The following is a 222857-nucleotide window of genomic DNA, read 5'->3' on the forward strand; positions in this document are numbered from 1 at the left end:
AGGCAAGCGCGGTCAGCGCCAGGCCCGTCAGCACCACCTGCGCCGCGCCGAGGCCGAAGATGTCGCGCCGCATCTGCCAGAGGCGGGTGGGTTTCAGCTCCAGCCCGATGATGAAGAGCAGGAAGACAACGCCGAGTTCGGCGACGGCGAGGATCTGTTCTCCATCGGTGATGCCGTGGAAGACCGGGCCGATGACGATGCCGGCGGCGAGATAGCCGAGCACCGTGCCGAGCCCGAGTTTCTTGAAGATCGGCGCGGCGACCACCGCCCCGCCAAGCAGCAGGATCGTTTCGGAAAAAAAGGCATTGGGCGCTGACATGCTGGCAATTTCTCTCGACGGCGGGGAGCAAGCAGGCAGCCCCGATAAAGAATCGGTGACGGCGGCCTTGATGCTTGGGAGAGTGCACAATAAATGGAAGCCGAAGGAAAGGCCAAATCATGTCCTCTGAAATTGATTCCTCGACACTTCTTTCCCGCGCAAGTCAATTGATCGATCTGGCAAGGAAGGCAGGGGCCGATGACGCCGACGCCGTCGTCGTCCGGTCGCGCTCGCAATCGGTGAGCGTCCGCCTCGGCAAGGTCGAGGGCACGGAATCCTCCGAAAGCGACGATTTCTCGCTGCGTGTCTTCATCGGCAAGCGTGTCGCCAGCGTTTCGGCCAATCCGGGCTTCGATCTTCAGGCGCTGGCCGAACGCGCCGTCGCCATGGCCAAGGTTTCCCCGGAAGACCCCTTCGCCTGTCTGGCGGATGAGGCGAGCCTTTCGAGAGCCTATCCCGACCTGCAATTGCTCGATACCACCGAGGTCTCCTCCGAGATGCTGCGCGAGGCGGGTCTTGCCGCTGAAGCAGCAGCCCTTGCGGTCAAGGGGGTTACCAATTCCTCCGGCGCCGGCGCGTCGGCCGGGATGGGCGGCCTCGTTCTTGCCACCTCGCACGGTTTCGAAGGCAGTTACATGGCCTCGCGTTTCGGCCATTCCGTCAGCGTCATCGCAGGCGAAGGCACCGGCATGGAGCGCGACTATGATTATGACAGCCGTCTCTATTACGCCGAGCTCGACGATCCCGCTGAAATCGGCCGTCGCGCCGGCGAACGGGTGATCAAGCGCGTCAATCCGCGCCAGGTGCCGACCGGCAAGGACGTCACCGTCATCTTCGATCCGCGTGTCGCCCGCGGCTTCGTCGGCCATATCGCCGGTGCGATCAATGGTGCTGCCGTCGCCCGTAAGTCCAGCTTCCTGCGCGACAAGATGGGTCAGCAGATCCTGAAGTCAGGCCTGTCGATCACCGACGATCCGCTGATCGTGCGCGGCCCTTCCTCGCGGCCCTTCGACGGCGAGGGCGTGTCCGGCGAGCGGCTGGTGATGATCGAGGACGGTGTTTTGAAGCACTGGTTCCTCTCGACCTCGACCGCGCGCGAGCTCGGCCTCGAAACCAACGGCCGCGGCGTGCGCGGCGGCACCGCCGTCTCGCCTTCTTCCACCAACTTTGCGCTGGAACCCGGCGACATCTCGCCGGAGGATCTGATCCGCAGCGTCGGCAACGGTTTTTATGTCACCGAATTGATCGGCCACGGCGTCAACATGATCACCGGCGAATACAGCCGCGGCGCCACCGGCTTCTGGATCGAAAACGGCGAGCTCACCTTCCCGGTCTCCGAGGTGACGATCGCCTCGAACCTCAAGGAGATGTTCATGCGCCTGACGCTGGCAAACGACATCGATCGCAAATTCGGCGTCGCGGCTCCCACGTTTGCCATCGAAGGCATGACGCTCGCGGGGCGCTAGAGCATGTCTCGCAAAAGTGTGCAGCGGTTTTGCGATAAAGACATGCGGAAAAGCAAAGACCTAAAGCGTGGCAAGCGAATCTGAAAGATCGCGACGCGCTTTAGAGCATGACGCCGAAAAGTGTGAGCGGTTTTCGGACGACATCATGCTCCAACTGTAGTCGAGAAATGGATTGATCTGATGAGCGACATGGAGAAAGCCCGGTGGCAGAGCGATCTCACGCTGATCGTCGATGCTGCGAAAGAGGCGGGCGCCGTCGCTTTCGGTTTCTTCAACCAGTCTCCCGAGGTCTGGTGGAAGAACGAGGATCGTTCTCCCGTCAGCGCTGCCGATTTCGCCGCCAACAAGACGCTCGAGACCATCCTGCGCAAGGCTCGGCCGGATTATGGTTGGCTGTCGGAAGAAACAGACGACGATGCCGACCGCCTTTCACGGGAGACGCTGTTCATCATCGATCCGATCGACGGCACGCGCGCTTTCCTCGGCGGGCAGAAGGTCTGGTGCGTCAGCGTCGCGGTCGTTCATCGCGGCCGGCCGGTCGCCGGGGTGCTCTATGCGCCGGCGCTCGAGGAACTCTATGAGGCGGTCGAGGGTGGCGTGGCGCTGAAGAACGGCGTGCCCTTCACCGTCTCGGCCACCGGACCGGAAGAGATGAGCCGCCTTGCGATCGGTGACGACCTGCTGAAGACCTTTCCGCCGGAATTCCGCGACCGGGTGACGCGCGAAAAATACATTCCCTCGCTTGCCTATCGCATCGCCATGGTGGCGGACGGTCGTCTCGAAGGCACCTTCGTCAAGGGCAATTCACATGATTGGGACCTTGCCGCCGCCGATCTGATCCTTGTCTGTGCCGGCGGCGGCCTCGTCGACATCGAAGGCCGGCCGGTCGTCTACAATCGCGCTGAGGTCACCCACAAGGTCCTTTGCGCAGCGCCAACGCCCCGCCTCGGTGAATTCCTCGCGGCCTTTGCGGGGCGACGAGACAGTTGACGTTTCCGTCAAAATCCCGCAGATGGGTGGCGGAGGAGAATAGGCAGAAAGAGAAGAAAAAATGACTGACTCCGGTGACAAGAAGCAGCTTCTGCATCTCGTTTTTGGCGGCGAACTGGAAAGCCTCGATGACGTCCAGTTCCGTGACCTGCAGGGTCTCGATATCGTCGGCATTTTCCCGGATTATGCCACGGCGCTGACGGCCTGGAAGTCGAAGGCGCAGCAGACGGTCGACAATGCGCATATGCGCTACTTCATCGTCCACATGCATCGTTTGCTCGATCCGCAGGAAAAGCCCAAGGGCTGAGCTTAGCAAGTGCCGCCGGCCGGCCGCTCGTCGAGCGGGGCTTTGGTGCATCGGGCGCCCGTCGATCCGGATTGTTGGACGCATTCTGAACAAATTGATCGGTCATTGCGGCCGCAACGATAATGAGGGAATGGGTTTTGATGTCGATCGGTTTGGATCGGAGGCTGGCGCGATGAGCTCCCGGATGGCGCGGTTCGGTCTGAACGCATACCGTCTGGCGGGAACCGTGGCCTCTCCAGTCGTCGGCCTCTATATCACCTACCGCACGGCCAAGGGCAAGGAAGACCGGGCCCGCCGCCTGGAGCGCTTCGGCTATCCGAGCGCCAACCGGCCGCAGGGCCCGCTCATCTGGTTTCATGCCGCAAGCGTCGGTGAAACCAACGCCGTCATCCCGCTGATCCGCGAAATCCGCCGCCGCGACATCCATGTCATCCTGACGACCGGCACCATCACGTCGGCCAAGCTCGCCGCCGAGCGCCTCGGCCAGGAAGCGATCCATCAATATGTGCCGCTCGACCTGAAGCCCTCCGTCAGCCGCTTCCTCGATTATTGGCAGCCCGATTGCGCCATCATCGCCGAATCCGAGATCTGGCCGGCAACGGTGCTGGAACTCGGCCGCCGCCGCATTCCGCAGATCCTGATCAATGCCCGCATGTCGGACCGCTCCTTTGCCCGCTGGCGCCGCCGCCCGGCGATCGCCGAAGCCTTGTTCGAGAATCTTGCCCTCGTCATCGCCCAGTCGGATGTCGATGCCGAACGTTTCCGCGATCTCGGCGCCGTGCCCGTCATCACCTCGGGCAACCTGAAGGTCGATACCGACGCACCGCCTTATGACAGCGCTGTCTTCGCCCGCTACAAGAAGCAGATCGGCGAGCGCAAGACCTGGGCGGCGATCTCGACCTTCGACGGCGAGGAGAACGCCGCCGCCATCGTTCACCGGGCGCTCAGGGAGCGCGACCGTCAATTAACGATCATCGTGCCGCGCCATCCCGAGCGCAGCGACGAGATCGAGGCGGCCCTCGTCAAGCAGGGGCTGAAGGTCGCCCGCCGCACTCGCGACGATGTCTTGTCCGCCGATGTCGATATCTTCCTCGGCGATACGATCGGCGAAATGGGTCTTTATCTCCGCCTGACGGAAATCGCCTTCGTCGGCCGCTCGCTTTTTGCCGAAGGCGGCCAGAATCCGCTGGAGCCCGCCATGCTCGGCTGCGCCATTCTCTCCGGCGGCCATGTGCAGAATTTCCGCGATGCCTATCAGAAACTTGCCCGCAGCGGCAGCGCCCGCATGGTGCGCGATACCGAAATGCTGGCCAAGGGTGTGCATTACCTGCTGATCAATGATGACGCCCGCCGCAACATGATCGAGGCCGGCATCACCGCCGTGCACGAGATGCGCGGTGCGCTGACGGCGACGGTGAAGGGGCTGGAACCCTATATCAATCCGCTGACGGTGAAGGCGCGACTGCTGCCCAAAGCCGTGGCCCAGGTCTGAGGAGCTAAGATGTCGGCTGCCACGCCTATCAAAGGCATCCTCTTCGACAAGGACGGCACGCTGCTCGACTATGACGAGAGCTGGCTGCCGGTCAATCGCGAGCTTGCCCGCATCGCTGCGAAAGGGGATGAGCTTCTCGCCAACCGGCTGCTGTCGGCCTGCGGCATGGATCCGGTGACCGGCCATATCGTTCCCGACAGCCTGCTTGCCGCCGGCAATACCCGCCAGATCGCCGAGGGTCTCGTTGCCGCGGGCTCGATGGTCGATGTCGGCGAACTGACGGTCCGCCTCGACGAGCTCTTTTCCAGCGCTGCCGAATTTTCCGTGCCGGTGACCGACCTCGCCGGCTTCTTTGCACGGCTGCATCGGCGCGGCTTCAAGCTCGGTGTCGCCTCCAGCGACAACGAACGATCGATCCGCCAGACGGCGGAACGCTTCGGTTTTGCCGGCTACATCGAATACATCGCCGGCTACGACAGCGGTTTCGGCGTCAAGCCGGAGCCCGGCATGGTGCTCGGCTTCTGCGCCGCGACCGGTCTTTCGCCCGCCGAGGTCGCCATGGTCGGCGACAACAATCACGATCTGCACATGGGTCTGAATGCCGGCACGGGCCTGCGGATAGCGGTGCTGACCGGCACCGGTTCGCGGGAGACGCTTGCCGCCGCCGCCGATCATGTGCTTGACGATATCACCGCCATTGAGACCCTGCTGCCGGACCTGCAGCCGGCCTGATCGCCAGCACTTAACCCCGAAAATCGATTCCGATTTTCGGGGTTAAGTGCTGGTTCAAAGTCTTAGAGCGTCCTTTACGCGTCCTATCGGACGCGCGGCCCTCTAAGGGCTTGCATTTTTTCAGGTTTTGGCTTCTCAATCCAGCCGGTCGAAAGCAGGGGACTGGCTGTGGCTAAAGCAATTCCAGCAAAAGTGCATAGCGGTTTTGCCGGGAAAAGCGCGCAGCGACTTTCCCAAGGGATTGCGTGAGAATAAGCCGGACAGGGGAGCGGGACGGCAAGATGATATCCGAAGCGCCACCGTTCTGGTGGAGGAAAGCCGATTGGCGGGCCTGGCTGCTGCTGCCGCTTTCTTTTCTCTATGGCCGTATCGCCGGCCACCGTATGGCCTATGCCCGCCGCGCCTCCGTTCCCATTCCGGTCATATGCGTCGGCAATTTCACCGTCGGCGGCGCCGGCAAGACGCCGACGGCGCTGACGATCGCCCGTGCCGCCAAGGCGAAGGGGCTGAAACCCGGCTTTCTCAGCAGGGGTTACGGCGGCTCGCTCGATGTGACGACGGTGGTCGACCCCGATCATCACCGGGCGGTCGCCGTCGGCGACGAGCCCTTGCTGCTTGCCCAGGAAGCGCTGACGGTGATTTCCCGCCGGCGCGTCGAAGGGGCTCAGCGCCTGGCGGCGGAGGGCGCCGATCTCATCATCATGGATGACGGTTTCCAAAGTGCCCGGCTGGCGATCGACTATGCCCTGCTCGTCATCGACGCGACCCGCGGCCTCGGCAACGGTCATATTGTGCCGGGTGGCCCGGTCCGTGCGCCGATCCGCCAGCAGCTGCGTTCTGCGACCGCCCTGCTGAAGGTTGGCGGCGGCAACGCCGCCGACGGGATCGTCCGCATGGCGGCGCGCGCGGCAAAGCCCTATTTCACCGCATCGCTGAAAGTGCGCGGCGACAATACGCTGGCCGGCACCAAGGTGCTCGCCTTCGCCGGCATTGCCGATCCCGCCAAATTCTTCCGCACCGTCGAATCCCGCGGCGCCGAGATCGTCGTCGCCAAATCCTTCGGCGATCACGAGCATCTGACCGAGGAGGAGATCGACGACATCCTGACGACCGCCGAACGTCAAGGTCTCTTGATCGTCACCACCTCCAAGGATTTCGTCCGCCTCTCCGGCCATCAGGGCAAGGCGGCACGGCTCGTCGAAAAGAGCCGGGTGATCGAGGTCGACATGGTCTTCGAGGATCACCTCGCCCCCAGCCTCATCATTGACCGGGCGATTGTCGCCTGCCGCGAGCGGCGCCTGCGGGAAATGAAGGCCGGGGTTAAAGCAATTCCAGCAAAGGCTGAACCGCTCTAGAGCCTTTCCGGGTTAGATTGCAGCATTCTGCCGGAGCAGGTTTTCGTCAGGGCAAAGGCGATTGGCGAAGGGCATACCCCTTGGTACGTGCGAGCCGATCGCCTTTGCCCTGGCGGAAAGATGCCCGGCCCTTCGGGTTGGCTGAAACGGGCCGGCTGATCGACCGGCCGGCTTGGCCGTAGAGCTGGGCTACGACGCGCGCCAGCCGGTCGACCATCCGACTCCGTTTGAGCCAACAGAATGCTTCAATCTAACCCGGAAAGGCTCTAGCAGGCTGCTGCAAAACGTCTCGTCCTGCGTACATCTCCACATGCAACGCTATCACGCGATCGAGCGAAGCAAAGTCTCGCGGGCGGAAGTCAGATGCAACCGGCATGCGCGATCGATCAAGGCGATATTGCGGCTTTCGAGGGCTTCGATCAGGGCGAGATGTTCCTTGATGGCGACCTCATTCCGGGCGCGTTCATCACGCTTGTTCCACTGATAATGATAGTGGAAGACCATGGTTATAACGTCTTGGAAGCTTTCGATAAAGCGGTTCGGCGCGACTGCGGTAATTAGCCGGTGGAACCGGCTGTCCAGTTCCGAGAAATCCTGAAACCGAGCGTCGATATCAGCGAGCAGTTCCAGATGTGCCGCCCGCATAGATTGGATCTGTTTCCAGACCGGTGACCCGTCGGGCAGGGCAGAGAAAAGCCGTGCGGAGCGCATTTCGAACATCTCTCTGATCTCAAACAGTTCGAGTGCGAAACTGGCTGTGAACCCTTTAAAAACCCAGCCTGCATTCTGACGCTTCTCGATCAGCCCATATTTCTGAAATCGATTGAGAAACTCACGGACAATCGTTGTCGCGACGCCGAATTTCCGAGCTAGTTCCGCCTCGTTGATTTCTGTGCCCGGACAGGCATCGCCGCGCAGCATCCATTCCATGAAGCTCGTCTCGACCTGTTCCGAAATTGCCAAGGTCTCTTTCTTCGGATAGCGCTCTTTCTGCCGTGGCTGCTCACGTATGATCCGCCTGTGCGCTTCAGATATGATGATCCCACGTGCGGACATCCCCGCCAGCACCTTCCGCACCGTTGTTCTGCTCACGCCAAGCTGGGCGCGCAGTGCATTTTCGGACGGCAATTCCGCCCCAAGATCGAGCGTGCGAATGATATCGATCATATCATTGAATGCCCGCTTGAAAGTCGTATCCGTTCTCATGGTGCAACTCTCAGTATGATTAGATATCCATAAAAAACAATTTGACGCACGTGTATCATATGTTTCTTATGTATAGAAAACGGGGGAGGCTAGGGGAATTTGGAAGACTCCGGGATTCTGCCTCAGAATTCGTCCCGGCCTGGTGGTTCGCACGATGCAACCTTCCAGCCCAGACAATCTGGCATCACATTCGGACTGAAGCTATTGAGCCTTGGCCCTCTATTGATCCTGATTATGCTCATCGCCGTCGTCAGTTTGATCACGCCGGCTTTTCTAAAGCCGGTTAACCTGGGGAACATCCTGGCGCAGACTGCAGTGATTGCTGTTGTAGCAATGGGGCAGCAACTCGTTATCCTGACGCGCGGCATCGACCTGTCTGTCGGCTCGAATCTTGCGCTGGCAACAGTCATCGGCGGACTTGTCTATCAGCAGGTTGATTCTTCAGTCGTCGTCATTATGGCCATGCTGCTTGCCGGCGCTGCCATTGGTGCCGTCAACGGCCTGGTCTTTGTCTACGGTCGGCTGCCACACCCCTTTATCATTACACTTGCGACCTTGAGTATCTGCCGCGGTCTGGCACTTGCATTGGCGCCCGGCCACACCACCATGCGCGGGATGCCCGATGCAGTGACCGCGATCGGTGGTGGTACGACGCTTGGTGTGCCCAATTCCTTCTTTGCCGTTGCGATGTTCGCGCTTCTTTTTCTGATCCTGACGAAGTCGATGGTCTTTGGCCGTTGGATCTATGCGGTCGGCGGCGCGCCGAATGCCGCCAGAAGCATGGGTATCCCGGTAAAGGGCGTTCTGCTCGCAACCTACATTATTTGCGGCTTTTGTGCAGGTGTCGGCGCGGTGCTGCTCGCAGGACGGACCGCCGCCGCCTCGCCAATCTACGGCAATCTTTTGGAACTCGACACGATTGCTGCGGTGATTATCGGCGGCGCCAGCTTCCTTGGCGGACGAGGCCATCTCGGCCACGCCCTGATCGGCGCCGTGCTGATCGGCGTCATCCGCAACGCCCTTAACCTTCTGGGGGTCGACGTGTTCTTTCAAATGATCGCGATTGGGCTCGTCATCGTCATCGCCGTAGAGGCCGACGTGCTTCGTAACCATCTCGAGGCGCGCGCGCGTGTGCTTCAATCGGCGAGAGTGCAATGAACACTGCATCCACCACACCGGCACTTTCGGTTCGAAACGCCCAGAAGCGCTTTGGCGCCATCCATGCCCTGAAAAATGTAAGCTTTGATGCCTATGCAGGTGAGGTAACCGCTCTCTTGGGTGACAACGGCGCCGGCAAGTCGACCCTCGTCAAATGCATCAGTGGGCTTCATAGTCTCGACGAAGGAGAGATCCTCGTGGATGGTGCGCCCGTATCGCTCCATTCAACGGCCGCCGCCCGCCGCGCCGGTATTGAAACCGTCTATCAGGATCTGGCGCTTTTCGACAACCTGACCCCGGTACAGAATTTCTATTGTGGACGAGAAATCTCTTTCCCCTCCTGGCTGCCGCGTCCGCTCCGCTTCCTCAACACGGGCCTGATGAAGCGGGAAGCGGCGAGTGTCATCGATCGCCTGAAGGTTAAGCTGCCGAGATTCGATGCGCCGGTCGCGCTGATGTCTGGGGGACAGCGACAGGCGATCGCGGTCGCGCGCGCCATTGTTTTTGCGCGCAAGCTGGTAATCCTTGACGAACCAACCGCCGCCCTCGGTCTTCGCGAGTCTCGCCAGGTTCTTGACCTTATCCATCAGCTCAAAGCCGACGGCAATGCCGTGATCATCATCACGCACAATATGGAGCATGTCGTCGAAATCGCCGATCGGGCGGTTGTGCTGCGGCAGGGTCGCAAGGTGGGTGAACTAAAGCCAACGCAAGCGAACAAGCAAGACCTTGTCGCGATGATTGTCGGCGGCGAGGCTTAAGGAAGATCGCTGCTTCTTTGGGGCAGCGGACAACGAGATCGCTCTAGAGGAGGGTGGTCGAAACATGGGAGGTCTATCATGAAACAGCAATCCCTGCTGGGAGCTCTTGCGCTCCTGGCCGTCGCTGCAGTCCCGTCCTGGGCGCAGGAGCCGGTCAAGCTCGGCTTTATAACCAAATTCCCTGTACCGTTCTTCGCAACAATGGAGAACGCCGCCAAAGATTATGCAAAGAGAAATCCCGGCGTCGAGATCATCTACGGGCAAGGTACATCAGCAACCGACATCGAGGGCCAGATTGCACAGATCGAGTCCATGGTGACACGAGGCGTGCAGGGCATTGCCCTCACGCCCGTCGATCCCACTGTGTCCACTGCCCTGGACAAGGCGGTGGCGGCCGGTGTCAAGATCGTGCTGATGGATAACAACATTCCGGATTGGAAAGGCAGGACGGCGCTTGCCACGACCAATAATTTCGCTGCGGGCAAAATCGCTGGCGAATATCTCAAAACCGTTCTTAAAGCCGGCGACACGCTCGGGATTCTCGAGGGCGTGCCCGGGGTGCCGGCGCTTGATGACCGCGTGAACGGTATGCTTGAAGGGTTGAACGGCCTTGATGTCAAGATCGTCGGGAAAGGCGCAACAAACTGCACCGAGGAGCTCGGGATCAGTGTCGCCGAGGATCTGCTCACGAAGAACCCGGATCTCAAGGCCATTTATGCCGCTTGCGGCCCGCCCGCTGCTGGCGCGGCGCGCGCAATCAAGAACGCCGGCACTGCCAATGACAAGATTGTGCTGGTCGGTTTCGATTTCTGCTGCGGCGAAGAGGAAGCGCTGAAGAGTGGAGTCGAGGATGCGTCGGTTGCGCAGTTCCCCACCAAGATGGCTGAACTCGGTGTGGATGCGTTGGTAAAATCGATTCGCGGAGAGAAGGTTGAGTCTTTGATCGATTCCGGCGCTGCGCTCGTGACGCCAGAGAATATGGCGAAATTCAAGTGAACCGTTGCCCCTGTGGGGATCGGATCACGCAAACGGCCCGTCCTTCGTGGGGCGGGTCGGACGTGTGACCGCTCGTTGTGCCAAGATTTCAATCTTCTATCAGGACAGCCGACCCGGCCTAAAATCATCCTGTTCTAGCGCCGCTGGTTCGGCAGCACGCCGGCGCGTTTGTCGGCATCGATGGCCGAGATCACGTCGGCATAGGGTTCCTGCCGGGCGACGCTCCAGTAGCGCAGCTCGTCGAGCGGGATCTGTTTCCCCGTCATCGCGCAGATGACATAGGAGCCGGGCGAGAGAATCTGGAAATCGCCATCGAGATACCGGATCTTCGCCTCGCGGTTTCCGTGCCCTTCGAACAAATTCATGCGCTCCGTTCCCTGCCGTCTGTCATTAGAGCATGTCGCGCAAAAGTGTGCCGCGGTTTTGCGATCACGACATGCGGAACATCAAAGACCTAAAGCGTGGCAAGCGATCTGAAAGATCGCGACACGCTTTAGTTTGCCATACTCCCGCAACGGCCGCTTTTCCAGCTTTTTTAGCTTCTGCCGAAAAGCCGCTCGATATCGCTGAGCTTCAATTCGATATAGGTCGGCCGGCCGTGATTGCACTGGCCGGAGCCGGGCGTTACTTCCATCTCCCGGAGCAGCGCGTTCATTTCCTCCGGCCGCAGCCGCCGTCCGGAGCGCACCGATCCGTGGCAGGCCATGGTCGCCGCCACATATTCGAGCTTGGCCGATAGGCCCGACGCCGTGTCCCATTCGGCGATCTCGTCGGCAAGCTGGCGGATCAGCCCATGCGCATCGACCTCGCCGAGCATCGCCGGCGTCTCGCGCACGGCGATCGCGCCAGGGCCGAAACGCTCGATCGCAAGGCCGAGTTCGGAAAGCTCGGCCGCATGCTGCATCAGCCGGTCGCAATCCTCTTCCGGAATATCGACGATCTCGGGGATGAGCAGCACCTGCGAGGCCAACCGCTTAGAATGCAGCGCCTTGCGCATCGCCTCGAAGACCAGCCGCTCGTGTGCTGCATGCTGGTCGACGATGACGAGCCCGTCCTCGGTCTGGGCAACGATGTAGTTTGCGTGGATCTGCGCCCGCGCCGCGCCGAGCGGATAGCGCGCGGTCGATTCAGGGGCTGTCGGCTGCGGCGAAAACTGCGGCTCGGCCCGCGCCGTCGGCATCGAAAGTCCGTCGAAGGACGCCTGTGGCCGCTCGCCGAAACCCGATGTCGGCTGATAGGGCCGCGAGGGCGACGTTTCGGCCGACCATTCCGTCTGCGGCCGCTGGCTATTCGGCTGGAAACCGGGGCGGAAAGAGCGCAGCATATCGCTCGCCCCGGTCGTTGCCGCCCGGCTGCCGTCGCGCGTCAAGGCCTCGCGGATGGCGCCGACGATCAGGCCGCGCACCAGGCCAGGATCGCGGAACCGCACGTCGGATTTTGCCGGATGCACGTTGACGTCGACGAGAGCGGGATCGAGCGTGATCGACAGCACCGCCACCGGATAGCGTCCGGATGGGATCGTCTCGGCATAGGCGCCGCGGATCGCCGAGAGGATCAGCTTGTCCTGCACCGGCCGGCCGTTGACGAAAGCGTATTGGTGGGCGGAGTTGCCGCGATTGAAGGTCGGCACGCCGGCAAAGCCGGTAAGCGAGATCTCCTCGCGCTCGGCGTCGAGCGCAATGGCGTTGTCGCGGAATTCCTTGCCGAGCACCTGCGCCATGCGCGCCAGATGGTCGTCGCCGGTCGCCGGAAATTCCAGTGTCGTGCGGTCCGAACCCGACAGCACGAAGCGTACCGCCGGAAAGGCGATTGCCATGCGCTTGACGATCTCGGTAATGGCGCCGGCCTCGGCTTTCTCCGTCTTCAGGAATTTGAGCCGGGCGGGTGTCGCGAAGAACAGGTCGCGCACTTCGACGATCGTCCCGGGATTGGCGGCAGCCGGGCGCATATGCGCGATCTTGCCGCCGGCAACGGCAATCTCGTGGCCGCCTGTGCTGTCGCGCCTGCGGCTTGCAATACTGAGCCTTGCGACCGAGCCGATCGAGGGCAGCGCCTCGCCGCGGAAGCCGAGCGTGCGGATATCCTCGAGCGTCTCCGATATCTTCGAGGTGCAGTGGCGCCTGACCGCCAGTTCCAGATCGGTCGCGTCCATGCCCGAGCCGTTGTCGCTGACGCGCAGCAACGCCTTGCCGCCGCCAGCCGTGGCGATTTCGATGCGCGTCGCGCCCGCGTCGAGCGCGTTTTCGATCAGTTCCTTGGCAGCGCTCGCCGGCCGTTCGATGACTTCGCCGGCGGCGATCTGGTTGATGAGCGTTTCGGAAAGCTGTCTGATGGCCATGGGCTATTTTCGGGGATTCGCAGGCCGGAGGGAAGGGGTTTCGATGCGCTTTCCCAAAGCGTGATCGGGGCGCCCCCGAATTCGGGGGTGGGTAATGTTAAGCCGGTTTTAACATAAAAATGGCATTTCTAATCACATACTTCCGGAAGCTGTGAAATCGAACAGATGTGGGACGCAATAGCATGAGTGCCGGCTTCGAAAAGGCGGACACATCATCAGAAATCGATGGGGCTCCCGCCGAGGCCGATCTGCAGACGGCGCTTTTCGATGTGGTGTGCGACAGCCTTTCCGCAGCTTTCATCATCTACGACAAGAATGATCATCTGGTCTTCGCGAGCCGCCAGATACTCGAATTCTTTCCGCTGCCGTCCGAAATGCTGAAACCGGGCACGCGGCTTCGGGATTTCCTCGGCGCGATGTACGACACCGGCATTCGCCAGCAGTATGATGTCAGGCAGGGCGGCTCGCTGAGCCGCGAGGACTGGCTGTCGCAGAAAATCGCCTCGCATTGGCGCGAGCGCTTCGATGCCGTCGAGCGCCACGGCGCCGACCGCTGGGTCCGCTTCGTCAAGCGCAGGCTGCCGGGCGGTTACGGCGTCAGCATCATCTCCGACATTTCCGAGAACAAGAAGCGCGAAGAGCAATGGCGCTCCGATCTGGAGCGGGTACAGCTCACCGAGGACATTCTCGACAATCTGCCGTTTCCGCTGTTCGTCAAGGATCGCAACCTCACCTATGTCGCGGTCAATCTCGCTTTCTGCGAGAAATATCAGACGAGCGCCGACGAGGTGCTTGGGCGCAAGAGCGGCGATCTTTTTTCAGAGGAGATCGCCAAGCGCTTCGAGGAAAGCGACCGCCATGTGCTGGAGACCGGCGAGATGTCCGTCTCCCGCCAGCGGCAGATCTCCCGCGACGGCATCGAGCGCGATATCGTCAGCCGCAAGCACCGCATCGGCAAGCCCGGCCGCTATTTCCTGGTGTCGACCATGCAGGACCTGCCGCGCGACGGCGCCGATCTCGACGAGTTCGGCCAAGCATCCGCGATCACCGCCTCCAGCAATCAAAGCTATCGCCGGGCCTATGTGCCGGTGCCAAGCGGCATCGAACGGCGCGAACCGGCGGCGATGGAAGCGATCGTTCCGGAGAATTTCTCCGGCCGCAAGGTCCTCGTCGTTACTGCCGACCTCGCCGCCGAGACCGCCGCGCTGCGGACGCTGACGAAATACGGCTTCGAATCCTGCTCTGTCCGCGGTGAAGACGAAGAGGAGCGGTTCCTGGAAATCGCCACCTCCTCCGGCATCTCGCTCGATCTGCTGATCATCGACAACCAGATGGGCATGCGCTGCCTCGAGCTTGCCGAGCAATACGGCATCCCGGCGCTCGTCATGGACGGGTTCCAGATCGCCAACGAGCTCACCTTCCAGATCGCCCGCCATTTCAATCGCAGCAGCCGCAGCGCCGCCGGTTCGGATGCGGATTGGGAAATCAGCATTTCCGACGATACGGTCGGCCTGCAGGTTCTCGTTGCCGAAGACAATGATATCAACCAGATCGTCTTTTCGCAGATCCTCGAAGGCCTCGGCTACCGCCATATGTTGGCGGCGACCGGCGACGAGGCCGTGCGCCTCTGGGCCGAGCACCGACCGCAGATCGTGCTGATGGATATTTCCCTGCCGGGCTTCAACGGCTTCGAGGCCGCGCGCCTCATCCGGCAGATGGAGGAAACCGGCGGCGGCATTCGCACCCCGATCATCGGCGTGCTCACCCAGGCCTTCGAGCGTGACCGCGCCGAATGCGTCAAATCAGGCATGGACGACGTCATCATGAAACCCGTCAGCCCCGACATGCTGGAGACGGTATTTCAGAAATATCTAATGAATGAGGCCATACGAGCACGAAACTGAAGCATGTCGCGAAAAAGTGTGCAGGCGCCAAAATACCCGTCAACTCCCTAGATTTTGGGGAGGTTCAAGCGGTTATGCCGCTGATTTACTATCGAATTGTTAAGACCTGCCGGTCATTCTTCTGCATGGCTCCGGAGGAAAGCTCGGGTTTGGATGATGAAATCGGCGGAAATAGCTTTCTTGACCGTCGGTCAGAATGAGCTTCAGGCGATGGCCTATACCGATCCGCTGACCGGATTGGGCAACCGCAATCGCATGCGGGACAAGGTCTTGCAGATCTCCGCCGAGCGCGCCAGCGATCCGGCGCCCTTCACCATCGGCATCGTCAACCTCGACAGTTTCAAGCCGATCAACGATCTGTTCGGCTCGACAGCCGGCGATGAAATCCTCTGTCAGGTCGCCCATCGTCTCAGGGCCTGTATTCCGGATGGCGCGCTGGTCACCCGCCACGATGGCGACGAATTCGCCTTCGTATTGCCGTTGATCTTTGAGCGGGCGAGTGCCGAGAAATTCGGCCAGATGATCCGCGAGGTGCTGTCGGCGCCTTATGATCTTGGTGACCGCAACGTCCGTCTCTCTGCCTCCCTCGGCTTTTCCATCTATCCCTTCGCCGGAGAGGATTGCGAGGAACTGCTGAAGAGCGCCGAAACCGCCCTCTACCGCTCCAAGCGCCGCGGCCGCGGCCAGATCACCGTCTATTCGCGCGAGATCGCCCAGGAGATGAAGCGCGCGACGCAGCTGGAGCAGGCGCTCAGAAACGCCATCATCTCAGACGCGATCGATGTGCATTTCCAGCCGATCGTCTCGCTGTCCAACAATCAGGTCGTCGGTTTCGAGGCGCTTGCCCGCTGGAACGATCCCGATCTCGGCTTCGTGTCGCCCGGCGTCTTCGTGCCGCTGGCCGAAGAGCGCGGCTTCATCGATGCGCTGTCGGAGGCGCTGCTGCGCAAAGCCGCCGAAGCCGCACTTTCCTGGCCGCGCGAACTCTTCCTGTCGTTCAATCTGTCTTCGGCCCAGCTGATGGATCCGGGTACGAGCAGCAGCGTCCTGTCGATCCTCGGCCGCGTCGGCTTCGATCCGCATCGCCTGGAGCTTGAGATCACCGAGACGGCAGTGATGAGTTCGGCCGATACCGCCCACCGCATCATTGCCGATCTGCGCGCCGCCGGCGTGCGCATCTCGCTCGACGATTTCGGCACCGGCCAGTCGAGCCTCGGGCGCCTGCGCGACTTCATCTTCGACAAGATCAAGATCGACCGCGCCTTCGTCTCGCGCATCAATTCCGATCGCGCCTCCGAACACATCGTCAAGGCGATCCTTACCATGTGCGAGGGCCTGGAGCTGGAAGTCGTCGCGGAAGGCATCGAGGATTATGCCGAGGCGGTGAAGTTACGCATGCTCGGCTGCGGCATGGGCCAGGGCTATCACTTCGGCCGTCCGGCCGACGGTATCGCCACGCTACGCTTCCTGCACGAAAACTATTATGATCCGACCGCGATGGAGCGTGTCAGCGCATAAAGCGATGGCGCCCCTGGGAGCGCCATCGCCTACGCTATACTACCGCGCACGGATTACTTAGGCGTAGTCGAGCCGGTCGCCGTGGTATCGGTACCGGTCGCAGCCGGAGCCTTTTCGGCCGACTGCATCGCCAGCGTCTTGAACTCAGGTGCGGCCTTCAGCGATTCAGCCGTTTCACTGGTCGTCAGCTTGACGCTGCCGTCCTGGGTGTTCTGGGCGACGGTAATCTTTTCCATCGGCACGGCGACATTCTTTTCGCCGATGCCGAGGAAGCCGCCGACACCAACGATTGCAGCAACAAAACCGCCGTCCTTCTTGAGGATCAAGTCGTTGACGCTGCCGATGCTTTCATTGTTGCCGTTATAGACCGACTGGCCGATATAGGTGTTGGCGCTGACCTGATCCGGAGACTGTTCCGTCAGATAGCCGGCCTGAGCCGTATCTGCCGTCGGTGCTGCGGCCGGAGCCTGTGCGGCATCGCCTGCGGGCTTGGTGACGTCAGGCGTCATCGGCTTCGGCGCTGCCGGATCGGCGGGAGCCGCCTGGGTCGGAGCAGCGGGGTCCGCAGGCTGCGGAGCCGTCTGCGAGAATGCTGCCGGTGCGAAAGCCGTGGCAAACAGGGCGCCAGCGGCAACGGTCGTCAAGAGTTTGCGTGTCATTTCGAACCTACCTTCGTTTTTTTCTAGTGATCCCTGACCCGGCAACACCTGTTTCTCAGGTCTCGTTACCGCGCCAGTTCGAAGGGAAAATGACTGGCGGAGTGATTGGTTCCGGTTGAAAACACGGAAAATTTCTCGATTCTTACGGAACATTTATTGATGAGCGGCAACCAAAACGAGAAAAAGCGCCCCGGTCAGGGGCGCCTCTGATCACCGATGGCAAGCAAAAATCAGATCACATAGACGGGATCGAACACGCCTTTGACGTCGATGCCGAGTTCCAGCAGCGCGCCGGCACTGGGCTGCGCCGACCGCGCATCCTCGTCGAGCCCTTCCCAGGCAGTCGTCACTGCGAGCCGGTCGGCATTGACGCCGATGAAGGCAGGGCAGGAGGGTTGGACGGCGGGAACCTTATAACGCGAGATGCGCAGTCCATCCGGATTATAGCGGTCGACGACGCCGGCGCCCCAGCGCGAATTCCAGATATAACCATCGGCATCGACCACCGAGCCGTCGATGTCGCCGGGCTCGTCCATGCTGTCGACGAGCACGATCGGTTCGCCCGAGGGCAGGCCGGTCAACGGATCGACCATGACGCGCATCAGCCGGTTGATCCGGGAATCCGTATAATAGCCGACCGTGCCGTCAGGCGAGAAGCAGATCGAATTCGGGATGCTGATGCCGTTGAAGATCTTCGTCACCTTGCCGCTGGCGACATGATAGATGGCGCCGGCCTGGTTTTCCGCCCGCTTGCTCATCGTGCCGATCCAGAGCGCACCGGAAGGATGCGTGCGGCCGTCGTTCGAACGGTTTTCCGGCCTGTCGTTTTCGAGTGCTGCGTAGAAGGTGAGGTTGCCGCTTGCGATGTCGCGCACGAAAAGCCCTTCTTCCGTCGCGATCAGCTGCCGCCCGGCGTCGATGCGGGCAAGCACGCTCGCCATCACAGGCAACGGATGCACCTTTTTCGCGCCCGTCGAAAGATTGAGTTCGTGCAGTTCCTTGCCGAGGATGTTGAACCACCAGACGGTATTACTATCCGGATCATAGGTCGGGCCTTCACCGAGCACGGAATTGGTATTGCAAAGTGTTTTGCCTTCGAACTCATAAATATCAGTCATACGTTCACGCTCCCAATGGCTGCATCATAGGCGTAAATGGTCGCCTTGGCGCGCTCGGCAACCGCTGACACGGTCATTCCGGGTTTGTAAATGCTGGTGCCGAGGCCGAAAGCGAAGATGCCGGCCTTGGTATAATCGCCGAAATTCTTGTCCGAGACACCGCCGACGGCGGCAATCGTGAGCTCCGGCGGCAGGATTGCCCGGATCGCCGTGATGCCGGAAGGGCCGAGCACGCTGGCCGGAAAGAATTTGAGACCGGTGGCGCCGGCCCGTGCTGCCGCCAGCGCCTCGGTCGGCGTAAAGACGCCCGGCATCGTCACCATGCCGTAGTCGCGCGCCCGGATGATCACCTCGGGCTCGACATTCGGGGTGACGAGCAGCTTGCCGCCGGCCGCATACAGGCTGTCGACCGCCTCGACGGTCAGCACCGTGCCGGCGCCGATCAGCACTTCGGCCGGCGCCATCTTCGCGGCGATCTCGATGGATTTGAACGGCTCCGGCGAGTTGAGCGGGATCTCGATAGCCGTCAGGCCATTTTCGATCAGAGCACCGACGACGCTTTCGGTTTCGTCAGGCCGGATGCCGCGAAGGATGGCGATCAGCGGGCGCTTCATGTCGGGGAAGGGGATACGGTTCATCGTGTCAGCTTTCTCAATTCGGCCAGATGGCTTCGGCGGCAGCCGAAAGCCCGCGGCGCACGGCGGCGTCGGCGTCGATGGCGGTGAAGGCAAGGGAGAGGGTTTTGAAGGCCTGTTCGTAGAGCGCCTGCAGGCGCCCGGAGGCGACGAGGGTGATGTCGGTGCCGTTTGCCGTATCTTGCAGCGCGCCGGCGATTTCGAGGCCGATCAGCGTGCCGGAAAGCCGGGCTTGCGCCGCTGCGGCAGAAATCCCGTGCAGAAGCTGGCCCGAGCGGGCGGTGAACAGCAGGTTGGAGGCAAGGGCCGGGCGCGTAAAAGCGGCCGAGACGGCGGCCTCGAAGGCTGCCGCATCCGCCGGCTGCTCTTCTGCACCGGTAACGGCATGCGAAAGGATCGTGTGCTTGCTGATGACGTCGAAAAGCTCGCCGGTCATGAAGGTCGAAAAGCCGGTGACCTTGCCGTCCGTCACATGCACCCATTTCGAATGGGTGCCGGGCATGCAGACCGCCTGCGCCCCGGAGCTTGCGCGGCCGAGCGCGCCGAGAAGCTGGGTTTCTTCGCCGCGCATGACGTCGGGTGTCGCCAAGTCCCGCTGGGCAAGGCCCGGCAGGATGCGGATGTCGCGGCTTTCGCCTGGCACGGAGACCGCCCCGGTCAGGATCGAAGCGAGCGGCGCCGGGACATCGATATAGCCGGCCTCGACCCAGCCCTGCCTGGCGCCGGCCATGCCGCAGACGATCACCGGCAGGCTTTCCGGCGCCTCGATGGCTGTGAGATGGCCGGCAAGCACGGCGGAAAAGCCGGTTTTTGCCGCGCTCGTCATGCCTTCGCCGCTGCGGCGTTCGGCAAGGACGGTGCCGTCCCTGCCCATCAGCCAGAGCCGGAAGCTGCTGGTGCCCCAGTCCACCGCGACATAAGCGGGATTTGCCATTACAGAACGCCTCCATCGACAATCAGGGACTGGGCGGTCATCGCCGCCGCACAGTCGGATGCAAGAAACAGGCAGGGGCCGACGATCGCATCGGGTTTGAGAGCGACCTTCAGGCACTGGTCCTCGACCGAGCGCGCAATGCTCTCCTCGGTGAGCCAGTGTTGCATCTGCCGTTCGGTGACGACCATGCCGGGCAGGATGCAGTTGACCCGGATGTTCTCCGGCCCGAGCCTGCCCGCCAGGCTCTTCGTCAGCCCGACGACCGCCGCCTTGGCCGCCGCATAGGCGGGAAAGGCGCCCATGTTCAGCTTGAAGGCGATCGACGACATATTGATGATCGCCCCGCCGCCGGCCGTCCGCATCGACGGCACGACTGCCTGCGAGGTGAAGAACACATGCTTGAGGTTGACCGCCTGGTTGTTGTCCCAATAGGCCTCGGTCACAGCGTCGAATTCATGGCGGTCGTCCCAGGCGGCATTGTTGACCAGCACGCGGATCGGCCCCGAGCTGGCAATGACGCTATCGACCGTGCGCCGGATCGCCTCGATGTCACGCAGATCGGCATGGTGAAAGGAGACCGGATGCAAGGTCTCCCGCGACAGCCTTTCGGCGAGTTCGCGGCCGGCGGCCTCGGCGATATCGATGAACGAGACCTTGGCGCCTTGGCGCGCGAAACCTTCGACGATCGCAGCACCGATGCCCGATCCGCCGCCGGTCACGAGCACGGCTCGGTCTTTGAACTCGGGAAATTGTGCTGCTGGCATCATGGTCACAGTCGCCTCCCGACCTTATCGCCGTTCCATTATTTGGAACTTAATTTGACTATATGGAATTATCGAATTACAGTGCCCTTTCTGTCAAGGGTGGATGATGCAATGGATTCAAACGGCGGCGGCGCAGCACAGGCACGAGAGACCGGCACGCTCGGCAAACTGATGGTTCTGCTCGATCTTGTCACCCATGCGGATGCGCCGCTGCGTTTCACCGATATCCTGGCCCTTGCCGGCCAGCCGCGCGGCACGCTGCATCGCCAGCTCACCCATCTTGTGGAGGAGGGGTTGCTGGAGCTCGATGGCGACGGCCGCTATGCGCCCGGCCTGCGCCTGCTCGATTTTGCCGCGCGCAGCTGGGCGCGCAACGAATTCCGCCTGATCGCCGAGCCGCACCTCGCCGATCTGCAGCGGGCAACTGGCGAGACGGTGCATCTCGGCGTTCTCAGGGGCCAGTCGATCATCTATCTCGATAAGGTCGAAGGCCGTCAGCCGGTGCGCATGTATTCGCAGATCGGCAATGCCTCGCCCTGTTATTGCACCGGCGTCGGCAAGGCCGCCCTTTCGCTGCTGCCGGCCGAAAGCCTCGTCGATCTCATCGCTGGCCTGAGCTTCACCAGCTTTACCGCCTCGACCCATGTCTCTGCCGAAACGCTGCTTGCCGAAATCCGCGAGATTGCCGATCAGGGTTATGCCTTCGACCGCGAAGAGCATGAGGCCGGCATCCGCTGCATTGCCGCACCCGTCTGGTCGGAGGATCGGACCTTTATGGGGGGCATTTCGATTACCGGCCCGGCCTATCGCTTGTCGATGGAACTTCTGCATCAATGGGCCGTTCCCGTTCAGCTGGCGGCGGTCAGGATCATGGAAGGCATGCGCGTCCGGCTCGGTCCGCGCCGCTGACGGAAAAAATCACAATCGGCCCGCTGCTGGACGCGATCGCAGAGCATGCTTATGATGAGCGCGATATTGAGATTTTCCGGCGAATCACCACAACTAGAACGGTCCGCGAAATCTACAACCAGTCACCGGCCGAACGCTCAGCGATGAAGCCGATTCCACCAGCGATCGTCGTTCCCCGATGCAATCGAAACACCCATAGCGGGCAGGTTTCGCAAACGGTTTGCCGGCCGCTGTGCCGAAGATGAAGAAATGTGATGGCACCCTTGTCGCAAACATCCACGGAAGAAGACGATTATGTTCAGGAAATAGCGGGCCTGAAGACCCAGTTCGATATTTTCCGTTTCATGAAACGGGTGACGGAAGCCTATCGCAGCCGTGCCTTCATGGTTCTCAACCTGCCGCCGATCACCTCCTTCGATCTTCAGGGCAGCACCGTCATCACCAGCTGGCCGGCCGAGCTTCTGGCGCTCTACGACCAGGAGGGCCTGATGGTGAACAGCCCGGTCCTCAGGCGGCTCAGAACATCGGCGCGGCCCTTCTTCTATGACATGTCGCGGCAGAACTTGTCGCGGGATGACGGCAAGTCCATTCTCGTCGCCTCCCTGTTCGAACGTTTCAAGATGATGCGCTGCGCCTATTTCCCGACGCATGAGCCCTCCGGCCTGCGCGGCGCCATCTCTTTCGCCGGCGACCGCGAACCCTTCAGCCCGGCCGAGATGCGCGAGCTCTGCTACATCGCCATCCATGTCTTCGACAGGCTTGCCGAGATCCGCAACCTCGATACGCGCATGACGGAGACGCTGACCGACCGCGAGATCGATTGCCTCAACTGGACGGCGGCCGGCAAGACCAGCGCCGAAATCGCCGAAATCCTCACCCTGTCCGAGCACACGGTCAATCACTACCTCAATCGCGCCACCAAGAAGCTCGACACGGTCAACCGCACCCAGGCCGTCGCCAAGGCGCTGCGCATCGGCCTGATCAAATAAGTTGCAAAAAACAACCGAGTGCTTTCGAAGCCGCCCAGCGCATAGGCATATCGTTCTCTGCTGAGGGGCTGTCACAGGCGCTTTTGCGGTCTTTTCCCCGATTTTCCATCTGGCACGCTTTCTGCATCTCTTCTGCGAGAGGTCCAGAGGGGACTTTGAGACCAGCGCCAGGAAATGGCGCGGCCGACACACCGCTGCCCGACGCCGATGCCGCCTTTCTACCGGCACTTCGGTGTCGGCGGCGGTTGTTGCGTTTTGGCACCGCTTCTTTCCCGGCTGTCTGCGATTTCGCCTTCCACGTTCATTTTTTGCTGGCCTTTTGCTGGGCTTGCTCTAGTTCGCCCCGGATTGCGCCGGTTCTCGGGGAGACCGTTGCGGCCATCAGGGCGAAAGCCCGGCGGACTTGATGGCCGCAACGGATCGCCAATTCTCCCCGGTGCTCTTTCCAGCAAGCCGGCAATCGATTTTCTTCGCGATGATTTTGTTTGGCGAAGGCTTCCGTCTCCACTATCTCTACTGCATGATTTCAGCCTTGATCGGAATCGATCAAGGCTGAAATCATGCAGCAATTCAAAGTGCTACAGCGTCCTTTGCGCGTCTTGAAAGACGCGCGGCGCCGTAGTCTGCAAGAAGAAGCAGTGAGGGTGGAATGACCGACGTCACCAAGGAACAGGTTCTCGAAACGCTGAAGACCGTGCGTGGACCGGATCTCGAGCACGATATCGTCGAGCTCGGCATGGTATCCGACGTCTTCATCTCCGACGGCAAGGTCTATTTCTCCATCACCGTTCCGGCCGATCGCGCCAAGGAGCTGGAGCCGATGCGCCTCGCCGCCGAGCGCGTCATCAAGGAAATGCCGGGTGTCAAGGGCGCCCTCGTCACACTGACGGCGGACAAGAAGGCGGCAGCCGCCGCTCCGGCTGCCCGCCCTGCGGCGAACCCGCCTCACGGTCATGCCGGGCACGATCATGCGGGCCACGCCCACGCTCCTCAACAGCCGCCACGCGCCGGCAAGATCGGTGTGCCCGGCATCGGTGCGATCATCGCCGTCGCATCGGGCAAGGGTGGGGTCGGCAAGTCGACCACCGCCGTCAATCTCGCACTCGGCCTGCTCGCCAACGGTCTTCGCGTCGGCATTCTCGATGCCGACATCTATGGTCCCTCGATGCCGCGGCTGTTGAAGATATCCGGCCGCCCGACGCAGATCGACGGCCGGATCATCAATCCGATGGAGAATTATGGCCTCAAGGTCATGTCGATGGGCTTCCTTGTCGACGAGGAGACGGCGATGATCTGGCGCGGTCCGATGGTCCAGTCGGCGCTGCTGCAGATGCTGCGCGAAGTCGCCTGGGGCGAACTCGACGTCCTCGTCGTCGACATGCCGCCCGGCACCGGCGACGTGCAATTGACCATGGCCCAGCAGGTGCCGCTGGCCGGCGCCGTCATCGTCTCGACGCCGCAGGATCTCGCGCTGATCGATGCCCGCAAGGGCCTCAACATGTTCCGCAAGGTCGAGGTGCCGGTGCTCGGCATCGTCGAGAACATGAGCTATTTCATCGCCCCGGATACCGGCACTCGCTACGACATCTTCGGCCATGGCGGCGCCCGCAAGGAGGCCGAGCGCATCGGCGTGCCCTTCCTCGGCGAAGTGCCGCTGACGATGAATATTCGCGAAACCTCCGACGCCGGCACGCCGCTCGTCGCCTCCGAGCCGAACGGCGTCGTCGCCGGCATCTATCGCGGCATCGCCGCCAAGGTCTGGGAGCAGGTGGCCGGCCAGCCCCAGCGTCCGGCACCGACAATCGTCTTCGAATAATGCATGTCGCCCGGAAGTGGACAGCGGTTCCGGGTTAACGGCATGCATAAAGTAAAATGCATGTCACCGGGACGTGTGCAGCGGCCAAAGCGCGGCGCTTTAGCGGACCGAATCGCCGCGGCGGATACCCCAAATTGTGGGGGAAACGTGGTGAAAAGCCGCGCTTCACGGAAGATGTCTTGATTATTTCACGGCTTTGCTTCATATGCCGCGGCGCCATGATGGCGTTTTGCTGCAGATGCTCAATGACGGTCGTCTTCGTTTCGAAGAGGCCGCCCGCCTGCAAGTTCGGAGTTGTCTTGTCGATCGAAGGATTGGGAACTGCGATGCGGTTGAGCACAATGCGCATGCCGGCCTTTGAGGTTGGATGCAGCCGGAGAGCCTACCGGTGATTACCGCCTACTGTTCCAATTGCAAGTCGGTCGAGATCCGCGATCTGTCGCATGCCGCATCCTTTCCCGAGGATGTCGTCTGGATCGACATGATCGAGCCGACCCGTGATGAGGAGCTTTATGTCGAGAAGATTCTCGGCATCGAGGTCCCGACCCGCGACGATCTCAAGGATATCGAGCCTTCCGCCCGCCTCTATGTCGAAAACGATGCCGTCTTCATGACCGCCTCGCTGCTCTGGAAGGCTGATACGGACGTACCGACGCTGACCGATGTCGCCTTCATCCTGGCCGGAAATCGCCTGGTCACCATTCGCTACGCCCATCCCAAATCCTTTGCGCTGTTCATCGCCGCCCTCCACCGGCTGCCGGAAAACTGGCGCAGTGGTGCCGCCCTTCTCGCCAAGCTCTTGGAGACGATCGTCGATCGCACCGCCGAGATCCTCGAAATCTCCGTCTCGCGCCTCGACATCCTGTCGACGCATGTCTTCGGCGATCGGGCAAGGAAGGTGCGCAAGCCCTCGAACTACCTCGAGGAGAAGCTGCGCGATATTGCCGGCCATCACCGGATGATCAGCAAGGTGCGCGACAGTCTCGGTTCGCTTGCCCGCCTGCTGACCTTCTTTCACACGATCCCGGCGATCCAGCAGGACCGCGAGGCGAAGGAGCTCTGCCGCACCGTCTCGCGCGATATCCAGTCGCTGTCGGAGCATGCTTCCTTCGTTGCCGCCAACATCACCTTCCTGCTCGATGCTTCGCTGGGCCTGATCAACATCGAGCAGAACTCGATCATCAAGATTTTCTCGATTGCCTCGGTGGTGTTCTTGCCGCCGACATTGGTCGCCTCCATCTATGGTATGAACTTTCAGATCATGCCGGAGCTGACCTGGGTCGCGGGTTATCCCTATTCGCTGGCCCTGATGGTGATATCCGCCGTCATCCCCTTTTTCTTTTTCCGCTGGAAAGGCTGGCTCTAAGGAGCCTGTTGCAACTTCATGTCCGAAGAGAGCCATCCGAACGAACGCCATATGACGCCGCGAAAGCTGTTCTATCTCGCGCTCGGTTCCGTCGGTGTCGTCTACGGCGATATCGGTACCAGCCCGCTCTATGCCTTTCGCGAGGCGCTGAAGCCGGTGGCCCATGACGGTGTCACCCGTTTTGAAGTCATCAGCCTGATCTCGCTGATGATCTGGGCGCTGACGATCATCGTCACCATCAAATATGTGCTCTTCCTGCTGCGCGCCGACAATGACGGCGAGGGCGGTACGCTGTCGCTGCTGGCCCTTTTGATGAAGACCGCCAACGGCCATACCGCCATCCTGATGCTGCTCGGCCTGATGGGTGCGGCCCTCTTCCTCGGCGACGCGATGATCACGCCGGCACTGTCCGTGCTGTCGGCCGTCGAGGGTCTGAAGCTCGTCACACCCAGCCTCGCGGACTATATCGTGCCGATCTCGGTGGTGATCCTGGCGCTGCTCTTCGTCGTGCAATCGCGCGGCACCGGCGCCGTTGCGAAGTTCTTCGGCCCGATCACCGCCGTCTGGTTCCTCGTCATGGCCGCCGCCGGCATTTCCCATATCTCCGACGATTACGGCATCCTCGCCGCCTTCAATCCCTATTATGCCGTCGCCTTCCTGCTGCATGAGGGCTTTTACGGCGTCGTCGTGCTCGGCGCCGTCTTCCTGACTGTGACAGGTGCGGAGGCGCTCTACGCCGATCTCGGCCATTTCGGCCGCCGCCCGATCCAGTGGGCCTGGTTCCTGCTGGTTTTCCCGGCGCTGACGCTGAACTATCTCGGGCAGGGCGCCCTCGTTCTCGGCAATCCGGCGACGATGTCCGATCCTTTCTATCTGATGTATCCGAAATGGGCGCTGCTGCCGGTCGTCATCCTGGCGACCGCCGCAACGATCATCGCCAGCCAGGCGGTCATAACAGGCGCCTTCTCGATGGTGCGCCAGGGCATCAACCTCGGCTTCCTGCCGCGCATGGAAGTCCTCTTCACCTCGGAAACCAATACCGGGCAGATCTTCGTGCCTTCGGTCAATGCCGTGCTGTTCATCGGCGTCATATTCCTGGTCCTCAGTTTCAAGACATCGGACGCGCTGGCGACCGCCTATGGCATCTCAGTCACCGGCGCCATGGTCGTCACCTCGATCATGGCTTTCGAATTCGTCCGCGCCCGCTGGAACTGGTCGCTTCCCGTCGCGGTGATCGCGCTTGCGCCGTTGGTCGTGCTCGAATTGATCTTCCTCGGCGCCAACCTTTTGAAGATCCACGACGGCGGCTATATCCCGATCATGATCGCCACGGCCTTTACCGTCGTCATGTGGACCTGGCGTCGCGGCAGTGCGATCCTGATGGAAAAGACCCGCCACACCGATATTCCGCTTGCCTCCTTCGTCAGCTCGATCGAGCGCAAGAGCGAACATTCGCCGGCCCAGGTTCCGGGCACCGCGATCTTCCTGACCAGCGATCCGGAATCCGCCCCCGCCGCCTTGCTGCACAATCTCAAGCACAACCACGTACTTCACGACCGCAACGTCATCCTGACGATCCGTACGGTCAACAAACCGCGCGTGCCGAGCCACGACCGTTACAAGGTCGAGCAGATTTCCGAGCGTTTCTCCCGCGTCGAACTTCTGTTCGGCTTCATGGAATCGCAGAACGTCTCGCAGGCCTTGGCGACACTGCGCAAGACAGGACTGAAGTTCGACATCATGTCGACCTCCTTCTATCTTGGCCGCCGCAAGCTGGTGCCGGACGCCAAGTCGGGCATGCCCTACTGGCAGGACCGGCTTTACATCGCGCTCGCCAACGCCGCCGCCAATCCCTCGGATTACTTCCGCCTGCCTGCCAACCGCGTGGTGGAACTGGGCTCGCACGTTATTATTTGATGAGTGGGGCAAAGACCCCGCCCCAAACCCCTCCCCACAAGGGGGAGGGGCTTAACCTGTTGCGCCGTCTGCCAACTTTTCGACATTTCAGATAAGCGAGGCGGTACCGCAATAAGTCCCTCCCCCTTGTGGGGAGGGGTTGGGGAGGGGGCCTTTGCGAGGCTACGACACATCTCATCCCCCAAAAATTCCGTCACATTAGAACATCCAAAAGTTCTCATGGGCACATTTCGGCACAGCCTGTTAACCGGACATCAAGGTTAATGCGGGATTTTCAATGGAATGTTCCCGCATTCCATGCCCGGAGTCCGTGTTGCGTCGAAAGAGCCCTTCCCGTAGCAAGCTGCGTCTCATTCCCGAGAATTGGGTGTCGCCCGTAATCTTCGGTCTCGCCGGCTGGCTGATTTTTCCGAGTGTCGCATCCCATGCCGATCTCGCCGCCATGCTTGCCGGCCTCGATCAGGAGGGGGAGAACTGGCGCATGGTGCTGACCAATTCGCCGGCCGGCTCCATCCACCAGGCCGAGCTCGCCTTCGCCGAACCGATGGTGACGGGTTCGATCGCAGCCGGTGCCGGCATGGTGCTACCCGACGGCCGCAAGGTCGCCTTCAATGCCAAGGACAAGGGCACTGCCAAGGATAGGGGCCACGAGGACACGCCGGACGAGGATCGCGTCAACCGTGGCAGCAAGAAAGGCCGCGTCGTCGCCGTCGAGCAGATGCAGCCGCCGAAGGATTTTTCCGCCGGTTCGATCCTTGAGCGCACCAAGATGCTCTTCACCCCGAGCTTCGATCTCAAGGACCGGTCGGCCTTCGTCAAGCCGAAGATCCAGGGCAAGGAAATCGAGATTGCCACATCTTTCTATAAGACGCAGCCTGTCGTGACCGATAATGGCGTGCCGGCAATGCTCGCAAGCCTCGTCACCAGCAACAAGGCCGATGTTCTGGCCACCGCCTATGCACCGGCCGCACCCGATTATGCCCGCCAATCGCCCTTCGATTCCATTCTGGCCGAACAGGACAGCGGACGCTTCGTTCCGGAGATCGGCCCGCGCGATCATGCCTGGGCCGCAAGCGTGCTGGCGCCGAGCGTCTTTTCCGCTCGCGAACAGCAGTGCCTTGCCTCCGGCATCTATTTCGAGGCACGGGGAGAATCGGTAAAAGGGCAGGCGGCCGTCGCTCAGGTCATCCTCAACCGCGTCCGCAACCCTTCCTATCCGAAGACCATCTGCGGCGTCGTCTATCAGAACGAGGATTGGCGCAACCGCTGCCAGTTTTCTTTCGCCTGCGACAGCATCAAGGACCGGGTGAACTCGGAATATCACTGGCGAGTCGCCCGCGATGTGGCGATGGCGGTGACATCAGGCAAGATCTGGCTGCCGCAGGTGGGCTCGGCGACGCATTATCACGCCGTCTATGTCAGACCGAAATGGGCAAAGACCATGGAAAAGGTCGGCCGCATCGGTCTTCACGTCTTCTATCGCACCTATGGCGGCGGCTGGAGCTGAGATAAATCGCCGGGGCAAGCCGATTTCCGGCTCGGAAAAGCGGATTCTTTCCGTCGAATTTGCGCGATCGACCCGGAGTCGATTTATCTCTTTGATTTGATGGAATTATTTTCTCGCTGGACAGAAGCTGTCTACGCCTTGACTATGCTAATCCCTAAAACTATGTTGCGCGCGACTTCAGAACGGGCCGGAAGGGTCTCAACCTTCGTGTCCGGGGTCCGAATGACCGGGGTAGCGGGAGTGCGGGCGACGGGCAGACGAGGAGAGATCCATGGCGGACGACCGCGAGGAAAGTCTTGAAAAGCGCCGTGCGCAATTGGGAGCGAAACTCGCGACCAAGGGCGTCGAGACGGGAGAAGACGAGGCTAGGGAAGCCCGCGCCGAGGTAAGCCGCAAAGGTTATGCCCAGGCGATGAAGCTTTCCAGCGAGTTCATTTCCGCGATCGTCGTCGGTGCTCTCCTTGGCTATGTCCTCGACCGTTTTGTTGGCACGGCGCCTTGGGGTTTGATTGTTCTTCTGCTTCTCGGATTTTGTGCCGGCGTTCTGAACGTGCTGCGTTCTGCGGGGGTGGTGGCCCATCCCCTGGACGACAAGGACGGCAAGAAATAAGGACCGGTTCCGGTCCAGTGCAATGACCCCGCGTCCTGCGGGCCAAAGAGAGAGAACAAGCGGTGTCTAACGATCCGACTCATCAGTTCCTGATCCAGAAGATTGTGCCGATCGAAATCGGCGGAATTGATTTTTCGTTCACCAATGCATCGCTCTTCATGGCCGCTTCGGCTGCCGTTGCCGTAGGCTTCCTCTATTTCGCGACCTCGAACCGCGCCATCGTGCCGGGCCGTTCGCAGTCGGTTGCGGAAATGTCCTATGAATTCATCGCCAACATGCTGAAGGAAGGCGCGGGCAAGCAGGGAATGAAGTTTTTCCCGCTGGTCTTTTCGCTCTTCACCTTCGTTCTGACGGCGAACCTGCTCGGTATGTTCCCGTATTTCTTCACGGTCACCAGCCAGATCATCGTCACCTTCGCCCTTGCACTGCTCGTCATCGGCACGGTTCTCGTCTACGGTTTCTACAAGCACGGTTTCCACTTCCTGAAGGTCTTCGTGCCCTCGGGGGTGCCTGGCGCTCTGCTGCCGCTGGTCGTCTTGATCGAAATGATCTCCTTCCTCTCCCGTCCGATTTCACTCTCTGTTCGTCTTTTTGCGAACATGCTGGCCGGTCACATCACGCTGAAAGTGTTCGCAGGCTTCGTCGCCTCGCTCGGAGCCCTTGGTGCTGTCGGTGTCGGCGGCGCCGTTCTTCCCCTCATCATGACCGTCGCCCTGACCGGTCTCGAGTTCCTCGTCGCCTTCCTTCAGGCTTACGTCTTTGCGGTGCTGACTTGCATGTACCTCAACGACGCAATCCATCCGGGCGGGCACTAAGGATAACGACATCGACGTCAAAGGGCGTCAGTCATTCGCCGCAACAACCATTTCAAAGGAGTTCAACATGGAAGCGGAAGCAGCAAAGTACATCGGTGCAGGCCTGGCTTGCTTTGGTATGGCCGGTACGGCTCTCGGCCTCGGCAATATTTTCGGCAGCTACCTCTCCGGCGCACTGCGCAATCCGTCTGCCGCTGACAGCCAGTTCGGCCGTCTGGTATTCGGCTTCGCCGTTACGGAAGCTCTGGGCATCTTTTCGCTGCTCGTCGCTCTCCTCCTCCTCTTCGCCGTCTGATATCGGCGAATAGATGGATCACGGCCTGCGACCGCAAGCCGTGATCCTTTGCATTTGCAGTCCACCTGGAGGTGAGCATGTTTTTTGTGACCCCGGCTTACGCTGAGGAAGCACCGGCGGCAGCGACGGGTACGGATGCGCACGCCGCTCCGGCCGCAGGCGAGGTCCATACCGAGACTGGTGTTGCCGAAGGCGAACACGCCCGCGGCCCTTTCCCGCCTTTCGATTCGACGACCTTCGCGTCCCAGCTGCTCTGGCTGGTGATCACGTTCGGCGTCTTCTATTTGCTCATGCAAAAGGTCATCGCGCCGCGCATCGGGGCCATCCTCGATCAGCGTCACACGCGCATCTCCCAGGATCTGGAAGAAGCAGGCCGCCTGAAGGCGGAAGCCGACGCCGCCGTCCAGACCTATGAAGGTGAACTGGCCGCTGCCCGCGCCAAATCCAACGCGATCGGCTCCGCCGCACGCGACGCCGCCAAGGCCAAGGCCGAAGAGGATCGTCGCGCTGTCGAGGCAAGCCTGTCGGAAAAGATCAAGGCTGCCGAGCTTCGCATCGGCGAGATCAAGGCCAAGGCCTTCGCCGACGTCGGCACAATTGCCGAGGAAACGGCGGCTGCCGTGGTCGATCAGCTGATCGGCGGCACCGTCGCCAAGGCCGATGTCGCCGCCGCTGTCGCTGCTGCCAAGAAGGAGGCTTGATCGATGGAATTTGCCTTTGACGCGACTTTCTTCGCCTTTGTCGGCCTCGTCCTCTTCCTGGCGCTGGTCGTTTATCTGAAGGTTCCGGGCATGATGGCACGGTCGCTCGACGACCGCGCCGACCAGATCCGTAACGAATTGGCCGAAGCCAAGCGCCTGCGCGAAGAGGCCCAGCACCTGCTCGCCGAATACCAGCGCAAGCGCAAGGAAGCCGAAGCCGAAGCGGCCCACATCGTTGCCGCCGCCGAGCGCGAAGCCGAAATGCTGACCGCCGAAGCGAAGAAGAAGACGGAAGAATTCGTCGCCAATCGCACGGCGCTCTCCGAGCAGAAGATCAAGCAGGCCGAGGTCGAAGCGATGAAGGCAGTGCGTTCCGCTGCCGTCGATCTCGCAATCGCGGCCGCCGAAACCGTGCTTGCCAAGCGGGCCGACGCCAAGGTTCAGTCCGAGCTCTTCGGCAATGCCGTCGGCCAGGTCAAGACGCGGCTGAACTGAGCGGCTTCGAAAAAGATTGAGAGCAAAGGCCGGGCATGTCCCGGCCTTTTCTTTTCTACGCTCTTTTCTTATTCGGAAAGCAGCTCGTCCGTTTCCGGACCGTTCTCGGTCTTGCGCAACGGCCTGAAGCTCATCCGGTGTAGGGAACAGGGGCCGTGTCTCTCGATGCCGGCGCGGTGCTGCGCCGTGCCATAGCCCACATGCGCGGCAAAACCGTAATCGGGAAACACGCTATGTGCTCGCGCCATCATCCGGTCGCGCGTCACCTTGGCGACGATCGAGGCGGCGGCGATCGAGACCGAGCGGGCATCACCCTTGACCACGGCCTGTCCAGGGCAATCGAGGCCGGGCGGCACGTCGAGCCCGTCGGTCAGCACGTAGCTTGCCGGAATGGCGAGGCTGCAGATGGCCCGGCGCATGGCGTCGAGGCTTGCCTTGCGGATATCCGTCTCGTCGATGCGCGTCGAACTGGAGGAGGCGATGGAGACCGTTGCGGTCGCCAGAATCTGCACGAACAGTTCCTCGCGCCGTTGCGCCGAAAGCTGCTTGGAATCGTTGAGACCCTCAGGGATGCGTTTCGGATCGAGAATGACGGCAGCAGCGACCACCGGTCCCGCCAGCGGCCCGCGGCCTGCCTCGTCGGCGCCGGCGACCGGCCAATGGCCGGCCTTGCGGGCTTTGAGTTCCAGCCGGAAATCCGGCACGAGCGGAGCCGTGTCGAAAAGCAGGGGAGAATCGGGTGACGTGCGAGGTTTCATGCGGCTGAACCTCGCACGCCAACCCGATTGCCCGCAAGTCCCCGGATCAGGGCGGCGGCCGGGGACGCTCCGGCGGATGGTGGCGGTCAGGGCCATCCGCGGGAGTTGCGCTCGGGACTCGAAAACAGGCGGTTTTCTCGAGAGCCGATGCGCAAGCTCGAAGCAATTCCAGGAAAAGTGTGCAGCGGTTTTTCCGTTTGGAATTGCGAAAAAGGCGAGAGACAATTCCAGAAAAAGTGCGGCGCTGATTTCCGTCTGGAATTGCGTAAAATATTAGAGCAGCGACAGCTGCACGCCGCTGCCATCGGGCGGCACGAACAGATCATCGCGCAGCGGCACGCTGCGTCGCGTCAGGCCGAAACGTCGGGCTGCCATTTCAAAGCGCCGGGCGATCTGCCAGGCATAGGGACCGGCGCCCTTCATGCGCTTGCCGAATTCGGCATCGTAATCCTTGCCGCCGCGCATCGAGCGCACCAGCGACATCACATGCCGGTAACGATCGGGGTAATGCTGCAGCAGCCAGTCGCGAAACAGCGGGCTGACCTCGAGTGGTAGCCTGAGGATGACATAGCTCGCCTCGGCGGCGCCGGCAGCCTTAGCCGATTCTAGGATGCGCTCCAGTTCGTGGTCGTTCAACGCCGGGATGAGCGGGGCGGCCAGCACAGCCGTCTGGATGCCTGCTTCGGCAAGCGTGTGGATCGCCTCCAGCCGCCGCGGCGGCGTGGCGGCTCGCGGCTCCATCGTCCGGGCAAGCTTGCGATCCAGCGTGGTCACCGAGATGCCGACGCGTACCAGGTTCTTAGCTGCCATCTCCTGCAGAATGTCGAGATCACGCAGGATCATCGCCGACTTTGTGACGATCGATACCGGATGGTTCGCCTTGTTCAACACCTCGAGAATGCCGCGCATGATGCGCCATTCCTTTTCGATCGGCTGATAGGGATCTGTATTGGTGCCGATCGCGATCACCCGCACCTTATAGCCGGGCTTGGCGAGTTCCCGCTCCAGCAATTTTGCCGCATCGGGCTTGGCAAACAGCTTCGTCTCGAAATCGAGCCCTGCAGAAAGCCCCATATAGGCGTGTGTCGGCCGGGCGAAACAATAGATGCAGCCGTGCTCGCAACCGCGATAGGGATTGATCGAGCGATCGAAGGGAATGTCCGGCGATTCGTTGCGGGTGATTGCCGTGCGCGGCTTCTCGACCTGCACTTCGGTCTTGAATGGCGGCAGCTCTTCCCACGTCTGCCAGCCATCGTCGACGGTCTCCCGCTGCTGCGCTTCGAACCGCCCTGTCGGGTTCAGTCCCGCCCCACGTCCACGCCGCCGATCGACCTCGACTCTCAGACCGGAGGAAACGATCATCGCATCGGCAATATCTGCCGTATTGGCAGGCGCGAATGCGGCCTGCCCTGCCAGGGACTGCTCTCTCATCGGATTCTCCCGCGGCGAAAAGCCATCGCCTTCGCCCGTTTTGCTGATTAAATTCCTATCCGCAAAACGAGAACAATGCAAGAACAAAATGAGGAAAACGGTGCTGGCAAAATTTTGTGCGGCGCATTATAAATGGTCAATGTTGACGGTTGTTCTCGAATGTCAGGATCAGGAATCTGAGCTGGCACAGACCTTATCGGTACTGGTGTCAGGCGCGGTGGAGGGGCTGGTGAGCGATGTGGTCGTGCTCGATCACGGCTCGCGCGACGGCACTTCGCGGGTCGCCGACGCCGCCGGCTGCCGCTTCCATTCACAATGGGATATCAAGGACATCGTCCGCTCCGCCCGCGGCGAATGGCTGCTCTTCGTCGAGCCCGGCGCAAGACCCCAGGCCGGCTGGATCGATGAGATCGCCGAATATGTGGCGCTGAACAAATTGCCGGCGCGCTTCACTGCTTCGCGCGGCTACCGGCGCCCTTTCTTCCAGCGTGTCGGCCGGGCCGTGCCGCCGCTGGAACTCGGCTTTCTCCTGCCGAAGAAGTTGGCGCTCGCCACCGCCAAAAGCGGGATGCGGCTCACCGAATTCGTCAAGGGTCAGAAGCCGCGCAAGCTTGCGAGCGAACCGATTCCCTCCTGGGTTGCCCGCGCTGCGCGGTAGGTGTCACGACCCTCTCCATGAGCAAAAGATGGCGCCGTCGAAGCGCCGCGCGTCGCAACGGAATGGCCATGGAATGCCGGCAAACGGCAGAACAGGTCAGTGACAATCTCCTCTTCTGCCGGGTTCCCGGCGAAAGGAGGTGCGTCATGGCACGCGGTAGGATCTACGGCGTACGCAGTATGATCTACGGCCTCATAGCCGTCATATTGCCGACATTGGTGATCGCGCATCCGCATTCGGCAGCATCGCAGATGATGCGCAGTTGCGCAGGCCGACCCGAAATCGTCAATTTCCTGGACAAAAACTTCGCCGAAGAGCTCACGGCAGTCGGACTGATCAACGAGAACGCCATTCTTGAGGTCTATGCCGCCGAAAGCGGCACCTGAACCTCATCGTCACGGATGTTCACGGCATAAGCTGTGTTCTGATGTCGGGTGATAGCTGGGACACCATGCCCGTCCTGCCAGGCTTGGCCACATAGGAATGCCGCTGTTGCAGGCAGTCTACTTCGTCGCGCCGCGTTTCAGGTGCTCGTCCAGACGCGGCATGATCTCGACGAAATTGCACGGCGCGCTGCGGTAGTCGAGCTGTCCTTTCAGAATGCCGTCCCAGGCATCCCGGCAGGCGCCGGGCGAACCCGGCAGCACGAAAATGAAGGTGGCGTTGGCAACGCCCGCCGTGGCGCGAGACTGGATCGTCGCCGTGCCGATCTTCTCGTAGGAGATCCGATGGAAGATGGCGGAAAAGCCGTCCATCCGCTTTTCGAACAAAGGCTCCAGCGCCTCTGGCGTCACGTCGCGGCCGGTAAAGCCAGTGCCGCCTGTGGTGATGACGACGTCTATGTCTTGGTTCTCAGTCCAGGCCTTCACCCGCGCGGCAATCTTTTCGCGATCATCGGGCACGATTCCCCGGTCGACCATCCGATGCCCCGCCTCCCTGATCCGCGCCGCCAGCGTGTCGCCTGATTTGTCCGTCTCCGGCGTGCGCGTATCCGAGATCGTCAAAACCGCAATGCCGACCGCGATGAAGGGTCGCTTTTCGTCCAGACCTGCCATCATACGCCTCCCGAAACCGTTTCCGTCGCCTGGAAATACCAGTCAGGGCGCTTGTCGTGAAGAGCTGCCGCCGCATCTTCGGCAGCAGTCATGCTCGCAAAGATGCCGAAACAGGTGGCACCGGAGCCGGACATGCGGGTCAAAAGCGCACCGCGAGCTTGCAGCATCGCCGCGATCCCCGCAATCTCGGGCACGAGGTCGCGCGCCGGCGGCTCCAGGTCGTTGCGGGCAGCAGCAATCGCCGCGAGCCAGTCGGTAGCCTGGGGCCGGCTCGGTGTAAGGCTCAGGGCCGGATTGTTCTTTGTCGCCAGCCGGCGGAAAACCTCAGGCGTCGAGACGCCCTTCAGCGGATTGGCGAGCACCATGGCAAAGCCCGGCAGATCAGGCACAGGTTCGATCTCTTCGCCGATGCCGCGGGCAATCAGCGGCCGGCTCTCCAGGCACATCGGCACGTCGGCGCCGAGCTTCAGTGCGAGAGCTGCAAGCGTCTCCGCGGATAACGTCGTGCCCCAGAGCCGCATCAGTCCGCGCAGCGTCGCGGCTGCATCGGCCGAGCCACCGCCGATGCCGGAGGCAACAGGCAGGTTCTTTTCGAGATGGATGCGGACGGGAAAGGCGAGGGGACCGATCGCCTCGCGCAGCAGGTCGCGCGCCTTCAGCACCAGGTTTGTGCCGCCGTCGCCGGCAAGCGTTTCGCCGAAACGGCCGGACAGGGTGAATGCGTCGGTCGGCGACCGCATGAAGTCCAGCTGATCGCCGTGATCTGCGAAGGTCACCAGCATATCGAGCAGATGATAACCATCCGGCCGCTGGCCCGTCACATGCAGGGCCAGGTTGATTTTCGCGCGTGCCTTCTCGGAAACGCTGGAGCATGATGCCGAAAATTGTGAGCGGTTTTCGGACGACATCATGCTCTATTTCTTTGATCTCACGCCAGCCAAGCCTTCGTCAGGCATGGTCCGTCAAGATTTCTTGTCGACCGGCGGCGGGGTGACGGGCGCCGGATCCGGCTGCTTCTTGTCGGCCGCCTTGGCGTCGTCACTGACGGGAGGCAGGCCGTTGGCGACCTTGTCCTTGATCTTCGGGATCTCGGCAGCTTCGGGCTCGGAGGCGAGCGCCCGGTTCCACTGGTAGACGGCCTCGAGCTTGCGGCCGACGCGCCAGTAGGCATCGCCGAGATGGTCGTTGATCGTCGCGTCGCCGGCCTTGATCTGTGCGGCGCGCTCCAGCTCGTCGACGGCATCGTCGAAGCGGTTGAGGCGGAAATAGGCCCAGCCGAGCGAATCGATGATGTAGCCGTCGTCAGGGCGAAGGTCGACGGCCTTCTTGATCATGCCGAGACCTTCGTCGAGGTTCCGGTTCATGTCGATCCAGGAATAGCCGAGATAATTCAGCACCTGCGGCTGGTCGGGATTGAGCTCGAGCGCCTTGCGGAAGTTCGGTTCCGCCTGGTCCCACTTCTTCAGCCGCTCATAGGCGATGCCACGCTGGAAGAAGACACTCCAGTTGGCGCGGCCGGGAATGGGGCCGATCGCATCGACGGCCTTGTCGTAATTGGCGGCCATCGCCTCGTAGTCCTTGGCGTCGGAGAGCACGCTGCCATAGGCGAGGTAACTGCGGATGTCCTTCGGGTCGGAGGCGATCAGCGCCTGCAGGTGCTTGCGCGCCTCATCCACCTTGCCGCCCTGGGCAAGGGCAAGGCCGAGCTGCAACTCGGAGATGCGCCGCATCGGCGAATTCTCCGGCACCTTCTTGTAAAGCGCGATGGCGCGGTCCATCTGGTTCTGCTTCTCGGCGATGCCGCCGAGCAGCACCAGCGTATCGGCGCTGTTCGGATCGAGCGCATTGGCCGTCTGCAGGTACAGCGAGACGATGTCTTCGGCGCCGTCGCGGTTCAGCGCGCCGCCGACCGAGAAGAGCACGCCGGCAGCCCCTTCTTCGGCCGTCTTGACCTGCTGTTCCTGCTTCTCGTTCCTTTCGACGCTGTCGCGCAGCGCGTTCAGCGGCGCGTAGTTGGGCAGCAGGTTGTCGCCGACGGAAACGGCGTCGAGCGCCTTCTGCTTGTTGCCCTGTGTTGCTTCGAGGCGGGCAAGCGCCATCACGGCGCGCATGAAGGTATCGGGCGCCGTCGCGCCGCCCTCCTTGTCGAGCACGGCATCGTTCAGATGCTGGCGGGCGGATTTCACGTCGCCGATGGCGATGGCGATCGCGCCGGCATTGTAATTCTGGAAGATGCGGAACCAGTCCGGCCCCTTCATCTTCTCGACCATTGTGAGCGCTTCCTTGCCGCGGCCGGCGCCGACGCGGGCCCAGGCGAGCAGCAAGTCGTTCATCATCCGGTCGAGATCGTTCGGCCCCTTATATTTCAGGATGGCCTCGGCTGACTTGTAGTCGTCGCGGCGCACGGCATCCATGCCGCGCACGATCGTGGTGATGCGCTCGACGGAAGGATCGCCCTTCAGGTCATTGGCATATTTGACGCCGTCCTTGATGTCGCCATTGAGCAGCAGCGAGATCATCAGCCGCTGGCGAATCTCGGGATTGCCGGGCTCGATCTGCAGCGCCTTCTTGTAGAGTTCGATCGCCGTTTCGTAGTCATGATCGACATCGGCCGTGCGCGCGGCGAGGAAGGCGCCGGAGAAAGTGGTGACGCTATCAGCATCGAAGTGAACGGCCGTGCCGGCATCGTCTGTCTTGGCCGCATCCTCGGCGTTCGCGCCGCCGACACCGCTGAGCGAAAGTAAAGCGGCCAGCGCTGCGCTCGTAAGAAGACGGATGGCAAGTCTCTGCCGCATTAGGAAACCTTTCTTCGACAGCGTCCCGGACAATGTGCCGGTCGCAAAACAAGTTGCGATCACTGATTCATAACAGGATGGCTTTTTTGAAGCGGCGCCGCAAGAAATTCAGCCTGCGATCAAGGACGTTTGATCAATTGACGCGCTCGATGCAGAAGTCGATCACTTCCATCAAGGCGGATTTCCAGACCGTATCGGGAAGCGGTGCAAGCGCGTCCCGTGCGATCGTGCCGTAATGGATCGCTCGGCCGATCGTGTCGCTCAGCGTACCGTATTTGGTGATCAGCCCCAGCGCTTTTTCGAGGTTGGCGTCGGTGCTGTTGCCGGCTTCGATCGCATCGCGCCAGAAGGCGCGCTCGTCCTCGGTGCCGCGGCGATAGGCGAGAATGACCGGCAGGGTGATCTTGCCCTCGCGGAAATCGTCGCCGACATTCTTGCCGAGATCGGCCGCCTTGCCGCCATAGTCGAGCGCATCGTCGACCAGCTGGAAGGCCAGCCCGAGATTCATGCCGTAGGATTTCAGCGCATTGCGGCCGGACCGGCCGGCCTCGGCGACGATCGGCCCGACTTCGGCGGCGGCGGCAAAGAGAGCCGCCGTTTTAGCGCGGATGACGGAGAGATAATCGTCCTCAGTCGTCTCCATGTTCTTGGCGACCGAAAGCTGCAGCACCTCGCCTTCGGCGATCACGCAGGCCGCGGAAGACAGGACGTCGAGCGCATCGAGCGAGCCGACATCGACCATCATCCGGAAGGCCTGGCCGAGCAGGAAGTCGCCGACCAGCACGCTTGCCTGGTTGCCCCAGATCATCCGCGCCGTCGATTTGCCGCGGCGCAGATCGCTTTCGTCGACGACGTCGTCGTGCAGCAGCGTTGCTGTGTGCATGAACTCGACCGATGTGGCGAGCTTGACGTGGTTTTCGCCCCTGTAGTCGAACAGCGAGGCGGAAGCCAGCGTCAGCATCGGCCGCAGCCGCTTGCCGCCGGACGAGATCAGATGGTTCGCCACTTCGGGGATCATCTGCACGTCGGAGCCGGCCTTAGATAGAATGAGCTGGTTTACTCGCTCCATATCCGCCCTGGTGAGATCGACCAACGGCTTTATGGATGCCAGTTTGTTTTTGCTTTCTTCAAGCGGTATGACCACGCCCAACGACCCGGACTCCTATTCATTCATTGCACCTGACAATAGAAAGGGGCGATGGACGCGGCAAGGGGTGAATTGTCGCGCTGAGCGAAATTGGAAGGAAAACGACGGCAAATGCATGAGCTTATCCGCGCCAACGACCCCGTTCTGCTCTCCTTTGCCGAGAGTTTGATGAAGGATGCCGGAATTCACTGCTTCATCGCCGATCAGGGCATGAGCGTACTGGAAGGCTCGCTCGGCATGCTGTCGCGCCGCCTGCTGGTGGATGAGGAGATGGCCGATCAGGCGCGCCGCATCCTCACCGATGCCGGTCTCGGCGGCGAGTTGCGCGAGCGGAAGTGAGCTCCGATGACCGGGGAACCCAATGACACCGTCGATGCCTTTCATCGCGGCGGCTTCCATGTGGTGCAGCCGAAGGGCAGGGGCCATCGCTCCGGCATGGATGCGATGCTGCTTGCGGCGCTCGTCGCCGACGATCGCCCGGTTAGGGTTGCCGATCTCGGTGCCGGCGCAGGCGCTGCCGGCCTTGCCGTCGCCTCGCGGCTTGCCAATACGCAAGTGGTGCTTTTCGAGCGCTCGGCGGAGATGGCCGATTATGCCCGCCGCAGCATCCTGCTGCCCGAGAATGCCCATGTCGCCAACCGGGTTAGCGTCGTCGAGGCCGATGTGACGCTGACCGCCAAGGCGCGCAACGATGCCGGCCTCACCGATGAGAGCTTCCACCACGTCATCATGAACCCGCCCTTTAACGACGCCGGCGACCGGCGCACGCCGGACGCGCTGAAGGCCGAAGCCCATGCGATGACCGACGGCCTGTTCGAAAGCTGGATCCGCACGGCCGGCGCCATCATGATCCCAGGCGGGCAATTGTCGCTGATCGCCAGGCCGCAGTCGATCGCCGAGATCATCACGGCCTGCGGCCGGCGCTTCGGCGGCATCGAGATCACCGCTATCCACCCGCGTCCGGGTGAAAACGCCGTGCGGATTCTGGTGACTGGTATCAAGGGATCGCGGGCGCGGCTGTCGCTGCGGGCGGCCCTCATCATGCACGAAGAGGGGAGCCACAAGTTCTCCCCTCTCGTCGATGATTTCAACAATGGCCGGGCGGCCTACGCCAGGCTTTAGACCGGCGCCACACTTTTCCTGGAATTGGTTCAGCCGGTGACGAAGTCGAAGAGCAGCTTGACGTTCAGCCCGGCGATGACGATCGCGATCAGATAGGCAAGCCCACTCAGCCAGCGCGGCGCCACGAGTTCGCCCATCTTGGCCTTGTTGGCGGTAAACATCACCAGCGGGAAGACGGCGAAGGAAAGCTGCAGGCTGAGCACCACCTGGGTGAGGATCAAAAGCTCCGCCGTGCCCTGATCGCCATACCAGATGGTGACGATCGCTGCCGGCACGATGGCGATGGCCCGGGTAATCAAGCGGCGCACCCACGGCTTCAGCCGAATCTTGAGGAAGCCTTCCATGACGATCTGGCCGGCAAGCGTCGCCGTCACCGTCGAGTTGAGACCGCAGCAGAGAAGCGCGATGCCGAACAGCGTCGGCGCGATGGCGAGGCCGAGCAGCGGCGACAGCAGCGAATAGGCGTCACCAAGTTCGACGACGTCGGTCTTGCCGTGCGCATTGAAGGCGGCGGCGGCAAGGATCAGGATCGAGGCGTTGATCAGCAGCGCGAAACAGAGCGCGACGGTCGAGTCGATCGTCGCAAAGGTCAGCGCCTCTCTCTTTTCGGGAACCGTATGGCCATAGGCCCGCGTCTGCACGATGCCGGAGTGGAGGTAGAGATTGTGCGGCATGACGGTCGCGCCGAGAATGCCGAGCGCCAGGTAGAGCATCTCCGGATTGGTGACGATCTCGGTCGTCGGGAAGAAGCCGGTGAGGACGGCGCCCCATTGCGGGTCGGCCAGCAGGATCTGCACGCCGAAGCAGACCGCGATGACGCCGAGCAGCGCGATGATGAAGGCTTCCACCCAGCGGAAGCCGAGCTTCTGCAGGAAGAGGATCACGAAGACGTCGAGCGCCGTGATCAGCACGCCGAGTTCGAGCGGGATGCCCATCAAGAGGTTGAGGCCGATCGCCGTGCCGATCACCTCGGCGATATCGGTGGCGATGATGGCGATTTCGGCAAAGGCCCAGAGCGGCAGCGAGACATATTTCGGAAAGGCGTCGCGGCAGGCCTGCGCAAGGTCGCGGCCGGAGGCGATCGCCAGGCGCGCGCAGAGTGATTGCAGCACGATCGCCATCAGGTTGGAAAGCAGCGCGACGGTGAGCAGCGCATAGCCGAATTTCGAGCCGCCGGCGAGCGATGTCGCCCAGTTGCCGGGGTCCATATAGCCGACGGCGACCATGTAGCCCGGTCCGGCGAAGGCTGCCGCCCTTCGCCATGTCGAGCTGTGACGCCCGGTTCCGACGGTGCGGTAGACATCCGACAGCGACGCTTCTCCGCGTTCGTGCCGCCAGCCGTTCTTTGCATTCGGATTAAGGGCGTCCATGCGATTTCCACCTGTTTTATCGTCAGCGCACTATGACGAATTAGAATGATAATGCAAGTCATTCGCAATAACAAATTCAAACCCGCTATTTTCAGGAACGCGGGGATTGCGTTTGCCGTTCCAGCGCATACATGGAGGCGATCGTGCGACCCGAAGCGAAGGATGGAAAATGGCCGGATTCTTGAGAAAACTGCTGCCGAAACGGTTCCGCAAGGACGGCATCACCATTCCGGTCGTCCGGCTGCAGGGGCCGATCATCAGCGGCGGCGGCCAGTTCCGGCCGACCCTCAACCTTGCCAATGTCTCTCCGGTTCTGGAAAAAGCCTTCGCCATGAAGGACGCGCCGGCGGTCGCCATCTCCATCAATTCGCCGGGCGGCTCGCCCGTCCAGTCGCGCCTGATCTTCACCCGCATTCGCGAGCTTGCCCGCGAGAAGCAGAAGAAGGTTCTGGTCTTCGTCGAGGATGTCGCCGCCTCCGGCGGTTACATGATCGCGCTTGCCGGCGACGAGATCATCGCCGACGCCACCTCCATCGTCGGCTCGATCGGCGTCGTCTCCGGCGGTTTCGGTTTTCCCGAGCTCTTGAAGAAAATCGGCGTCGAGCGCCGCGTCTATACCGCCGGCGAAAACAAGGTGATCCTCGATCCTTTCCAGCCGGAAAAGGAAAAGGATATTGAGTACCTGAAGAGCCTGCAGCTCGAAATCCACCAGGTCTTCATCTCCATGGTGCGCGAACGTCGCGCCGGCAAGCTGAGGGACGATGCGACGGTGTTTTCCGGCCTGTTCTGGAGCGGCACGCGCGGCCTCGAGCTCGGCCTCATCGATGGCCTCGGCGATATGCGCCAGGAATTGAAGAGGCGCTACGGCCAGAAGACCAAACTGGAGCTCGTCACCGCCGGCCGCGGCCTGTTCGGCCGCCGAATTCCAGGTGTGTCGCCGGTCTCGCTCGAAGGTGCTGCATCCGGTCTCGCGACAGGGCTTGTCGAAGCGGCGGAAGAGAGAGCATTGTGGAGCCGTTTCGGGCTTTGAAGGGAGCAGGAGAGGGGCATGCCGCAACTAATTACCATTCTGATCCTGGTCTTCTCAGCCTGGTGGCTTTACCGACGCTTCGTCTCCGATGCCCGCAAGCTCGCCGAAAAGTCGCGCCGCGCTGAAAAAGAGCGCCAGACCGGCGCGATCGGCACGCTGGTAAAGGACCCGGCGACGGGAGAATACCGGCTGAAGCGCGAGGGCGAATAAGAGGCCTCGCCACTCATCTGCTGCTCATCCGGCTGCCGCTCCGCAGTGCGCAGCGTATGGCGGGCTTGGAACCCCCTCTGTCCGGCAGGACAGAGGGGCGTCCCCCCCGCAGCACAGAAAGAAGTCCTATTCCATCTCGGCCTTCACCGGCTGTCCGCCGCAAAAGTCTTGACCCCCGCCGCCCTCCATGGCACCTGTCGCGCCGATAAATCCCAAGCAATCGGTGCCGTTCGATGTCAGCTATCCCAGACCATATGAACCCGAAGCGCTCCTTCCAGGCGCTGATCCTGACCCTGCATAACTACTGGGCGGACAAGGGTTGCGCGGTGCTGCAGCCTTACGACATGGAAGTCGGCGCCGGCACCTTCCACCCGGCCACCACGTTGCGCGCCCTCGGCCCCAAGCCGTGGAAGGCCGCTTACGTCCAGCCGTCGCGGCGCCCGTCCGACGGCCGCTATGGCGAAAACCCGAACCGGCTGCAGCATTATTACCAGTACCAGGTGATCCTGAAGCCAAACCCGCCGAACCTGCAGGAGCTTTATCTCGGCTCGCTGGCGGCGATCGGCCTCGATCCGCTGCTGCATGATATCCGTTTCGTCGAGGACGACTGGGAAAGCCCGACACTCGGCGCCTGGGGCCTCGGCTGGGAATGCTGGTGTGATGGCATGGAAGTCTCGCAGTTCACCTATTTCCAGCAGGTCTGCGGCATCGAATGCTCGCCCGTCGCCGGCGAACTGACCTATGGTCTCGAGCGCCTCGCCATGTATGTCCAGGGCGTCGACAATGTCTATGATCTGAACTTCAACGGCCGCGACGGCGACGAGAAGATCAGCTATGGCGACGTCTTCCTGCAGGCCGAGCAGGAATATTCGCGTCATAATTTCGAGTTCGCCAATACCGAGATGCTGCATCGCCACTTCGTCGATGCCGAGAAGGAATGCCGGGCGCTGCTCGATGCCGGCGCCCCCGGCGACAACGCCAACCAGCGCCTGCACAAATGCGTCTTCCCGGCCTATGACCAGTGCATCAAGGCAAGCCATGTCTTCAACCTGCTCGATGCCCGTGGCGTCATCTCGGTCACCGAGCGCCAGAGCTACATCCTGCGCGTACGCACGCTTGCCAAGGCCTGCGGCGAAGCCTTCCTGCTGACCGACGCTGGCGGCGTCAACCTCTCCAAAGAGGCGGCTTAACGCAAAGTCGGCCGGCCGTATCGTCGATATCAACGGCTGGTCGGGCCGCCCGAATCGTCGCGGATATCGGCGTTTGACGGCAGCCGGCAAACCCGCGTAGTCTCCGCCCCGTCATTACTTCGCTGCGGGGGATTCGCGATGTATATTGCGCTTGGCGTCATCGTTCTGGTCGCTCTCTATCTCATCTTCGTCTACAACGGCCTGGTTCGCGCGCGTCAGATGGCGGAAGAGGCCTGGTCGGGCATCGATGTCCAGCTCAAGCGCCGCGCCGACCTGATCCCGAACCTGATCGAGACGGTCAAGGGCTATGCCGCCCATGAAAAGTCGACGCTCGAAGAGGTGGTTGAGCTCCGCAACAGGGCGCAGGCCGTGCCATCAGGCGATGTTGCCGGCAGGGCGCAGGCGGAAGGTCTGCTCGGCCAGGCGCTCGGCCGGGTCATCGCGCTCGCCGAGGCCTATCCCGATCTCAAGGCCAACCAGAACTTTGCCGAACTGCAGGCCTCGCTGGAAACCATGGAAGGCGAGCTGCAGATGGCCCGGCGTTATTACAATGGTGCGGCCCGCGACCTGAACGTCAAGGTCGAAAGCTTCCCGTCCAATCTCGTCGCCGGCCAGTTCGGTTTTGGCAAGCGGGAATATTTCGAAATCACCAACGAGGCCGACCGCGCCGTCCCCACCGTGAAATTCTGACGATCCGGCATTTTGCCTTTGCCAGAAAGCGATTAAGAGCAAGGGCAGATCGCGGCCGGCGAGAACAGGATGATCTTGGGCCCGGTCGGCCTAAAATCTGAATCCTGTTCTCAATTAAAGAGTTAGAGCATGATGTCGTCCGAAAACCGCTGCACACTTTTCGGCATCATGCTCTGAGCATGTCGCGCAAAAGTGTGCAGCGGTTTTGCGATAACGACATGCGCAAAACCAAAGACCTAAAGCGCGGCACGCGCTTTAGGGTCGCCTTATGGACGGAAGAATAGCATGACACGCACAGCCAAACTCACGATCATCCCGCCGGGAAAACCGCTTTCGGGCCGCGCCATGCCGCCGGGCTCCAAGTCGATCACCAATCGCGCGCTGCTGCTCGCCGGCCTTGCCAAGGGCACCAGCCGGTTGACCGGGGCGCTGAAGAGCGATGATACGCGGTATATGGCCGAAGCGCTGCGTGCCATGGGTGTTACGATCGACGAGCCCGACGATACCACCTTCGTCGTCACCGGCAGCGGCAGGCTGCTGCCGCCGAAGGCGCCGCTCTTTCTCGGCAATGCCGGCACGGCGACACGCTTCCTGACGGCGGCTGCGGCTTTGGTCGACGGCACCGTCATCGTCGATGGCGACGAACATATGCGCAAGCGCCCGATCGGCCCGCTGGTCGAAGCGATGCGCACGCTCGGCATCGACGTGAGTGCCGAGACTGGCTGCCCGCCGGTCACCGTCAAGGGGACCGGGCGATTCCAGGCCGACCGCATCCGCATCGATGGCGGCCTGTCCAGCCAATATGTTTCGGCGCTGCTGATGATGGCGGCCGGCGGCGACCGGCCGGTTGACATCGAACTCGTCGGTGAGGATATCGGCGCGCTCGGCTATATCGATCTGACCACGGCGGCAATGAAGGCTTTCGGCGCCAAGGTCGAGAAGACCAGCCCGGTCATCTGGCGCGTCGAGCCGACCGGCTATAGCGCTGCCGACTTCATCGTCGAGCCCGATGCTTCGGCTGCGACCTATCTCTGGGCCGCCGAAGTCCTCACCGGCGGCGCGATCGATCTCGGTGTTCCCTCCGATACCTTCTCGCAGCCGGATGCGCGCGCCTATGACGTCATCGCCAAATTCCCGCATCTGCCGGCAGAGATCGACGGCTCGCAGATGCAGGATGCCGTTCCGACCCTTGCCGTGCTTGCCGCCTTCAACCAGACGCCGGTTCGCTTCGTCGGCATCGCCAATCTGCGCGTCAAGGAATGCGATCGCATCCGGGCGCTCTCGACCGGCCTCAACCGCATTGTTTCAGGCCTTGCCCGCGAAGAAGGCGACGATCTGATCGTCGAGTCCGATCCCGCACTTGTGGGCCAGCATCTGCCGGCGGAGATCGACAGCTTCGCCGATCATCGCATCGCCATGAGTTTCGCGCTGGCCGGGCTGAAGATCGACGGCATCACCATTCTCGATCCCGATTGCGTCGGCAAGACCTTCCCCGCCTATTGGCGGACGCTAGCGGCACTCGGCGTGACCTATCAAGACAACGATTGACGAAACGCGCAGCCGAGGCTGCCGGCGGGGAGACAGGGATGGGGCGTCGGTTTTTCGGATTTTGCTTTGCACTGCTGTTGATGCTCGCCGCCCCAGTGGCCTTTGCCGCCGAGGTGATCGACAGTTTCGCCTCCGACATCGCGCTCGAAAAAAGCGGTGCGATGACGGTGACGGAAACGATCACCGTCAATGCCGAAGGCAATCAGATCAACCACGGCATCTTCCGTGATTTCCCGCTCTATTTCACCGATGCCGCGGGCCGCCGCCGCAGCGTCGATTTCGATATGGTGTCGGTCCAGCGCGATGGCGATAACGAGCCTTGGCACACCGAATCGATATCAGGCGGCATCCGCATCTATGCCGGTTCTGCCGATGTGACGGTGACGCCGGGCCGTCATCGATATGTCTTCACCTACAGGACCAATCGCCAGATCCGCTACTTCGACAATCACGACGAACTCTATTGGAACGTCACCGGCAATGGCTGGATCTTCCCGATCCGCTCGGCCACCGCGACGGTGAAGCTGCCGCCCGGCGTCGGCGCGACGGAGACGGCCTTCTTCACCGGCCCCCAGGGCGCGACGGAAAAGAATGCCCGCGTCAGCGAAACCGGCGCCGGGCTGGTCTTTTCCACCACCATGCCCCTTGGCACCAACGAAGGGCTGACCTTTGCAATCCGCATGCCAAACGGGTCGATCGATCCGCCGAGCGCGGATATGGAAAGCACCTGGTGGCTGAAGGACAACCGCAATTATTTCATCGGCTTCGGCGGCCTGATCCTCGTTTTCGCCTATTATACGCGCTCCTGGCTGAAGGTCGGCCGCGATCCTGCCCGCGGCGTCGTCGTGCCACGCTGGGACGCGCCTGATGGTATCTCGCCGGCGCTGGTCAACTATATCGACAATAAGGGCTTCTCCGGAGAGGGTTGGACGGCGCTGTCTGCCACTGCGCTCAATCTTGCCGTCCGCGGTTACGTCAAGCTCGAAGACCTGAAGAATTCGATTGTTATCCAAGGCACCGGCAAGCCACTCGGCAAGGAGAAATTCCAGGCCGGCGAAATCGAACTGTTGAAGGTCGCCGGCGGCGCCGGTTCGACGCTGACGATCGACAAGGCCAACGGCGAGCGGGTGAAGTCCGTCGGCCAGGCCTTTCGCTCGGCGATCGAGAAGGAGCATCGCGGCAAATATTACAATTCCAACCTGGCTTATACCGCAGGCGGCATCGCGCTCAGTGCCGCGGCCCTGGTGATCCTGTTCGTTTTCGGTTCGCTGGAGCCCGACACCATCGCGGTGATGCTGATCCCGATTGTCATCTCGGTCTTCGTTTCGGTGTTCGTCGCCGGCCTCGTCAGGTCGCTGCATCGCGGCAAGTCGCTGTTCGGCAAGATCATCGCCATCATCTCCGCCGCGATCGGCGTCTTCGTCGGCATCAGTATCCTGGCGACCATGGGGCTGGCGCTTGCCTCCTCGCTGGTGGAACTGCACGAAACGCCGATGCTCTTTGCCGTCGGTGGCATCGTGCTTTTGAACATCCTCTATGTCTTCATCATGGGCGCGCCGACCCCGCTCGGCGCCAAGATGATGGATGGCATAGACGGCCTGCGCCAGTATCTGACGCTTGCCGAAAAAGACCGGATGAACACGGCAGGCGCGCCGGAAATGTCGCCGCGGCATTTCGAGACGCTGCTGCCCTATGCGGTGGCACTCGGCGTCGAAAAGCCCTGGTCGCGCACTTTCGAAACCTGGCTTGCGGCGGCGGCTGCCGGCGCGGCTGCTGCCTATGCGCCGGCCTGGTATGCCGGCAATTTCAACAGCGGCAGCTTCTCCGATCGCATCGGCGGCTTTTCCTCGTCGATGGCCTCGACCATCGCTTCGACGATACCCTCGCCGCCGCCGTCGAGCTCATCCTCCGGTTTTTCCGGCGGCGGCTCGTCCGGCGGCGGTGGCGGAGGCGGGGGTGGCGGGGGCTGGTAAGCTTTCCCGCTTGACCTTTCGGCCCTTGGCCCTTAACCGCCAGACAGAAAAGGAAAGGGTCGCGCATGAAGGTTCTGTTGATCGGATCGGGCGGACGCGAGCATGCGCTCGCCTGGAAGCTGGCGCAATCACCGCTGATGAGCGAATTCTACGCCGCACCCGGCAATCCCGGTATTGGCGAACACGCCGTCCTCGTGCCCGTTGACATCGAGGATCACGAAGCGGTCGCGGCCTTCTGCAAGGACAAGGCGATCGATTTCGTCGTCGTCGGCCCGGAGGCGCCGCTGGTTGCCGGCCTTGCCGACCGGCTGCGCGCCGATGGCCTGGCGGTCTTCGGTCCCTCCGCTGCGGCAGCCCAGCTCGAGGGCTCCAAAGGCTTCACCAAGGATATCTGCGCCCGCTACGACATTCCGACAGGCGCCTACCAGCGCTTCAACAATGGACCGAAGGCCAAAGCCTATATCCGCGCCGAGGGTGTGCCGATCGTCGTCAAGGCCGATGGCCTTGCCGCCGGCAAGGGCGTGACGGTTGCGATGACGCTGGACGAGGCGCTGGCGGCGGTCGACGACTGTTTCGAGGGCGCCTTTGGCGCTGCCGGTGCTGAAGTCGTCGTCGAAGCCTATCTCGATGGCGAGGAGGCGAGCTTCTTCTGCCTCTGCGATGGCAAACATGCGCTGCCGCTCGCAACCGCCCAGGATCACAAGCGGGTGGGCGAGGGCGATACCGGCGTCAATACCGGCGGCATGGGCGCCTATTCGCCGGCGCCTGTGATGACCGCCGAGATGGTCGAGCGCACCATGAAAGAGATCATCGAACCGACGATGCGCGGCATGGCCGAGAGCGGTCATCCCTTCTCCGGCGTCTTTTTCGCCGGCCTGATGATCACCCGGAAGGGGCCGGAGCTGATCGAATACAATGTCCGCTTCGGCGATCCCGAATGCCAGGTGATGATGATGCGGTTGAAGAGCGATCTGCTGCCGCTGCTGTTCGCCACCGCCAACGGCACGCTCGATCAGGTCACGACCGAATGGAACGACGATCCGGCGCTGACGGTGGTCATGGCCTCCAAGGGTTATCCCGGCGCTTACGAGAAGAACACGCCGATCCTTTCGCTGCCTGATGCAGGCGAGGGCGAGAAGGTGTTTCATGCCGGCACGGGTCTGAAAGACGGTGCACTGGTTGCGACTGGCGGCCGCGTGCTGAACGTCACCGCGTCGGGCGGCACGGTCGCCGAGGCCAAGAACCGCGCCTACGCGCTGCTCGACAGGGTGAGATGGGAAAACGGCTTCTGCCGGCGCGACATCGGCTGGCGGGCGATCGAGCGCGAAACCGGCTCGGAATGAGTATAAACCGGCCCGTTCTTTAAATTTTTACCCTTTCCCCTGACGGGATGGAAACAAAGCTGCGCTAATTTGCTCCCAAGGTGAGACGGAGTGGCATTGATGCGTCAGATTTTCCTCGGTGCGGTAATCCTGCTGATGGCAGGCTCTGCGATGGCGTCCTCGATAGAGGTGGTCGGCAAGACTGCGCCGCGCGCTGAAGGCAGCATCGTCACCGAAACCTGCGCCGATTGCCCGCCCCTCCAGGCCGAACTGACCAAGAGGGACTATACGGTGCCGGAGCTGAAGCCCGGCGTCCTCCAGGCGAGTGAAATCCGCGATGTCGGCGGCGAAAAGAAGATTTACCGCACGGAAGGCTGGATGGGCGGCTCGCCGGTCGTCTTCGTCAGCAAGGCGACGCCTGAATCGATGATTGCGGCCGCGCCGCCGGCGGCGCCGGTAGACGGCATCGACATGAATGCAACCACCGCGGCCGTCATCGGCGGCGACGCCAGGCCTGTCGCGGCCGGCATGGCGGAACAATCGGCAACCCTTAACGTTTCCGAATTCAAGCTGCGTTTCTAAAAACAAAAGTTCCCTGCCCCTGTCTGATCAAGGTTTCGATCGCTTGGGGTTCCACCACTGGTGGATGGAATGCACCCTCGATGAGCAGCGGGGGTGCATTCTTGTTTCAATGTGCAATTAAAAACTGAATTATTGACGCTAAATAGAGTAAGTACAACTTATGAAAGCAATAGAGGCGTTATATTTCGATCTTCACAAGTCATGCAAATAGAAGCCATGACCCGTTAAAACATAATTCAGCCATCCACTCTAATTTTACCAATCGAAGGGCCGGAGGACGCATGATTGCGCTAGCTGCGCGGGCGATTTGACACGTCCGCGGGTCGGGAGTTGACCGATCCGGAATTGTTGAATTCACCTGCTTTGCGAGGCAAATCATGAAAAAGCTCAAGATTGCGCATCAACTTTTTGCGCTGATCGGCGTCCTAATGGCTGCATTCGCAGTCGCCACCTATTTCGAAATCCGCACCTCCGAGCAGGCGATCTACGACGAGCGTTTCGACATGCTGCGCACGCAGGTCGAGTCGGGCATCTCCGTCCTCAACACCTTCTACGAGCGCGAGAAGGCCGGTCAGATGACCCATGAAGCCGCCCAGGCCGAAGCCTTCGAGATCCTGAAGCGCGTCAGCTTCCAGCCATCCGGTTATCTCTTCGGCTTCGACTATAACGTCGTCCAACTCTTCCATCCGAGCCCGGTCAATCTCGGCAAGAACATGAGCGGCCAGGTCGACAAGACAGGCGCGAAATTCAGCCAGGCGCTGGTCGACAACGGCAAGGCCGGCGGCGGCCGTACCTTCTACTACTGGACCAAGCCCGGTCAGCCGGAAGACCAGGTCTTCCTCAAGGGCGGTTATTCCAAGGCCTTCGAACCCTGGAAGATCGTCGTCGGTACCGGCGTCTACCTCGATGACCTGCAGCAGAAGGTCAATGCGACGATCTGGAAGGCGCTGACGGCCTCGCTGATCGTCTTCGTCTGCGGCATCGCCGCTGCCGTCTTCTTCATCCGCGGCATCTCCCATCCGCTGAAGGACATCCACAATGCCCTGCAGTCGGTTGCCGAAGAGGACGTGTCCATCACTATTCCGCACACCGGCATGAACAACGAAGTCGGTATGATGGCCAAGGCGACGCAGTCGCTGCAGGAAAAGATCAGGGAACGTCATGCGATGTCCGATCGCGAGGCGGCCCAGCAGCTGGCGCTGGAAAACGAGCGTGAAACCAATCTGCGCCAGCAGCAGGATGAAGCAACGCTGCAGGCGCGGGTGGTGACGACCATCGGCCAGGCGCTGGAGATGATCGCCCGCGGCGACCTCACCGTCCGCTGCGCCGATCTCGGCCAGAAATACGCCGCCCTTCGCGACAACTTCAACGATGCGCTGTCGCATCTCGAAGCCGCCATGGCCAAGGTCAGCGCCAAGGGCACCGACATCGGCACCAGCAAGGAAGAGATCCGCCGCGCTTCCAACGAGCTGTCGCAGCGCACCGAGCGCCAGGCCGCCAGCCTCGAGGAAACCTCGGCCGCCCTCGACGAACTCACCGTTGCCGTCCGTCAGACCGCCGATGGCGCCCATGAAGCGAGCAAGCGCGTCCACTCGGTCAGCACCGAGGCCACCCATAGTGATGCGATCGTCACCCAGGCGATCGAGGCAATGAGCGGCATCGAGAAGTCGTCCTCGGAGATCACCAAGATCATCGGCGTCATCGACGAGATCGCCTTCCAGACCAACCTCTTGGCGCTGAATGCCGGCGTCGAGGCAGCTCGCGCCGGTGAGAGCGGCAAGGGGTTTGCGGTCGTCGCCCAGGAAGTCCGCGAGCTTGCCCAGCGCTCCGCCGCGGCCGCCAAGGAGATCAAGGACCAGATCGCCCGCTCCTCAAGCCAGGTCGACCACGGCGTCCGTCTGGTCGGCGAGGCAGGCGAGGCGTTGAAGCGCATCTCCGACCAGATCAAGGCCGCCAACGAGATCGTCGCCAAGATCGCCCACAGTGCCTCCGAACAGGACACAACGCTGCGCTCGATCTCGTCGTCGATGAACCAGCTCGATGCCGCCACCCAGCAGAATGCCGCCATGGCCGAAGAGACCACGGCATCGGCCGAGACGCTGGCCACCGACACCGACGAGCTGATCGACCTTATCCGCGGCTTCCGAGTCGGTGCGCCACAGCACCGCCAGGCGGAACCGATGCGCCGGGCCAGCTGAGAATTTCAAAAACAAATGATATGGACCGCCGGATGAAAATCCGGCGGTTTTGCTTTGTAAACTACCCCTCGATTTTTAGGGAAACTCGTATCGCGTTCAATAAAGTTAAAGCTTTTTTATAGGGTGAGCATCAATTGTTACTTACCCGGTCGCAGCATGTTTATTTTAGCAGCGGTAGACGCGTCCTCTTTTTCGGCGCGCTCGCACAGGCGGTAGAAAACCGCACCGGAATGCAGCTATCCATTCCCGTTGCGAGGCGTCATGAAAAATTTGAAGATATCGAAGCAGCTCATATTGCTGGTCGTCGGCCTGATGATCGCCTTTGCGATCGCCACTTCCCTGCAGATCCGCTCCTCCGTCGATGCGATCTACAAGGAGCGTTATGACATGCTCCGCGCCGAGGTTCAGTCGGCGGTCTCGGTTCTCAAAATCTACCAGGCAAAGGTAACTGCCGGCGAAATGACGCTGGAAGACGCCCAGAAGCAGGCCTACGCCACGGTCAATGCGATGAAATACGACCCCGATGGCTATTTCTTCGGCTATAGCTACGACATCCAGATGATGTTCCATTATGATGCCGCGAAAATCGGTCAGGTCAACAAGGGCCAGCCGGACAGCAAAGGCAAGCTCTATCGCGAAGAGCTGGTCAAGCTCGGGCAGCAGGGCGGCGGTCTCGTCGAATATTATTCCACAGCCAAACCGGGCCAGCCCGCTGGCGATTTTCGCAAGACGGCCTATGCACAGGCCTTCGATCCCTGGAAGGTCGTCGTCGTCACCGGCGTCTACATGGACGATCTCAATGCTCAGATAAACAGCACGATCCTGACCGCGCTCTCCGGCAGCATCGTCCTGTTCTTCCTTGCCATGACAGCCGCCTACATCGTCATCCGCGGCATATCGGGACCTCTCAACAACGTCCATGCCGCCCTGAAGGCTGTCGCCGAAGAGGATGTCTCGATCACCATTCCGCACACCGGCATGAACAATGAAGTCGGCATGATGGCGAAGGCGACGCAGTCGCTGCAGGAAAAAATCAGGGAACGTCATGCGATGTCCGATCGCGAGGCGGCCCAGCAGCTGGCGCTGGAAAACGAGCGTGAAACCAATCTGCGCCAGCAGCAGGATGAAGCAACGCTGCAGGCGCGGGTGGTGACGACCATCGGCCAGGCGCTGGAGATGATCGCCCGCGGCGACCTCACCGTCCGCTGCGCCGATCTCGGCCAGAAATACGCCGCCCTTCGCGACAACTTCAACGATGCGCTGTCGCATCTCGAAGCCGCCATGGCCAAGGTCAGCGCCAAGGGCACCGACATCGGCACCAGCAAGGAAGAGATCCGCCGTGCCTCCAACGAGCTGTCGCAGCGCACCGAGCGCCAGGCCGCCAGCCTCGAGGAAACCTCGGCCGCCCTCGACGAACTCACCGTTGCCGTCCGTCAGACCGCCGATGGCGCCCATGAAGCGAGCAAGCGCGTCCACTCGGTCAGCACCGAGGCCACCCATAGTGATGCGATCGTCACCCAGGCGATCGAGGCAATGAGCGGCATCGAGAAGTCGTCCTCGGAGATCACCAAGATCATCGGCGTCATCGACGAGATCGCCTTCCAGACCAACCTCTTGGCGCTGAATGCCGGCGTCGAGGCAGCTCGCGCCGGTGAGAGCGGCAAGGGGTTTGCGGTCGTCGCCCAGGAAGTCCGCGAGCTTGCCCAGCGCTCCGCCGCGGCCGCCAAGGAGATCAAGGACCAGATCGCCCGCTCCTCCAGCCAGGTCGACCACGGCGTCCGTCTGGTCGGCGAGGCAGGCGAGGCGCTGAAGCGCATCTCCGACCAGATCAAGGCCGCCAATGAGATCGTCGCCAAGATCGCCCACAGTGCCTCCGAACAGGACACGACGCTGCGTTCGATCTCCTCGTCGATGAACCAGCTCGACGCCGCCACCCAGCAGAACGCTGCCATGGCCGAAGAGACCACGGCATCGGCCGAGACGCTCGCCACCGATACCGACGAACTGATCGATCTCATCCGCGGCTTCCGTGTCAGTGGCGAAAGCGCTGCCCCGGCAATGCATCAAGGTCGCCGTGCCGCCTAAACGGCGCGGGGACAAAGGCGTTTTTATCACCAAATTTTTAGCGGCCGTCGGTTCTCCGGCGGCCGTGCCTTTTGAGGCTCACTGCCCGATGCGTTCGATCAGCCGCTCGATCTCGCGATCGGAAAACACTTCAACGCCGGCTGCTTTCAGCGCCGCCGCCGTCACGCCGGCGCCGGCCTGCTTGCGGCCGGAAAAGGTGCCGTCATAGATGAAACCGGATCCGCAGGACGGGCTGCCGTCGATGAGCAGCGCATAGCGGCAGTCGGCCTGCCTTGCGAGCGCCACGGCATTTTCTGCCGCCAGCAGGAACTCTTCCGTCACGTCGGCGCCCGTCAGCTCGACAACCCGCGCCGTGCCGGCCAGCACATCCTCGCCGGTCGCGGCATTTCCAATCTCAGCCGGAGGGCGCGGCACCTTCATGCCCGCCGACATCTCCGGACAGATCGTCACCAAACGGCCCTCGGCTAGCCATGTCTCGATTGCCGGATGAAGCAACGGCTTCGCTCGCCCGTCATAGCGGACGGCGTGGCCCATGAGACAGGCGCTGACGAGAATCTTGCTCTGCATGTCTCTTGAATAACGCGACGACGGCGGCAAGGCCAGACCGCCGATGGCGGCCGAACATCACCCCGAAATCTTCGAGAAATCCGCAACCGTTCCCGTCGCCTCGCGGATCAGCCGCAGCAAAGCGAGACGGTTGGCGCGGATGGCGGCGTCCTCGTCGTTGACGAGCACGTCTTCGAAGAAGCGGTCGACCGGGCCGCGCAGCTTGGAGAGCGCTTCCATTGCCGAGCGGAAGTCTTCCCCGGCAACGGCGTTCGACGCATCCTTCGAGGCGCTGGAGATTGCGGCGAACAATTCCCTCTCGGCATCGAGCTTCAAAAGCGCTTGCGAAACGCCGTCGGCGATCACGGTGCCCTTCTTTTCCTCGGCGGCGAGCAGCTGTGTCGCCCGCTTGGTGCCGGAAAGCAGGTTCTTGCCGTCCTCCGAGGTGATGAAGGCCGTCAGCGCTTCGACGCGGCGCGCCACCATCAACAGGTCGTCGGCATCGGGCATCAGCACGGCTTCGATCAGGTCGTGGCGGGCGCCCTGGTCGCGCAGATAGACCTTGAGACGGTCATGGAAGAAGGAGAGGAGATCTATATCCTGGGTCGTCGCCAGCAGCGGCAGGCGGATCCTTCGCTCGAGCAGGATCCTGACGACACCGAGTGCTGCCCGCCGCAGCGCAAACGGATCCTTCGACCCGGTCGGCTTTTCGTCGATCGCCCAGAAGCCGATCAGCGTATCGAGCTTGTCGGCAAGGGCGATGGTGATCGCCACTTTGTCCTCCGGCACGCGGTCCGACGGACCCTGCGGCTTGTAGTGATCCTCGATCGCTGCGGCAACGGAGGTATCCTCACCCTGCAGCACCGCATATTTGCGGCCCATCAAGCCCTGCAGCTCCGGGAATTCGCCGACGGCCTCAGTGCGCAGGTCGGCCTTGGCGAGGACGGCGGCGCGATCGACGAGGGCCGCGTCGGCGCCGGTGATATCAGCCAATTCCTTGGCTAGGGCGCGGATGCGCGCAACACGCGCGCCCTGTGTGCCGAGCTTGGCATGGAAGGTCACGTCAAGCGCATCGAGCTTGGCCATGCGCTGGTCGAGCGGCTTATTCAGGTCGAGGCCGAATTTTGCCGCCGACGTGGTGAGCGTCTCGAGATCCGGCAGATTGCCCTGGTCGCGCTTCCAGAAATGCAGCGCATCCGACAGCCGGGCCCGCACCACCTTGCCGTTGCCGTGGACGATTTCCTTGCCGCCGTCGCTCGCCTGGATATTGGAAACCAGGATGAATTTGTTCGACAGAGTTTCGCCACCTTGCGGTCGCGTCACGAAACACTTCTGGTTGGTCTTGATCGTCAGCCGGATGATTTCGGAGGGGATCGTGAGATAATCCTCCTCGAAACTGCCCATCAGCACCTGCGGCCATTCGACGAGGCCGGAGACTTCCTCCAGCAGGCCTTCGTCTTCCACCAGCTCCAGCCCGTTGGCAAAGGCGATGTCGCGGGCGTCGTGCAGGATGATGTCCTTGCGCCGCTCGGCATCGAGGATGACCTTCGCCTTTTCCAAGTTCGCCGCATAATCGTCGAAGCGCCGCACCGTGATCGCCTCCGGCGCATGGAAGCGGTGCCCATAGGTGATGTTGGACGCGGTGATGCCGTCGATCTCGAAGGGGATGACGGTTGTCTCTTCATGCTCCGGGCCGAAAGTGCAGACGATCGACTGCAACGGCCGCACCCAGCGTAGCGCACCGGGCTTCGACGAGGCCTTGCCCCAGCGCATCGATTTCGGCCAGGGAAAATCGCGGATGATGCCGGGCATGATATCGGTGACGATCTCTTCCGTCGCGCGGCCGGGCTTGGAGATGACCGCGACGTAGAAATCGCCCTTCTTCGGATCGCTCACCACCTGCGCTTCGGAGACCGAGGAAAGCCCTGCGCCGCGCAAAAAGCCTTCGATCGCCTTCTCGTTGGCGTCGGTGCGCGGTCCCTTGCGTTCCTCGCGCACATCGGCGGAGCGGGCCGTCAGGCCGTGGATGTCGAGCGCCAGCCGGCGCGGCGTCCAGTATTCGCGCGCGCCCTCGTAGGACAGGCCCGCTTCGACAAGCGCATCGGTGACGAGCTTCTTCAGGTCGCCGGCAGCCTTGCGCTGCATGCGGGCCGGAATCTCTTCGGAGCGGAGTTCGAGAAGAAGGTTTGGCATGTCGAATTTCCTTGCCTCCCGCGACAGGGGAGGGATGGTATGGGCGCCGGGTCAAAACGTTGCTTCTGCTAGCAAAGAATGGCGCATCTGCACAACCGCAAAATCGCCGCCTTTCCGGCATGCTTATCCTGTGGATCGGCGCTCGGCCGGAAACTCCAACATTGCCTTGCCGCTTTTCGCCGCTATGGTCCCGCCACCTCTGACGAAACAGGAAATCCCATGGCCGCAGACCTCCGTTTTCTCGCAGCCCGCATCTCCGCCGAAATCAACGCCCGGCCCGAACAGGCCAAAGCCGCCATCGAGCTGCTCGACGAAGGCTCCACCGTGCCCTTCATCGCCCGCTACCGCAAGGAAGTGACGGGCGGGCTTGACGATACGCAGCTGCGCAATCTCGCCGAGCGGCTGGTCTATCTGCGCGAACTCGAAGCCCGGCGCGACGCGATTGTCGAATCGATTACCGGCCAGGGCAAGATGACCGACGAGCTGATGACCAAGGTCGCAGGCGCCGAAACCAAGGCCGAGCTTGAGGATCTCTATCTGCCCTACAAGCCGAAGCGCCGCACGCGGGCCGAAATCGCCCGTGAACGTGGCCTCGGCCCGCTCGCCGAGGCAATTCTCGCCGAACGCGCCAGGGAACCGGCGGTGTTGGCCGAAGGCTTCGTCACAGCGGATGTGCCCGATGTGAAGACGGTGCTCGAAGGCGCGCGCGACATCATCGCTGAAGGCATCGCCGAAAATGCCGACCTGCTCGGCAGGTTGCGCGCCCATATGCGCCAGGCCTCGCTGCTGAAGGCGAAAGTCGTCGACGGCAAGCAGGCGACCGGCGAGAAGTTTTCCGATTATTTCGACCATTCGGAACGCTGGGCGACCGCCCCCGGCCACCGCGCGCTCGCCATGCTACGCGGCTGGAACGAGGAGGTGCTGACGCTGACGATCGAGGCCGACGCTGAGACGACCTCTCCGAACAAGCCGGTCGAACGCATGATCGTAGCGGCTTACGAGATCGGCACGAGCCGTCCCGGCGACCGCTGGCTGATGGAGGTCGCAAGCTGGACCTGGCGTGTGAAGCTTTCCATGTCGCTCTCGCTCGACCTGATGCGGGAACTGCGCGAAAGGGCCGAAGAAGAGGCGATCCACGTCTTCGCCCGCAATCTGAAGGATCTGCTTTTGGCAGCGCCCGCCGGCTCGCGCGCAACGATGGGTCTCGATCCCGGCATCCGCACCGGCGTCAAGGTCGCCGTCGTCGATGGCACCGGCAAGGTGGTGGCGACATCGACCGTCTATCCCTTCCAGCCGAGGAACGACGTGCGTGGCGCCCAGGTCGAGCTCGCATCGCTGATCCGCAAGCACAATGTCGAGCTGATCTCGATCGGCAATGGCACCGGCAGCCGCGAAACCGAAAAGCTAGTGGCCGACATGCTGGCCGAGTTGCCGGCGCCGAAGCCGACCAAGGTCATCGTGTCGGAAGCCGGCGCCTCGGTCTATTCCGCCTCGGCAACCGCAGCGGCAGAATTCCCCGATCTCGACGTGTCGCTGCGCGGCGCCGTCTCCATCGCGCGGCGCTTGCAGGATCCACTGGCCGAACTCGTCAAGATCGAGCCGAAGTCGATCGGCGTCGGCCAGTATCAGCACGACGTCGACCAGCAGAAGCTGTCGCGTTCGCTCGATGCGGTGGTGGAAGACGCGGTGAATGCCGTCGGCGTCGATCTCAACACCGCGTCTGCGCCGCTGCTCTCGCGCGTCTCCGGCCTCGGCCCGTCGATCGCCGACGCCATCGTCCGCCACCGCGACAGCGAAGGCCGTTTCGAGACGCGAAAGGATCTGCTGAAGGTCGCCCGCCTCGGCGGCCGCACTTTCGAGCAATGCGCCGGCTTCCTGCGCATCCCCAACGGCAAGGAGCCGCTCGACTCCTCCTCGGTCCACCCTGAGGCCTATGGCGTCGCCAAGAAGATCGTCGCTGCCTGCGGCCGCGATCTGCGCGCGCTGATGGGCGACAGCGCGGTGTTGAAATCGGTTGATCCGCGTCAGTTCATCGACGAGAAATTCGGCCTGCCGACGGTCAGGGACATCATCGCGGAGCTGGAAAAGCCCGGCCGCGACCCGCGTCCGAGCTTCAAGACTGCGACCTTTGCGGAGGGCGTCAATGAAATTTCCGACCTGACGCCTGGCATGGTGCTGGAAGGCACGGTGACCAACGTCGCCGCCTTCGGCGCTTTCGTCGATATCGGCGTGCACCAGGATGGCCTGGTGCATGTGTCCCAGCTTGCCGATCGCTTCGTCAAGGATCCCCACGAGGTCGTCAAGGCGGGCGATGTCGTCAAGGTGCGGGTTGTCGAAGTCGACGCCAAGCGCAAGCGCATCGCTCTCTCCATGAAACGCGATGACGGTTCTTCAGCGCCGCCGCCGCGGGGTGATTCTCGCGCGAACCAGGGTTCCCGGCCGCAGAACGAGCGCCGGCCTGCAGCTCAGAAACCGGAGAGCCAGGGCGCTTTCGGCGCAGCACTTGCCGAAGCGATGAAGCGAAAATAAGGGTTTAGCCGGCATTTCGGCAAAAATGCAACAGTTTGGCAGCGTTCTGAACGGAGTGCTAAATCCCGCGCTTGTAAGGCGAAAGAGAGCTATTAAGTTGATGTGACCATCCTGTCACATTTGCGAGGCGTCCATGGCGTCGGCATTCTTATCGATCGTCCAGCAAATCGTCCGCAAGGGTTCGTTGAAACTTACCCTTGCCAATGGCGAAACCCACACTATCGGCGACGGCACGGGTGAAACCGTTGTCGCCCGCCTTGCCGATCAGGAGGCCGAGGACGCTATCCGGCGCGACCCGACCATGAAGCTCGGCGAAATGTATATGGAAGGCCGGTTCATTCTCGAACAGGGCAACATCTATGATTTCCTGTCGCTGGTGAAACAGAACACCACCAACGAAATCTTCGATTTCAAGATGGCGGCACTGCTCCTCGGCCGCATTGCCTGGCAGCAGCTGAAGAGCCGCGTGCCGGTCAATCGCAACAAGCACAATGTCGCCCATCATTACGACCTGTCGGCCAAGCTCTTCGATCTTTTCCTCGACGAGGACTGGCAATATTCCTGCGCCTATTTCGAGCCGCCGGGCATTGGTCTCGACGAGGCGCAACTGGCCAAGAAACGTCATATCGCCGCCAAGCTTCTACTCGAGCCGAACCAGCGTATCCTGGAGATCGGCTCCGGCTGGGGCGGCATGGGCATGTACCTGACGGAGGCGACCGACGGTGCCGAGTTCACCGGCATCACGCTGAGCGAGGAACAGCTCAAGGTCTCGCGTACGCGCGCCGAAAAACGCGGCCTTGCCGACCGGTTGCGGTTCGAACTGCAGGACTACCGCACCATGACGGGCAGGAAGTTCGACCGCATCGTCTCGGTCGGCATGTTCGAACATGTCGGTATCGGCAATTACGGCAATTTCTTCCGCAAGGTATCGGACCTGCTCGATGACAACGGCGTCATGGTGCTGCATTCGATCGGCCGCCCTAAGCCGAGCTTCGGTACCAATGCCTTCATCGAGAAATACATCTTCCCGGGCGGCTACATCCCTTCCGTTGGCGAGGTCGTGCCGCCGCTCGAAAAGGCAGGGCTGTTGGTCAAGGATGTCGAAATCCTGCCGCTGCATTACGCCTATACGCTGCGCCATTGGCGCGAGCGTTTCGTGGCGCGCAAGGCCGAAGCGGTGGCGCTTTACGACGAGCAATTCTTCCGCATGTGGGAATTCTATCTGGCCGGTTCCGAAATCGGCTTCCGCTGGGACGAACTCTTCATCCTGCAGATCCAGATCGCCAAGAACCAGTTCGCTGTTCCCGACAATCGCACTTACATCGCGCGCAACGAAGCGAAGCTGAAGGAATTCGAGGCGAGGCGCACCCCGCTCGAAAAGGTGACGTTCTGATCCCGCGGAAGTGCCGCTTCCGCTGGCGGTTTTGCCGAGCGACCGATTCTCATGAAAGGACGTGCCGATGAGCAATGCGTTTCCCGAGATCTACCTGGTCCGCCATGGTGAAACCGAATGGAGCCTGTCCGGGCGCCATACCGGACGTAGCGATATTCCATTGACGGCGAACGGCGAGGCCGCCGCCCGCAAACTCGCCGACCGGCTGGCGGGCCTTGCCTTCTCCGCCGTCTGGTCGAGCCCGTCCGAGCGGGCCCGCAAGACCTGCGCGCTCGCCGGATTCGGCTCGGGCGCGGTGATCAAGGACGATCTCGCCGAATGGGACTATGGCGCTTATGAAGGCATCACCACCAAGGCGATCCTTGCCGACCGCCCCGGCTGGCAGCTCTTTCGCGATGGCTGCCCGAAGGGCGAGTTCGCCGCCGATGTCGGCGCCCGCGCAGACGCCGTCATCCATGCGCTTCGCCAAACGGCCGGCACCATCCTGATCTACTCAAGCTCGCATTTCCTGCGTGTGCTGGCCGCCCGCTGGCTTGGTCTGCCGCCCGAAGACGGCTCCCGTTTCGTGCTCGATACGGCCAGCATCAGCGTGCTCGGCTATGAACACGATCTGACCGAACCGGTCATCCGCCGCTGGAACCAGAGATAGGGAAGCGGTTGGAGCGGGTTTGCGGAGTTCGATAGCAGATGCCGCAGCCGTGTGGCCATTGTTTTGCCGTGGTTAACATTGGGGTAAGGAGATCAGGATAAATGTAGCGAACGCCGCCCTCCGCGGCTTTGTTTTTGCGTTTTCTGGAGTGCGGACGTGTCTCATCGATCAGTCGTATCGATCTCATTGGCTATTGCCCTTTTCTCTGCTGGCTCAGTGGCCGCCCAGGAAAGCGGCCAGCACTTCTGGTCCGGCGACTGGTACCTGAGCGTCGGCGTTGCCGGCTTCTCCGCCCCGAAATTCGAGGGCTCGTCGCATAATGAATTCAAGTTCAGCCCGCTGATTTCCGTCGGCCGCCAGGGTGCGGGCCCGCGTTTTTCCTCGCGCAACGACAATCCGTCCTTCGCCCTCATCGATAAGGGCGCCTTCCGCGCCGGCATCGTCGGCAAATTCGTGCCGTCGCGCGATGACGGCGACAGCAGCGATCTGAAGGGCTTGAAGAAGGTCAAATGGGGGGCGGAAGCCGGCGGTTTCGTCGAAGTCTACCCGACCGATTTCCTTCGCGCCCGCGCCGAAGTCCGCCAGGGCATCCGCTCGCATGACGGCATCGTCGCCGATCTCGCGGTCGATGCCTTCACCGACATCGCGCCCGACCTGCAACTATCAGGCGGCCCGCGCGCGACTTTCGCCACCAGCGGCTATTACGATGCCTATTACGGCGTCAACGCCAAGCAGGCCGCGGCAAGCGGCCTTGATCCCTATAAGCCGTCGTCGGGCATCCAGTCCTATGGCGCCGGCACGGCGCTGACCTGGAAGGCGACGGAAAACCTCTCGGCAAGTTCTTTCCTCGAATATAAGCGGCTGGCGGGTCCCGCCGCCGACAGCAGCCTCGTGCGCGACCGCGGCTCGAAGAACCAGATCCTGATCGGCGTCTCGGCCACTTATAAGTTCAATTTCTCACTGCAGTGATTGACGCGGCTGCGCCTCTCATCTCAGATGCGCAGCGCTGTAACACCTTGAATTGCCCTATAATTTCATCCTTGGATCGATTCCGATCCAAGGAGTGATAAAAGTGGCAGCGCAATGATCCCTTCTTGACCGCATCGACGCCCCGCCGCTAGATGAGCGGCATGCACGATACCGGCGACTTCAACGATCGCGTCTCCGACGCACCTTCCGATAACTGGGTCTACCGGATCCTGCCGCCATGGCTTTGGCCCTATGCGCAACTCGCGCGCTGGGATCGCCCGATCGGCTGGCAGCTCTTGATGTGGCCGTGCTTCTGGTCGGCGACACTTGCGGCCAATGCGGCGATCGGCGAGGGGATCTATTCCGGCAGCCTGCTGGTATCTCACCTGTTCCTCTATTTCATCGGCGCGGTCGCCATGCGCGGCGCCGGCTGCACCTATAACGATCTCGTCGACCACGAGATCGACATGGAAGTGGCGCGCACGCGGTCGCGTCCGCTGCCCTCCGGCCGCGTCACCCGCCGCCGGGCGAAGATCTTCATCGGCCTGCAGGCCCTAGTCGGCCTGTTCGTGCTGCTGCAGTTCAACTGGCTCAACGTTTTCCTCGGCGTGCTTTCGCTCGGGATCGTGGCGTTTTATCCCTTTGCCAAACGCTTTACCGACTGGCCGCAATTCTACCTCGGACTTGCCTTTTCCTGGGGCGCGCTGATGGGCTGGGCCGGGATTTTGGGCGGCCTCTCCTTTGCCGCCATCCTGCTCTACGCCGCCTCCGTCGCCTGGACGATCGGTTATGACACGATCTATGCGCATCAGGACAAGGAGGATGACGAACTGATCGGCGTCCGCTCCACCGCGCGCCTGTTCGGCGACAAGACGCGGCAGTGGCTGATCGGTCTTTATGGACTGACGCTGGCGCTGATGTTTATTGCTTTCGTTCTCGCTGGCGCCAATCTCATCGCGTTTCTGGGTCTGCTCGGTGCGGCCGGCATGTTCGCCTGGCAGATCGTCCGGCTCGATATCGATGATGCCGACCAGTGCCTGGCGCTCTTCAAGTCAAACAACCGCGTCGGCCTGATCATCTTCTTCGGCCTTTTCGTCTCGCTGCTGTTTGCCATTCCCTGATTGGGACGACGAATGAAACGATAAACCCGGCGCGGGCGCCGGGTTTCAAAATGGTTCCGAAGCGACGTTGCGGAATGGAACTGTCGCGTTTTTGTTCAGTTGCGGGCGATGATTTCCTTACCTTCGATCTTCATCGCAACGCCCAGCCGCCCGGTGGTGCGGCGCACGAGGAAGCGCGGACGGCGATTGGCGAAGTAGGAATGACGGCGGCGCGGCTTGAGATCGCTGGTGCGTAGGGCGCCGATGTGGTCTTCGAGCGGACGGGCGACGCCGTCGGCCTCGACCATCAGCATCGGAATGCGGAAGGCTTCCGACCAGCTGCGCCAGTCGGCGGCGATATCGCTGAGATCATGGGCGACGAGCAGCGGAATGCAGAGCTCCGGATCGGTGTGGTGAAGCTCCAGCGTAACGGTGACTTCGCCGTCGCCGTGGTCGATGGCGCGGGCGGCGACACCTTTGAAGACGCGCTTCGGCAGCGCAATCGAGAGCGGCAGGCCGCTGGAGGGGAGGACCTTGCGCAGGACCGCACCACGTTCGTCTATGGTGATATTGACGTCATCCGAACAATCATGGATGGCGTAGCTGACCTGTTGGGGAAAGCGGGACGGATCGAGGCGTAACGTCGTGCCAGCCCAAGCGGGCTTCATAACGGGATTGTTCATTTCATTCTACCCTTGTCTTACCTGAGAGCCGATTTCCGGTCTTCTCCTTGGGACTTTTCGTCCTCTATGGCCGACAATAGGCAGCCGCCGTTCCGTACAGCTTAAAAATTGCGGTTAAGAAAACTTTGCCTCCTCTGATGGTTATCAAAACCGAATCCGGCAGGGTTTCCGGAAGGTGAACGGCGTGGTGTGCTGAAGTGATGCATCCGGAGGTAAGCCTCAGGTAAGCTTTCCATGGCAAAATGTGCTCACCAGCATTTCGTCGTTCTTTTAGAGATTTTGCCGAAAAGGGCGCTTTTTATGATCACGGCTTCCCTCGCTTACACGATCCTGTCGCGGGATATGACGTCGAGCCTCAATAAGGTTGCGTCGCAAGCGACGGTCAAGAAGGATGCCCAGTACTACGCCGACCATATCAACAAGGTCACATCGGTCGACGACTTCCTCGGCGACTACAAGCTCTACAGCTATGCGATGAAGGCCTATGGCCTCGAAGACATGACCTACGCCAAGGCCTTCATGAAGAAGGTGCTCGAGAGCGATCTCACCGATCCCAACAGCTACGCCAACAAGCTGTCCGATACGCGCTACCGCGAGTTTGCCTCCGCCTTCAATTTCAACGAGCCGGCCAAGGACGTGCAGACGGACGCGCAGGAGGACGACCTCATCGGCCTCTACAAGCAGTCCTTCATCGATGCCGACAAGGCCGCGACTGCCGAGAGCACCTATTACAGCAACAATATTGATAGCGTGCAGACCGTCGACGACTTGGTCAACAACACCCGGCTGCGCACCTATGTGCTGAAGACCTTCAAGATCGATCCCACCTATGCGTCGAAGGATTTTCTGCGGCAGGTGCTGACCAGCGATCTCAGCGACCCCACGAGCGTCGTCAACACGCAAGGCGGCGACAAGTACAAGGCGCTTGCCGCCCAGTTCAGCTTCAACGCGGATGGCACGGTCACCGGCACGGCGCAGACCGCAACGCAGAAGGCTTCGGTCATCGAGTCCTACACCCTGAATTCCCAGTCCGTCATCATCGACAATTCGGTCGGTTCGGATGTCTACTACGTCGGCCAGACGGCGGCCGACTACAACAAGGCCTATTACACGGCGAAGATCGGCACGATCACCAATGTCGACGACCTGGTCGCCGACAAGCGCCTGGTCTCCTACATCACGACGGCTTACAGCATGGGCGCCGATTTCACCGCGGCAGCACTGCGCACGGTGCTGACTGACCCCGGCTACGCCCAGCTGATGGGTTTTACCAATGTCTACAATGCTTTCAACTTCAAGGCTGACGGGTCGACCTCCAGCACGGCGCGCGTCCAGTCGGTCGACCAGGCAAACAGCCTGCAGGCGGCGGCATCGAGCACGAGCAATTATTATTCCGTCACCTCGCAGTCGAGCGCGATCACCAATGTCGACGACCTGCTCGCCGACAACGTGCTGGCCCGCTACATCAAGGATGCCTATGGGCTCGGCACGAGTTTCAGCAATGCCGACCTGAAGAACATCCTGACGGATTCGACCTATGCCGCGGCCCAGGGCCATGCCGATCTCAATGCCGACTTTAATTTTCAGGCGGACGGCTCGATCAACGGTTCCGTGATCCAGACTGCGGCGCAACGGAAATCGACCACCGACAAGTCGGCGGCGAACGCAGCGCATTTCAACAGCATGATCGGCAGCGTTACCAATGTCGATGACATCATGTCCGATGCTGTTGCGGTCAGCTATATCAGAAACAGCATGCAGATCGCCGACAGCGTCTCCGATGCGACGTTGAGGACTTTCCTCGTCGACCGCACGGCTGCCAGTGCCCAGGGCTACAGCGACGTTCACGATCTCTTCAATTTCAAATCGGATGGTTCGGTCGCGACCCTTTACGCCTCGCAGACGGCAACGCAAAGTGCCAGCACCACCAGCAAGGCCAACGATGCGGCTGTCTATTACCAAGCCACCATCGCCGGCATCGCAGATGTCGATCAGTTGCTGGCGGACCAGAAGCTGAACAATTTCGTCCGCAACGCCTTCGGCATCCCGTCAACCGTCACCGACGTCGCTCTTCGCAATATCCTGACCGATCAGAGCGGCACCGGTACCTATGCCGATGTTGCCGGCGCCTTCAATTTCAAGGCGGATGGCACGCTCGAAGACGGCTTGCAGGCGCAGACGGCCACCCAGATTAGCAGCACCAAATTTGCCGCCGCAACGCGCACGGACGATTATTCCGCCCGGATGGCGACGATCGCCAATGTCGATGATCTCATCGCCGATCCCGCCATCACCAATTTCCTGAAGAGCACCTACAATCTGCCTTTCGATATCTCGGACGCCGATCTGAAGAGCATCCTGACCGATGCGACGGCCGCTGCCGCAGCCGGCCATGCCGATCTCAATGCCGACTTCAACTTCGCCGCCGACGGATCGCTTCCTGTGGTGAGCTCGGTCCAGACGGCCGACCAGGCACAGACCACCAACGACAATTACGCCGCACGCTATGACGACGAGCGCGACGAGGCGATCGATGAGGTCGCATCCAACTACCAGAAGCTTATGGCCGACAGCAGCAGCCTGTTGAATTTCTCCGACGTCAAGAGCGTCAATGATTTCCTGCGCAGCAATTCGGCCGCCGATTTCAGCAAGAGCAATGACAATCTGCCGGATCTCTACCATGTGGCGCTGCAGGCCTTTGGCCTGACCGACCAGGACGTCCCGCGCTCGATGATGCGCAAGGTCCTGACAAGCGATGCCTATGATCCGGATGGTTATATCGCCTCGCTCAAGGATGAACGCATCACCAACCTTGCCCGCGCCTTCAACTTCGGCCCCGACGGCAAGGCGGCGTCACCCTTCCAGGCGCTTCCCGACGCGACCCTGGCCAAATACGCCACCGACTACAAGTCGCATATCACCATGCTGATGAAAGACGGTCCGGTGAAGGACAAGGCAGCGAAGGATGCAACGACCGAGGTCGACTATTTCGCCAAGGGCATGGCGAAGGTGAAGTCGCTAGACGATTTCCTGGATGACAGCCGCCTGACCGACCTGGTGCTGAAGGCGAACAACCTTGACCCCAAGGATTACGACAAGGCCACGTTGAAGAAGATCTTCACGTCCGATCCCGACGACAAGAAGAGCTACCTCAACGCCAAGGCCGATGCGCGTTTCCAGGATATCGTCGCCGCCTTCAACTTCGACAAGGACGGCAATCTGACCCGCGCCAAGATCGGCACGATCCAGAACAAGGCGGCCGAGGACCACACCCAGGAACTCTACGTCCAGCAGACGATGGAAGCCCAGCAAGGCGAAAGCAACGACGGCGTCCGCCTAGCGCTCTATTTCGCCCGCAAAGCCCCGAGCATCACCTCGATCTATTCGATCCTCGGCGACAAGGCGCTCTATCAGGTCATCACCACAGCCTACAACCTGCCGTCGCAGATATCGGGCATGGACGTCACCAAGCAGCGCGATCTCCTCAGCCGCTTCGTCAAGCTCGAGGATCTCCAGGATCCGAAGAAGGTCGACAAGCTGCTGCGCCGGTTCACCGCGATGTACGACGTCCAGAACGCCACCCAGCAGTCGCCGGCGCTGATGATACTCACGGGCGGCGGCACGCAGCAAAGCTGATCGCCCCAACCTGCTGCACGCAGCAGGCGTGATCGCTCTGACCGTCGGCCTCACGGATCGAGGCTGACAACCTTTCCCGGGTTCATGATATCGGCGGGGTCGAAGGCGCGCTTGATGCGGCGCATCAGCTCGATTTCGATCGTTGGGCGGATCGCCGCCAACTCGTCGCGCTTCAGCTGGCCGATGCCGTGCTCGGCCGAGATCGAACCGCCATGCACCAGCACCAGCCCATGGACGATATGGTTCATCTCGCGCCAGCGGGCGATGAAGGCGGCCTTGTCGGCGCCGAGCGGCTGAGAAATATTGTAATGAATATTGCCGTCGCCCATATGGCCGAAGGCGCAGATGCGGGCGCCCGGCATCGCCGCCATCACCGCTGCTTCGGCCTCGGCCATGAAATGCGGGATCTTCGATACCGGCACGGAAACATCGTGCTTGATCGACCCGCCTTCCGGCTTCTGGGCATCCGACATGCTCTCGCGCATGTGCCAGATCGCTTTCTGCTGCGCTACCGATGAGGCGATAGCAGCATCAAGCACCAGCCCGGCCTCGAAGCCCTGTTCCAGCACGCCGTTCATCATCCGCTCAGCCGTCTCGGCCGAATCCGAGGTCGAAATGTCGATCAGCACATACCAGGGATAGGCCGCGTCCAGCGGATCGCGCACGCCGTCGATGTGGCGCGTGGTGATCTCGACGCCGAAACGCGGCATCAGCTCGAAACCGGTGAGCGAGGCGCCGCAGAGGCTGGAGGCCAGGTTGAAGAGGGCAAGCGCATCCGCCACCGAATTCAGGCCGGCGAAGGCCACCTGGTGGCCGAGCGGCTGGGGAAAGAGCTTCAGCACCGCGCCGGTGATGATGCCGAGCGTGCCCTCGGCGCCGATGAAGAGATCGCGCAGGTCGTAGCCGGTATTGTCCTTCTTCAGGCGGCGTAAGCCGTCCCAGATCTCGCCGGTCGGCAGCACCACTTCGAGGCCGAGGCAGAGCTGGCGCATATTGCCATAGGCAAGCACCGCCGTGCCGCCGGCATTGGTGGAAAGGTTGCCGCCGATGCGGCAGGAGCCCTCCGAGCCGAGCGACAGCGGAAACAGCCGCCCATGCGCCTCGGCCGCCTTCTGCACCTCGGCGAGGATGGCGCCGCCATCGGCCACCAGCACGTTCGCCACCGGATCGACATCACGGATCTTGTTCATCCGCTCGAGCGACAGGATGATATCGGACTTGCCCTGACGCGGCGTCTGGCCGCCGACGAGACCGGTATTGCCGGTCTGCGGCACGATCGCCGTTCCGGTCTCCGTCGCAAGCTTCATGATATCAGAAACTTCCCCAACCGCGCCGGGTTTCAGGAGGAGCGGGGAGGAGCCGTGATAGAGCCCGCGGTTTTCGATCAGATGCGGCGCAAGATCGTCCTCGCTGCGAAGCACGTATTTTTCGCCGACGATCGCGGCGAAGCGGTTGAGGAGTTCGGTGGAAATGCTGGAATTGCTCATTCGGGCTCGGTCCTCCATCGTCATGCGCGGTCTTTTCAGTCGCGGGGTGCGGCCGCCCGCTGCAGCCGGTCGTTGATCGCCTCGCCCAGCCCCTCCTCCGGAATCGGCGAAAAGGCGATGCTCCGGGCGCCGCTGGCATCGGCCCGCTTCATGTAGTCGAAAAGATTGGCCGCCGCCTCGGCGAGGTCGCCGCGCGGGCTGAGATCAAGGACGATCCGCGCACTGTCCGCGCCGGAGACCGCAGCGCTGCCGAAGGCGATCAACGCTTCGCCGGGCTCCACCGCCGTTGCATTGAGGCGCACGGAAGCACCCGGCGCGTAATGCGAGGCAAGCATGCCCGGCGCCTCGATGGCCGCCGATGCCGTCTTCGCCCGCAGCAGCGGTTGGCCGGCGATGCGCTCGATCTCGCGCGCCGCCAGTCCACCCGGCCGAAGCAGCCTGAGTTGGCCGCCCTCCGCCTTGACGATCGTCGATTCGACGCCGACAGCGCTTGGCCCCGCGTCGAGGATCAGCGGGATTTTTGCCCCGAGATCGGCTTCGACATGGGCGGCACTCGTGGCGCTTACCCCGCCTGAGGTATTGGCGCTGGGGGCTGCGAGCGGCCGTCCGAAGGCGCCGATCAACGCGCCTGCAAAGCCCTGCGGCACGCGGATGCCGACGCTGTCGAGCCCGGCGGTCGCCAGTGAATGGATCGGGCTTTCCGGCTTCAGCGGCAGCACGAGGGTCAGAGGGCCCGGCCAGAAGGCCCTGGCGAGTGCCCGTGAGACCGGGTCGAACTCGGCATGCTCTTCGGCCATGGCGAGGTCGGCCATATGGCAGATCAGCGGGTTGAAGCGCGGCCGTCCCTTTGTCTCGTAGATGCGGGTGATGGCCAAAGGATTGGTGGCGTCGGCTGCCAGGCCGTAGACGGTCTCGGTCGGGATGGCGATGGCAAAGCCGTCGGCAAGAGCAGCCGAGGCCGCCTCCAGCGCTGCCTGCCTGTCTGCTGTGATATCGATCGTGCGTGCCATGTCCTGCCCGTGTTAGTCCTGGCAGTCATTAGGCTTTCCACCGCCCGCGATCAATCGCGTTGTTCATCTATGCATGTCGCCCAAAAGTGTGCAGCGGTTTTGGGGCCACGGCATGCATCAGGCAAGGAATATGCATGTCGCCCAAAAGTGTGCAGCGGTTTTGGGACAACGACATGCATCAAGCAAGGACCTAAAGCGCGTCGCGCTTTAGAGTTGGCGGATGATTTCGCGCAGTTGTTCGTTGCGGGCGCCGAGCAGCAGGATGTTGCGGATCGCCGCCTGCGGATCATGAGTGCGGAAGAGCAGGCCGTTGCCGCGCACCGACCGGTCGATGGTCATCTTTTCCGCGGAGTTCTGGCCGGGTTTGATCGCGACGGCGAAATACATGCGGGAATAACCGACATCGATGCGCTCGAAGAAATTATCGTTCTCGCCGATGTCGGAATAGAAATTGGAGATATAGAAGGCCCAGCTGACCTCTTCGTAATGGGCGAATTTCGTCCGCGCGGCGGTGACGTGGCAATAGCCGAGATGCGGGCTGTCCTCCAGCGTCCGGTGGAAGATCATCTTCGGAAACTGGATCGAATGGTGAAAGCCGTTGATGTGCTGATGCGTCTTCTCGCCGGCCACCTGCAGCTTGCGGCCGGTCTTTGCCGCGACCTCGTCATGGGTGAAATAGCGTTTTTCCTCGGCTAGCCAATGCCGCCGCTCGCGGGGGATGCGGCCGGTGCGCAAAAATTCGGAATGCGCGGCAATCAGCTGCGGCTCTTGCAGTTTACCTGCTTCTTTCGCGTCGAAATAACGGAGTTTGGCCATGGTTCGCGTTCTTCGGTCGGTCTGAATCAGTAGCAGGATAGGACCGTATGCTTAAGGCGATGTTAAAAAATGGCCGCGGCAGCCGGCTGGCTGAAGGCAAATGCCGGCAGGTGTCGCAAACGCGACTGATTTCGATATCAGGCAGCCGACCTCTTTGCGGAGCGGGTCTTTACGCCATGTCGCAATTGACGATAATTGCCCGGAGAGTCGGGCGATGTCATCGACGGGGATGGGCAGCCTTAAGCCTTGCCGCATCCTGTCGTCAATGTCGAAGCCGATGTCGCATTACAACCAAGCGGCAGGCAAGCTCGGTGCTTAAATGACGCCATGAACAATTCTCCCGAAGGAGAAGGAAGCGGGCGCGCTTCCGCCGGCCTTCCCACCCGAGGGTGGCAACCGGGCGCACGAGGACATGAAGATGGATATTCACAGCAACGTTTTGCGTCAGCTCAAGAGCCGCCGTGAGGGCTTCAGCCTCGAACAGCCGTTCTATATCGACGAGGATTATTTCCAGCTCGACATGGAGATGATCTATTATCGCGACTGGCTGTTCATCGGCCATGATTGCGAGCTGCCGAAGCCGGGCGCCTATTTCACCGTCCAGATCGGCAGCTATCCCGTCGTCATCGTCCGCGGCCGCGACAATGTCATCCGCGCCTTCCACAACAGCTGTCGCCATCGCGGCTCACGCGTCTGCACCAAGGAGCACGGCTCCTCCGTGCGTCTCGTCTGCCCCTATCATCAATGGACCTATGATCTCGAAGGCAAGCTCGCCTTTGCTCGCCACATGGGCGATGATTTCGACAAATCAGGTTTCAACCTAAAGCCTGTCCATTGCGAAACCGTCGCAGGCTTTGTCTTCATCTGCCTTGCCAACACCGCCCCGGATTTCCAGCCGGTGCGCGACAAGATCGAACCCTACGTCGCGCCGCACCGGATCAGCGAGAGCAAGGTCGCCTTTCAGAGCACGATCATCGAGAAGGGCAACTGGAAGCTTGTCTGGGAAAACAACCGCGAGTGCTATCACTGCGCCGCCAATCACCCCGAACTCTGCCGCACCTATCCCGAAGCGCCGAGCGTGACCGGCACGGATGGCGGCGCCGACGATCCCGAGATCGCCGGCCATTGGGCGCGCTGCGAGGCGGCCGGCCTGCCGAGCAAGTTCCAGATTTCGCCGGACGGTCAGTTCCGCACCGCCCGCATGCCGCTGATCGAGGATGCCGAAAGCTACACCATGTCGGGCAAGCGCGCCGTCAAGCGTCCGCTCTCCGACGATATCTCGATCGGCCATATCGGCACCATGCTGCTCTTCCACTACCCGACGACGTGGAACCATCTGCTCGGTGACCACGCCATCTCCTTCCGGGTGCTGCCGCTCAGCGCCAATGAGACGGCGGTGACGACCAAGTGGCTCGTCCACAAGGATGCCGTCGAAGGCGTGGATTACAATCTCGAGGAACTGACCCACGTCTGGACCGAGACCAACGATCAGGATCGCCGCATCGTCGAGGAAAACGCCTTCGGCATTCACTCGCCCGCCTATGAGCCCGGCCCCTATTCCGCCTTGCACGAGGGCGGCGTCATGCAGTTCCTCGAATGGTATTCGAACTTCATGGTCAACCGTCTGCAGGGTGACCAGGCGAAAATCTCCGCCGTTGCCTGATCTCGCTAAAGCATGTCGCGCAAAAGTGTGCAGCGGTTTTGCGGTAACGACATGCCGAAAACTTGGACCTAAGGCGTGGCGGCGAATTTGAAAGATCGCGACGCGCTTTAGCTGCGCCGGTTAATCTCCGGTTCAGTTCAGGTTGTTTAAAAGGGAGAGCAGCTGGCCCGGGCCGCTTTCGGAACCATTCAGGCGCGAAAGCGTTGCTAGGCAGGCGGTGATCGCTGTTGAATGGGAGAGAAGCAATGATCGGGCTGAGAAACAAGATCGCGACCGCAGTTCTGGCTGCCGCCGTGGTGCTGACGGGCTTTGTGCCGTCGCAGGCAATCCAGATGCCCACCGCCCCGCAGGTGGAAAAGTCCTCCGCAGTCGAGAACGTCCAGTACCGCCGCTACTATCGCCCCGGTTACCGTCCGGGCTACCGGCCTGGCTATCGTCCCGGCGCCTATTACCGGCCCGGTTATTACGGCGGCTATCGCGGCTATTCCTATTACCGTCCGGGATACCGGCGTTATAACGGCTACTGGTATCCGCTTGCCGCCTTTGGCGCCGGTGCTGTCATCGGCGGCGCTATCGTCGCGCAGCCGCGTTACGTCGAGCCTGCGCCCCGCATGGGTTCGAGCCACGTCGCCTGGTGCGCCAACCGCTACCGGTCTTATCGCGCCTACGATAACACGTTCCAGCCCTATAGCGGCCCGCGCCAGCAGTGCTATTCGCCGTATTGAGGCTAGGCTGGAAGCGCGCTGCTCTCGATAAACGTCTGCCCCTCACCCTAACCCTCTCCCCGTAAACGGGGCGAGGGGACGTGCCTTGCGAGACGTCGGCGAGGAACGGAGAGGTTGCGGCTATCCCCCTTCGCCCCGCCTGCGGGGAGAAGGTGCCGGCAGGCGGGCGAGGGGCGGGGGAGTTCGCTACCCGTCGGATCGAGCCTAGGCCGCACCCTCGGCAGTCACGCCCGCACCATCACCCTCAAAGAATATCCACCCGCCTCAACAGCCACCAAGCAAACGCAATGGAGGCGACGATGAGGGCAACGGCGTATTCGGTACCGTAGTCGCCGACGGCGAAGGGCAGGTTTGCGGTGTTCATGCCGAAGAAACCCGTCACCAGGGTCGGCGGCAGCAGGAAGGCCGTCATGATCGACAGCAGATAGAGGTGACGGTTGGTTTCGGAGGATTGTTTCGAATCGATTTCTTCGTGCAGCAGGCGTGCCCGGTCCTGCAGCGCATAGATATCGTGGTCGACCGTTTCCAGCCGGCTCGTCAGCCGCCGCGCCACATCGTCGAAGCCGAAGGGCATCTCGTCGTCGTCAGCCGCTGCCGCCCGGCGCATCAGCGCCAGCACGGTGCGCAGGTGCCGATGCAGCCTGACCACGGTGCGCCGGACCGGCGCCAGACGCCGGCGCTCGTCGCGCTGCGCACTGTCGTAGACGATATCCTCGATCTGGTTCAGCTCTTCGGTGAGTTCGATGACGACCGCGATCAGCGTGCGCTGGAACTCGATCACCAGCAGTTCGAAGAGATCGACCGGCCGTGAAAATTTGCCGGGGTTCTTCTCGATCAGCGCCCGCGCCCGTTCGACGCTGCGCAGCGGCTGCAGCCTTGTGGTGATGATGAAGCGGTCGGACATGGCGAAATGCAGCCAGCCGAGATTGTTGGTATCCTGGGCGAAATCGCGCTGGCAATCGACGAGCGTGCCGTAGAGCATCTGCTCGTCGACGGTGATGGCCGCATGTGTGTCACGCGTCGTCAGCGCAGATTTCGCGTCCTCCGTCAGCCCGTCCAGCGTATCGAGCAAGGCCGGCACGCGGGCGTCGACAAGGTTGAGATGCAGCCAGTAGAAACAGTTGTCGGCGGTCAGTTCCGCCACCGTCGCACTGTTGTTCAGCCGCACCGCGGTCTTTTCTTCGGGCGAGAAGCGATAGGCCCAGACGAAACCGGGTATGTTGACGGGCAATGTGTCCATTGTTCGCCGGTCCTTTGCGAAGGCGATGTCTTCCCTTAGAGTTTGTTCATGACGTCCATTTGTCCAACGGTGCAAGAACAAAGCGTCATGCCGGGCGATTTATCGCATACCGGTCGAAGAAATCGAAATTGACGTTTACGTAAAAATCAATTAGCCCTTGCCTCGGAGGGGCTTGCCCAAGTGCAGGCCGGTCTGCGGAGGAAAAACCATGTACAAGGCGCCCGTCGAGGAAATCGCTTTCACGTTGAAACACGTAGCGGGCATGGGCGAGGCGATTTCAAAAGGGCTGCTCGGCGATCTCGGCGAAGATCTGGTCGACGCCATCCTCGCCGAAGCGGGACGTTTTGCCACAGAGGAAGTGGCGCCGCTCGCCGACATCGGCGATCGTCAGGGCGCCCGACTGATCGATGGCGAGGTCAGGCTGCCGGAGGGCTGGCGCGATCTCTATCGCCATTGGATCGCCGGCGGCTGGAACGGTCTGACGGCGCCCGAAGCTTTCGGCGGCCAGGCCTTGCCGCATATGCTGAATGTCGCAGCACTCGAAATGTGGAATTCCGGTTCCATGGCCTTCGCGCTCGCTCCGACGCTGACGATGGGCGCTATCGAGGCGGTCAGCACCCATGGCAGTGTTGCGCTGAAAGACAAATATCTGGAAAAGATGGTCTCCGGCGAATGGACCGGCACCATGAACCTGACCGAGCCGCATGCCGGCTCCGATCTCGGCGTGCTCAAGGCTCGCGCCGAGCGCCGCGATGACGGCAGCTACCGGCTCTTCGGCCAGAAGATCTTCATCACCTGGGGCGAGCATGATGCGGCCGACAATATCATCCATCTGGTGCTGGCCCGCCTGCCGGATGCGCCGGCCGGCACCCGCGGCATCTCGCTCTTCCTGGTGCCGAAATTCCTGGTGAACGATGACGGATCGCTCGGCGCCCGCAACGATCTCTTCTGCCACTCGCTGGAGCACAAGCTCGGCATCCATGGCTCGCCGACCTGCACGATGATCTACGGCGACGGAATATTCGGCGGTGAAAAGGGTGCTGTGGGATGGCTGGTCGGCGAGGAGAACAAAGGGCTGGCCTGCATGTTCACGATGATGAACAATGCCCGTCTTGCCGTCGGCATGCAGGGCGTGGCGATCGCGGAGGCCGCCACTCAGAAGGCGCTCGCCTACGCCAGAGAACGCACCCAGGGCAGGGCGCCAGGCGCAAGCGGCGCCGGCATGAGCCCGATCGTCGACCATCCCGACGTCGCCCGCATGCTCCTCACCATGAAGGCGCTGACGCAAGGGGCGCGCGCCATCTCCTATGCCTGCGCCCACGCGATCGACATGTCGCACCGGGCAGGTGACACCAGTCGCCACTGGCAGGAGCGCGCCGCCCTGCTGACGCCGATCGCCAAATCCTTTTCGACCGATGCCGGCGTCGACGTCGCCTCGCTCGGTATTCAGGTGCATGGCGGCATGGGCTTCATCGAAGAAACGGGTGCGGCGCGTTATCTCCGCGATGCCCGCATCGCCCCGATCTATGAGGGCACCAACGGCATCCAGGCGATCGACCTCGTTACCCGCAAACTGCCGCTCTCCGGCGGTGATCAGGTGAACGGCTTCATCGCCGAGCTCAGAGAGATCGCCGATGGCGTCCGCCGCTCCAATCTCGATGGTTTCGGCGAAACCGCTGCGAGGCTCGACGCTGCGATCGCCGATCTCGAGCAGGCGACCACCTGGCTCATCAAGGTGCTTGCCGAGAACAGGACCGCCGAGGCGCTCTCGGGTGCGACGCCCTATCAGCGCCTGTTCGGCCTGGTGCTCACTGGCTGTTACCTTGCCAAGGGCGGGCTTGCCGAAAGTGCCGATGGCGCGGCCGAAAACCGTATCGCGCTCTGCCGCTTCGCCGCCGAAAACCTGCTCGCCGAAACCGCCGCCCTTCGCGACCGGGTCGTCAATGGCGCGGCAAGCCTTGCCGCCGCCCGCATTCTGCTTGTCTGAGGAGACCTTATGACCGATCACATCATCGTCGAGCAGCCTTCCGCCCATCCCGGCGTCCAGTCGATCCGCTTCAACAGACCGGAAAAGAAGAACGCCATCACTCGGGCCATGTACCGGACGATGGCCGATGCGCTGAATGCGGCCAACACAAGCCCCGATATCCGCGCCACCGCTTTCCTCGGCACCGAGGGCTGCTTCTCGGCCGGCAACGACCTGAACGATTTTCTGGCTGCCGCAATGGGCGGCCGCGGCCTGGAGCAGGAAATCCTCGATTTCCTCTATGCGCTGGTGAATGCCGAAAAACCCGTCGTCTCCGGCGTCGACGGCCTTGCGATCGGCATCGGCACGACGATCCATCTCCATTGCGACCTGACCATCGCCTCCAGCCGCAGCCAGTTCCGAACACCCTTCGTCGATCTGGCGCTGGTGCCGGAGGCAGGTTCCAGCCTCGTCGCGCCGCGGCTGATGGGACATCAGCGTGCCTTCGCCATGCTGGCCGCCGGCGAAGCATTTTCGGCCGAGGAGGCGAGGGACGCCGGCCTGGTCTGGAAGGTCGTCGAGCCAGGCGAGGTCGATTCACTGACGCTTGGCCTCGCTGCAAAGCTTGCGGCCAAACCGCCGGAGGCGCTGCGCATCGCCCGCGATCTCATTCGTGGTGATCGTGGCGAGATCATCGCCCGTATCGACGAGGAGGCCCGCTATTTCTCCGCGCGGCTGAAAAGCGCCGAGGCCCGGGCCGCCTTCGAAGCCTTCATGCGCCGCTAGCGCCGATCTCGGTGGTGTCCTAAGTATCTATGGCAAGCAGGCCGACACCAAAACCAGTCCGGGAGCAAACGGAGACCGATCAGACCGCCGGCACATTGAATACCTCGCCGGCCCTGAGCGGCCGGAACCGTTCCGGGGGAATATCATGCTCGCGCATTGCGTCCTGCAACGCTCTTGCCGGCGCGTCGACCGCTTCATTTGTCAGTTGGAAGGTGGCGAAGTGATGCCCGGCGACATAGGCCGCATTTGCCAACGTCATCCCGATCACCGCCTCCTGCGGATTCTGGTGCTGCCCTTTCATGAACCAGCGCGGCTCATAGGCGCCGAAGGGTAAAATGGCCAGGCGAAAGCCGCCATGCTTCTGCTGTGCCGCTTTATAATTGATCCCGTGGTGAAAGCCCGTATCTCCGACGTGATAAATTTTTCCGGCTGGAGTCGATAAAACGAACGACGCCCAGAGTGCCATCCGGCGATCGGCGGTTCCGCGAGCGGACCAGTGGTGTGCAGGCTCGGCATCAATGCTTATTCCGGCGTGCGAAATGCGCTCGCCCCAGTCCATCGATGTCGTCTGTATATCGGGCACGGCACGGCGAATAATCGTGTCATTGCCGAGTGGCGTCACGACACGCGGCCGATGCTTCGCCCCTAACCGCCTGAGCGTTGCGATATCGAGATGATCATAATGATTGTGCGACACCAGCACGAGATCAATTGGCGGCAAATCATCGAATGCGATGCCCGGTGGGACGACGCGCCTGGGTCCGGCAAAAGCGAAGGGACTCGCGCGCTCTGACCACACCGGGTCGGTGAGGATATTGAGCCCAGCGACCTGCACGAGCATTGTTGCATGACCAACCATGGTCACCCTTAGATCCTCGCCGTCTACGCATGGATCCGGCTTGGCCGCCGGGTACGGACTTGGGACCGACTGCGGCCAGCGCTCACGGCCACCGCCGAATTGCCACCGCAGCAGATCGCGGAAACCAAGGGGTTCAATCCCTTCGGGATTGAAGAAATGCGTGCCGTCGAAATGATCGGACACTGGACCTTCATAGTAGGGGTTGCGTCTTTTGGTCTTTCCGACAGGCACGCCTATTTCTCCAGCGTCGCCACCACCTCGACATGCGAGGTCCAGAGGAACTGGTCGATCGGCGTCACTTGCGTGATCCGGTAGCCGCCCTCGACGAGGATCGCGAGATCCCGCGCCAGCGTCAGCGGATTGCAGCTGACGGCCACGATTTTCTTCACCGCCGAACGGGCAAGCTCCTGGCACTGGAACTCGGCACCCGCCCGCGGCGGATCGAAGACGACAACGTCATAGGGCTTGAACTCCTGCGTCATCAGGGGACGGCGGAAGAGATCGCGCTTTTCGACGGTGACCGGCTTCAGCCCTTGCGTGTTGCGCGCGGCATGGTCGAGTGCGGCGAGCGCCTTTGCTTCGGCTTCGACGGCGTGCACGCGGCCGATCCGCGCCAGCCGCAGCGAAAACGTGCCGGAGCCGGCAAAGAGATCGGCGATCCGCTTCGCCTTGCCGGCATGGGCAATGACCAATTCCGCCATCGCCTCTTCCGCTGGCTTCGTCGCCTGGGTGAAACCGCCGGGCGGCGGTGAAACCTGGATGCCGCCGAATTCGACCATCGGCTTCGACGGCTCGACGAGGATTTCGCCGTTCAGCGAAACACGGGCGATGCCGCGCAGGCCAAGCGCGGTCTCGATTGCCTTGCGCCGCTGCGGGTCGGAGAGTTTCTTCACGTCGTCGACGGAGACGTCGAGGCCGGAAAGCGTTTCGAGCACCGCGACGCGGAAAGGTTCGGCGCTGGTTGCGAGCGAAGCCGCAATCGCCCTGATCGCCGGCAGCCGGGCGATGATCCCTGCCGACGAGATCGGACATTCCTCGATGGCGACGATATGGTGGCTTTCGGCCTGGTTGAATCCAACAAGCATGTCCTTCTCGGTCTTGCGCGCCGCAAACACCACGCGCCGCCGTTCGCCCGGCCGGGCCGGAACGATCTCGCCGACCTCGGGTGTCAGTCCCTTGGATTTCAGCGCGTCGATGACCAGCTGGCGCTTGAAGGCGCCGTAGGGTGCATCTGCCATATGCTGCAGCGTGCAGCCGCCGCAGGTGCCGTTGAGGCCATCCGGGCCGAAATGCCGGCAGGGCGGCTCCTGCCGGTCGGGCGAGGGCGTCGTGATCGACATGATCGTGCCCTGGCTCTTGACCCGGGCAATCGCCACCGTTTCGCCGGGCAGGGAAAAGGGCACATAAACAGGTCCGCCGGCACTGCTGGCGATGCCGTCGCCCTGGGCGCCAAGCTTCTCGATCGTGACGGTTTCGGTGCTCACGGTTTCAATCCTGCCAGAAGGAATTCCTGATTGCCGTCGCCGCCGGAAATCGGGGAGGGGATGAGGCCGAGGCTTTTCCAGCCCATATCCTCGACGAACCAGCGCTCCAGTTCTGCAGCGACGGCGGGAGCAGACGAAGGGTCCTTCAGCATCCCGCCCTTGCCGATCGCCTCGCGCCCGGCCTCGAACTGCGGCTTGACCAGCAGCACGGCGACAGCGCCGGGTTCGGCGATCTCAAGGGCCGGCGCGAGCGCCAGTCTCAGCGTGATGAAGGAGACGTCGGAAACGATGAAGGTGGCGGGATGGTCGATATCGTCGGCCGTCAGGTTACGGGCGTTGAGGCCTTCTTTGTTCGTCACCCGCGGATCGCCTGATATGCGCGGGTGCATCTGCCCATGGCCGACATCGATCGCGGTGACATGCGCAGCACCGCGCTGCAGCAACACCTCGGTAAAGCCGCCGGTGGAGGCACCGACATCGAGACAGTGATGGCCGGCAGGATCGAGCCGGAAATGATCGAGGGCAGCGGCAAGCTTCAGTGCGGCGCGCGAGACATAGTCCTGCGCCGGGTCGTCGATCTCGATTGCCGCGTCTGCGCCAAACAGCGCGCCGGCCTTCGTGACCACCTGGCCGCCGATCCTGACAGTGCCGCGCTGCACGGCGTCGCGGGCGCGTGAACGGCTGGCAAAGAGGCCGAGAGAGACGAGAAGCTGGTCGAGGCGTTGGGTGTTTTGATCTGACATCGGCTGTGCATGACCGGCAAAGCCGCCGGTTGCAAGCATTTTGTTCCCAAGACCGTCATTGACCCTCAAAAGCTTTCGGCGATAATCCCACCGCGGCGATCGCGGGGCGTGCCGCAGACACGGGGGTGTTCCATGCTGAAGCTCTTCACTCTTCTTGTCGCGGCAGGGATTGCATCGCCCGCGCTCGCGAACGACACCATGGCCGAGGTCAAGACCGGCGGGCTGATCTTTGCCCAATCCGACGATGTCAGCATGGCGGAAGAGGATCTTTTCATCTCCGCTTCGGAAGTGCGTGTCGACTACGTCTTCGAGAACAGCTCCGACAAGGATGTCGAAAGCCTGGTCGCCTTTCCGATGCCTGACATAACAGGTCAGGTCGACAACAATTCCGCCATCTCCGATTATGACAGCGATAATTTCCTGCATTTCTCCACCGTGCAGGATGGCAGGCCGATCACCGCCAAGCTGCAGCAACGCGTCGTCTCGCTCGGCATCGACGTGACCGACGAGTTCGCCAAGCTAGGCATCCCCGTCCTGCCCTATAGCCAGAAGACGACCGAGGCACTTGCCAAGCTTCCCGAAACCGTCCGCAAGGACTGGATCGCCCGCGGCCTCGTCTATCCCATGGCTGCCGGCGATGCCGGGGTCGATCTCGTGCCGCTTTGGACGCTGCGCTCGACCTATTGGTGGCGCAGCACCTTCCCGGCGAAGAAGAAGGTCAGCGTCGAGCACCGTTACAAGCCTGCCGTCGGCGGCACGGTGGCCATCAGTTTTCTCGAAGGTGGCGAGCCGAAGGGGGAGCGTTTCGACGAATATTCCCGCAAATACTGCCTCGACGGAGATTTCGTCAAGGTTGCCCAGCAGCGTGTGCGGGAAGCCGAGGCCGGGGGCGCCAACTATACCGAAAGCTGGATCTCCTATGTGCTGTCGACCGGCGCCAACTGGGCGGGGCCGATCAAGCGTTTCCAGCTGACGATCGACAAGGGCAAGCCCGGCAGCCTCATCAGCTTCTGCGGCAGCAACGTTCAGAAGATCGGTCCGACCACCTTCCGGATGACAGCCGAGGATTTCGATCCCGCAAAGGATTTCGACATCCTGATCCTCAATCCTCCGGAAACGGCACAATAATCCGCAGGCTCGGCCGCTGTTGCGGTGCACAAATTTAAACAAATTTAAAGCCTGCCCGGATAGGTTCAGCGTGATTGCAGCGGTTCATCCGAACTGCTCGGCGCCATGAAGGCGCAAGCGCTTCCACGCCGATCATGTTCTCAGGGTCAAACATACCGGCGGTTGCGTCTCGCGCGACCTGCCTCTCGCCGCGTCGACTGTCGTCAGGAGAAATCACCGATGTCCGCCAAAAACATATCCTTGAACGGTAAACTTGCGGCCACGTTCGCAGCCCTCATTCTCATTTTCGTCGCCATTTCCGCTTTTGTTTATTCCAAGGCGACGGCGTCTGCGGCTGCTTCTGCCGAGCAGGAAAAGTCCGAGCTGCTCGTTAACCAGATCGACGATGCGCTGCAGGCAATGCTCGAGCAGGCCGTCAATCTGCGCGGCTTCATCCTCTTCCGCAGCGACAGCACCTATGGCGATGTCTTTGCCAACCGCGAGCGCATGCTGAAGGCGATTGCCGCTGCCAAGCAGACGGCGGCCGGCGAACCGCAGCTGGTCGAGATGATCGACGGCATGCAGAAGGCAGCCGACCTCTATTTCCATGAACTTGCCGAGCCGCAGACCAAGGCGCGCAAGGAAACCGACATGCCGATCGAAGAGGTCGTCAAGATCGGCGTCAACGCCACCAAGGGCCAGCTCGACGGTTTCCGCCAGGCCTCGGCCAAGATCAAGGCCACCGCGCGTGAAAAGTCGAACGCGCTTGCCGAGATCCGCGCCGATGCCAACAGCGATCTGAAGACGACGCTGCTTGCCGGCGGCATCCTCGCCTCGCTTGCAGCTGCCGTTCTCGCCTGGCTGATGTCGCGCACCATCGTCCGTCCGGTCGTCGGCATGACTGCGGCCATGGATCGCCTCGCCGGCGGTCAGAACGACATCGAGGTTCCGGCTACCGACCGCGGCGACGAAATCGGCCGCATGGCTCAGTCGGTTCTGGTCTTCAAGCAGGCGGCGATCGAGAAGCTGCGCCTTGCCGGCGAAACCGACCGCATGCGCGACGACGCCGAACGCCAGCGCCGTGCCGGCGACGAGCAGAAGGCGCGCGAGGAAGGCGAGATCCGCTATGCCATCGACGCCTTGGCGGGTGGCCTTGCCGAGCTTGCCAATGGCGATATGGCCGGTCGTATCCAGACGCCGTTCGCGGCCCAATATGACAGCCTGCGCAATGACTTCAACCATGCCGTCGAAAAGCTGCAGGCGGCACTGCAATCGGTCGGCCGCAACGCTTCGGCGATCAATGCCGGCGCCGGCGAAATCCGCTCGGCAGCCGACGATCTTGCCCACCGCACCGAGCAGCAAGCTGCCGCCGTCGAACAGACCGCCGCAGCGCTCGAAGAAGTGACGACGACCGTCCGCGACAGCGCCAAGCGCGCCGAGGATGTCGGCAATCTTGTCGAGCGCACCCGCCTGGGCGCCGAGAAATCAGGCGAAGTCGTCCGCAAGGCGGTCTCCGCCATGCAGCAGATCGAGAAGTCCTCGGGCGAAATCTCCAACATCATCGGCGTCATTGACGACATCGCCTTCCAGACCAACCTTTTGGCTCTGAACGCCGGCGTCGAAGCAGCGCGTGCCGGCGAAGCCGGCAAGGGTTTTGCGGTCGTCGCCCAGGAAGTGCGCGAGCTCGCCCAGCGCTCGGCGAAGGCCGCCAAGGAGATCAAGGCGCTGATCACCACCTCGGGCGAACAGGTCGTTGCCGGCGTCGGCCTCGTCGGCGAAACGGGCAAGGCGCTGGAGGTCATCGTCTCCGAGGTGCAGGAGATCAATCACCACGTCAACGCCATCGTCACCGCCACCCGCGAACAGTCGATCGGCCTGCAGGAGATCAACACCGCCGTCAACAACATGGACCAGGGCACGCAGCAGAACGCGGCCATGGTCGAGGAGCAGACCGCGGCCAGCCATGCGCTCGCCCAGGAGGCAAACGCCCTCGACGAACTGCTGCGCCAGTTCAAGCTCGGCCAGGCTGCCCCGGCGCCGCGCGCTGCCGTCGCCGGCACCAACGCCCGGCCGGTCGCCTCTCCGGCCCACGCCCTGACCCGCACCGTCGCCAAGGCCTTCGGCGGAAGACAGGCAACTGCTGCGGCGACCGTTCAGGAAGAGTGGACGGAGTTCTGAGAACGGAACCTTCGCAGGGACGTTAAATGAAGAGGGCGGTGCAGTGATGCGCCGCCCTTTTTTATTGGATGGACCTGCCGGGCAGCCCCCTCATCCGCCCTACGGGCACCTTCTCCCCGAGGGGAGAAGAGGCAATCGAGACGTTGCCGCAAATCTCTTCTCCCCAGCGGGGAGAAGGTGCCGGCAGGCGGATGAGGGGGCCACACAGCACGCCCTCACATATCTCACCTATCCCGCAACACCAACCGCAACACCACGTCCCAGCGCCTTGAACACCGTCGATACGATGCCGGCGCGGTCGAGGCCGGCGTGGGCGTTCATGGCTTCGGGCTTGGCCTGTTCCATCCAGATGTCAGGCATGACGAGCGAGCGCAGCTTCAGGCCGTTGTCGAGCAGGCCTTCGGTGGCGAGGAAGTGCATCACATGGCTGCCGAAGCCGCCGATCGAGCCTTCCTCGACGGTGATCACGATCTCGTGGTGGCGGGCAAGCTGGCGGATCAGGTCGCGGTCGAGCGGCTTGGCGAAACGCGCATCGGCGACCGTCGTCGAAAGCCCCGCGGCGTCGAGATCCTCGGCGGCCAGCAGACAATCGGCAAGCCGTGTGCCGAAGGAAAGCAGCGCCACCTTGGTGCCTTCCTTGACGATGCGGCCCTTGCCGATCTGCAGGATTTCGCCGCGCGCCGGCATGTCGACACCGACGCCTTCGCCGCGTGGATAGCGGAACGAGATCGGCCCGCCATCATAGGCGACAGCCGTGCGCACCATATGCTTGAGTTCGGCCTCGTCGGCCGCCGCCATGACCACGAAGCCGGGCAGGGTGGTGAGGAAGGCGGTGTCGAAGGAACCGGCATGGGTCGGCCCGTCGGCGCCGACGAAACCGGCACGGTCGATCGGGAAACGCACCGGCAATCCCTGGATCGCCACGTCATGCACGACCTGGTCGTAGGCGCGTTGCAGGAAGGTGGAATAGAGGGCCGCGAATGGCTTGTAGCCTTCCGCTGCCAGGCCGGCGGCGAAGGTCACGGCATGCTGTTCGGCGATGCCGACGTCGAAACAGCGCAACGGAAAGGCCTCGGCGAGCTTGTCGAGGCCGGTACCATTCGGCATGGCGGCGGTGATGCCGACGATCTTGTCGTCGAGGGTGGCTTCCTGCACCAGCGCTTCGGCAAAGACGCTGGTATAGCTCGGCGCATTCGGCTTGACCCTTGCCTGGGCGCCGGTGATGACGTCGAATTTGTTGACACCGTGATACTTGTCGGCCGCGGCTTCCGCCGGCGGATAGCCCTTGCCCTTCTGGGTGACGACATGGATCAGCACCGGTCCGCGCCCATTGTCGCGCACATTGCGCAACACCGGCAGCAGGTGGTCGAAGGAATGCCCGTCGATCGGGCCGATATGGTAAAAGCCCATCTCCTCGAACATCGTGCCGCCGGTGACGTAGCCGCGAGCATGCTCGACGGCGCGGGTGATTGCCCGGTCGATATTCTTGCCGAGGTAGGCCGTCAGCTTCTTGCCGAAGTCACGGAAGCCCATATAGGTGCGACCCGAGGCGAGGCGGGCAAGATAGGCGCTCATTGCCCCTGTCGGCGGGGCGATCGACATGTCGTTGTCATTGAGAATGACGATGAGGCGGGCATCGAGGGCACCGGCATTGTTCAGCGCCTCATAGGCCATGCCGGCCGACATCGCCCCGTCGCCGATGACGGCGATGACGCGGCGGTCCGATTTGTCGAGGTCGGCGGCAATCGCCATGCCGAGGCCGGCCGAGATCGAGGTCGAGGAATGTGCCGCGCCGAAGGGATCATATTCGCTCTCCGCCCGGCGGGTGAAGCCGGACAGCCCGTCTTCCTGGCGCAGCGTCCGGATACGGTCACGCCGGCCGGTGAGAATCTTGTGCGGATAACATTGATGGCCGACATCGAAGATCAGACGATCATCAGGTGTGTCGAAGACGCTGTGGATGGCGATCGTCAATTCGACGACGCCGAGACCGGCGCCGAGATGGCCGCCGGTGCGCGACACCGCATCGATCATTTCGTCCCGGACTTCGCGGGCAAGCTGCGGCAGGTCGCGATCCTCGAGCTTGCGCAGGTCGGCGGGATAGATGACCTGGTCGAGCAGGGGGGTCTTCGGCAGTTGTGTCACGGGCGGGCGCTCTTTCTTGCTTTTCCTTGTTCCGCTTTATTCGATTAGATTGCGGCAAAACAAGTGCATTTCAGGAACCGAAGGTTTTTACCTTAGAGCATGGTGCCGAAAAGTGTGAGCGGTTTTCGGATAACATCATGCTCCCACTATTAAAGCATGGTGCCGAAAAGTGTGAGCGGTTTTCGGCGGAGATCCAGCTCTATTTCTTCAGTTTAGCCTTCCGGCAAAGGCACGAATTCCTCTTCGTCACCGGGAACGATATCGAAGCGGCCGGTGCGCCATTCCTCCTTGGCCTGTTCGATCCGCTCCTTCGAGGAAGAGACGAAATTCCACCAGATATAACGTTTCGAATTGAGCGCCGCACCGCCGAAGAGCATCAGGTGGCAGCCGTCGCGGCCGGCTTCCAGCGTGATCTGATCACCCGGCCGGAAGACCAGCAACTGGTCGGCGGCAAAACGGTCGCCTGATATGACGACCTCGCCCGAGAGCACATAGACGGCGCGCTCTTCGTGGCCGGCGCCGAAGGGAAATTTGGCGCCCGGCTGCAGGTCGAGATCGACATAGAGCGTGTCGGAGAAAACACCGACCGGCGATGTCATGCCTTCGAACGAGCCGATGACCACGCGCCCGCGCACGCCTGCCGTCTCGATCAGCGGCATGGCGGATTTTTCCGTATGGGCGAAGGCGGGATCGATCTCCTCCTTGTCGTCGGGCAGCGCCAGCCAGGTCTGCAGCCCTGACATCAGCAGCGGATGGCCGCGCAGATTGTCGGGCGTGCGCTCGGAGTGCACGATGCCGCGGCCGGCCGTCATCAGGTTGATGTCGCCGGGACGGATGACCTTTTCGGTGCCGAGGCTGTCGCGATGGCGGATCTCGCCGTCGAACAGATAGGTGACCGTCGACAGCCCGATATGCGGATGCGGCTTGACGTCGAGTGCCTCGTCCGGCTTGAGGATCGCCGGTCCCATACGGTCGAAGAAGATGAACGGCCCGACCAGCCGCCGCTGTCGGCTGGGCAGCGCGCGGCGCACCTGGAAACCGCCGATATCGCTGGTGCGCGGGATGATCAGGCTCTCGATCGCATCGCAGGCGAAGGCATCGCCGGGCAGGGGATCTTTACCGGGAAAGAAGGACATTGGGATCTCCGATCGCTACAGGGCCGCGCGTCATCGCCCACAGATAGCGCCTGGAGCGCCGCGCGTCCAATCGGACGCGCGTCGGGGCTCAGATTGCGGTGAAGCCGTTGTCGACGAAGAGATGGGCGCCGTTGACGAAGCTCGACTCGTCGCTGGCCAGATAAAGCGCGGCACGCGCCACATCTTCGGGCTCGCCGATCCGCCCCTGCTGGGCGGCAATGGCGGCGTCCGAAACGTCGACGCCGAGCGCCTGCAGGTCGGCCACCTCGCGCAGGCCATGCGGCGTGCGGATGAAGCCGGGGCAGACGGCGTTGCAGCGGATGTTGCGATCGCGGAATTCGACCGCGATGGCGCGGGCAAACATATGCACCGCCCCTTTGGTCGTGTCGTAAAGCACTTCCATCGGCGTGGCCGCGACCGCCGAGATCGACGAGGTGCAGACGATCGACCCGCCGCCGCTTGCAATCATCTTCGGCAGCACGGCCTTGGTCATCAGAAACATCGAGCGCACGTTGACGGCGTGCAGCCAGTCCCATTCCTCGACGGTTGTTTCGAGAAACGGTTTGATGACGATCGTGCCGGCATGATTGAAGAGCACGGTCACCGCGCCGTAGCGTTCTTCGACGCCGGCGACGGCGGCATTGACGGCGGATTCGTCCGAGACATCGGCCGTCCAGCAATAGGCCTCGCCGCCGGCATCACGGATGGCCTGGACGGTCTCGGCGGCTGCATCGCCATTGCGGTCGATGATCGCAACACGCGCGCCTTCCGCCGCAAAAAGCTTCGAGGCGGCACCGCCCATGCCGGTCGCGCCGCCCGAGATAATGGCGATCTTGCCCTTCAACCTGTCCGTCATTCCGCTGTCCCCTCACTGTTTTGCAAAGGGATCATAGATCGGTCCGAAGCCGATAGCCAAGCATCTTCAAAAGGGAGTTTGCTGCCTCAGGCGCCGTCGAGCGGCTCGACGCCCTGCGGCTTGCCGGCGCGGTCGAGCCGGATCTTCTCGATGCGGTTTTCGGCGGCCGAAAGCAGCGTTTCGCAATGTTTCTTCAGCGCTTCGCCGCGCTCATAGATCTCGATCGATTCATCCAGCGCCACATCGCCGCGTTCCAGCCGGGCGACGATGCTTTCGAGTTCGGCGACCGCCTTTTCGAAGGAAAGGCCGGACACCTCAGGCTTGGCGCTGTCAGTCATTCTCAACCCTTCATCATTCTCAGAATATGCATGCCCGCCGATTCGGCGAGTCCCTCGAGATCATAACCGCCTTCGAGCAGGCTGACGACCCGGTTCTTCGCGTACCGGTCCGCCAGTTCCAGCACGCGCCCGGTCGCCCAGTCGAAATCCTCACCGGTCAGATTGATCTGCGCTAAGGGATCGCGGTGATGTGCGTCGAAGCCGGCGGAGATGATGATGAGATCCGGCCGGAAATCGTCCAGGGCGGGCAGCACGCGCGATTTGAACGCCTCGCGGAAGTGGTCGCTGCCAACATTTGGCGACAGCGGCGCGTTGACGATGGTGTTGTGCGTGCCCTTCTCATCCTTGGCGCCGGTGCCGGGATAGAGCGGCATCTGATGCGTCGAGCAGAACAGCACCGAAGCATCGTCCCAGAAGATATCCTGCGTGCCGTTGCCGTGGTGCACGTCCCAGTCGACGATGGCGATGCGCTCGGCGCCATGCGTCTTCTGCGCATGACGGGCGGCGATCGCCGCATTGTTGAAGAAGCAAAAACCCATCGCCGTCATCTTCTCGGCATGGTGCCCCGGCGGGCGGGCAGCGACGAAGACATTGTCGGCCCGGCCGGTAAAGACGTCGTCGACCGCCGCCATCGCCCCGCCAATGCCGGTCAGCGCCGCCTGCAGGCTCTTGCTGCTGGCATAGGTATCGGCTTCGATCTGGTTGATCTCGCCCTCTTCCTCGGGAATCTCCCGCATGACGGCGATGAGATGTTCTTCGGGATGGGCAAGCAGCACCGCATCCTCATTCGCCTGCGGCGCCTGCCGGCGCTCCAGCCGCTCGAAGTTCGGATGTTCCAGCGCGACATTGATGGCGCGGATCCTGTCGGATCGCTCCGGATGGCCAGCGGGCGTCACATGTTCCAGGAAGATCGGGTGTTCATAAAGACGGGTGCTCATGAAGACACTCTATCGGTCGCTTATGTCATGTGCCACAGCAGATGGGGCATCGCCTGACGATTTCAACAAGCGCTCTTGCCGTGCCGTCCGGACGTTCGCAGTATCGCAATTGCCTCATTGTGCCGTTTCCGTCGAACAACCCGTCCCGACAGCGCCGCATCTTTTCAGAGGGCAAAGGATACTGTAACACTTTGAACTATTGCGTAATTCTATCTTTAAATCGGTTCCGGTATAAGCAATTATGCAGTAGTGTTGCCATGGGAACTCTGTAAGGCAGATCTGTTGATGAGTCAGTCGAAACGTCCTGATGTGGCGGAAATACGTGTGCCGTTTCGCGATGTCGATATGACCGGCCAGATGTTTCTGGCCTCCTATATTTCCTATGCCGAGTCCGTGCTTGCGAGCTTCTGGTCGTCACGGCCCGATGTCGACGACGAACCGCTCTACAGCCCCAGCAAGGTTTCCTGCTTTCTCCACCGCCCGCTCCACTATGACGAGCCGGCAACCTTCACCGCCGCCGTCGACAAGATCGGCATGCATTCCATCGGCTTCCTCGTTTCGATCGACACCGGGGAGGAGCGTGCCGCCGAGGTCGAGATCATCTGGCAGGCCCGCACCCGCGAAGACCAGTCGCCGGCCTCGCTACCGGAGGAAACGCGCGACTGGCTTTATCGGTTTTTGGATTAGGGCGTTATGCGGGCGGCGGGATGCGCTTTCGTTTTCACTCCGCTCCGTTGATCTGCAGATGTTGGCAATCAGAATCTCCAAATGACAAAATCCGATATTTTACCACCTGATCTGCAGGAACTGCTCGTTATCATTGGGGAGCGTCTGAATAGCGGCCAAAACGTCGAAGCGCAGCTTCCGTCCGCTGTAGCGGGCATATTGTCTCTCCCTGCTGCGACGATAAGCCAATCGGCTCCGGCGATTGCAACATCCGCAAAGCTATATCATCGGCGTCCGGAGCCCGCATGGCTTGGCAGACTGTTGCGGCCTCATCTCACTGATAAGCAGCAATTGTTGAAATTACCCGACCTTCGTTACCTATTCCTGTTTCACTGCGATGGACGTATGAGGGAGGCTGCCCTCAAGAGGACAACCGGCGGGCTGCAAAGTTCCTTTCTGTTCGCTGCAATCGCCATACGTCTGAATGACTGGGCGGAGCCAGTCCGCGCTGCTGCGTTTGCCTGTGCGAAGCGGTGCTTCCCCCTTACCTCGGCGGAGGTAATCGCCAATGCCGTGACCTCCCTGCTTTTGCACCAAGACAGTTGGGGAAGATGGGGTGTTGAACGAGAGGCCATGGAGACGACACTGGCGAGGCCTGACGTTGGCGAACAGCTCGCCAATATCCTTTGCGAAGCGCAAACCGGGCCGACGTCCCGGATTTTTCGTCTCGTGTTGAAGAACGGTTCGATAGATCCCCATTTGCCCAGACTGGCGGCAAGCGCGCAACAGCCCTGGGTTCGTGCCATGGCAGTCAAAGTCATTGCGGAGGGGCGTGCGGGCTGGCAAGTTGGCTGGGAGTGGAAGTGGATAGACAAGTCTATGGGAAAACGGGTGCAGGAGCCTAAATTTAACTTCCGAGACCTCCTGTTCCCATTCGATAAAGCGGCCGTCGTCAGGGCCGCCGCGTCAGATGGATCAGCAATCGTACGACGCGCCGCACTGGCGGCCGTTATTCAGCACTGGCGTGGAAGCCGGGAGGCTGAGGAACTCGCATCGACGCTAATAGCTGATCCGAGTCCTTCAGTGAGGGAACGCGCCGCTTTCATCCTATCGAGAAAAGGTGGACCTGCTAATCCGCGTGATGCGGTTGGGATACAACCTTTGCAATAGACGGGCAAAGTTCTTTCGGCTGGTACCGTCGAAAAACTCCGCGTCCGCCTTTCAAATGACTATGAACTCCGGCTTGCATCAACGTAAAATGATGAACGTCATGCGCGCGATCGGCCGGAGCCCAAGCCCGGCTATGCGATGACCGGCTCTGAAACGCTCTTTCGCGAACTCCACTCCTCCTTGGTCTGGGTCTTGATGTCGAACTGGTCGCGCGTCCTGGTGTAGGTATGGCCACCCATTCGTCCGACGGCGTCCATCAGTTTCTGGTCGATATGCAGGTTCGCCGGATTGACCGCATCGCTTCTGACATAGACGCCGAGCACTTCGCCGAGGATGATTTCGCGCGCCGGGCCGACCTGCAGGGTGGTGTGGCGGCGGCATTCGAGCGCTGCGGGCGCTGCCAGGATGCGGGGACTTCTGACCATCTGTCCCGGCGCCGTTGCCAGTCCGGCTTCGGAGAGTTCGTCGACCTCAGGTCCGAACTTGATGGCGCAGACTTCCATCTGGTCGACGAGGGCGTCATCGCAGATATGCACCGTGAACTCGCCGGTTTCGCGGATGTTGCGGGCGGTATCCTTGAAGCGCATGTCGGCATAATTCTCGACGCCGATGGCGACGATCGCCGGGTCGTGGGTGAGGACGTTGAAGAAGCTGAACGGGCCGGCATTCGGCAGGCCTTCCTTGCTCACCGTCGTCACCAGCGCGATGGGGCGGGGAATGACCGTGCCGATGAGGATCTTGTAACGCTCGCGCTCGGTCAGCTTGGCGAAATCGAAATGCGTGTGTTGTTTATGATGGGTCATGTCAGGCCTCGGCAGCGACGCGGTGGGTTTCAAGCGGGGTATGGCGGCTGAGATTCTCGAAACCGTCCTTGGTCACGACATACATGTCGCCGATGTTGCAGCCGGCCGACAGCGGTTCCAGCCACTGCGTGTGCAGCACGAAGACCATGCCCTCCTCCATCCTGTCGTAGTTATGCGAGGAGATGTTGAAGCTGTTCTGGCCGCCGGCCATGCCAACCGAATGGCCGAGGTTCGGATTGTGCGGTCCGTGCTTTGCCGGATAGACGTGCATGAGCTTGCGGCCCTGCGCCTCCCAGTCGATGTCCTTTACATACTGATTGGGGATCAGGCGTGCTCCGCCGTCTTCCATCGGCGACCAGTTATAGGGCATGGTTCGCGCCTCGGCTGAGGTGAGCATGCCGCGCTCGATCATCGGCTCGAAGGCGGCATTGTTGACGTCGCGCATCAATGCGCCGGGCCTAATCAGCTTTTCGGCCCGCTTGACGCCTTCGGTGCAGGCTGCAAGCACATCCTCCTGATGGCTGCTGATGTCGCCGATCGCGATCATGCGGGCGGTCTGGGCCGTGTAGCCGCGATAGGTGACGTTGGAGATATAAAGGTTGATGAGGTCGCCGGGTCGGACGATGTGGCCATAGGGTTTGCCACAATGAGTGCCGAATTCGTTGATGCCGATCTGGTAGCCGTCGCCCGTTTCGCCGCCGAGCGACATCTGCGCATAGGTGAAGGCGGCAAGGATTTCATGGTCGGTGACGCCTGACTTCGCCACATGATAGGCGGCCTGCGTGCCGATGCTGATCAGCTGGGCGGCGGCGCGGAACATCTCGATCTCGGGCAGTGAGCGGAGTTTCTGCATGCGGTCGAGAATGGCGTTGTCGGCGACGAACTTGCTCTTCGGCAGCAGTTCGTCGAGCGCAGACCAGAAGGTCAGCGACGTACGGTCGCCGATCCTACCGATCTGGGCCTTGGCAAGACCGAGACTGGCGAGAACCTCGGCGCATTTCTCGGCGGTCTTGATGACGGAATCGCCCGGACGGTCGGCATATTCGCGGCCGATCGGGCCGATCTGCCAGATTTCGTCGACGAGCACAGGCTCGCCGCCCGGCGGCAGCAGGACGGATTGGGTGAAGAAGGACAGAAGCACCATCGCTTTGTCGGCATCGGTCGGAATGATCAGCACGCCTTCTCGCATCCAGTCGCAGATGTAACGCAGATAGGCATTCGAAGCGTGGAACCAGCCGACGCTGCCGGCATGGACGATCAGCGCGTCATGACCGGCCTCGACCGCCTGACGACGAATTCTGCGAAGGCGATCCTCGAACTCTTCGACAGGAAGCGGCAAGGGCGCGGAGAAGTCGAAATCCGGTTGGAAATCGGCCAGCAGCGATCCCATCCCGCCGCCTGCGTTTGTCGCGCGCATGTTCATGAGTTTGTTCCTTCCAATTCAAGCATAGGTCAAATAACGGATCGTTCAGGCCTGCCGCGGCGGCGCGAGAACGCGCCGGGCAACCAGCAGTCCGACCAGCGTCACGGCGATCAGAATTCCGGAGATTGCCGCGACGCGCACATCGAGCGATTCCTCGATCAGCGCGAACATGCGCAGCGGCAGGACCGTCGTACGGGCGTCGGCGAGGAAAAGCGATACCGACACATTGTCGAGCGACTGGATGAAGACGAGGAATGCACCGGCCAGAATGCCGGGCATCAATAGCGGCAGGGTGACGCGCCGGAGTGTCATGAACCAGCTCGCGCCCATCGTCGTCGATGCCTCGGCAAGCGAGGGGTTGAGACCCTGGGCGACAACGGAGGCGGCGCGGTACATCAGCGGCCCGAAGACCACGACATGGCCAGCCACGGTCAGCCAGAGCGACGGCTTGAAGCCGATGAAGTTGGCGACGATCAAGGCGGCAAGACCGTAGACCAGGCTCGGCAGGACGAGCGGGGCGAGCAGCAGCGGCTCGATGGTGCCGGCGGTGCTGCGCTTCATGCGCGTCATGCCGATGGTTGCCGGAACCGCAAAGATCAGCGATCCGAGGACGGCAAGGCCGGCAATCTTCAGCGAGTTCCAGGCGGCGATATGTTCGGTTGCCGAGCGAACGGGATCGAGCAGCGCCGCGTACCACCTGAGCGAAAAGCCCTGCGGCGGATATTTCAATGTCTGCCCCGAGGTAAACGACATCGTCAGCGCAATCACGATCGGTGCGACCAGATAGATGACGCAGAGCCCGCCGAAACCGTAGACGAATGCCTTGTAGAGCATGACGGGAATGGGATTTTCGCGACGATCACGCATGACCGACCAACCTCCTGTGACGGGACATCATGGTAAGGGCGACCAGCAGGCAGCCGGTGGACAGCAGCAGGACGACGGCGATGGCCGAGGCCAGTGGCCAGTCGAACAGCGTGCCGACTTCGCGATAGATCAACTGCGGAACATAGACGTTGCGCGCGCCGCCGATGACGGCCTGGGTAACGAAGGAACTGCTGGTGCTGGCAAAGACCAGGATCCAGCCCGCCAGCAGGCCCGGCAGCATCAGCGGCAAAAGCACGGTGACAAAGATGCGCCAGGGACCGGCGCCGGAAACCTGAGCCGCTTCTGTCAGTTGCACCGGCGTACGCGACAGGATGGCAATCAGCGGCAGGATGATCAGCGGCAGATCGATCTGGCACATGGCCATGATCAGGCCGAGTTCGGTAAACAGCAGGCTGGTCGGCATGCCCGTCAGGCCGAGCCCGACCAGCGCTTCGCTGATCGGCCCCTGGCGCCCGAGGATGACGATCCAGGCGAAGGTGCGCACGACATTGCTGGTCAGCATCGGAATGAGCGTCAGGAAGATCAGAACCTGCCGCAGGTTTCTGCCGCCGTGCCAGTAGAGGAGTGCGATCGGCACGCCGAGCAAGGTCGTGCCGATGACGGTTTCGAGCCCGAGCCTTGCAGTATTGACGAGGACGCGGAAATTGAACGCGTCGCCGAAGAAGCGGGCATAATGTTCGAGGGTCGCTCCGCCGGGGCCGGCGAAGCTGAAACCGACGAGGACGGCGAGCGGCGTTGCGAAGAACGCCACGGAAAGCAACAGCATCGGTAGGACGTATGGGAAGCCGCTCGCCTTCATCACATCACCTCAACCGGCAACGAGCGCGTCGAACTGGCGGATCCAGTCGTCGCGGTTCTTGTTGATCGCGACCCAGTCCGGATAGACCATGGTCTTGATCTGGTCGCGGGTGACATAGGCTTCGATGCCGGGTGTCAGCGCCACGTCCTTGTTGGTCGGGAACATCTCGGTCGGCGGCTCCTTGAGCTGGTCCTGGGCGGCCTTGGAGATGGCGGCATCCATATAGGCATAGGCCGCATCGAGATTGGCCGAGCCCTTGGTCAGGTGGATGTTGACGGGGGCTGCCGGCGAGCCGGTTTCCGGATGGACGAACTCGGCGTTGAGGCCGAGGCTCTTCAGATGGGCGACATTGCCGGTCGAGCACATGAAGACGGCGATTTCGCCCTGCTGGAACAGCGTCATCTGATGGTTGGTGCTGTCGACCACGCCCTTCAGATGCTCCGGATGGTCCTTGAACAGCTTGAAGACGGCGTCCATGTCGTTCGGGCCGGAGCCGAAGATCTTGGCGATCTCGGTATAGGCCATCACGGCGGTGTTCGAGGCAAAGCCGGTCCAGGAAACCTTGCCGCTAAAGGCCGGGTTTTCGAAGAGATCGCGATAACCCTTCGGCTTCGGAACGAGATCGGGATTGTAGGCAATGCCGTTGACTTCGATGGTCACGGTCGGGCCGTATTCGCCCTGGAAGGACGGATCGAGCATGCCCCAGTTCTTGAGCTTGCTCGGATCGATCTTCTGGATGAGATCCTTCTCGATGGCGACCGCCATCTGGCCGGGCGACATCAGCAGCGTGTCATAGGGCGGGTTGCCGGGGCTTGCCATGATCTTGGCAAGCTGGTCCTGCGCCATCGCCGGGGCAATGGTCAGGTCATAGCCTGCATCCTTGACCATCGGCGTCAGCACTGTGCGGTAGGCGTCTTCCCAGCTGCCCGGGAAAGTGGCGGCAACGGCTCCGCCGCCGGCAGCGCGGGCGGAAAGCGGAAGCATGGCCGATGCGGCGGCACCGGCCGCCAGGAAACCGAACCCACGACGGGTAATCTGAAAGTCCTTCATCTCGTTCACCTCTGTTGATCTGTTTCTTCACTCATGATTTCCGGTTCGGCCGGAAAGGCGTGACACCGTGCGGTGTCGATCTCGGCAAATAGCGGCGTTCCCGGTTCGGGAATGAATGTGGTGGGGCCTCTGACCTCGGAGGCGCGCAGGCCCGTACCGTCTTCGAGGGCAAGGTCATGGACGAGGGAAGGGCCGAGGGGCACGGAGACCGTCATGCGAACCGGCAGGGTGCTTTCGCTCGGCTGCGTCGACAGGCGAACCTCTTCCGGCCGGAAGGTGATCGTGACCTTCGAGCCGAGGGTAAAATTCAGCCGGCGCGGCAGGAGCAGGGTCCGGTCATTCGCAAGGCCGATCAGCGTGCTCTCGGCATCGAGCCGCAGCACCGTTCCATTGAGCAGGTTTGCCTGGCCGATGAAGGTATTGACGAAGAGCGTCTTCGGGCGGTCATAGACGGTCATCGGCGTGTCGATCTGCTCGACATTGCCCTTGTTCATCAGCACCAGGCGGTTTGCGAGGCTCTGGGCTTCCTCCTGGTCGTGCGTGACGATCAGTGTCGTGATGCCGAGCGTCTTCTGCAGGTGCAGCAGCTCCACCTGCAGATCGAAACGCAGGGCGCGGTCGAGCGCGCCGAAGGGTTCGTCGAGAAGCAGAAGGGAGGGGCGCCCGGCGATGGCGCGGGCGACGGCGACGCGCTGCTGCTGTCCGCCGGAGAGTTCGCGCGGCAGGCGGTTGCCATAATCCTTGAGCCTGACGAGAGACAGCATCTCCTCGACGCGCGCCTTGCGCTCGGCGCGGGGAAGCTTCTGGCAGGCCAGCGGATAGGCGATGTTTTCTGCGACCGTCAAATGCGGAAACAAAGCATAGTTCTGAAAGACCATGCCGACGCCGCGTGAGCGGGCCGAGACATCGGCCAGATCTCTCTCTCCGAGCACAATCTTGCCCGCCTTCGGCTGAATCAGCCCGGCGATGGCGCGCAGTACGGTCGACTTGCCGCAGCCGCTCGGCCCGAGCAGGGCAACGATCTCGCCGGCCTCGATGTCGAAAGCCACGTCGCCGATGGCATTCTGGCCACCGTAACTATGGGTGAGGCCCTGAACGCTGAGCCGCTTGCGTTCAGCCATATTCGGTATGCCTTGCATAGGGCCTCCCTGGTTCTGGGTCGAGGTCACGGATTGCTGCGCTGTCTCCGGCACAAGACGGAGATGCGGTCCGGTGAGAAATTTTGCGTCGAGCTTGTTCATGAGAAACGGATTGCAAGCGGCATGCCAGTTTTGCCGTTCGGCATTGTCGTCAATGCCAAGTCAATGAAAATTAAGCGATAATTTAGACTTATAAAGTTTCGAAAGTTTATAATAATGAGTATACGATTTAAAATTCGCATTTAGTTTTTGTTTAAATTTTCGCCAGCGTCGTATATTAAATGGGCAACAGATAGAAACGGCCGCGGCCCTGAACGGGCGATCAAGCGCCGAAAAGCACCGGGATTTGGCATCTGAAGAGGTGTTTTGGGTCTTGCGGGCGAATGAGGCGGTCAAAAGTGATGCGGCAGGGCAGGGGAGCGTAAAAATTGTGCAGCTACGTTCGAAACTTCATGCGAATTATATTGCGAAACTCCATCCGAAATGTCGACATCGACAGAAACCCTATTGATATCAGGTAATTATTGACGCGCCATTGCAGGTGGCACGGCGATTGCATGGATGATCCCGAGAATTCACCGGTACAAAAATGAAAGGGGATCACATGATGCGCATCCAGAAAATCTTGAGGGCCGGAGTTGCCGGAGCGATGGTCTCTTTGATCGCGGCCTCTGCTTATGCCGCCGGAGGTGCCGCCGAGAAGATGACGCCCGATGCCGATGTCGCCAAGCTCCCCGGTGTCGTCCTCACGCAGAAACTGGCCGACGGGCTGCCGCCCTCCATCAAGTCGTCGGGCGTATTGAAGGTCGCGACCGACCTGACGCCGCCGATCAGCTTTCACGGCGAGGATGGCAAGCTGATCGGCATCGATGCCGATATCGCCGCCGCACTCGGCGTCATCCTGGGTGTCGATGTTGAGATGACCGATGTCGGTGCGGGTGCCGCAATCGTGCCCTCCATATTGGCAAAGCGCTTCGACCTCTCGATCTCGGGAATCAACGACGATCCGGAGTTGGAAAAGCAGGTCGACGTCATCGACTACATGTATGACGCGACGACGATCATGACGATTAAGGACAATCCTCTCGCCATCAAGGGCATGGAGGATCTGTGCGGCAAGAAGGTCGCCGTTCCCGTCGGCACCTTCCAGGCGAAGATGGTCGAGGCGGCATCGGCCAAATGCGCGACCCCGGTCAATATCATGTCGATCCCGAAAATGCCGGATGTGCTTCAGGCCGTTCGCACAGGGCGGGCTGACGCCACGGTCAACGGTTACGCCACCAGCGTCTACACGACCGAACACCAAACCGGAAACGGCAAGGGCCTGCAGGCGCTGCCGGATATCCGCCTTGCCGTCGGTTATCTCGGCATGCTGACGGCAAAGGACAATCCGCAACTGCGCGACAGCGTCGTCGCCGCCCTGCAGCAGATGGTGGATTCGGGCGCCTACGAGACCATCATGAAGAAGTGGAGCCTTGGACCGCTGGCCGTGAAGACCGTCAAGGTCAACGATGCCGCCAGCATGCCTGCGGATTGACGCCGATGGCCCTGTTTCAAGCGTCGCCCATATCGCTCTCCCTTGCGCCATCGGTCGGAAGACCGATGCGTTGGGGGCAGATCGCAACCGGTGCCATCGCGATTTCAGCGCTGGCCTTCTTCGCGCTCGTTGTCGGGCAGAGCCAAAGCATCCAATGGTCCGAGATCCCCCGCTATCTGGTGGATCCTTCAATCCTGCGCGGCGTCCTGCTGACGCTTGAACTGACGGCCGGTGCCATGGTGTTCGGTATCGTGCTCGGATGCCTGCTGGCGCTGATGGCGACGAGCCAGAACCTGGTTCTCAAGGTGATCGCCGCCGGCTTCGTCTGGTGGTTTCGCGGCGTGCCGCTGATTGTCCAGATCTTCTTCTGGTTCAACATCGCCCTCTTCATCCCGCAGGTCGGGATGGGAAGCTTCACCATTTCGATCAACGATCTGGTGACGCCGGCCCTGGCCGGCTTCCTCGCACTCGGACTGCACGAAGCCGCGAACATGTCGGAGATCATCCGCGGCGGCCTGGTCGCGGTCGATCGCGGCCAGCGCGAAGCGGCCACGGCACTCGGGCTGAAAAAGACACAGACTTTTTTCACCGTCATCATGCCCCAGGCCACGCGTATTATCGTGCCGCCGACGGGGAACCAGGCCATCGGCATGCTGAAGGCCAGTGCCATCGTCTCGGTCATCGGCATGCAGGATCTGCTGACGCAGGCGCAGGCGATCTACGCCCGGAACTTCCTCGTCATCGAACTGCTGTTCGTCGCCTCGATCTGGTACCTCGCCATCACGAGTGTCGCATCCATAGGCCAGCACTATCTCGAAAAGAGTCTCGTTCCGAAAGGCCGGACAGCAGAGAAGCCTCGCGCCCCCGGACGGGCGTGATCGCAGATCGATCGACGTGAATTGAGATCAACAACGAAGGGGTCGCCAGTGCAGCGCGCCCCATCAGGAAACAGCAGAGGAGCATGACATGAAATTGGGAATCGACAGCATAAAGCTGCCCGAGGCAAAGAAGCGGGGGCCTCTGGCAAGCCTTGATCACGTCAAGGAACTTGGGCTCGCAGGCATTTTCTTCAGTACGGCGCTGGACATGAGCCCCGATCTCGACCGCGGCCTGCTGCGAGAGATCAGGGCGAAGGCCGACGACCTTGGCCTCTATCTCGAAAGCGGCATCGGCAAGATCAATCCCTATTGCAGCGCCGAGGAACCGGCGCTCAGGGCCGCCGGCGGCGGCGATATCATTGCCGGTTTCACGCACATGATCGAAGCAAGTGCCGCAATCGGCTGCCATGAGCTCTGGGTTGCTCCGGGCAATTTCAAGAGCGAATATCGCGGCCGGCTGGCCAATGACCGCTTCCGCACCGATGTGACCTGGGAAGAGCAGTTGCTCGGGATCGAAAAAGTCCTCCGCAAGCTCGCTCCCGTCGCCCGTGCCAATGGCGCGCACATGAACATCGAAACCCACGACGAAATCACCTCCTTCGAGATCCTGCGATTGATCGAGAAGGTTGGCGCCGATTGCGTCGGCGTCGTCTTCGACACGGCAAACGGACTGCAGCGGGGCGAGCACCCGGTCTTCGCCGCCAAGCGGCTGGCTCCCCATATCCGCCAAACCCATATCAAGGATGCCTATGTCGGGCGCGCCCCGGGTGGTCTCGATTTCCAGACCAGACCCGTTGGCGGCGGCATCGTCGATTTCGCCGCGATCCTTCCCATTCTTGCGGAGGCCAACCCCGCGCTGAACCTGTCGCTGGAGGTTGCCCAGTCTGTCGCCGACAAGCCGCGCAAGGCCAATCCGCGCCAGTGCATCGAGATCGACGATCCTATCTGGCGCGCCGGCCACCCCGACCTGACGGCGGATGAGCTTGCGGCCTATATGGCGATGGTGGATGCCTATGAGAAACGGGTCGCCTCCGGGGCTGTTCTCGACTGGGAGGCCTATGAGAGCAGCCGCTACGGCTATCCGACCTATGAGGTGCAATCCTACGGTTTCGACGAGGCAATCGCTTTCATCAAGCAGTCGGCGCGTCATGTCGAGACGGTTTGCGCCGAAAAAGGCGTTGCCCTGTCGGTGCCGGAAAAGAAGCAGAAAGCGGCTTGAGCAACGAGGCGGTGCCGGCGTTTTTCCATCGGCACCGCCTATCGAAATGTGGGTGCCGGAATTATTTCCGCAAAAATATTCTTATGGAAATAATTATCGCGCTTGGATATCTGGTGATCAATCGAATCCACGCCGGGCCGTCAGAGGCAATTTGGAGACTGCAATGAGGAAGATGCGCCGTCAGAGTGCGAAAGTGATGACAGCGGCCAATGGGCCGGTGGAAAGCACCGATACCAACGACGATGTTTCGGAACGCATCCGCTCCACGCTTGCCGCCGCCATCGGCGAAGGAGCGCTGAAGCCCGGCACCAAGATCCTGGAGGAAGCGATCGCCGAGCATTTCGGTGTCAGCCGAACGGTGGTGCGCGGCGCGCTCGGCGTGCTTGAGAGCGACCACCTGCTGGAGCGGAAGAGAAACCGCGGCACTTTCGTTGCCGAGCCGAGCGTCGAGCAGGCCAAGAGCCTTTTCGAGGCGCGCCGGAAGATCGAGGGCCTGCTGCTCGAACTGGTGATCGCCCGCGTCACGCCGGAGCAGCTGGATGCGCTGCAGAAGCTGACCGATGAAGAAGAGCACATCCACCACCACGGCGACGAAAAGTCGAAGACGGTTCTGTCCGGCAAGTTCCACATCGTGCTTGCCGAAATCGCCGGCAACCCGGTGCTGACGGAAGTGCTCGCCAAGATCGTCGCCCGGCTTTCCCTCGTCATGTCGCTCTACGAGGAAGACCGCAAGGATGACTGCGGCGCGGACCACCATCGGATGATCGTAGCCGCCTTGAAGGCGAAAGACCTCGCCAAGGCGCAACAACTGATGGACCACCACCTCGCCGACATCGAAGGCCGTGTGCGCCTGACCGAAGGGCAGGGCGACCGGCACACATTCCTGGCCGTGCTGGAGAATTTTTCCTGATAGAGGCCCGCGCGTATCGCTGATGCTTGGCCAGAGCTGAAGCACCATTTCTGATCACAGGAGCGCTTGTTCAAAACACTCCGCAATGCTAGGAAATTTGCATGGACAACACCGTGATCAGCACTTTCGTGATGATGATGCCGCGCTCATAGCGTGGCGGGTTTCGTGCGTCCAGAATGCACCAACGACCGCCCTCGAGGCGGTCTTTTCATGGGTCGATCCGTCTCGCGGGCAATAACAGCCTTCGAAAGGAAACGCCGATGAACAAGATCTACATCACCACCTCGATCCCCTATGTGAATGCCGCGCCGCATGTCGGCTTCGCCCTCGAGCTGGTCCAGGCCGATGCCTATGCCCGCCATTTCCGCCTTCTCGGCCATGACATCAGGTTCCAATGCGGAACCGACGACAACAGCCTGAAGAATGTCCGTTCGGCGGAAGCCGCGGGAGTGCCGGTGAAGGACTTCGTCAATGCCAACGCAGACAGGTTCGAGCGCCTCGGCCGCCTGCTCGACATCTCCAACGAGGAATTCGTCCGCACCTCCCTCGATCCAAGGCATATCGCCTGCGTCCACGCCTTGTGGAGGGCATGCGCCGGAAATGGCGACCTCTATCGCAAGGCATATGAGGGCCTCTATTGCGTCGGTTGTGAGCAATTCTACGAGCCGTCGGAACTCGATGACGGGTGCTGCCCGGAACATAGAATCGCCCTTGAGACCATCCGTGAGGAGAACTGGTTCTTCCGTCTCTCGCGATACGGCGACCGGCTCATCGAGCTGGTCGAGACCGGCGAACTTCGGATCGTCCCGGCTCATCGGCGCAACGAAATCCTCGCCCTGCTGCGGCGTGGCCTGACCGACATCAGCGTGTCGCGCAGTGCGGAGCGTGCGCGAGGCTGGGGCGTTCCCGTCCCCGATGGCGATGAGGTCGTCTACGTCTGGTTCGATGCCCTGGCAAACTATCTCACAGGTCTCAGCCACGGGTGCGATGAAACCCTGTTGCAGCGCTATTGGAACGGCGGCCAACGCGTCCATGTCGTCGGCAAGGGCATTTCCAAATTCCACGCCATATACTGGCCAGCCATCCTGCTATCCGCAGGCCTGCCGCCACCTTCGTCGATCCTGGTGCACGGCTACGTCACGGTCGACGGCAGGAAGATCGGCAAGTCGGCCGGCAACGGCATCGATCCGGAACGCATCATCCAATCCTACGAAACACCGGACGCACTGCGATACTACCTACTGCGGCACATACGCTCGGGTGACGATGGCGATTTCTCAGACGAGCGTCTGGAAGCCGCTTGGTCGGGAGAACTCGCAGGGCAGCTCGGAAATCTCGCCAACCGGGTGCTTGCCCTTCTCTCTACCTCGTTCAACGGGATCGTTCCGCCCGTGCCGGACAGCGCGTTCGTCGAGGCCGCCGCCCGCCTTCCGGCGAAGGTAGCCCAGGCCTTCGATGCCTACGAACTTCATGTCGGGCTGGCTAATATTTTCGAGTTTGTCGGCGAGGCGAACAGGCGGTTTACAAAAGGCGCGCCGTGGGCGGATGCGAAAGCCCTGCTTGCCGATCTCACACCGGAAGATCGGTGGGTGACCGCCGCTCGTCTCGGCGATTGCCTGGCCGAGCAGGTCTATGGCCTTGCGATCATTGCCCGCTGCCTCCTCCCGTTCCTGCCAAGCTCGGCCGCAACGCTGCATTCCAGGCTGGGAATACCGGCTCCTCGCCTCTATCAGGACCCCTTGATCTTGGCTGGAGTCAAGGCCGCTCCGCACGCCGTCCTCTTTCCGCAAAGAGCGGCGGCTTGAAGGGGAACCAGCCCAATATCCTCTGCGCTGCACCTTGGGCAGCGCAGAGTTTTGACGTGCCCCAGTATGTCATGAAAGTTTCATATTCAGGCTATTTTCGAGAGCGGGGAAATACTCTACTATTTTAATCAGGAAACAAGATTTCCTGAAACAAACGAAGGAGACTGATTGAGTATATTTCTTATGACTACCATGCTTATCGCAGGCTTTGTCCTGTATGCCCTGATCACCGGGGCGGCACGAGGGCGCACTGCCCAGTCCGCTGCAAACACCAAGCGCAGGTCGGGCAGTTCAGGAAGCTCCGGCGATGCAGGGGGAGGCTGGTTCGATGCCTCAGGCGACGGCGGTTGTGATGGCGGTGGCGGAGATGGTGGAGGAGGAGACTAGATCAAACTGAAATCGATAGAATGCCCGACCGCCTCAAGGCGGTTTTTTGTTGCCCGGATTTTGGACCGGGCCGAGACGCCATACCGCGGGAACATCCGACGGAGCTGTCGAAGGCTATTTGACGGGCAAGTGAACGAACTGACCCACAATCATAATTCCTACGCCAACTGCGAGTATCTTGCGCCAATATCCAAGTCCAGGTAGTAGTTGACTAGGTTTTGGGGGAAATCGCTATGGTAAAATCTGAAGCCGGCAGCCCGTATATTTACGGTATCGACGCGCTACGATTTGTGTGTGCGTTGATGGTAACGATGTTTCATCTCGGATTTGCTTCCTGGGCTTCGCCCTTATATCTAAGACCCTACAAAATGCCCCTGATTGAGAATATCGCCCAACCTGGATGGGTTGGCGTCGAATTGTTCTTCGTCATATCAGGGCTCGTCATCGTCAACTCTGCCGCTGCAGCCACCGCCATGTCATTTCTTAAAGGTCGAATTCTACGGCTCTATCCAGCGGTATGGATATGCGCGTCACTAACGCTGATCGTCATTGCAACTCAAGATGTTAACCGCCGCATCATCAAGAATTATCTGCGGTCGATCACTCTCTACCCCGGCGGGCCATGGATCGATGGCCAATATTGGACGCTGGCGTGTGAGATCTGTTTCTACGCCCTTGTCTTCATCATGTGCGCGACCGGTCAGAAGGCGAGGATGCCTGCGCTGGCGCTCGGTCTGTCGCTGGCCAGCACGGCCTTTATCGCTCTGTTAAACGCCTTTCCCGATTCAGCCATCCTGGCCATATTCACCGAGACCGCCTGGCGGGCCATCCCGTTTTATTATGGCTGCCAATTTGCCATTGGCATCTACATCTGGCTTTTGTCTCAAGGCCGGATGAACCGAATTTCCTCGATGGGTCTCATCTGCGCCTTGGTGGCGGGGGCTGCCCAGATATATATGGCAGGCGACAATACCAGCGACCGCACTCTCGCCGCAGCCGGTCATGCCTTTTCGCCGCTTCCCGCAGTCGCAATCTGGGTGGCGGGGCTAATCTTCATCGTTGCCAGCGTGACCTATAGCAAGCAGATCAGTCGTCTGCCGACCGCCTTCCTTCAATCGGTCAAAACCCTCGGCTCGATGACCTACCCGCTCTATCTCTTGCATTTCGCGATCGGCGTTCAACTTCTCGACTGGCTGACCGATCTGGGGATGACACCGCTGTTGGCGCTAGGTTTGGCCGTTGCGATCGTCTGTGCACTGTCGCTGGCTGTGTGCAAATGGGGAGAGCCTCCCATCCGCAGCGTTTTACGATTGGTCTTCGACAGGCTCGGGCAACGCGTTGCTGGTTTTCAGACGAAAGAGTCTCGGATTTAGGTGCCCGAACCCTTCATAGCGCCTGCGCTGTGAATGTGTCTTTCCGCCCCTGCTGGCGCGGCTGCCCCCCGGATCAATCCAACGGCATCACAAAGGTGAAGCACGTCTCCTGGTCATCGGAACTGACCATGATCGTCCCGCCATGGGCGCGGGCGATTTCCGAAGCGATGTACAGACCCAGCCCCAACCCTCGTTGACTTGTGCCGGCTTCGCCTTTGAAGAAAGGCTGAAAAAGCCGTGTCATCGCATCGCTGGAAATCGGAGCGCCGCCGTTGGCGATCCAAAGCTCCAGTCTTCCGTCGACGGTTGCCGCCGATAGCCGCACCGGTTCGTCCGGCGTCCCATGGGTCAGGGCATTTCCCAAGAGATTGGACACCAGCTGGCCAATCCGGCTGCTGTCGCAATTTATAGGGCCGTCTAATTCGATGCTCACCTCTATTGCGCGGTCGAGGTGACTATAGCGGAGTTCTTCGATGACCTGCCGCAGGATCGGCTCAAGCACCTCCGCTCGCCTGTCGAGCACGATGCCGCCACCCAATCGTGCACGCGCGAAGTCGAGGACGTTGTCGATCAGGCCAGACATGCGAACGACGCTGCCTTGCATCAAATCGAGAACTTTAGTCGAGCGATCGGTCTGCTCTTCCTTTCGCAACATACGCCCCGCAGCGGCAATCGAGGCAAGTGGATTGCGCAGGTCATGACCAAGGATGGCGATGAACTGCTCCCGCAACTCGGCGGTTTGCTGTTCGAAGTCGAGCTGGGATTTGATGGTGGCGCCGGCAGCGTCGGCGGCTGCGCGCGCTTCGACCAGCTCCCGTTCATAACGGCGACGCTCGGCAGCCTGGAACATCGTCACACGGGTGAAAAGCAAGGCACCGTCTTCTGAGCGTCTTTCCATGGCATTGGCGAGCACAGGCAGCTTTCTGCCGTCCGCCGTGACAAGATCGAGGGCAACCTCGTTGAAAAACCCCTGCATGCGCAGCAGAGGCGCAAAATGGGTCTCGTAGAATATACGGCCCGAGGTGTTGAGCAGGTCGTGAAGTCGTTTGCCGAGGAGTTGCTCGGCAGGGATGCCGATCCAGGTCTGCAGCGTTCTGTTGACCTTGACGATGCGCCCGTCTGGCTGCAACGAAAGATAGCCGCATGGCGCGTTTTCGTACAGGTCCTCAAGGTCCTCGGCCGGCATGGAGCCCTGCGTGTCGGGACCGCTCATCAGACGAACCGCCGGATTGCAGATATGACCTCGTCGGGAGCGCTGAGGTTAGGGCAGTGGCCACTCGCATTCAGCACGACCAATTGACTGTTTGGGACCTGCCGATGAACGAATTCGCCGACCTCTTCGGAGGCAATGATATCATCGCGGCATTGAAGGATCAGCGTTCTCGCGGTGACTTCAGGAAGGTCGCCGCGATTGTCCGACGTGAATGTCACCCGTGCGAACGCCTTGGCGATCTCCGGATCGGTGCGGCAGAAACTGTTTGTCAGCTCTTCGCTGAGTTCCGGTCGATCCGGATTGCCCATGATGGCGGGCGCCATGGCGGCAGACCACCCCAAGTGATTGTCATCCAACGACGTCAGCAGTTCGTCTATCTCAGCCGCGCTGAAGCCGCCGATATAATCGCCGTCGTTGATATAGCGCGGCGACGGCCCGACAAGGATCAGGCTTTCAAACAGTTCCGGTGCCTTCAGCGAGGCGATGACGCCAATCATCGCGCTGACGGAGTGGCCGACGAAGACCGCTTGCGTCAAGCCAAGTTCGCGGCAAATTTCCACCAAGTCATCCGCATAACCTGACAAGGAAGAATATTTTTCGGCATCATAAGCCGTAAGATCGGATCGTCCCGCGCCAACGTGATCGAACAGCACGGTCTTGAAGTCGCCTTCAAAAGCCGGCGCCACGAAACGCCACATATTCTGGTCGCACCCGAATCCATGCGAAAAGATCATCGCACGCTGGCCATCGCCCCGGACTTGAACATGATTTCGATCGATGACGGTCATCTCGTCCTCTTCCCTGCTTTCATAGCATGTTCAGCCTGTTTTGGATTGAGGAAAGATCAGCCAGCCGCCAGCACTTTCCGGAGTTCGAAGAAGAATCGCCGAGGATCGGCGCGCACGCACATCATCCCGGCAATCCCGTCATCGTCAATCCTCCGGAAGTAGTCCACGATCGGCTGTTTGTCGTAGATCATCGCAGCCGTTTCGATGCCGTCGAGCGCCTGAAGCCGCAACGAAGCGGTCGTGCCTCTCGCCCGAAGCAGCTTCTGCAGGTACGAGAAGCAGTGGCGGGCGACGAACGTCCGGCCAAGGGGCGCCATCTTGATCGCCAGCCCAACAGGGAAGAAATTGGGCTCGATCGCCACGAGCCGGCCCGGTCTCCAGTTGAAGAGCAGGGCGTCCGCCCTCATGTCGGAATGGAAGCGCTTGCCAAACCAGTTGAGATTCTCGAGCACGCCGTCCAGTGGATGGCCCGACGGAATACCGACGCCGCTCCAAAGGCCGACCATGTCCTTCGGCTGGACGGGCTCCAGCGAGCGGAACCAGGCAACCATCTCCTCCTGCTGGTCGCCTCGCATGGTTTCTCCTTCAAGGCCGTTCATTGCGGGAAAATGAAAAGAAGGTTTGGAAGTTCCCGTTCATGCGGACCGGGCGGAAGCGCAACGGCCCCCGAAGGGGCCGTTGCGTATTCACCAGACGAGATCGACCTATGCGTCAGGCGCGCGAGGGCAGCAGGGGATAGCCGACCATGACGGCGCGGCCAAGCAGCGCTGCGACGAAAGCCTTGATCACATCGCCGGGAATGAAGGCCATCGAGCCGACGAAGGCTTTCGTGAAGCCGAGGCCGGCGACGGTGGCGAGATAGGTGATGCCGAAGGCGTAGAGCACGACGATGCCGCCGGCCATGGCGGTGAGGAAGAAGCTCACCGTCTGCACCAGGCCGGATTGCTGATGGTTGACCAGCCGTTCGCTAAGATAGCCGGTGACGAAGGCGGCAAAGATCCAGCCGATCAGGAAGCCTGCCGTTGGCGACGCGAAGATGGCAAGCCCGCCGCGGCCGCCGGAAAGCACCGGCAGACCGATCGCCACCAGCACCAGGACGATCAGCACGGCAATCGCGCCGCGCCGCGCGCCGAGCACGACGCCGGCCATCATGACGCCGAGCGATTGGGCGGTGATCGGCACCGGAATGAAGCCGAGCGAGATCGGCGGCAGCAGGCCGAGCGCCACGATGATCGCGGCAAAGAGGGCGGTAAGAACGAGGTCGCGGGTGCTCATCATCATGAATTCCGTATTTATCAATCGTTAACTCACATGCCGTCGAATGCCGCGCGCGTCAATCGCCGCGGCGATATTATCCGCATCCTTGAGCGTCAGGATGATCAGCGGCGCAAGCAGCGTCGTCGGCCGGACCTTCAGGCCGCGTGCCTTATGCGCCTCGCGGATCGCCTGATAACGGCCGACGATCTCCGGCACAAAACGCAGCACCAGCCCCAGCGCCAGGCCGATATCGTCGGCCTGCACCCAGCCGGTGCGTTCGAGCGGGCGGGCAAGCGCCGTCACCTCGTCGATGAACTCGGTGATCGACGTCGTCGCCGTCACGGTCGCGGCAAGCAGCATCAATGCCGACAGCCGCAGCAGGGGCACGAGCGCCTCCTGCCAGGGATTGAAGATGAGGTTGAAGAGTGCCACGACCGCGATCGTCAGGAAGACCGGCCGCAGCCGCCTGAGTCCATCGGCAAAGGGCAGGCCGACCATCCGGTAGAGAACCGCCGTCAGCAACACGGTGATCGACAGCAGGATCAGGTTCCCGCTGACGAACAGCACCACGCCGAAGATCGTCAGCGACAACAGTTTTAGCCGCGGCGAAAGCCGGTGCATCACGCTGTTGCCTTCGACATAGAGCGACTGCATCAGGCGGCGATCTCCTTGTAGCGGGCGATCGCTTCGGCAGCCGGCGCATCGGCGGCAAGCCGCCCTTCATGAAACAGCAGCACCCGCTCGAAACCGGCGATCAGCTCCAGATCATGCGTGATGATGATGGCGCTTTCCGGCAGCCCGGCGATAATCCGTTCGACCAGCGCCCGGTTCTTGAGGTCGAGCTGGTTGGTCGGCTCGTCGAGGATGAGAATGCCGGGCCCCGTCGCCAGCACGGAGCAGAGGGCCGCCACCTGCAACTCGCCGCCGGAAAGCTCATGTGCGCGCCGATCGGCCAGCGCCTCAGCGCCGAAGCGGGCCAGCACACCCTCGACCTTCGCCTCGATCTCCGCCTTGGTGAAGCCGCGCCGCTTGAGCCCGAAAGCGATGTCGTCTTTGACGATCGGCAGGATGATCTGGTTCTGCGGCGACTGGAAGATGAAACCGACATCGGCCACAGCGGTTTTCTCGTCGCTGGTGTCGCGGCCGTTGACGGTGACGCGGCCGACCGATGGCTTGGTCAATCCGTTGATCAGCCGCGCGAACGTGGTCTTGCCCGAACCGTTCAGCCCGATGACGCCGATGCGTTTTCCACTGATGCCAAGCGTCAGCGGCTGCAGCGCCACCCGCGCCCCGAAACTGACCCCGGCGCCTTCGAAACGAATATCCAAACCAATCCCTCGCATCCATGCGATCCCGCTTCTATACGGGTAATCGAGGGTGATGAAAGAGCAAATTGCGCTGTCGATATCGGGTGGCTAGGAAGATTTTCCGGATTATGATGGGGCCATGACGAATCTGCTTTCCAATTCCGACGCCCGCCGTGTCTTTCTTGCCAAGCAGGGCCTCAGCGCTCCGCCGAACCGCGCCCTGACCAAGGCCGGCCTGCTGCAGCTCATCCATGAACTGGGTTTCGTCCAGGTGGACAGCATCCAGACGGTGGAGCGGGCCCATCATCAGATCCTGTTTTCCCGCAACCAGACCTACAGGCGCGAACACCTGACGGCGCTGCTCGAAAAGGACGGCGCGCTGTTCGAGCACTGGACGCATGATGCCTCGATCCTGCCGAGCGCCTTTTTCGTCTATTGGAAGCACAAGTTCCGCCATCAGGAGCAGGTGATCGTCGAACGTTGGCGCAAATGGCGCGGCGAGGGCTTCGAGGCGGCGTTCGCGGAGACCTATGAGCGCGTTGAGCGCGACGGCGCGATCCTGGCGCGCGACATCAAGGCCGATGGCCACGTTTCCGGCGGCTGGTGGAACTGGCATCCGAACAAGACGGCGCTCGAATATTTCTGGCACACCGGCAAGTTCGCCATCGCCGGCCGCTCGAATTTCCAGAAGATCTATGATCTGGCGGAGCGCGTCATCCCGGCCGAATTCCGCGAGCCGGAGGTGAGCCGCGAGGAATTCGTCGACTGGGCATGCCGCAGCGCGCTTACCCGGCTCGGCTTCGCCACCCATGGCGAGATATCAGCCTTCTGGAACCTGGTCTCGCCCGATGAGGCCAAAGCCTGGGTATCAGCCCATCGCGACGAACTGATCGAAGTGCTGATCGAATCGGCGCTCGGCGGCAAGGCGCGCCCATCCTGGGCTTTTGCCGATTTCCTGTCGACACTCGACACTTACCCCGGCGCGCCGCCGCGCATCCGCGTGCTCAGCCCCTTCGATCCGATGATCCGCGACCGCAACCGCACCGAACGCCTGTTCGGCTTCTTCTACCGCATCGAGATTTTCGTGCCCGAGCCGAAGCGCGAATATGGCTATTACGTCTTCCCGCTGCTCGAAGGCGACAGGCTGATCGGCCGCATCGACATGAAGGCGGATCGGAAGAAATCGACGCTCGACGTCAAGCGGCTCTGGCTGGAACCGGGCGTAAAACCGTCGGCCGGCCGGCTGGAGCGGCTGGAGGCGGAGCTTGACAGGGTTGCGCGGTTTGCGGGTGTGGAGAAGGTCGTGTTTTTGGACGGGTGGAGGGGGTAGTCGAACTTCGTCCGATATATCGTGCTCCTACCGAGAAGAAAGGGACCGAGACGTTGCCACGACTCCGCTTCTCCCCAGCGGGGAGAAGATGCCGGCAGGCAGATGAGGGGTAAGCGGCAAAGCCGCGAATGCACTGAGCGTAAGCGAAGGGAAACATATAGGGTGTGGCGTGCCGCCCCCTCATCCGACCCTTCGGGCCACTGACCGGGGTTGAGCCACGGGTCTCAACCCGTCCTTCGGACCCCCGCTGGGGAGAAGGGAAAAGTCCTCAGCAGATCTCCGTCGTGCTGATCTTGATGCCGAAACCTTCGAGGCCGACATAGTGGCGCTCGCGGCTGGTGAGCAGCTTGATCGAGCTGACGCCGAGATCTCTGAGGATTTGCGCGCCGAGGCCGATTTCCAGCCATTCGCTGTCGCGCGTCTGGGCTTCGGCATGGGCTTCGCGACCCTGGTTGCGGGCCTTGCGGCCGTTATCGTGGTGGCCTACGCCGACGGAGCCTTCGCGCAGATAGACGATGACGCCGCGGCCTTGTTCGGCAATCTTCTGCATGTAGAAATCGACTGGGCTGTTCTTGCCGAAGAGATCCTCGGCGACATTCTCCGGATGCAAACGCACCGGGATGTCGACGCCGTCGCGGATGTCGCCGAAAACGACGGCGAGATGCTGCATCGGGTCCCAGGGCAGGGAATAGGTATGAGCCTTGGCCTTGCCGAACGGCGTCTCGATGTCGAAGCTGGTGCCGAGTTCGATCAGCGTTTCCTTGCGCTGGCGATAGGCGATGAGATCGGCGACCGAGACGAGCTTCAGCCCGTGCTGTTCGGCAAAATCGACCACCTGCGGGCCGCGTGTGACGGTGCCGTCATCGTTGACCAGCTCGGAGATGACACCGATCAGCGGCAGGCCGGCGAGCTTGCAGAGGTCGACGGCGGCTTCCGTATGGCCGGAGCGCATCAGCACGCCGCCCTCGCGGGAGACCAGCGGGAAAATGTGGCCGGGACGGACGAAATCGGAAGCGCCGACATTTGGATTGGCGAGGTTGCGCACCGTCAGCGTCCGGTCGTCTGCCGAGATGCCGGTCGACGTGCCGTGCTTGAAATCGACCGAGACGGTGAAGGCCGTCGTATGGGCCGAATCGTTTTCCGCCACCATGGCGTTGAGGTTGAGGCGCTTGGCCTCTTCCTTCGGCATCGGCGCGCAGACGATGCCGGAGGTGTGGCGCACGATGAACGCCATCTTCTCAGGAGTGCAATGCACGGCGGCGACGATCAGGTCGCCTTCGTTCTCGCGGTCATTGTCATCCATGACGACGACGATCTCGCCGGCCTCGAAGGCCCGGATGGCGTCGACGACGCGCTTCTGGTCATAAGACATGGGACGAGCGCTCCTATTTCAGACGGCCGGTCTGGCCGCGGTCGCGAAGATAATGGTCGGCGACGGCGCAGGCGACCATCGCCTCGCCGATCGGCACGGCGCGGATGCCGACGCAGGGGTCGTGCCGGCCCTTGGTGCGGATATCGACATTCTTGCCCTCCGCATCGATCGACTGGCGTTCGGTCAGGATCGAGGAGGTCGGTTTGACGGCGAAACGCGCCACCACCGGCTGCCCGGTGGAGATGCCGCCGAGAATACCGCCGGCATTGTTGGAAAGGAAGATCGGCGTGCCATCATTGCCCATGCGCATCTCGTCGGCATTGTCTTCGCCTGACGTTTCGGCGGCAGCAAAACCATTGCCGATCTCGACGCCCTTGACGGCGTTGATCGACATCAGCAGCGAGGCGATATCCTGGTCGAGCTTGGCATAGATCGGCGCGCCGAGGCCGGCCGGCACACCTTCGGCGATCACTTCGATGACGGCGCCGATCGACGAGCCATTCTTGCGGATGCCGTCGAGATATTCCTCCCAGACCGGCACGATTGCGGCATCGGGGGAGAAGAACGGGTTCTGATCGACCTGGTCCCAATCCCAGTTGCGGCGGTCGATCTTGTGCTTGCCGATCTGCACCAGCGCCCCGCGCACCGTGGCGCCAGGCACGACGAGGCGGGCGATGCCGCCGGCGGCAACCCGCGCAGCGGTTTCGCGCGCCGAGGAGCGGCCACCGCCGCGATAGTCGCGAATGCCGTATTTGAGGTCGTAGGTATAATCGGCATGGCCGGGGCGATATTGCCGGGCGATCTCGCCGTAATCCTTGGAGCGCTGGTCGGTGTTTTCGATCAGCATGGAGATCGGCGTGCCGGTGGTCGTCATCGTCTCGCCGTCGGCGTCGAGCATGACGCCGGATAATACCTTCACCAGATCGTCCTCGCGCCGCTGCGTCACGAAGCGAGATTGGCCGGGCTTGCGCTTGTCGAGCCAGACCTGCAGGTCCTCGAGTTTGAAGCTAAGCCCCGGAGGGCAGCCGTCGACGACGCAGCCAAGCGCCGGACCATGGCTTTCGCCCCAGGTGGTTACGCGGAAGAGGTGACCGAATGTATTGTGCGACATGTGTTCCGACCGGTGGCGCGCCGAAGCCGATCGCTGCCGGTCGCGCCATTGCTTGAAAAGGCGGGACACTCATAGGCCAAAAAACCGCCGCGGCAAAAGCCTTTCTTTGCGTCAAACCGGCAGCCCAGGAAATGCTGTTTCCGTCTTTGCCGGCGATCGACGGCGCATCCTGCCGTCACTCTCTCTGCGCAGGCGGGGAGAGGTCAGGACGAGGCCGATCCGGCAGGCGGCGATCATGATGCCAGCCGCCACCCTGTTCCGGTGGCTTCGTTGGTGAAATCGTCGAAGGAGAGCGGCCGCGAGAAGGCATAACCCTGCAGGATATCGCAGCCGAGATCGCGCAGCAGCGCGGCATGTGCCGCCGTCTCCACCCCTTCGGCCACGGTCTCGACGCCGAGCGAGCGGGCGATCTCGATGATCGAGCTGACCAGTGCGCGCTCCTGCGAGGCATTGACAATCGGCTGTACCAGCTGGCGGTCGATCTTCAGGCGCTTGGGCTTCAGCTTCAGCAAGCTGACGATCGAGGTATGGCCGGTGCCGAAATCGTCGATCTCGATATCGATGCCGAGCGCCTTGATGCGCTCGAGATTCTGCGAGACGACGTCCTCGCTCTCGTCGAGGAAGATCGATTCCACCAGTTCGAAGGAGATCTCGCCGGGACGGATATGCAGGTCGGCGAGCGATTCCAACAGGCTGCCGTCATGCAACCGCCGCGCCGAGACATTGACCGAGACCTTGGGCACCACAATGCCGCGCGCCGTCCAGCGCATCTTGTCGTGCAGCGCCGTTTCCAGCACGATCCGGTCGAGCATCTGCACGACATTGATCTCGTCGGCGATGCGCAGGAACTTGTCAGGCGCGAGCAACCCCTTGGACGGGTGCTTCCAGCGCACCAGCGCCTCGACGCCGGTCAGCTCCATCGTCCGGGCGCAGAATTGCGGCTGATACCAAGCGGTGAATTCGCCATTGTCGATGCCGGCGAGGATCTCGTCGGCCGTGCGCTTGGTGTTGATGATATCGGCCTGGAGATTGTGATTGAAGAATTCGAAGCGGTTGCGGCCCATGCTCTTGGCGCGATAGAGCGCGATATCGGCATTGATCAGCACCTTGCGCGCATCGACATGGATGCCGTTGGCAAGCGCAATGCCGATCGACACGCCGCAGCGGCAGGAAAAACCCTGGAAATCGATCGGCTGGCGCATCTCCTCGATGATCCGCGTCGAAAGCTGCGCCATCTCCTTGTCGCCGACGTCGAGGGCGAGGATGACGAATTCGTCGCCGCCGATGCGCGCGACGATGTCGCTGCCGCGGACATTCTTGGCGAGCACCTTCGAGGCGTGCACCAGCATCGCATCGCCGGCGGCATGGCCGAGCGTGTCGTTGATGTCCTTGAAGCGGTCGAGGTCGATGTGCAGGATCGAGAATTTCTGCCGCTGCTGGCGGCCGTCATGGGTCAGACTTTCGAGCGCGATGTCGAGCTTGCGGCGGTTGGCGAGTGCGGTCAGCGGGTCGTGCAGCGAATTGTGCTCGATCCTGTTCTTGACAAGCTCGAGCTCGATATTCTTGGCGACCGCCTCGTCCTTGGCGGCCTTCAGCCGGATCGTCATCAGCACGTCTTCGGTGGCATCGAAGGCGATGCCCATGACTTTCATCTCGCCCGTCCCCGTCTGGTGGACCTTGCCGACCGAGCGCACATAACGCACCGAGCCGTCGTCGACGATCACCCGGCAGACGAGGGTGTGCGTATCGCCGTTGTGCTTGAAGTGACGCGCGCTTTCGAGTGCCAGGCTCCTGTCCTCGGGATGGATGCGGCTAAGCCAGATCTCCTCGGTCATGAAGCCGTTGCGCGGCGCAAGCCCATAGAGCTCGTGCATCCGCTCGTTCCAGATCGAGCCGCCGAGGCCGGGCCGCGCCTCCCATATGCCGCACTGATAGGAATTGAGCGCCAGGTCGAGCCGGCTGGAAAGCTCGGCGAGCTCGCCCTCGCGGCTCGAGAGTTCTTCAAGCGCCAGCTCCAGCTCGGCATTCTTGACCTCGCTCGTATCCTTGGCCTTGCGCAGCGTGTCGGTGATCTCCGCATCGGCGGTCACGTCCCAGACGATGCCGATCGTCTTGCTGACGCCGCCGGCATCCGTATAGAAGGCGCCGACCGAGCGCAGATGGCGGATGCCGCCGTCGCCAAGCAGGATGCGGTACTGAGCCGTGCAGGCAGCGCCGGCAATGCTGCAGCTGAAGAAATGCACTTCGGCGGTTTCACGATCCTCGGGCAGGATCGCCGCCAGCCATTCGTCGAGCGCCCGGCTTCCTTCTTTCGCCGCTTTGCCGTGCAGAGCCGCGGCACGGGCATCCCAGAGCAGACTGCTCGAATGATCCTCCAGCTCCCAGATGCCGATATTGGAGGATTCCAGCGCCAGGTTGAGCCGCTGCGACAGTTCCAGCAATTTTGCCTCGCGGGTCTCCAGCGCGGTGATGTTGCGATTGCGCTCGCCGAGCAGCAGGGTCGCGAAGAAGATCGGCACGATGATGATGAAGCCGGCGGCAAGGATGATCAGACGCAGCTCGGTGCGATTTTCCGGTATCGCGTTCCAGCCGCTGTTAGGGACCGCGGAAAGCTCCCACTTGCCGCCGGCAAAGCCGATCTTCTGGCGCATCGGATTCTTGTCATCGATATCGGACGAACCGAAGAACGGCGGCGGCAGAGCAGCATTGGTCGCGGCCGTCGCGCCGATATCGCGGATGGCGATCGAAAGATGGCCGAGATGCGGATAGCGCTCCCGGTTTTCGCGGTCGCGCGCCGGCATCAGCCCGGTCGCCTGGTAAAACATTGTCTGGTCGATCGCGACCTCGACTGCCCCCCAGAGCCGCCGCTCGCCGTTCTCCCTGACGAAAACCGGAAAGAAGATGGCAAAGGCGTCGCGGCCATCAATGCTGATCGGGCCGTAGAAGCGCGCCGACTGGTCGCCGGCCGCGCTGGTCATCGCCTGGCGGAAGAAGAGGGTTTCGCGCACGTCGCGGCCGATCCGCTCATTGCCGGATTGCGATGGGTGGATGTCACGGATGATGAAATCAGGGGCGACGGCGATATGAATGAAAGACGGGTTCTGGATCAGCAGCCAATTGATCTGGCGCTCCATCTCCTCTCCGTTGGCCGTGCTGACGGAGATCAGGTTCGTCAGGTCGCGGACGACGCTGAGGTCCATATTGATCTCGGCCATGACCCGGGCGCGGATCAGGTTGGTCTCGTTTTCGGTGCGGATATGAAGTTCGCGCACATGAGACGCAGTATTGGCCCGGTCGAGGCCGAAGCCGACCATGATGACGACGAGGGCGACAAGCGACGAAACCAGAAACGAAACGCGAGTATTCTTCAACACGCGCCGCAACTGCTTGCTGTCGCTGAGCCTGGATAGCAAAATGAAACTCCCCTGTTGGCGAGCAACTGTAGGACGCGCGGGTTAATTTACGATTGCCCGCCGGCGATGCCGAAAAATCGTGTGAAGGGAAAAACCGCGGGTTAACGCGGCATCTTGATTATATTTAAAATCCTATTCATCAATTGGGCGGGAAAAGCCATTCTTACGGGCAATTTTCGCCATATTCAGGAGCTTATCTGTGGCCAGTCATTTTTCCGTGCAGCTTGTCGTGCAGCGTTTCAAAAGGATTGTCGCCATGCGTTTCGTCGTCGCCACGCTTTTGGCAACAGCAAGTTTCCTGTCACCGATGAGCGGTTTTGCCGAGAGCGCCGATATTGAGGCGACGATCAAGAAGGTCGACACCGCCAACCTCGTGCTGACGCTCGATGATGGCAAGACCTATCAGGCGCCCGAGGAATTCAATTTCGACGGCCTCGAAGCCGGCGTGAAGGTGATCGTCTTCTATACCGAGGTCGACGGCAAACGCGTCATCAACGATCTCGACATCGTCAAATAGGCAGCGGATAGATGCCCCTCACCCTAACCCTCTCCCCGTAAAAACGGGGAGAGGGGACGTGCCATGCGAGATATCGGCGGGGAACGGAGAGGTCGCGGCATGGTCCCTTCGCCCCGCGAGCGGGGGTCCGAAGGACGGGTCGAGACCCGTGGCTCGACCCAGGCAAAAGTGGCGGCAGCCGGATGAGGGGCAGGTCTCGGCAATCTCATTGGCCGACAACTCGCTCGTGTCCCAACTCAACCGAGCGCCCTGCAATCCTTACAGCCAGGCGATCGTCCGCTCCGTGGTTTCGATCCTGATGATCCGGTCCTGCGGGATCGCGCCTTCCGCAGCCGTGCTTTTCGGCAGGTCGGCGATCGTCTGGAAAAGCGTGCGGATGACGCCGCCATGGGTGACGCAAACCGTCGGACGATCGACGGAGTTCAGCCAAGAGCCGGTGCGCCAGGAGAGGATTTCATAGCTTTCCGCATCATCGCCGGGCGGGATGAAATCCCATTTAGAGGCATTGCGTTCCGCCACCCGCTCGCGCTGCGTCGCCTTCAGCTCCTTGAGCGTCGAGCCCTCCCAGTCGCCGAAGGAAATTTCCACCAGCCTCGGATCGGTGCGATAGGCGAGCGGCAGCAAGCCCATGGCAGTGCGCATGATTTCCATTGTCGCGCGCGTGCGCTGGAGCGGGCTTGCGACGAAATCGAATTGGTCGACCGTGTCGCCGAGGATCCCGGCAAGCGCGATGCCGTTCTGCCGGGCCTGCTCCAGGCCCGTGGCATTCATCGGGATATCTTTCTGACCCTGCAGGCGGCGCTCGGCATTCCAGGCGGTCTGGCCGTGTCTGATCACGTAGATAAGCACGGTCTCAGCTCCGCTCGAAATGCTCTAGTGGAATGAATTTGACATTTGAGTCCCGCTTGCAGCGCGCTCTCAACTCAAATGTCAAATTCGAAAATTCCACTAGAATCATATAGTTGCTAGTGGTCCTCAAGATTCCGACATTTGCTCTCGAGGGTGCTGCAATCGATGCAAATGTCGGAATCGGACCACTAGTCCTTGATGACGGAAATGTCGGGCGCGTCGACCGCCTTCATGCCGATGACATGATAGCCGCTGTCGGCATGGTGCACTTCGCCGGTGACGGAGCGCGACAGGTCCGACAGGAGATAGAGGCCGACATCGCCAACTTCCTCGATGGTGACGGTACGGCGCAGCGGCGCGTTATATTCGTTCCACTTCAGAATATAGCGGAAATCGCCGATGCCTGAGGCGGCAAGCGTCTTGATCGGTCCGGCCGAGACGGCATTGACGCGGATGTTCTGTGGCCCGAGGTCGACGGCGAGATACTTGACGCTGGCTTCGAGCGCGGCCTTGGCGACACCCATGACGTTATAGTTCGGCATCACCTTTTCGGCGCCGTAGTAGGTCAGCGTCAGCATGGCGCCGCCATCCGTCATCAGCTTCTCGGCGCGGCGTGCGACCGAGGTGAAGGAATAGACGGAGATCTGCATCGTCTTGGTGAAATTGTCGGCCGAGGTGTCGACGTAGCGGCCGGTCAACTCGTCCTTGTCGGAAAAGCCGATCGCATGCACGAGGAAATCGATCTTACCCCAGAGCTTTTCGACGTTTGCGAAAACTTCATCGATGGTGGCCTCGTCGGCGACGTCACAGTGGCCGACGAGCGTCGCGCCGATTTCGGCGGCGAGCGGCTCGACGCGCTTCTTCAGCGCATCGCCCTGGTAAGTGAACGCGACTTCTCCGCCCTGCGCATGAATGGCCTTGGCAATACCCCACGCAATCGAACGATTGTTGGCGACACCCATGATGACGCCGCGTTTGCCTGCCATGAGGCCGGATGCTTGAGCCATATTTCGCTCCCTAGGATTCTGATCGATCCTGCCTATGGCATAGGCCGTTAATCGGTTCAAGCTTGGCCGGGATCATCAACTGTTAGGGATCGTAATAAAGGGTGCGAATGTCATAAAAATTTCATAGGAACAGGCCTTCGCGCATGCTCCGCATGAGATCGGTGACTTTGTCGTCGGGTTTTTCCCACAAGATAATGCGCAATTCGACGACCAGATCGCCTCTGCCGCCCTCTTCGCGGGGCAATCCCTGGCCAGGAATCCTAATCGTCTTGTCCGAGCCGGACCATGCCGGGATCGTCACGTTAAGCGGCCCGCTCGGTCCTTCGATGCGCGCCTCGGTGCCGAGCACGGCATTTTCGATGCTGAGCGGCAGCACGGCGTGCAGATCGAAACCGTCGACGGTGAAGCGCGGATCGGGCGCAATGCGAATGTTGATGACGGCGTCGCCGCGCTGCATGCCCGGCAGTTTGAAGCCCTGTCCCTTGAGCCTGATCTCGTGGCCGTCGGTCGTGCCTGCCGGCAAGGCGAAGCCGATTTCGCGGCCCTCCGGCAGTGCCGCGGTGATCCAGCCGCTCTTCAACACGTCGTCGATCGTCACCGTCGCCGTCGTCACCTCATCCGGTGCTTTCTCAAGGCCGGTATCCTTGGCGCCGGTGAAACGGCGCACCAGGTTTGTCAGGATGGTGAGCGGCAGCGACAGGTTGGCGGCGGCATTTGGCCCGGCTTCCCCCGTTTCCTCGTCGCCCTTGACCTCGGCCTCGGCGGCATCGCCATCCATGCGCCTGCCGGTGTCGCCCTGGGCGTTTTGGGTCTGCTGATTTTGGGCCTGCTGGTATTGCGCCTGCTGGGCGCGAGCCTGCGCCTGGCCGCCGGCCGCAGCCCGGGCCTGGGCGCCGAAAATGCGATCCACCATCTCGTCGGCGGCCTCACCGGAACCTGCCTGTTGCCTGTTGCCCTCGGCAGCCGCCTTCTGGGCGGCGCGCGCCAATTCTTCCATCACGCGCTCAGCATTGGCCTGCGCCGCCTTGGCGCGCACGGCCGCCTCGCGAGCGGCCTGGCGCTGCTGCATGATCGTCTGTTCGTGTTTCTTGGCTTCGGCCATCCGCAGGGCATTGTCGAACAGGCTGCGTTTGCGCGGGTCTTTCAGCGTTTCATAGGCGCGGCCGATCTCGGCGAACCGGGCCGTCGCCGTCGGATCGTCCTGATTGTGGTCGGGATGGGCTGATTTGGCCATGTTGCGCCAAGCCGCCTTGATCTCGTCTACTGCCGCGTCGCGCTTGACGCCCAGAATTTTATAAGGATCGCGCATGTTAAAACCGCCGGTGTTGCGATGCGGCAAGCCTCGTCCTTGCCCGGCATCCCCGTCCAATAAAACGTCTGTGCCGCCACCCGCCACAAAGGCAGGAACAGCCACTCTCAACGCCGATCCTGCGGGCCGAGTTGCTAATCACTTGTTATTTCTGGGCAGAGATGTGGTGTGTTTCGCGGTAAATGGTTAGCTCTTTGCTAAGCATTCGGCAGAAAGCGGTCGCGCGTTAACCTGTTGGCGACGGCGCTGCGCGTCTTTTCGAACGCGCAAAGGGACGTTGTAATAGTTTGGGAGGGTCAGCTCTCGGGCTGGAAGCTCAGAAGCTGCCAGTTGCCGCCGCCGACGAGGCAGGTCTTGCCGTAGAATTTGGCGATGCCGACATAGGAATGCCGCGTCGTGCGGAACTGGCGGCAGACCTGGCCGGACTCGTTGTTCTCGACGATGGTATCGATGACGCCGGCACTGCCGGTCGATGCGTTCGCCCAGGGAAGCGGCTGGCCCTCGAGCCTTTGCACGTCGGCCGAGGTCACGGCGTTGCGCACGGTCATCTCGTCGGAAAGCGTGTCGGTGCTCGGCGGCGTCTGCGGCACGGTGCCGGTGGCCACCGACCGGTCGACCTTGGCGTCACTCAAGAAATCCATACCGCCGCCAACGCAGCCGGAAAGCGACAACATCGCGGTGCCGATGACGAAGAACGCGCGGCTGCGTCGCCGCAGGCCCTTTGTATGGCGAGATGACTTTGTTATGACTTCCACCCTGCATCCTGTCCAGTTATCAAAAGCTGGGCGAGTTTTGAATAATCCGGGGCATTTGAACCAATATGTCGGCAAACGAGTTAACAAGCGGTGACTTTACCGAAAGTGGCGAACCCTTCAAGCTCTTTGCCGAATGGCTGAAAGAAGCCGAGGCTTCCGAGCCCAACGACCCCAATGCGGTGGCGCTGGCAACGGTCGATGAGGATGGTCTTCCCAATGTCCGCATGGTTCTCCTGAAGGGATTCGACGATGACGGTTTCGTCTTTTACACCAATTTCGAGAGCCAGAAAGGCCGCGAAATTCTTGGCCAGAAAAAGGCTGCCATGTGTTTTCACTGGAAAAGCCTGCGCCGCCAGGTGAGGCTGCGCGGCTCCGTCGAGATCGTCACCGATGCTGAAGCGGACGACTATTTCAAGACGCGGGCGCGCGGCAGCCGCATCGGTGCCTGGGCTTCTAAACAATCGCGTCCGCTCGAAAGCCGTTTCGCGCTGGAAAAGGCCGTGGCCGAATATACCGCGCGTTATGCCATCGGCGAGATTCCGCGCCCCGCCCACTGGTCGGGCTTCCGCATCCGGCCGACCTCGATCGAATTCTGGAAGGACCAGAAATTCCGTCTGCATGACCGTGTCGAATTCCGCCGGCCATCACCGGAAGGTGAATGGGACAAGGTGCGGATGTATCCGTGACGGGCTCTACCGGCCCATCAGCTTCAGCGGTATGCCGGAGGCGAGAGCCGAGACGTAGCGTCGCTTCTGGTAGAAGCCGTTGAGCGAGATGCGCGGGAGATAGCCGGTCAGCTTCGCTGCCGGCAACCCGGGCTGCGTGGTGACCGCAAGGGTAAAGCCGAGATTGCGAGCGATGCGCGCCTCGCGGGCGGTCGCAGCCGCCGGCGTGCCGTAAGGATAGGCGATCGTCTCGGGACGGATACCGGTCACCGCTTCGAGGTAATCCGCCGAAGCCTGCATTTCAATTCGCGCTTCGGCTTCCGGCAGCCGGGCGAGCGCCCGATGGCTGATCGTATGGGCGCCGAGCGTTGCGAGCGGATGTGCCGCCAGCCATTGCAATTCGCCGGGTCCCATCACGAGGTCGCGCACAATATCCGTCGGCTCGATGCCGTTATCCCGCGCCAGCAGATCGATGGCGGCGACGGCGCGCGCCTCGTCGGAGCCATGGATATAGGCGGCAAAGCGCTCGAAGGCATGCCATTGCTGTTGCGGGCTGTCGAGCACCACGCGCTCCATGCCGCGGCCGAGATCGAAGCGGATTTCCGGCACCTGGCGCAAGAGGATCGCCAGCGTCTCCCACCAGATGCTGTGGGAGCCCTCGGCAAAACCCTTGGCGACGAATACCGTGAACGGTGCCTGATGCCGCTCGAACACCGGCAGCGCATGTTCCAGATTGTTGTTGTATCCGTCGTCGAGCGTGAAGGCCGCGAATGGCGGTCCACCCTCCGGCTCCGCCAGCAGCGCCGGCACCTGATCGAGCGGCACGAAGCGGTAGCCCTCCCGCCGCAGCCGCCGCAGCGCCACGTCGAGAAACCGCGGGGTGATTTCGAGATGTGCATTCGGCTCGAAGGCTTCGGCCACGTGTGGGCGGACATGATGCAGCGTGAAGACGACGCCGCGCCCGCGTGCTTCGCGCATTAGCCCGGCCGAGGCAAGCAGCCAGGAAAACTCGAGCCCGGCGCCGATCGCCAGTCGCTTGCCCAATCGCTTGAATTGTCCCGTCATGCGGTGCCCCGTCCCCTGCCTTTTCCGGAAACTAGCAAGTGCGACTTAAGCCTTGCTGAATCCCGGTTCAGCACAGGTCTTTGATTTCCTGTTAACCAAAACGATGAAAAGACTAGAAAAATGATAGGCGTTGCCTCAAAGTCGCGCCAAACTTACGGCTTCTGTCACAATACGGGACAAACGCCGATCCTATCGCGGGCCAATGCATGAAGGGCCTGCGCATGAGGGGCCAGCATATGAGGGGAAGTGCATGAGAAAGCTTTGGGCGGCTGTTTTGACCGTAACGCTTGCCGTTTCGGCGCCTCTTGCGGCTCTTGCCGGCAACGCTTCGCTGATCCTCGATGCCCGGACCGGCAAGGTTCTCGCCGCTGAAAACGCCGATACGCTGAACCATCCGGCCTCGCTGACGAAGATGATGACGCTCTACCTCACCTTCGAGGCGTTGAAACGCGGCAAGATCGCCTGGGATACCCCGATCAAGATGTCGAAATACGCCGCCTCCCGGCCGCCGACCAAGCTTGGCGTCAAGGCGGGCGGCACGATCACCGTGCGCGAGGCGGTCTATGGCATGATCGTCAAATCCGCCAATGATGCCGCCTCCGCCATGGGCGAAAAGCTCGCCGGCTCGGAAAGCGGCTTTGCCCGGGTGATGACGGCCAAGGCCCGCCAGCTCGGCATGAGCCGCACCGTCTTCGTCAACGCCTCCGGCCTGCCGGACGGCCGTCAGGTGACGACGGCGCGGGACATGTCGACGCTCGCCATCGCGCTGATGAAGAATTATCCGAACGAATACCGGCTGTTTTCGACGGCCAGTTTCAATTTCCGCGGCTGGACGGTGCGCGGTCACAACAATCTCATGTACCGCTACCAGGGCATGGACGGCATCAAGACGGGATATACCAACGCCTCCGGCTTCAACCTCGTCAGCGCCGTCAGGGACGGCAACCGCCGCGTGGTCGGCGTCGTGCTTGGCGGTCGCACCGCCCGCAGCCGCGACGACAAGATGGCTGGTTTACTCGACCGATATCTCGGCCGTGCTTCATCTTCCGGCGGCGCAAAGCTGGTGGCGAGCGTCGGCGCCAAGGAGCCCGTCGAAATCGCGTCCGCCGCTGAGGCTTCCGATGTCCCGGTGCCATTCAACGCACCGCGCCAGGTCGACGATCTCGCAGCCAAGAGCCTGGCCTATGCCGATGACGCCGTCGTGCCGCTGGAGCGTCCGGTCGCGATGGACGAGATCCTGAACGCCGGCAAGACGCCGAAGACATCAGCAGAGAAGACCAATGGCGATTGGCAGATCCAGATCTCGGCCGCTCCCAGCGCCGATGCGGCGCGTGCGCTTCTTGCCCAGGCAAAGTCTGAAGCCGGCGCACCGCTCGTGTCCGCTTCGCCCTATACCGAGGCGGTCGGGCAGGGGGCCAACAAGATCTATCGCGCCCGCTTCGTCGGCTTCGCCAGCAAGGATGCCGCCGTCTCGGCCTGCGATGCGCTGAAGCAGCGCTCCTATGACTGCATGTTGCTGCCGGATCGCGGCTGATCGCCGCCCGGCACTCTGGGCAATCCCGTTCTGGACAATTGTTGGGAATCAGCGTCTCCTCCATAAACAAAAGGAGAACGTCCATGCTACGCCGTCTCGCCGATCAGTTCGAAACCTCATCCGCGGCCTATGCCGCGGCCAATGGCATCGAGCGTGACCCCGACTGGTTTTTGCTGAAGCTGCAGGAGGAGGTGGGTGAGCTCACCCAGGCCTGGAACCGCCTGACCGGCCGCGGGCGCCGCAGGAACCGGACGCCGGAAGAACTCGACCGCGATCTCGCCGACGAAACAGCCGACCTGCTCGGCCACATCCTGCTCTTTGCCCGCCGCAACGATATCGACCTTGCCGCGGCCATCGAACGGAAGTGGCGGTTCCAGCCGGCGCTGACGTCGAAGAGCTGATGCAATACCGCCCAATGGTTTAGGCAGGGCTATCCGTCTTCGGAAAATCCGGCTGCGCTTCCGGCCTTGCTGATCGGAAGGCGTCGAGCGTCACACACCGCTGCTCGACCGCAAGCAGCAGCGGGTAGGCTAAGAGATCATGGCCGAGACGGCGGGCATTGCTCATCTGCGGGATGAGATGCAGATCGGCTAAGCCCGGACGCTCGCCGAAACAGAAGGGCGACGGGCTTCGACGCTGCGCAAGCGTCTCTTCGAGCGCTGCAAAGCCGAGCCCCAGCCAATGCTGCAGCCAGCGCTTCACCTCCGCCTCGCCGCCGCCGAGCTCGTCGCGCAGGAACTGCCGGACACGCTGGACGGTCAAAGCGTGCATCTCCGACGCGATATGGGCGGCAAAACCTCTCGCCTCTGCGCGCAACGCGGGGTCATCGGGCAGAAGGCTCGGATCGGGATAGGTTTCTTCGATATAAGCGAGGATGGCTGACGATTGCGGCACGATATGGCCGCCGATATCGAGCGCTGGCAGTAGCCCTTGCGGATTGAGCCGGCGATACTCGCCGGGCTCCAGCGAGCTCGCAGGCACATAGCGGTAGGCAATACCCTTGAGGTTGAGCGCGATCCGCACCCGTTCCCCCGCCGAATTCTGCCATCGCGAAATCAGCCGCATCATGACCTTCCCGAAATCGAGTCACCCGACCTTATAGCGGTAGAATTTGCTGTCCACCGCCATCAGCGGAAAGGCGCGGGGCAGGGCGCTCTTGGCAATCTCGGCAAAGCCGTTCTTCTCGTAGAAGCGATGGGCGGCGACGAACTTGTCGGTTGTGCCGAGGAAGATATCGGTCAGGCCGGCATCCCTGGCATGGGCAAACAGGCGATCGAGGAGCCGCGCCGCCACGCCATGCTCATGGCCGCGAACCGCAGCAGCGACGAACATCTTGCGCAGCGCCGCCTGGTTGTTGCCTATATCCTTGAGCCCGACCGTGCCGACGATAGCGCCATCCTTGACGGCGACCCAGAACTGCCCCTTGCCGGACTGATAAAAATCCGGGATGACCCGGAGATCCGGCTGCGCATCCACGGTGATGTCGATGCCGAATTCCTCGCGCTGGATCGGCAGGATCACCGAAAGCACGGCATCGGCGTCATCGGCGGTGAAGGTTCTGATTTCGACGTCCGCCATGACGGGTCCTTTCGCCTCAGGTCTGCGTGCCGCCGACCGTTACCTGATCCATGCGCAGATGCGGCTGGCCGACGCCGACCGGAACCCATTGGCCGGCCTTGCCGCAATTGCCGATGCCGGTATCGAGCTTCATGTCGTTGCCGATCATCGACACCCGCTTCATCGCATCCGGACCGTTGCCGATCAGCATCGCGCCCTTGATCGGCGCGCCGACCTTGCCGTTCTCGATCAGATAGGCCTCGGTGCAGCCGAAGACGAACTTGCCGGAGGTGATATCAACCTGGCCGCCGCCGAAGGAGACGGCATAGATGCCCTTCTTCACCGAGGCGATGATCTCCTCGGGCGTCTTGTCGCCGCCGAGCATATAGGTGTTGGTCATGCGCGGCATCGGCACATGGGAATAGCCCTGGCGGCGGCCATTGCCGGTCGGCGCCATGCCCATCAGCCGGGCATTCTGTCGATCCTGCATATAGCCGACGAGCTTGCCGTTTTCGATCAGCACGTTGTAGGCAGACGGCGTGCCCTCGTCATCGATGGTGATCGAGCCGCGGCGATTGTCGATCGTGCCGTCATCGACGACGGTGACGCCGGGAGCGGCGACCATCTGGCCGAGAAGGCCTGAAAAGGCCGAGGTCTTCTTGCGGTTGAAATCGCCTTCCAGCCCGTGGCCGACGGCCTCGTGCAGCATCACGCCCGGCCAGCCGGAGCCGAGAACGACGTCCATCGTGCCCGCCGGCGCATCAATCGCCTCGAGATTGACGAGCGCCTGGCGCAGCGCCTCGTCGGCGCCGTATTGCCAGCTGCCTTCGGCGATGAAATCGCCGAAGCCGATGCGCCCGCCGTGGCCGTAGGAGCCGCTCTCCTGCCGATCACCTTCGCCGACCATCACCGAAATGTTGATGCGCGTCATCGGCCTGATGTCGCGCACACGGTGTCCGTCGGCGCGCAGGATATCGACGACCTGCCAGCTTGCGGCGACCGAGGCCGTCACCTGGCGCACCTTGTCATCCTTGCCTCTCAGATAGGCGTCGATGTCCTGCAGGACCTTGACCTTCTCCTCGAAGTTCGGCTGGCCGATCGGGTTCTCGTCGCTGTAGAATTTCTTGTTGGTGCCCTGGGGTGCGGCCGCATAGGAGCCGGAATAGCCGCGCGTCACCGCGCCGACGGCATCGGCCGCCCGCTTCAGCGCCGCGACCGAGAGGTCGCCGGCATGGGCATAGCCGACCGCTTCGCCGGCAACGGCACGCAAGCCGAAACCCTGTTCGGTGTTGAAGCTGCCGCCCTTCAGCCTGCCATTGTCGAAGGTCAGCGCTTCCGCCTGCGCATGCTCGATGAACAGTTCGCCATCATCGGAGCCGGACAGGGCCTCGGCCACGTGCTTGCGCATCGTCGCTTCATCGGCATCGAAAAGCGTCAGGAGATCGGTGGTCATGGTATGGCTCCAATGGGCATGCGTTCAGGAGTAAACTTACTCCCTAGATAGGACTCCACATAATAAGGAGTGAAGCCCCGCCGTCGAATTATTCTTTTTTTTAAGGGATGTGAGCGTTCCCATCGCTTTGCGCTGTGTGGCGACGCGGCTTTTTTACATATTCAGCTTGGAAGCCGATTTGTTCGAGATGGCGAGCAAACAATTGCCCCTCACCCTAACCTTACCGGGGTCGAGCCACCCGTCTCGACCCGTCCTCCGGACCCCCGTAAAAACGGGGCGAGGGGACGTGCCTTGCGCGAGGTGAGTGGAGAACGGAGAGGTTGCGTTATGCCCCTTCGCCCCGTTTACGGGGAGAAGGTGACGGCAGGCGGATGAGGGGCGGACCCACGGAAGCTGCCAATTGACCTCACGGCAGGGCGTCGAAACCTTCCGCAAAGCCCTTGAGGTCGACGGGGATGCCGATGCCTTCTTCCGGGGTCTGGAAGACGATGAAGGTTGCCTGGGCGCCGCTGCGGAAGGTCTTGAGCAGCTCGTCCTCGAGCACGACTTCGGCGTAGCAGCCATCGGCAAAGCAGCGGACGAAATAGGCACGGCCGATATCCTTGCCGTCGACATTGAGCCCGAGGCCGTTCGGCAGCAGCACGCCGAGTGGCGCCAGCACGCGCAGAATCTTCGACTTACGGTCGGCCGTCTTCAGCACGACGACGGAAAGCCCGACCTCCGGCCGATCCTCGGCGATGACATTTTGCATCAGCGCGCATTGTTCGGTCGAAGCCCCTGCCGGCTTGTCGCAGACGACGGACCATGCGCCATGATTGGACTTTACCGTGCCGGGCGCCGGCGGCTGCGTCTGGCCGGGTGTCACCTGTTCGACATTCGGTTTGGCGGCGCTCGGCTGTTGCGGCGCCGGAGCAGGGGTCGGCGCCGGCGCGGAAGCCGGCGGCTTGGCCTGCGACGGCGTGGGCTGCTGTGCGAAAACGGGCGTCGTCGCTGCGGCCGCGATGCTGGCAGTCAGGAGAAGCGACTGCGCGAGGGAACGGAAACCCATGGAAACCTCTGGATATCGAATCATTGCGGCTATTGTTGAAGCTGCCCACCAAAAATGAAAAGCCCCACCCCGTGAAAACCGGGGGACTGCGGCGGAAATTGGACCTTTCCGAAATAATGTGTCGCGCGCGGATTGGCCGGAAAGCCGATTTTTCATATGCTGATGAAAAACTTGGGATGTTTTGCCGTTCTGACCTGCCTATGCTTTGAGCAAAAATGCCGCATAGACAATTGCTCTGACCTGTTGCGGCAAATGCCAAACTGTGGTTTGAAGCGCTGAAGATGGCAAGGATTCTGCGTTCTATTTTGCAGGTCAAGCGCTCGAGGGAGATAATAAGGTGATGAAGAAGGCTTATGCAGCCCTGACCACGCTGGTCTGTCTGCTTTTTGCTTCCGGCACATATGCCGACCAGCCCATGCCGTGGCAGGCAACGCTGCAGCCGGCGGCAACGCCGATCATGCGGGAAATCCACTGGTTCGAACAATATACCCTGTGGTTTATCGTTCCGATCACGCTGTTTGTTCTGGCCCTGCTCATCGTCGTCTGTTTCAAGTTCCGCGCCAGCGCGAACCCGGTTCCCTCGAAGACGAGCCACAACACGCTGATCGAGATTGCCTGGACCGTGGGGCCGGTCCTGGTGCTTCTTCTTCTCGCCATTCCTTCGTTCAACCTTTTGACGGCGCAGCTGACGCTGCCGGAAAACCCCGACGTCACGATCAAGGCGACCGCCACCCAGTGGCAGTGGAACTACGAATATGAAGGTTCGGGCGAAAACCCGCTGGCTTTCGATTCCTACCTGCTGAAGGATACGGACCGCGCGGCCGCCGGCAAGGAAGACAAGTCGATCTATCCCAGACTTCTCGCTGTCGACAACGAACTGGTCCTGCCGGTCAACAAGACGGTCCGCGTTCTCGTGACCTCTGCGCCGACCGACGTCATCCACGCCTTCGCCATGCCTTCCTTCGGCGTCAAGATCGATGCCGTGCCGGGCCGCCTGAACGAGACCTGGTTCCGGGCCGAACGCGAAGGCCTGTTCTACGGCCAGTGTTCCGAGCTCTGCGGCAAGGACCATGCGTTCATGCCGATCGCCATCCGCGTCGTCTCCGAGGACAAGTACAAGCAGTGGCTGAGCGCAGCCGCCAGCGACCTGCCCGGCGCCTACAAGACACTCATGGCCGCAACCGATGGTCCCGCAAAGACCCTCGACGTCGCCGAAGCACAGTAATAAGGGGATCGGGACAATGGCTGGACCTTCCGCTCACGACGATCATTCTCATGATCACGCCCATCATGACCACGCGCATGATGATCACGACCACCACGATCACGGGCACAAGCCGAGCTTTGCCAATCGCTGGCTGTTCTCGACCAACCACAAGGACATCGGCACGCTCTACCTGATCTTCGCGATCATCGCCGGCATCATCGGCGGCGCGCTGTCGGTCGCCATGCGCATGGAGTTGCAGGAGCCTGGCATCCAGATCTTCCACGGCCTGGCCTCGATGGTCTACGGCTATGAGGGCGATGCCGCGATCGACGGCGCCAAGCAGATGTTCAACATGTTCACGACAGCGCACGCGCTGATCATGATCTTCTTCATGGTCATGCCGGCGATGATCGGTGGCTTTGCCAACTGGATGGTGCCGATCATGATCGGCGCGCCCGACATGGCTTTCCCGCGTCTGAACAACATCTCCTTCTGGCTGATCGTTCCCGCCTTCGCGCTGCTGCTGCTGTCGATGTTCGTCGAAGGCCCGGCAGGCGCTTATGGCACGGGCGGCGGCTGGACGATGTATCCGCCGCTGGCCACGACCGGCACGCCGGGACCGGCGGTCGATCTTGCGATCTTCGCCCTCCACATTGCCGGCGCCTCGTCGATCCTCGGTGCGATCAACTTCATCACCACGATCCTCAACATGCGCGCTCCCGGCATGACGCTGCACAAGATGCCGCTGTTTGCCTGGTCCGTGCTGATCACCGCCTTCCTGCTGCTGCTGTCGCTGCCGGTTCTGGCAGGCGGCATCACCATGCTGCTCACCGACCGCAACTTCGGTACCTCCTTCTTCTCTCCGGAAGGCGGCGGCGACCCGATCCTTTACCAGCACCTGTTCTGGTTCTTCGGTCACCCAGAGGTCTACATCCTCATCCTGCCGGGCTTCGGCATGGTCAGCCACATCATCTCGACCTTCTCGAAGAAGCCGATCTTCGGCTACCTCGGCATGGCCTACGCCATGGTCGCGATCGGCGCCGTCGGCTTCGTCGTCTGGGCCCACCACATGTACACGGTCGGCCTGTCGCTCGACGCACAGCGCTACTTCGTCTTCGCGACGATGGTCATCGCCGTTCCGACGGGCGTGAAGATCTTCTCCTGGATCGCGACGATGTGGGGCGGCTCGATCTCGTTCCGCACGCCGATGCTCTGGGCGATCGGCTTCATCTTCCTGTTCACGGTCGGCGGCGTCACCGGCGTCCAGCTTGCCAATGCCGGTCTCGACCGCTCGCTGCATGACACCTATTACGTCGTGGCCCACTTCCACTACGTTCTGTCGCTCGGCGCCGTCTTCGCGATCTTCGCCGGCTGGTACTACTGGTTCCCGAAGATGACCGGCTACATGTACAACGAGCTGGTCGGCAAGCTGCATTTCTGGATCATGTTCATCGGCGTCAACCTGGTGTTCTTCCCGCAGCACTTCCTCGGTCTCGCCGGCATGCCGCGCCGCTACATCGATTATCCGGATGCCTTTGCCGGCTGGAACTATGTTTCCTCGATCGGCTCCTACATCTCGGCCTTCGGTGTGCTGATCTTCCTCTACGGCGTCTTCGAAGCCTTCGCCAAGAAGCGCGTCGCCGGCGACAATCCGTGGGGTGAGGGTGCAACGACGCTCGAATGGCAGCTGCCTTCGCCGCCGCCCTATCACCAGTGGGAACAGCTTCCGCGCATCAAGTAATTTGCGCGGACATCAGGACGCCGCTTTCGATACGGCGTCCTGATGGTAAGACATTCAGGACGGAATGATGACGGTCATCGACAATCACGGGGTGCTTGCAAAGGACGGCGAATTGTCGGAAGCGAGTGCGCGCGATTATTTCGAATTGCTGAAGCCACGGGTGATGTCGCTCGTGGTCTTCACTGCTTTTGCCGGTCTCGTGCTGGCGCCGGGCCACATCCATCCGGTCCTCGGCCTGATCGCCATTCTCTGTATCGCCGTCGGCGCCGGCGCCTCCGGCGCGCTGAACATGTGGTATGACGCCGATATCGACGCGATCATGAGCCGCACCGCCAACCGTCCGATCCCGGCCGGCCGCATCGCGCCTTCCGAGGCGCTCGCCTTCGGCCTGGTGCTGTCAGGCTTTTCGCTGGTGATTCTCGGCCTGGCGGTCAACTGGCTCTCGGCCGGCATCCTCGCCTTCACCATCTTCTTCTATGCCGTCGTCTACACCATGTGGCTGAAGCGCTCGACGCCGCAGAACATCGTCATCGGCGGTGCTGCCGGCGCCTTCCCGCCGATGATCGGCTGGGCTTGCGTGACCAACAGCGTGACGATCGAGAGCACCGTTCTCTTCCTCATCATCTTCCTGTGGACACCGGCGCATTTCTGGGCGCTTGCCCTCTTCAAGATGCGCGACTACGAGGCCGTCGGCGTGCCGATGCTGCCGAACGTCGCCGGCGAGCGGGTGACCAAGCATCAGATCGTCGCCTATGCGGTGCTGACCGCCGTCTGTGCGGTGTTGCCGTCTTTCCTCGGTTTCGCCAGCCTCGGTTATGGCCTCGTCGCCGCCGCCCTCGGCGCGATTTTCATATACTGTTCCATCGCCGTCTGGCGCATGCCCGACGGCGATGTGAAGATGATCCCGGCGAAGAAGCTCTTCGGCTTCTCGATCTTCTATCTCTTCGCCGTGTTCTCCGCCTTGATGATCGATCGGCTGGCCTCACTGCTGGTCTCGCATGCGGGAGGTTGGTTCTAATGGAATTGATCAAGCTCACGGAAGCGCAACGCAAGTCGCGCCGCAACCGCAACGTTGCCCTCGGGCTGGTGCTTGCCGGCCTCGTCGTTCTGTTTTACGCGATCACCATCGTGAAGATCGGCGGGGGAATGGCCGGATGAGCGAAAACGCCGGTACACCGAAGAGGCAGGGCCGCAACAACGGCGCCGTCGTGATGATGTGCCTGAGCTTCGTCTTCGGCATGGGCGCGATGAGCTATGCCGCCGTGCCGCTTTATCGCATCTTCTGCCAGGTGACCGGCTATAACGGCACGACGCAGCGCGTCGACCAGGTGTCGAGCGTCGTGCTCGACCGCACGATGCGCGTCACCTTCGACGCCAATGTCGCGCCCGGCCTGCAATGGGAATTCAAGCCGGTCCAGCGCGAGGTCAATCCGAAGATCGGCGAGACGATCCAGGTGAATTTCACCGCCGAGAATCGTTCGAACGAAACCCAGCGCGGCCAGGCGGTTTTCAACGTCACGCCGGGCGAAGCGGGCGTCTATTTCAACAAGGTGCAGTGTTTCTGCTTTACGGAAACGGACCTGAAGCCGGGCGAGAAGCTCGACATGCCTGTTGTGTTCTACATCGATCCTGAAATCGTCAAGGCCGTGGAATCCAGGGATATCCACACGGTCACGCTGTCATATACGTTCTACCCGAAAGAGGGTCCGAAGCCGGTGGCTTCGAATGAGGGTGGAGCGGAGAAGATTGAAAAGAAACTTTGATCAAGGCTCGTTTCCGGCTATGCCGGGAGCGGAGTGAAGGAAGACATCCGGGGATAACGACATGGCCGATGCTCACCAGAAGAATCACGACTATCACATCATCGATCCGAGCCCGTGGCCGATTCTCGCCTCGCTCGGCGCCTTCATCATGGCGATCGGCGGCGTCTGCTACATGCGTTATCTCAACGGCGGTTCGTTCAAGGTCGCCGGCGCGGAGCTCGCCAATCCCTGGCTCTTCTACATCGGCTTCGCGCTGGTGCTCTACGTCATGTACGGCTGGTGGGCCGATACGGTGAAGGAAGCCCACGAGGGCGCCCACACCCGCGTCGTCTCGCTGCACCTGCGCTACGGCATGATCATGTTCATCGCTTCGGAAGTGATGTTCTTCGTCGCCTGGTTCTGGGCCTATTTCGACGCCAGCCTCTATCCGAACGAAGCGATCCAGGCCTCGCGGCTGCTCTATACAGGCGGCACCTGGCCACCGAAGGGCATCGAGGTTCTCGATCCCTGGCATCTGCCGATCTACAACACCGTCATCCTGCTCCTGTCGGGCACGACGGTCACCTGGGCCCACCATGCACTGCTGCACAACGACCGCAAGGGCCTGATCCAGGGCCTGACGCTGACGGTGGTGCTCGGCGTGTTGTTCTCCACTGTCCAGGCCTATGAATATGCCCACGCGCCCTTCGCCTTCAAGAATTCAATCTACGGCGCGACCTTCTTCATGGCGACCGGCTTCCACGGTTTCCACGTCCTCGTCGGCACGATCTTCCTGGGTGTCTGCCTGATCCGTGCGCTGCGCGGCGACTTCACGCCGAAGCAGCATTTCGGCTTCGAGGCGGCAGCCTGGTACTGGCACTTCGTCGACGTCGTCTGGCTGTTCCTGTTCTTCTGCATCTACGTCTGGGGCGGCTGGGGCGCACCCGTCGCAGCCGGCTGATCGGAACCATAGTCAAGCAAAAGGCGGGCCTGGTGCCCGCCTTTTTTTGTTCACAAATCTCGCTCTCTACTCGGCGTCATCCTCGGCCTTGTGCCGAGGATCTGCTACATATCAACCGGGCGCAGATGCCCGGGACAAGCCCGAGCATGACGAAAGAGGAGTTGGCCGACTTCGTCCGCAGTCTCAGGCTGGCCCGTGCCCGCATTTTTCGCCTCAGCGCGCCCCGGCGATCCGTTCGAAAGCCGAAGGCTGGGGAATGCCGAGATCCAGCTGATGGCGGATCGCCTCGGCGCATTCGAGCGGCGTCAGCACTGATGTATCGACCTCCAGATCGTAGATGCCGGGCCGATGCACCGCGTCCTGCCAGCGTTGCACCGGTTCTGGAACGGGCACGTCCTCCGTGGCGCTGAGATAAAGCGTCTCGCGCCCTTCCTGGGCAATGTCGCGCCGCTCCATGATCGTCTCGATCGGACAGCGCACGCCGACGAACAGCACGGGAAAGTCTTCCAGGCGCCGGGCGCAATCGCCGAGGATGCCGAGCGGCTGCGAATAGCTGTCATGGTGGCCGAGATCGGCGATGACATTGAGCCCCAGGCTGGCATGAATGGCGATCGATTCGTAGAGTGCCGCATAAAGGAACGGCACCAGTTCCTCCAGGTCCGGCCGTTCGCCGCCCGGCCGCAGTCCGATGCCCGGAAGGTAGCGCTTCGGTGTCATGGCATTGTAGCCGTCGACGCCGAGGTTGATCCACAGCCCCTCGAAGTGTTCCTGCACTGCGCGCGCGATGCTTGATTTGCCGCTCCGCGGCGCGCCGTTCAGGATTATGATCTGCACGGAATGGTTATCTCTAGTCATCAGTCTTCTTCTTCTGTTTGGCGCGAATCATTAGAGCGCCGCGCGACTTTTCAGACGCGGCAAGGACGCTGTAACACTTTGAATTGCTGATAGTTCCTCACATCGGTCCCGATGTGAGGAACTATCAGCGGGACGAAATCACGCAGGCATTTCCATTCGGGATGCGAATACTTTATGGGAGAGTTAAGGCAGCATCGAAAAAGCCGCGGCCGCCAAGGCTGCCGGAAGGAATGGCCGGAAGGAATGCCATGAACGAGGACAGCGCCCATTTTCCCCCCGTCGATCCGGTGAAGACCGGCATCAAGGGCTGCTGCCCGCGCTGCGCCCAGGGCAAGCTGTTCGACGGCCTGCTCGGCGTAAAGCCGCGCTGCGCCGCCTGCGGCCTCGATTATTCCTTTGCCGATTCCGGTGACGGCCCCGCCGTCTTCGTCATCCTCATCGTCGGCTTCATCGTCATCGGCATGGTGTTGTGGCTGCAGGTGAATTACGGGCCGCCGATCTGGGTGCACATCCTGCTCTTTGCTCCACTGACGATCGTCCTGTCGCTGCTGACGCTGCGCTGGTTCAAGGGCATCCTGATTGCCATGCAATACCGTCATAATGCCCGCGAAGGACGCCTGAGTGACTGATATCGACCATGCCGCGCCGCGCCGCCTGCTGCCGGTTTTCACCGGCATCCTGGTGCTGATTGCCCTTGCCATCCTGATTTCGCTCGGCACCTGGCAGGTGGAGCGCCTTCACTGGAAGGAGGGCCTGATCGCCGATATCGCCGCGCGGCAGGCAGCAGGGCCCGTGCCGCTTGCCGACATCGAGGCGATGGCGGCTGCAGGCGGCGACATCGAATACCGCAAGGTGAGCGCCACCGGCCGCTACATCAACAACAAGGAGCGGCACTTCTTCGCCACCTGGCGCGGCCAGACCGGCTATTATATCTATACCCCGCTCGAGCTTGCCGACGGGCGCATTCTCTTCGTCAATCGCGGCTTCGTTCCCTTTGACAACAAGGAGCCGGAAACGCGCATGCAGGGCCAACTGACGGATCAGCAGACCGTCACCGGCCTGGCGCGTGAAAAGCTTCCCGGCAAGCCCTCCTGGGTGGTGCCCGACAACGACGTCGCCAAGAACATCTTCTACTGGAAGGATCTCGACGTCATGGCCGAGAGCGTCGGGCTGGAGAAAGCGCGCGTCATTCCCTTTTTCGTCGATGCCGATTCCGCCCCCAATCCGGCCGGCCTGCCGATCGGCGGCGTCACCCAGGTGGATCTGCCGAACGACCATCTGCAATATGCTTTCACCTGGTACGGGCTGGCCGCCGTGCTTGTCGTCGTGGTGGCGATCTCCTGGTTCCGCAAGGGCGCCAAGACACCTCAGCAATAGTATCACTTCAATTCTCGACCATATTGGGCTAGAGGTCCCTAAATCTCTCAACCCGGAACAGACATGAATATTGCGGCGAAACCTCCTTTGACGATCCGGCTCTGCGGCCCGCGCGGCTTCTGCGCAGGCGTCGACCGCGCCATCCAGATCGTCGTGCTGGCGCTGAAATCCTATGGCGCGCCGGTCTACGTGCGCCACGAGATCGTCCACAATCGTTATGTCGTCGAGGGGCTAGAGGCCAAGGGCGCCGTCTTCGTCGAGGAGCTGGACGAGATCCCGGCCGAACATCGCGCCCAGCCGGTGGTCTTCTCCGCCCATGGCGTGCCGAAATCGGTGCCGGAGGATGCGGCAAGCCGCAATCTCTTCTATCTCGACGCCACCTGCCCGCTGGTCTCCAAGGTCCACAAGCAGGCGATGCGCCACAATCGCCTCGGCCGCCATGTCGTCCTCATAGGCCATGCTGGCCATCCCGAGGTGATCGGCACGATGGGTCAACTGCCGGAGGGGTCGGTCTCGCTGATCGAGACGATCGAGGATGCCGACGCCTATGTCCCCGTCGATCCCGATAATCTCGGCTATGTCACCCAGACGACGCTGTCGGTCGACGATACGGCCGGCGTCATCACCCGCCTGCACGAACGCTTCCCGAACCTGACGGCGCCGGCAGCGGACTCGATCTGTTATGCGACGACCAACCGCCAGGAAGTGGTGAAGCAGGCAGCGCCCGGCTGCGATCTCTTCATCATCGTCGGCGCGCCGAACTCGTCCAATTCCAAGCGTCTCGTCGAAGTGGCGCTCAGGGCAGGGGCGAAGAAATCGATCCTCGTGCAGCGCGCCGCCGAGCTCGACTGGAGCGAGATCGGCGCGATTTCGACGCTCGGCCTCTCCGCCGGCGCCTCCGCCCCCGAGGTCATCGTCAACGAGATCATCGAGGCTTTCCGCGCCCGCTTCGACGCCCGCGTCGAACTGGCCGAAACGGTGCAGGAAACCGAAAACTTCCTCGTCAACCGCGAACTGCGCAACATCGAGCTGACGGCGGCCGACATGGCTTTCGTCAACGGCTAGATCGGTCTTCGGCCTGGCGTCCACTCCGGCAAATCCAATATCAACAAGGCATGAAGGGCGAGACCTCACTTGGCAGTCTATACCGATATCGCCGAAGACGATCTGAAATGGTTCCTGACGGAATATGACGCAGGCACGCTGCTCTCCTACAAGGGGATCGCCGAAGGCGTCGAAAACTCCAACTTCCTGCTCCACACTTCCAAGGATCCGCTGATCCTGACGCTCTATGAAAAGCGCGTGGAAAAGAGCGATCTGCCTTTCTTCCTCGGCCTGATGCAGCATCTCTCCGCCCGCGGTCTGTCCTGCCCGCTGCCGCTGCCGCGCCGCGACGGCGCGCTGCTCGGCTCACTCTCCGGCCGCCCGGCGGCGCTGATCTCCTTCCTCGAAGGCATGTGGCTGAGAAAGCCGGAGGCAAAACACTGCCGCGAAGTCGGCAGGGCGCTCGCCGAGATGCATGTGGCCGGCGATGGTTTCGAGCTGAAGCGGGCGAATGCGCTGTCGATCGACGGCTGGCGGGGGCTGTGGGAAAAATCCGAGGTGCGCGCCGGCGAGGTCGAGCCCGGCCTGCAGACCGAGATCCGCAGCGAACTCGATTTCCTCTCTGCCGCCTGGCCGAGTGGCCTGCCGGCCGGCGTCATCCACGCCGACCTCTTCCCCGACAACGTCTTCTTCCTCGGCGATCAGCTCTCCGGCCTGATCGATTTCTATTTTGCCTGCAACGACCTGCTCGCCTATGACGTCTCGATTTGCCTGAATGCCTGGTGCTTCGAGAAGGACGGCGCCTATAACATCACCAAGGGCACGGCGATGCTCGAGGGTTATCAGAGCGTCCGGCCGTTGAGCGACGCCGAAATCGCTGCCCTGCCGGTGCTGTCGCGCGGATCCGCGCTGCGCTTCTTCCTGACCCGGCTCTATGACTGGCTGACGACGCCGGAGGGCGCCATGGTCACCAAGAAGGACCCGCTCGAATATCTCCGCAAGCTGCGGTTCCACCGCCAGATCAAAGCGCCGGCCGAATACGGATTGAGCCTATGAAACACGTCGATATCTTCACCGACGGCGCATGCTCCGGCAATCCTGGCCCCGGCGGCTGGGGCGCGGTGCTGCGTTATGGCGATGTCGAAAAGGAGCTTTGCGGCGGCGAGGCGGATACGACCAACAATCGCATGGAACTGCTGGCGGCGATCTCGGCGCTATCGGCCTTGAAGAGCCCCTGCGAGGTCGATCTCTATACCGACAGCGCCTACGTCAAGGACGGCATCTCCAAGTGGATATTCGGCTGGAAGAAAAACGGCTGGAAGACCGCCGACAAGAAGCCGGTGAAGAATGCCGAGCTCTGGCAGGCGCTGGAGGCGGCCCGTGACCGCCATAAGGTGACGCTGCACTGGGTCAAGGGCCACGCCGGCCACCCGGAAAACGAACGCGCCGACGAACTCGCCCGCAAGGGCATGGAGCCTTTTAAGAAGGGCAAGGCGGTTTAAGTAGCGGCTGTTTCCTCGATGCGCTGCCACCCACATCTTCTCCCCAGCGGGGAGAAGATGCCGGCAGGCAGATGAGGGAGTGAGCGGCAAAGCCGCGAATGCGCTGAGCGTTAGCGAAGGGCAATGAATGGTGTGCCGTGCGGCCCCCTCATCCGACCCTTCGGGCCACCTTCTCCCCGCTGGGGAGAAGAGGGAGCAAGCAGCGCGCCCGAACCTCTTTCACGCCGCCCGTTGCTGCGGCGCAGTCGCCGCGCCCTGGATCAGCCGGTGCAGATATTCGAGCTTTGCCACGACAGGCGAGGACAGCACGAAGGGGTAGGAGTCGGGCTGGCCCATACTGCGCTGGATGGCGTTAATCGCGATGCTGAGCGGCACCCAGGCGCTGACCAGCTGCTCGGCGCTTCTTGCCCTGTAGGGGATGAAATCCACTTCGCCTGATATTTCCTCATGGCCGCTCGGATCGATGCCGATGCCGAAGGCGCGCGCGGTTTCGAGCGTGTCGACGATATGGAGGTAATGCGCGAAGCATTCGGCAAAATCCTCCCAGGGGTGCGATGCCGCATAGGCGCTGATGAAATTGTCCTGCCATCCCAAAGGCGCGCCGCCGGAATAGTGGGTCTGCAGGGCTGTCGCATAATCCTGCCGTTCGTCGCCGAAGACCGTGCGGAAATCGGCAAGGCCGCCCCGATCGCGCACCAGCTTGTTCCAGATGAAGTGGCCGGCCTCGTGGCGGAAATGGCCGAGCAGGGTGCGATAGGGTTCGTTCATCGAGCTGCGCGCCTGTTCGCGCGTCGCGTCGTCGGCCTCTGCGGCGCGGATGGTGATCAGGCCTTCCTCATGGCCGGTCATAGCAGGCACGATAAAGCCGTTGCTCTCTATCGAATCCTCGAGGAAATCGAAGACCAGGCCGCCTTCAGGGTCTTGTGCTCGATCAGGATGCGGCAGCTTCCAGCGCAGCAGCGAGTAGAACAGATGGCGCTGCGCCTGGCTGATGCGCCGCCAGCGATCGATGCCGTCCTGTGTATCGGTGTTCGGAACCAGCCGGTTGTGGCGGCAGGCAACGCAGAATTCGCTCTCGCCATCACCGTCTACCAGCCAGTTGCAGATATCGAGGCTGGCATTGGCGCAGAAGCGGACATCGCGATCGGGATTGGAAACGAGCTGCCAGAGCGTCTCGTCGCGCGGCTCTAGTGCATGCATTGCGAGATCGCCGGGCAGGAACCCGAGGCGATGGTTGCAGCGCACGCATCGGCGGTTGTCGAAGTGGACGACCTGATCGCAGTTGTCGCAGGCAAAAAGTTTCATCGTATCTCTCTCTGCAGAGCATGAGGGTGACGGATTAAAAATGCCTGCCGCGCGAGGGCGCAGCAGGCATGATTCATGACGGATGAGCTTATGGCTCAGAGCCGGTCGACAGCGCCCTTGAGCTTGTCCTTGACCTTGCCGGTTGCGACCTGTCCCTTGCCCTTGGCTTCCTGGACTGCGCCCTTGGCCTGCATTTCGCGATCGTCGGTGGCCTTGCCGACGGCCTGCTTGGTCTTGCCGGCAATTTCGTTTGCCTTACCGGAAATCTTGTCGCTTGTGCTACCCATATGTGATGTCTCCTTGGTCGGCATGGGCTTCTTGTCCATGCTTGCCGAAATGAAACGTCACTCGCGGCTATTCGTTCCCGCTGCCGTGAGGTCAGCTGCGGTCAGGCCAGCCTTTCAGGCATGGCCAGCTTCGGCCGAAAGCATCGCAGCGGTTACGCCCATGCTGGCGAGCGCCCGCTCATATTTGTCGTCGAGACTGCGGTCGAAGATCAATTCCTCATTGGCCGGGCAGGTGAGCCAGCCATTATTGACGACCTCGCTTTCGAGCTGGCCGGCCGACCAGGAGGAATAACCGAGCAGCATCGTCGCGCGCGTCGGCCCATCGCCCTTGGAGATGGCGCGCACGATATCGAGCGTCGCCGTCAGGCAGATGTCGTCGCTGACGGGAATGCTGGAGTCGCTGGAATAATCGTCCGAATGCAGCACGAAGCCGCGGCCGCTTTCCACCGGGCCGCCGGTCTGGATCGGGAATTCGCGCGCCCGCTTCGGCAGCACGATCGAATCTTCCTGCTTGATCATGTCGAGATGCAGCAGCACATCGGTGAAGGTGAGGCTCTGTGGCCGGTTGATGACGAAGCCCATGGCGCCGGCATCCGAATGCGCGCAGATGTAGATGACCGTGCGCGCAAAATTGCGGTCTTCCATGCCCGGCATGGCGATGAGGAATTGGCCATCGAAGAAGCCACGTTCCCGTCTGTTCTTCAGCGTCAATAAGGACATCGTTCCTCCTGCTGCTAGACCGCACCAAGGCCTCGACAACAGAAACATGGGCCAATGTCACACATCAATCAACTGAAAATGAAGATTTAAATCGCCGCGACTTCTGGCGGCCAAACGGCACATTCGGTAAACCTTTGTTCCATGATGATTATTTCCTCAGGTCCGCGCAGGCTTTTGATCGCGGTTGTGTCGGTGGTCGCGGCCCTTGTCCCGTTTTATTCCGCCCATGCGGAAATGAGCGCCTGGGCGGACAATGAGGGCGGCCGCATGCGCCTCGTGGCACTCGCGCCCGACGCCGGCGGCAAAATCCGCGCCGCCCTTCAGATCGAGCCGAAGCCCGGCTGGATCACCTATTGGAAAGAACCCGGCGGCAATGGCATTCCGCCCCAGATCACTGTCGCGGCGGAAAGCGGTGTTGCGCTCGATGCCATCGCCTATCCCGTTCCGAAGCATTTTTTCAACGGCGCGATCGAGGATATCGCCTATGACGCGCCGGTGACGCTGCCGCTGTCGCTGACGGCGGCCGGCAAAGGCCCGGTTACGATCGATGCTGCCGCCTTCATCGGCATCTGCAAGGATATCTGCATTCCCTTCCAGGCGAATTTTCAACTGAAGCTTGGTCCCGCCATCCAGTCGCACCCGCAGGAGGAGGCGATCCTTCAGGGCGCCGATGCGAAGCTGCCGAAGCCGCCATCGCAGGATTTCGGCGTGACGGCGCATGCGATGTCGCCCGATAGGAAGACGCTGTCTTTGACACTCGCTCTGCCGGGCGGGGGGCCCGGCGAGGGGAAGGGCGCGCCCGACATCATCGTCATCGGCCCGAGCGGCTATGCTTTCACCAAGCAGATCGGCGGCAAGCGCGACGGCGCCACCTTCAAGGTCGATGTCGCTATCGGCAAACTGCCTGAGAATTACGACATATCCGGCAAGCGCTGGGGCTTGCTGGTCATCGACGGCGAAAGGGCGATGGAGACCACACTTGCCTTCGAATGACCGGTCTTGCCTTTCAATGGCCGGCCTTGCCTTTCAATGATGGGCTCCTATAGTCGCCGCAGATCCCCTGCGGCGCCCGCCGCCGCCAAGCCGGAATTCCCAACGCAAAAACCCCCAAAGCCAGAACCAAGGAGAAGACCATGACCATCGCGATCGGCGACAAGCTTCCTGCCGCTACCTTCAAGGAAAAGACGGCTGACGGCCCGGTCGAAATCACCACCGATCAGCTCTTCGCCGGCAAGCGCGTCGTGCTCTTCGCCGTGCCGGGCGCCTTCACGCCCACCTGCTCGCTGAACCACCTGCCGGGTTATCTCGAAAACCGCGACACCATCCTTGGCAAGGGCGTCGACGACATCGCCGTTGTATCAGTCAACGACTGGCACGTGATGGGCGCCTGGGCGCAATCGTCAGGCGGCATGGGCAAGATCCATTTCCTCGCCGATTGGGATGCCGCCTTCACAAAGGCCGTCGGCCTCGACGCCGACCTCTCCGCCGGCGGCCTCGGCCTCCGCTCCAAGCGCTATTCGATGCTGGTGGAAGACAGCGTGGTGAAAGCCCTCAACGTCGAGGAAAGCCCCGGCCAGGCAACCGTCTCGGGCGCTGCCGCGATGCTGGAACAGCTCTGAGCGTTCATTCCTGTTGGATGAAGGGGCGGCCGTTCGGTCGCCCTTTTTATTTGCGTGAGCAGCTCCCGGAGCAGTCCTCGCAGGATTCCACCTGATAGCCGCGACGCGTTTAGTCCTTCATCGGCTCACCGAGCGTATGCATCAGGCGGTTCGCCCAGCCGAAGATCGCCGACGAGAGGACGAGATCGAGAGCCTCCAACTCGTCGAGCCCGACGTCCGCCAGCGCCTGCGCGTCGGCTACGACCGCTTCGGGCGGCGTGGTCGACAGTCGGGCCGAAAAGTTGAAGATTTCCTGGAGGTGCTCGTCGAGCGTCGCTTCGAGACCATCGGCGAACACGGCTTCGATGACATCGGTGCGTTTTGTCAGATTGTTGAACCGGGATGCATGGACGGCGGCGCAGTAGACGCAGCGGTTGACGACGGAGGCGGCGACTGCACCCAGTTCGCGCTCGCTGGCTGCCAGTCCGTCCTTGCCGTACATGATCAGGTTAAACAGCGGCGAGCGGACTGCGAGCGTCTCGGGATCGTGCGCCAGGGTCAGCACATAGGGCGAGATGCCCTTGTTCGACGGCGTCGTCTGCATCGCTGCATGCTGCTCGTCGGTGGCGGTCGCGAAATCGACCGGAACGACATAGGGCTGCCAGCGCGGCACCGTGGTGGTGAAGGTGTGGACGACCTCGCTCATCGCATTTCTCCGAGCAGCTTCAGGCCGGCGAGAACCCGCACCTGGTAATTGACGAAAGCCGCAAGCTCCGCGAGCCGGACGATGTCGGCGTCGGTTACGCCGACCTGGCGCAATGCCTCCACATGGGCGCGCGTGGCATCGCGCGGCGCGACCGTGAGCCGGTCGGCATGGCGAACGATCTCGGCGGTGCGCGGATCCGACACGTTCGTGTCCGGCTCGGCGAGCAAGGCTGTCGCCGGTTCGTCGGCGCGGGCAACGAGCGTGTCGTAGTGGCTTGCGAGCGCCGGGCTGCGGTTGTGGCGCGCCATGCGGGCGGCGAGCGCAGCCCTCAGGCCGTGCGACAACCCGCCGGGATCGTGTGGCAGAAGCACTGCGTCGTGGGCCGCTTCACTGAGGCGCAATATCTCGGCGCGTTTGCCCATGGCTTCCGCGAGCGCGGAACCCGGCCTCACAGAGGCAAGAGTTTCGATGAGTGTCAAAACAAGCTCCTCAATACGTCAGCGGACATAGGTCTTAGGTAGGCCGGACCTCTCATTATGTCAAACTGGAATGCTAAACAGATATTGATGTGAATTTTTTATCTACGGCCAGTCGCCAAATGAGAATTGTCATGCTTTACTGACATGAAGGAGAGTGTTTGATGTCCATTATGCATTCTAACTCTTTCGATATAAGGCAGCTTGAAGCCTTCGCAGCGGTGATGTCCGCCGGCAGCGTGACCGGGGCGGCAAGGCTGCTCGGCCGGTCGCAGCCGGCGGTAACGCGGCTGATCCAGGATCTGGAGGCCGATATCGGTTATGCGCTGCTGCATCGAAGCGGCCCGCGCATCAGCCCGACCGCGCGCGGTCTGCTCTTTCACGCCGAGGTGGAACGCCATCTTGCCAGCTTGGCCCACATCCGCGAGCGGGCGAACGCCATCGGTCTCGATGAACCGCCGTCGCTGACGATCGCCGCCACGCCTTCTCTTGCGGCCGGCGTTCTGCCGCAGGCGATCTCGGCCGTCGCGCCGGACCTGATACCGCGTCATCTCCATGTCCAGGCGCTGGCGGCCGAAAACGTCGTGCAGGCGGTGCTCGCCCGCTCCGCGGACTTCGGGATCTCAAGCCTGCCGCTGGAACATCCCGGCCTCGACGTGCACTGGATTGCCGAAGCGTCGTGTGTCGTCGCTCTCGCCGCGAACGATCCGCTGGCCAACGATGACGTGGTGCGTCTCTCCGATCTCGCCGAGCGCCGCATCATCACGCTCGCCAACCCCTACCGCCTGCGACACCGCATCGACGAGGCCCTGGAGCGGGCGGGTGTGGCGCCGCAACGGATGATCGACGTCAACGCCTCGCTGACGGCCCTGACGATGGTCCGGGCCGGACTGGGCGTCGCCATCGTCGAGCCGGCGACGGTCTGCGGCGTTCCGCTCGAGGGGATCGTGATGCGCGTCCTCGACCACGCCATCCCCTTCCTGTTCGGCGCCATCTCGCCTGCCGCGATGCCGCTGACCCCGACGGTCGCCGCCGTGATCGATGCGGCGCGCGCCGTGGCGCTGGCGATGCCCGGTTGCCGGCTGCATGACGCAGGCGGCGTCGAAGCCTTGGCCGACACCGTCTACGGCGGCAGCCCGATGACCGAGGACGTGCCGTCATGAGCGATCTCTCGACATTTCCGAACAATCTCGAAGCCCTCGAGGCGCGCCTGCGCCAAGACCTTGCCTGGCTGGAGCTGCCGGCCAAGTCATGGGTTCCGCCCCGCGTCGTCGATGGCCAAGCGGTCGTCGACGTCGTGATCATCGGTGCGGGCATGGCCGGGCTCGTGGCTTCCGCCATGCTGAAGCGGCTCGGTGTCGCCAATCATATCCTTCTCGACAAGGCGCCTGCCGGCAGCGAGGGTCCGTGGGTCACCTTCGCCAGGATGCGAACCCTTCGCTCCCCAAAGCAACTGACCGGGCCGGCAATGGGCCTGCCGGCGCTGACGTTCCGCGCCTATTACGAGGCGCGTCATGGCCGCGATGCCTGGACCGCGCTCGACCGGGCGCCGCGTGAGACATGGATGGACTATCTCGTCTGGTACCGGCGCGTGCTTGACCTGCCGGTGCGCAATGGGGTCGCGGTCGATGCCATTCGTCCGCGCGCCGACGGTCTGCTCGATGTCGTCTGCCGTCATGATGGCCGGTCCGAAACGACGATCGCGCGCCATGTGGTGCTGGCAACGGGCCGCGACGGCCTCGGCGGTCCCTTCGTACCGTCGATCGCCCACGGCATCGAGCGCAAGTTCTGGGCCCATACCGCCGACGAAATCGACTTCGCCGCATTGCGCGGCAAGCGGGTCGGGGTCGTCGGAGCCGGCGCCTCGGCGATGGACAACGCCGCCACCGCGCTCGAGGCAGGTGCCGCCCGGCTTGACCTGTTCGTGCGCAGGACCGACCTGCCTCGGATCAACAAGTTCACCGGCATCGGCAGCCAGGGCGTGGTGCACGGCTTCGCCGGTCTGCCGGATGACTGGAAGTGGCGCTTTCTCGACTATGCCATGCGCGCGCAGACGCCGCCTCCGCGTCCGAGCGTCTTGCGTGTCAGCGCATTCCCGCAGGCCCATCTTCATCTGAAAAGCCCGATCGATCGATTGCAACAGCAAGCCGACCATATCGTTGTGACGACGCCGAAAGGCAGCTATCCCGTCGATTTCCTGATCTTCGGCACCGGATTCAAGGTCGAGCTGACGAACCGGCCGGAACTCGCCGCCGTCGCATCGCATATCCGCCTCTGGCGCGACCGCTTCCCCGCGCCCGCGGACATGCGAAACGACGAGCTTGAAACCTCGCCTGACCTCGGCGAGGCGTTCGAGTTCCTCGAGGCCGAGCCCGGCGCTTGCCCGGCGCTGGCCCGCATCCACTGCTTCAACTTCCCGGCGACGCTCAGCCACGGCAAGCTCACGGGCGATATTCCCGCAATCAGCGAAGGCGCCGACCGGCTCGCCCGTGGCATCGTCAGGGCGTTGTTCGTCGCCGACCGCGAGCGTCATTTCGCCGATCTCCAGGCCTTCGACACGCCCGAATTGCTCGGAGACGAGTGGGCCGACGACGAGACCGCGACGTTTTCCGATCTATCTGCCGAAAGGACACCGACCCGAAATGCTTGAGATCAAAAACCTAAAGCTGTCCTACGGAAACACCCAGGTTCTGAACGGCGTCGATCTCTCGGTGAACCGTGGCGACGTGGTGTCGATCATCGGCCCCAGCGGCACCGGCAAGACGACATTGTTGAAGTGCATCAACTATCTGGCGAAGCCCGCCTCCGGCACGATCGCCTTCGATCAGGTCAGGATGGACTACCGGAAACCGGACAACACCGCGGTCCAGGCGATCCGGCTGCGGACGGCGATGGTCTTCCAGCAGTTCAATGTCTTCAAGAACATGACCGTCATTCAGAACGTGATGGATCCGCTTGTCGTCGTGCAGCGCAAGTCGAAGGAGGAGGCGCGTTCGATCGCTTTGCAGGAGCTTGAGCGGGTGGGCCTTTCGAACAAGGTCGACAGCTACCCGTCCCAGCTTTCCGGCGGTCAGCTGCAGCGGACCGGCATTGCGCGTGCGCTGGCCGTGAAGCCGGATGTGATGCTCTTCGACGAACCGACGTCGTCGCTCGACCCAGAACTCGTCGGCGAGGTTTTGAAGGTGATCAGGGACGTCACGTCATCAGGCATCACCTCGCTCCTCGTCACCCACGAGATGCAGTTCGCAAAGAATATCTCGAACCGCATCGTCTTCATGGATCGGGGCGTCGTCGCAGCTCAAGGCAGCCCTGCCGAGATCTTCGACACGCCCTCTAACCCGCGCCTTGCCCAGTTCCTGAATTCCGAACACTCCATCCAGTAAAGAAAGGATGCCTGACATGTCTTCCATCAAGTCGACTTCCCGCCGCACCTTCGGCCTCGCTGTCGCCGGCGTTGCCTTTGCCCTCGCAACCGCGGGCCTATCGCATGCCGAGGACGTGCGCACCATCAAGATCGCGACGGCTGCCGAATCCAAGCCGCTCTCCTGGGGTGCCATCGGCGTCGAGCCGCAGGGTTACGAGCCCGACGTGCTGAAGGCGATCAACGCCAAGCTGCCGCAGTACAAATTCGTCATGGAGGGTGCAGCTGACATCGCTCAGGAGACCGGCCTCGCCACCGGCAAGTACGACATCGCGACCGGCGGCTACTACCGGGCGCCCGCTCGCGAAAAGCAGTTCCTCCTTCCGGAGAGCCCGATCGGCGCCAGCCTGATCAAGATCTACAGCCGCAAGGACAGCGGCATCAACGAAATGAAGGATCTGGTCGGCAAGAAGATCGTGCCCGTGACGGCCGGTGGCGGCATCTACAAGTTCGCCACTGCCTGGCAGGAAAAGAACCCCGACTTCAAGATCGAGATCACCGCGTCCAGCGCCGGCATTCCCTATCCGGATCGCCTGAAAGAGGTCGAGAACGGCAAATACGACGCGCTGGTTCTGCCGTCGAACCTCGGCGAGCAGACGGTCATCGATCAGCAGAAGTTGAACGTCAAGGCGAGCGAGCCGGTCGCGATCAACAATACCTTCGTCCTGATCCATCGCTCCGAGGAGAACAAGGCACTCTCCGCAGACATCGACAAGGCTCTGAAGGAACTCAAGGCCGACGGCACGCTGGCAAAGCTCTCGCAGAAATGGTTCGGCGAGGACATCACCACGTACATGAAGTAACGCCGGCATGAAGTGACGCCGGGCAACGATCGGCGATCAGGCCCAAGACCGAAACAAGGAGTGTTCCGAAGTGGACCTATCCATCATGATCCCCGAGCTGCTCAAGGCGCTGCCGCTGACGCTTGCGATCACGTTCACGGCCATGATCGCCGGCTTCCTGCTGGCCCTGATTGCGACGACGTTCCGGGTGCGCAGGATATGGGTTGTCAGCCAACTGGCCGACCTCTACGTGTCCTATGCCCGGAGCGTCCCCGTCGTGCTCCAACTGTTCGTCGCCTTCTACGGACTGCCGCTGGTCGTCGCTCTGTTCGAGGTCGAGGACTTCGTGTCCCCGAACGTCGCGGCGATGGTCGGCCTCAGCCTCTACCATGGAGGCTATCTTTCCGAGGTTCTGCGGCCAGCCTACCTCGCCGTGGAACGCGGTCAGCACGATGCCGCCGACAGTCTCGGATACACATTCCTTCAAAAGATCCTTCGGGTCGTCGGACCCCAGGCGGTGCACATCGCTTTGCCAGGTTACGGCAACTCGATCATCTACCTCATCCACAACGTCGCACTCGTGATGTACATCGGCGCTGCTGATGTCATGGCGACCGCCCATCTGGTGATGGAGCGCGACTACAACCAGTACCAGTTCGAGACCTACCTTGTGCTGGCGGTGATCTATTCGCTGCTATGCCTCGTGGCATGGATCGTCGTGCGCTTTTTCGAAACGCGAAACGCAAAGTTTACGCCCAATACCGCACCGGCCAAGGCCACGATGATGGCAAGCGTCTGATCGAATAGGAGGTCATCACATGTTCGATTCCGAAGTCCTTCTTCCCGATCTCTGGGACATCCTTGGCGCGGTCCCTGTGACGCTCGCCATGGCGCTTGGCATCTTCGTCTTCTCCACGATCGTCGGCAGCCTTTTCGCGATGGTGGAATATCGGCGGATCCCGCTGCTTCGGGAGCTGGTCGTCGCCTACAAGGTCGTCTTCAAGGGCGTTCCGATGGTCATCGTGATCTTCCTCGCCTATTACGGCCTGCCGCCGACGCTGCAGTTCCTGACCTCGCTCGTTGGCATCGACTATAACGGTCACTCGACGCCGAACTGGATCACGCTCATCGTCGCCCTGACCGCCTGCGTCGCAGCCTTCCAGGCGGAAGTCGTGAAGGGCGCACTCAACTCCTTCGACAACGGTCAGGCCGATGCGGCCTATTCCCTGGGCTACAAGCGCAGCCAGGTGTTCCGCCGGGTGATGTTGCCTCAGGTCATCGTCGCGGCCATCCCGGATCTTGCCAACTCGATCATGGTGATCATGAAGGCGCTGTCGCTGGGATTTGCCATCGAGGTCGTCGACATCTTCGCGCAGTCGCAGCTGACCGCGGCGCTGAACTTCTACTATCTCGAAGCCTTCCTGATCGCGGTCGTCATCTACATGGTGATCGCCTATCTCGTCACATACGCCGCTGACCGGATGGAACGGGCTCTTAGGGTTTGGGCCTAGGGGCACTTCGCTCTTCCTCGGAGCACGATGCGCGGGATCAGGATTTCCACAGTCGTTCCGGCATGTAGCGGCCATCTGCGGCAGCGAACTTTCGCTTCGGGCTCGATGCGCCATCCGCTGCGCCGGCGGGGAGTTTGGCAGAAACGCACCCCAAACCTCCGTCATCCCAGGCCCTGAGCCTGGGATCCATGCCCGGTGCTGATGGAGGCGAGAGTGGATCCTCGGGTCAAGCCCGAGGAAGACGGAGGGTGGGGTGGCTTCTGGAGCAAGGACAGCGGAGCGCTGCATCTACGAGCATCCTGATAGATAAAGGGCGGCCATTCGGTCGCCCTTTTCAATTGTGTGAATAACTGCCAAGCCTTGCCTCAATCTCGCCGCAATCGTTATAACATAACAGTAATGTTATTACATTGTAGGATGCGCCATGCCCCCGAGCCCCGACCGCCCCTCCGTCAGCCTGCTGGGACAGTCGGCTTTATCTAGGGTAATCGGCATGGCGCTGGTCATTGCCGTGCTTTGGCTGGCGATCCACTGGGCGGTTCTCTTGCCATGACGCCGCTGATCCGTCTCGAGAATCTGACCGTCGCCTATAACCGGCACCCCGCCGTCCATCATGTCTCCGGCGCCTTCGCCTCGGGCAGCCTGACGGCGATTGCCGGGCCGAACGGGGCGGGCAAGTCGACGCTGCTGAAGGCGATCATGGGCGAGCTTCGCCCGGCCGAAGGCAGTGTCGAGCACCGGCTGGGGCGGGCTGAATTCGGCTATCTCCCGCAGGCGGCCGAGATCGACCGGCGCTTTCCGATCTCGGTCATCGACACCGTCATGCTCGGCGCCTGGAAGAAGACGGGCGCCTTCGGCCGCATCGCGCCCGGTGAGGTGAAGAGGGCAGGCGAGGCACTCTCGGCCGTCGGCCTCGAAAGCTTCGGCCGCCGTCATGTCGGCTCGCTGTCGGCCGGCCAGTTCCAGCGTGTGCTCTTTGCCCGGCTGCTGCTGCAGGATGCCGGCATCATCCTGCTCGACGAGCCGTTTACGGCAATCGATGCCCGCACCACCAGGGACCTCATCGATATCGTCACCCGCTGGCATGGCGAGGGCCGCACGGTGATCGCCGTGCTGCATGATTTCGAGCTGGTTCGCGCCCATTTCCCGCAAACCCTGCTGCTCGCCCGCGAGCTGGTCGGCTGGGGTGCGACCGCAGACGTCATGTCCTCAGTCAATCTCCTGAAAGCCCGCGCCATGGCCGAGCGCTGGGATGAGGATGCGAATGCCTGTGCACCCGAAGAGGCGCCGGCAGCATGACGGCTTACGATCTCTTCCTGGCACCCTTTGCCGATTACGGTTTCATGCGCCGCGCGCTCGTCGCCTGCCTCTGCCTCGGCCTCGGCTCCGGACCGATCGGCGTTTTCCTGATGCTGCGGCGCATGAGCCTGATGGGCGACGCGATGAGCCATGCCGTGCTGCCGGGGGCGGCGATCGGTTACCTCGTCGCCGGCTCGCTGTCGCTGACGGCGATGGGCCTTGGCGGTCTCATCGCCGGCCTGTCGGTGGCGCTACTATCAGGCGCCGTCAGCCGGATGACCGTGCTGCAGGAGGATGCGAGCTTTGCCAGCTTCTATCTCGCGTCGCTGGCGCTTGGCGTGCTGATTGTCTCACTACGCGGCTCGAATATCGATCTCCTGCATGTGCTATTCGGCACCATCCTGGCGATCGATGCGCCCGCCCTTTATCTGATCGGCGCGATCACCTCGCTGACCCTGGTCATCCTCGCCTTCATCTATCGGCCGCTGGTGGCCGAATGTTTCGATCCGGGGTTCCTGCGCGCCGTCGGCGGGCGCGGGCCGGTCTATCACGTGCTCTTCCTGCTGCTCGTGGTGCTGAACCTCGTCGCCAGCTTCCAGGCGCTCGGCACGCTGATGGCGGTCGGCCTGATGATGCTGCCGGCAGCCGTCGCGCAGCTCTGGTCGCGCAGTCTGCCTGTCATGATGGCGATAGCAGCCGTCAGTGCCGCCGCTTCCGGCTATCTCGGCCTGATCGCCTCCTACCATCTCGAACTCGCCTCCGGCCCGACGATCATCATGACGGCGGCGATCCTCTACGGCTTTTCTATTCTTTTCGCGCCCTCCGGCCTGGCCCGGCGCTTCTTTCCCCGCCCGCATTTGAAGGGCTGATCCCAAGGAGACTTCGATGACACCGCACAGACTGCTTCTCTCCGCAGCAATCCCCGCTTTGATGGCGCTGTCGGCCGTGCCCGCCTCCGCCGAAACGCTGAAGGTTGTGGCCTCCTTCACCGTGCTTGCCGATGTCGTCAAGCAGGTCGGCGGCGAGCACGTCAAGGTGACGAGCCTCGTCGGGCCGAACGGCGATCCCCATGAATTCGAGCCGTCGCCGGCCGATGCGAAGAATTTGAACGCGGCTCAAGTCACCTTCGTCAGCGGCGAGGGGCTCGAAGGCTGGATGGACCGATTGATCACCGCCTCGGGCTATAAGGGCAAGCCGGTCACCGTCTCCGAAGGCATCAACGTCAGCACCATGGAAGAGGACGGCGAAAAAATCACCGATCCGCATGTCTGGAACAGCCCCGTCAACGTCAAGATCTGGGTCGCCAATATCGAAAAGGCGCTGTCATCGGCCGATCCCACGGACGCCGCCGCCTTCAAGGCCAATGCCGAGAAGTACACCAGGACGCTGGACGAATTGAACGCCTACGCCCATGCGAAGTTCGACAAGGTCGCCGACGATCGCCGCAAGGTGCTGACCAGCCATGACGCCTTCGGTTATTTCGGCCGCGAATACAATGTCAGCTTCCTGGCGCCGCTTGGTCTGTCCACCGAAAGCGAGGCATCGGCCGCCGACGTCGCCAAACTGATCGAGCAGATCAAGGGCGAGCATGTGAAGGCCTATTTCTTCGAGAATTCCAACGATCCGCGCCTGGTCAAGCAGGTCGCCAAGGCAACCGGTGCCGAGCCCGGCGGCGAGCTCTATGTCGAATCCCTGTCCGACGCCAAGGGGCCGGCGCCGACTTATGAGAAAATGTTCAAATACAATGTCGACCAGCTCGCCGCCGCCATGGCGAAATCGAGCTGAGGGAATCGAGGGCTGCAGGTCTATCCTGCGGCCCTCACAAATTAAGGTCGAAGACCAAGATGCCGGCAAGGCCTCCATCCGTCGACGAGACGATGCGCTCGCCCACAGTCACGTGCTCGGGATGGATGAGATAGGCGTCGCGGGCCTCGGGGCTTTCAAAGGTCACGGCAAACCCGTCGACGAAGCCGCCATGCAGCCCCTCGGGCGAAACATTCGGCCCGTATTTAATATCCAATATGCCGGGAATGAGCTGTTTCAAGGCGACGATCGCCGCAAACAGCGACTGCTTGTCTTCGCTCGTCACCGCGGTCTTCAGCCGCAGGAATACGCAGTGCAGGATCATCCGTGGTCCTCCCGATTTTCTTTGGCTGGAGAATAGCGGCGAAAGCCGGGAGAGCAACGAGATTTATTTTCACGCAGGCGTTGCGCCGCGAGCCGGGGCCCGGGCAGATTACATCTGGTCGGTCTTGACCATCGGCCGCTTGTAGATCTTCTGGACGAGATCGCTCGCCAGCGCGCGGGCTTCGTCTTTTTCAGCCGCCGTCATCGGCCGGCAGGTGTTCCTGGTGTTGGAACTGTCGAGCACCGTCGTAGAGCCGGAATTGGCGATGACGAGATGCCAGCTGCAGGAGGCGACCTTGTCGATGGCGACGGCACCATGGCAACCGGTGGACAGGCAGAAGGCAATGGTTCTCTGCGCCCCATGGTCGCCCTTATAGGCCAGCTCGACGGCTTTCTTGATATCCGTGACCCATCGCTCGCATTGCGCCTGTTTTGCCCCCGGCTGGCAGCTTTTGGTAGCGGGAGTGACGTCGCCGGCCTGAAGCGGCGAGACGCAAAAAACACCCATCGACAGGGCGAGCAGAAACTTGAGCATGGGATTTTCCTTGTGCAAGCAATGAGAGACGCACATCGCAGGCCGTTGGTCAATGGCCGTCAAAAAAAGGAAGATGGCGCGCCCAACAAAGGTTGGCGCGCCACCGGGAAAATCCGAAATTGTGCAGATCCGACGCCGCCGCTATTCCAGAATGACGACGGCTTCGACCTCGAAGAGCATGGGGTCGATGGCAAGCTTGGGAACGGGAATCAGCGTCTGCGCCGGCAGTGCTTCGCCGAACATGTCCTTGACGTTCCTGGTCAACACCTCGAGCTTGGACATATCGTGATCGACCACGAAGACCGTCAGCTTGGCGACCTGATCCGGCCTTGCGCCGAGCGCCTCGAGGGCGGTGCGCAAGTTCGCATAGGCCTGCTTCACCTGGACGGCGAAGTCGGGCGACAAGGCGCCCGTGCTATCCTGGCCGCCCTGTCCGGAGATGTAGGCCAGCCGGCCTTGGCGCGGCACGATCACCGCCGTGCTGTAGCCGTTCGGCGAGGGGTCGTAGAGGTTTTTCGGATTGACGATCGTTAGCTTGAGATCGTCCTCATTGGCTGTCGCCGCAGTGGGAACGCTGATGGTCATGCTGATTATCCCTCCGATAATGAGATGTTTGATTGCGCGTGACATGACTTTCTCCCGAACGCCGAGGGCTGCGAGCGACGGATCCTCGCGGCCTGCAGGACGAAACTAATAATTGACTCGTACGGCGTACGATTAAATTGCATCGTACGCCGTACGAGTCAATCGGTCAGGATCGACATTCCCAGCATTGTCGGCTTAGATCGACGCCTGATGAGTAGAGGGAGACGGATGGCAGCCAAACGCAGCGGCGCTGAGAGCAAAGGGTCTGGGCGGAGAGGTGCGTCACCTCAGTCCGGGCAGGAGCCGCGCAGTGAACCGCCTCTCTCGCTGGAACGGATCGTGGCGACTGCGGTGGATCTGCTGGACGCCGAGGGCGTCGACGGATTGAAGATGCGTCGGCTGGCCGATCGCCTCGGCGCGGGCGCGATGAGCCTCTATTGGCACGTCGGCAACAAGGAGGAGGTCTTCGATCTGGCGCTGGATTCGGTGCTCGAATATCGCGGACCGCCTGCTATCGTCGAGTCTCGAGACTGGCGCGGGGAAATCGTTCATATGCTCGAAGACTGGCGCGCCAGCATGCTGCGCCATCCCTGGTCGGCCTCGCTGCTGCCGCGCCGGGCGCTCGGCCCGAACATTCTCATTCGCCTGGAACTGCTGAGCAAGACCTTGTCTGGAGCCGGTGTCACTGATGCGGATTTGAACGTCGCGATCTGGTCGCTCTGGAACTATGTGATCGGCGCGACCATCACCCGGGCGAACTTCGACCTCTCGGACGACGACAGGGCGGCCGCGCAGCAGCGCCTGACAGGTCTGAGCGAGCACTATCCGACGATCGAACGCTCTCGTCTGCTGCTGGATAATGATTGGGACGGCGCTTTCAGGAAGGGCCTCGACTTCCTGCTCGATGGCCTCGCGCCGCGACAGTGAACATTCGTCATTCCTGGACGAGATCGCGGGTACTGCCGCGACAAGGTTTCCCGGCTATTTCCGCAGGATTTTCTCCATCGCTTTTCCCTTGGCGAGTTCGTCGATCAATTTGTCCAGATAGCGGATTTCACGCATCGTCGTTTCCTGGATGTCTTCCACGCGCACGCCGCAGATCACGCCGGTAATCAACGATCGGGAGGGATTCATCTGAGGCGCTTGCGCAAAGAAATCCTCGAAGTTGGTCTTCTCAGCCAACTGATCGTCCAGGCTCTGCTGGCAATGCCCCGTCAGCCAACAGATGATGTCATCGACCTCCGTCTTCGTGCGTCCCTTCTTCTCTGCCTTGGCGACATAGTGGGGATAGACGCTCGCGACGCTGATGGAATAGATGCGATGCTTCGTCATGCCTGCTCCTCAACGTTCCGGATATTTTCCGGCTTGAGATAGCTGACTTCAAGTCCTCAACAAGCGGCCGACAATGGGTAAGCTTCCGTGGGAGCGAAGTAGATCAGTGCAAAATTGGCATCTCTCCAGCGCCGCGCGTCTTCGACCGGATTGCACCAACAACGGACATCGGCTCGGCTTGGGTTACGGGGCCGATGAACGAACCCGCTGCGCGGGAGGGCGTCTGCGGTTGAGGTAGAGGGTCCAGGCCGGAGTTGGCGCCTGAATTGAACGTCGTCCGGCAGAGGCAGAGCATGACGAGCTTCTTCAACAAGGAGCCTGACCATGCAGTACCCCCATCTCGACACGCCCGTCAGCCCGCTGCGCCAGCGGTTGATCGACTGATATTTTCCTCACGCTGAATCGGGCGAAGCGGTTCTCTTTCCCGCGGGATATTCAGACCGAAGTGATGAAAGCTTGGTTCCAGGACCCGGACTGCCCGCTCCTGGGGCAACTTACGCGAAAGTGAACATCAGAAATATCTGACGACGTCCGGGATTGGCCTAGAAATACGCCGATGAACCGACGACCGAGAACCGCAGCCGCGGCTTGATGGCTGGCAGTGCGATAACGCTAAAATGAACATCGCCGTTACTTGCCGGGTAGCATAGTCTCAAGAACCCCGTCGCGACGGACGAGCCCATGGAAGAGTGCTGCCGCAAGATGCATCAACACAAGAGCGAAGAACGCAAAGGCAAGATAGTAGTGCGCGCTCCACAGAAGTGCGTGCATGGTGTCGCTCTGCGGCAGTATCGGGGGAAGCCTTATCCCGCCATACAGCACGATCGGATAAGCGGCGGCGGACAACATCGCCCACCCGATCAATGGCATCCCTATCATCAGCGCGTACAAACCTAAGTGGGACAGATGTGCGGCAAGCTTCATCGGTTCCGGGAGGTCTGCGGGTAACGGAGGAGTGCCGGATATGAAGCGAACCACAAGACGAACCAGGGCAAGGACAAGAATGGCAATCCCCAGCGTCTTGTGGGTCAGCAAGAGCGGCACGTACTGGCGTCCGATGGTAGAAACCATTCCGACGCCGATAAAGAGCATTGCCAGGATGCCTATCGCCATCAGCCAATGCAACACGCGCTGGACGGTGGTGAAGCGTGTCTTGGTGCTGGCGTCCGTCATGGCTTCGCGCTCGCTTCAGTTCTGGGGTAACTGCTCGCTTCTGATGTCCGTAGATCATAGGATTTGGCATAGGCTGCAGAACGGGCGGCCGGGAAAGGATCATCGGAAACCTTGATGCCATCGGGAAGGATGGTCGGGTCAAAATTGATGTCACGGCATGGGCCGTCCGCCTCCGACTCGATTTTCTGGACAACCAGCGTTCCAGCTTCGACAGTACGCCGCCCCGGTGGCCAGGCCTTGGTAGGATCCGATGTCGGATCCGAGGGATCGGCCACCGTCAGCACGAGCGTCCAACGCTGAGGAGAACTCGCAACGCGTTTGGTAATGTCTTCCTCTAGGTAATTGGCACCGAGCTTGGCAAAGTCCTCGGCGGTGATCGGAACAGGCCGCGCTTCCGGGCGCAACGACCAGCGGACCGCGTGCTCGGCGCCCGATCCATCCGTGAAGATGAACGCATTGAGACTGTTGAACGCCACCTCGGCGTAGCTGGCCGTCCAGGGAGCCTTGGTCGCCCACTCGCCGAACGCGGCGAATTCTGGATGGGCGGCGATGAAGCCCTTCATGGCTTCCGGATCCTTGCTCGTGGACGCCTCTAGCAAATCGTAGAAACCTTGCGGCGTGGAGACCGCGAAGACAGGTGGATCGATCAGAGCCATCCGCCAGACGTTGCCGTCAGGCGCCGAGATTTGCACGCCGATGCCCCGAACTCGAACTGTGGGATCGGCGGCGTTCGGGTCCGGCGTTGCGAGGTTGAGGCGGCCGACGACTGGGTACTGTCCGGCGGCAAACATTGACGCGCGCGAAATCGCACTGGCGTTCCCGTTGGCTTCGAATGTGCCAGTGAAGCATACGCCCTTCGCGTGGTTTCTTCGATGCCCAAGCGCGGGTCCGCCGGGAGGCGCCAACGCACTTACTAGCTTCGTCGATGTAAGGCGGTTAGGGGTGAGCCATCCAGCGGTGTAGGCGAACGCGCCGACGCCGAAAGTTACGACGGCCGCAATCAACACAAGGGATCCCAAGACGGAACGCTGCGGGCCTGGCATCCAAGACTATCCCTTCGTGTCAGTTCAGTGCGGGATGTCGATTTTAGCGCAAAATGAATTGCAGCCGGGTTCCATCCCAATGCGCACAGGGAAGATGCCACCGTCGAGCTGCCAGGTCAAATCCCTCAACGCCAAGAGTTCAGGGTCACGTCCGGTGTGCCAAAGCTCGTATAAAGATCGCAATGCATCATTCGGCAAGCCATTCAGGCTTTCGCATCGGACTGGCTTCCGACAGCGCCCTTCGAACGCCTTCGAGATCGAGATTTGTTCCGTACACCGGCGTGTCGGGCTGCTGCCGCCAGGATTCGGACAGATTGCCGGCGTCGACGGCGTCGAAGCCGATCTCGTCGATGATCCGGATGAGTTTCGCCTTGGCATTCGCGTCATTTCCCGAAACGGGTAAGGCAATGCGGCCGGGCGTCCCGGCGGGCTTGCCGTCGTTCAGCAGGTTCTTCCAATTGATGTTGTTGAAGGCCTTAAGGACCGGCTTGCCAAGCTGCTTCTCAACCCACTGGCTTTCAGCCAGTCCTTCCTCGATACCGGCAATCTTGCCGTCGCGCTGGCGCGGGTAGTAGTTGCCGGTGTCGACGACGACGACGCTGGAATCGACACCGTTAAAGAGATCCTTCGGCAGATCGGGAATCCGGTTTTGAGGGATTGTCACGATGACGATCTCGCCACTTTGTGCCGCCTCGCGAGCTGTCACGGCTTTGGCCCCAGTCTCCTCGGCAATATCGGCCAAGGTGTCGGGACCTCGCGAATTCGCAATGAATACGGTATGCCCGGCCGCAGTAAGCCTTCTCGTAAGGGAGCCGCCGATATGGCCGGCGCCGATAATTCCAATGTCCATGACGATGCCTTTCCTCGCGTTGTGGGCCGTCTATCGAAACTGGTGTCGATGACTCATCGAGACAAGGCTGCTAAAACACCACCACAGCATGGAATGTCGTAGGGCCCGACCGGAGCCAGCCTTTATTGTCAACAAGCAAAGATTCTGTCGGCGGCGCACCGACCGAAGTTTGATCTTCAATGGCGACCAACCTCAGAAACTTGTTCGCTATCGGCGCCGTCCTCGCCGTCCTCGGCAAGAAGCTGCGTCGCTTCAGCAAAACGGCCCTGCTTTTGCCTTGAAGAGGATACCCGTGTCTCCTTGGTGTTTGAGCATAATTGGCGGAGCAAGAGGAGTGGACGCCGCGCTTCACCGGCCCGGAGGTGCTGGCGTATCGTCACTGTGTACGCGTTGCCAAGTAAGGTCGCTTAAAGATGCTTACAGTTCGTTCGAATTTGCGCGCCAGACCAGTTTGCTAATCTCAACGGCAGCAGCGGCAGCTATGGCGCGCAGGGGACGTACCCAATACGCTGTCCGCTTTGAGCCAGGCGCGACGGCGCCTTGTATGACCGGTAAGGGGGCGCATTGCCGCCCGGCAGCATTGGCTCGGTCGGTGGTGTCTCTGACCGCATTTCTGCTAAAGCTCGGAAGCATATCGCCCGCGATCACCAACTGCCGAAGTGTGAAGGGCGCAACGGGCTGATGGGCCTCTCGCTCATCGGGCCTCTTGTCTTGAAGGAGGAGCGCTAGGATGAGCACCGACCTGGATACCGTGCGGTCCTATGATGCGATCGCGGCGGAGTACGCTGCCGAGGCCGCGGCGATGCCCGAATGGGTCGCGACAGAGATCGATGCGTTCGTGACCGAGCTGGGCGGCTCGGGCAGGGTGCTGGAGATCGGAAGCGGTGGCGGGCGAGATGCACTTGAGCTTGAGAAGCGGGGAGTGAGCGTCCGGCGCACCGACATTGCAAAGGGTTTCGTCGAACTGCTTCGCGACAGTGGCTTCGAAGCCGACCTGTTGGACCCGCTGACCGAAGACTTGGCCGACCCGCAGCGTCCCGGCACGCCGTACGACGGGATCTGGGCCTGTGCCTGCCTGATTCATGTCGCACGCGAGGATTTCGGCACGGTGCTCGGACGGCTTGCCGAGGCGACCCGGACCGGTGGCCGATTGCACGCCTCGGTTAGAGAGGGCGAAGGCGAGGATGTGTCCACACACGGCAGTGCTGCAGCGCCCCGGCGCTACGTCGAGACGTACTGGCGCGAGTCTGCCCTGCGGCACGCACTCACAGACGCCGGCTGGATCGTCAGCGAGGTACGTCGGTGCGTCGGAAAGCCCCATGATCGGTGGCTCAGCGTTCGGGCGAGCCGGGCGTGACGCACATAGAACTTGCGGGAATGGCGGCTCCGATCAAGCCCGTTTCGTCAACGGAAACCGGTCGCGAAGCAGCCGCAGCACCGATTCCGAAGGGATCGGCGGCCCGAAAAGGTAGCTCTGGCCGTAGTTGCAGCCCATCTTGGCAAGCTCGATCGCATCCTCGTTGGATTCGATCCCCTCCGCCACCACCTTCATCTCAAGCTCGCGCGCCATTGATATCACCGATCTGAGCACGGTGGCCTTCTTGTCGCTGCTGTCGCGCACCAGCGCCTTGTCGAGCTTGATCATGTCGAAGGGGAACCGGGTGAGATAGGCGAGCGACGAATATCCGGTGCCGAAATCGTCGAGCGCCAGCCCGATGCCGGCTTCCTTCAGCTTCTGCAGCACAAGGCGAGCCTGTTCCGGATTTTCCATCACCATGGATTCCGTCAGTTCGAGCTTGAGGCGCGAGGGGTGGCAATGCGTCTTGGCGAGAACCGAACGCACATCGTCATAAAGCTCGTTGTTGAGCAACTGCACGCTCGACAGATTGATCGAGACGAAGATCGGCAATTCGCCGGTCTGGTGCTGCCAGCTCATCAGATCGTTGGTCGCCTGTTCCAGCGCGAACATGCCGAGCGGGCCGATAAGATCGGATGCCTCGGCGATCGGAATGAATTCCGACGGCTGGATATTGCCGCGCTTGGGATGTTCCCAGCGCATCAATGCCTCGAAACCGGCGACCTCGACATCCTCCAGCCTTGCGATCGGCTGGTAGACCATCGACAATTCCTTGCGCTCGATGGCGCGGCGCAGATCAGTTTCGAGCTGCAGCCGGTCGGTGCCGAAGTCGCGGAAGGCCGGCTGGAACGGCTCGACGCGGTTGCCGCCGGCCCGTTTTGCCCGGTACATCGCAAGCTCGGCGTCGCTGAGCAGGCCGGTGGCGCTCTCCTGCCGGTCGACCCAGGAGGCAAGCCCGACCGAGGCCGTCAGGATGATCTCGCGATTGGCGAAGTTGATCGGCACCATGATCGCCTTGCTGATCGCATCGGCAAAATCGGCGACCTTGGCCGGATTGTGCTCGGAAACCAGGATGAGGCCGAACTGGTCGCCGGCAAGCCGCGCCAGCGTGTCCTGCGGTTTCAACAGCCGGCGGAGCCGCCGCGTCAGCGCGATGAGAATGTTGTCGCCGGCGGCAACGCCGAGCGAATCATTGACCAGCTTGTAGCGGTCGATATCGATCACCATCACCGTCGGGCGCAGCGTGTCACCGCCCGGCGCCAGTGCCAGCACCGACTGCAGCCGGTCGAGGAAGACCTGCCGGTTCGGCAGGCCGGTCAGATTGTCGTGCAGCGCATCATGCAGCAGCCGTTCGACGGAATTCTTCTGTTCGGTCACGTCGACAATGGTGCCGACGCAGCGGATGATCTCGCCGTTCGAACCGAGCACCGGCCGGGCGCGGATCAGCAGCCAGTGGAAATGCCCATCCTCGGCGCGGATGCGGAATTCGTGGTTCAGCCGCCCGCGGCGATGTTCGAGCAGCACGTCGAGCGTGGCGCGGAAGCGGTCGCGGTCGTCGGGATGCAGCCGCGGCAGCCAGTTGCGCGCCGCGCCATGCATGGCGCCCTGCGACAGGCCGAGCTTGATCGAGACGTCGGGAATGGTGACGACGCGGTCGCGCGCCACGTCCCAATCCCACACCATGTCGCCGGAGCCGGTCAGCGCCAGCGATTGCCGCTCGAGATCGGAAAACAGCCCCTGCTGGAAGGCGCCGCCGGCAAACGCATGCTGCATGACGGTGAAGCCGATCAGCAGAACGATGAGCACCAAGCCGCCGCCGAGTGCTGGCTGGATGATGTCGTTGTCGAGCCGTCCGGTGACCGTCAGCCACGCCCCGAACAGCCAGACCAGGATCAGCGCCCAGGCCGGCACTAAAAGGATGGCGCGGTCGTAACGGTTGAAGCCGAGATAGATGATCAGCAGCAGCCCCATCGTCGCCGTCAGCGCGAAGGAAAGCCTGGCGATGCCGGCGGCGATCGACGGGTCGTAGATCGCCACGCCAAAGAGCAGGGCAAGGCCGAGCACCCAGGCAAGTGTCGCGTAACCGAGATGCGCATGCCAGCGGTTGAGGTTGAGATAGGTGAAGAGGAAGATGACGAAACTCGACGCCAGCGCCACCTCGGCGCAGGCGCGCCATATTCGCTGGTCGGCCGAGGCGACGCTGATCAGCTTGCCGAGAAAACCGAAATCGACGCAGATATAGCCGAGCACCGCCCAGGCGAGGGCTGCCGTCGCCGGCAGCATCGAGGTGCCCTTGACGACGAAGAGGATGGTCAGGAACACGGCGAGCAGGCCGGCAATGCCGAGCACGATGCCGCGATAGAGCGTGAAGGCGTTGATCGTGTCCTTGTATGCGTTCGGTTCCCAGAGATAGATCTGCGGCAGTTCCGGCGTCGACAGTTCGGCGACGAAGGTGATGACGGCGCCGGGGTTCAGCGTGATGCGGAAGACGTCGGCCTCGTCGCTCGGCTGCCGATCGAGCGCGAAGCCTTCGCTCGGCGTAATCGCGCTGATGCGCTGCGAGCCGAGATCCGGCCAGAACAGCTTGGAGTTGACCAGACGGAAATGCGGCGCGACGATGACGCGCTCGAGCTGTTCTTCCGAGACATTGGCGAGCGCAAACACCGCCCAGTCGCCCTGATGGTTCTCCGAGCTTGCCCTGACCTCGATGCGGCGGCGGATGCCGTCGGCGCCGGCCGCCGTCGAAACCTGGAAGGCCTCGCCCTGGTTGGCGTAGATCTCCGTCGTCGCGGTCAGGTCGAGCGCAGTATCGTCACGGGAAATTTTTACCGGTTCGGCCGCCTGGGCAACACCCGCCACGAAGGCGAAGGCCGCCAGGAAAAGGGCTGCGATCACCGCGATCACTCGTCCGGACGGTGACTTGGGCAGCATGCGGTCTCTTGTCATCGGCTGTCGGTTTTCCTGCCTTTATCCGTATCGGTGGCGAGACGTGAAAACATCACATGGTCATGCCACTGACCGTTGATCTTCAAATATCCGCGCAGATAGCCTTCCTGCTGAAACCCGGCCTTTTCAAGCAGACGGATGCTGCGCGCGTTATCTGGAATACAGGCTGCTTCGATACGGTGCAACTCAAGCCCGGCGAAGATGTAAGGAATAACCAATTGAAGAGCGGCGAACATATGCCCCTGGCCGGCATGGCGCTCGCCCATCCAGTAGCCGATCATGCAGCTTTGTGCCGCACCTCTTCTGATGTAGCCGATGGTGACGCCGCCGACGAGCGTCATGTCGCCTTTCAGGAAAATGAACAGCGGCACCGCCTGGCCCGAGGCGTATTCCTGCTTGCCGCGGACGACGCGGGCGCGGTAGGCGCCCTCCGTCAGCTCGTCGCGTCGCCAGGTCGGTTCCCAGGGTTCCAGGAATTTGCGGCTGTCGGCGCGCAGCCGGTGCCACTGGTTGAAATCCTGGTAGCGCGGCAGGCGCAGGAAATACCTGTCGTTCTCCAGCTCCACCGCTTCCGGCTGCCGCTGCAGGAACCGAAAAACCGATTTTGGCATCGATCACTCCCGGCAGGACGGACGTCGGCTCAGCGGCTTGCCTGCAGCGTCTTCGACGCCGGCACCGTAAGCGAGGCAGTGATGTCTTCCATCGGCGCGAGTTGTTCCAATGGCCCGATCGCCGAAAGCGTCGGCACCGTGTCATAGAACAGCCGGCCGGCGAGGTCGGTCAGCCGCTCGATGGTGATGCCTTCCAGCCGTTCCATCATCTCCGGATTGGAGATCGGCCGGCCGTAGAGCATCATCTGCCTGGCGATCTGGCCGGCCCGGGCGGCCGGGCTTTCCGCACCCATCAACAGCTGGGCGCGAATCTGGGCGCGGGCGCGCTCGATTTCCTTCTGGTGGATCGCGTCGGCGGATTTGTGCAACTCGTCGATGATGACGGGCACCAGTTCCGGCAGGTTTTCGCCGCCGGTCGCGGCATGAATGCCGAAGATGCCGGTGTCGGAAAAACCCCAGTGGAAGGCATAGACCGAATAACAGAGGCCGCGGAACTCGCGCACCTCCTGGAAGAGCCTGGACGACATGCCGCCGCCAAGAATATTGGCGAGGATCTGCGAGCAGTAGAAGTCGCGGGCGTGGTAGGGCTTGCCTTCGAAGCCGAGCAGGATCTGCGCGTCCATCAGGTCGCGCGGTTCGCGCACGCTGCCGCCGATATAACGCGCCGGTTCCATGACGGGCGGTGCAGAAGGGGCCGTCGGCAGGCTGGCGAAACGATCCTCGACCATGCGCAGGAATTCTTCATGCTCGACGGCGCCGGTGGCGACCACGAACATGCGGTCGGTCGTGTAGTTGCGGCTGAGATAGCCACGGATCTGCTGCGGCGTGAAGGAGACGACGGTCTCCGGCGTGCCGAGGATCGCCCGGCCAAGCGTCTGGTCGCGATAGGCGACCTCGGAGAACCGGTCGAACACCACGTCGTCGGGCGTGTCGTTGGCGGCGTTGATCTCCTGCAGGATCACCTGCTTCTCGCGCTCCAGCTCCTCTTCCTCGAAGGCCGACTCCGTCAGGATGTCGGCGAGGATATCGACGGCGAGCGGCACGTAGTCCTTGAGCACGCGGGCATAATAGGAGGTCGTCTCGGTCGAGGTGGCGGCATTGACTTCGCCGCCGACATCCTCGATTTCCTCGGCAATCTGGCGGGCCGCGCGCCGCGCCGTGCCCTTGAAGGCCATGTGTTCGAGCAGGTGAGCGATACCGTGCTCGTTGTCCGTCTCGTTACGCGATCCCGATTTGATCCAGACTCCGAGCGCAACGCTTTCAAGATGCGGCATGGTCTCTGTGACTACTGTCAGCCCGGATTTCAGCCGGGTGCACTCAACTGTCATTGGCTATCTTTCTGCGCCTGCTGTCGTCTCGCCGCGGGCATGCTTGCCGATAAAAGTCTCAACGGCTTTCAGCTCCGGTTTGATGATCTGGAAACGCTCCTCCCTGTGCATCAGATCAGCAAGCCACGTCGGAAGCGCCGGGTCAATACCGCAGGCGGATTTTACGGCGGCGGGAAATTTCGCCGGATGCGCGGTCGAAAGCGTCACCATCGGCGTATTCGACTTTTCTTTCTTGGCAGCGACGAAGACGCCGATCGCCGAATGCGGATCCAGCAGATAGCCGGTCTCGGCATGGGTCTTGCGAATCGTCTCGGCCACCTGCTTCTCGCTGGCGCGCCCGGCGCGGAAGTCGCGGCGGATTGCCTTCAGCGCTTGTTCGCCGATCTCGAAGCCGTTGGATTGCTTGAGGCTTTCCATCGCCGCGCGCACCTTCGAGGCGTCGCGGTCATAGGCTTCGAAGAGCAGCCGTTCGAAGTTCGACGAGATCTGGATGTCCATCGACGGCGAACTCGTCGCCTTGACCGCTTTCATGTCGTAGCGGCCGGTCTTCAGCGCCCGCGCCAGAATGTCGTTCTCGTTGGTGGCGATCACCAGCCGGTCGATCGGCAGGCCCATGCGCTTGGCGCAGTAGCCGGCGAAGATATCGCCGAAATTGCCTGTGGGCACCGTGAACGAGATCTTCCGGTCCGGCCCGCCGAGCGCGACCGATGCCGTGAAATAATAGACGATCTGGGCCATGATGCGCGCCCAGTTGATCGAGTTGACGCCTGATAGCCGGACCCTGTCGCGGAAAGCCACGTCGTTGAACATCGCCTTCACCAGGTTCTGGCAATCGTCGAAATTGCCCTCGACGGCAAGCGCATGCACATTGGCTGACGACGAGGTGGTCATCTGCCGCTGCTGCACCGGCGAGACCTTGCCATGCGGGAAGAGGATGAAGATATCGGTGCGCTCGCGCCCCGCAAAGGCGTCGATCGCAGCCCCGCCGGTGTCGCCCGAGGTGGCGCCGACGATCGTCGCCCGCTCGCCGCGCTTTTCCAGCGCATAATCCATCAGCCGGGCGAGCAGCTGCATCGCCACGTCCTTGAAGGCGAGCGTCGTGCCGTGGAAAAGCTCCATGACAAAACTGTTCGGCCCGGTCTGGACGAGCGGCGCGATCGCCGGATGGCGGAAGGTGCCGTAGGCCTCGTCGATCATCGCCCGGAACGTGTCGTCGGGGATCTCGCCATTGGTGAAGGGCGACAGGATGGTGAAGGCGATCTCCTGATAGGTCTTGCCCCTGAGCGCCCGGATCTCCTTCTTGGAAAAGCTCGGCCATTTGCGCGGAACATAGAGCCCGCCGTCGCGCGCCAGCCCGGCCAAAAGGGCGTCGCAAAAGCCGAGGGAAGGGGCCTCGCCGCGGGTCGAGATATAATCCACGTTCGTCATCCTTGATCTATCGCTGGAGGAAACCCGGCCGGCCGGCACCATGGCCCGCTCTGCCTGAAATCGGGCCGGAAATCGAAAAGGCGCCGCTCTGCCGGCCGGGCTTTGCTTGTATGCTTTTGAAGTTGCCCGCATCCGGCGTCGAAAAGTGCATCAAAACGGCGCTTACCCAATCGATTTTTGTTTGCGCCGCTGATATAGACCATCGCAAACCGTCATGAAAGGCCCTGCTGAAAAGACATGGGGCCTCCAAGAAACGCTTGTACAAGGGATGGAATATGGTGCTCGGCAAGGTCTCGCGTCTCATCGTCTCCGCATCTTTTCTTGCCCTGCTCACTAGTTGCAATTCGCTCGGCATAGGCGGCGACAGCAAGTCGTCGGCGCCGCCGACCCAGCCGAACGGCACCGCGCAGATCATGCCGCTGGCGCCAGCCAACCCCTCGTCGAACAATCCTTCGATCGGCACCGGCACGACGGCGCAGGGCACGGTCGCCCCCGTCGTCCAGGGCGCCTGCCCGCAGATCTTCATGCGTGACCAGGATGCGATCTTCCGCACCTATGCCAAGGGCAAGAAGGACGATCCGCAGCAGATCGTCTTCCAGGCCTCCGTCGGCGATTACACCCGCCAGTGCACGCTGAACGACACGAACCTGACGATGACCGTCGTTGCCCAGCTGCGCCTGATCACCGGCCCGGCCGGCACGCCGGGGCCGGTGACCCTGCCGATCCGCATCTCCGTCGTCGACGGCGAGACCGTGCTCTATTCCGAAGTCACCAAATTCCCGACCGAGATTCCGGCGGGTGCGCCGGGCACGCAGGTGATCTTCCGCAAGGACGGCATCAAGATGCCGGTCGGCTCCGGCGCCCTGGTGCGCGTCAATATCGGCTTCGACACCCTGCCGGCAAAGACCAAGAAGAGCAGCTAGAGCAATTCCAGGAAACGTGGGAAGCAGGCCTTCTAGTTCAGAATCCGGTCAAGCTCGGTTGTACGGGATTTGGATAGGCCAGCTTTTTCTGCGAATTGTTGCCAGCCTTCGATAGCGGTGCGAACCTGATCGATGACATCTCTCGCGTCTTGATCAGAGATCGATGCTTGCCTGGAGACTGTCAGCAGGTGCTTCATATCAGGGCTTCTTCCTTCGCCTGCAATATCCACGCTGTGTTCTCCTCCTGGTCCAGAAGAGAAGGTCAGGTCGTAAGCAGGAGAGAGGATCCATCGCCCGTCTGCGTTCATGAGGAAGGCGTGGTTCTTGGCGTGGTCGTCTCGATTCCTGGCGTACACGTTGAAGACCATGCGCCGAAACATCCGTAGGACTTCGGAACTGTCGCGTGTCATCATGAGTGTCAGCTTGTGGAGTTGTCCGTAGTTCAGCGATGCCTGTCGATGGCTGGCGTTCAAGATGCCGCTGGCAGTGTGCATGTGCAGCCGGCCGGCCGGTGTCCGATCAAATCGCTTGGTGGCGAAAAGACGGCTCCCTTTGCTGGTGTCGAATATCCGCGTCTCGGCCATCTCCAGCCCTGCGTCGCATGCCATCAAAGCATAGGCCTGCTCCTCGACCCCGATGTCGGCGGGATCGCCGACGCCGCGCGCCTTGACCATCCATCGATCAAAACCGGGCTCCATGTCCTGGCCGTAGTCCAGAGCGAATGTATTTTGGGCCTTGTTGAATCCTATCATGATTTTTGGACGTGCCCCCGCAGAGCCGCCCTGCGCGCCTTGCAGAGTGTCGATGTCGGCAATGTCCATCTCGGCTTGGACGAGGTCGACCTGCTCGACGAACCAATCCCAATCGATGTCGGTGGCTGGTTTCCTTTCGTCGTCGGCTAGCTCGGGGATATATGAGAGCGCACCCATTCCCGTCTTTCCAACCGCGGAAAGGCGATCCAGCGGGGTGAGCAGGTGATAGTCGATACCGGCCTTTTGAAGACGGCGATCAAGCAGGAGCCGTCCCCATCCGTCGGGTAGACTGTCGTTAAACAAACCGTGGAGTCCGTCGAACGGATCGCGCGGCGCCGCGATGAGGCCCGCATTATCTTTTAAATTGAAGGGGGACACCGGCAAAGGCGCAGCGAGGAATTCCGCCGAATATTCAAAATAGGCTCGGCGGTCGTCGCTACTCCAGGCAAGCGTTCCCAAATTTCTCTCGCTCCCCACGAGATCGAGAACGACGCTCGTTTTTCGGATCGGCTTGAATTTCATCTCTTGCGCACCCTCTGCCTGACAGGACGGCCAATGACATCGTCAATTGTTTTGGGCGGGCGAGGCGGAAACAAGTGCTCGAACTCGGCTTCGGCTTCCAGAACAAAGGCAATCTTCACAAGAGCTTCGAGCGAAATCTTTCCCGTTTCCTCGAACAGTCGTAGCGACCCGTAGGAAACGCCAGCTCTTGCTGCTAACTCCCTCTGCGTGAGGCCGGCATCAATACGCCGACGCTTCATCCGTTCCGACAGGCCGACAATCACCTCGGCGGGAGAGGTCATATTAAATGTGAACATAATAGCGCTTATATCAGATAACGAACATAATTGCCAATATAATAGCAATTATCTCCAATCTCAATGGCGCGAAATCGATCGCACGGAAATCCGATTGATACCTGCCGTTGGCGTAGCAGCTCGAAGTCTGGCGGCAGTTGCCACCAGCGCAAGACTGCGCAGTCGTTTACGTCAGTGACTCGGAGAAACCAGAATGCTCTCTGCATAGCCCGCGGATCGCGGGCCTGAGGCGCCTCAGAGAACGTTGTCCCAGGCCGCCAGTGCCGCAACGACGCCTGGCAGGTCGTTCATGCGGGAGATTGCCGTTTCGGCGCCGGCATCCGTCAATTTGTCGGCATGGGCGGGATAGCTGTGCGAGGCGCCGGTGAAGCCGATGACGCGCATGCCGGCGGCGCGTGCCGCATGCACGCCGTGGACGGAATCCTCGACCACAACGACCTTGTCAGGCGAAACACCCATCTGGCTTGCGCCATGCAGGAAGATGTCGGGCTTCGGCTTGGCGCGATCGGGACCGAGATCCTTGGCAGAAAAAATGTTCGGCGCAAACAGCGGCTTCAGCCCGACCTTGGTCAGCATCATGTCGAGCCGCTTGGTGCTCGAATTCGAGCAGATGCAGCGCTTGATCGGCAGCCTGGAGAGCGCGAATTCGACGCCCGGAATGGCCTCGACGTCCTGCGCCAGCCTGAGGTCGAGCATATGCTCCGACTTGTCGAGCAGCGAGGCCGAAAACGGGATGCTCGCCTCGCGTTCGATCTGCAGCAGGATGTTGCGCCACGTCATGCCGGCGAAGCGCTCGCCCATTTCTTCGACGCCGATCGGATATCCGGCCTCTGTCAGAAGCGCGGATTCGACTTCCGCCGCGATGATTTCCGAATCGACGAGAACGCCGTCGCAATCGAAGATGATGAGGTCGAAGCCGTCCATATGTTCACGCCTTGCTGAAAGTCTGGGCTGGAAGCCTGGGTCTTGTCCGGGAATGCTGCGGCTTTACACGATGCCCGGCCAAAGCTCAACCGGATCTCAAGCATGGCTGCGATGCGGCAGACGACCGGCTCCGGCATCGCTGCCGGATCGGCGCCGTTGGCCGCCGTCATCCCGGCCTCGACAAGCAGGAACCCGCTGGTCACCGAACGCGCATGGGGAGGGAACCGGAAGGCACAATCGCAAGCCGCATCAGCCGAATGCTCGCCTAGCGCATCGTGCGCGGCGCTATAAAATGAGAGCGCCTGGAGATGACCGTGGAATGACGTCGGCAGGATTGCCCGCCGACGTCATGGCAAGTTTAAAGCGCGCTCAGAAACGCGAGGGACGGCATAAAGAAATACTCGCCTCCCTTCATCTTCACCGCTTGAGGAACGGTTGCAACGGTCTTGAGGGAACTGGGATCACCCCAGATGGCGGCTCCTTCCATGTCTGGTCGCGCAGCATCTTGTTTTGTTTGACCGATGACCGGATCGACCCCTGGCGGTGGAAAGCCAGCCGGCACGGCCGGGAAACCGGGATTGTTGGCCCAATTTTTTTGAGTGAATTCGAACTGATTGCCTATGTCACTGTTGAACGCCATAAACAGCAGGCCGACGTATTTACTCGGTTTGTTCTCGATCTTGCCATCGTTCGGATTATCTGTTCGCACGCCATAGGTTTGGCCGCGTCGGGCCATGAGGTGCTTTCGCTCGCCAGCAATGTTTTCGAACCCGCCCGACCCTCGCGGATTGGTTTTTCGGATATGCCCTGAAAAGGGACACTTCGCGCCGCTCTTGTCGCTGAAGTAGTTGAAGTTGTTCGGGACGGGTGACTCAACTCCGTCTTCTGACTGCATCGTGACCGGCGTTCCGTCCTCAAAGCGCCCGACGACCATGGCGCCGGCCCTTTCGTCATCAGATCCGAATAAGCGATCTGCAAGTTTCTGCTCTTGCCTTTTGAAGCGGCGGACGTTTTGTTCCAGCTTTCGGTATACGAAGTAACTTCCGAAATGCACGGCCGGATCGGGCGCTGCTGGATCAGGAACAATGACCTGTTCTAATGGGAAAGCCGGGTCCCAGTTCGCAATCCCATCTGTCGCGTTTTCTTCGGCGTCGATGTCTTCCAGCAGAAACAGCGGCTGGCTTCGCCCATCGACATAGCCAAAGTGTTCGATACCTTCTTCATTGTCATTGTGAAGGCCCAGGCCATCTTGCGTCCCTACGATCGTTACCCCCTGCGAGGCTTGGATCAAGTCTACCACCTGATCATGAGCCGTGACCTTGGTGTCATTGAGCATATCTCCCACCAAAACGACCGCATGGATGGGATTGCGAAAATAAGAATCCCACCTGCTGACATCAGGGTCATTCAAGTCGGATTTTTGCATACCCGCGCGGAATATCGGATCGCTCGGTCTTTGGGCGATTTGGAGCGCTTGATAGCCCGCGTCAGTAAGGCCAAGCCCAATGTACGGCGTTCCCGGCGTCGAAGGTTTGGCCTTGAATGCTTCAATTTCCATTAAATGTTGCTTTGCCGATTTCATCAGCGTCGTGGAAATTGCCCGAAGGAAGCTTTTCGCAGCCTCCTTGTCGTCAAACCGCAGAAAAAACAGAGTCAAAAACTCACGAACATGCGCCTTGATGATGTTCGGTTGAAGATTGTTAAGCATAGTGCTGTCGTCAGCCGATAGATTTTTCCATGAGATTGGAGAGTTTAACGTGACGGACATCTTGCGTTCCTCCGTTAATGACGTAGCCATTAAACAACAGGTAGCATATTAGAGTCAACGCAACCATTTATTATTTGATTTGTATTTCCAATGACGGTTTGAATCTCTTGCCTTTTTTGATCTACATACGAACCTATTGGTATCAGGGTGCTCCGCATGTCCTCGATGCTGCGGGTGAGGGACGTGTCGTGGAGTTCGATCTGATTTATCACCCGCCCTCTTGGATGGGCTCTGCTGCCAGATCGGCTGAAGAGTGCAGTGACTGCCGGTCGTCTTCCGCTGAGAAGAGGATGGAGCGACTTTCCGCCGTCCGGCGCGCCCAGCCTTTGTCGAAGAAACTTGACAGCAGGGCCTCGCCGAGACTGCCGGCAAGATGAGCCCGCCTTTCGTTACAGTCGAGGCAGGAGCGGCAGAGCCGCCGCCGCGATGATTTGAGGTCCCCGACGTCGCCGGGATGGAAATGGCGAGCAGATAGCAGCCGTCAGGCCGCCAGCTGCCCACCCCGGCGTCCAGCTGCAGATTGCGTCGAAGCCGTCGCGCGAAGCCTGAACCGGGAAACGAGTTCGCGCAGCTTGGCAGCTTCCTGTGCAAGCTGGCCGGATGCCGCGGTGGATTGCTCCACCATCGCCGCGTTCTGCTGGGTCACCTGATCCATGGAATTGACGGCGGTGTTGACTTCGGCAAGGCCGGTCGACTGCTCTCTGGCCGATACGGCGATTGCATCCATGTGCTGATTGATGCGGGCAATCTGCTCGCTGATCGCCTTCAGAACCTGGCTGGTGTCGAGAACCAGTTTGACGCCGCTATCTACTTCCACCGAGGATTTCTGGATGTGGCCTTTGATTTCCTTTGCCGCCTGAGCCGATCTCTGGGCGAGTTCGCGGACTTCCTGGGCGACCACCGCAAAACCCTTGCCTGCGTCTCCGGCGCGTGCCGCTTCGACACCGGCGTTCAGCGCCAGCAGATTGGTCTGGAAGGCGATCTCGTCGATCACGCCGATAATGCTGGAAATCTGCTGGGACGAAGCCTCGATGCGGCGCATGGCTTCTTCGGCATGCGACACGACTTCCGAAGATTTGGCGGCATTGCGGTTTGCATCGGTCGCTTCGGTGCGTGCCTCATCGGTCCGCTTGCTTGAGTTCGAGACATTGGCGGTGATCTGATCGAGCGCTGCGGCGGTTTCTTCGAGCGAGGCTGCCTGCTGTTCGGTTCGTTTTGACAGATCGCCGGCCCCGGAGGCGATTTCCCTGGTGCCTTCGTCGATCGCGGCAATGGCGGTCGCAATCGCGCTGAGTGTCTGATCGAGCTGCCGGATCGACATGTTGAAATCATGCCGGAGGTTCTCGAAATCAGGAGCGAAGGGCTCTTCGATCTGGAAGGCGAGATCGCCGGATGCAAGCCTCTTCAGGCCCGCGGCGAGGCCTGATGTCGCCGCCCGCAGCCGTTCGGCGGCATCTTCGTCTGCCTGCTTTCGCGCCGTGACCCGCTCGGCTTCGCCCTGCAATCGGGCTGCCTCGGCATCTTGCTCAAGCTGCTTATTGGCAATCGCTGCCTGGCGGAAGACTTCGACGGCCGATGCCATCGTTCCGATTTCATCGGTGCGGCCGATCCCGCTGCATTCAATCGCCGTGTCACCGCCGGCAAGCCTTTGCATATCGTTGGAAAGGGCGAGGATCGGCTTGGTGACGGTCTTGCGGGTCAGGAAATAGAGGCCAATGGCGAACAGCGCGGCTAAGCCCAGAAGTGCCTTCAGAACAATATCGACCGAAGCTTTTATCTCAGAGCTGTGCTTGGAAATATCGTCCGACGCAGCCGTAATCTGATCCCCGGCCTGTTCCATGGCCGTTTCCAGCGTCGAGAACTGCGCCATGAAATCCGGCAATGCCTTCAAAGCCGCGCTGGGATCCTTGCCGGCGAGATCGACGATCTCAGTGGCGCTTGCGATATAGGCAAGCAGGGGACGTTCGACGCTGGCAAGGATCGTTTTGGTCTTGTCGTCGGTGGCAAGAGCCTTGTTGGCATCGATCATCTCGCGGAACGACGCCTCGTGCTCCACCAGATCCGCCTTCACCGCAGCAGCGTCTATGCCTGCTGCCGGATTGGACGCCAGTATCGACGCCAGCACGTCGGCGCGCAGCGCGTCGTGCATCATGTCGGCCTGCATGTGGTTTCGCAGAATTTGCGCTGATTGGGCAACGTCGGCGCTGTTTGCGGAGAGGGTCGAGGCGGACCAGATGCCGACGCCCGTAGCGCCGCCCGCCAACCCGAAAATCGCGATGCTTGCGAAGATGATCTTATGCTGGATCGACGCCATGATAGGGCTCTCTCGTTAAATTCAGAACACGAGAGTACCGGAACATGCTTAATGATTTCTCAGCACCGTGTCGCTTAGCGGCGCGAAAACAATAGGTTGCAGCGGATATTTCACTTTCGATGAAAAGTTGAACTCTTGGCTTGGTCGAGCGGATGCCCGATGCCGATAGGATGACGGACCTGCGCGAGTGCCGCGGCATCGTCGAGGCTCATTGCTGCTTCACGGTCCGGGGCGTAGCATGCATGTGCAAGAGGAGAGGGACAATGAGGCTTTCAGCTTTCGTCCGACCGGCAGCAGCCTTAGTGCTGCTGTTTGCCTTCACATCCACCGACGTCGTCGCCAAGGGCAAGCACCGAAGCTGCGCGCAGCTGCAGGCGATGAAGGATAATGCCCTGACCGGCGGAAAACATGCCGGGGATGGCACCGACAAGAGAGCCAAGATCGAAAGGAAGATGAGGAAGAAAGGCTGCTAGAGGCAAGTCGCCGCTAGAGCCTTTCCGGGTTGAGGACGGCGCGACATCCATCAAATCCGCCTCATGCCGGACTAACCGCAGCCCGGGGACTACCTTTGGCAAACTCATGCACTAGATGGCGATCGAGGAGGACGCCACCGCCGCTCTTGGGAGGAGAACAAGCGGCATGCCTAGAGAATGGATGAAGAGGAAGACTGCATGACGATCGAGGACATCATCGAAACCCTGGAAAAGACTGACATGCCCGACAGCCGGATCGACGCCTTCATCACCTGCGCCTTTCTGTTGAAGCAACTCCGGCCGGCCGAGCCCAACGATTTCGACGGTCCTCACGATTACCTGCCGAGCAGTATCAAGTCAGAGCACGGCTTCCTGATGGCGCGACCCTTCACACACGACGTCAATCACGCCATCGACCTGTGCCGGGAAGTCCGGCCGGATGCGGTTTGGCACCTTGCCCGCGGCCGCCAGACAGCGGATGATTCGCTCTACGGTGCGCAGCTGCGCGAGATCAAGGAGAGCGAAAGCGTGCTCGGTGAAGCCGAGAGCAATCACGCCGCGCTGGCGCTCACGCTGGCGGCGCTGCGGGCGCATGTGCGGCAGGAAGATGAAAAGAGGGCAGGTGCGTGAGGGCGCTAGAGAGTGCCTCGGAACCTCTTGCGGGTCGGCAATAACCTACGCATCGACCGGAAAAAGCTTCAGAAACTGCCGGTCGCCCTCCGGCGAAAACAGGATCGAGCGGCTTTCGGCCGTGCGCCGCGCCCAGCCTTTGTCGAGGAAGCTTGAAAGCAGGGCCTTGCCGAGGCTGCCGGCGAGGTGGGCGCGCCTTTCGCTCCAGTCGAGGCAGGAGCGGCAGAGCGGCCGGCGCGACGATCTGAGGTCGCCGACATTAATGCCGATGCGTTTGAGATCGCCTTCGCCCTTTTCCGTCAGCGCCAGGCCGTCTCCGACCGCGTCGATCGAGCCGGAGGCAATCAGGCTGTCGAGCATGCGCACGCCGTAATCGCCGGCAAGGTGATCGTAGCAGATGCGCGCCTTGCGCAGCGCCGGCTCCTTCGGTCCCGGCTGGTGACGCAGATGCCCGCGTCCGGCGGCAAAGCCCATCATGCTTTCGATCAGCCGGGCGACGGCCTCGTCGGCCAGCGTGAAATAACGATGACGCCCCTGCTTGCGCTGGGCAAGCAGCCCGCCGGCCTCGAGCTTAGCCAGATGCGTGCTCGCCGTCTGCACAGTGATGCCGCCGACCCCGGCAAGCTCGGTCGCCGTCAGCGCCCGGCCGCCGGTGAGTGCCGCCAGCATGTTGGCGCGGGCGGGATCGCCGATGAGCGCGCCGATCTGCGCAATGTCTGGACCTTCCTTCATACTTCGATCGTAACCGAAGCATCGCCGTCAGGCAATCTGCGAAAACGGGTGGGCAGCCAAAGGAGAAACGATATGATCACCTGCTTCATCCGCTATCAGATCGACCCCTTCAAGAAGGAGGCGTTTGCTGAATATGCCCGCAACTGGGGCCAGGCAATCCCGAAGAATGGCGCCGACCTGATCGGCTATTTCGGTCCGCATGAGGGCTCGGCAACGACCGCTTACGGCGTCTATAACATCGAGAGCCTCGCCGCCTACGAAGCCTATCGCGCCAGGCTGGCTTCCGACCCGCTCGGCCGTGAGAATTATGAATTTGCCAGACGCGAAGGCTTCATCCTGAAGGAGGATCGCATCTTCCTCAAAAATGTCTCCGCTCCCCACGCCAAGCTGGTGCTGTCATGATCGCCGTCATCTTCGAAGTCGTGCCCTATATGGGCGAACGCCACAAATATCTGGATCTCGCCGGCGAGTTGCGCGGCGAGCTCGAAAAGATCGACGGATTCATTTCGATCGAGCGTTTCGAGAGCCTGACGAACCGCGGCAAGCTGCTGTCGCTCTCCTTCTTCCGCGATGAGGAAGCCGTCAAGCAGTGGCGCAATCTCGATGTGCACCGGGCAGCCCAGCAGGCCGGACGCGGCGGCATCTTTGCCGATTACCGCCTGCGGATCGCCAGCGTCATCCGCGATTACGGCATGTTCGAACGCGACGAGGCGCCGGCCGACAGCCGCCGCGTTCACGACGCGGCCTGATCGCCGGCGTCGGCAAACTCTGCCGCTCACTCATCGGCCACCCGAATAAATTCCCGAAATCGGCCACCGCTTCAGGCTTTGGTAACTAAGTTGCGTAACCATAACGGACAGTTAAGCGTAGAGCGTATGAGTGAGTATCAGAATGGCATCAGTTTTTCCGCTTGCCGACCTCAAGGCTTCCGTCAAGTCGGATTCCCGGCCGGGCTCTTGGGTTGACACGATCATCAAGGGCGATTGCGTCAGCGCCCTTGAAGCTTTGCCCAGCCACTCCGTCGACATCATCTTTGCCGATCCGCCGTATAATCTCCAGCTCGGCGGAACGCTGCATCGTCCCGACCAGTCGCTGGTCGATGCGGTCGACGACGAATGGGATCAGTTCGCCTCCTTCGAGGCCTATGATGCCTTCACACGCGCCTGGCTGCTCGCCTGCCGGCGTGTGCTGAAGCCGACAGGCTCGATCTGGGTGATCGGCTCCTACCACAATATCTTCCGTGTCGGCGCCACGCTGCAGGATCTGAATTTCTGGATCCTCAACGACATCATCTGGCGCAAGACCAACCCGATGCCGAATTTCAAGGGCCGCCGTTTCCAGAACGCCCATGAGACGATGATCTGGGCAAGCCCCAACGCCAAGGCCAAGGGCTATACCTTCAATTACGATGCGCTGAAGGCCGCCAATGACGACGTGCAGATGCGCTCGGACTGGCTGTTCCCGATCTGCAACGGCAGCGAGCGGCTGAAGGGCGAGGACGGCAAGAAGGCGCATCCGACGCAGAAGCCGGAGGCGCTGCTTGCCCGCGTCATCATGGCCTCGACCAAGCCCGGCGATATCGTGCTCGATCCCTTCTTCGGCTCGGGAACGACGGGCGCCGTCGCCAAGCGTCTCGGCCGCCACTTCGTCGGCATCGAGCGCGAACAGGATTATATCGATGCGGCCTCGGCCCGCATCGCCGCCGTCGAGCCGCTCGGCAAGGCGGAACTGACCGTCATGACCGGCAAGAAGGCCGAAGTTCGCGTCGCCTTCAACGTGCTGGTTGAAAGCGGCCTGATCAAGCCCGGTCAGGTGCTGACCGACGCCAGGCGCCGCTATAGCGCGATTGTCCGCGCCGATGGCACGGTAGCTTCAGGCGGCGAGGCCGGCTCCATTCATCGTCTCGGCGCCAAGGTGCAGGGTCTCGATGCATGCAACGGATGGACCTTCTGGCATTTCGAAGACGGGCAGTCCCTGCGCCCGATCGATGATCTCAGGTCCGTCATCCGCAGTGATCTGGCAAAGGCGGAGTGAGCACCACCTTCGCGAGATCGAGATACCTTCTTCCGATTTCCCTCCAGTTGCGGAAGAAGACCAAGGCGCCCGGGGTCAAACCCGGGCGTCCTCTTTTTGTTTTTGCGCAATTCCGGACGCAAAACCGCTCTACACTTTTGCCGGAATTGCTCCAGTTCGGAAATCTGATCAGAACTCCTGGTAATCGGTGACGTCGACCCGTGTGACGCGGCCTTCCGCGTTGAAGGTGATCGTCTCCTCGCCCTCGCGGATCAGCGGCTTGCCTGATTTGCTGTGGGTGGCGCGCACCGACCAGACCGACCGGCCGCACAGCGGCGTCAACGTTTCCACCAGCGAATTTTCCGCCGTCTGGTCGGGATAGTCATCGAAATAACGCCGGAAGGCGGCCATGATTTCGGCGCGGCCGGTGAGATCGCCGACGCCGTTCGAGACATAGGTCGCGTCCTCGGCGAAATAAGCCTCGATGGCGGGAAAATCGAGGGCGTTGATGGCGGCGTGAAAACGTTCGATTTCTTCTGCGGGGTCGAATGCCATGGATATCAGACCTTCAATCCGTAAGCGGCAAGATCGCTGCGCAGCTTCTCAGGCCCCGAAAACAGCACCGCATTCCAGCCGTAGGCCTTGGCGCCTTCGACATTAACAGGCGCGTCGTCGATGAAGATCGTCGCAGCCGGATCGAGGCCGAAGCTTTTCGTATGCGTCTCGTAGATGGCGATATCGGGTTTGATCAGGCCGACATCGCCGGAAACGGTGACGCCGCGCGGTTTGGTCAGGAAGGGGAAACGCGCCTGCGCCTCGCGGAAGGTGTCGGAGGCGAAGTTTGTCAGCATCGTCACGTCGCGCCCCTCGGCGATCAGCCCTTCCATGATCGCGACGCTGTCGTCATAGGCGTGCGGAACCATCTCGTGCCAATATTTGCGGAAGGCGCGGATATGCTCTTCGCGGGCAGGGTGCTGTTCGATCAGCAGCGCTTCGGCCTCCGCCCAGGTGCGGCCGCGGTCCTGCTCGATGTTCCAGTCATGGGTGCAGATATTGGCGAAGAACCAGTTGCGCTCGGCCTCATCAGGGATGAGGCGGCTGAAGGGAAGATGCGGATCGTAATGAATAAGGACTTTGCCGATATCGAAAACGATATGTCTTATGTCGGTGGTCATGGTCATCCCTTGGATGTTTTAAACGCGAGAGGAATAGCCGCTGCGATCGCTTTTTTCATGATGGTTGGTAAGGCCTGGGCTTCAAGATTTGTAACCGGCTCCCACCATCCGTCATTCGTGCCGACCTTGGCAGCGATTGCCGCACGCCAGATCGAAAGCCTGAGCTCGAAATGGGTGAAGACATGGATGACGGTGCCAGCGGCCTGCCATGCCGCATCGAAGGGCGCGGCGGCGGCCGAGGTCTCGCCGTCGATGCGCGCCGTCCACGCCGTTGTCGGCACCTCGGTCATGCCGCCGAGCAGGCCGCTGTCGATACGCCGCCGCAAGAGGATCTCGCCATCACCGGTTACCGCGATGAAGGCCGCGCCATATCTGACCGGCTTCTCCTTCTTCGCCGCCTTGATCGGAAAGAGCTCGGGATCGGAAGATTTGAGTGCTTCGCAGGCACCCCGGAACGGACAGAGCGAACAGGCCGGCCGCTTAGGCGTGCAGATCGTCGCCCCGAGATCCATCATCGCCTGGGCGAAATCGCCGGGCCGTGTCTCAGGCGTCAGCAGCGCCACCTTCTCCTTCATCGCCGGCTTTGCGGCTGGAAGCGGCGTGGCGATGGCATAGAGCCTGGAGATCACTCGCTCGACATTGCCGTCCATGACCGCCGCCTGCCGGTTGAAGGCGATGGCCGCGACGGCTGCTGCGGTATAGTCGCCGATGCCAGGCAGCGACTTGAGGCCCTCTTCGGTATCGGGAAAGATGCCGCCATGCACTTTCGCCACCGCTTCGGCGCATTTCTTCAGGTTGCGGGCCCGCGCATAATAGCCGAGCCCCGCCCAGGCGGCCATCACCGCGTCGTTTTCGGCTGCGGCAAGATCGGTCACCTCGGGCCAGCGCTGGAGAAACCGCTCAAAATAGGGTTTGACCGCCTGCACCGTCGTCTGCTGCAGCATCACCTCGGACAGCCAGACGCGATAGGGATCGGCCTTGACGCCGCGGGCCGCCATGCCGGGCGAAACACGCCAGGGCAGCTCGCGGTGATGGCGATCGTACCAGTCGAGCAGGGGCTTTGCGGTGGGCGTGTCGAGTGTGGTGATCGTCATGATTTGCCGCGATAAGGGGAAGTGCCTATACTTGGCGAAACAATGCCGCGCGATCAAGTCGCCCCTACGAATTGACGCGCGAATTGGCATGCGAATTGGCGGCGTCGCTGAAGGGTTTCGATGAGTTATCCACGCAAAGGTGCAAAGCAGATTTCCGAGCTGGCGAACGGGCTGATCGATCCCGTGCTTGCCAGGCGGGCCGGCATCAACACGGCTCTGCTCGGCTCGTGGAGCGAAATTGCCGGCGAGGATTTCGCCGATTGCACCCGGCCGGAAAAGATCGCCTGGGCCCGCGGCGGCAATGAGACCGGCGGCTTCCGCCCCGGCGTGCTGACGATTGCCTGCGAAGGCGCGCGTGCGCTCTTTCTCACCCATGCGCAGGGCGAACTCATCCAGCGCATCAACAGCTTCTTCGGCTTTGCCGCCGTCCACCAGATCCGCATCGTCCAGAAGCCGGTCTCACAAGCCATCCGCCGCTCCCGCACCCCGCCGCCGCTGAAAGGCGAAGCCGCCCGCAAGCTCGAAGGCATGATGGAGGGCATCGAGAACGACAAGCTGCGCCAGGCAATCCAGCGCCTGGGCACCGCGGTGATGGGCAAGCGCGGACGATAAATGTGGCGCGTGCTCGATCGGAGCCGATGAAGTCCACAGGCGGACCAATCACGCACAGGTCACGCCTTCAAGGTCTCAGACCATCGCTAAACCACACCCTTCTTCAGGATGAAGTTGCCATAGGGCCGTGTCTCACCTGTGTGAACCACCGCAAAGCAGGATTCAGCCAACGGATAATAGGCGAAGCGCTCGATAGACCTGCTCTTGATGCTGCGCTTTTCGACCGTCGAGCAGAGCAATTCCACATCCGCATGAACCGGTAGCATCGTGCCGGCCTGATCCGGATCCTCCATATGCATGAGCGGCTGTTCGACGAAGTGATCGAGCGGCATGACTGCCAGGATCGCCGCTATGGCGTCTGTGGCGCTCGCCGCGTTCATCGACACGAGTTTGCCAGTCACGGTCTTCTTTGACACGCGGCACGCCGAAAAATTCTTGTCGACGATGGCGAGTTCATCCCCGTGGCCCATCGCGCTCAGTATCCACAAAAGATCCGGGCAGAGAATCCCCGGAATGTTTTTCAGTGCCATGTTCGCTCCTCCCAATGGACTCCAATATCGCCATAATAGCTAACGAAAACGCTTGCGCAAACGTTTCGATGGTCATATATCGATTTCCAGCATTTCATTGGAGGATGAAATAGACCGGGTGACCGTCGAGCTGGGAGGCTTGTTCGCGGGCGGCAATATTTCGACTTTTTGTTCTGGGGGTGACGCGGCGGCGGTTTGAAGCTGCGCGTCAGGCGTGATGGGAGAGGTCTGCAATCATGGCGACAATCACTGACGTTGCACGCGTCGCGGGTGTCTCGGTCTCTACCGTGTCGCACGTTGTCAACGGCACGCGGCATGTGAATGACGCGACGGCGGCGCTCGTCAGGCAGGCGATCGAAACCCTCGGATTTGTACCGAACGCCGTGGCCCGCTCACTGGTGCGATCATCGACGGATGCCGTGGGTATCGCGATCTCGATCAGCACCAACTACTATTTCAACGATATCGTCTCCTCTATCGAAAGAGCCTGCGCCGCCATCGGCCAGCTCGTCTTTCTTTGCGACACGCAGAACGATCCGGAGACCGAGCTGCGGCTGGTCCGCGAACTCGTCCAGCGGCGAGTAGATGGGGTGATTTTGGCTCCGTCCGGCGATCCGGAAAACCGCGCCATCGACTATCTCAAATCGTCTCGCATGCCCTTCGTGCTTGTCGACCGTCTGACGGTTGCCGATGCGGACGGGGTTTGCCTGGACAACGAGGCGGCGATGGAGACGCTGATCGACCATCTGGTGGGCCACGGCCACCGCCGCATCGGCCTCATCGCCGGCGAGCCCGGGCTGCTTTCCACGATCGAACGCGTGCGTGGATACGTCGGCGCCATGCGCAAGCACGGGCTGGAGATCGATCGCAGCCTGATGAGCGAAGGCAATGCCAACAGCGCGGATGCCCGCCAATCGGCGCTTGAGATCTTAGGCCGGGCGGACCGCCCGACGGCGATCGCCTCGGGCAACAATCTGGCCACGATCGGCGTCATGCGCGCTGTGCGGGATCTTGGCTTGCGCATCTCCGAGGATCTGGCGCTGATCGGCTTTGACGATTTCGATTGGGCCGACTGCTTCGAGCCGCGGCTGACCGTCATGGCGCAGCCAAGCGAGATGATCGGCATGCAGGCTGCGGAAATGCTGTCCAGGCGGATCAAATCGAGCACCGACGACGTGCGGCAGGTCCGCCTGCCGGCAAAACTGGTAATTCGCCGCTCCTGCGGCTGCGGAGGGCATTGAAATGACGTCGGCATTGGCTCTTGCTGGGATCACCAAATCCTTTCCGGGCGTGCGGGCCCTGAAAGGCGTGTCGTTTTCTCTGCAGCCCGGAGAAATCAGGGCGTTGGTGGGGGAGAACGGGGCCGGAAAATCGACGCTGATGAAGATCCTTTCCGGCGCCTATTCGGCCGACGAGGGGCGCATCGAGCTTTTTGGCGAAGCGGTGCTCGACCCGACCCCAGCCGGGATGATCGCGCGCGGGGTTGCGGTTATCTATCAGGAACTGGCTCAGGCGCCGCACCTGACCGTCGCCGAAAACGTTCTGATGGGGCGGCTGCCGTGCAAGGGCGCCCTGATCGACTGGGGCGAGGCAAAGCGCCGGACCATCGAGGTTATTGACCGGCTCGGTTTCGATGTCGATCCGACCGCTCGGATCGGGACGCTCTCCGTTGCCAAGCGACAGATGGTGGAGATCGCCAAGGCCCTGGCGCGCAATGCCAGGATCATCGTTCTCGACGAGCCGTCGGCGGTGTTGGCGCAGGCAGAGATCGATCAGCTGTTTCGGGTTGTCCGGCAGTTGGCTCGTGAGAGCGGCGTTGCCTTCGTTTATATTTCGCATCGCCTGCGCGAGGTTTTCGAACTGAGCGACACGGTCACCGTTTTGCGCGACGGCACAGTCATCCACAACGGACCTTCCAATGGTCTGACGACGGACGATCTCATTCGCAGCATGGTGGGCCGGGAAGTGGGCGACGTCTTCCCCACCCGCACGCCCCGGATCGGCGAGGAAGCGCTGTCCGCTCAGGGCATTTCGACGCCGGCGCTGCTCAAAAATGTCAGCATCCATGTTCGAAAGGGCGAGATCGTCGGTCTTTTCGGGCTGGCGGGTGCCGGCCGCACCGAGCTTTTGCGCGCCATCTACGGCGCGGATCCGCGTGGTGCCGGCGAAGTCAGGATCAACGGCGTGATGGCCAGCATCGGTTCGCCGCGCGCCGGCATCAGCAAGGGGCTCGGCCTGGTGCCGGAAGACCGCAAGACGGAGGGCCTCTTCCTGATACAGAGCGTCGGCTTCAACATCATGTCGGCGAGCCTGGCGCAGATCGTCCGTTTCGGGCTTCTTTCTCTGCGCCGCGAGCGCAAAATCGTGAACGGTCTGATCGAACGGCTGCGGATCAGGACGCCGAATGCCGCAGCAGCGACGCAGAACCTTTCGGGTGGCAATCAGCAGAAATGCGTGCTGGCGAGGCTGGTCAGCGCCGGATGCGAGATCCTGCTGGCCGACGAGCCCACACGTGGCGTCGACGTCGGGGCCAAGCGCGAAATCTACGACCTGCTGGTCGAACTGGCGGAGGCCCGCGGGCTGGCAATCGTCATCGCTTCTTCCGAACTGCCTGAAATCCTTGGTTTGTGCGACCGGCTCTATGTCCTGAGAGAGGGCGAGGTGACGGCTGAACTCGACGCGCGCACCGCGACTGAAGAAGACGTCATGCACTTCGCGGCACTACATTAATGAGGGGACTACCATGAAGTATCTTCCGCGCGGAACGGGTCTTGCCGGTGCACTGATCGTACTGATCATCGCCGCCTCGCTGATCTCTCCTCATTTTCTCAACCCCATCAACATCCTGAATGTCCTGAGGCAGGTTGCGCTCTACGGGATCCTCGGCATCGGCATGACATTCGTGATCCTCACCAAGGGGATCGATCTTTCGGTGGGGTCGATCGTCGCACTGGTCGGCGTCACCGGCGCGGTGCTGATGGAGCAGGGGGTGCCCATCCCGCTGATGGTGCTGATCTGTCTCTCCATCGGCGCCCTCGTCGGCTGCGTCAACGGCCTCGGCATTTCCTATTTCCGCATTCCGGCCTTCATCATGACGCTCGGCTGCATGGTCATGGTGCGCGGCTTCGCGCTGATGATCGCCGATGGCGGGACCGTCAATCCGGGAAAGCTCGCTGACAGTTTCTTCGTGCTCGGCGGCGGCTACATGCTGAGCGTGCCCACACCGATCTACGTCTTTGCGGCAGTCTGCATCATAGCGGCCGTCGTGCTCAGCTTCACGCGGTTCGGCCGGGCCATCTATGCGGTCGGCAGCAATGAGGAGGCGGCGAGGCTCTCCGGCATCAACGTGCCGCTCGTCATCTTCAGCGTCTACATCATTTGTGGCGTGCTGGCGGCACTTTCCGGCCTGATTTTCCTGTCCCGTCTTTCCGTCGGCGACCCGAATTCCGGCCTCGGCCTCGAATTGGAAGCGATCACGATCGCGGTGATCGGCGGCACGTCGCTGTTCGGCGGCGAAGGCACCGTTCTCGGTACGATCGGCGGCGCCATGGTGCTGGCCATCATCGCAAACATTCTCAATCTCGCAGGCGTTTCACCATTCTCACAACAGGTGGTGAAGGGCGCGATCATCGTTCTTGCCGTGCTGCTCGAAGCCGGAAGAAAACCACGCAAGTAGCGTGTTAACCAGAGGGAGGACTTAAAATGCTCAACATCACCAGACGCATGCTCATCATCTCCGCCGGGCTCGCCACCATCTTGACCGCCGCACCCGCCTTCAGCGCGGACAAGATCGTCATCGGCTTCTCGCAGGCGAGCTCGAACTCGGCCCACCGCAACACGATGACCAAACGCAACCAGGCCTATGCAGCGGAACACTTCAAGGATGTCGATCTGATCGTCACCAACGCGGAAGGCAAGTCCGCAAAGCAGATTTCGGATGTCGAAAGCCTGATGGTCCAGGGCATGAAGGTTCTGATGATTTCGGCGCAGGATAGTGCCGCCATCGCTCCGACCATCAAGCAGGTCCTGGCTGCCGGCATTCCGGTCATCACGCTCGAGCGCAGCCTCGATATTCCCGTTACGCTGCACGTCGGCCCGCACAACAAACCGATCGGCACGCTTGCCGGCAAGTACATAGCCGAGGCGCTGAAAGGCAAGGGCAATGTCGTCGAGATCAAGGGCGATCCGGCTGTCGCTCCCGCGGTGGAGCGCCATGAGGGTTTTGCCGAAGCCATCGCTGGCACTGATATCAAGGTGATTGCCGAAACCCATGCCGACTGGGACCAGGAAAAGGCGTTGAAGTTCATGGAAGACACGCTTCAACGTTTCCCGGCCGGGCAGATTCAAGCCGTTTACGCCCATAACGACAACATGGCGTTTGGCGCGCTGCGGGCGATCCAGGCCGCCGGCCGTGACAAGGAAGGCATCCTCATCATCGGCATCGACGGCGAGAACGCCGCCATCCGCGCCGTTGCCAAGGGCGACCTGACCGCGACCTTCACCTATTCCACGGTCGCGCCTGAAGGCGTTATTGCCGCGCATGCGCTTGCCACCAACGACACCGCAGCGCTGGAAAAGCTCGGAACCTTGACCAAGAAGGACGACGGCTCGATGGAAATCGAGATTGCGTCGAAGATGATCACCAAGGAGAACGCTGCCGAGTTCTTCTGCAAGGGCTTCGGCGACGACCCTGAATGCAAGTAATCCGATAGACTTCGAACTCCGGCGCGACAACAGAAGCGCCGGACTTTGCCGCCGTCCGCCAGATCCGCATCGTCCAGAAGCCGGTCTCACAAGCCATCCGCCGCTCCCGCACCCCGCCGCCGCTGAAAGGCGAAGCCGCCCGCAAGCTCGAAGGCATGATGGAGGGGATAGAGCATGACAAGCTGCGCCAGGCGATCCAGCGCTTAGGCACGGCGGTGATGGGGAAGCGGGGGAACCAACGCTGATCAGCAAAAACGCCCTATCTCCGCATGCTTAGTTTTTTGATCCCGCTTCGATAAGTTCGCGGGTAACGGCGAATTCCATCCTGCCCGAGATCGAGCTGTAAGGCTCGCACTGTGTGATCGCATCAGCGATCGACGGGGCTGCCGTTTTTTCCCATTCGGATGGTGGTGTGCGGAAGTTAACGGATAAAAAGTCGGCAGATCCATCCTTGATGACCGCCACAATCAGGAAGCTATAAGCGCTCGGCGCGTTCGCAGGCAGCTTTAGACATTTAAGCATCTGATTGAAAACAATATTGCCGCCGTCTTCAGAGGTGTGCGCGCCCGTCACGTTCATGGCCAATGCGACCGAGGCAATAAGCACGTAATAGAAAAAAGTCTTCGTCAAGGAATGCATTGAAATATCCCTCTGAATAGTCATCTGTTATACTTGTATCGTAGACGGGAGAAAAGTCATGCTGGTCTTACAGTTGCCCCCTGATATCGAAACGCGGCTGATTGAGCTTTCCAAGCGTACCGGCCGCAGCAAGAGCTTCTATGTGCGTCAAGCCATCCTCGCTCATCTCGACGACCTCGAAGATATCTATCTTGCCGAAAGGCGCCTCGAAGAACTTCGCCGCGACGAGGGCGATACCGTGCCGCTGGCCGAGCTGACGGCGCGTTACGGGTTGGACGACTGAGTTTCATCTCGATCAGCCGAATGCCAGCTTGGGCGTGAAGTGTGACTTGAACTCTGTCACACGTGTATTACACTGTAATCACTTGATAGGAGTGAACAGGAATGCGCAGCAGCAAACCCATTACGGTTACGCTCGGCAGTCAGCAGAAAAGCCTAGAAGGACGGCTGCAATCGGGCGCCTATAGTTCGGCGAGCGAGGTCATTCGCGCCGCATTGCGTGCGCTCGACCGGGAAGAGGATGCTATCGACGAAATCATGCGTCTGAAAATCCGCGAAGCGATCGAGGATCCGGGTTCGGATATCGATTCCGATGTGGTCTTCGAGCGGCTCGAACGTCTGCATGCCGAGCGGATGAAGGCTGAGGATGGTGGCGCTTAAGGTTGTATTTCGTCCTAGAGCGGAGAAGGATCTGCTCGATATCTACGCATTCATCGCTGCGGACAATTCTATGGCGGCGATGGAATTCATCCGCCGGCTGAGGCAGATCTGTCATGGTCTGGAAGACATGCCGGAAAGGGGAGCGCCGCGCGAGGATTTTGCCCCCGGGGTTCGCATTCTGGTTTTTGAGCGGCGTGTGACGATCGCCTACCGGGTCGTGAAGGATCGGGTACAGATATTGAGGCTGTTCTACGCCGGCCGGAATACGCCTTCGGCCTTCCGTGAAAACTGAGAATCGCTCATTTCGGAACGCAACGTCCGCTTTCGGTCCCACCGCGGTCACAATTCTTTGAAGGAAGTTGGTGAACCGTGCCTTGTGAGCGGCCGCAAGCCGTTATATCGCACAGTCACGCCGTCAATCTCATTAGTTATGGGGAATTCATGCAGATGTCCGAAATGCAACTGACGAAACGCCGCCTGCTCAGCGGTATCGCCATCGCCGCAGCTGCCGTGGCGCTTGTCGCCTGCAACGACAGCAAGGACGCTGCCGATGCTTCGTCCTCCGGCAAGACCATGGCCGATGGCACCAATGTCGACACCATGCAGACGGCGGCCACCTCGGCGACCGAAATGCCGGAGTCCGACGGCGATGTCGACATGGCAGAAGTGCTGAAGCCCGGCGCGCTGCCGGAAATGGCGCTCGGCAAGGCCGACGCCCCGGTCAAGATCGTCGAATATATGTCGATGACCTGCCCGCATTGCGCCCATTTCCACAACACCACCTTCGACGCGATCAAGCAGAAATACGTCGACGCCGGCAAGGTGCAGTTCATCATCCGCGAATTCCCCTTCGACCCGCGCGCCGCCGCAGCCTTCATGCTCGCCCGCTGCAGCGCTTCCAATCCGGAACAGTTGAGCACGCCGGAACAGTATTTCCCGATGGTTTCCATGCTCTTCAAGCAGCAGCAGATCTGGGCCGCCGCCGATGATGGCCGCGCCGCACTGCTGCAGATGTCGAAGCTTGCCGGATTTACTGAGGATAGCTTCACGAAATGCTTGACGAACCAGAAGCTTCTGGATGAAGTGAACGCCACGCGGGAAAGAGGTTCCAAGGATTTCGGCGTCAACGCCACCCCGACTTTCCTGATCAATGGCAAGCGCTACTCTGGAGACATGCCGGTTGAAACCTTGTCGAAGCTCATCGACAGCCTGCTCTGAACCGGATCGTTTCGATAGAACGGGCGACGGCGAAAGCCGTGCGCCCGTTTTTTTGTGGGTGCGTGGGGAATACCCCCCTCTGTCCTGCCGGACCCGGGGTCGAGCCACGGGTCTCGACCCGTCCTTCGGACCCCCACAAGGGGGGAGATCGACTGGGGGGAATGTCTCCTCCTTCATGATACCTTTCACGACTGCTCAGAGTGAGCGGGTCTTTGTTTGGGGAAGCCTTCGCCACCGGCCAATCTCCCCACCTGTGGTGGAGATGCCCGGCAGGGCAGAGGGGGGTACCACGCCCGCCCTGCGCGGAGATACTGCCTGCTCCGAACTGCGCCCCGGAGCGGCTGCATGAAGTTCAACAAGCTGCGCCTGGTCGGCTTCAAATCCTTCGTCGAGCCGACGGAATTCATTATCGAGCGGGGACTGACCGGCGTCGTCGGGCCGAACGGCTGCGGCAAGTCGAACCTCGTCGAGGCGCTGCGCTGGGTGATGGGCGAAAATTCCTACAAGAACATGCGCGCCTCCGGCATGGACGACGTGATCTTTTCCGGTTCCGGCAACCGCCCGGCGCGCAACACCGCCGAGGTGGCGCTCTATCTCGACAATGCCGAGCGCACCGCGCCTGCCGCCTTCAACGACAGCGACGAGATCCAGGTCACCCGCCGCATCGAGCGTGAACAGGGCTCGCTCTATCGCATCAACGGCAAGGAAAGCCGCGCCAAGGACGTGCAGCTGCTGTTTGCCGATGCCTCCACCGGCGCGCGGTCGCCCTCGATGGTCGGGCAGGGGCGGATCGGCGAGCTGATCCAGGCAAAGCCGCAGGCCCGCCGCCAGCTGCTCGAAGAGGCGGCCGGCATATCCGGCCTGCATTCCCGCCGCCACGAGGCCGAACTGCGGCTGCGCGCCGCCGAAGGCAATCTCGAGCGTCTCGACGACGTCACCTCGCAGCTGGAAAGCCAGATCGAGAGCCTGAAGCGGCAGGCCCGCCAGGCAAACCGCTTCAAGACCCTGTCTGCCGATATCCGCGCCCGGGAAGCGATGCTGCTGCATATCCGCTGGGTGCAGGCCAAGGAAGCCGAAGCCGAGGCTGACAGCGCGCTGAACCAGGCGACATCAGTCGTCGCCGAAAAGGCGCAGATGCAGATGGAGGCGGCGAAGAACCAGGCTATCTCCAGCCTGAAGCTGCCGGAACTGCGCGAGGGCGAGGCGCGTGCTGCTGCCGCCCTGCAGCGCCTGCAGATCGCCAGAAGCCAGCTGGAGGAGGATGCCGGCCGCATCCTGCGCCGCCGTGACGAGCTGACCCGCCGTCTCGCCCAGCTTGCGGAGGATATCAGCCGCGAGCAGCGGCTGGTGGCCGATAATGCCGTCATCCTGGCGAGGCTCGATGCCGAAGAGGCTGAGATTTCAGAAATCCTCGCCGATTCCGGCCGTTATGCCGAGGAAACCCGCGAGGCCTTCGAGGGTGCGGCGGCAAAACTTGCCGACAGTGAGCGCATCTTCACCCAGCTGACCGCCGAGCGCGCCGAGGCCGCCGCCGGCCGCAACCAGCTGGAACGCGCCATCCGCGATCTGACGGATCGGCGGATGCGCCTCGAACGGCAGATGGATGAGGCAAACCAGGAACTGTCAGCCGTCGGCGAGAAGATATCAGGCCTGCCCGATCCCGACGAAAAGCGCGCCATCGTCGAAGCCGGCGAGATCGCCGTCGCCGACGCGGAAGCCGCCGTCCAGGCGGTCGACCAGGCGCTCGCGGGCGCCCGCCAGGCCGAGGCGCTGTCGCGCGCGCCGGTCGATCAGGCCCGCTCGAGCCTGAATGCGCTGGAAACCGAGGCCCGCACCATTTCCCGCATGCTCGCCGCCGGTGCTGCGGCTGGCAAATTTCCGCCGGTTGCCGACGAACTGAAGGTCGATCGCGGTTTTGAGACCGCACTCGGTGCCGCCCTCGGCGACGATCTGGAATCGCCGCTCGATGCCGAGGCGCCGGCCCATTGGTCCGACAATGGCGATGGCGCTGGCGATCCCGCCCTTCCATCCGGCGTTGCGCCGCTGCTGACCCATGTCCGCGCGCCGGCAGCACTCACCCGCCGCCTGCGCCAGATCGGCCTGGTGGCGGAAGGGGAGGCGCAGTCGCTGATGGCGGCGCTGAAGCCCGGCCAGCGGCTGGTGACGCAAGAGGGTGCGGTTTATCGCTGGGACGGCCACGTCACCGGTGCCGATGCCCCGAGTGCGGCGGCGCTGCGCCTTGCCCAGAAGAACCGCCTGGCCGAACTCGAAAGCGAAGCCGCCCTTGCCCGCGACGTGCTTGCCGAAGCCGAGGAGCGGCAGGCGGCCGCCGCCGAAGCGATCCGCGCCGAGGAGCGCCGGCTTGCCGAGGCGCGCGACATGAGCCGCCTGTCGGCGCGTCATCTCGCCGAAGCGCGCGATGCGCTTGTTGCCGCCGAACGTGCCTCCGGCGATCTCATTCGCCGCCGCGATGTCGTCAGCGAGGCTGCCAGCCAGTTGCGGTCGCAGCTGGAAGAGATCGCTATCCAGGAAGAGAATGCCCGCATCGAGCTGGAAGACGCGCCTGACCTGACTGCGATCGACGAGCGGCTGCGGTTCCAGCAGGCGGAAGTTGCGACCGATCGCGGCGCGCTGGCCGAAAGCCGCGCCCGCCATGAAAGCCTGGCGAGGGAAAACGAAGCCCGCCAGCGCCGCATCATGGCGATCGGCCAGGAGCGCGACACCTGGCGCCAGCGGGCGGCAAGTGCTGAAGACCATGTTGCGACACTGCGCGAGCGTGAGGAAGAGGCGCGGGAAGAGGCAGCCGAGCTCGAACTGGCGCCGGATGAATTCGACGACAAGCGCCGCGCTCTGCTCAGCGAATTGCAGAAGGCCGAGGAGGCGCGCCGCCAGGCGAGCGACCTTCTGGCCGAGGCCGAACGCATCCAGCGCGAGGCCGACCAGAAGGCGACGACCGCACTCTCGGAACTTGCCGAATGCCGTGAACGCCGCGGCCGCGCCGAGGAGCGCCTGGTTTCGGCCCGCGAGAAGCGGCAGGAAAGCGAAGGCCGCATCCGCGAGGTCCTGAACGTCGCCCCGCACGAGGCGCTGCAGCTGACCGGCCGCCCGACTATGCAGGCGCTTCCCGATCCGCGCGAAGTCGAACGCGAGCTGGAACGCCTGAGGATCGAGCGCGAGCGGCTGGGCGCCGTCAATCTGCGCGCCGACGAGGAGCAGAAGGAACTGAGCGAAAAGCTCGAAGCGCTGATCAAGGAACGCGACGACGTCATCGATGCGATCCGCAAGCTGCGCGGCGCCATCCAGAGCCTCAACCGCGAGGGCCGCGAACGGCTGATCGCCGCCTTCGACATCGTCAACGCCCAGTTCCAGCGGCTGTTCACCCATCTTTTCGGCGGCGGCACCGCCGAGCTGCAGCTGATCGAATCCGACGATCCGCTCGAAGCCGGCCTCGAAATCCTCGCCCGTCCGCCCGGCAAGAAGCCGCAGACCATGACGCTGCTATCGGGCGGCGAGCAGGCGCTGACGGCAATGGCGCTGATCTTTGCCGTCTTCCTCACCAATCCGGCGCCGATCTGCGTGCTCGACGAAGTGGACGCGCCGCTCGACGACCATAATGTCGAGCGCTATTGCAATCTGATGGACGAAATGGCGGCCTCCACCGAAACCCGCTTCGTCATCATCACCCACAATCCGATCACCATGGCCCGCATGAACCGCCTCTTCGGCGTCACCATGGCCGAGCAGGGCGTCTCCCAGCTCGTCTCCGTCGACCTGCAAATTGCCGAGCGCCTGCGCGAGATTGCCTGAGGTTTTCGACGAACGCGTTTTCTGCGTCGGGGCAGGGTGATTGTCACTGGAGATTCCGGCCCAGGGGATTGGCGAGAGGCAGCCATTGGCGCCAACCGAGCATCCATGGAGCCGCCGAGCACAGACGACGCAATTTCAGCAAAGGTGCGGCGCGGTTTTGCGCCCAGAAATTGCGTAAAATCAACGGCTGAGCAATAAACACCAAAAAAGGTCGGCTCTCTTGTCGCTTGTACCCCATTTGGGTGATGCTCTTTTCGCTGACTTGCATTAGAAGTTGTTTCAACGCAACCTAATTACTCTGCTGGAAAGCGGGCGACCAGAGGTTGCGCATTGTCGAATTTGCGTGCGGTTTTCCGGGCGAGGGCAAGAACCGGAAACCGAGAGCAAATCTTGGGACGTGGTGATCTATTTCCCAGGAATTGCGTAAAACGAGATCAGGGCCGTTCTGTTTTGAGAAAAGCAGAGCCGTTCCTGGGTTGAGGGACCCCCCGTCCGGTTTTCCTGGCCGGACGGAAACAAGGCTTTGCGGGACATTGTTGCAGTCCCGCAAAGCTTTTTTTGTGCCTTGTTTTCTGTCAGCCATGTTTCAAACGTTTTGACCGCCAGCTGCCACACGATTTATTGTGCAACGCAACATTTTGCCGCATTTGTCGATTTTCATTTCAACTCCAAGGGATTAAGCTAATCCCTAAGTTTGTTGACAGACGTCGCTCCCTACTCGGCGTCATCCTCGGCCTTGTGCCGAGGATCTGCTGCGCATCAACCGGTAGCAGATACTCGGGACAAGCCCGAGCATGACGAAAGAGGGCGCAGCGTTGTCGGCAGTCTGAGGGATTAAGCTGATCCCTTTGTGGTGTTGGGGGGAAGATGACCAAGTGGGTCTATAGGTTCGGCGACGGGCAGGCTGAGGGCCGGGCGCGCGATCACGAGATTCTGGGCGGCAAGGGCGCCAATCTGGCGGAAATGTGCGCGCTCGGACTGCCGGTGCCGCCGGGGCTGACGATCGTCAGCGATGCCTGCAACACCTATTACAAGAACGGCCGCCATATCGAGGATGCGGTGAAGGCTGAGGTGCGCGCCGGCATATCGGCGATCGAAGCGGTCACCGGCCGTCACTTCGGCTCCGTCAGCCAGCCGCTGCTGCTCTCGGTGCGCTCCGGCGCCCGCGTTTCGATGCCGGGCATGATGGACACCGTGCTCAATCTCGGCCTCAACGACGAGACGGTGCAGGCGCTCGGCCATGATGCCGGCGACGCGCGTTTTGCCTGGGACAGCTACCGCCGCTTCATCCAGATGTATGCCGATGTCGTCATGGGTCTCGGCAACGACGCCTTCGAGGAGATCCTGGAAGACGAGAAGGCCAAGCTCGGCCATGAATTCGATACCGAACTCAGCGCCTCGGAATGGCAGCACATCGTCTCGCTCTACAAGAAGCTGATCGAGGAGGAGCTGGAGCAGGAATTCCCGCAGGATCCCGAAGTCCAGCTCTGGGGCGCGGTCGGCGCCGTCTTTTCCAGCTGGATGAGCGCGCGCGCCGTCACCTACCGCCAGCTCCACAATATTCCGGAAGGCTGGGGCACGGCGATCAACATCCAGGCGATGGTCTTCGGCAATCTCGGCAACAGTTCGGCCACCGGCGTTGCTTTCACCCGCAACCCTTCGACCGGCGAGAGCGCGCTTTACGGCGAATTCCTGGTCAATGCCCAGGGCGAGGATGTGGTGGCCGGCATCCGCACGCCGCAAAGCATCACCGAGGAGGGGCGGATTTCCTCCGGCTCCGAAAAACCCTCGATGGAAAAGCTGATGCCGGAGGCGTTTCGCGAGCTCTGCCGCATCTGCACCGAGCTCGAGATCCACTACCGCGACATGCAGGATATCGAATTCACCATCGAGCGCGGCAAGCTCTGGATGCTGCAGACCCGTTCGGGCAAGCGCTCGACCCGGGCGGCAATGAAGATCGCCGTCGACATGGTCGACGAGGGCGTGATCACCGAGGACGAGGCGGTGCTGCGCATCGAGCCTTCGAGCCTCGACCAGCTCTTGCATCCGACGATCGATCCGCGCGTCACCCGCCAGGTGATCGGCACCGGGCTGCCGGCTTCGCCCGGCGCTGCCACCGGCGCCATCGTCTTCACCGCCGAAGAGGCGGTCGAGGCGGAAGCCGAAGGCCGCAAGGTCATTCTGCTGAGAGTCGAGACCAGCCCCGAGGATATTCACGGCATGCATGCCGCCGAAGGCATTCTGACGACCCGCGGCGGCATGACCAGCCATGCAGCAGTCGTTGCCCGCGGCATGGGCATCCCCTGCGTCGTTGGTGCCGGCACCATGCGCATCGACGTGCGCAACGAGCGGCTGCTCGGCGTCGGCGTCACGCTGAAGAAGGGCGATATCATCACCATCGACGGCTCGGCCGGCCAGGTGCTGAAGGGCGAGGTGCCGATGATCCAGCCGGCGCTGTCGGGCGATTTCGGCCGCATCATGGGCTGGGCCGACCGCGCCCGGCGCATGACGGTGCGCACCAATGCCGATACGCCGGCCGATGCGCTGGCCGCCCGCTCCTTCGGCGCCGAAGGCATCGGCCTTTGCCGCACCGAACACATGTTCTTCGAGGGCGAGCGCATCCATGTGATGCGCGAGATGATCCTTGCCGTCGATGAGAAGGGCAGGCGCGTGGCGCTCGACAAGTTGCTGCCGATGCAGCGGCTGGATTTCACCGGCCTCTTCACCGTCATGCACGGCCTGCCGGTAACGATCCGTCTGCTCGATCCGCCGCTGCACGAATTCCTGCCGAAGACCGATGACGAGGTCGCCGAGGTCGCCTTCGCCATGGGCATGGAAGCATCCGTGCTTCGCCAGCGCGTCGATGCACTGCACGAGTTCAACCCGATGCTCGGCCATCGCGGCTGCCGGCTGGCGATCTCCTATCCCGAAATCGTCGAAATGCAGGCCCGCGCCATCTTCGAGGCGGCGGTCGCCGCAGCGAAGGAGACCGGCGCTGCCGTCGTACCGGAGATTATGGTGCCGCTCGTTGGCCTCCGCACCGAGCTCGATTACGTCAAGGCGCACATCGATGCCGTCGCCGGCGATGTGATGAACGAAGCCGGCATGAAGATCGATTATCTCGTCGGTACGATGATCGAGCTGCCGCGCGCGGCGCTTCGCGCCCATGTGATTGCCGAAGCCGCCGAATTTTTCTCCTTCGGCACAAACGACCTGACGCAGACGACCTTCGGTATTTCGCGCGACGACGCCTCGGCCTTCATCCCCACCTATCAGCGCAAGGGCATCATCGAGCACGATCCCTTCATCTCGCTCGATTTCGACGGTGTCGGCGAATTGATCAGCATCGCCGCCGAGCGCGGCAGGCGCACCCGCAACGACATGAAGCTCGGCATCTGCGGCGAACATGGCGGCGACCCGGCCTCGATCCGCTTCTGCGAAACGATCGGCCTCGATTACGTCTCCTGCTCGCCCTTCCGCGTGCCGATCGCCAGGTTGGCGGCGGCGCAGGCGGTGATTGCAGGCAATCTGGAGATCAGGCGCGGTCCGAAAGACCTGCGGGCAACCGTGTAGAGCATGATGCCGAAAAGTGCGCGCGGTTTTCGGACGACATCATGCTCTAATTGGTTGACTTAGATCAGGATGATTTTAGGCCGATCGGGCCTAAAATCATCCTGATCTAGAGTAGTCGCTGCAGCCTGGGGCAAGGCGCCCGCGGCACTCAGTGATGCCGCCGCCAGCGATCGCGATAGATATAAGGCCCGTTCAGCTCCCAGGCCATGTTGTCCATCATCTCCGCACTCTGCGCCCGCGATTCGGCGCGCCGGTCGAGATCGATGCGCTGCAGGCAGGTCGCAAAACCATCCGTGCCGCGGCGGAAGCCATAGCTCATGCACCGCTGCTCATCCGCCGCCCGCCGCTCCTCCGGCGTCATCGTCTGGCAGGCCGAGAGCCCGGCGACAACAGTGGCTAGGACGGTGATGAGAAGACGAATGCGCATTGGTGTATTCCTTGAATGCTTCTCCCTGAGGAAAGGCCATTCGGGCGGGGGCGTCAAGCCAGTGCTGCGCACATGGCCCCTATCCGGCTGCCACGGGGGAAGCGCCCTTAGGTTTGGGAAGCGCTGGCCGCCTGCCGATCTCCCTCCTTGTGGGGGAGATGCCCGGCAGGGCAGAGGGGGGTTCCAAGCCCTCGGAGCGCACCGAGCTGTTACCCGCTCTGAGCCTGACCGGCCTAGACGACGGCGACCGCCGCCCGCCCGTTTGCGGCGAGGAGCACCCCCCTCTGTCCTGCCGGACATCTCCCCCACAAGGGGGGAGATTGGCCGAGAGGCAGCCGTCGGCGCGAACCACTACCGTCAATTAGACTTCACGCCGCCCCAGCCGGATCCCCAATCGGCAGCAGTGCCGGATTGAGCGGCGGATCCTGAGGATTCTTCGTATCAGCAGGGTCCTGCGCCGGCGTCAGCGGCGGTTTTTGTTGGATGGGGTCGGGAATGCCGGGGGTCGGCGTCGGGCCGCGCGGCGTATCGGCATTGGGTGTCGGGATCGGGTCTCTGTTGGGCATGAGTGCCTCCTTTTCGAAAAAGGAACGGCAGGCTTGGCACTTGGTTCCACTTTCGCTTGCCAACCTTTCTATGCATGAGGGCCATTCCTATGTATGAGGAAAGCTTGCAAACTTGGAACGAGCATGGCCCTTCGCGATCGATTTTCGAAAAAACTGAGCTGTCCGCAATGCGGCAATGAGGGCTTTGCCGAAGCCTCGGAAGTTGATGATCCCAAGCGCAAGCACCCGGATTTCAAGGTCGATCAGCTGCCGCGCGGCTTTGGCGTGCAGCGGCCTTCCAATCATCAGGAAAATTTCGTCATCAAGTGTGAATGCGGTCGCAAGTTCCCCTTCCGCAGCGTTGCGGAAGCCGCGGCCGAGCGCCGCTAACATCTTGATCTAGAATTCAGATCCGCTCCAGCAGTTCGATGAAGGCATCGGCGAAACGCACCAGCGGCGCGGTCTCTTCGTCGGGCGCCTGCATGCGGATCTCGGTGCCGTTGCCATCGAGCAGCGCCAGCACGACGCGCATCTCCTGGCCGTCGTCAGGAATGCGCAGCACGGCAATGCGACGGCAATCGTCGATGAGGCCGCCCGCCGGCAGGTCGAACAGCAGTTCGCCGCCGGAGCGTGCGGCCGCCTGGCGCACCGCCTCGCAGAAGCCGGCATCGCCGCCGGCATAACCTTCGAGCGAAAGTTCGAGCTCGAGCAGCTCCATCGGCAGCATCGGCTCGGACTGGTGGTCGATCCCGCCAAGCGCAGACGCCTGCGGCCTTGCTGCAATCTCGGGTGAAATCATCCCGTCTCTCCTCTACATCTGGAGATAAAACCCCGGCAGAATGGCCTTTTTTTGACATATCAGCAAGGGCTTATGAAGCAGCCGCCGGTTCGTCATGGCCTTCGCCGTGGATTCCAACGCAATGCCTCAGACAATAGTTTCAATTTAGCCGAATCTTGCCCCAGATCCGGATGATTTCAGGCCGGGCCGGCCTAAAATCTGAATCCGGATCTAAATCAAGGAATAGAGCATGATGTCGTCCGAAAACCGCTTCACACTTTTCGGCATCATGCTCTAAACAGGGGTGAGGCGATTTGCGTGGTCGAACGCGCGGGCGCTGACAAGCAACCGGTAAGTTTGATGGCCATCCGCTTCGACCGCCCCGTTTCCAACGCCGCCCGCTTTTCGCGGCTGCTCGCGGCGTTTTCCCTGGTGCTGGCGCTGGCTGTGATGATCGCCCATCGCTTCGGCGGGCTGGCCACACCCTATCTGGTGCTGCTGCTGATTGCCGCCGCCGGCGGCGCGCTGCTTTCCGTCATGCTCGCCGCAGTCGGGCTGCGCAGCCTCTGGATGACGGGGGCCGAGGGCGGGCTGGCGGCGCTGGCGGCGCTGATCTTTGCCGCCTTTCCGCTCGGCCTCGGCGCCTATGCCACCGAGCGTTACATGACGCGGCCCGATATCTACGACGTCTCCACCGATCCGGTCTCCGCACCCGACTGGCTTTCGCCGCCGCACTCCGACCAGATCTGGCTGAAACGAAACGTGCTGGTGACGCCGGAGGATCGTGAAAAACAGCTCGCCGCCTATCCCGAACTCACAGGCCGGCGCTATGAGGGCGCGCTCGACCGCGTGCTCGAAGCAGTGCGCAAGGTCGCCAAGATGAGCGGCATCACAATCACGAAAAGCAGTGGCGACACCGAGCCCGACCGCGATGCCGAGGACAGACCGGTCAAGCCGCCGGCGCCGGGCGACGATGCGGTGGCCGATGCGCCCGATATCGTCCCCGTGCCGACGCCGCGCCCTTACGACGACGACGTCGCCAAGCTGATCCGCGGTGTCAACGGCGTGACGCTGCAGGGCACCACCCGCACGCTGATCCTCGGCCTGCGCTTCGATATCATCATTCGGCTGCGCGAAGAGGCCGAAACCACCTTCGTCGACATCCGCGTCGCCTCCCGCTACGGCCAACACGACCTCGGCTTCAGCGCCGAAATCGCCGGCGATTATTTGAAGGCGCTGGATGCCGAGCTGCTGGGGATTGCGGGTGGGTGAGCAACGGTGCCGCCGCGAAGGGCCGGGATAGGGTGCGGCAAACTCGACAATCATACGGTGCCGCCGCAGGCGGCAGCCCCTTCTTCAAGCCCGCCGAAGAAGGAATGACGGCGAAGGGCATGCCGTGTGGCACCCCCCTCTGCCCTGCCGGGCATCTCCCCCACAGGTGGGGAGATCACAAGTGGCTTGAACGTCCTGCCCATCTACCGTTTCGCCGTTCTGGACGCTCATTGTTTGGGGAAGCCGTTGCGTCTAGCCAATCTCCCCACCTGTGGGGGAGATGCCCGGCAGGGCAGAGGGGGGTATCACGGCACGCCGGCAGAGGCAGCCATCCGCGCAAAGGCGCACGCCCCTCACTCCACCACCAACCACCCCGTATACCGCACCACCAACCCCGTCAGCCGCCCACCAATCTCCACATGAAAGTGAAACCGCCCATCGCGCTCCTCCTCATACGTATTCCCGCCAGGCGCCAGAAACATCGGCAGCGGAATCCCGCAAAACCGCCAGCCGCGCACCACGAGCCGCAGCTTTTTCCCATCCGGCACCAGTGCCATCAGCACCCGGAACGGCCCGAACACTTCGGCGAGCAGATCCCGGTCGCGGCCCTTTGCGCCGACTTGCCAGCTGCGGAAGACTGTGCCGCCGAAATCGCGCGTCCAGATCTCCTTGTCGCCATCTGTCACGAAACGCACCGTGACAGGCACATCCTCACCCGCCGGGGGAAAGCCGATCACCCCAGCGACGATCCTCGCCAGCAGCCCGCCGCCGCGCTCGATACGCGCCCGGCCGGAGGCGACGCGGGCGCCGCCGGCATGCAGGGCGGCGATGGCGGGCGGCAGCCGCTCCCAGGCGCTGCCGAGGATCCTCTGGTAGAGCGGCTGGCGTGCCTCCTCGTTTTCCATGCTGATGCCGGATGTGATCGAAAACCGCTGGAAGGCCGCTTCGAAATCCGCAAGCTGCAATTCGCCGGCCGCCGGTCGCGCCCCATTCTCCGGCCGGATGCCGGTCAGCAGCCGGCGCACCAGCGCCTCCACTGCGATGACAGGAATGAACGGCCCGTCATCACCTTCGGCAATCAAATGCCAGCCGCAGGAAAGCCGCCGTCCGGCGTGATCGACACCGCCCACACGGACGAACATGCCGCCGCGATGTTCGCCGATCGCGAAAGCGTGGCTGGCGCGCTGCAGCAGCCGCGCAAACGGCAGCAGCGACGGCAAGAGCCGGAGGCGGACGAGCCTTGCCGCAAGGCTGAGCAGGCGCTGCAGCGGCTGCGGCTCCGTGCCGACCCCGGTGAAAGTCGATTGCAGGCCGGCAAAGCGCGCCGGCAGCAGCTTGAGATCCGGCGCATCCACCAGCAGGAATTTCCGGCTGCGCAGCGGCTTAACCCCCGGCGGCGCCACCGTCACCCGCATCGCATCGATCAGCCCGCGCCCGGAGGCCGGCTGCCCATGGCGCAGCACCGGAACTTGTCTGCCGGCATAGCTCGCGATCGCCCTCACGACATTGAGCCCGATCTTTACATGCGCCGACGGGGCAATGCCCGCCGCGACACTGTCGATCCGGGAGAAATGCGGCGTCATCGCATCGAGTGCTGCGAAGGAAAGCGCAGGCAGGCTGCTGAGCCCCGAAAGCGCGAAGGTGCCCTGGGCCTTGGCCGCAGCATCGAGCCCACCGATGCCGGCGACGAAACCGGTGCTGTCGGCGATATCGGCATAATCGATGCCGAGATCGATGCAGGCCTCGACCACCTTATAGGCATCCTTGCCGAAGCTCTGGAACGGCCCCGAGGCATCGACGACGAGATGGGGCCTCAGCCGCGTCAGCTGTTCGGTGAGATCGCCGTCGCGGTCGAAGCTGACGGCCTGCACCATCGCGCCGAGATTGTTGCTTCCCAGGCCCTCGGCACCATCTTTCGGCGTCCGGAGATCGGCAACGAAATCGTCAGCCTTTTCCAGCGACCGCCCCCCAACCAGCAGCCTGAGCCGCGGTTCATCGCCAAGCAGCCGGGCAAGCCGCCCGCCAAACGTGCCGTAACCGCCGATGATGAGCAGCGAAAACCGGTCCTCGCTCATGTGATGAAACGGCTGCGCTGCTGCGGCGTCGGCACCATGCAGCTTTGCCGCCCGGCAATCTTCAGTCGGTTGCGGGCGATGAATTCATAGAGCGCATCGGCCGCCCGCCGCGGCAGCAGCCGGAAAATCTTGACCAGCGAATAGGGAAAGCCGAGGCCCGCCACCATGCGGATCGAGCCGTCGGATTTGAAGAAGGCGCGGCCGTTTTCGATGAGGATATTGCTCTCGTAGTCGCGCGCATGCAGCCCATAATGCCGGTAGAGCGCTTCGCCGAGCGGCGTCTGCGCGGCGAGGAAGCGGTATCGCTGCTGCTTGTCATGTTTCAGCGCGAATTTCACCCAGCCGGAGCAGAACACGCATTCGCCATCGAAGATGATCAACGGCCGGTCATCGGCAAAGGCGGGCACGTCGGCATCGTCGCCATAGCTGTAATCGGCTTGAGCCCGCATCGTCATCTCCCCACCCTCATGACCCCACCCTCATATTCACGCCGCCGGCCGGTAGAGGGCGGCAAGCGAAGGCGGCCCATCCGCCGCGATCTCGCCGCGCTCCAGAAGATCCTCGATATGGGCGAGCACGGAAAGGGCTGCCGCCCCATGCAGCTTCGGATCGGTATCGCGATAGATCACCTTGACCATCTCGGCAATCCGCCGGTCGCCCGCCTGGACACGCGTGAGCACCGCCTGCTCGCGCGTCAGCCGATGCGCCTTCAGCGCCCGGAGGAAAGTCGAGGGTTCCGTCACCGGCCCGCCATGACCGGGCAGCAGCAGCCGGTCCTCGCGCTCAATCAGCCGGTCGAGCGAGGTCATGTAATCCGCCATCGAACCATCCGGCGGCGCGACGATCGAGGTCGACCAGGCCATGACATGATCGCCTGAGAACAGGATGTCCCCACCCTCCAGCGCAAAGGCGGCATGATTGGCCGTGTGCCCCGGCGTCAGCACCGCGCTCAGCGCCCAGCCATCGCCCGACAGGGTCTCGCCATCGTCGATCGTTATGTCGGGCACGAATGATATATCCGAGCTTTCGGAAAAGGGATTGACCTCGCCATCCCTGAGCGGCCGCGCCGGCCGATGCGGCCCTTGCCCCACCGTCACCGCCCCCGTTGCCGCCTGTAAGCGCCTGGCCAGCGGCGAGTGGTCGCGATGCGTGTGGCTGACAAAGATATGCGTCACCGCGCGGCCGCCAAGCGCTGCCATCAGCGCTTGAAAATGCGCCTCATCCTCGGGCCCGGGATCGATGACCGCGACCGAGGAAGAGCCGACGATATAGCTGTTGGTGCCGAAAAAAGTGAAAGGCCCGGGATTGTTCACTGTAACCCGCTCGACACCTGAAACAACCGGCACGGCCTGCCCATAGGCCGGCTCGAAAGCGAGGTCGAAAGCGGGACTGTCCATGAAGGAATGATCTCGGGCCGATGACGTCGCCAATTTCTAGCACGACGGCAGGTGCTGCGCAGCGCATAAATCTGCGCCGGGTTAAACTTAGTCATTGTGACAGGCGAAGAGCTTTGCTAATCAGGCGTCGATTTGAGCAGGCGGTTTCCGCTCAAGCTCTGGTGGGGCGTCGCCAAGCGGTAAGGCAACGGTTTTTGGTACCGTCATCCCTGGTTCGAATCCAGGCGCCCCAGCCAACGTCTATTTCATCAGTTGGAACGGTGCCCCGACCATTACTGGAGCAGTTTTCCCTCATCGCTCTTCCGGATCAGTGGTGGATAGGCGGCCTGCAGGAACGTCGGGCTACCCCGTGACCGACGCGGAAATCGAGGTCAGTAAGGACGCGCGTCTTGTTCACCGATTTCGATCTGCCTTTCGTTCGACAGAAGCCAGTCAGACAGATTGGCGGCCGTTGCCTGGATCTTGTCGGGCTTTCGCAGAGCGCATTCCCAGACCGTTGCCACGCGCCAACCGGCTTCAATAAGCGTGGCGCGAACAGTGCTGTCCCGTACCACATTTGTCTCGAATTTCGCCTGCCAGAACTCCGGGCGCGTTGCTGGCATTGTGCTGTAGCGGCAGTCCGTGTGGCGATGCCAGAAGCACCCGTGGACGAAAACAACTGCCCGGTATTTTTGAAATATGAGGTCTGGTCGCCCGGGAACGTTCTTGGAATGGAGCCGGAAGCGGAAGCCACGCACATGAAGTGCCCGGCGGAGCGCCATTTCAGGCTGTGTGTCCTTGCCCCTAATCCCCGCCATCATGCGGGATCGCGTCTGCTTATCAACTATATCCGTCATGAGCCTCATGGTCTTCGCTGCCAGACCTGGTATACACGCTCTGGATCATTTTCGTCAGGAGCGTAATTTGCCTGCCACATTCGGAATTATCGATCTTTTTGCCGGTCCGGGCGGACTTGGCGAGGGCTTTGCCTCCCTGATCGAGGATGGACATATGCCTTTCCGGATCGGCATGTCGGTCGAGAAGGAGGCATCGGCGCATCGCACTCTTACCCTACGCGCATTCCTGCGGGAATACCGGGCTCGACACGGTGGCCTGCCCGACAAGTTCATCAACTTCCATGCAGGGCTGATCCTTGAGCCGGACTGGTCTGCGATAGACGCGGAAGCGTGGCGGGCTGCTGTCGACGAGGCGCGGGGTCTGGAGCTCGGCACGGAAGCCGCGGCGACGGCGATCGACGGCGCCATCGCGCAGCTCAAGCGCAACTTTGACGACACGATCCTGATCGGCGGCCCACCCTGTCAGGCGTATTCGCTGGTCGGTCGGGCGCGATCCCGAGGCAAGCTGGGTTACGTGCCGGAGCAGGACGAACGCCACTACCTGTTCCGCGAGTACATCCGTGTGCTCGACCGCCTGCGACCAGCGGTCTTCGTGATGGAAAACGTAAAGGGGATGCTCTCCTCCACCGTCGACAGTCGCCTCGTCTTTGAAATGCTAATGGAGGACCTGTCCTCGCTCGGAACCGGTCATGGCCATCTCTATGAACTACGGGCGATCCGGGTCGTGGACGGCAAAGCCAGCCTGCAGGCTGCGGTGCAGCCATCCGATTTCATTGTATGCGCCGAGGAATTCGGTGTTCCGCAGCGTCGACACAGGCTGATTATTGTCGGCATCCGGTCCGACTTGGCACGAGGCGCCTCGAGCGCTAGCATCGATGTGTCCGGTAGCTCGCGGACTGTGGCGGAGACGATCGGCAACCTGCCTGCGCTTCGCAGCGGTCTCAGCAGAAGCCAAGACAGCGAGGCTACGTGGAGAGAAACGGTGGTCGAAGCCGGGATGCTCCTTGCCGGGATACACGATGGAGACGACGATGCTCCGCTGAGAAAAGCATTCTGCGAGTTGGCGAGAGATTTGCAAGTCATACCGCCGCTGCCGCGAATGTCAGCCGTGTTGCCGCCCGGCTACGGCACTGCCAGCGACGACCTGCTGCGCTGGCTCGAACGGCCGGAGCTGCGCGCCATCGCTCAGCACGGGACCCGCGAACACATGGCGTCGGATCTCGGGCGTTACATGTTCGCAGCGGTGTTCGGAGCGAAACGCGGTTACAGCCCCAAGGCCGCGCATTTCCCGCTCGCGCTCAGCCCGGATCATCGCAACTGGAATAGCGGCGTCTTCAACGACCGTTTTCGTGTCCAGCTCGCCAGCGAGCCGTCTGCCACCGTGACCAGTCACATCTCCAAGGACGGGCACTACTTCATCCATCCCGATCCAAGCCAGTGCCGCAGCCTGACCGTTCGTGAGGCAGCGCGGCTGCAGACCTTCCCTGACGACTACTTGTTCCTTGGTCACCGCACGCAGCAGTATGTTCAGGTCGGGAATGCCGTACCTCCATATCTCGCCAGACAAATTGCCACTCTTGTATTTGCATCTGTCGGAAATGAGGTTTCAGCACATCAAGTCGGCTTGAGTTCGGCGATATCTCGGGGAGGGGTGGGGTAATCAGCAACTTTCACCTTCGCCCATGTATCTGCGCGCTTGGCTACCTCCGAAAACTGCTGCCCGGGGGCGATCCGATTGAACTCGGAATTTACGACGACTGCCCAGTCCCAGAGCAGGTCGCGCATTCCTGCAGAAATTCCCTGCTTCATCCAGATCTGTTCGAGGTCGAGCCTTTCCCCAATGCGATCCGACACTATCGAGACGACATAGGTGGCGATGTTCACCCATCCCTGACGGAAGACCTCCTTCGCCTCCTTCGTCTTGATCATGCTCTCGATCTCCTTGAAAAGGATGACTTTGGAGATCATCAACCGGTACCATCGCGAGTCTAGCGGATTCGGGACAATAGCGGGCTCCTCGTCGAGCGCATCCATGAACGCCTTGAAGTTCTTTTCGCCCGCCATTGCCACTTGATTGGGCTTGCCGCGCCACGCTTCGTGGTACTTCGCAAGGTCGTTCTTTGTAAGCTTTCGCTTTGGTGAGATCATTTCTTTCAGCTTGCGACGCCTCGCTTGGGTGGTGCCTTCTCTCAGCAGCATGACGTTGTAGGCACCTGCAGCCCGCTCGTAGAACCACCGCGTGGCACCGTCAGGGCACCAGGTTTCATTCGCAAGCTTCTCCAACTGGACATGGAATGGGCGGTTCGCCGACAGGTCGGACAATTTCACAGCATTCTGGCTGTTTGCGTAGCGGGAGACGTTGCTGATCAGGCGTTCGCGTGCGTCGTCCTCCGCCCCCTTCAGGATGATGATCTTTGCAGGCACCATGACATGGCTCAGATCGATGGTGCGATCATCCCTCGAGGCGAAGTAAAGAGTAGAGGTGGTCTGACCGCCGTTGACGATCTGGAGGCCCTTGATGAAGGAAAGGCCCAGATTGCCTTCGCTGGTTCGCTCAAATGCCGCTTCGTCGCAGACCAGGACAAGACCATTATTGAACGCAAGAAAGTGCTCGGGCTCTGTCTTCAGGGTTTCGATGATGCCTTTATTGGTTGGCTTCTTTGTGCCGAGAAAGGTCCGAACGTTGGCTTCGAGAAGTCGACTTCCGAAGCGGAGATAAAGATCGCGGATCAGCTGCCCAGGAATAGCGGTCAGGGCGTATTCATAGTCAGCGTCAGGGTCTGGAACGTGGACGCATGGCAGTGGGTGGCCCATCGACTGGACAAAGCTGACAGCCAGTTCGTCTCTTGGCTTGCCTTCGGTGTGGCGAAAGAGACGTTCGATGTCCATGGCTTCGACAGCCACCATCTTTTGCTGCACTTCCTTGTTCGAGAATCTCTTGGTCTTTGTGCGCCCATCCGTGATCACGAACACGCGAAGCCGGTCTAACCCGCCCCAGCGGGAGCGGATCGTTGCGACAAGGTCTCGGACGGGATGGGTCGGATCAATCCTGGTTTCCAGGTTCCCAGTAGCCGCCCTGATGAGAAAGCGTACGCCCTCACTCGCTGTCGCAGTTGCATCTGCATCCTTGAGCTCGGTCAGCTCTTCGGAGCCGAAATAGTGGGTGACAAACAGGTCCAGCGCCGTTTCGTCGGAACTGAGGGCATAACCGGTGATACGCAACTTTGCGTTACCGATCATGCCGCTCCAGTGGCAGACCGTCGGAGTCTCGCAGATCCCGGTCTCGGCAACATGGTCCATGACCATTTCCGCAAAAACGAGCTCTTCCGAAGGGAACGGACCCTCACCAGCCTCGACGCGCTCGGAGATGATTGTCTGAAGATCGGAACGGAAGTTGCGATGAAATTCTTCAAGGCTCATGTCAGTCCAGTCCAAATGTGTTGAGCAGTTCCGAAAGGCCTACCGAAGGGACCTCAAGGGCATCGAGGTCGAGCACATACATGGCCGAGCGGACGGCGGCCGGCAGCGCGGCGCGAGTGAGGCGTGGCATGTCGCCTTCTGAGGGGAAAGCCTTGGCATCCTTCAATGTCAGCGTGCGACCATAGAGCGGCGCATGCTCGTGGAGGTATCCCACCACCATCAGAAGCGCTTCGAAGCCGCGCTGGACGCCGGCTTGCGCAAACCTTTCGCGCAGTGCTGACACGATATCTACGAGCGACACTCCGTCTGTGTTTTCCTCGAAGCGAAGGGCGCACAGGAAGATCGGCGCCCTGTCGCTATCCAGTTGTTCGACGCTGTTGATCCGTGCGAGAAAAGCTCCTGTCCGAACCGTACTCTTTACTTCGATTGCGCCGCTGTACACATGGAAGTCCTGCGCAGCCCGCAATGGCCCCTGCCAGCAGTCCAGAGCAGCGGCTCCCAGCGACGAGTCCGCCAGAAGTCTTAGCAACCACAGCTCGCCGAGCAGTCCGACCTGCGCATCGGACGATAATGGGCGGTGCGTTCGAGCCATGAACGCCTGCCACTCCTTCACTCTTTCAAGGAAGGCTTCCATCACGTTACGGTTCGCCGTACTTGCCGCCGCTTCGAGAGTCCGGAGGACATCGACCACCATTATTCCAAAGAGCTCCGGCGATCCCTCCGGACGTCTGATCAGTGCGACGGCCGTTTTGCCATCAAAGACAACCTGACCAGCTATTACCGAGACATCGAAGCCTTTGCCTTCCGGCAGCCGCGCTGGATTAACTGGCCATGAGCCGGGAAATGAGACGATCAATGCCTCGCGTCCCATCGGAAAGTGGCAGCCCGCCTCAACGGAGACCGCGCCCATCCTGGTCAAGTGAACGAAGCGCCAATCCTCTCCAGCCTCCTGGCGAGCGAGTGCCCGCCACGCGCGCGCAAGTCCCTCTTCAGTCCACCCACTCATTGAGGCCTCCCCACAGGACGCTGTTGCCGATGTACCTCGAGTTGGAGACCCGTCTCTCGGAGGTGCTTGATGGAAAGCTGATTGCCCACGCGGCGACCGGATCGGCATCCGCGAGCTCCGCAACCTCAGAACGGGCAGGATCGAGCAGATAGAGCATCAACAGGCCACGCTCGCGGCGATGCGCGATACCAGCTTCGGCAACGCCGTCTCCAAGAATGCGGCGGATCTGCGGACCTCTCGGTTCTGACGGGGGGTCCTTACCCTCGTTCCGGTCCGTGTCGTTGCGCCATGTCTTTTGGCTAAGCTCGAGAGCCGCCTTCCACTCTGGCTCGGTCAGATCGATGGCCTGGTCGCGAGGAGAGATCAGCGTCTTGATTGAGTAGCGATCTGCATGCTCAGTCGTGCGATTGCGCTTGAGCATGTTCACGGAACAGCCGCCGACCGTCCGATGCTTGTCATCTGGGCCGCTGTCTTTTCCGATGAGCGCCACCGTCCAGGTCGTGAGCTCCCTGTCCTTGTTCATCTCTTCAATGAAATCGGCGATCAGCGGGCTCATTATCCGGAAGCTCGCCGGGTGGGTCCGATACTCCCGGAGAAACGATATGACGCTCAAGGCAGACACCTCCCGCCAGAAATGGCCGTTCCATTTTTGGTTTCCGGATACGTAGTTCTGCTGATCCAGGTCCAGCGATGGGCCGAGCGCGGTGACGAAGCGCTCCGCGGCCTGGAAGTTGGCCGAGATGTCATCCTTGCGGTTCGGAAAAACGATTGTCTGCAGCAGATCTCCTGAATAGGTCAGCTGCATCGCACGTGCATTGCGCATCTTCGCCCGTGAAGTGACGGTGAGGACAGAGTGGGACTTCACGCGCAAGCCAAACTGTTTTGGGGTGGCGCCGGCGGCGACCATGTTATCGAATTCTTGACGCAGTTCTTCGGCGGCGTCAGCGATGTGACCGAACCACTCCACCATTTCCTCTGAGGTGTACAAGCGACAGACATCGAGGTAGCCATCCCGATATCCGAACCATCGCCCCATCTGCATAAGGGTGTCATACATGCGGGCAGTCCGCAGGAAGTAGCTCGTGCATAAACCTTCCAAGGTCAGTCCGCGCGCCAGCTTATCGCCGCCGATGGCGATCACCTTGAGGCCGGTGCCGTCGTTCTCGGCGTAGTCGAGCGCGTCCTTCGCCGTACCGTTGATCTCGCGCACACGGATATCCGAGAGGACGTCTGGCAACACGGTTCGGACATCGCTCCATCCGAAGTCCTCCAGCGTCTCACCTTCAACAAGGGCAGCACGGATTTTCCTCATTCCGGGCAGGAACACCGTTTCGTATTCGCTCTGCATGGACACTTCCAAAACCGCAAGGTCAATGCCTCGCGTATAGCGCCCCTTCAAATCTCGTAGATATTCTGCAACCTGGTTGACGACCACGTTCTGAACCGCGGTGAAGCGCGTAACGTGGATAAGCATTGAGGAGTGCTTGTTGCCTTGTCCGCGAAGCTTCCGCACTGCGCAGGCATAGACAAAGGAACGGATCGCTTCCGAGAGTGAATCCGGTACACGATCTTCCCCTTGCCAGCGTGGCCGGTAGCCGTTCTTGTGGCGCGGGGGCATCCAAGGCTGGAATTCATCGTCCAAAAGCGGGCGTACCAGCGGCAGATCTTCGGGTGTACTTGATGCCGAACCGAAGACACGTCCCGGTCCCACGTAATTCGAGGGTGCTGCCAGGTTGGTGATGAAGGCCGCTGGGAACAAGTCAGGGCCGTACTCCTGGGTCTCCCCGCGATCATGTATGAAGATGTTTGCGAAGGGTGTCGCGGTATAGCCGACGTAAGCTTTCCGCGAGAAATGATGCAGGATGGACCGGATCAGCCTGTTGATTGTCTTCGGTTCATGCTCGAGATCCGGATTGCCGAACTCGTCCACGACGTCCTCGCCGGTGTCGACCGACCCGTGATCGGATTCGTCGTCGACGACGAGCAGAGGCAGGTTGGTGACCAGCTTCCGGCCGGTTTCGGGGTCGACATGGTTTGCGACACGATTGCGGATCCAGTGGAGCAGCCGCTCGAGGACCGTCTTGTTCTTCTTGACCACGAACAGCCACGGGCGCTGTTCAGGGCTGATGTTCATCTTGGCCGCAACGGCCGTGTTGAAGTCGCCCTTGTCGCTTCTGTTGGTTGCCGCATTGGGACGGGCTGAGATGTCGCTATCGATCAGCCCAACCCCGACCGCCGGAAGCTCTTCGGCATCGGAGATGGTAGCGAAGCCCAGAAAGCCCTCGTCGAGGCGAATCTGAGTCTGTGCCCGCAGATTGTTGTGCAAGCCGGCGAGAACGATGATGATCTTGTACCCAGCGTCTGCAGCCTTGCAGATCAGACCAGTGTAGTTCCCGGTCTTTCCAGACTGCACGTGGCCGACGACTAGACCACGGCGATCCCATGCGTCTTCCCGGCTCGGATCCTCGAGTTGTGAGAGGACTTCGTCTGTTGCGACGTCGAGCGCGTCGAGGGCTGTCCACGGGATGCGCGCCTCCATGTACTCGGAGTAACGCCGCCAGTATGTCCAGCCCTTCTTCCGTCCGGCATCAAGCCAAGGAACATGGTCATCTCCACTGGAGAGGGTGGCATTTTCTCCGACGGTGCGACTCGAGCGGCGGATAAGCTCGTCAACGAGTGCTTCCCGATCCACGAGGGCGAAGTCCTCTTCCATCATGATCGCGAGCTTGTTGATCTCCTTTTCGATCATTTCCGGTGTGACGGCGCTCTGGGCACGCTCGGCAGCAAGACGGAGCATGTTCTGCGCCATAGAAAGTATTGAATCAAAAGCCTTTTGATTGGAGAGCGTCATTCCGTGTCTTTCACTTCAAGAGCAGAAACCAGGTCAAGGTGGCGGTCAAACGGTGGGGTGCGGCAGAGCCTCTCGCGGGCCTCTGCTGGACTGAGGCCCCGAAACTTCACCAGCGCTTGGAAAATCGCGGACAACGTCTCTCGGACATCGGTTGGGGGAGCTGTGGCAAATCCCGTTCTGGGCGTTTCTTTATCCTCGGCCGTGTCCAGCCAGATGCGCTGGACTGGAACCGTCTCCTCGATCAACCTCAGGAGGGCGAGAATGTCGCGCTTCAGGGGGCCGGCACGCTCGATGATCGAGGCAACAAGGTCGTGGTCACGGGCAATCCGATAAGAGGTGCCCTGAGCAGAGCGCCGAACCTGCCACGTCTCGGTTCCGGCGTTCGATCGACTGCCCGTGACCGGCGTGATGTGGCCGCGATGGGCAAAGACCCGTCTCGCCGTCTCCCGCGTCTCCGACGCAAGCCGGTGAAGCTGCGGTCGCAGTCGAACCGGCGGGTTGGCCGTAGACTTGAGGACGTTGATTTTCCATTCGGCATCCGCGCTGTTCGGAATGTCCAGCCTGATGCGGGCGAGCCTGTGAGCTTCGTCGCGCGGCCATGGTTTCCCGCCATCCCCGAGGCCGAGCCACCCACCAGACAACAGGAGCCGTTTGTTTCGGTAGACATAGAAACCTTCTTGCTGTGTCCAGCCTCCCGGCCCTGCGGCTGCTTCCTGTTCGGCGGGCTTGAGCATGTCGCGATGTGGCAGGACATGGCACTGGGCTGTTACCCTTGCCGTGTGAAGGATACGATACTCGGAGCTTTCGAGTGCCTTGCTGGGGTGTCCCACCAAGAATGGGTCCCATGGCTTCACGCTTCTGCCATTGAGAAAAAGCCGAAGCTCGGGCCGTGGGCCGTCGCAAAGGCGATGGAACGTCATCGCAAGATGCGCCTCTACCTGATCTGCGAGCTCGATCATGTCGGCTGCGATGAAGCCGTCGGTCACGATCCGGTCAAGCTTTTCCCACAGGACGACGGTGCCGTGTTCCATCTGTTCGAGAGGCGCAAACAGTTGCTCCGAGCCCGGCGCGGGACCTTCGAAAAGTGGCCATTCGGCGCCAGGTTCCTTGCCGACGAGATCGAGATCCCATCGGAGGCAGACTATGGGTCCATCGTGCCGGCGGCTGGCAACCGTCAGTCGCCGAGCCTGCGAAAAGCTTGCAGTCTTGAGGCCCAACCCGAACCGGCCCAGATCACTCGATGCGCGCTCGGCCCTCGGATCCCGTGCGCCAAGCCGCATGCCCGCCTCTAGCGCGGCATCATCCATGCCATCACCGTCATCAATAATTCGAACCCAACTTTCCTGGGCCGCCCACTCGAAGTGGATGGCGACCTCGCCACAATTTGCAGCGACGCAATTGTCGACCAGATCAGCGAGCGCGGTCGCAGGTGCATAGCCGAGGCCCCTAAGGGACTCGAGCATCGAGCCGGCATGTGGAGGAGCATTTCTCACACCCATGTTGTCACATTCCCAGCAATGTCTGCAAACGACGCTTGCGACCGGGATGGGAAAGGAAGGCGAGTCCCTTCGCCTCTATCTGACGAATGCGCTCGCGCGTAACTCCATAGATCTGGCCTACTTCCTCCAGAGTCATCTCCTCGGCGCGGCCGATCCCGAATCGCATCCGTATCACATCTGCCTGACGCTCCGGCAGTTCTGCCAAGAGGTCTCCAACAATCCTTTCTGTTTCCGCCTGATCGAAGAAATCTTCAGTCCGCGGCTCGGGAAGCAAGTCATCCCACGCGCCAATGCCTTCCGGATATTCAGCTTGACGAGGAATCTTTCGAAACTGTCGCACCTCTTCGCTGGACCAGCCAAGCTCAATCGCAAGATCAGCGTCCGAGACGGTGCCGTCAGCCATAAAGTCCAGTTTGTCCATCGCCCGATCGAGCTTGGCCAGGTTCTCATGCCTATGAACAGGGACACGGATTAACGCGGCTTCGTCTGCACGCCATCGCGCCAGGGCCTGCTTCATCCAGAAGGCGCAGTAGATGACAAACCTGATCCCACGCTCCGGGTCGAAGCGACGGGTGGAGCGTTGCAGACCCTTGAACGCCACTTGGAAGACGTCGTCGAGGTCTTCTCCATCCTCTGCGTTTCGAGCGGCGAAGCGACGCGCGTAGGGAAGGTGTTCGAGGATCAAGTGATCGGTGGCGACATCGAAGATCGAGATCAGCCGGTCTAGTCGGGAGGCATCCTCAACGTTGGCTTCGAACCGCTCGACGGATTTCACGATCTCCTTGTGGAACGCCAACGAGAGATCGAGCGCCTCCAGCGCTTCAAGTGCCATTCTCCGGCGTTTTCCGTCCATAATGCGGCCGTTGACCTGCCAGAGCTTTAGAGCATCTGCGGCGGCGAAAAACTCCGAAGTCTCGGCGTGATCCGGGCGAGCGGGGATGATGGACCTGAGCGTCACAGACCCGGCATCCGCGAAGCCGTCGCGGAGCCGATCTACCGTTTCGAGGATGGTTTCGACGGCGGCCTCGCAGGCGAGTATGCCCAGCTGCAGTTCCTGGTTTGCTCGCACCATGGGTTCCAGCAGCTGCGCCTCGTAGGATTTGTCCATTACGAAACGTCGCGTGCCTGGCAATCGCGTACTTCTGCTGAAGGCTGCTTCGATAGCCTCGGCCAATTCATCGCGCGATGCGTCTGATCGGGCGTCCCACAGCCTAACGCCATCCTCAATGGTTTGGTCGAACAATTCGAGGCCTGCAGCTTCCAGGTTGCGCTGGAGGTTGATACGCAGTTCCTCCGGATCGCCGTTGCCCTCGCAGAGCGTGGCCAACGTGTCTATGTCGTCCAGAGTAAATGACCCCATCTTCAGAATTTCTTCAGCCCAAGCCGTGCAGATCTCGGGATTGATCGACAGCCGCGTGCCAAGCTGCATGACCGCCCGCTTGACTGACTGTCGACCGCGGTTGCGGACCTTGAGGTAGTCGTGCTCTCCACCTTGGTCGGGAGCGATGATGGCTTCGGAGCCGATGCCCTCTCCGGCAATCTGCACCGGCGACAGGTCGATCTCCCAGTCTCCTTCCTTATCTGTCGAAATCATAGGAGATTGGCTTACAAGCGCGACGAACGCTCCCGACGCAGTTATGCTTGCCGATTGGCTGAAGAAGTCCTCGGGCTCTTCCTCGGGCTCGAAACCCAGAAAATCATCGAGGTCATTCAGGCCTGCGTTTTGCTCCGCTGAAGAGGCCTCTTTAACGAAAGGCCCGGAGATCGCCTCGACCTCGCCTGCTGGGGTTTCGAAATCCGGAATATCGTCGAACGTGTCGTCTGGCGCTCTATCCGACGGTTTTGCAATGAGCGAAGACAACAACTGTGCGGCGAAGGGATGGCCCTCGCCAAATGCGACGTCAGCGGGTGTCTGGTTTTCGTGGTTCTGTGCTCTGGGATCAGCACCGGCCCGAATGAAAAGATCGCATATGGGAAGATTTCCAGCGCGCGCCGCAAGGTGAAGTGGCGTGTCACCCTTGGGGTCAACTGCATGCAGACGCGGTGTGGCAGCGAAGTTGGTGAGGTGTTCTACGCGAGCATCAACGATCAGGCGGATCTCGGTGGGATCGAGAAGGTGGTTTTGGGGTTCGCTGGCCGCTTTGGGTCGACTGCCAAGAAACCAGGAGAGTTTATCCATGACCTTCATGGATGGTTCGCCGAGGCCCAGAACTGCTCCTTCACGTCGTTTCACATGCCCCCATCACGTGGAATTCTTTAGCTCAAGCCATTACTTGATGCACCGGCGAGGCTCTGATCTTCGCTGCACATAGTGCCTACTGATTCGATCGCTGCGGCCCGGTAACTATTCATGCATGCCAAACGGGCGGATTTCAACCTATCTAGGCATTCCTTTGCGTTTAATGCTCTTCGTTGCATTAAGTCGAATTTAACCCGTTGATCCAGCAGTACATTGTCCGCTGAGCCTTGGGAAAATTGCAACTCAGCCTTTGCGTTTATCCAGCAAAGCTGCTCCCAAGCTATGCCTCGTCGGTTCAAGTGGGGTGTCCAAACTTGGCGTATACTCGAGAAGGGCTCCGAATAGGGCTATCAGACAGAGGCCCCGCCGCAATCGTCTGCATCAGTTGATCCACCACCCGTGCCAGCCGCTCCAGCGGCCCCACGAAGCGACCCTCCAGGCTGACGCTTATCACGCCGTGGAAGGGTGCGGGCGCTGATGGTGCGGTCTTCTGGGAGCAATGTCGGGTTGCGGCTCGGCGCTCACGTCCATCAGGAAGAGGTGTTCGCCGAGATGCCATTGCGGTGTCGGGCTGCTTTCCGGCGGGAGTGGTCGAACAGCACCTTCCTGAGGACTTGCGCCTATCCGCGCGTCCCAATCAATCGTACCCCGTCAACTCCGCCAGCCTCTCCACCAGCGCATCCTGAAACCCGATATCGCCCACCACCGCCGCCGCCTCCCGCCGCTGCCGATGATACCAATACCCGCCGCTGACCTTCGCAGCTTCATCCTCGCTCGTCGCAAGCCACGTCTGCGTAAGATGCCCCATCTCCAGGTCATCGGGCGCGCCGGCGCCGCCCATCTTGGTCGGCACCCAGCCGGGGTCCACCGTGTTGCTGAGAACATCCGGCCAATGGCGGGCGACGGAAGCTGCGAGGGTGGCGATGTAAAGCTTGCTTTCCGAATAGGCCTGGCTGGCGTTCCACGGTCGCTTCTTCCAGTCGATATCGTCAAGGGCGCTGCTGCCGCTGCGGTGCATGCCGCTGCTGAGATAGACCAGGCGGTCGGGGCGGGTGATCCATGCGGTGAGCAGATAGGGGGCAAGCACATTCACCGCCAGCGTCTTTGCGTGGCCTTCTGGCGTTTCACCCCGGCTCCGCTCGAGGTAGATGCCGGCATTGTGGATGACGGCGTCCATGCGGCCGATGGCGTTGACCTGATCGGCGATCGAGCGCGTTTCCGTGGCGCTGGCGAGATCGCCGATGACGATGCCGAGTGCCGCAGTGGAAACGTCGGCGAGGGCGGAGGCGCGCTCGCGGGAGCGGGCATGCAGCACGACGTCATGGCCCTCCTTCATCAGGGTGCGGGCGGCGGCGAGGCCGAGGCCATCGGTGGAACCGGTGATGAAAATACGGCTCATGGGGTTTCCCTTCGCGGCGGTGGCGGCAGTCAATCAGCTTTCGGTGGTTTGCTCAATGCGGGAGTTGGGGTGTGGGTTCCCGGGGTTTGGTCGATATGTAGCCGGTTCGGACCGATCTAAGACCCCTCCCCAACCCCTCCCCACAAGGGGGAGGGGCTAGCCCAGCATCACCGCTTTGCCCGAGATCATCTCGTTGTTTGCCGATCTGGAGTTTTGGGAGTTGCGGTGCGGCAGGTTAAGCCCCTCCCCCTCGTGGGGAGGGGTTTGGGGCGGGGTCTTTGCCCCGCGAGCGCGTGTCCGAGGGACGGGGCTTGATCCTGGCAGTGGCGGGAGCCGGATGATGAGATTTTTTGCAGCGATTTCAGCTGTTTAACTCAAAGATCATGCAGCATTCATCCGGAGCGGCATGGATCCCAGGCTCAAGGCCTGGGATGACGGAGTGCGTGGTGATGCGGTGGCTAAAACGGTAAAACCGTCAGCTCCCCGGCGCCATACCACACCACCACCCCATCACCCCCTCCGCCGCTCCGCTCCGGCCGCAATCGTCTGCACCAGTTCATCCACTTCCCGCGCCAGCCGCTCCAGCGGCAGGCCGACGAAGCGGCCTTCGAGGCTGATGCTGACGACGCCGTGCACCGCGCCGAACAGGGTGCGGGCGCGGATGGCGCGGTCTTCGGGGGGCATGTCGGGCTGCAGTTCGGCCAGCGGCTCGGCGATCACATCCATCAGGAAGAGGTGCTCGTTAAGATGCCATTGCGGCGTCGGGCTCGATTCCGGCGGGAAGTGCTCGAACAGCGCCTTCCAGAGGTTCCGGTGTTCGACGGCGAAGCTCAGATAACCCTGCGCCAGGTTGCGCAGCCGGTCGGTCGGCGGCCGGTCTTTGGCCTCGGGCAGGGTCAGCCTCGCCTCCAGCGCCTTCAGCGTGGCGGAGTTGACGTGGATGACCAGCTCGGCGAGGTCTGAAAAGACCGTGTAGAGGCCGCCCAGCGCGCAGCCGGCATCCTGGGTGATGTCGCGGGCCCGGAGGTTTGCCAGCCCGTCCCTGGCGATCCGCTCGCGCGCCGCCTCGATCAGCCGGGCCTTCAGGTCTTCGCGTTTTTCTTCTCGTCTGCCGGCCATTCACCATTCCACTTCGATTTTTTTGAACGTCGTTCAAAATTTATCTTGAACGACGTTCACGATTCTGCCATAACACCTCTCGTGAACAACGTTCATAAACCGGAGGAAGGAAATGTTCAAACTGATTTCCATTTTGTTGCGGGGCAGGGCGCATGATGCCGAACAGGCTTTCGCCGACTGCCACGCCGTGCCGCTGCTTTCCCAGCAGATCCGCGATGCCGCCCAATCGATCCAGTCGGCCCGCCGCAGTGTCGCGGTCGCCATCGCCCAGAACGAGCAGGAGAAGGGGCAGCATGCGGCGATCGTTGCCCGCATCGCCGATCTCGAGACCCGCGCCTCCGCCGCCTTGGCGAAGGGCAATGAGGGCCTGGCCCGCGAGGCGGCCGAGGCGATCGCCTATCTCGAAGCCGAGCGCGACGCATCGGAAAAGGCGCAAGCGCAGTTCACAGGGGCGATCGACAAGCTGAAGGGCATCGTCCGTGCCTCCGAGGCGCGGCTGCAGGAGCTGCAGCGCGGCGAGCGGCTGGCCCGTGCCACGCAAGAGGCGCAGAAGCTCGATGTCGCAGTTAGCGGCCCGGGCCTGGCGACGCTCGATGATGCCGAGGAGACGCTGGCCCGCCTTCGCCTGCGCCAGAGCCAGAATGAGCTGACGGCGGCCGCCCTGAAGGACATGGAAGGCGCCATCCGCCCGGCCGGCATCATCGAAAAGCTTGCCAATGCCGGCTTCGGCGCGCCGCTGCGCTCATCCGCCGATGATGTGCTGGCGCGGCTGAAGAGCCGCATCACGCCTGCTGCCTGAAATTGCATCCATCCAACCATTCATCCATCGAACCATAGGGACCACTGATATGAACGACAGTTTCCAGAAACATTCTTCCAGCTGGGTCAGCTTCTCCTACATCTCCTTCGGCTCGGCCGCCTTCATGCTGGCGCTTGGCCTCTACATGATGCCGCTCGATCTCTGGGGCAAAGGCTATCTCGCCATGGGCATTCTGATGCTGGTGCAGACCACGGTGAATATTACCAAGACGCTGCGTGACAATGCCGAATCCGAGAAGCTGATCCGCAAGGTCGAGGATGCCCGCACCGAGAAACTCCTGGTCAAGTTCAATCGTAACGATGAAGATTGATCTTGGTTAACCACAGCGCAGAGTTGTTATCGCATTCAACTTTTGCGTAACAACTCTGTGGCCTTCTCTGCCTGCCGAAAGAGGAACGAGCCCGTGCAACACAATCTGATGACCTCCAGGAAATTCGCGCCGCTGTTCTGGACCCAGTTCCTGACGGCCTTCAACGACAATTTCCTCAAGAACACCCTGGTGTTCCTCATTCTCTTCAAGATGTCGGCCAGTGAAGGTGCCGCCCTGGTGACGCTCGCCGGCGTCATCCTCATCGTGCCCTTCCTGCTGCTCTCCGCACTCGGCGGCGAACTCGCCGACAAGCACGACAAGGCAAAGATCGCCGAATTGCTGAAACGCTGCGAGATCGCGGTCGCCGCCCTTGCCGTTATCGGTCTGGCATTCTCCTCCATCTTCGTGCTGATGGCGGCGCTGTTCGGCTTCGGCATCGTCTCAGCACTTTTCGGGCCGATCAAATACGGCATCCTGCCCGATCATCTCGAACGCCGCGACCTGCCGAAGGCCAATGCCTGGATCGAGGGCGGCACCTTCATCGCCATCCTCGCCGGCACGATCATCGCCGCATTCGCCTTCTCCGGCGGCGACAATGTGCTGATCTTCGGCTCGATGATGATGGGGCTTTCGGTGCTGTGCTGGCTGGCCAGCCGGATGATCCCGCCCACCGGCTCCAAGGCGCCGGATCTGGAAATCGACCGCAATGTCATCCGCTCCAGCTACACCCTCGTCATGGAAATCCGCGCCGATAAACGCCTGTGGCGTTCGGCGCTGATGAACTGCTGGTTCTGGCTGGTCGGCGCCTTCGTTCTCTCCATCCTGCCGACCATGGTGACCGAGCTGCTCGGCGGCTCCGAGCTCGTCGTGCCGGCCTATCTCACCGTCTTTGCCATCGCCGTCGCGATCGGCTCGGCCATTGCCGCCTGGATGTCATCCGGCCGCATCGTGCTGCTGCCGGCCCCTGTCGGCACGGCGCTGCTTGGCCTCTTCAGCCTCGATCTCGCCTGGAACCTCTGGGGCCTGGCTTCGGTGAGCCACGCAACGACGATCGCCACCTTCTTTGCTGGCCAGAATACCATCCGCGTCGCCATCGATCTCGCCGGCATGGCGATCGCAGGCGCCTTCATCGCCGTGCCGACCTTCGCCGCCCTGCAGACCTGGGCGCATGAGGACCGCCGCGCCCGCGTCATCGGCGCCGCCAATGTGCTCTCCGCCCTGTTCATCACTGTCGGCCTCGGCCTCGTCGCCGCCGTCCAGGCGCTCGGCGCCTCCATTCCTCAGATCCTGATCGGCCTCGGCATCATCAATTTTGCCGTCGCCTGGCTGATGCTGAAGACGCTGCCGACCAATCCTTTCCGCGATTTCATCTCGATCCTGTTCCGCGCCTTCATGCGCCTCGAGGTCGAGGGCCTTGAGAATATCAAGAAGGCCGGCCGCGCGCCGATCATCGCCCTCAACCATGTCAGCCTGCTCGATGGCGCGCTGGCGCTCGCCATCACCGAGGAAGAGCCCACCTTCGCCGTCGATTACAAGATCGCCCAGGCCTGGTGGGTGCGGCCCTTCCTGAAAATGTGCAAATTCCTGCCGCTCGACCCGACAAAGCCGATGGCGACACGTTCGCTGATCAAGGTGGTGCAGGACGGCAACCCGATCGGCATCTTCCCCGAGGGCCGCCTGACGGTCACCGGCACCTTGATGAAGGTCTATGATGGCGCCGCCATGGTCGCCGACAAGACCGGCTCGATGGTCGTGCCGGTCAAGATCGACGGGCTGGAGAAGAGCTATCTCTCCTATCTCGATAACGGCAAGATCCGCCGCCGGCTGTTTCCCAAGGTCAAGGTTACCATTCTCGAGCCGGTGAAGCTCGAAGTGCCGCCAGAGCTGAAAGGCCGCAAGCGCCGCACGGCGGCAGGTGCCGCCCTTTATCAGGTGATGTCGAACCTGCTGTTCCAGACCGCCGATACCTCGTCGACCGTGCTCGACCGCGTCATTCAGGCCGGCCACGAATTCGGCATGAGCAAGCTTGCCGTCGAAGATCCGGTCACCGGCCGGCTGACCTATGGCAAGCTCCTGACCGGGGCTGCCGTGCTCGGCGCCAAATTCCGCACCATGTTCCCGGAACAAAACCTCGGCGTCATGCTGCCGAATGCCAATGGTGCCGCCGCCACCCTTCTCGGCGTGATGAGCGCGGGCAAGGTGCCGGCGATGCTGAACTTCACCGCGGGTGCCGCCAATATCCTCTCCGCCTGCAAGGCGGCGCAAGTCAAACATGTGCTGACCTCGCGCGCCTTCGTCACCCAGGCGAAGCTCGGTGCTGTGATCGCCGAGATGGAAAAGCAGGTGACGATCGTCTGGCTTGATGATCTCAGAGCCGAAATCTCACTCAAGGACAAGATCCTGGGGTATCTGCGCAAGGCGCGGCCGCTGGTCAAACGCTTGGCCGACGATCCGGCGGTGATCCTCTTCACCTCGGGCTCCGAAGGCACGCCGAAGGGCGTGGTGCTGACCCACCGCAACATCCTGTCGAATGCCGCCCAGGCCGCCGCCCGCATCGATTTCCACAGCGGCGACAAGGTGTTCAACATCCTGCCGGTCTTCCATTCCTTCGGGCTGACGGCCGGCACGGTGCTGCCGCTGATTTCGGGCGTGCCGGTCTATTTCTATCCCTCGCCGCTGCATTACCGCATCGTGCCGGAGCTGATCTATGCCTCCAACGCCACGATCATCTTCGGCACCGATACCTTCCTCAACGGCTATTCGAGGACGGCGCATCCCTACGACTTCCGCTCGATCCGCTATATCTTCTCCGGCGCCGAGCCGGTGAAGGCCGCAACCCGCCAGACCTATATGGAAAAATTCGGCCTGCGCATCCTCGAAGGTTACGGCGTCACCGAGACGGCACCCGTCATTTCGATCAACACGCCGATGTACAACAAGTCGGGCACGGTCGGCAAAATCCTGCCGGGCATGGAATGGAAGCTCGAACCGGTGCCCGGCATCGATGAGGGCGGCCGGCTGCATGTGCGCGGCGCCAATGTCATGGCCGGTTATCTGCGCGCCGAAAAGCCCGGCGTGCTCGAGCCGCTCGTCGACGGTTGGCACGATACCGGCGACATCGTCACCATCGACGAGGACGGCTTCGTCAAGATCCGCGGCCGCGCCAAACGCTTCGCCAAGATCGGCGGCGAAATGATCTCGCTCGCCGCCGTCGAGACGCTCGCTGCCGAGCTCTGGCCGGGCGCGCTGTCGGTCGTCTCCTCGCTGCCCGACGCCAAGAAGGGCGAGCGCCTGGTGCTCCTGACCGACGCCCCCACCGCCACCCGCGCCGAATTCCTCGCCTTCGCCAAATCGAAGGGCGCCATGGACATGATGGTGCCGGCCGAGGTCAATATCGGCAAGGTGCCGGTACTGGGTTCGGGCAAGGTCGATTTCGTCGCGGCGCGCAAGCTGGCGGAAGGTGCGGTGCAGGCGGGGGAGGCGGCGTAGAGCGGGGTCACTTCCTTGGAGGGGTGCCCCTCACCCTAACCTTACCGGGGTCGAGCCACCCGTCTCGACCCGTCCTGCCGGACCCCCGCAAACGGGGCGAGGGGACGTGCCCTGCGAGAGGTTGGTGGGGAACGGAGAGGGCGCGGTATATCCCTTCTC

At 61.7% G+C, this 222857-nt stretch carries 209 protein-coding genes, 1 tRNA gene and 5 pseudogenes (1 of these 215 running past the window's edge); 113 read left to right on the forward strand and 102 right to left on the reverse strand.

Annotation, left to right across the window (positions count from 1 at the left end):
• Nucleotides 1-319, reverse strand: the beginning of a protein-coding gene (locus tag RLCC275e_RS02520) for a monovalent cation:proton antiporter-2 (CPA2) family protein (RefSeq protein WP_033181713.1). Its footprint begins 1496 nt before the window's first position; 319 of the gene's 1815 nt are visible here — the first part of the coding sequence; it begins with the start codon at nt 317-319; its stop codon lies off the left edge, out of view.
• 119 nt (nt 320-438) lie between these two features.
• Between RLCC275e_RS02520 and RLCC275e_RS02525 the strand changes: the two genes are divergently transcribed.
• From RLCC275e_RS02525 to lpxK, 6 genes are all read left to right on the forward strand, one after another.
• A complete protein-coding gene (locus RLCC275e_RS02525; RefSeq protein WP_033181714.1) occupies nt 439-1785 on the forward strand; it encodes a TldD/PmbA family protein in 1347 nt (448 codons plus the stop codon).
• A gap of 180 nt (nt 1786-1965) precedes the next feature.
• Complete coding sequence (locus tag RLCC275e_RS02530; protein ID WP_033181715.1) at nt 1966-2775, forward strand: 3'(2'),5'-bisphosphate nucleotidase CysQ; 810 nt, start codon at nt 1966-1968, stop codon at nt 2773-2775.
• Between the two features lie 61 nt (nt 2776-2836).
• Complete coding sequence (locus tag RLCC275e_RS02535; protein WP_003545820.1) at nt 2837-3082, forward strand: DUF4170 domain-containing protein; 246 nt, start codon at nt 2837-2839, stop codon at nt 3080-3082.
• A gap of 172 nt (nt 3083-3254) precedes the next feature.
• Complete coding sequence (waaA, locus tag RLCC275e_RS02540; protein WP_003556858.1) at nt 3255-4574, forward strand: lipid IV(A) 3-deoxy-D-manno-octulosonic acid transferase; 1320 nt, start codon at nt 3255-3257, stop codon at nt 4572-4574.
• A 9-nt stretch (nt 4575-4583) separates the two neighbouring features.
• Nucleotides 4584-5306 (forward strand): HAD family hydrolase, encoded by a 723-nt coding sequence (locus RLCC275e_RS02545; protein WP_033181716.1) that lies wholly within the window; start codon nt 4584-4586, stop codon nt 5304-5306.
• Nucleotides 5307-5587: 281 nt separating this feature from the next.
• Nucleotides 5588-6661: a tetraacyldisaccharide 4'-kinase gene (lpxK, locus tag RLCC275e_RS02550; protein ID WP_033181717.1), complete on the forward strand. Its 1074-nt coding sequence runs from the start codon at nt 5588-5590 to the stop codon at nt 6659-6661.
• Nucleotides 6662-6982: 321 nt separating this feature from the next.
• On the opposite strand, the gene RLCC275e_RS02555 is transcribed toward lpxK, so the two are convergent.
• Nucleotides 6983-7867: a GntR family transcriptional regulator gene (locus RLCC275e_RS02555; protein WP_003556864.1), complete on the reverse strand. Its 885-nt coding sequence runs from the start codon at nt 7865-7867 to the stop codon at nt 6983-6985.
• A 99-nt stretch (nt 7868-7966) separates the two neighbouring features.
• Between RLCC275e_RS02555 and RLCC275e_RS02560 the strand changes: the two genes are divergently transcribed.
• The 3 genes from RLCC275e_RS02560 to RLCC275e_RS02570 all read left to right on the forward strand — a co-directional run bounded on the left by RLCC275e_RS02560 (nt 7967) and on the right by RLCC275e_RS02570 (nt 10782).
• On the forward strand, nt 7967-9025 hold the full coding sequence (locus RLCC275e_RS02560) for an ABC transporter permease (RefSeq protein WP_171816933.1): 1059 nt from the start codon (nt 7967-7969) through the stop codon (nt 9023-9025).
• Nucleotides 9022-9786, forward strand: coding sequence for an ATP-binding cassette domain-containing protein (locus tag RLCC275e_RS02565; protein WP_033181718.1), 765 nt, complete (start codon nt 9022-9024; stop codon nt 9784-9786). Before RLCC275e_RS02560 ends, RLCC275e_RS02565 begins: the two co-directional genes overlap by 4 nt.
• A 78-nt stretch (nt 9787-9864) precedes the next feature.
• The gene (locus tag RLCC275e_RS02570; RefSeq protein WP_033181719.1) at nt 9865-10782 is read left to right on the forward strand and encodes a sugar ABC transporter substrate-binding protein; all 918 of its coding nucleotides are present in this window, start codon (nt 9865-9867) and stop codon (nt 10780-10782) included.
• 134 nt (nt 10783-10916) lie between these two features.
• Here RLCC275e_RS02570 and RLCC275e_RS02575 read toward each other — a convergent pair whose 3' ends face one another.
• A complete protein-coding gene (locus tag RLCC275e_RS02575; RefSeq protein ID WP_033181720.1) occupies nt 10917-11147 on the reverse strand; it encodes a DUF2093 domain-containing protein in 231 nt (76 codons plus the stop codon).
• Between the two features lie 170 nt (nt 11148-11317).
• Nucleotides 11318-13120: a DNA mismatch repair endonuclease MutL gene (gene mutL, locus RLCC275e_RS02580; protein ID WP_033181721.1), complete on the reverse strand. Its 1803-nt coding sequence runs from the start codon at nt 13118-13120 to the stop codon at nt 11318-11320.
• Nucleotides 13121-13302: 182 nt separating this feature from the next.
• Here mutL and RLCC275e_RS02585 point away from each other — a divergent pair, with 182 nt between their 5' ends.
• Nucleotides 13303-15024 carry a response regulator gene (locus RLCC275e_RS02585; protein ID WP_033181722.1) on the forward strand — a complete coding sequence of 574 codons (1722 nt, stop codon included), beginning with the start codon at nt 13303-13305 and terminating at the stop codon, nt 15022-15024.
• 153 nt (nt 15025-15177) lie between these two features.
• Entirely contained in the window at nt 15178-16542 is a 1365-nt protein-coding gene (locus RLCC275e_RS02590) for a putative bifunctional diguanylate cyclase/phosphodiesterase (protein WP_003556875.1), read from the forward strand.
• A 53-nt stretch (nt 16543-16595) separates the two neighbouring features.
• Here the strand turns inward: RLCC275e_RS02590 and RLCC275e_RS02595 are convergent, their stop codons facing one another.
• From RLCC275e_RS02595 to RLCC275e_RS02615, 5 genes are all read right to left on the reverse strand, one after another.
• Nucleotides 16596-17201, reverse strand: a complete 606-nt coding sequence (locus RLCC275e_RS02595) for a PRC-barrel domain-containing protein (RefSeq protein ID WP_003556877.1) — start codon at nt 17199-17201, stop codon at nt 16596-16598.
• 230 nt (nt 17202-17431) lie between these two features.
• Nucleotides 17432-18319, reverse strand: a complete 888-nt coding sequence (locus RLCC275e_RS02600) for an SMP-30/gluconolactonase/LRE family protein (RefSeq protein ID WP_033181723.1) — start codon at nt 18317-18319, stop codon at nt 17432-17434.
• Entirely contained in the window at nt 18316-18957 is a 642-nt protein-coding gene (locus RLCC275e_RS02605; protein WP_033181724.1) for a 2-dehydro-3-deoxy-6-phosphogalactonate aldolase, read from the reverse strand. The genes RLCC275e_RS02600 and RLCC275e_RS02605 overlap by 4 nt, the downstream gene beginning before the upstream one ends.
• A gap of 13 nt (nt 18958-18970) precedes the next feature.
• Entirely contained in the window at nt 18971-19888 is a 918-nt protein-coding gene (locus RLCC275e_RS02610) for a 2-dehydro-3-deoxygalactonokinase (RefSeq protein ID WP_033181725.1), read from the reverse strand.
• Nucleotides 19888-20655 carry an SDR family NAD(P)-dependent oxidoreductase gene (locus RLCC275e_RS02615; RefSeq protein ID WP_171816934.1) on the reverse strand — a complete coding sequence of 256 codons (768 nt, stop codon included), beginning with the start codon at nt 20653-20655 and terminating at the stop codon, nt 19888-19890. Before RLCC275e_RS02615 ends, RLCC275e_RS02610 begins: the two co-directional genes overlap by 1 nt.
• Nucleotides 20656-20763: 108 nt before the next feature.
• On the opposite strand from RLCC275e_RS02615, the gene RLCC275e_RS02620 reads away from it, so the two are divergent.
• The 4 genes from RLCC275e_RS02620 to RLCC275e_RS02635 all read left to right on the forward strand — a co-directional run bounded on the left by RLCC275e_RS02620 (nt 20764) and on the right by RLCC275e_RS02635 (nt 24366).
• Entirely contained in the window at nt 20764-21561 is a 798-nt protein-coding gene (locus RLCC275e_RS02620) for an IclR family transcriptional regulator (protein ID WP_033181726.1), read from the forward strand.
• Between the two features lie 254 nt (nt 21562-21815).
• Entirely contained in the window at nt 21816-22550 is a 735-nt protein-coding gene (locus tag RLCC275e_RS02625; protein WP_033181727.1) for a helix-turn-helix transcriptional regulator, read from the forward strand.
• A 406-nt stretch (nt 22551-22956) separates the two neighbouring features.
• Nucleotides 22957-23106, forward strand: coding sequence for a hypothetical protein (locus RLCC275e_RS02630; protein WP_165411073.1), 150 nt, complete (start codon nt 22957-22959; stop codon nt 23104-23106).
• A gap of 93 nt (nt 23107-23199) precedes the next feature.
• The gene (locus tag RLCC275e_RS02635) at nt 23200-24366 is read left to right on the forward strand and encodes an Mrp/NBP35 family ATP-binding protein (RefSeq protein ID WP_130707283.1); all 1167 of its coding nucleotides are present in this window, start codon (nt 23200-23202) and stop codon (nt 24364-24366) included.
• Nucleotides 24367-24400: 34 nt separating this feature from the next.
• On the opposite strand, the gene RLCC275e_RS02640 is transcribed toward RLCC275e_RS02635, so the two are convergent.
• A complete protein-coding gene (locus RLCC275e_RS02640; protein WP_245483437.1) occupies nt 24401-24715 on the reverse strand; it encodes a hypothetical protein in 315 nt (104 codons plus the stop codon).
• 39 nt (nt 24716-24754) lie between these two features.
• Between RLCC275e_RS02640 and RLCC275e_RS02645 the strand changes: the two genes are divergently transcribed.
• From RLCC275e_RS02645 to RLCC275e_RS02680, 8 genes are all read left to right on the forward strand, one after another.
• On the forward strand, nt 24755-25732 hold the full coding sequence (locus tag RLCC275e_RS02645; protein WP_018449361.1) for a magnesium transporter CorA family protein: 978 nt from the start codon (nt 24755-24757) through the stop codon (nt 25730-25732).
• A gap of 18 nt (nt 25733-25750) precedes the next feature.
• Nucleotides 25751-27649 carry a potassium transporter Kup gene (locus RLCC275e_RS02650; RefSeq protein WP_033181728.1) on the forward strand — a complete coding sequence of 633 codons (1899 nt, stop codon included), beginning with the start codon at nt 25751-25753 and terminating at the stop codon, nt 27647-27649.
• A 277-nt stretch (nt 27650-27926) separates the two neighbouring features.
• Nucleotides 27927-29156, forward strand: a complete 1230-nt coding sequence (locus RLCC275e_RS02655) for a cell wall hydrolase (protein WP_050516817.1) — start codon at nt 27927-27929, stop codon at nt 29154-29156.
• Between the two features lie 271 nt (nt 29157-29427).
• Entirely contained in the window at nt 29428-29766 is a 339-nt protein-coding gene (locus tag RLCC275e_RS02660; protein ID WP_003556901.1) for an AtpZ/AtpI family protein, read from the forward strand.
• Nucleotides 29767-29828: 62 nt separating this feature from the next.
• Complete coding sequence (locus RLCC275e_RS02665) at nt 29829-30581, forward strand: F0F1 ATP synthase subunit A (protein WP_003556903.1); 753 nt, start codon at nt 29829-29831, stop codon at nt 30579-30581.
• A gap of 67 nt (nt 30582-30648) precedes the next feature.
• A complete protein-coding gene (locus tag RLCC275e_RS02670) occupies nt 30649-30876 on the forward strand; it encodes a F0F1 ATP synthase subunit C (protein WP_003545854.1) in 228 nt (75 codons plus the stop codon).
• 77 nt (nt 30877-30953) lie between these two features.
• Nucleotides 30954-31577 (forward strand): F0F1 ATP synthase subunit B, encoded by a 624-nt coding sequence (locus RLCC275e_RS02675; RefSeq protein WP_105005100.1) that lies wholly within the window; start codon nt 30954-30956, stop codon nt 31575-31577.
• A 3-nt stretch (nt 31578-31580) separates the two neighbouring features.
• Entirely contained in the window at nt 31581-32072 is a 492-nt protein-coding gene (locus RLCC275e_RS02680; protein ID WP_033181731.1) for a F0F1 ATP synthase subunit B, read from the forward strand.
• 68 nt (nt 32073-32140) lie between these two features.
• Here the strand turns inward: RLCC275e_RS02680 and rnhB are convergent, their stop codons facing one another.
• Nucleotides 32141-32830 (reverse strand): ribonuclease HII, encoded by a 690-nt coding sequence (gene rnhB / locus RLCC275e_RS02685; protein ID WP_033181732.1) that lies wholly within the window; start codon nt 32828-32830, stop codon nt 32141-32143.
• 273 nt (nt 32831-33103) lie between these two features.
• Nucleotides 33104-34261, reverse strand: a complete 1158-nt coding sequence (locus RLCC275e_RS02690; protein ID WP_033181733.1) for a PA0069 family radical SAM protein — start codon at nt 34259-34261, stop codon at nt 33104-33106.
• A 139-nt stretch (nt 34262-34400) separates the two neighbouring features.
• Between RLCC275e_RS02690 and RLCC275e_RS02695 the strand changes: the two genes are divergently transcribed.
• Both RLCC275e_RS02695 and RLCC275e_RS02700 read left to right on the forward strand, forming a co-directional pair.
• Complete coding sequence (locus RLCC275e_RS02695; RefSeq protein ID WP_171891353.1) at nt 34401-34919, forward strand: glycosyltransferase family 2 protein; 519 nt, start codon at nt 34401-34403, stop codon at nt 34917-34919.
• Between the two features lie 146 nt (nt 34920-35065).
• Nucleotides 35066-35400 (forward strand): annotated as a pseudogene (locus RLCC275e_RS02700) (hypothetical protein).
• Nucleotides 35401-35422: 22 nt separating this feature from the next.
• Here the strand turns inward: RLCC275e_RS02700 and moaB are convergent.
• The 4 genes from moaB to RLCC275e_RS02720 form a co-directional block, all read right to left on the reverse strand.
• Nucleotides 35423-35974, reverse strand: a complete 552-nt coding sequence (gene moaB, locus RLCC275e_RS02705; RefSeq protein WP_003556916.1) for a molybdenum cofactor biosynthesis protein B — start codon at nt 35972-35974, stop codon at nt 35423-35425.
• Nucleotides 35974-36885: a 4-(cytidine 5'-diphospho)-2-C-methyl-D-erythritol kinase gene (locus RLCC275e_RS02710; RefSeq protein WP_033181735.1), complete on the reverse strand. Its 912-nt coding sequence runs from the start codon at nt 36883-36885 to the stop codon at nt 35974-35976. The genes moaB and RLCC275e_RS02710 overlap by 1 nt, the downstream gene beginning before the upstream one ends.
• Before the next feature lie 51 nt (nt 36886-36936).
• Nucleotides 36937-38769, reverse strand: a complete 1833-nt coding sequence (locus RLCC275e_RS02715; RefSeq protein ID WP_130707285.1) for a tetratricopeptide repeat protein — start codon at nt 38767-38769, stop codon at nt 36937-36939.
• Nucleotides 38770-38902: 133 nt separating this feature from the next.
• Nucleotides 38903-39919, reverse strand: coding sequence for a polyprenyl synthetase family protein (locus tag RLCC275e_RS02720; RefSeq protein ID WP_003556922.1), 1017 nt, complete (start codon nt 39917-39919; stop codon nt 38903-38905).
• A gap of 108 nt (nt 39920-40027) precedes the next feature.
• Between RLCC275e_RS02720 and RLCC275e_RS02725 the strand changes: the two genes are divergently transcribed.
• Nucleotides 40028-40255, forward strand: a complete 228-nt coding sequence (locus RLCC275e_RS02725) for a putative signal transducing protein (RefSeq protein WP_003556924.1) — start codon at nt 40028-40030, stop codon at nt 40253-40255.
• 6 nt (nt 40256-40261) lie between these two features.
• Nucleotides 40262-41038: a tRNA1(Val) (adenine(37)-N6)-methyltransferase gene (locus RLCC275e_RS02730; RefSeq protein WP_033181736.1), complete on the forward strand. Its 777-nt coding sequence runs from the start codon at nt 40262-40264 to the stop codon at nt 41036-41038.
• A 29-nt stretch (nt 41039-41067) separates the two neighbouring features.
• On the opposite strand, the gene RLCC275e_RS02735 is transcribed toward RLCC275e_RS02730, so the two are convergent.
• A complete protein-coding gene (locus tag RLCC275e_RS02735) occupies nt 41068-42408 on the reverse strand; it encodes an Nramp family divalent metal transporter (protein ID WP_033181737.1) in 1341 nt (446 codons plus the stop codon).
• 169 nt (nt 42409-42577) lie between these two features.
• On the opposite strand from RLCC275e_RS02735, the gene RLCC275e_RS02740 reads away from it, so the two are divergent.
• The 10 genes from RLCC275e_RS02740 to RLCC275e_RS02785 all read left to right on the forward strand — a co-directional run bounded on the left by RLCC275e_RS02740 (nt 42578) and on the right by RLCC275e_RS02785 (nt 55236).
• A complete protein-coding gene (locus tag RLCC275e_RS02740; RefSeq protein WP_033181738.1) occupies nt 42578-43438 on the forward strand; it encodes a S49 family peptidase in 861 nt (286 codons plus the stop codon).
• 18 nt (nt 43439-43456) lie between these two features.
• Entirely contained in the window at nt 43457-43648 is a 192-nt protein-coding gene (locus tag RLCC275e_RS02745; protein WP_003556931.1) for a membrane protein, read from the forward strand.
• 233 nt (nt 43649-43881) lie between these two features.
• Entirely contained in the window at nt 43882-44838 is a 957-nt protein-coding gene (locus RLCC275e_RS02750) for a glycine--tRNA ligase subunit alpha (protein ID WP_011650682.1), read from the forward strand.
• Between the two features lie 138 nt (nt 44839-44976).
• Nucleotides 44977-45528: a LemA family protein gene (locus RLCC275e_RS02755; protein WP_033181739.1), complete on the forward strand. Its 552-nt coding sequence runs from the start codon at nt 44977-44979 to the stop codon at nt 45526-45528.
• Between the two features lie 285 nt (nt 45529-45813).
• Nucleotides 45814-47076, forward strand: coding sequence for a 3-phosphoshikimate 1-carboxyvinyltransferase (gene aroA / locus RLCC275e_RS02760; protein WP_033181740.1), 1263 nt, complete (start codon nt 45814-45816; stop codon nt 47074-47076).
• Between the two features lie 38 nt (nt 47077-47114).
• Nucleotides 47115-49049 (forward strand): DUF2207 domain-containing protein, encoded by a 1935-nt coding sequence (locus tag RLCC275e_RS02765; RefSeq protein ID WP_033181741.1) that lies wholly within the window; start codon nt 47115-47117, stop codon nt 49047-49049.
• Nucleotides 49050-49114: 65 nt separating this feature from the next.
• A complete protein-coding gene (purD, locus tag RLCC275e_RS02770) occupies nt 49115-50392 on the forward strand; it encodes a phosphoribosylamine--glycine ligase (RefSeq protein WP_033181742.1) in 1278 nt (425 codons plus the stop codon).
• Nucleotides 50393-50491: 99 nt separating this feature from the next.
• Nucleotides 50492-50953, forward strand: coding sequence for a plant virulence effector HPE1-like domain-containing protein (locus RLCC275e_RS02775; RefSeq protein ID WP_033181743.1), 462 nt, complete (start codon nt 50492-50494; stop codon nt 50951-50953).
• A 377-nt stretch (nt 50954-51330) separates the two neighbouring features.
• The gene (locus RLCC275e_RS02780; RefSeq protein WP_130707291.1) at nt 51331-53151 is read left to right on the forward strand and encodes a methyl-accepting chemotaxis protein; all 1821 of its coding nucleotides are present in this window, start codon (nt 51331-51333) and stop codon (nt 53149-53151) included.
• A 261-nt stretch (nt 53152-53412) separates the two neighbouring features.
• Nucleotides 53413-55236 (forward strand): methyl-accepting chemotaxis protein, encoded by a 1824-nt coding sequence (locus RLCC275e_RS02785; RefSeq protein WP_130707293.1) that lies wholly within the window; start codon nt 53413-53415, stop codon nt 55234-55236.
• A gap of 78 nt (nt 55237-55314) precedes the next feature.
• Here RLCC275e_RS02785 and RLCC275e_RS02790 read toward each other — a convergent pair whose 3' ends face one another.
• Both RLCC275e_RS02790 and glyS read right to left on the reverse strand, forming a co-directional pair.
• Complete coding sequence (locus tag RLCC275e_RS02790; protein ID WP_033181452.1) at nt 55315-55803, reverse strand: 2-thiouracil desulfurase family protein; 489 nt, start codon at nt 55801-55803, stop codon at nt 55315-55317.
• 57 nt (nt 55804-55860) lie between these two features.
• Nucleotides 55861-57975 carry a glycine--tRNA ligase subunit beta gene (glyS, locus tag RLCC275e_RS02795; protein WP_033181451.1) on the reverse strand — a complete coding sequence of 705 codons (2115 nt, stop codon included), beginning with the start codon at nt 57973-57975 and terminating at the stop codon, nt 55861-55863.
• Nucleotides 57976-58194: 219 nt separating this feature from the next.
• Between glyS and RLCC275e_RS02800 the strand changes: the two genes are divergently transcribed.
• The 5 genes from RLCC275e_RS02800 (at nt 58195) to ubiA (ending at nt 64636) form a co-directional block, all read left to right on the forward strand.
• Nucleotides 58195-60504, forward strand: coding sequence for a Tex family protein (locus RLCC275e_RS02800; protein WP_033181450.1), 2310 nt, complete (start codon nt 58195-58197; stop codon nt 60502-60504).
• A 133-nt stretch (nt 60505-60637) separates the two neighbouring features.
• The gene (locus RLCC275e_RS02805) at nt 60638-61897 is read left to right on the forward strand and encodes a cyclopropane fatty acid synthase (protein ID WP_033181449.1); all 1260 of its coding nucleotides are present in this window, start codon (nt 60638-60640) and stop codon (nt 61895-61897) included.
• Between the two features lie 67 nt (nt 61898-61964).
• Nucleotides 61965-62546: a histidine phosphatase family protein gene (locus RLCC275e_RS02810; RefSeq protein WP_033181448.1), complete on the forward strand. Its 582-nt coding sequence runs from the start codon at nt 61965-61967 to the stop codon at nt 62544-62546.
• A 156-nt stretch (nt 62547-62702) separates the two neighbouring features.
• Complete coding sequence (locus RLCC275e_RS02815) at nt 62703-63515, forward strand: MipA/OmpV family protein (RefSeq protein WP_003556957.1); 813 nt, start codon at nt 62703-62705, stop codon at nt 63513-63515.
• Between the two features lie 161 nt (nt 63516-63676).
• A complete protein-coding gene (gene ubiA / locus RLCC275e_RS02820) occupies nt 63677-64636 on the forward strand; it encodes a 4-hydroxybenzoate octaprenyltransferase (protein ID WP_033181447.1) in 960 nt (319 codons plus the stop codon).
• A 95-nt stretch (nt 64637-64731) separates the two neighbouring features.
• Here ubiA and RLCC275e_RS02825 read toward each other — a convergent pair whose 3' ends face one another.
• The gene (locus RLCC275e_RS02825) at nt 64732-65298 is read right to left on the reverse strand and encodes a DUF6101 family protein (protein WP_003556960.1); all 567 of its coding nucleotides are present in this window, start codon (nt 65296-65298) and stop codon (nt 64732-64734) included.
• Nucleotides 65299-65598: 300 nt separating this feature from the next.
• Between RLCC275e_RS02825 and RLCC275e_RS02830 the strand changes: the two genes are divergently transcribed.
• A complete protein-coding gene (locus tag RLCC275e_RS02830; protein WP_033181446.1) occupies nt 65599-68934 on the forward strand; it encodes a DUF1217 domain-containing protein in 3336 nt (1111 codons plus the stop codon).
• Between the two features lie 50 nt (nt 68935-68984).
• Here the strand turns inward: RLCC275e_RS02830 and RLCC275e_RS02835 are convergent, their stop codons facing one another.
• From RLCC275e_RS02835 to RLCC275e_RS02845, 3 genes are all read right to left on the reverse strand, one after another.
• Nucleotides 68985-70421 (reverse strand): FAD-binding oxidoreductase, encoded by a 1437-nt coding sequence (locus RLCC275e_RS02835; RefSeq protein ID WP_033181445.1) that lies wholly within the window; start codon nt 70419-70421, stop codon nt 68985-68987.
• A gap of 35 nt (nt 70422-70456) precedes the next feature.
• Nucleotides 70457-71431 carry an L-threonylcarbamoyladenylate synthase gene (locus RLCC275e_RS02840; RefSeq protein ID WP_033181444.1) on the reverse strand — a complete coding sequence of 325 codons (975 nt, stop codon included), beginning with the start codon at nt 71429-71431 and terminating at the stop codon, nt 70457-70459.
• A 207-nt stretch (nt 71432-71638) separates the two neighbouring features.
• Entirely contained in the window at nt 71639-72247 is a 609-nt protein-coding gene (locus RLCC275e_RS02845) for a DUF6656 family protein (protein WP_033181443.1), read from the reverse strand.
• Between the two features lie 418 nt (nt 72248-72665).
• On the opposite strand from RLCC275e_RS02845, the gene RLCC275e_RS02850 reads away from it, so the two are divergent.
• A complete protein-coding gene (locus RLCC275e_RS02850) occupies nt 72666-73910 on the forward strand; it encodes an aromatic ring-hydroxylating oxygenase subunit alpha (protein WP_033181787.1) in 1245 nt (414 codons plus the stop codon).
• 245 nt (nt 73911-74155) lie between these two features.
• Entirely contained in the window at nt 74156-74635 is a 480-nt protein-coding gene (locus RLCC275e_RS02855) for a BA14K family protein (RefSeq protein ID WP_033181442.1), read from the forward strand.
• Between the two features lie 244 nt (nt 74636-74879).
• Here the strand turns inward: RLCC275e_RS02855 and RLCC275e_RS02860 are convergent, their stop codons facing one another.
• Nucleotides 74880-75875 carry a transporter gene (locus RLCC275e_RS02860; protein ID WP_033181441.1) on the reverse strand — a complete coding sequence of 332 codons (996 nt, stop codon included), beginning with the start codon at nt 75873-75875 and terminating at the stop codon, nt 74880-74882.
• 208 nt (nt 75876-76083) lie between these two features.
• Here RLCC275e_RS02860 and RLCC275e_RS02865 point away from each other — a divergent pair, with 208 nt between their 5' ends.
• Together RLCC275e_RS02865 and RLCC275e_RS02870 are read left to right on the forward strand one after the other, a co-directional pair.
• Nucleotides 76084-77862: an acyl-CoA dehydrogenase family protein gene (locus tag RLCC275e_RS02865; protein WP_033181440.1), complete on the forward strand. Its 1779-nt coding sequence runs from the start codon at nt 76084-76086 to the stop codon at nt 77860-77862.
• Between the two features lie 9 nt (nt 77863-77871).
• Nucleotides 77872-78627 carry a crotonase/enoyl-CoA hydratase family protein gene (locus RLCC275e_RS02870; protein ID WP_033181439.1) on the forward strand — a complete coding sequence of 252 codons (756 nt, stop codon included), beginning with the start codon at nt 77872-77874 and terminating at the stop codon, nt 78625-78627.
• Nucleotides 78628-78706: 79 nt separating this feature from the next.
• Here RLCC275e_RS02870 and RLCC275e_RS02875 read toward each other — a convergent pair whose 3' ends face one another.
• The 3 genes from RLCC275e_RS02875 to RLCC275e_RS02885 are packed head-to-tail and all read right to left on the reverse strand — an operon-like array spanning nt 78707 to nt 81752.
• Entirely contained in the window at nt 78707-79717 is a 1011-nt protein-coding gene (locus tag RLCC275e_RS02875; RefSeq protein ID WP_033181438.1) for an MBL fold metallo-hydrolase, read from the reverse strand.
• Nucleotides 79718-79719: 2 nt separating this feature from the next.
• On the reverse strand, nt 79720-80970 hold the full coding sequence (locus tag RLCC275e_RS02880) for a class I SAM-dependent RNA methyltransferase (protein WP_033181437.1): 1251 nt from the start codon (nt 80968-80970) through the stop codon (nt 79720-79722).
• Complete coding sequence (locus RLCC275e_RS02885) at nt 80967-81752, reverse strand: TlyA family RNA methyltransferase (protein WP_003556984.1); 786 nt, start codon at nt 81750-81752, stop codon at nt 80967-80969. Before RLCC275e_RS02885 ends, RLCC275e_RS02880 begins: the two co-directional genes overlap by 4 nt.
• A gap of 93 nt (nt 81753-81845) precedes the next feature.
• On the opposite strand from RLCC275e_RS02885, the gene RLCC275e_RS02890 reads away from it, so the two are divergent.
• The gene (locus tag RLCC275e_RS02890) at nt 81846-82841 is read left to right on the forward strand and encodes a DUF4424 domain-containing protein (RefSeq protein ID WP_033181436.1); all 996 of its coding nucleotides are present in this window, start codon (nt 81846-81848) and stop codon (nt 82839-82841) included.
• A 219-nt stretch (nt 82842-83060) separates the two neighbouring features.
• A complete protein-coding gene (locus tag RLCC275e_RS02895) occupies nt 83061-84998 on the forward strand; it encodes a methyl-accepting chemotaxis protein (RefSeq protein ID WP_130677175.1) in 1938 nt (645 codons plus the stop codon).
• 228 nt (nt 84999-85226) lie between these two features.
• Here RLCC275e_RS02895 and dxs read toward each other — a convergent pair whose 3' ends face one another.
• From dxs to RLCC275e_RS02920, 5 genes are all read right to left on the reverse strand, one after another.
• Complete coding sequence (gene dxs / locus RLCC275e_RS02900) at nt 85227-87143, reverse strand: 1-deoxy-D-xylulose-5-phosphate synthase (protein ID WP_033181435.1); 1917 nt, start codon at nt 87141-87143, stop codon at nt 85227-85229.
• Nucleotides 87144-87355: 212 nt separating this feature from the next.
• Nucleotides 87356-88279 (reverse strand): pirin family protein, encoded by a 924-nt coding sequence (locus RLCC275e_RS02905; protein ID WP_033181434.1) that lies wholly within the window; start codon nt 88277-88279, stop codon nt 87356-87358.
• 88 nt (nt 88280-88367) lie between these two features.
• Nucleotides 88368-89135, reverse strand: a complete 768-nt coding sequence (locus RLCC275e_RS02910) for an SDR family NAD(P)-dependent oxidoreductase (RefSeq protein WP_033181433.1) — start codon at nt 89133-89135, stop codon at nt 88368-88370.
• Nucleotides 89136-89221: 86 nt separating this feature from the next.
• A complete protein-coding gene (locus tag RLCC275e_RS02915; RefSeq protein ID WP_003545921.1) occupies nt 89222-89473 on the reverse strand; it encodes an exodeoxyribonuclease VII small subunit in 252 nt (83 codons plus the stop codon).
• A 2-nt stretch (nt 89474-89475) separates the two neighbouring features.
• Nucleotides 89476-90411, reverse strand: coding sequence for a histone deacetylase family protein (locus RLCC275e_RS02920; protein ID WP_033181432.1), 936 nt, complete (start codon nt 90409-90411; stop codon nt 89476-89478).
• Between the two features lie 285 nt (nt 90412-90696).
• Between RLCC275e_RS02920 and RLCC275e_RS02925 the strand changes: the two genes are divergently transcribed.
• Nucleotides 90697-91098 carry an acyl-CoA thioesterase gene (locus RLCC275e_RS02925; protein WP_130677179.1) on the forward strand — a complete coding sequence of 134 codons (402 nt, stop codon included), beginning with the start codon at nt 90697-90699 and terminating at the stop codon, nt 91096-91098.
• Between the two features lie 81 nt (nt 91099-91179).
• On the forward strand, nt 91180-92247 hold the full coding sequence (locus tag RLCC275e_RS02930; RefSeq protein ID WP_050516815.1) for a hypothetical protein: 1068 nt from the start codon (nt 91180-91182) through the stop codon (nt 92245-92247).
• A 131-nt stretch (nt 92248-92378) separates the two neighbouring features.
• On the opposite strand, the gene RLCC275e_RS02935 is transcribed toward RLCC275e_RS02930, so the two are convergent.
• Genes RLCC275e_RS02935 through RLCC275e_RS02960 form a run of 6 tightly spaced genes read right to left on the reverse strand, consistent with a single transcriptional unit; the run spans nt 92379 to nt 98451 of the window.
• Nucleotides 92379-93050: a flavin reductase family protein gene (locus RLCC275e_RS02935; protein ID WP_033181431.1), complete on the reverse strand. Its 672-nt coding sequence runs from the start codon at nt 93048-93050 to the stop codon at nt 92379-92381.
• A 1-nt stretch (nt 93051) separates the two neighbouring features.
• Nucleotides 93052-94473: a M24 family metallopeptidase gene (locus RLCC275e_RS02940; RefSeq protein WP_033181430.1), complete on the reverse strand. Its 1422-nt coding sequence runs from the start codon at nt 94471-94473 to the stop codon at nt 93052-93054.
• A gap of 45 nt (nt 94474-94518) precedes the next feature.
• The gene (locus RLCC275e_RS02945; protein ID WP_003557010.1) at nt 94519-95340 is read right to left on the reverse strand and encodes an ABC transporter permease; all 822 of its coding nucleotides are present in this window, start codon (nt 95338-95340) and stop codon (nt 94519-94521) included.
• Entirely contained in the window at nt 95333-96160 is an 828-nt protein-coding gene (locus RLCC275e_RS02950; RefSeq protein ID WP_033181429.1) for an ABC transporter permease, read from the reverse strand. Before RLCC275e_RS02950 ends, RLCC275e_RS02945 begins: the two co-directional genes overlap by 8 nt.
• A 9-nt stretch (nt 96161-96169) precedes the next feature.
• The gene (locus tag RLCC275e_RS02955) at nt 96170-97219 is read right to left on the reverse strand and encodes an extracellular solute-binding protein (RefSeq protein WP_197727356.1); all 1050 of its coding nucleotides are present in this window, start codon (nt 97217-97219) and stop codon (nt 96170-96172) included.
• A complete protein-coding gene (locus tag RLCC275e_RS02960) occupies nt 97216-98451 on the reverse strand; it encodes an ABC transporter ATP-binding protein (protein WP_033181428.1) in 1236 nt (411 codons plus the stop codon). Before RLCC275e_RS02960 ends, RLCC275e_RS02955 begins: the two co-directional genes overlap by 4 nt.
• A gap of 502 nt (nt 98452-98953) precedes the next feature.
• Here RLCC275e_RS02960 and RLCC275e_RS02965 point away from each other — a divergent pair.
• From RLCC275e_RS02965 to RLCC275e_RS02990, 6 genes are all read left to right on the forward strand, one after another.
• Nucleotides 98954-99886, forward strand: coding sequence for an ABC transporter substrate-binding protein (locus RLCC275e_RS02965; RefSeq protein ID WP_018485983.1), 933 nt, complete (start codon nt 98954-98956; stop codon nt 99884-99886).
• Between the two features lie 5 nt (nt 99887-99891).
• Nucleotides 99892-100764 carry an amino acid ABC transporter permease gene (locus tag RLCC275e_RS02970; protein ID WP_033181427.1) on the forward strand — a complete coding sequence of 291 codons (873 nt, stop codon included), beginning with the start codon at nt 99892-99894 and terminating at the stop codon, nt 100762-100764.
• An 88-nt stretch (nt 100765-100852) separates the two neighbouring features.
• Nucleotides 100853-101983 carry a sugar phosphate isomerase/epimerase family protein gene (locus tag RLCC275e_RS02975; protein WP_033181426.1) on the forward strand — a complete coding sequence of 377 codons (1131 nt, stop codon included), beginning with the start codon at nt 100853-100855 and terminating at the stop codon, nt 101981-101983.
• A 163-nt stretch (nt 101984-102146) separates the two neighbouring features.
• Nucleotides 102147-102893 carry a GntR family transcriptional regulator gene (locus RLCC275e_RS02980; protein WP_033181425.1) on the forward strand — a complete coding sequence of 249 codons (747 nt, stop codon included), beginning with the start codon at nt 102147-102149 and terminating at the stop codon, nt 102891-102893.
• Between the two features lie 260 nt (nt 102894-103153).
• Nucleotides 103154-104698: a methionine--tRNA ligase gene (locus RLCC275e_RS02985; protein WP_033181424.1), complete on the forward strand. Its 1545-nt coding sequence runs from the start codon at nt 103154-103156 to the stop codon at nt 104696-104698.
• A 620-nt stretch (nt 104699-105318) separates the two neighbouring features.
• Nucleotides 105319-106458 (forward strand): acyltransferase family protein, encoded by a 1140-nt coding sequence (locus RLCC275e_RS02990; protein ID WP_033181423.1) that lies wholly within the window; start codon nt 105319-105321, stop codon nt 106456-106458.
• A gap of 73 nt (nt 106459-106531) precedes the next feature.
• Here the strand turns inward: RLCC275e_RS02990 and RLCC275e_RS02995 are convergent, their stop codons facing one another.
• The 6 genes from RLCC275e_RS02995 to RLCC275e_RS03020 form a co-directional block, all read right to left on the reverse strand.
• Nucleotides 106532-107671 carry a PAS domain-containing sensor histidine kinase gene (locus tag RLCC275e_RS02995; protein WP_033181422.1) on the reverse strand — a complete coding sequence of 380 codons (1140 nt, stop codon included), beginning with the start codon at nt 107669-107671 and terminating at the stop codon, nt 106532-106534.
• On the reverse strand, nt 107671-108459 hold the full coding sequence (locus RLCC275e_RS03000; protein WP_033181421.1) for an alpha/beta fold hydrolase: 789 nt from the start codon (nt 108457-108459) through the stop codon (nt 107671-107673). The genes RLCC275e_RS02995 and RLCC275e_RS03000 overlap by 1 nt, the downstream gene beginning before the upstream one ends.
• Before the next feature lie 56 nt (nt 108460-108515).
• The gene (locus tag RLCC275e_RS03005; protein WP_033181420.1) at nt 108516-109058 is read right to left on the reverse strand and encodes a GXWXG domain-containing protein; all 543 of its coding nucleotides are present in this window, start codon (nt 109056-109058) and stop codon (nt 108516-108518) included.
• A 112-nt stretch (nt 109059-109170) separates the two neighbouring features.
• Nucleotides 109171-109734 (reverse strand): biotin transporter BioY, encoded by a 564-nt coding sequence (locus RLCC275e_RS03010; RefSeq protein ID WP_012756299.1) that lies wholly within the window; start codon nt 109732-109734, stop codon nt 109171-109173.
• 27 nt (nt 109735-109761) lie between these two features.
• On the reverse strand, nt 109762-110370 hold the full coding sequence (locus tag RLCC275e_RS03015; protein WP_033181419.1) for an energy-coupling factor transporter transmembrane component T family protein: 609 nt from the start codon (nt 110368-110370) through the stop codon (nt 109762-109764).
• On the reverse strand, nt 110370-111044 hold the full coding sequence (locus RLCC275e_RS03020) for an energy-coupling factor ABC transporter ATP-binding protein (RefSeq protein WP_033181418.1): 675 nt from the start codon (nt 111042-111044) through the stop codon (nt 110370-110372). The genes RLCC275e_RS03015 and RLCC275e_RS03020 overlap by 1 nt, the downstream gene beginning before the upstream one ends.
• A gap of 118 nt (nt 111045-111162) precedes the next feature.
• Between RLCC275e_RS03020 and RLCC275e_RS03025 the strand changes: the two genes are divergently transcribed.
• Nucleotides 111163-112353, forward strand: coding sequence for a winged helix-turn-helix domain-containing protein (locus RLCC275e_RS03025; RefSeq protein ID WP_033181417.1), 1191 nt, complete (start codon nt 111163-111165; stop codon nt 112351-112353).
• A 268-nt stretch (nt 112354-112621) separates the two neighbouring features.
• On the opposite strand, the gene ribB is transcribed toward RLCC275e_RS03025, so the two are convergent.
• From ribB to RLCC275e_RS03040, 3 genes are all read right to left on the reverse strand, one after another.
• Nucleotides 112622-113725: a 3,4-dihydroxy-2-butanone-4-phosphate synthase gene (ribB, locus tag RLCC275e_RS03030; RefSeq protein ID WP_033181416.1), complete on the reverse strand. Its 1104-nt coding sequence runs from the start codon at nt 113723-113725 to the stop codon at nt 112622-112624.
• A gap of 13 nt (nt 113726-113738) precedes the next feature.
• On the reverse strand, nt 113739-114836 hold the full coding sequence (gene aroC / locus RLCC275e_RS03035) for a chorismate synthase (RefSeq protein ID WP_033181415.1): 1098 nt from the start codon (nt 114834-114836) through the stop codon (nt 113739-113741).
• A gap of 233 nt (nt 114837-115069) precedes the next feature.
• Entirely contained in the window at nt 115070-118249 is a 3180-nt protein-coding gene (locus tag RLCC275e_RS03040) for a bifunctional diguanylate cyclase/phosphodiesterase (RefSeq protein WP_033181414.1), read from the reverse strand.
• Nucleotides 118250-118505: 256 nt separating this feature from the next.
• Here RLCC275e_RS03040 and RLCC275e_RS03045 point away from each other — a divergent pair, with 256 nt between their 5' ends.
• Nucleotides 118506-118766 carry a DUF1344 domain-containing protein gene (locus tag RLCC275e_RS03045; RefSeq protein WP_033181783.1) on the forward strand — a complete coding sequence of 87 codons (261 nt, stop codon included), beginning with the start codon at nt 118506-118508 and terminating at the stop codon, nt 118764-118766.
• 258 nt (nt 118767-119024) lie between these two features.
• Here RLCC275e_RS03045 and RLCC275e_RS03050 read toward each other — a convergent pair whose 3' ends face one another.
• The 4 genes from RLCC275e_RS03050 to RLCC275e_RS03065 form a co-directional block, all read right to left on the reverse strand.
• A complete protein-coding gene (locus RLCC275e_RS03050; protein WP_033181413.1) occupies nt 119025-119615 on the reverse strand; it encodes a histidine phosphatase family protein in 591 nt (196 codons plus the stop codon).
• A 188-nt stretch (nt 119616-119803) separates the two neighbouring features.
• Nucleotides 119804-120622, reverse strand: coding sequence for an enoyl-ACP reductase FabI (gene fabI, locus RLCC275e_RS03055; protein ID WP_003557050.1), 819 nt, complete (start codon nt 120620-120622; stop codon nt 119804-119806).
• 121 nt (nt 120623-120743) lie between these two features.
• Nucleotides 120744-121961: a J domain-containing protein gene (locus tag RLCC275e_RS03060; protein WP_171816926.1), complete on the reverse strand. Its 1218-nt coding sequence runs from the start codon at nt 121959-121961 to the stop codon at nt 120744-120746.
• Nucleotides 121962-122227: 266 nt separating this feature from the next.
• Complete coding sequence (locus tag RLCC275e_RS03065; protein ID WP_003557054.1) at nt 122228-122686, reverse strand: RT0821/Lpp0805 family surface protein; 459 nt, start codon at nt 122684-122686, stop codon at nt 122228-122230.
• Between the two features lie 65 nt (nt 122687-122751).
• Here RLCC275e_RS03065 and pdxH point away from each other — a divergent pair, with 65 nt between their 5' ends.
• On the forward strand, nt 122752-123372 hold the full coding sequence (gene pdxH, locus RLCC275e_RS03070) for a pyridoxamine 5'-phosphate oxidase (RefSeq protein ID WP_033181412.1): 621 nt from the start codon (nt 122752-122754) through the stop codon (nt 123370-123372).
• A 6-nt stretch (nt 123373-123378) separates the two neighbouring features.
• Here pdxH and RLCC275e_RS03075 read toward each other — a convergent pair whose 3' ends face one another.
• Complete coding sequence (locus RLCC275e_RS03075; RefSeq protein ID WP_033181411.1) at nt 123379-124416, reverse strand: polysaccharide deacetylase family protein; 1038 nt, start codon at nt 124414-124416, stop codon at nt 123379-123381.
• 250 nt (nt 124417-124666) lie between these two features.
• On the opposite strand from RLCC275e_RS03075, the gene RLCC275e_RS03080 reads away from it, so the two are divergent.
• Nucleotides 124667-125950 carry a D-alanyl-D-alanine carboxypeptidase family protein gene (locus RLCC275e_RS03080; RefSeq protein ID WP_033181410.1) on the forward strand — a complete coding sequence of 428 codons (1284 nt, stop codon included), beginning with the start codon at nt 124667-124669 and terminating at the stop codon, nt 125948-125950.
• Between the two features lie 83 nt (nt 125951-126033).
• Nucleotides 126034-126351: a nucleoside triphosphate pyrophosphohydrolase family protein gene (locus RLCC275e_RS03085; RefSeq protein ID WP_033181409.1), complete on the forward strand. Its 318-nt coding sequence runs from the start codon at nt 126034-126036 to the stop codon at nt 126349-126351.
• A gap of 19 nt (nt 126352-126370) precedes the next feature.
• Here the strand turns inward: RLCC275e_RS03085 and maiA are convergent, their stop codons facing one another.
• From maiA to RLCC275e_RS03105, 4 genes are all read right to left on the reverse strand, one after another.
• On the reverse strand, nt 126371-127015 hold the full coding sequence (gene maiA, locus RLCC275e_RS03090) for a maleylacetoacetate isomerase (RefSeq protein WP_050516818.1): 645 nt from the start codon (nt 127013-127015) through the stop codon (nt 126371-126373).
• A gap of 21 nt (nt 127016-127036) precedes the next feature.
• A complete protein-coding gene (locus RLCC275e_RS03095) occupies nt 127037-127528 on the reverse strand; it encodes a GNAT family N-acetyltransferase (protein ID WP_033181407.1) in 492 nt (163 codons plus the stop codon).
• Between the two features lie 16 nt (nt 127529-127544).
• Nucleotides 127545-128960: a metalloprotease TldD gene (tldD, locus tag RLCC275e_RS03100; protein ID WP_033181406.1), complete on the reverse strand. Its 1416-nt coding sequence runs from the start codon at nt 128958-128960 to the stop codon at nt 127545-127547.
• A 406-nt stretch (nt 128961-129366) separates the two neighbouring features.
• Nucleotides 129367-130032, reverse strand: a complete 666-nt coding sequence (locus RLCC275e_RS03105) for an invasion associated locus B family protein (protein WP_171816925.1) — start codon at nt 130030-130032, stop codon at nt 129367-129369.
• Nucleotides 130033-130348: 316 nt separating this feature from the next.
• Between RLCC275e_RS03105 and coxB the strand changes: the two genes are divergently transcribed.
• From coxB to RLCC275e_RS03135, 6 genes are all read left to right on the forward strand, one after another.
• Complete coding sequence (coxB, locus tag RLCC275e_RS03110) at nt 130349-131233, forward strand: cytochrome c oxidase subunit II (protein ID WP_033181405.1); 885 nt, start codon at nt 130349-130351, stop codon at nt 131231-131233.
• A 16-nt stretch (nt 131234-131249) separates the two neighbouring features.
• Complete coding sequence (ctaD, locus tag RLCC275e_RS03115) at nt 131250-132956, forward strand: cytochrome c oxidase subunit I (protein ID WP_033181404.1); 1707 nt, start codon at nt 131250-131252, stop codon at nt 132954-132956.
• Between the two features lie 67 nt (nt 132957-133023).
• A complete protein-coding gene (locus tag RLCC275e_RS03120; RefSeq protein WP_033181781.1) occupies nt 133024-133974 on the forward strand; it encodes a heme o synthase in 951 nt (316 codons plus the stop codon).
• Nucleotides 133974-134114, forward strand: coding sequence for a cytochrome c oxidase system small membrane protein (locus RLCC275e_RS03125; protein ID WP_033181403.1), 141 nt, complete (start codon nt 133974-133976; stop codon nt 134112-134114). The genes RLCC275e_RS03120 and RLCC275e_RS03125 overlap by 1 nt, the downstream gene beginning before the upstream one ends.
• Nucleotides 134111-134719, forward strand: a complete 609-nt coding sequence (locus RLCC275e_RS03130; RefSeq protein ID WP_003557078.1) for a cytochrome c oxidase assembly protein — start codon at nt 134111-134113, stop codon at nt 134717-134719. Before RLCC275e_RS03125 ends, RLCC275e_RS03130 begins: the two co-directional genes overlap by 4 nt.
• 61 nt (nt 134720-134780) lie before the next feature.
• Nucleotides 134781-135659: a cytochrome c oxidase subunit 3 gene (locus tag RLCC275e_RS03135; protein ID WP_017993168.1), complete on the forward strand. Its 879-nt coding sequence runs from the start codon at nt 134781-134783 to the stop codon at nt 135657-135659.
• Nucleotides 135660-135872: 213 nt separating this feature from the next.
• Here RLCC275e_RS03135 and RLCC275e_RS03140 read toward each other — a convergent pair whose 3' ends face one another.
• A complete protein-coding gene (locus tag RLCC275e_RS03140; protein ID WP_033181402.1) occupies nt 135873-136514 on the reverse strand; it encodes a chloramphenicol phosphotransferase CPT family protein in 642 nt (213 codons plus the stop codon).
• Nucleotides 136515-136762: 248 nt separating this feature from the next.
• Here RLCC275e_RS03140 and RLCC275e_RS03145 point away from each other — a divergent pair, with 248 nt between their 5' ends.
• The 5 genes from RLCC275e_RS03145 to rnhA all read left to right on the forward strand — a co-directional run bounded on the left by RLCC275e_RS03145 (nt 136763) and on the right by rnhA (nt 140437).
• A complete protein-coding gene (locus tag RLCC275e_RS03145; protein WP_033181780.1) occupies nt 136763-137143 on the forward strand; it encodes a DUF983 domain-containing protein in 381 nt (126 codons plus the stop codon).
• Complete coding sequence (locus RLCC275e_RS03150; protein WP_033181401.1) at nt 137136-137891, forward strand: SURF1 family protein; 756 nt, start codon at nt 137136-137138, stop codon at nt 137889-137891. Before RLCC275e_RS03145 ends, RLCC275e_RS03150 begins: the two co-directional genes overlap by 8 nt.
• 63 nt (nt 137892-137954) lie before the next feature.
• Nucleotides 137955-138956, forward strand: coding sequence for a 4-hydroxy-3-methylbut-2-enyl diphosphate reductase (gene ispH, locus RLCC275e_RS03155; protein WP_003557088.1), 1002 nt, complete (start codon nt 137955-137957; stop codon nt 138954-138956).
• A gap of 69 nt (nt 138957-139025) precedes the next feature.
• Nucleotides 139026-139991 carry a homoserine kinase gene (locus RLCC275e_RS03160; RefSeq protein WP_033181400.1) on the forward strand — a complete coding sequence of 322 codons (966 nt, stop codon included), beginning with the start codon at nt 139026-139028 and terminating at the stop codon, nt 139989-139991.
• A complete protein-coding gene (gene rnhA / locus RLCC275e_RS03165) occupies nt 139988-140437 on the forward strand; it encodes a ribonuclease HI (protein ID WP_033181399.1) in 450 nt (149 codons plus the stop codon). The genes RLCC275e_RS03160 and rnhA overlap by 4 nt, the downstream gene beginning before the upstream one ends.
• A 219-nt stretch (nt 140438-140656) precedes the next feature.
• On the opposite strand, the gene RLCC275e_RS03170 is transcribed toward rnhA, so the two are convergent.
• The 3 genes from RLCC275e_RS03170 to RLCC275e_RS03180 form a co-directional block, all read right to left on the reverse strand.
• A complete protein-coding gene (locus RLCC275e_RS03170; RefSeq protein ID WP_033181398.1) occupies nt 140657-141742 on the reverse strand; it encodes a zinc-binding metallopeptidase family protein in 1086 nt (361 codons plus the stop codon).
• Nucleotides 141743-141837: 95 nt separating this feature from the next.
• A complete protein-coding gene (locus RLCC275e_RS03175) occupies nt 141838-142029 on the reverse strand; it encodes a CsbD family protein (RefSeq protein WP_003546001.1) in 192 nt (63 codons plus the stop codon).
• A 114-nt stretch (nt 142030-142143) separates the two neighbouring features.
• On the reverse strand, nt 142144-142749 hold the full coding sequence (locus RLCC275e_RS03180; protein ID WP_033181397.1) for a YqgE/AlgH family protein: 606 nt from the start codon (nt 142747-142749) through the stop codon (nt 142144-142146).
• Nucleotides 142750-142890: 141 nt separating this feature from the next.
• On the opposite strand from RLCC275e_RS03180, the gene RLCC275e_RS03185 reads away from it, so the two are divergent.
• The gene (locus tag RLCC275e_RS03185) at nt 142891-143742 is read left to right on the forward strand and encodes a protein-disulfide reductase DsbD domain-containing protein (protein WP_033181396.1); all 852 of its coding nucleotides are present in this window, start codon (nt 142891-142893) and stop codon (nt 143740-143742) included.
• Nucleotides 143743-143882: 140 nt separating this feature from the next.
• Nucleotides 143883-144368, forward strand: coding sequence for a peroxiredoxin (locus RLCC275e_RS03190; protein WP_130707312.1), 486 nt, complete (start codon nt 143883-143885; stop codon nt 144366-144368).
• 109 nt (nt 144369-144477) lie between these two features.
• Here RLCC275e_RS03190 and RLCC275e_RS03195 read toward each other — a convergent pair whose 3' ends face one another.
• Complete coding sequence (locus RLCC275e_RS03195) at nt 144478-145053, reverse strand: peroxidase-related enzyme (RefSeq protein WP_130711890.1); 576 nt, start codon at nt 145051-145053, stop codon at nt 144478-144480.
• On the reverse strand, nt 145050-145532 hold the full coding sequence (locus RLCC275e_RS03200; RefSeq protein ID WP_033181395.1) for a CMD domain-containing protein: 483 nt from the start codon (nt 145530-145532) through the stop codon (nt 145050-145052). Before RLCC275e_RS03200 ends, RLCC275e_RS03195 begins: the two co-directional genes overlap by 4 nt.
• 161 nt (nt 145533-145693) lie before the next feature.
• On the opposite strand from RLCC275e_RS03200, the gene RLCC275e_RS03205 reads away from it, so the two are divergent.
• From RLCC275e_RS03205 to RLCC275e_RS03245, 10 genes are all read left to right on the forward strand, one after another.
• Complete coding sequence (locus RLCC275e_RS03205; RefSeq protein ID WP_033181394.1) at nt 145694-146692, forward strand: LysR family transcriptional regulator; 999 nt, start codon at nt 145694-145696, stop codon at nt 146690-146692.
• Nucleotides 146689-148179: an NAD(P)-binding domain-containing protein gene (locus RLCC275e_RS03210; protein ID WP_033181393.1), complete on the forward strand. Its 1491-nt coding sequence runs from the start codon at nt 146689-146691 to the stop codon at nt 148177-148179. The genes RLCC275e_RS03205 and RLCC275e_RS03210 overlap by 4 nt, the downstream gene beginning before the upstream one ends.
• On the forward strand, nt 148172-148912 hold the full coding sequence (locus tag RLCC275e_RS03215) for an amino acid ABC transporter ATP-binding protein (protein ID WP_033181392.1): 741 nt from the start codon (nt 148172-148174) through the stop codon (nt 148910-148912). Before RLCC275e_RS03210 ends, RLCC275e_RS03215 begins: the two co-directional genes overlap by 8 nt.
• 16 nt (nt 148913-148928) lie before the next feature.
• On the forward strand, nt 148929-149753 hold the full coding sequence (locus RLCC275e_RS03220) for an amino acid ABC transporter substrate-binding protein (RefSeq protein ID WP_033181391.1): 825 nt from the start codon (nt 148929-148931) through the stop codon (nt 149751-149753).
• A gap of 70 nt (nt 149754-149823) precedes the next feature.
• Nucleotides 149824-150531: an amino acid ABC transporter permease gene (locus RLCC275e_RS03225; protein ID WP_033181390.1), complete on the forward strand. Its 708-nt coding sequence runs from the start codon at nt 149824-149826 to the stop codon at nt 150529-150531.
• Nucleotides 150532-150550: 19 nt separating this feature from the next.
• Nucleotides 150551-151243 carry an amino acid ABC transporter permease gene (locus tag RLCC275e_RS03230; protein ID WP_033181389.1) on the forward strand — a complete coding sequence of 231 codons (693 nt, stop codon included), beginning with the start codon at nt 150551-150553 and terminating at the stop codon, nt 151241-151243.
• 424 nt (nt 151244-151667) lie between these two features.
• Entirely contained in the window at nt 151668-151796 is a 129-nt protein-coding gene (locus RLCC275e_RS34585; protein ID WP_261315743.1) for a hypothetical protein, read from the forward strand.
• A complete protein-coding gene (locus RLCC275e_RS03235; protein ID WP_033181388.1) occupies nt 151793-152542 on the forward strand; it encodes a metal ABC transporter ATP-binding protein in 750 nt (249 codons plus the stop codon). The genes RLCC275e_RS34585 and RLCC275e_RS03235 overlap by 4 nt, the downstream gene beginning before the upstream one ends.
• Nucleotides 152539-153411 carry a metal ABC transporter permease gene (locus RLCC275e_RS03240; protein ID WP_130661061.1) on the forward strand — a complete coding sequence of 291 codons (873 nt, stop codon included), beginning with the start codon at nt 152539-152541 and terminating at the stop codon, nt 153409-153411. Before RLCC275e_RS03235 ends, RLCC275e_RS03240 begins: the two co-directional genes overlap by 4 nt.
• A gap of 16 nt (nt 153412-153427) precedes the next feature.
• Nucleotides 153428-154327, forward strand: coding sequence for a metal ABC transporter solute-binding protein, Zn/Mn family (locus RLCC275e_RS03245; RefSeq protein WP_033181386.1), 900 nt, complete (start codon nt 153428-153430; stop codon nt 154325-154327).
• Nucleotides 154328-154361: 34 nt separating this feature from the next.
• On the opposite strand, the gene RLCC275e_RS03250 is transcribed toward RLCC275e_RS03245, so the two are convergent.
• The 3 genes from RLCC275e_RS03250 to RLCC275e_RS03260 all read right to left on the reverse strand — a co-directional run bounded on the left by RLCC275e_RS03250 (nt 154362) and on the right by RLCC275e_RS03260 (nt 155834).
• A complete protein-coding gene (locus tag RLCC275e_RS03250; protein WP_033181385.1) occupies nt 154362-154670 on the reverse strand; it encodes a Dabb family protein in 309 nt (102 codons plus the stop codon).
• A gap of 108 nt (nt 154671-154778) precedes the next feature.
• On the reverse strand, nt 154779-155204 hold the full coding sequence (locus RLCC275e_RS03255) for a hypothetical protein (RefSeq protein WP_033181384.1): 426 nt from the start codon (nt 155202-155204) through the stop codon (nt 154779-154781).
• A 141-nt stretch (nt 155205-155345) separates the two neighbouring features.
• On the reverse strand, nt 155346-155834 hold the full coding sequence (locus RLCC275e_RS03260) for a RidA family protein (protein WP_033181383.1): 489 nt from the start codon (nt 155832-155834) through the stop codon (nt 155346-155348).
• 183 nt (nt 155835-156017) lie between these two features.
• Between RLCC275e_RS03260 and RLCC275e_RS03265 the strand changes: the two genes are divergently transcribed.
• Nucleotides 156018-156716 (forward strand): TetR/AcrR family transcriptional regulator, encoded by a 699-nt coding sequence (locus RLCC275e_RS03265; RefSeq protein ID WP_033181382.1) that lies wholly within the window; start codon nt 156018-156020, stop codon nt 156714-156716.
• Between the two features lie 54 nt (nt 156717-156770).
• On the opposite strand, the gene RLCC275e_RS03270 is transcribed toward RLCC275e_RS03265, so the two are convergent.
• The 4 genes from RLCC275e_RS03270 to RLCC275e_RS03285 all read right to left on the reverse strand — a co-directional run bounded on the left by RLCC275e_RS03270 (nt 156771) and on the right by RLCC275e_RS03285 (nt 160187).
• Complete coding sequence (locus RLCC275e_RS03270; protein WP_033181381.1) at nt 156771-157121, reverse strand: DUF2200 domain-containing protein; 351 nt, start codon at nt 157119-157121, stop codon at nt 156771-156773.
• Nucleotides 157122-157751: 630 nt separating this feature from the next.
• Nucleotides 157752-158294, reverse strand: a complete 543-nt coding sequence (locus RLCC275e_RS03275; RefSeq protein ID WP_033181380.1) for a cytochrome b — start codon at nt 158292-158294, stop codon at nt 157752-157754.
• Nucleotides 158291-159337: a catalase family peroxidase gene (locus RLCC275e_RS03280; RefSeq protein WP_033181379.1), complete on the reverse strand. Its 1047-nt coding sequence runs from the start codon at nt 159335-159337 to the stop codon at nt 158291-158293. Before RLCC275e_RS03280 ends, RLCC275e_RS03275 begins: the two co-directional genes overlap by 4 nt.
• Before the next feature lie 187 nt (nt 159338-159524).
• Entirely contained in the window at nt 159525-160187 is a 663-nt protein-coding gene (locus RLCC275e_RS03285) for an NADPH-dependent F420 reductase (protein ID WP_033181378.1), read from the reverse strand.
• 730 nt (nt 160188-160917) lie between these two features.
• Here RLCC275e_RS03285 and RLCC275e_RS03290 point away from each other — a divergent pair.
• Complete coding sequence (locus RLCC275e_RS03290) at nt 160918-161544, forward strand: class I SAM-dependent methyltransferase (protein ID WP_033181377.1); 627 nt, start codon at nt 160918-160920, stop codon at nt 161542-161544.
• 33 nt (nt 161545-161577) lie between these two features.
• Here the strand turns inward: RLCC275e_RS03290 and RLCC275e_RS03295 are convergent, their stop codons facing one another.
• The 4 genes from RLCC275e_RS03295 to thrC are packed head-to-tail and all read right to left on the reverse strand — an operon-like array spanning nt 161578 to nt 167857.
• Nucleotides 161578-164490 carry a sensor domain-containing phosphodiesterase gene (locus RLCC275e_RS03295; RefSeq protein ID WP_033181376.1) on the reverse strand — a complete coding sequence of 971 codons (2913 nt, stop codon included), beginning with the start codon at nt 164488-164490 and terminating at the stop codon, nt 161578-161580.
• Nucleotides 164487-165101 carry a GNAT family N-acetyltransferase gene (locus tag RLCC275e_RS03300; RefSeq protein WP_003557145.1) on the reverse strand — a complete coding sequence of 205 codons (615 nt, stop codon included), beginning with the start codon at nt 165099-165101 and terminating at the stop codon, nt 164487-164489. Before RLCC275e_RS03300 ends, RLCC275e_RS03295 begins: the two co-directional genes overlap by 4 nt.
• Before the next feature lie 29 nt (nt 165102-165130).
• Nucleotides 165131-166429: a M16 family metallopeptidase gene (locus tag RLCC275e_RS03305; protein ID WP_033181375.1), complete on the reverse strand. Its 1299-nt coding sequence runs from the start codon at nt 166427-166429 to the stop codon at nt 165131-165133.
• A 3-nt stretch (nt 166430-166432) separates the two neighbouring features.
• Nucleotides 166433-167857, reverse strand: coding sequence for a threonine synthase (thrC, locus tag RLCC275e_RS03310; protein WP_033181779.1), 1425 nt, complete (start codon nt 167855-167857; stop codon nt 166433-166435).
• A gap of 275 nt (nt 167858-168132) precedes the next feature.
• Between thrC and RLCC275e_RS03315 the strand changes: the two genes are divergently transcribed.
• Nucleotides 168133-168780, forward strand: coding sequence for a hypothetical protein (locus tag RLCC275e_RS03315; protein WP_003557150.1), 648 nt, complete (start codon nt 168133-168135; stop codon nt 168778-168780).
• Nucleotides 168781-168812: 32 nt separating this feature from the next.
• On the opposite strand, the gene RLCC275e_RS03320 is transcribed toward RLCC275e_RS03315, so the two are convergent.
• The 6 genes and pseudogenes from RLCC275e_RS03320 to RLCC275e_RS03345 all read right to left on the reverse strand — a co-directional run bounded on the left by RLCC275e_RS03320 (nt 168813) and on the right by RLCC275e_RS03345 (nt 175356).
• The gene (locus RLCC275e_RS03320) at nt 168813-170054 is read right to left on the reverse strand and encodes a type II toxin-antitoxin system HipA family toxin (RefSeq protein ID WP_033181374.1); all 1242 of its coding nucleotides are present in this window, start codon (nt 170052-170054) and stop codon (nt 168813-168815) included.
• Nucleotides 170051-170350: a helix-turn-helix domain-containing protein gene (locus RLCC275e_RS03325; RefSeq protein ID WP_245277460.1), complete on the reverse strand. Its 300-nt coding sequence runs from the start codon at nt 170348-170350 to the stop codon at nt 170051-170053. Before RLCC275e_RS03325 ends, RLCC275e_RS03320 begins: the two co-directional genes overlap by 4 nt.
• A gap of 234 nt (nt 170351-170584) precedes the next feature.
• The gene (locus RLCC275e_RS03330) at nt 170585-171274 is read right to left on the reverse strand and encodes an HAD family hydrolase (protein WP_033181373.1); all 690 of its coding nucleotides are present in this window, start codon (nt 171272-171274) and stop codon (nt 170585-170587) included.
• A gap of 358 nt (nt 171275-171632) precedes the next feature.
• Nucleotides 171633-173042, reverse strand: coding sequence for a Dyp-type peroxidase (locus tag RLCC275e_RS03335; RefSeq protein WP_033181372.1), 1410 nt, complete (start codon nt 173040-173042; stop codon nt 171633-171635).
• Between the two features lie 208 nt (nt 173043-173250).
• A pseudogene (locus RLCC275e_RS03340) lies at nt 173251-173490 on the reverse strand (hypothetical protein); the annotation flags it as partial.
• 33 nt (nt 173491-173523) lie between these two features.
• Nucleotides 173524-175356 carry a methyl-accepting chemotaxis protein gene (locus RLCC275e_RS03345; RefSeq protein WP_033181371.1) on the reverse strand — a complete coding sequence of 611 codons (1833 nt, stop codon included), beginning with the start codon at nt 175354-175356 and terminating at the stop codon, nt 173524-173526.
• Nucleotides 175357-175619: 263 nt separating this feature from the next.
• Here RLCC275e_RS03345 and RLCC275e_RS03350 point away from each other — a divergent pair, with 263 nt between their 5' ends.
• Nucleotides 175620-175829 (forward strand): hypothetical protein, encoded by a 210-nt coding sequence (locus tag RLCC275e_RS03350; RefSeq protein WP_033181370.1) that lies wholly within the window; start codon nt 175620-175622, stop codon nt 175827-175829.
• 198 nt (nt 175830-176027) lie between these two features.
• A complete protein-coding gene (locus RLCC275e_RS03355) occupies nt 176028-176459 on the forward strand; it encodes a hypothetical protein (RefSeq protein WP_003557164.1) in 432 nt (143 codons plus the stop codon).
• A gap of 45 nt (nt 176460-176504) precedes the next feature.
• On the opposite strand, the gene RLCC275e_RS03360 is transcribed toward RLCC275e_RS03355, so the two are convergent.
• Nucleotides 176505-177191, reverse strand: a complete 687-nt coding sequence (locus RLCC275e_RS03360; RefSeq protein ID WP_033181369.1) for an ArsR/SmtB family transcription factor — start codon at nt 177189-177191, stop codon at nt 176505-176507.
• A gap of 72 nt (nt 177192-177263) precedes the next feature.
• On the opposite strand from RLCC275e_RS03360, the gene RLCC275e_RS03365 reads away from it, so the two are divergent.
• From RLCC275e_RS03365 to RLCC275e_RS03375, 3 genes are all read left to right on the forward strand, one after another.
• Nucleotides 177264-177593: an NIPSNAP family protein gene (locus RLCC275e_RS03365; protein ID WP_033181368.1), complete on the forward strand. Its 330-nt coding sequence runs from the start codon at nt 177264-177266 to the stop codon at nt 177591-177593.
• The gene (locus RLCC275e_RS03370; protein WP_033181367.1) at nt 177590-177940 is read left to right on the forward strand and encodes an antibiotic biosynthesis monooxygenase family protein; all 351 of its coding nucleotides are present in this window, start codon (nt 177590-177592) and stop codon (nt 177938-177940) included. Before RLCC275e_RS03365 ends, RLCC275e_RS03370 begins: the two co-directional genes overlap by 4 nt.
• A gap of 142 nt (nt 177941-178082) precedes the next feature.
• Nucleotides 178083-179225 carry a site-specific DNA-methyltransferase gene (locus tag RLCC275e_RS03375; protein ID WP_033181366.1) on the forward strand — a complete coding sequence of 381 codons (1143 nt, stop codon included), beginning with the start codon at nt 178083-178085 and terminating at the stop codon, nt 179223-179225.
• A gap of 168 nt (nt 179226-179393) precedes the next feature.
• On the opposite strand, the gene RLCC275e_RS03380 is transcribed toward RLCC275e_RS03375, so the two are convergent.
• The 3 genes from RLCC275e_RS03380 to mutY are packed head-to-tail and all read right to left on the reverse strand — an operon-like array spanning nt 179394 to nt 181473.
• On the reverse strand, nt 179394-179759 hold the full coding sequence (locus RLCC275e_RS03380) for a nuclear transport factor 2 family protein (RefSeq protein WP_033181365.1): 366 nt from the start codon (nt 179757-179759) through the stop codon (nt 179394-179396).
• Nucleotides 179760-179764: 5 nt separating this feature from the next.
• Nucleotides 179765-180379 carry an HAD family hydrolase gene (locus RLCC275e_RS03385; protein WP_033181364.1) on the reverse strand — a complete coding sequence of 205 codons (615 nt, stop codon included), beginning with the start codon at nt 180377-180379 and terminating at the stop codon, nt 179765-179767.
• Between the two features lie 2 nt (nt 180380-180381).
• The gene (gene mutY, locus RLCC275e_RS03390) at nt 180382-181473 is read right to left on the reverse strand and encodes an A/G-specific adenine glycosylase (protein ID WP_033181363.1); all 1092 of its coding nucleotides are present in this window, start codon (nt 181471-181473) and stop codon (nt 180382-180384) included.
• 120 nt (nt 181474-181593) lie between these two features.
• On the opposite strand from mutY, the gene RLCC275e_RS03395 reads away from it, so the two are divergent.
• Nucleotides 181594-182085, forward strand: coding sequence for a DUF721 domain-containing protein (locus RLCC275e_RS03395; RefSeq protein WP_033181362.1), 492 nt, complete (start codon nt 181594-181596; stop codon nt 182083-182085).
• A gap of 86 nt (nt 182086-182171) precedes the next feature.
• On the opposite strand, the gene RLCC275e_RS03400 is transcribed toward RLCC275e_RS03395, so the two are convergent.
• Nucleotides 182172-182615, reverse strand: coding sequence for an RbsD/FucU family protein (locus RLCC275e_RS03400; protein WP_033181361.1), 444 nt, complete (start codon nt 182613-182615; stop codon nt 182172-182174).
• 52 nt (nt 182616-182667) lie between these two features.
• Between RLCC275e_RS03400 and RLCC275e_RS03405 the strand changes: the two genes are divergently transcribed.
• From RLCC275e_RS03405 to RLCC275e_RS03430, 6 genes and pseudogenes are all read left to right on the forward strand, one after another.
• Nucleotides 182668-182814 (forward strand): hypothetical protein, encoded by a 147-nt coding sequence (locus tag RLCC275e_RS03405; RefSeq protein WP_165402002.1) that lies wholly within the window; start codon nt 182668-182670, stop codon nt 182812-182814.
• A 37-nt stretch (nt 182815-182851) separates the two neighbouring features.
• Entirely contained in the window at nt 182852-183856 is a 1005-nt protein-coding gene (locus RLCC275e_RS03410) for a LacI family DNA-binding transcriptional regulator (protein WP_033181360.1), read from the forward strand.
• A gap of 1 nt (nt 183857) precedes the next feature.
• Entirely contained in the window at nt 183858-185345 is a 1488-nt protein-coding gene (locus RLCC275e_RS03415) for a sugar ABC transporter ATP-binding protein (RefSeq protein ID WP_033181359.1), read from the forward strand.
• A gap of 13 nt (nt 185346-185358) precedes the next feature.
• The gene (locus tag RLCC275e_RS03420; protein ID WP_033181358.1) at nt 185359-186291 is read left to right on the forward strand and encodes an ABC transporter permease; all 933 of its coding nucleotides are present in this window, start codon (nt 185359-185361) and stop codon (nt 186289-186291) included.
• A 26-nt stretch (nt 186292-186317) separates the two neighbouring features.
• Nucleotides 186318-187319 (forward strand): substrate-binding domain-containing protein, encoded by a 1002-nt coding sequence (locus RLCC275e_RS03425; protein WP_033181357.1) that lies wholly within the window; start codon nt 186318-186320, stop codon nt 187317-187319.
• A 44-nt stretch (nt 187320-187363) separates the two neighbouring features.
• Nucleotides 187364-187564: pseudogene (locus RLCC275e_RS03430) on the forward strand (DUF721 domain-containing protein); the annotation flags it as partial.
• A 28-nt stretch (nt 187565-187592) separates the two neighbouring features.
• On the opposite strand, the gene RLCC275e_RS03435 reads toward RLCC275e_RS03430, so the two are convergent.
• Nucleotides 187593-187958, reverse strand: a complete 366-nt coding sequence (locus RLCC275e_RS03435) for a hypothetical protein (RefSeq protein WP_033181356.1) — start codon at nt 187956-187958, stop codon at nt 187593-187595.
• Nucleotides 187959-188016: 58 nt separating this feature from the next.
• Between RLCC275e_RS03435 and relB the strand changes: the two genes are divergently transcribed.
• The 5 genes from relB to RLCC275e_RS03460 all read left to right on the forward strand — a co-directional run bounded on the left by relB (nt 188017) and on the right by RLCC275e_RS03460 (nt 193643).
• Nucleotides 188017-188241 carry a type II toxin-antitoxin system RelB family antitoxin gene (gene relB, locus RLCC275e_RS03440; RefSeq protein WP_003557195.1) on the forward strand — a complete coding sequence of 75 codons (225 nt, stop codon included), beginning with the start codon at nt 188017-188019 and terminating at the stop codon, nt 188239-188241.
• 101 nt (nt 188242-188342) lie between these two features.
• The gene (locus tag RLCC275e_RS03445; protein WP_033181355.1) at nt 188343-188618 is read left to right on the forward strand and encodes a type II toxin-antitoxin system ParD family antitoxin; all 276 of its coding nucleotides are present in this window, start codon (nt 188343-188345) and stop codon (nt 188616-188618) included.
• Nucleotides 188605-188910, forward strand: a complete 306-nt coding sequence (locus RLCC275e_RS03450) for a type II toxin-antitoxin system RelE/ParE family toxin (protein ID WP_033181354.1) — start codon at nt 188605-188607, stop codon at nt 188908-188910. Before RLCC275e_RS03445 ends, RLCC275e_RS03450 begins: the two co-directional genes overlap by 14 nt.
• Before the next feature lie 155 nt (nt 188911-189065).
• Complete coding sequence (locus RLCC275e_RS03455; protein WP_171816923.1) at nt 189066-189836, forward strand: DsbA family protein; 771 nt, start codon at nt 189066-189068, stop codon at nt 189834-189836.
• 345 nt (nt 189837-190181) lie between these two features.
• On the forward strand, nt 190182-193643 hold the full coding sequence (locus tag RLCC275e_RS03460) for a chromosome segregation SMC family protein (RefSeq protein WP_033181352.1): 3462 nt from the start codon (nt 190182-190184) through the stop codon (nt 193641-193643).
• 43 nt (nt 193644-193686) lie between these two features.
• Here RLCC275e_RS03460 and RLCC275e_RS03465 read toward each other — a convergent pair whose 3' ends face one another.
• Nucleotides 193687-193911 (reverse strand): hypothetical protein, encoded by a 225-nt coding sequence (locus tag RLCC275e_RS03465; protein ID WP_033181351.1) that lies wholly within the window; start codon nt 193909-193911, stop codon nt 193687-193689.
• A gap of 599 nt (nt 193912-194510) precedes the next feature.
• Here RLCC275e_RS03465 and ppdK point away from each other — a divergent pair.
• Entirely contained in the window at nt 194511-197216 is a 2706-nt protein-coding gene (ppdK, locus tag RLCC275e_RS03470) for a pyruvate, phosphate dikinase (protein WP_033181350.1), read from the forward strand.
• Nucleotides 197217-197364: 148 nt separating this feature from the next.
• On the opposite strand, the gene RLCC275e_RS03475 is transcribed toward ppdK, so the two are convergent.
• Nucleotides 197365-197643, reverse strand: coding sequence for a hypothetical protein (locus tag RLCC275e_RS03475; protein ID WP_033181349.1), 279 nt, complete (start codon nt 197641-197643; stop codon nt 197365-197367).
• 368 nt (nt 197644-198011) lie between these two features.
• Nucleotides 198012-198209, reverse strand: a complete 198-nt coding sequence (locus RLCC275e_RS03480) for a hypothetical protein (protein ID WP_003546062.1) — start codon at nt 198207-198209, stop codon at nt 198012-198014.
• Nucleotides 198210-198332: 123 nt separating this feature from the next.
• On the opposite strand from RLCC275e_RS03480, the gene RLCC275e_RS03485 reads away from it, so the two are divergent.
• Entirely contained in the window at nt 198333-198578 is a 246-nt protein-coding gene (locus tag RLCC275e_RS03485; RefSeq protein ID WP_003557210.1) for a hypothetical protein, read from the forward strand.
• Between the two features lie 16 nt (nt 198579-198594).
• Here the strand turns inward: RLCC275e_RS03485 and RLCC275e_RS03490 are convergent, their stop codons facing one another.
• On the reverse strand, nt 198595-198987 hold the full coding sequence (locus RLCC275e_RS03490; RefSeq protein ID WP_033181348.1) for a hypothetical protein: 393 nt from the start codon (nt 198985-198987) through the stop codon (nt 198595-198597).
• A gap of 339 nt (nt 198988-199326) precedes the next feature.
• Between RLCC275e_RS03490 and RLCC275e_RS03495 the strand changes: the two genes are divergently transcribed.
• Nucleotides 199327-200238, forward strand: coding sequence for a DUF1499 domain-containing protein (locus tag RLCC275e_RS03495; RefSeq protein WP_033181776.1), 912 nt, complete (start codon nt 199327-199329; stop codon nt 200236-200238).
• Nucleotides 200239-200591: 353 nt separating this feature from the next.
• Here RLCC275e_RS03495 and RLCC275e_RS03500 read toward each other — a convergent pair whose 3' ends face one another.
• Genes RLCC275e_RS03500 through RLCC275e_RS03510 form a run of 3 tightly spaced genes read right to left on the reverse strand, consistent with a single transcriptional unit; the run spans nt 200592 to nt 203710 of the window.
• On the reverse strand, nt 200592-202313 hold the full coding sequence (locus RLCC275e_RS03500; RefSeq protein WP_033181347.1) for a saccharopine dehydrogenase family protein: 1722 nt from the start codon (nt 202311-202313) through the stop codon (nt 200592-200594).
• Complete coding sequence (locus RLCC275e_RS03505) at nt 202310-202768, reverse strand: thiol-disulfide oxidoreductase DCC family protein (RefSeq protein WP_033181346.1); 459 nt, start codon at nt 202766-202768, stop codon at nt 202310-202312. The genes RLCC275e_RS03500 and RLCC275e_RS03505 overlap by 4 nt, the downstream gene beginning before the upstream one ends.
• Nucleotides 202769-202798: 30 nt before the next feature.
• Entirely contained in the window at nt 202799-203710 is a 912-nt protein-coding gene (locus RLCC275e_RS03510) for an MBL fold metallo-hydrolase (RefSeq protein WP_033181345.1), read from the reverse strand.
• Between the two features lie 162 nt (nt 203711-203872).
• On the opposite strand from RLCC275e_RS03510, the gene RLCC275e_RS03515 reads away from it, so the two are divergent.
• Nucleotides 203873-203946, forward strand: a tRNA-Gln gene (locus RLCC275e_RS03515).
• Nucleotides 203947-204081: 135 nt separating this feature from the next.
• Here the strand turns inward: RLCC275e_RS03515 and RLCC275e_RS03520 are convergent.
• Nucleotides 204082-204546, reverse strand: coding sequence for a very short patch repair endonuclease (locus tag RLCC275e_RS03520; RefSeq protein WP_033181775.1), 465 nt, complete (start codon nt 204544-204546; stop codon nt 204082-204084).
• 67 nt (nt 204547-204613) lie between these two features.
• On the opposite strand from RLCC275e_RS03520, the gene RLCC275e_RS03525 reads away from it, so the two are divergent.
• Nucleotides 204614-206206: a DNA cytosine methyltransferase gene (locus tag RLCC275e_RS03525; protein ID WP_071414344.1), complete on the forward strand. Its 1593-nt coding sequence runs from the start codon at nt 204614-204616 to the stop codon at nt 206204-206206.
• Here the strand turns inward: RLCC275e_RS03525 and RLCC275e_RS03530 are convergent.
• The 9 genes and pseudogenes from RLCC275e_RS03530 to RLCC275e_RS03565 form a co-directional block, all read right to left on the reverse strand.
• Nucleotides 206161-207966, reverse strand: coding sequence for an AIPR family protein (locus tag RLCC275e_RS03530; RefSeq protein ID WP_033181344.1), 1806 nt, complete (start codon nt 207964-207966; stop codon nt 206161-206163). The two genes, RLCC275e_RS03525 and RLCC275e_RS03530, sit on opposite strands and share 46 nt — an antisense overlap.
• Before the next feature lies 1 nt (nt 207967).
• Complete coding sequence (locus tag RLCC275e_RS03535) at nt 207968-208972, reverse strand: PD-(D/E)XK motif protein (RefSeq protein WP_033181343.1); 1005 nt, start codon at nt 208970-208972, stop codon at nt 207968-207970.
• Nucleotides 208956-211823 carry a Z1 domain-containing protein gene (locus tag RLCC275e_RS03540; RefSeq protein WP_033181342.1) on the reverse strand — a complete coding sequence of 956 codons (2868 nt, stop codon included), beginning with the start codon at nt 211821-211823 and terminating at the stop codon, nt 208956-208958. Before RLCC275e_RS03540 ends, RLCC275e_RS03535 begins: the two co-directional genes overlap by 17 nt.
• Complete coding sequence (locus RLCC275e_RS03545; RefSeq protein WP_246723435.1) at nt 211820-212854, reverse strand: hypothetical protein; 1035 nt, start codon at nt 212852-212854, stop codon at nt 211820-211822. The genes RLCC275e_RS03540 and RLCC275e_RS03545 overlap by 4 nt, the downstream gene beginning before the upstream one ends.
• Nucleotides 212855-212899: 45 nt before the next feature.
• Nucleotides 212900-213322 (reverse strand): annotated as a pseudogene (locus RLCC275e_RS34160) (ATP-binding protein); the annotation flags it as partial.
• Nucleotides 213323-213326: 4 nt separating this feature from the next.
• Entirely contained in the window at nt 213327-215510 is a 2184-nt protein-coding gene (locus tag RLCC275e_RS03550; protein ID WP_033181340.1) for a sigma-70 family RNA polymerase sigma factor, read from the reverse strand.
• A 346-nt stretch (nt 215511-215856) separates the two neighbouring features.
• A pseudogene (locus tag RLCC275e_RS03555) lies at nt 215857-216172 on the reverse strand (hypothetical protein); the annotation flags it as partial.
• Nucleotides 216173-216198: 26 nt separating this feature from the next.
• Complete coding sequence (locus RLCC275e_RS03560; RefSeq protein WP_033181339.1) at nt 216199-216960, reverse strand: SDR family NAD(P)-dependent oxidoreductase; 762 nt, start codon at nt 216958-216960, stop codon at nt 216199-216201.
• A 510-nt stretch (nt 216961-217470) separates the two neighbouring features.
• A complete protein-coding gene (locus RLCC275e_RS03565; protein ID WP_033181338.1) occupies nt 217471-218079 on the reverse strand; it encodes a TetR/AcrR family transcriptional regulator in 609 nt (202 codons plus the stop codon).
• A gap of 112 nt (nt 218080-218191) precedes the next feature.
• Between RLCC275e_RS03565 and RLCC275e_RS03570 the strand changes: the two genes are divergently transcribed.
• From RLCC275e_RS03570 to RLCC275e_RS03580, 3 genes are all read left to right on the forward strand, one after another.
• Nucleotides 218192-218878 carry a PspA/IM30 family protein gene (locus RLCC275e_RS03570; RefSeq protein ID WP_033181337.1) on the forward strand — a complete coding sequence of 229 codons (687 nt, stop codon included), beginning with the start codon at nt 218192-218194 and terminating at the stop codon, nt 218876-218878.
• A gap of 49 nt (nt 218879-218927) precedes the next feature.
• Nucleotides 218928-219209 (forward strand): YiaA/YiaB family inner membrane protein, encoded by a 282-nt coding sequence (locus RLCC275e_RS03575; protein WP_003557239.1) that lies wholly within the window; start codon nt 218928-218930, stop codon nt 219207-219209.
• Nucleotides 219210-219302: 93 nt separating this feature from the next.
• The gene (locus RLCC275e_RS03580; protein ID WP_033181336.1) at nt 219303-222698 is read left to right on the forward strand and encodes an acyl-[ACP]--phospholipid O-acyltransferase; all 3396 of its coding nucleotides are present in this window, start codon (nt 219303-219305) and stop codon (nt 222696-222698) included.
• Nucleotides 222699-222857 lie beyond the last annotated feature (159 nt).

The sequence above is a fragment of the Rhizobium brockwellii genome (genome assembly GCF_000769405.2).
Classification (GTDB): domain Bacteria; phylum Pseudomonadota; class Alphaproteobacteria; order Rhizobiales; family Rhizobiaceae; genus Rhizobium; species Rhizobium brockwellii.

Excerpts from the sequence above, each read along its gene's own strand:
- RLCC275e_RS02525 (WP_033181714.1), top strand. The coding sequence starts at position 439 with ATGTCCTCTGAAATTGATTCCTCGACACTTCTTTCCCGCGCAAGTCAA.
- RLCC275e_RS02530 (WP_033181715.1), top strand. The coding sequence starts at position 1,966 with ATGAGCGACATGGAGAAAGCCCGGTGGCAGAGCGATCTCACGCTGATC.
- RLCC275e_RS02535 (WP_003545820.1), top strand. The coding sequence starts at position 2,837 with ATGACTGACTCCGGTGACAAGAAGCAGCTTCTGCATCTCGTTTTTGGC.
- waaA (WP_003556858.1), top strand. The coding sequence starts at position 3,255 with ATGAGCTCCCGGATGGCGCGGTTCGGTCTGAACGCATACCGTCTGGCG.
- RLCC275e_RS02545 (WP_033181716.1), top strand. The coding sequence starts at position 4,584 with ATGTCGGCTGCCACGCCTATCAAAGGCATCCTCTTCGACAAGGACGGC.
- lpxK (WP_033181717.1), top strand. The coding sequence starts at position 5,588 with ATGATATCCGAAGCGCCACCGTTCTGGTGGAGGAAAGCCGATTGGCGG.
- RLCC275e_RS02555 (WP_003556864.1), bottom strand. The coding sequence starts at position 7,867 with ATGAGAACGGATACGACTTTCAAGCGGGCATTCAATGATATGATCGAT.
- RLCC275e_RS02565 (WP_033181718.1), top strand. The coding sequence starts at position 9,022 with ATGAACACTGCATCCACCACACCGGCACTTTCGGTTCGAAACGCCCAG.
- RLCC275e_RS02570 (WP_033181719.1), top strand. The coding sequence starts at position 9,865 with ATGAAACAGCAATCCCTGCTGGGAGCTCTTGCGCTCCTGGCCGTCGCT.
- RLCC275e_RS02575 (WP_033181720.1), bottom strand. The coding sequence starts at position 11,147 with ATGAATTTGTTCGAAGGGCACGGAAACCGCGAGGCGAAGATCCGGTAT.
- mutL (WP_033181721.1), bottom strand. The coding sequence starts at position 13,120 with ATGGCCATCAGACAGCTTTCCGAAACGCTCATCAACCAGATCGCCGCC.
- RLCC275e_RS02585 (WP_033181722.1), top strand. The coding sequence starts at position 13,303 with ATGAGTGCCGGCTTCGAAAAGGCGGACACATCATCAGAAATCGATGGG.
- RLCC275e_RS02590 (WP_003556875.1), top strand. The coding sequence starts at position 15,178 with ATGATGAAATCGGCGGAAATAGCTTTCTTGACCGTCGGTCAGAATGAG.
- RLCC275e_RS02595 (WP_003556877.1), bottom strand. The coding sequence starts at position 17,201 with ATGACACGCAAACTCTTGACGACCGTTGCCGCTGGCGCCCTGTTTGCC.
- RLCC275e_RS02600 (WP_033181723.1), bottom strand. The coding sequence starts at position 18,319 with ATGACTGATATTTATGAGTTCGAAGGCAAAACACTTTGCAATACCAAT.
- RLCC275e_RS02605 (WP_033181724.1), bottom strand. The coding sequence starts at position 18,957 with ATGAACCGTATCCCCTTCCCCGACATGAAGCGCCCGCTGATCGCCATC.
- RLCC275e_RS02610 (WP_033181725.1), bottom strand. The coding sequence starts at position 19,888 with ATGGCAAATCCCGCTTATGTCGCGGTGGACTGGGGCACCAGCAGCTTC.
- RLCC275e_RS02615 (WP_171816934.1), bottom strand. The coding sequence starts at position 20,655 with ATGATGCCAGCAGCACAATTTCCCGAGTTCAAAGACCGAGCCGTGCTC.
- RLCC275e_RS02620 (WP_033181726.1), top strand. The coding sequence starts at position 20,764 with ATGGATTCAAACGGCGGCGGCGCAGCACAGGCACGAGAGACCGGCACG.
- RLCC275e_RS02625 (WP_033181727.1), top strand. The coding sequence starts at position 21,816 with ATGGCACCCTTGTCGCAAACATCCACGGAAGAAGACGATTATGTTCAG.
- RLCC275e_RS02630 (WP_165411073.1), top strand. The coding sequence starts at position 22,957 with ATGGCCGCAACGGATCGCCAATTCTCCCCGGTGCTCTTTCCAGCAAGC.
- RLCC275e_RS02635 (WP_130707283.1), top strand. The coding sequence starts at position 23,200 with ATGACCGACGTCACCAAGGAACAGGTTCTCGAAACGCTGAAGACCGTG.
- RLCC275e_RS02640 (WP_245483437.1), bottom strand. The coding sequence starts at position 24,715 with ATGCGCATTGTGCTCAACCGCATCGCAGTTCCCAATCCTTCGATCGAC.
- RLCC275e_RS02650 (WP_033181728.1), top strand. The coding sequence starts at position 25,751 with ATGTCCGAAGAGAGCCATCCGAACGAACGCCATATGACGCCGCGAAAG.
- RLCC275e_RS02655 (WP_050516817.1), top strand. The coding sequence starts at position 27,927 with ATGGAATGTTCCCGCATTCCATGCCCGGAGTCCGTGTTGCGTCGAAAG.
- RLCC275e_RS02660 (WP_003556901.1), top strand. The coding sequence starts at position 29,428 with ATGGCGGACGACCGCGAGGAAAGTCTTGAAAAGCGCCGTGCGCAATTG.
- RLCC275e_RS02670 (WP_003545854.1), top strand. The coding sequence starts at position 30,649 with ATGGAAGCGGAAGCAGCAAAGTACATCGGTGCAGGCCTGGCTTGCTTT.
- RLCC275e_RS02675 (WP_105005100.1), top strand. The coding sequence starts at position 30,954 with ATGTTTTTTGTGACCCCGGCTTACGCTGAGGAAGCACCGGCGGCAGCG.
- RLCC275e_RS02680 (WP_033181731.1), top strand. The coding sequence starts at position 31,581 with ATGGAATTTGCCTTTGACGCGACTTTCTTCGCCTTTGTCGGCCTCGTC.
- rnhB (WP_033181732.1), bottom strand. The coding sequence starts at position 32,830 with ATGAAACCTCGCACGTCACCCGATTCTCCCCTGCTTTTCGACACGGCT.
- RLCC275e_RS02690 (WP_033181733.1), bottom strand. The coding sequence starts at position 34,261 with ATGAGAGAGCAGTCCCTGGCAGGGCAGGCCGCATTCGCGCCTGCCAAT.
- RLCC275e_RS02695 (WP_171891353.1), top strand. The coding sequence starts at position 34,401 with ATGTTGACGGTTGTTCTCGAATGTCAGGATCAGGAATCTGAGCTGGCA.
- moaB (WP_003556916.1), bottom strand. The coding sequence starts at position 35,974 with ATGGCAGGTCTGGACGAAAAGCGACCCTTCATCGCGGTCGGCATTGCG.
- RLCC275e_RS02710 (WP_033181735.1), bottom strand. The coding sequence starts at position 36,885 with ATGATGTCGTCCGAAAACCGCTCACAATTTTCGGCATCATGCTCCAGC.
- RLCC275e_RS02715 (WP_130707285.1), bottom strand. The coding sequence starts at position 38,769 with ATGCGGCAGAGACTTGCCATCCGTCTTCTTACGAGCGCAGCGCTGGCC.
- RLCC275e_RS02725 (WP_003556924.1), top strand. The coding sequence starts at position 40,028 with ATGCATGAGCTTATCCGCGCCAACGACCCCGTTCTGCTCTCCTTTGCC.
- RLCC275e_RS02730 (WP_033181736.1), top strand. The coding sequence starts at position 40,262 with ATGACCGGGGAACCCAATGACACCGTCGATGCCTTTCATCGCGGCGGC.
- RLCC275e_RS02735 (WP_033181737.1), bottom strand. The coding sequence starts at position 42,408 with ATGGACGCCCTTAATCCGAATGCAAAGAACGGCTGGCGGCACGAACGC.
- RLCC275e_RS02740 (WP_033181738.1), top strand. The coding sequence starts at position 42,578 with ATGGCCGGATTCTTGAGAAAACTGCTGCCGAAACGGTTCCGCAAGGAC.
- RLCC275e_RS02745 (WP_003556931.1), top strand. The coding sequence starts at position 43,457 with ATGCCGCAACTAATTACCATTCTGATCCTGGTCTTCTCAGCCTGGTGG.
- RLCC275e_RS02750 (WP_011650682.1), top strand. The coding sequence starts at position 43,882 with ATGTCAGCTATCCCAGACCATATGAACCCGAAGCGCTCCTTCCAGGCG.
- RLCC275e_RS02755 (WP_033181739.1), top strand. The coding sequence starts at position 44,977 with ATGTATATTGCGCTTGGCGTCATCGTTCTGGTCGCTCTCTATCTCATC.
- aroA (WP_033181740.1), top strand. The coding sequence starts at position 45,814 with ATGACACGCACAGCCAAACTCACGATCATCCCGCCGGGAAAACCGCTT.
- RLCC275e_RS02765 (WP_033181741.1), top strand. The coding sequence starts at position 47,115 with ATGGGGCGTCGGTTTTTCGGATTTTGCTTTGCACTGCTGTTGATGCTC.
- purD (WP_033181742.1), top strand. The coding sequence starts at position 49,115 with ATGAAGGTTCTGTTGATCGGATCGGGCGGACGCGAGCATGCGCTCGCC.
- RLCC275e_RS02775 (WP_033181743.1), top strand. The coding sequence starts at position 50,492 with ATGCGTCAGATTTTCCTCGGTGCGGTAATCCTGCTGATGGCAGGCTCT.
- RLCC275e_RS02780 (WP_130707291.1), top strand. The coding sequence starts at position 51,331 with ATGAAAAAGCTCAAGATTGCGCATCAACTTTTTGCGCTGATCGGCGTC.
- RLCC275e_RS02785 (WP_130707293.1), top strand. The coding sequence starts at position 53,413 with ATGAAAAATTTGAAGATATCGAAGCAGCTCATATTGCTGGTCGTCGGC.
- RLCC275e_RS02790 (WP_033181452.1), bottom strand. The coding sequence starts at position 55,803 with ATGCAGAGCAAGATTCTCGTCAGCGCCTGTCTCATGGGCCACGCCGTC.
- glyS (WP_033181451.1), bottom strand. The coding sequence starts at position 57,975 with ATGCCAAACCTTCTTCTCGAACTCCGCTCCGAAGAGATTCCGGCCCGC.
- RLCC275e_RS02800 (WP_033181450.1), top strand. The coding sequence starts at position 58,195 with ATGGCCGCAGACCTCCGTTTTCTCGCAGCCCGCATCTCCGCCGAAATC.
- RLCC275e_RS02805 (WP_033181449.1), top strand. The coding sequence starts at position 60,638 with ATGGCGTCGGCATTCTTATCGATCGTCCAGCAAATCGTCCGCAAGGGT.
- RLCC275e_RS02810 (WP_033181448.1), top strand. The coding sequence starts at position 61,965 with ATGAGCAATGCGTTTCCCGAGATCTACCTGGTCCGCCATGGTGAAACC.
- ubiA (WP_033181447.1), top strand. The coding sequence starts at position 63,677 with ATGCACGATACCGGCGACTTCAACGATCGCGTCTCCGACGCACCTTCC.
- RLCC275e_RS02825 (WP_003556960.1), bottom strand. The coding sequence starts at position 65,298 with ATGAACAATCCCGTTATGAAGCCCGCTTGGGCTGGCACGACGTTACGC.
- RLCC275e_RS02830 (WP_033181446.1), top strand. The coding sequence starts at position 65,599 with ATGATCACGGCTTCCCTCGCTTACACGATCCTGTCGCGGGATATGACG.
- RLCC275e_RS02835 (WP_033181445.1), bottom strand. The coding sequence starts at position 70,421 with ATGAGCAATTCCAGCATTTCCACCGAACTCCTCAACCGCTTCGCCGCG.
- RLCC275e_RS02840 (WP_033181444.1), bottom strand. The coding sequence starts at position 71,431 with ATGGCACGCACGATCGATATCACAGCAGACAGGCAGGCAGCGCTGGAG.
- RLCC275e_RS02845 (WP_033181443.1), bottom strand. The coding sequence starts at position 72,247 with ATGGCCAAACTCCGTTATTTCGACGCGAAAGAAGCAGGTAAACTGCAA.
- RLCC275e_RS02850 (WP_033181787.1), top strand. The coding sequence starts at position 72,666 with ATGGATATTCACAGCAACGTTTTGCGTCAGCTCAAGAGCCGCCGTGAG.
- RLCC275e_RS02855 (WP_033181442.1), top strand. The coding sequence starts at position 74,156 with ATGATCGGGCTGAGAAACAAGATCGCGACCGCAGTTCTGGCTGCCGCC.
- RLCC275e_RS02860 (WP_033181441.1), bottom strand. The coding sequence starts at position 75,875 with ATGGACACATTGCCCGTCAACATACCCGGTTTCGTCTGGGCCTATCGC.
- RLCC275e_RS02865 (WP_033181440.1), top strand. The coding sequence starts at position 76,084 with ATGTACAAGGCGCCCGTCGAGGAAATCGCTTTCACGTTGAAACACGTA.
- RLCC275e_RS02870 (WP_033181439.1), top strand. The coding sequence starts at position 77,872 with ATGACCGATCACATCATCGTCGAGCAGCCTTCCGCCCATCCCGGCGTC.
- RLCC275e_RS02885 (WP_003556984.1), bottom strand. The coding sequence starts at position 81,752 with ATGCTTGCAACCGGCGGCTTTGCCGGTCATGCACAGCCGATGTCAGAT.
- RLCC275e_RS02890 (WP_033181436.1), top strand. The coding sequence starts at position 81,846 with ATGCTGAAGCTCTTCACTCTTCTTGTCGCGGCAGGGATTGCATCGCCC.
- RLCC275e_RS02895 (WP_130677175.1), top strand. The coding sequence starts at position 83,061 with ATGTCCGCCAAAAACATATCCTTGAACGGTAAACTTGCGGCCACGTTC.
- RLCC275e_RS02905 (WP_033181434.1), bottom strand. The coding sequence starts at position 88,279 with ATGTCCTTCTTTCCCGGTAAAGATCCCCTGCCCGGCGATGCCTTCGCC.
- RLCC275e_RS02910 (WP_033181433.1), bottom strand. The coding sequence starts at position 89,135 with ATGACGGACAGGTTGAAGGGCAAGATCGCCATTATCTCGGGCGGCGCG.
- RLCC275e_RS02915 (WP_003545921.1), bottom strand. The coding sequence starts at position 89,473 with ATGACTGACAGCGCCAAGCCTGAGGTGTCCGGCCTTTCCTTCGAAAAG.
- RLCC275e_RS02920 (WP_033181432.1), bottom strand. The coding sequence starts at position 90,411 with ATGAGCACCCGTCTTTATGAACACCCGATCTTCCTGGAACATGTGACG.
- RLCC275e_RS02925 (WP_130677179.1), top strand. The coding sequence starts at position 90,697 with ATGAGTCAGTCGAAACGTCCTGATGTGGCGGAAATACGTGTGCCGTTT.
- RLCC275e_RS02930 (WP_050516815.1), top strand. The coding sequence starts at position 91,180 with ATGACAAAATCCGATATTTTACCACCTGATCTGCAGGAACTGCTCGTT.
- RLCC275e_RS02935 (WP_033181431.1), bottom strand. The coding sequence starts at position 93,050 with ATGACCCATCATAAACAACACACGCATTTCGATTTCGCCAAGCTGACC.
- RLCC275e_RS02940 (WP_033181430.1), bottom strand. The coding sequence starts at position 94,473 with ATGAACATGCGCGCGACAAACGCAGGCGGCGGGATGGGATCGCTGCTG.
- RLCC275e_RS02945 (WP_003557010.1), bottom strand. The coding sequence starts at position 95,340 with ATGCGTGATCGTCGCGAAAATCCCATTCCCGTCATGCTCTACAAGGCA.
- RLCC275e_RS02950 (WP_033181429.1), bottom strand. The coding sequence starts at position 96,160 with ATGAAGGCGAGCGGCTTCCCATACGTCCTACCGATGCTGTTGCTTTCC.
- RLCC275e_RS02960 (WP_033181428.1), bottom strand. The coding sequence starts at position 98,451 with ATGAACAAGCTCGACGCAAAATTTCTCACCGGACCGCATCTCCGTCTT.
- RLCC275e_RS02965 (WP_018485983.1), top strand. The coding sequence starts at position 98,954 with ATGATGCGCATCCAGAAAATCTTGAGGGCCGGAGTTGCCGGAGCGATG.
- RLCC275e_RS02970 (WP_033181427.1), top strand. The coding sequence starts at position 99,892 with ATGGCCCTGTTTCAAGCGTCGCCCATATCGCTCTCCCTTGCGCCATCG.
- RLCC275e_RS02975 (WP_033181426.1), top strand. The coding sequence starts at position 100,853 with ATGAAATTGGGAATCGACAGCATAAAGCTGCCCGAGGCAAAGAAGCGG.
- RLCC275e_RS02980 (WP_033181425.1), top strand. The coding sequence starts at position 102,147 with ATGAGGAAGATGCGCCGTCAGAGTGCGAAAGTGATGACAGCGGCCAAT.
- RLCC275e_RS02985 (WP_033181424.1), top strand. The coding sequence starts at position 103,154 with ATGAACAAGATCTACATCACCACCTCGATCCCCTATGTGAATGCCGCG.
- RLCC275e_RS02990 (WP_033181423.1), top strand. The coding sequence starts at position 105,319 with ATGGTAAAATCTGAAGCCGGCAGCCCGTATATTTACGGTATCGACGCG.
- RLCC275e_RS02995 (WP_033181422.1), bottom strand. The coding sequence starts at position 107,671 with ATGAGCGGTCCCGACACGCAGGGCTCCATGCCGGCCGAGGACCTTGAG.
- RLCC275e_RS03000 (WP_033181421.1), bottom strand. The coding sequence starts at position 108,459 with ATGACCGTCATCGATCGAAATCATGTTCAAGTCCGGGGCGATGGCCAG.
- RLCC275e_RS03005 (WP_033181420.1), bottom strand. The coding sequence starts at position 109,058 with ATGAACGGCCTTGAAGGAGAAACCATGCGAGGCGACCAGCAGGAGGAG.
- RLCC275e_RS03010 (WP_012756299.1), bottom strand. The coding sequence starts at position 109,734 with ATGAGCACCCGCGACCTCGTTCTTACCGCCCTCTTTGCCGCGATCATC.
- RLCC275e_RS03015 (WP_033181419.1), bottom strand. The coding sequence starts at position 110,370 with ATGCAGTCGCTCTATGTCGAAGGCAACAGCGTGATGCACCGGCTTTCG.
- RLCC275e_RS03025 (WP_033181417.1), top strand. The coding sequence starts at position 111,163 with ATGACGAATCTGCTTTCCAATTCCGACGCCCGCCGTGTCTTTCTTGCC.
- ribB (WP_033181416.1), bottom strand. The coding sequence starts at position 113,725 with ATGTCTTATGACCAGAAGCGCGTCGTCGACGCCATCCGGGCCTTCGAG.
- aroC (WP_033181415.1), bottom strand. The coding sequence starts at position 114,836 with ATGTCGCACAATACATTCGGTCACCTCTTCCGCGTAACCACCTGGGGC.
- RLCC275e_RS03045 (WP_033181783.1), top strand. The coding sequence starts at position 118,506 with ATGCGTTTCGTCGTCGCCACGCTTTTGGCAACAGCAAGTTTCCTGTCA.
- fabI (WP_003557050.1), bottom strand. The coding sequence starts at position 120,622 with ATGGCTCAAGCATCCGGCCTCATGGCAGGCAAACGCGGCGTCATCATG.
- pdxH (WP_033181412.1), top strand. The coding sequence starts at position 122,752 with ATGTCGGCAAACGAGTTAACAAGCGGTGACTTTACCGAAAGTGGCGAA.
- RLCC275e_RS03075 (WP_033181411.1), bottom strand. The coding sequence starts at position 124,416 with ATGACGGGACAATTCAAGCGATTGGGCAAGCGACTGGCGATCGGCGCC.
- RLCC275e_RS03080 (WP_033181410.1), top strand. The coding sequence starts at position 124,667 with ATGAGAAAGCTTTGGGCGGCTGTTTTGACCGTAACGCTTGCCGTTTCG.
- RLCC275e_RS03085 (WP_033181409.1), top strand. The coding sequence starts at position 126,034 with ATGCTACGCCGTCTCGCCGATCAGTTCGAAACCTCATCCGCGGCCTAT.
- maiA (WP_050516818.1), bottom strand. The coding sequence starts at position 127,015 with ATGCGGCTGATTTCGCGATGGCAGAATTCGGCGGGGGAACGGGTGCGG.
- RLCC275e_RS03095 (WP_033181407.1), bottom strand. The coding sequence starts at position 127,528 with ATGGCGGACGTCGAAATCAGAACCTTCACCGCCGATGACGCCGATGCC.
- tldD (WP_033181406.1), bottom strand. The coding sequence starts at position 128,960 with ATGACCACCGATCTCCTGACGCTTTTCGATGCCGATGAAGCGACGATG.
- RLCC275e_RS03105 (WP_171816925.1), bottom strand. The coding sequence starts at position 130,032 with ATGATTCGATATCCAGAGGTTTCCATGGGTTTCCGTTCCCTCGCGCAG.
- coxB (WP_033181405.1), top strand. The coding sequence starts at position 130,349 with ATGAAGAAGGCTTATGCAGCCCTGACCACGCTGGTCTGTCTGCTTTTT.
- ctaD (WP_033181404.1), top strand. The coding sequence starts at position 131,250 with ATGGCTGGACCTTCCGCTCACGACGATCATTCTCATGATCACGCCCAT.
- RLCC275e_RS03120 (WP_033181781.1), top strand. The coding sequence starts at position 133,024 with ATGACGGTCATCGACAATCACGGGGTGCTTGCAAAGGACGGCGAATTG.
- RLCC275e_RS03125 (WP_033181403.1), top strand. The coding sequence starts at position 133,974 with ATGGAATTGATCAAGCTCACGGAAGCGCAACGCAAGTCGCGCCGCAAC.
- RLCC275e_RS03130 (WP_003557078.1), top strand. The coding sequence starts at position 134,111 with ATGAGCGAAAACGCCGGTACACCGAAGAGGCAGGGCCGCAACAACGGC.
- RLCC275e_RS03135 (WP_017993168.1), top strand. The coding sequence starts at position 134,781 with ATGGCCGATGCTCACCAGAAGAATCACGACTATCACATCATCGATCCG.
- RLCC275e_RS03140 (WP_033181402.1), bottom strand. The coding sequence starts at position 136,514 with ATGACTAGAGATAACCATTCCGTGCAGATCATAATCCTGAACGGCGCG.
- RLCC275e_RS03145 (WP_033181780.1), top strand. The coding sequence starts at position 136,763 with ATGAACGAGGACAGCGCCCATTTTCCCCCCGTCGATCCGGTGAAGACC.
- ispH (WP_003557088.1), top strand. The coding sequence starts at position 137,955 with ATGAATATTGCGGCGAAACCTCCTTTGACGATCCGGCTCTGCGGCCCG.
- rnhA (WP_033181399.1), top strand. The coding sequence starts at position 139,988 with ATGAAACACGTCGATATCTTCACCGACGGCGCATGCTCCGGCAATCCT.
- RLCC275e_RS03170 (WP_033181398.1), bottom strand. The coding sequence starts at position 141,742 with ATGAAACTTTTTGCCTGCGACAACTGCGATCAGGTCGTCCACTTCGAC.
- RLCC275e_RS03175 (WP_003546001.1), bottom strand. The coding sequence starts at position 142,029 with ATGGGTAGCACAAGCGACAAGATTTCCGGTAAGGCAAACGAAATTGCC.
- RLCC275e_RS03180 (WP_033181397.1), bottom strand. The coding sequence starts at position 142,749 with ATGTCCTTATTGACGCTGAAGAACAGACGGGAACGTGGCTTCTTCGAT.
- RLCC275e_RS03185 (WP_033181396.1), top strand. The coding sequence starts at position 142,891 with ATGATGATTATTTCCTCAGGTCCGCGCAGGCTTTTGATCGCGGTTGTG.
- RLCC275e_RS03190 (WP_130707312.1), top strand. The coding sequence starts at position 143,883 with ATGACCATCGCGATCGGCGACAAGCTTCCTGCCGCTACCTTCAAGGAA.
- RLCC275e_RS03195 (WP_130711890.1), bottom strand. The coding sequence starts at position 145,053 with ATGAGCGAGGTCGTCCACACCTTCACCACCACGGTGCCGCGCTGGCAG.
- RLCC275e_RS03205 (WP_033181394.1), top strand. The coding sequence starts at position 145,694 with ATGTCCATTATGCATTCTAACTCTTTCGATATAAGGCAGCTTGAAGCC.
- RLCC275e_RS03210 (WP_033181393.1), top strand. The coding sequence starts at position 146,689 with ATGAGCGATCTCTCGACATTTCCGAACAATCTCGAAGCCCTCGAGGCG.
- RLCC275e_RS03215 (WP_033181392.1), top strand. The coding sequence starts at position 148,172 with ATGCTTGAGATCAAAAACCTAAAGCTGTCCTACGGAAACACCCAGGTT.
- RLCC275e_RS03220 (WP_033181391.1), top strand. The coding sequence starts at position 148,929 with ATGTCTTCCATCAAGTCGACTTCCCGCCGCACCTTCGGCCTCGCTGTC.
- RLCC275e_RS03230 (WP_033181389.1), top strand. The coding sequence starts at position 150,551 with ATGTTCGATTCCGAAGTCCTTCTTCCCGATCTCTGGGACATCCTTGGC.
- RLCC275e_RS34585 (WP_261315743.1), top strand. The coding sequence starts at position 151,668 with ATGCCCCCGAGCCCCGACCGCCCCTCCGTCAGCCTGCTGGGACAGTCG.
- RLCC275e_RS03235 (WP_033181388.1), top strand. The coding sequence starts at position 151,793 with ATGACGCCGCTGATCCGTCTCGAGAATCTGACCGTCGCCTATAACCGG.
- RLCC275e_RS03240 (WP_130661061.1), top strand. The coding sequence starts at position 152,539 with ATGACGGCTTACGATCTCTTCCTGGCACCCTTTGCCGATTACGGTTTC.
- RLCC275e_RS03245 (WP_033181386.1), top strand. The coding sequence starts at position 153,428 with ATGACACCGCACAGACTGCTTCTCTCCGCAGCAATCCCCGCTTTGATG.
- RLCC275e_RS03250 (WP_033181385.1), bottom strand. The coding sequence starts at position 154,670 with ATGATCCTGCACTGCGTATTCCTGCGGCTGAAGACCGCGGTGACGAGC.
- RLCC275e_RS03255 (WP_033181384.1), bottom strand. The coding sequence starts at position 155,204 with ATGCTCAAGTTTCTGCTCGCCCTGTCGATGGGTGTTTTTTGCGTCTCG.
- RLCC275e_RS03260 (WP_033181383.1), bottom strand. The coding sequence starts at position 155,834 with ATGTCACGCGCAATCAAACATCTCATTATCGGAGGGATAATCAGCATG.
- RLCC275e_RS03265 (WP_033181382.1), top strand. The coding sequence starts at position 156,018 with ATGGCAGCCAAACGCAGCGGCGCTGAGAGCAAAGGGTCTGGGCGGAGA.
- RLCC275e_RS03270 (WP_033181381.1), bottom strand. The coding sequence starts at position 157,121 with ATGACGAAGCATCGCATCTATTCCATCAGCGTCGCGAGCGTCTATCCC.
- RLCC275e_RS03275 (WP_033181380.1), bottom strand. The coding sequence starts at position 158,294 with ATGACGGACGCCAGCACCAAGACACGCTTCACCACCGTCCAGCGCGTG.
- RLCC275e_RS03280 (WP_033181379.1), bottom strand. The coding sequence starts at position 159,337 with ATGCCAGGCCCGCAGCGTTCCGTCTTGGGATCCCTTGTGTTGATTGCG.
- RLCC275e_RS03285 (WP_033181378.1), bottom strand. The coding sequence starts at position 160,187 with ATGGACATTGGAATTATCGGCGCCGGCCATATCGGCGGCTCCCTTACG.
- RLCC275e_RS03290 (WP_033181377.1), top strand. The coding sequence starts at position 160,918 with ATGAGCACCGACCTGGATACCGTGCGGTCCTATGATGCGATCGCGGCG.
- RLCC275e_RS03295 (WP_033181376.1), bottom strand. The coding sequence starts at position 164,490 with ATGACAAGAGACCGCATGCTGCCCAAGTCACCGTCCGGACGAGTGATC.
- RLCC275e_RS03300 (WP_003557145.1), bottom strand. The coding sequence starts at position 165,101 with ATGCCAAAATCGGTTTTTCGGTTCCTGCAGCGGCAGCCGGAAGCGGTG.
- RLCC275e_RS03305 (WP_033181375.1), bottom strand. The coding sequence starts at position 166,429 with ATGACAGTTGAGTGCACCCGGCTGAAATCCGGGCTGACAGTAGTCACA.
- thrC (WP_033181779.1), bottom strand. The coding sequence starts at position 167,857 with ATGACGAACGTGGATTATATCTCGACCCGCGGCGAGGCCCCTTCCCTC.
- RLCC275e_RS03315 (WP_003557150.1), top strand. The coding sequence starts at position 168,133 with ATGGTGCTCGGCAAGGTCTCGCGTCTCATCGTCTCCGCATCTTTTCTT.
- RLCC275e_RS03320 (WP_033181374.1), bottom strand. The coding sequence starts at position 170,054 with ATGAAATTCAAGCCGATCCGAAAAACGAGCGTCGTTCTCGATCTCGTG.
- RLCC275e_RS03325 (WP_245277460.1), bottom strand. The coding sequence starts at position 170,350 with ATGTTCACATTTAATATGACCTCTCCCGCCGAGGTGATTGTCGGCCTG.
- RLCC275e_RS03330 (WP_033181373.1), bottom strand. The coding sequence starts at position 171,274 with ATGGACGGCTTCGACCTCATCATCTTCGATTGCGACGGCGTTCTCGTC.
- RLCC275e_RS03335 (WP_033181372.1), bottom strand. The coding sequence starts at position 173,042 with ATGTCCGTCACGTTAAACTCTCCAATCTCATGGAAAAATCTATCGGCT.
- RLCC275e_RS03345 (WP_033181371.1), bottom strand. The coding sequence starts at position 175,356 with ATGGCGTCGATCCAGCATAAGATCATCTTCGCAAGCATCGCGATTTTC.
- RLCC275e_RS03350 (WP_033181370.1), top strand. The coding sequence starts at position 175,620 with ATGAGGCTTTCAGCTTTCGTCCGACCGGCAGCAGCCTTAGTGCTGCTG.
- RLCC275e_RS03355 (WP_003557164.1), top strand. The coding sequence starts at position 176,028 with ATGACGATCGAGGACATCATCGAAACCCTGGAAAAGACTGACATGCCC.
- RLCC275e_RS03360 (WP_033181369.1), bottom strand. The coding sequence starts at position 177,191 with ATGAAGGAAGGTCCAGACATTGCGCAGATCGGCGCGCTCATCGGCGAT.
- RLCC275e_RS03365 (WP_033181368.1), top strand. The coding sequence starts at position 177,264 with ATGATCACCTGCTTCATCCGCTATCAGATCGACCCCTTCAAGAAGGAG.
- RLCC275e_RS03370 (WP_033181367.1), top strand. The coding sequence starts at position 177,590 with ATGATCGCCGTCATCTTCGAAGTCGTGCCCTATATGGGCGAACGCCAC.
- RLCC275e_RS03375 (WP_033181366.1), top strand. The coding sequence starts at position 178,083 with ATGGCATCAGTTTTTCCGCTTGCCGACCTCAAGGCTTCCGTCAAGTCG.
- RLCC275e_RS03380 (WP_033181365.1), bottom strand. The coding sequence starts at position 179,759 with ATGGCATTCGACCCCGCAGAAGAAATCGAACGTTTTCACGCCGCCATC.
- RLCC275e_RS03385 (WP_033181364.1), bottom strand. The coding sequence starts at position 180,379 with ATGACCACCGACATAAGACATATCGTTTTCGATATCGGCAAAGTCCTT.
- mutY (WP_033181363.1), bottom strand. The coding sequence starts at position 181,473 with ATGACGATCACCACACTCGACACGCCCACCGCAAAGCCCCTGCTCGAC.
- RLCC275e_RS03395 (WP_033181362.1), top strand. The coding sequence starts at position 181,594 with ATGAGTTATCCACGCAAAGGTGCAAAGCAGATTTCCGAGCTGGCGAAC.
- RLCC275e_RS03400 (WP_033181361.1), bottom strand. The coding sequence starts at position 182,615 with ATGGCACTGAAAAACATTCCGGGGATTCTCTGCCCGGATCTTTTGTGG.
- RLCC275e_RS03410 (WP_033181360.1), top strand. The coding sequence starts at position 182,852 with ATGGCGACAATCACTGACGTTGCACGCGTCGCGGGTGTCTCGGTCTCT.
- RLCC275e_RS03415 (WP_033181359.1), top strand. The coding sequence starts at position 183,858 with ATGACGTCGGCATTGGCTCTTGCTGGGATCACCAAATCCTTTCCGGGC.
- RLCC275e_RS03420 (WP_033181358.1), top strand. The coding sequence starts at position 185,359 with ATGAAGTATCTTCCGCGCGGAACGGGTCTTGCCGGTGCACTGATCGTA.
- RLCC275e_RS03425 (WP_033181357.1), top strand. The coding sequence starts at position 186,318 with ATGCTCAACATCACCAGACGCATGCTCATCATCTCCGCCGGGCTCGCC.
- RLCC275e_RS03435 (WP_033181356.1), bottom strand. The coding sequence starts at position 187,958 with ATGCATTCCTTGACGAAGACTTTTTTCTATTACGTGCTTATTGCCTCG.
- relB (WP_003557195.1), top strand. The coding sequence starts at position 188,017 with ATGCTGGTCTTACAGTTGCCCCCTGATATCGAAACGCGGCTGATTGAG.
- RLCC275e_RS03445 (WP_033181355.1), top strand. The coding sequence starts at position 188,343 with ATGCGCAGCAGCAAACCCATTACGGTTACGCTCGGCAGTCAGCAGAAA.
- RLCC275e_RS03450 (WP_033181354.1), top strand. The coding sequence starts at position 188,605 with ATGGTGGCGCTTAAGGTTGTATTTCGTCCTAGAGCGGAGAAGGATCTG.
- RLCC275e_RS03455 (WP_171816923.1), top strand. The coding sequence starts at position 189,066 with ATGTCCGAAATGCAACTGACGAAACGCCGCCTGCTCAGCGGTATCGCC.
- RLCC275e_RS03460 (WP_033181352.1), top strand. The coding sequence starts at position 190,182 with ATGAAGTTCAACAAGCTGCGCCTGGTCGGCTTCAAATCCTTCGTCGAG.
- RLCC275e_RS03465 (WP_033181351.1), bottom strand. The coding sequence starts at position 193,911 with ATGCAAGTCAGCGAAAAGAGCATCACCCAAATGGGGTACAAGCGACAA.
- ppdK (WP_033181350.1), top strand. The coding sequence starts at position 194,511 with ATGACCAAGTGGGTCTATAGGTTCGGCGACGGGCAGGCTGAGGGCCGG.
- RLCC275e_RS03475 (WP_033181349.1), bottom strand. The coding sequence starts at position 197,643 with ATGCGCATTCGTCTTCTCATCACCGTCCTAGCCACTGTTGTCGCCGGG.
- RLCC275e_RS03480 (WP_003546062.1), bottom strand. The coding sequence starts at position 198,209 with ATGCCCAACAGAGACCCGATCCCGACACCCAATGCCGATACGCCGCGC.
- RLCC275e_RS03485 (WP_003557210.1), top strand. The coding sequence starts at position 198,333 with ATGGCCCTTCGCGATCGATTTTCGAAAAAACTGAGCTGTCCGCAATGC.
- RLCC275e_RS03490 (WP_033181348.1), bottom strand. The coding sequence starts at position 198,987 with ATGATTTCACCCGAGATTGCAGCAAGGCCGCAGGCGTCTGCGCTTGGC.
- RLCC275e_RS03495 (WP_033181776.1), top strand. The coding sequence starts at position 199,327 with ATGGCCATCCGCTTCGACCGCCCCGTTTCCAACGCCGCCCGCTTTTCG.
- RLCC275e_RS03500 (WP_033181347.1), bottom strand. The coding sequence starts at position 202,313 with ATGAGCGAGGACCGGTTTTCGCTGCTCATCATCGGCGGTTACGGCACG.
- RLCC275e_RS03505 (WP_033181346.1), bottom strand. The coding sequence starts at position 202,768 with ATGACGATGCGGGCTCAAGCCGATTACAGCTATGGCGACGATGCCGAC.
- RLCC275e_RS03510 (WP_033181345.1), bottom strand. The coding sequence starts at position 203,710 with ATGGACAGTCCCGCTTTCGACCTCGCTTTCGAGCCGGCCTATGGGCAG.
- RLCC275e_RS03520 (WP_033181775.1), bottom strand. The coding sequence starts at position 204,546 with ATGACGGATATAGTTGATAAGCAGACGCGATCCCGCATGATGGCGGGG.
- RLCC275e_RS03530 (WP_033181344.1), bottom strand. The coding sequence starts at position 207,966 with ATGAGCCTTGAAGAATTTCATCGCAACTTCCGTTCCGATCTTCAGACA.
- RLCC275e_RS03535 (WP_033181343.1), bottom strand. The coding sequence starts at position 208,972 with ATGAGTGGGTGGACTGAAGAGGGACTTGCGCGCGCGTGGCGGGCACTC.
- RLCC275e_RS03540 (WP_033181342.1), bottom strand. The coding sequence starts at position 211,823 with ATGACGCTCTCCAATCAAAAGGCTTTTGATTCAATACTTTCTATGGCG.
- RLCC275e_RS03545 (WP_246723435.1), bottom strand. The coding sequence starts at position 212,854 with ATGGAACACGGCACCGTCGTCCTGTGGGAAAAGCTTGACCGGATCGTG.
- RLCC275e_RS03550 (WP_033181340.1), bottom strand. The coding sequence starts at position 215,510 with ATGAAGGTCATGGATAAACTCTCCTGGTTTCTTGGCAGTCGACCCAAA.
- RLCC275e_RS03560 (WP_033181339.1), bottom strand. The coding sequence starts at position 216,960 with ATGAGCCGTATTTTCATCACCGGTTCCACCGATGGCCTCGGCCTCGCC.
- RLCC275e_RS03565 (WP_033181338.1), bottom strand. The coding sequence starts at position 218,079 with ATGGCCGGCAGACGAGAAGAAAAACGCGAAGACCTGAAGGCCCGGCTG.
- RLCC275e_RS03570 (WP_033181337.1), top strand. The coding sequence starts at position 218,192 with ATGTTCAAACTGATTTCCATTTTGTTGCGGGGCAGGGCGCATGATGCC.
- RLCC275e_RS03575 (WP_003557239.1), top strand. The coding sequence starts at position 218,928 with ATGAACGACAGTTTCCAGAAACATTCTTCCAGCTGGGTCAGCTTCTCC.